Consider the following 199,747-nt stretch of genomic DNA (forward strand, 5'->3'; position numbering starts at 1 on the left):
TAATGGGTTACGGAATGTCTGGTCAAACCCTATCCTTTCCGATATCCTCCTAAACCACGGATGATTCATAAACGGGGATATGTCCCGCAAATTTTAAACTGAGCAGTGGGGAATTTTCCTTCCAATACCTTCGTTGCGAAGAAAACATTTGGGCATTTGTTTATCTTCGGAAAAGTTTTCTCCAACACGTTGCACTGAAAAGAATTATTTTAATCTTCCTTGCTTGCATGCTTTTCAATTTGCTTGGACCCAATTTTGGAATCCTCAGTTTCTGGCGTTACCACTACGCTGACGGGTTGGATTTTATTTCAGCAACCCAAGGTTGGGTGGTTGGGAATGATGGCGTGATTTTGACGACGTCGGATGCAGGTCAAACTTGGGTACAACAAAACTCTGGCACCACGTCACACCTGACGTCTGTCTCGTTCACCAATGTTTCAGTTGGAATTGCCGTGGGCGAAAATGGTAAAGTTGTCAGGACAACCGATGGAGGAACTAATTGGATGCAAGTTAGTTCAGGCGTCTCCCACGCATCAACCGTGTTCAAATCTCCCCAGGAAATTGGGCCTACTACGTAGGAAATGGGGGAGCAATCCGCAGGTCCATAGATGCTGGCGCAACGTGGACTCAACAAAGTTCTGGACTGACCGAGGATTTGTATGGACTGAGTTTTGCAACTCCCCTTGGATGGTTTTCCGGCGAAAATGGCAAAGTGAAATCCACAACCAACGGCGGTGCGGGCTGGACGCCTTTAACAACGGGCCACACGGAAACCATTAAATCCATTGACTTTATAGACGATCGCTATGGTTGGATGGCAGGAACAAATGGTCTCGTTAAACGAACGACCAACATGGGGCAGCTCTTGGACAAATCAAAGCAGTAATGGATTCGACGATTGAATGCATCCATTTCTGTCGCCATTCTAAGGGATATGCGGTTCATAGCAACTATGTCATGACAAGCACCAACAGTGGGGCAGCGTGGACACAAGATTCCGTTACGCCAAATTCCCTCCTTGCCATAGAGTTCTCTACCAACACAGCTGGATGGGCCGTAGGCACCAATGGTACGATTTTGGGGCATTCAACAACCATGTCAACTTCACAAGAAAGCCAACCTAATGAAGTCGCATTTATCCAAACCCTGCAACAGATCAGTTAAACTTCCGAAAATGATTAAGCTAGTGAAGCCCAGATTATAATGTCCATGGCGGTGGTTTGCGAACTGCATCCAGAAAATTCGCCATCGATGCCTTGCCAGATGGGATTTACTTTCTTAAGAGTACTTACCAAGGCTGGGACTTCTACCACAAATTTTGAAGGAAATAATATTTTTTGCCCAATATCCATCCATAGGTCCCTTGAATTGAATGGCCTAGCAATAGGTTCAGGATTGCCTATTGGATTGTGATTGCATATTGAGATGCCCGCAATGGAGACCGAGAAATCGTATGGTTCCCTGCAACATTCAATGCTAACCCTTCCGGATTCCAACCCAGATCAAGGATGAATCAAATCCTGGGATATGATCTTCAAGCTGGTTCAAAATCTCATCGATGCGTGGCTCCTGCGTTTTCCATTCTTCGTAGGCCATCGGATTAAACCCTTCGTAGGGATCGGCCCCCGAAGTCGTGCTTGCTTGCATCATTTCCTTGAAGCCATTCACCCAATGCTGCACCTTGGCCTCCCACGACATCGAAGGATAGGTGCGTTGCCAAAATTCTTCTTGCTTGCGCTGATACGCGAGCACCCACGCGGGAATGTTTTCCTTTTCCGTTTTCATCGGGATGAAGATAAGTTGAAATCCGGCCCTGACCGTCAATTATCTTGTATTTTCCCTTGGCCTTGGACGATCAAGAAACATGATTTTCTCCCAACCAAGGTCTGTAACCAAGTTCATTCATTCCGTTCTTGGTAGGAATTCACTATTTTGAGGCTGTTTTGAAGCATTTGCGTATGAAAAAGGGAAAACGAATTGGAAGCTTGGTGATTTTGGCGATGATGGTTCATGTTGTCGCCTTGGCGCAGGTCGTGCAGAATACACGGGTCGATTACCGTGAATTCCAATCGCCGATTCGCAACCAAGAAAGCCGCGGAACTTGCACCGCTTTTGCCGTGGTGGCCGCCATGGAGACCTTTCCGGGGGTGCCATCCGACCTGAGCGAGCAATACATCTACGCTTGGGCGAAGCTCAACCATTATCAAGAGATGGAGGAATACGATCAAGGCGCGCCACTCTCCTTCTACTGCGACATTTTGCAGCGCGAAGGTACCGTTGCCGAATCGGAAGCGCCGTACACGCCATTCAAACCGCTTTGGGCCAAGGATGCGACCGACTCCGAAAAAATGCGTGCCGATATTCAAAGCAATCTTTACGGGATGCTGAGTTTTCAGGACTATACCTTCAAACTGAACTGGAACTTGATGAACCTTCGCAAAGACGAAGCCGCCAAAGACGTGGCGTGGATCCAGCAGCAACTGGACAATGGCGTGAAGGCTATCCCTGTTGGATATGGCGTTTCGGGAAAATACTGGTTCTCCTGCCCAGCGACGGAGGAGCAAATGTTGCGCCCAGAGGATTTCCTGGAAGTCGAGGTCGATGGCGAATTCATCCCCTACTTTCGGGCCAGCTTCCTGAATGCAAAATTGGCTGAGCAAGTGGAAAGTGGCGAAATTCTGGCCAAATTCACCGATACCAACTTCGTCGCCAAAGAAGGCCATGCGGTTTCCATCGTGGGCTACAACGAAAAGGGATTCCTCATCAAAAATTCCTGGGGTACCACTTGGGGCGAAAACGGTTACGGTTGGGTAAGTTATGATTATCACAAAATATTCTGTGGCGAAGTTTTGGTGATCAGGGCATTGCAGTTCGCAAGAGGAATCGGCGGCGAAAACAATGTCTGGAATCCAAGTGGGTATCAGTTGAAGGTTCAGCCCTACCGCTACATCAATTCAGTACTGAAAATGCATGTCGAGGGTGCCGAATTAAGTTTGGTCTGGACCGGCGAAGGAAGGCCTGAAACCCTGTCGGAAGTTACGTACCGCATGCTCGACGCAAACGGGAAGTTCGTTGAAGAAAAATCAGGCTATGTCCAAGGCATCTTTGCTGGCGAAGGCGACAAAATGGGCTACCCTGCGAATGTCCTCGATGGAAAATTCAATTCTGGAAGGACCAAATGGACCGTTGAGGTCGCTGGAAAATCAGCTCGGGGAAGAGTTTTGTGCGGAGGTTCAACATCGCCGGGCGGGAGAATGCCTGTTATGTTGGGCAGTAACCGTGGTAGATATTTTGATTGGGCACGCAACCATCGGCCCCTTATCAATTCCGCCAAGAATCGAGGCAGGACCATTGGTTTTCAGGCATTTACCAAGAACAAATCTACCCCCCGATCCTCACCCGAATACCCTCACTGTGTGAGGTAAACTCTGGCGCATACATGCATTGCAAGGTCGTGATGCCATTTGAAAACTCACCTTTGTGCGTGGCGCGCAGGGGGTATTCGAAGACGTATTTTCCTTTGGGTAGCCAATCGAAGAAGAAGTTGGTGGCGGCGTCGCGGGTGGTTTCGTAGTAGCCGAGGCCATTTTGGTACTTGTACTGTGACAGCACGTTGATCGGTTCGAATCCGCTTGCCCGCATGTCTTTGAGGTGGACGTATTCCATGTCGCGGTCGGTTTCGATGATGATACGCACCTTGACGAGGTCGCCGGGTTGCAATTTCTGACCCGACTGAATTGCGACAAGCACGGGGCCATTCGCCGAATTTTGCTGCAAATAGAGCTGTTTCGTGATTTTGGCTTTGTTCGCCGCAAAGGTAATCTTGTCCAATTGCTCGAAATATTGCCAGTAAACCGCGCCCCAAGCGACGACTTGATTGTTGTTTCTTACGGTCACGTTGGCCATTGTGGGTTGGATGGCTTCTCCCTGACCAACTCGTTTTGAAATAGCCTGTGCCGGCTTCAGCCTTGATTTTGGGATCCTTCAACGGATCAAGCTGTTTTCCGCCGACAGTGATCGTTGCCAGTTTGGACTGCGAAAGGAAATCCGTGCCCCGCAGCAACAATGCGTAGCAAGCCTCTGCCGTCGCCTTGGTCGTCTTCCAATCTTGCGTTTGCTTCTGTTTCAAGAGCCAGATTTTCATTTCTTCGACGCTTTCGGCATCGTCGGCAATCTCGTCAAATGCCTCAATCAACAGTGCCTGCGTCTCAATTGGTGCTTGGTACCAATACATTCCGTTTCCATCCGCCTTCCAATACATGCCCATCTCGTCGTCGTGGAAGCTGAATTCCTTGAGGGACTTCAGAATCGCGGCAGGCGTCTGTTTGTCGCCATTTCGGTGCAAGGCCAAGGCGATCATGCCTTGATTGTAGCGGTTGAATTCCAGCCAATAGCGTTTGGCTTGGCTCTGATAATACGAACCCGCCATTTGGCTGCCCACTGAAAATGGCACTTCGGGAAAAAAGCTTCTTGCATAGAGGTAATGCACTTGATCCCAGCCGATATGATGGTTTTTCATGTCAACGGCCGGGATATTCTTCAACAGCCATTCGTAGTCCTCCCAGATCATTTTATCCATGGCACCGATAGCCTGGACGAGCATCTTACGGGTTTCTGTGTCCTGCTTCAAGGAATGTGCCCCCAATCGATCCAAATGACCCAAGCCGGCGACGACGTGTTGCGTGATGTAACGGCTGTCTTGCATTCCCGGAAACCAACAGAAAGCTCCGTTGTGCAGTTGTGCATCCTTGAGTTTCTTCAGGGACCTGTCCATCTCTGCGCCCATTTTGGTGAGGTCAAACAACAAGCCGACGTTGCGTTTGCGTTGCGTTTCATTTTGCGCATTGATCACCCAGGGTGTCTCTTCGAGCAGCAGGTTTTTGAACTCCTGATTTTTCTCCAAGTTGCTGACCAAGGCTTCTTTGTCGCTGTTTTTCCATTGATCGAAGACGGCTTTGATCCGTGGATGTGAATTGGCGATGTGGCTCGCAAGGGCATTCGCATAAAATCTCGAAAAGGTCTGTTCTGTGCATTCGTAGGGATATTCCATCATGTAAGGCAGGGCTTGCACCGCGTACCAAGCAGGGTTGGATGTGAATTCCAGGGTGAGTTTATGTTGCCGCAAAGTCGGACTTTTCACGGTGCGGAGACGCTGGAAGTCAAATGTTTTGGTTTCCAAGGGACGTACCGGCATCGACATCGCCTCCGTCACCAACATCGAATTGGTCAGCACGGGCAAGGTACTTTCCTCGCCATCGCTGAAATTGCCCGCCATGGCTTTGACGCGATGTGTGACTGCCTGAATGCCGGCAGGAATCTTCAATTTCCAGCTCAAGGACACGCTTTTCCCCTTTTCGAGGTCGAAATTTTGAACAGGCGTGTTGTTGGACAATTCGGCGTCGATCGGTTTCATGGTAAGCGCATCGAGCAATTCCAATTGGGCGACGCCCTGCATGGCGGCCTCGCTCAGGTTCGTGATTTTGGCGCTGTAGCTGATTTCATCGCCTTCGCGGAAGAACCGTGGCACGGTCGGCTGCACCATCAATTCCTTTTGGGTGACCGTTTCAGCGTCTTTGTAGCCGGTTTTCAAGTCCTTGGTATGGGCGAATGTCCGGAATTTCCAGCGCGTCAATGCCTCCGGCATCGTGAATTTCAGGATCACATTGCCTTGCGCATCGGTGCGGAGTTGCGGGAAAAAGAAGGCGGTTTCATTGAGGTTGGAACGGACCTTGACCTTGGAAAGGCCGGAATTGCTGCGGGGGATTTCAAAGCATCAAATACCAAACTGGCATATCCTGCAGGGGAATTCCATCCATCCTGAAACGTGTTTCCGTCGGCTGCCCTAAAGCACTGATCCTCCCAAGAGGACAAAGCGGCAAAGGATTGGTACATCTTCTCCATTCCCAAGATTGAGTCCGAAACGCATCCAAGGACTGGTCATACATCGTGGCAAGAAGTTCAGCGACGACCTTCTCCCCTTTTGGACCCTTGATCTTGACAAGCCATTCCTCTTTGGCACCCGGCAGCAACTTGTCCCGAAAAGTGGCAAATTCGATCTGCAATTGCTTGTTGGTCCAAGGTACATTCACTTTCATTTCCTGCGAATGGACCCGCCCATTTTTGACAAACAGCATTCGAAACTCGAAGCCACCCCGGTCCTCCTCCCGAATCGGAAACTTGAATTGCTGCCGATGCTGACCAATGCAGATCCACTCGGATCGGATCTTTTGCCTTTTTGCACCACTTCCATCAGCATCCATCCACCGTCCTCATAAGACGTGCCGATATCGAAAATCGCCGTCTCTTCCGGCTCATATGTTTGCTTTAAGGGCGATACCCAAAGGGGCTGTCTAAAAGGGAGTTCCGATTCATTTCTCCCATACAATGTGAAGCGTTTTACAAACTTGACCTCTGCGCCGAACTTGTCTTTGCAGCTAGCCTCAAATTCGTATTCACCCTGCAGCAGTTGGCGAAGGTTTTTCAGCAAAAGGCTGTCGTTGAGTTTGGTGTCAAATGTAGATTGAAAAACCCTTTCGGTGCGTTTTCTGACTTCCGCATTCGATTCATCACCATAAGGCAAGTCTGGAAAAAGCCGCTGAAAATCCTTTTTGGTGGTAATATGTTGATCTGGTTTTGCCCATCTTCTCGGCAGAATCAAGTCTTTGGGTGACTCCAGACGATGAATTTCGATTTTTCCTTTTGTGGGTTCGGGTTCACCGTTGAGGTTGTTGACTTGAATTTTGACTCCTGCGAATCCTTCTTTTTCGATGGATTCGGGAATATCGACGGTCAAATCGATTGCTTGGTAGCCGACAGAGACAATTTGGGTAGCGGATTGCGTCTCGCCGGTGATGTCCACGACATCGGCAATCACTTCGTAGTCAAACTTTGGGCGCAGCGAACCCTCCAAACTTTCGTCGGGAATCGCCGTGAATTCGATTTCGAACTTGCCATTGGCATCCGTTTGGACCGTGCCGTTTTCGACTTCCATGGGTGACGTGGTGGGCAGGCTATAGCCCCAGCCCCAGAATCCGCACCAAGGAAAGGTCGCAGTGCGCACAACGCGGTAGTTCACGGGCACATCCGCGAGGCTCGCGCCTGCATAAGCGACGGCTTTTCCACTGACTTTGACTGCGGTCCCAAGTTTGAAGCTGCCGACCACGGGCTCAAAATCCACCTCGAATTTCGGCCGCTTGTAGTCCTCGACTGAAAAAGATACCTCTCCAAATTGATCGCCGATGCGCATGTCCCCGGTTACTTGCCCTTCCGGCGCCACAAAAGATCCAGCAAACGAACCGAATTCGTTGGTGCGCAATTCCAACGTCTTGAATTCCTCCCCCAAGCAGTCGTGAATCTCACATTCGTCGTCGCGCCGGCCAAAACGCGCTCATTGCGACCATCGATTTGCGTTCGGATTCCTTTGAAATAAATCGTCTGCCCCGGTCGGTAAATGGCACGGTCGGTAAAAAATCGTGTGGACTGCCCGCTGCTCAATTCAAGCTCATCGCGGTAATCGGGATAGAGGTTTTCCCTGCTAACGAGGGTGTCTTTTCCTCGAATGAACTCCAGAAAATGCGCACCCGACTCGATAGAATCTGCAACAAAAACATGCCCTTGCGCGTCCGTGTGCCTGACGTTACGTAGCTGAATTTCCCTCCAATTGATGGAATAATCTGATTCACAGCCAAATACCTTTGTCTCGACATTCGGTAAGGGTTCGCCGGTCGTCCGATCAAAGACAATGAATTCCATTTCAGCGTCCTCAAGTTCTCTGGAAACGAATCCCATTTCGGAAACGGCAAACGCTGAGACATTGATCGCCTGATTTTCCAATGTGAAAGCGGAGTCGCTGCAAACCAAGAGCCGGTAATTGCCAACCTCCAAGGCCGGAATGACCATTTCCAAGTGATGATTTCGGAGACTTCCGTCTTGCGGGAGTTTGAGTGTCCATTCATGCTCCGGTTTGATTTTGCATAGCTGCTCATTGGTTTCCCTTTCGGAAAAAATCTTGCCTTATTGCTCATACGCTGCAGCGACCTTCACAATCCGGCACCAAACCTGATCGACATTTTGGTAGGAAAGCGATGCCAACGAAGGATGACCTAAGGCTTGAACACCTTCCAAGGACACGTCGATCTCCTTGGAAAGCAAGTCGTTGCGAAGATTCGCACAAAACCGTCCACCGTCTGATTCATAATACTCGTCCAGCGCTTCCTCGACAAGTTCAAGGGCTCTTTTTCTTGCCCAACGATTTTTCTTGCTTGTCGCACCTTCGGGTTCGTAAGGCAAACGCATGTAATAGAGCGCCAATTCCGCTGCAACGAATGCACTCACGTCGCTGCGTCGATTTCTTTGATATAGGTCATTCAACGCTGCTTCAAAAGACCGTCACTATTTTCCACCACGGCATTTTCGGCAGCATATTTGAGCCGTTCCAAGTCAATCATCACCCGAGCCGCGGGATCACGCTCAAAGCGATGATTTTGCCCAGAAGCTGAAAGGTTTGTAAAGCTTTGAGCTCAAACGAATTGGAATCCGACTGCGGGAAAGCAAAAGCGTCAAAGTCGATGCCCGTGGCAAACACGATGGGATCATTGATCCTGAAGCGATTGGCGGATTGAATCAAGGAGGTATTGGGTTCCTCATAGAATTCGATGGCCCGCCAGGCCAACAAATCGAGCATGGATGGCCGATAGCGACGCCCGTCATACCCACTTCGGAAAGACGCATCAAAATAGTCCAGCGGCACACGGCGCAGGCTATCGGCGGGAATCAAAGAAAGTGCATATTCCTTTGCAGCCTCAGCAGACAACTTGGCGAGGGACCAAGTGCGCAGGTCGGTGTTTTGTTTCGGAAACCAATTGCGTTTGGTCACCTGGCGCCACAACATTGTTCCCGCATAGCCTCGGTAAACCTCCCCAAGAACAGAATGCCCCATTTGGCGCATGGGGAACTGCAACCTCGGAATCCAGGTTTTGAGTAGCGAGATCACCTCGACCTGACCGTCTTCGTGGGCCTGTGGGATGATATCCATTCCCGCATACATCACGCCTAGAAGTTCTGCATCATTGTGCGTGCAGTAGGCCTTTTGCGCAAGGTTTTGCCATTCTTTGTAGGCACTTTTGGGCAGTCCTTGGTTGAGATTCGCTTCCATCCGACCGTAGGTGTCGTGATCGAGTTCCGGTTCCGGATAGTCAAACATCTCAGGATCGCTCCCACCAAATTGCCAAAGCCACAGCGTCATCAGCCCCACCAACAGCAGGAACACCCAGATTGCTTTTTTCTCGTTTTTCATGTGCCGAATGGTTAATTGGCGCCTTACAACTTAGTCTGAACGATGAAGTTCGTGAATTTATGCGGGATTTGTACGTTGAAAAACCAAGCGTTGGAAATCTGGAAAATGGTTCACCATCACCCAAAAATGGCAGTGGGCCTCCGAATTCCTATCGAAAGCCCACCGCCAAAATCAAGTGAAAACAATGCCGTTCGGAAGCGACCTAGCCCCAATCCTCACCCGGATGCCCTCGCTGTGCGAGGTAAACTCCGGCGCATACATGCATTGAATCGTCGTGATGCCGTTGCTGAAGTCACCTTTGTGCGTGGCGCGCAAGGGGTATTCGAAGACGTATTTTCCTTTGGGCAGCCAATCGAAGAAGAAGTTCGTGGCGGCGTCGCGAGTGGTTTCGTAGTAGCCGAGGCCGTCTTGGTACTTGTACCTTGAGATGACGTTGATCGGCTCGAAACCCGAGGCACGCATATCTTTCATGTGCACGTACTCCATGTCGCGATCGGTTTCGATGAGGATGCGCACGACGACTTTGTCGCCCGGCTTCAGCATGCGCTTGGTGTCGATCAAGGTCAATTTCGGACCGGTTGGCGTGATTTCTTCGAGGAACAAGCCCTTTTGAATCGAGACTTTGTTTTCTGCGAATGTGATCTTGTCCAACTGCTCGAAATACTGCCAGTAAACTGCGCCCCAAGCCGCGACATTGTTGTTGTTCTTGACTTCGACCTTGCCCATTTCCGGAGAAATGTCGCTGCCCATCCAACTTGTCTTGAAATAACCCGTTCCAGCCTCGACTTTGAGGGTCGGATCGTTGGCGGGATCAAGCTTTTTGCCGCCGATCGTGATGTCGGCCAATTTGGATTCGGCGAGGTAATCCGCGCCTTTGAGCAACAGCGCATAGCAAGCCTCTGCGGTCGCCTTGGTCGTCTTCCAATCCTGCGTCTGCTTGGATTTCAGCAGCCAAAGCTTCATTTCCTCGACACTTGCCTGGTCATTGGCGACCTCGTCAAATGCCTCGATCAACAAGGCTTGGGTTTCGATTGGCGCTTGGTACCAATACATGCCGTTGCCATCGCCTTTCCAGTACATGCCCATTTCGTCGCTTTTGAGGGCGAATTCCTTGAGCGACTTGATGATGGCAGGCGGCGTGACTTTGTCCTCTCCGCGATGGAGGGCCAAGGCGATCATGCCCTGATTGTACTTGTTGAAGCCCGTCCAGTACTTTTTGGCCTGGAGGAGATAATAGGACACAGCATCCTGACAACCGCTGCGCACCTTGATGTCTTTGAAAAAGCTGCGTGCATACAGGAAATGGACCTCATTCCAGCCGATATGCTGCTTGGACATATCCACCTTGTTGCGAATGAGCCAATCATAATCCTCCTTGATGCGTGAATCGAGGTAGCCGACGGCCTTTTCGAGCATGTTCCAGACATCTTTGTCTTCGCGCACGCTCGTAACGCCCAAGTGGTCGAGGTGCCCGAATCCGCAGACGATATGCTGCGTCATGTAGCGACTTTCGGGCATTCCGGGGAACCAAGTAAATCCGCCGTTGCTTACTTGGGCTTTGATCAGCTTCTTTTTGGCGCGCTCGAGTTCGTCGCCCATCTTGTTGAGGTCAAACAACAAGCCGACGCGCTTTTTGCGCTCGCCTTCGTCCTGCGCATTCATTACCCAAGGCGTCTCTTCCAACAGCAAGTATTTCAGCTCTTGGTTTTTCTCCAGATTGCTCAGCAAGGCCTCTTTGCCGGCGGTTTTCCACTGCTCAAATACTTGCTTGATGCGTGGGTATTTGTTGGCGATGTGACTCGCCAAGCTGTTGGCGTAGTATCGGCTGAAGGTCTGCTCCGTGCATTCGTAGGGATACTCCATCATGTACGGAAGCGCCTGAATCGCATACCAAGCGGGATTGCTGGTGAATTCCAGCGTGAGCTTGTGGTTGCGCAAGGTGGTGCTTTTGTTGTCGATCATCCGCCTGAACTCAAAGGTTTTGGTCTGCAGCGGACGCAACGGCATCGGCATCGCCTCGGTCACCATCATCGAATTCGTCAGGACTGGCAAGGCGCTTTCTTCTCCATCGCTGAAGGTTCCTGCAACGGCTTTCACACGGTGCGTGACGGCTTGAATGCCGGATGGAATCTTCAAAGTCCAGGAAATGGCAGCGCTTTGGCCCTTTTTGGCGGAGAAACTTTGCAACTTCTGCGAATTGCCCAATTCCACGTCGATCGGTTTCATGGTCAATGCATCAAACAGCTCGAGGGTAGCCTGACCATCCATGTCCTTGTCGCTGAGGTTGCTGACCTTTGCCATGTAGATGATTTGGTCACCTTCGCGGAAGAAACGCGGCGCATTCGGCATGACCATGAGTTCCTTTTGCGTCACGACGCTGCCTTCTTTGTAGCCGACTTTCAGGTCCGTGGTATGCGCCAACGTCATGAATTTCCAGCGCGTCAATGCCTCGGGCATCGTGAATTTGAAGATCACATTGCCTTGGTCATCGGTGCGGAGCTGCGGGAAGAAGAATGCGGTTTCGTTGAGGTTGGTGCGGACTTTCACATCGCCGAGGTTGGCCTCCTTGCCGCCCCTTTTGTCTTCATCCTCGCCGTCGGATTCAGTGGGTTTTGAAACGGAAGCGGATTGCTCCTTTTTCATCGGTTCTTCTGCCACTGAATCCATCATGACTGCGGATTCAGCATAGCCTTCTGCTTCCTCGCGATCGCCATTGTTGGCACTTCTTCGTGGCGCAGATTTTGGAAGCGCTGCACCGGTCGCCATGGGTGAGGGATGCACCATCCGCCGGTAGTCGAGGTAATCGATGGGATATCCAAACCAGTTGATCGCATCAAAATACTGCTCAAAAGACTCTCCATCGGGGTTCCAATCCTGGGAGACGACGCTCGTGGTGATCACCGTAAAGCTTTTGTATTCCTGCCAATTGAGGCTATTGTAATAGCTCGGATTCAGGTACATGCTCCAATAATTGCCTCTGAAGGCATCCAAGGAGGCATCGTACATGCCCGCGACGAGTTCTGCCGCAACACGTTCGCCATCAGGACCTTTGATCTTCACGGTCCATTCCTCATTGGAACCGGGAAGGAGCTTGTCGCGGAAGGTGGCATATTCGATTTTCAGCTCCTTGTTGGTCCAAGGCACCGTAATGCTCGGCGAAACATGGGCAAAACGTCCATCCTTCACAGTCATCAAATGCGCCCCGAAGTTTCCGCGGTGCTTCTCCTCCACGGGAATGGAGAAATTGCGCTTACCTGCCGAAAGTTTGATCCATTCGCGGCTCACGGTTTTGCGCTTGTGCTCGATTTCATAAAGCAACCAAATCTCCTTCTGCGCGGTTCCGACGGTGAAATCGGCAGATTCTCCGGGTTCACACACCAACTTTCCGGCGTTGTACCAGAGATTTTCCTGCGTCGGAATCCCGGATTCGTCAGGCCCGCTCAAATTGAAGTAGCTGATGCTCTTAATTTCGCTGCCAAACTTGTCTTGGGTCTTCAATTCCAAGATATAACGCCCTTGTGGCCAGTTCTTGCACTGCTTCAGGTCAAGGCTGTCATTCTTTTCAGAATCAAATGACTCTGAATACACCTGCTTCACCTTTTCCCATTTCTGTTCGTCCAATTCATCCTTGTAGAGATCATTGGGGAATTGGTTGTAAAACTCAGATTGGCTGAGGACAAACTTGTCCGGCTGCGTCCAAAAGCGACTTTTGAAAACCCGGTCGGGCTGCCGCAATTGGTGGATGGTGATCGTGCCTTTGGCTGCTTCAGGCTGACCATTCAAGTTGGTGGTGCTGATCTTGAAGCGGTTTTTGTCGGCTTTGGAAATCTCTGATCCCAGAACCACTTCTGCATTCAGTGCCAGATATCCAACGGAAGCGTTGGTGCTGCTGCTATGCGTTTCGCCGGTGATATCGACGACATCCACGCTGATTTGATAGTTGAATTGTGGCTTCAAATCTGCGGAAAGCGAGCGGTCAGGAATGGCTTGGAATTCAACTTCGAATTCGCCCATTTCATTCGTAATACCCACGCCGCTGGTGATTTCCATCGAACTTGTCGGCGGCATGATGCGTCCCCAGCACCAATAACCCCACCATGGGAAGGATGCAGTGCTGACAACGCGGTATTTGACCTCGGCGCCATCGATGTTGGAGCCGGCATAGGCAACAGCCTTGCCTTTGACCTTCACCTTTTCGCCGAGCTTAAAGCTGCCCTTGACCGGCTCAAAATTCACCTCGAATTTGGGCCTTTTGTAATCCTCCACCGAGAAATAGACGTTTCCATGCGCATTTTGAATGTGCATTTGGCCTGTCAATTGCCCCTGTGGCGCCACAAAGGTCCCTGAAAAAGAGCCGAATTCATTCGTTTTGAGGTTTTGGGTCGCAACCTTCTGATAGTTGGCATCATAAAACTCAACATCCGAACTGTAATTCGTAACGATGCTACTGCGTTCACCATCGGTTTCGATCGTGATTCCTTTCAAATATACGGTCTGTCCCGGACGATAAATTCCCCGGTCAATGAAGAAAAAGGTCTTTTTCGTCATTTGAATGGGATTTTCACGGTTGCGGCTCACATACCAATTGTCATTCGTCGTCAAGAAGTCATCCTTGAATTTGAAATCGATTTGATAGTCTTTGTAGTCGCCGTCACTCTTGAGGATAAAAAATCCGTCCTTGTCCGTGATGTGCTTAGGGCCGATGCGGGTCAGGTACTTGCGTTTGTCATAATCATAGTAGCGCTCGACAGACTGCGCCTCAGCGCCTGCCATCGGTTCACCCGTCGTGCGGTTGAACACCACGAATTCGACCAATCCGCTTCCAAGACTGCGCTCGCTGAAGCCGATATTCGAAACGTGGGTGATGCCATAGGCAAGGCCTTCTCCGGAATTCTTGAATTCAGGATGGGTGGCGACCAAGAGGATGTATTCCCCGACCGGTAACGCCGGTGCAGGCAATTGAACACTATGCGAATTGTAGTCTTGGTCTACCGGGAGCGCAAAATTCCATTCCTTGACGGAAGGCTCCTTGGTCAATTTCCTTGTCCAATCTTCGTAATTGTCCTCTGCCATGTAATTTTTAATGGCGGTGGTCGTCTTGATCGCTCGGAACCAAACCTTTTCAACATTGCGGTAAGTCAAGGATGTCAAAAACGGCTTTCCGGGTGCATTGATCTTTTCGGCCATCAAGGACATGCTTTTTTCCAGGATTTCCAGTTTAAGGTTCCGGCAATCGACCGTCCCATCGGCTTTTGGAAATTTGGTAATGGCTTGTTCGCAAAATTGGAGTGCCGTGGCACGGTCCTTTTTGTGGTCCTCGGAGGTGGCAGCATTGTAGGCCGCTCCACGTGCGTTGTATTCAACTGCAATGTCATGCAACAAAAATGCGCTGACTTCGTGGTCGCGGTGTTGGGACTCCAATTTCTCCAAAGCCTTGAGGTACAGGCTGTCTTTGAGATCCGAAATCGCTTTCTGCTTGCCAAAGGACAAACGCTCACGGGCAACAAATACCCGCGCGGAAGGATCTTTGTCCCATTGATGCTGCCGGGTAAGTTCTTGGAATATCTGAACGGCTGCAAGGAGATTCGAAGACGAATCTTTTGTTTCCCAACGACTTGCAGCAAATCCGGCGTCATCTTTAAAGAAGTCATCTCCTTCGATTTGAAACTTGTAAGCAGGCTGATCCAAGCTCATTTCGTCGTTTTGGAAGAACTCGAGTGCCCGCCATGCCAACAAATCATAAAGCGAAGGGCGATAAAGCCGGGATTTGTTTTGCTTGTACAGCACTTCATCGAAATAGTCCAGATTCACGCGTCGCAGCGAATCCGCATTCTCCAAGGAAAGATGGTAATGCTTCGCTGCCGCATTGATGATCTTCTTGCGGTCCCAGGTACGCAAGTCCTTCTCATCCAGGCCTTCCGTCTCCGTGCGGTTGTAGAAGCGCCAGGAATTTTGCTGAAAATAGGCGTGGTAATGCTGCGCCAAAACCGAATGCAACAAGGGCTTCAGCGGAAAAGGGACGGAATCGACATTTTCGCTGAGCAAAGCCACATTTTTGACAATTGCTTCTTCCTGAACGAATTGCGTGTACTTCATTGTGTAAATGAGGCACTTGAACAACTGCGTTTGATTTTGATCCTTTTGCGCCTTGTGCAAAATCTCGGTCACGAGTTTCAAGGCACTTTCAGGAAGGCCCTGTTTGTCAAGGGAATCGACTTTGGCCCAATCTTTGGAATAGGGGTCGCCGGCCTTCAGGCCAAACATGACCGGCTCTGTGTTGGATTCTTTCATGAAGGAAAAAGGATGTGAGAAAAACACGGTTGCAAAGCCCAGCATCACCAGACTCGATACCAATAAAAGGAGGATGGATTTCTTTTTCATGACAACGTGATCGGAAAATACATTCGAAAATGGCGGAGGATAAGATGATTTTTCATACCGAACGCAGGGTGCAAAGTTCGTGAAGATTCCACAAGGATTTTGGTCATATTTCGAGAAAAAAACAGGATCCACTTATCTTCCGTTCCCTCAAAATGCATTCGTCTTGCAATGCTTTTCAACTCAAAAACTGAAGATTCTGATTATTCCATGGATTTGGGCAAGGGAAACCATCGGCGAACCTCTATTTTTGCGGCGGCAACAATTCGTGCCTAGCATTGGTTGTCTTCGAAGGCAATTTTTTGGAATCCATGAAAAAGTTTGACATCCCGGCATTTTACCAGAGTCCCATCATCGGTCGCGTCAAAAACATGCGCAAGGATGCCGATCCGCGGAAAAAGGACTTCACGCCTACCGTGCTGGACTTTGGCCCCGTCAAATTTCTGATTGCCAGACATTTCGGATTTTGCTACGGTGTGGAGAATGCGATTGAGATTGCTTACAAGGCCGTTGCCGAGAATCCCGGAAAACGCATTTTCCTACTTTCCGAAATGATTCACAATCCTGAGGTGAACCGCGATCTGCAATCCCGCGGCATCACGTTCATCATGGATACCGGCGGCCAACAGCTGATCGCTTGGGAATCGTTGACACCTGAGGACATCGTGATCATTCCTGCATTCGGAACAACCCTTGAAATCGAGGCCATCTTGCGCAACATCGGGATCACCATCGAAAGCTACGACACGACCTGTCCCTTCGTGCAAAAGGTCTGGAAACGCGCCAAAGAGTTGGGTACGCAGGCGCATACAATCGTCGTGCACGGGAAACACAAACACGAGGAAACGCGCGCGACCTTTTCGCATAGCCGCGAAGATGCCCCGACGGTGGTCGTCCGTGATCTGGAAGACAGCCAAAAATTGGCCGACATTATCACCGGAAAGTTGCCCCTCTCCGACTTCGAAGTCCTGTTTGCAGGCAAATATTCAGAGGGCTTTGACCCGGCACGCGACTTGCAACGCATCGGCGTAGTGAACCAGACCACTATGTTGGCCACTGAAACACAGGCGATTGCCGACCTGCTGCGCACCGCAATGGTCGAACGCTACGGCGAATCCGAGATCCAAGACCACTTTGCCGATACCCGCGATACCCTCTGCTACGCCACCAACGACAATCAGCGGGCGACCTATGGTTTGCTCGAGCAGCATGCCGACTTGGCCATCATCGTCGGCGGTTACAACAGCTCCAATACCTCGCACATCGTCGAACTCTGCGAAGAAAAATACCCTTCGTATTTCATTTCATCGGCTGAAAAGATCGTTTCCAGCCAGGAAATCCAGCATTTTGATTATCACCATCAGCAGCATCTCACAACCGCAGACTTTCTGCCGCAGAACGAACCCGTGACGATCATCCTCACAAGTGGCGCAAGTTGTCCGGATGCAATGGTGGATGCGGTAATGCAACGCATTTTGGGATTTTTCCCAAGCGCAAAACCGATCGAAACGGTGCTGGAAGAAGTTGAAAATAGTTGGCGGTTGGCCTAAGATCAGCAGTTAGCCTCAGGCTTTTGCATGATTTCATTGGCCATATTGACGACAATATTGACCTGTGATTCAATCGAATGCGAGGTCGTATCGATCTCGAACGCATCGTCTGCCTTGCGCAGCGGGCTGTCTTCGCGTGTAGAATCGATATGGTCCCGGTGCATGATGTTCTCCCGGACCTCTTCCGGCGTGCAAGGCTTGCCTTTGCGCGTCAATTCGCTTACACGGCGGAACACGCGCACATCCATCGAAGCGGTGAGATAGATTTTCAATTCGGCATTGGGGAATACCACGGTTCCAATGTCGCGACCGTCCATGACGACGCCACCTTTTTCGCCCATTTCCTTTTGCATGGCCACCAATTTTTTGCGGATGCTGCTGATCGCGGCGACTTCGCTCACCACATCCGATACGCGGAGCGAACGGATTTCCTGCTCGACGTTGACGCCGTTGAGGAAAAGGTCGCGGTGGCCCGTTTCTGGATTCAGCCTGAAATCGATGTTGATTTTGTCGAGCGAAGCCTGCAAAACGGGATTTTCGGCTTTGATTTCGATGTTGTTTTCAAGGAAATACAAGGCTACAGCGCGGTACATCGCACCGGAATCGATAAACAGATATCCTAGGCGGGCTGCAACAGCCTTGGCGGTGGTGGACTTTCCGGTCGCTGAGCAACCGTCGACGGCAATGGTAATGGGTTTCACTGAGGCAAAATTAGGCCGATTCGGCTGGAATGCCCAATGCAAATATCAACAATTGTAAAGCTGATCGCTCAAGGGCAGCTTCGGGGAGAAAATGCAATTCCGGAGATAGCCCTATATTTGCGCTGTGATGCACAAGTTTGCAACCCTCGTTTTGTGGATGTGTCTGACAGCAATCGCTGCAAAGGCGCAACTGCTCAATCCTCCGCGAGATATTCCTGCGGCATTTCGGCAATCGCCCAAATTGCTTGTTGGCTTGGATTCCCGTCGCAGTTTTGTGAGCGGCCGCGACGTCAAGGTCATGGGCGTGCGCGTAGGTTTGGACTTCGAAAAGCGAGCCCGGGTAGGCTTTGGCGTCTATACTTTAGCCTCCGAATTTAACCGCAACTTCATCCGAACTGACTTTTTTGGCATTGTCGATACGATCCAAGCGCAGCTGCGATTCAATTATTTGATTGCGTATTTTGAATATGTGCTGCTGACAACCAAACATTGGGAAGTAAGCCTTCCGCTGCATATTGGAATCGGCGATGTTTCCTTCACCAAGATCAACCAAGACCCAAAATCGTTTCTCCTCGGCGAAGTGATGGTACTTGCCAACTATAAGATTTTCCCCTTCCTCGGACTCGCAGCAGGTGTTGGCTACCGGCAAATCTTGTTGGGCGGATATGCGATTCGAGACAACTTTGATGCGCCAAGCTACAGCTTCGGTATCAAGTTCTGGGCTGGATACTTGGTAGACAAGATCATCAAGAAGAAAAAGGAACCGGTCCCTATTCTTCCCTAAGATCAGTCCTTGAAATATTCGCAGGCACTTGTGCAGGTTTCATGAACCGTTACACTGTGCAAGGCGGGCAATTTGGCCTTCAGTTCGCCAAACAACCATATACAAATATTTTCCGAGGTCGGATTTTTGAGCAAGAGAATGTCGTCGCGGTCGCCGATGTCGTTGAGACAATCGTGGTCGAGGTAATCAATGTAGGGCTTCACAGCAGATTTAATGTCAGCAAAATCCATCAAAATGCCGAGTTCGGGCTGGATTTCGCCTTTGACTTTGATTTCTACGCGAAAACTATGGCCGTGCATGCGTCTGCATTTGTGGCCTTCTTCAAAAGCCGGAATAAAGTGCGCGGCCTCAAAGGTGAATTTCTTGGTGATGATAAATGGCATACGGGTGCAAAGCTAAACAATTGACTCGATTAGATTTTTATCCACAGGCAATTCTATGCGAATGAATTGATTCAAAAGGGAATAAATCCGGAACGCAGGTAGCACCTGATTCATCTGCTCCCGTTCGCTCCACATCAACGGCAACGATCCTGCGATCAACAAAGATTTCCTTGCGAATGCGCGTTCTAATGGTAATTTTAACACTGGAAATGGTTGGTTGGAATATGCTTTTCAAATTGGAAACTGCTGACAGGAAGGTTCGGGCGGGCGGATGAATGCCAAACTCGCAAAAATTGTCTCTGCCGCTGGCTTGAGCACTTTCAAACATACCTTGGGCGGGGTTCCACTCGCGGCGGGGTATGGATTCTCGTATTGGGAAGTGGTGGTTTACACCGCGATTGGCGGAATTGTCGGTGTCGGATTTTTTCTGTTGTTGGCTTCTTCGTTTCAATCCACGTTAAAAAAGCGGTTCCCGAGAAAAAAGCCCAAAAAGGTATTCACCCGCAAAAACCGTTTCATTGTCAAAATCAAGAAAAATTTTGGATTAGCCGGCATCGCCTTTCTTACGCCTTGGTTTTTGTCGATCCCCTTGGGCACGTTTATCTCCTTTGGCATTTACAAAAGCCGCAGGAAGGTTTTTCTTTACCAATCCGCCGCGATCGTTTTCTGGTCTTTTCTCGGTGCCGGGCTTGCACAACCAATTGCTTCGCTGTTTCTGAAATGAAGGTGGTTCAAAGGTTAAATTTGCTGGAAAAACCAGTTTTTGAGGGCGCAGCAACGATTTTGGACGACATTCGCCGGGCTTGTTGACAATTCCCTCTCTTTAAGTTTCTAAGATTCGGGAATTGGGGCTAATTTCGAGGAATGAAAGTGCAGGTAAAAGCGGCCTCTTTTGTGGCAATTGCCTTCCCTGCATCGGAACAAATTTTGATATACATTGAAATTCACTGAGTTTGGTCTCCATGAGGAGATCTTAATGGGCCTTCGGGATATGGGCTTTGAAAATGCGACACCTGTCCAAGAACAGGCGATCCCGATTATTTTGGAAGGCAATGACCTGATTGCCTGCGCACAGACCGGAACCGGCAAAACCGCAGCCTTTTTGATTCCTACGATCGACATTCTCGACGATGTCCCCGGAGGTCATATCAAATGTTTGATCCTCTGCCCCACCCGCGAGCTTGCCGTTCAAATTGACAAGGAGTGTGAAGGTCTCGCCTACCATTCCTACGTGAGCTCCTTTCCCGTTTATGGCGGCAATAAGGGCGGCGATGACTTTGGAAGGCAAAAATCTGCGTTTACCCAAGGTGCCGACATCGTGGTCGCCACTCCAGGACGTTTGTTGCAGCATATCGGATTGGGCTACGTCGACCTGAGCAAGGTGGAATTCCTGATTCTAGACGAAGCCGACCGCATGCTTGACATGGGCTTTATCCTCGATATTCAGCGCATCATCTCCTATATTCCGCAGGATCGGCAAACCTTGCTTTTTTCAGCAACAATGCCGCCCAAAATCAGGGAGTTTGCCAGCGAAATCCTTAAAAATCCAAAGCAAATCAGCCTGAAGGTTTCGAAGCCAGCCGAAGGGATCACACAATCTGCCTATTGCGTGTACGACGAGCAAAAGGTTCCGCTTGTTTGCCACCTGATGAAGGAAAAACAAGTCGAAAGCGTGATCATTTTCTGTTCGCGCAAGACCTCCGTGGACCGCATCGTGCGTGCGCTTGTTTCACAAGGACTTGATGCGCGTGGAATGCACAGCGACCGTGACCAAAATGAACGCGAGACCATTGTCAATGACTTCAAAAACAGGAAATTCCCTGTCATGGTCGCCACCGACATCATGTCGCGCGGCATTGACATCGATGGCTTGAGCCACGTAATCAACTATGACGTTCCGCCAGATCCGGAAGACTACGTTCACCGGATTGGTCGCACAGCCCGTGCCGATGCAAAAGGCGAGGCGATCACATTCATCAATGAAGACGACATGATGCGCTTTGGCCGCATCGAGAAGCTCATCGAGCGGGAATTGCCCAAAATTGCGCTCCCGGGCGGATTCAAGGACGGTCCTGAGTACAATCCAAAGGCCGGAGGCCGCGGTGGATTTGGAGGAGGCGGTGGTCGCAGCGGCGGCGGAGGATTTTCGAAAGGCCGAGGTGGTGCACCTCAAGGTCGCGGTGGAGCGCCTCAAGGACGTGGCGGACAGCAAGGCAAGGGTCCGCAAGGGCACGCGCATACGCATGGCCGGGGAAACAAGCCGGTCGTTGACAGAGACATCACAGCACCCGATGCCAAGACGGTTCAGCCGCCACGCCCACCCAAACCCGTTCAAAATGCTCCGGTAAATCAGCCGACCGGGCCTCAGGAAACTGGCGGTGAAGCACCCAAAAAGAAGAAGAAAAACGTGCGTTGGCGGAAAAAGGGTGCCGAAGGCGGGAATCCAGGTAGCGGAACCCCTCCTGTTGCGGGTGGGGAGTGAATTTGAAGGGATAGGCTCCTGATTTTCGGTACTTTTGAATCCATGAAATCTTCGGCGCGCAACGTGGCGGCGATGACCCTGCTGGGAGTATTCGCTGCAATGACATTAGCTACTTGTCTTCGCGCGGCCGGGGGGGGGCGGGGCCCCCCTTTTCGGGGACAAAAGCGGGGGGGGGGGCTCACTTTTGGGCCACAAAAGGTGGGGCGGCGGGGGGGGGGGGGGGGCCCCCCTCGGGCGGGGGTCCGGGGGGGCGACGCTTAACCCCAAAAAGGTTGGGGTGGTTCCGACCAACAATGGCCGTGACCCGCTCCGACTGGATCAGATCAAGCTCCCTCCTGGTTTCAAAATCGATGTATTCGCTGAAAATGTGAACAATGCCCGGTCACTTTGCCAAGGAACCAAAGGCACAATCTTTGTCGGGACGCGCAAGGCTGGCAATGTCTATGCAATCGAAGACAAAAACGGGGATTTCAAAGCCGATAAAATCCATACGCTGGCGACGGGAATGAATATGCCGAATGGCGTGGCTTTCAGGGATGGCGCCTTGTTTGTGGCAGAAGTGAATCGGATCATTCGATACGACAACATTGAAGCACAATTGTCGTCACCTCCAAAGCCCGTAGTCGTGAACGACGATTTTCCAACTGATGAGCATCACGGCTGGAAATACATCGCATTCGGGCCGGATGGGAAACTCTATGTTCCCGTCGGCGCGCCCTGCAACATCTGCGAACGGTTGGACAATCCGCAGTATGCAAGCATGATGCGCATGAATCCTGACGGCTCCAATTTAGAAGTATTTGCAAGCGGCATCCGCAATTCGGTCGGATTTGCCTGGCACCCGACAACCAAGGAACTCTGGTTTACCGACAATGGCCGCGATTGGCTCGGAGACGATGCCCCCAATGACGAATTGAACCATGCCCCCAAGCAGGGCTTGCACTTTGGCTATCCCTATTGCCATGCCGGCTACGTTCTTGATCCGAAATTGGGCGAAGGCAAGAAGTGCAGTGACTACGTTGCGCCTGCGCAGCGTCTGGGGGCGCACGTCGCCTCCTTGGGAATGCTGTTTTATACTGGGTCGATGTTCCCCAAGGAATACCAAAACCGCATTTTCATTTGTGAGCATGGTTCCTGGAATCGCAAAGTGCCCGATGGCTATCGGGTTACCACTGTCACATTGGACGGAAACAAATCCACTGCCTATCAGCCATTTGCGACTGGATGGTTGCAGGAAAAGTCGAGCTGGGGAAAATCTGAAAACAAGGAACCCTGGGGCAGGCCGGTCGCTTTGCTACAACTCGCCGACGGCAGTCTGCTGGTTTCCGACGACCAAGCCGATATGATTTACCGGATCAGCTACAAAGCCAATTAATTCGGATCCGAATCAGAATCGTGCAATCAAACGCAGGTTCAACAGGCGTGCAGACAGGTAGTTGGGTACTCCAAACTGGTTGTTGAAGACGTCCTTGATCCAAACGTAGGAAACGGTGTTGGCGCGTTGGAAGATGTTGAAGATCTCCAAGGAGATCCACAATGTCTCAACGGCAAATTTTTTGTCGCGACGCTCGGCAATGGAATTGATCAGGATGACCCGGGAAAATCCGAGATCGACCCGCTGGTAGGAAGGATATTGGAAAACGGTACGATTCTCGAGCACGCGCGGCGGTCCAAACCGTAAGCCTGATCCGTAAACGAAGTTGATATGTGCTTTGTAATTGGGATTGATCGGCAATTCGTCCTGGAAAAACATGGAGAATTGAAACCGCTGGTCGGTTGGTCGAGGTCTATATCCTTGGTTGAGTTCAAGCACCTTTTCCTGCGTACGCAGGACACCCAATGTCATCCAGCTGTCGACGCCTTTGATAAACTGCCCCGTCACGCGGGTGTCGATGCCGTAGGCGTAGCCATTGGCATGGTATTCAGGATAGTATCTGATTCGCACGTTGTCCACTTCGTACGGGACAAGGTTGGTTAAATATTTGTAGTAGCCTTCGGCAGCAAATTTGAAGAAACGCCCCCAGATATTGAACAGATAATCTCCACCTGCGATGGCGTGGTAGCTCGTTTGTGCACCGCGATCGGTGTAAAGCGTTCCGTCAAAATCACGTATTTCTCGGTAAAATACAGGCTGCTGATAAATTCCCGCGGCAAAACGCAGTTGATAACGCCTTTTGTCTCCACGTGCATATTGAGATTCGTCCATCGGGCTCGTGCTCGAATCGCTTGTTTCTGAGCTAGAACTTGGATCGATCACAAATTGCACACGCGGCGCAAATAGAAACTGACCATTTAAGTCATTGTAAATCGCCCTTGCGCCCAATACAATTCGCTTGGAATTGTCGCGGCTGATTTTCCAATAATCCTGAATAAAGGCCTTGTAGAGGTTGCTTGTGACATGGTTGTCATACCGAAAGGATTCATCCACGACAAAATACCCTGAGCTATCGGTGCCATTCCATTCTTGGATGTGGTCATCAATGATCTGCCTTTGTGCCCGCAGGCCCCAGGTGATTTTGTGCTTGTAATTCTTCCCCGGAAACCAGTCTCCTCTTTGCTCCAAGGCCAGAACCGTTCCCTCAAGGTAGTTGCGTCCATGACGGTAGAAGGTTCCGATTCCCCGGTCAAACACCGTCTCGTTATAGCCTTCCGAACCAAAGTTCGTATTCACATCACTCAAGAAATAGCCGCCTTCGACCTCAAACAGCTCCGCTTCCACAGTGCGAAATGCAGTTGCAATGTATTTGATCCTCAGCTTCGTAGATGGTCGATGTTCAACCACCAATGCACCTAAGCCCGTGCCGTATGCCGAAATGTCTTGCCCTTCAAAAGCGACGCTCAGGCGCAACACATTTTGAACCGTGCCAAAGGAAGTTTCACGCGAAACGGGCGTAAAGACATACTCATTACTGGCAAAATTGTAAAACAAGGAAATGCGAAGGCGCTCTTTGTTCAAGTAGATCGTATCGGTAGACCCGTCGTTGCGGTCGCGCGTCTTGAAGGTGCGCAGCGCATGCTTGGGTGCAAAGGTCAGCATTCCTTGGACGTCGGTGAAGCGCGGTTTGTATTCGCCTTTGGTATCCAAACTGCTGAGCACATAGCTTGGCGTAAACCGTCGGAATCCCATGAGGTAAGTGAATCGGCCAGCGACCATCTCCTCTCCTTGATCCTGCCCCTCTTTCGCTTTCCGCAATTTCTGAATTTCCCCTTCGATGTTGAAGTTCTGATTCAGGATTCCCAATTCGACGGAACCATGCAGCGCCTCGGGATCCGTGTAGGTCACATCCAATACCGACGAAAGTTTGTCGCCGTATTTCGCTTGAAATCCGCCGCTGCTGAACCCAACGTCGCTTGCCAAATTCGGATTCACGAAGCTGAGTCCTTCCTGTTGTCCTGTGCGAATCAAAATCGGCCTATATACCTCGATGTCATTGACATAGACGAGGTTTTCGTCGAAGTTCCCACCACGCACACGGTATTGCGAACTCAATTCATTGTTGACCTGTACGCCAAACGCCAAGGAACCTAGACGACTTGTCAAGTCACTTTTGAACCCCGGAATGGTCGTAACACGCTTGGGATCAATGGGAATTGTATGGCTCCCAACATTGTCGGGATTTTCCTTGTCAGTCGCATCTTGGTTATTGGTAATCTGTACATCTCCCAGTGAGTAGCGATCCCCCAAATTGATGTACCGATTGAGTGTTTCCGAGGGAGCGAGCTGGATTTCCTCCCGCCGCGCCTTGAAATTGGGGTGGGTATAATCCACAAAATGTTTCCCCGGCGGAAGTTTCAGCTCATAATCGCCTTGTCCATCGGTATAAACAGGTCCGGCCACGCCCTTGACTTGCACCTTGACGCTATCCAAAATGCGTCCATAGCTGTCGCGCACCTTCCCGCGAATGGTCGCAGTCTGCCCCGAAACCAGTGCAGGTATCAAAAAAAGCCCGAGTACAAGGAATAAACCTACAAGTTGCCTTCGCATGGATTCAAAGATAAGAAAATGCCCCAAGGCTCAAGAGGCAAAAAAGAATGCATCGAATGAATGAATGGAGAATTGAGAATTGAGAATTGAGAATTGAGAACGGAGAATGGAAAATAGTCTTTCAGCGAATCAATTTGCTTTGCACCTTTTGAGTTTCTTCATTTACAACGCTGAACTACATTTCTAATTCTTCATTTCTAATTTTCAGGCAAATTGATCGACACCGATGGTTTTCATCGTTTGAATCGTTGCTTTTGGATCGCCGGAGCCAAAAACGTAGTTGCCAGCGACCAATGCGTCAGCCCCTGCTTCATACAAACGCGCCGTGTTGCTTGCATTCACGCCACCGTCGACCTCGATGAGGAAGCGGGCATTGGTCTGTTTGCGCATTTGGGAGAGGTGAATGACTTTGGAATAGGTACTTTCGATGAATTTCTGACCGCCAAATCCGGGATTGACAGACATGACCAATACCAAATCTACCAAGTCAATCACGTCGTGAATCAAGTCGATGGAAGTACCAGGATTTAATGCGAGTCCGGCATGCATGCCTGCGTCGCGAATCTGCCCAAGCAAGCGATGCAAATGGATAGCCCCCTCAAAATGAACCGTCAACATATCGGCTCCAGCCTCCTTGAAGTCTTTGACATATCGTCCGGGATCGGCAATCATCAAATGCACATCGAGCGGCTTGGTGGCGTGGCGCTTGATCGCGGACAAAACCGGCAAACCGAAAGAGATGTTGGGTACAAAAACGCCGTCCATGATATCGCAGTGAATCCAATCACATGCGCTGTCGTTCAGCATTTTAATGTCGCGCTCCAAATTGGCGAAGTCCGCACTGAGGACGGATGGGGAAACGATGCGATTCATATCTTGTTGTCTTTCAGGAGTTGGGCGTACTGTTTTGCAAAATAGGTGATCACAATGTCGGCACCGGCACGGCGGATGCTCAAGAGCATTTCATGCATGACCGCTTTTTCGTCGAGCCATCCTTGCAGGGCGGCTGCCTTGCACATGGCGTACTCGCCGCTCACGTTGTAGGCAACGATGGGCAAGTCAAAATTGTCTTTGAGCAGGCGAATGACATCCAAATAGGCCAAGGCAGGCTTGACCATCAGGTAATCCGCGCCTTCGTCCATGTCCAGTTGGGCTTCGATGACGGCTTCCCGGCGATTGGCAGGATCCATTTGATAGGTCTTTTTGTCGCCTGACTTCGGGGCCGAATCCAATGCGTCACGGAACGGGCCATAAAAGGCGGATGCATACTTGGCGGTATAGGCCATGATGCCGACGTTCGTATAACCCTCGTCGTCAAGGGCATCCCGCAAATAACCGACGCGTCCATCCATCATGTCAGACGGACCGATGATGTCGGCACCGGCAGCTGCCTGCGCGACGGCCATTTTGGCCAAAATGGGTAAAGTATCGTCGTTGATAATCTGGCCATGACGCACCAAGCCATCGTGGCCATCGCTGCTATAAGGATCCATGGCCACGTCGGTGATCACGGTCGCCTCGGGAAACTTTTGCTTGATCTGACGAATCGCATCCAGATAAAAATTCTGCGGATGCCAGCTGATGGTAGCATGCGGATCCTTTTGTTCCTCCTTGAATGCGGGGAACAAGATGAAATTGCTGATTCCGAGGGCGAGGCACTCTTCGATTTCGAGGAGCATCTTGTCGGTGGTGTACCGGTAAATCCCAGGCATCGAAGCCACTTCAATGGCTTGGTTGCTGCCTTGGATCAAAAAAAACGGGTAAACCAATTGGTCGGGCGTGACACGCGTTTCGCGCACCATGGCCCGAATTGCCTTGGATTGGCGGTTTCTGCGGGGGCGATGTAGCATGGCGCAAAATTAGCCTCGAATGCCCAGAATCAAAAGGTAATTTGATGACATTCCGCCGTAAAAAGCCCTTCCCGCCACCGAATGGATGACATCAAGTTCTTGAATGCCGAAACAAAATGCCGCGAAATGAAAAATGCGCCCGTTGAAAGGCGCATTCCTCGATATCTTATCCGTAAAGCTTATCCAAGATAGGCCTTGAGGCCCTTGGAACGGCTTGTGTGGCGCAACCTGCGAATGGCTTTTTCCTTGATCTGACGCACACGCTCGCGGGTCAGGTCAAATTTTTCGCCGATTTCTTCCAGTGTCAAGGAATGCTCGACACCGATCCCGAAATAGAGGCGGATGACTTCAGCTTCGCGTTGTGTGAGGGTGCTCAAGGCACGCTCCACTTCCTTGCTCAAGCTCTCGTTGATGAGGCCGCTGTCTGGATCCGGCTCTTCCTCATTTTCCAGCACGTCAAGCAGACGGTTTTCTTCGCCTTGCACGAGCGGGGCATCCATCGAAATGTGGCGGCCAGAGATTTTCAAGGTGTCTTGCACCTCGTTTTCGCTCATGCCCTCCAAAATCTCGGAGATCTCTTGTGGAGATGGTTCACGCTCAAATTCTTGTTCGAGCTTGGAGAAGGCTTTGCCGATTTTGTTCAGCGCGCCAACCCGGTTGAGGGGAAGACGCACGATACGGCTTTGCTCCGCGAGTGCTTGAAGAATGGACTGACGGATCCACCAAACGGCGTAGGAAATGAACTTAAAACCACGGGTTTCATCAAAGCGCTTTGCGGCCTTGATCAGACCAAGGTTTCCCTCATTGATCAAGTCACCCAGGCTAAGTCCCTGATTTTGATACTGCTTTGCCACTGACACCACAAACCTGAGGTTTGCTTTCGTCAGCTTTTCCAAAGCAGCTTGGTCACCCTCGCGGATCCTCCGCGCCAATTCTACTTCATCGTCAGGTGTAAGCAATTCTACCTTGCCGATTTCTTGCAGATACTTGTCCAGCGACTGTGATTCGCGGTTGGTAATCTGCTTACTGATCTTGAGCTGTCTCATTCGACGACTTACTTTCTTCTAAAAACGTGTTCCAAGGGTGATAGGCAACAAACCTGGGCAAACATAGGGAGAAAAACGGTGGTTTACAATCTGCTCCAAGCCATAAAAAACTCTCGGAAGCCGACAATTTAGCCGACTTCCGAGGTTTTTTTCGTGTCTGCAAGCAAACACCGTGTATCGTAGCAAGTTGAAACCTGACTTTCCGATCTGCCAGGGTCACTTTGAATTAACCAAAGTGCGAACCAGAGAAGTTTGCAGACTTGTACTCCCGCTTTGGCTTAATGGACAAAACCGGAATTTTGGAATGGTTGACCACGTGTACGGAATCCGTTCCAAAGAAGGTAGAACGCAGGTTGCTTACGCTTTCCTGCTGGGTCATAATCATGATCAGATCGACACCTGACTCATCCGCAAAATCGAGCACCACCTTGGAAATGTCGCCTTTGGACACCAACATCGTGGAATCAACTTTGACACCTTGCTTTTGGATATGCTGCACCGCCTTGTTCATGCGGTTTTGAAGACGCTCTTTGTCGCGCTCGTTTTTGCTTTGCAAAATGGAAACGATCACCAAATCAGCCGAATAGTTTTTTGCAAATTCGACGCCGAGTTCCAGTTTCTCTCCTGTTTCACGTGTGAGGTCGATCGGCAACAGGATCTTGCTGAAGCCTGGCTTGGCCTGTTGTTGCTGCAATGTAATCACAGGGCAAGGAGCCGTGGAGATCACGCGTGCTGCATTGGTTCCAGCGAAAATTTCACCAAGACCGGAGGCACCGTGGGTGCCCATGATGATCACGTTGGCTGTGAGCTCGGTTGCAGCATCGATGATGCACTTCCAAGGCTTACCCACTTTGATGATCTTGTTGTAGATAATGTCGGCATTGCCCTTTTCCTTGATGAACTTGTCCATCTGAGCGTTGACGTGCTTGCGTTCCTCGGCTTCATCAAAGCTCGAGAATAAGCGGGCTGCTGCTGCAGGGGCCTCCAATACGTGGATCAGGAAAATTTCGGCATCGTAGATCTTTGCCAAATATTCTACTGTAGGATATGCCTTCAAAGAGGTATCCTCGAAATCGATCGGGAACAGAACCTTAATTTTCTGACTCATAATTTTGTCGGATTCAATCCTATTGCGGGTATTAATTTCAATTTTCTCACCAAAAGTTTCAGAACCGCTAAATATCCAAAAACTCTTTGAATTACCAAACGGTTTTGGGACTGCAAATTTAGTTATTATTCTAGGATTGGCAGCGAAGCTACAATCTCTAGGCGCCGACCAAGGGTTGGGTTTCGGCCACATTGAGCAGCAAATGAAAATATTTTTTCATGGCTTCATGCTTTGCGGAGTCAAATTCGTAGGAAATCGAATTTGTTATATAGTTGACCGCATCATCCGTGGTGTAGCCATAGTGTTCCGCCCATTTTCGAGCTGACTTTTCCCTGTGGGTTCTCCCCCACTCCAACGCCATACGCACACGCTGCATCATTCCTTCATTGATCGCTTCGGGCCGGTATGCCCAAACCGCAAATACGAATGGCAGTCCCGAATAGCGTTTCCAAATTTCAGCAAGGTCATATACAAAGGGATATTGGTCCTTGAGTGCGAAGGCCTTGTCACCGATGGCCACGCCACAAACACTGCCTTCTATTTGGGAAAAGCGTTCGCCAGTCGGGAAAATCACGGGAATTTCGCGTTCCCAATACTCTCGCATCAGCACAGCAGCCAAGCCATTGGAACTGCGGCTATGCGGATCAAGCACCAAGCTCGTCGCTTCTCTTACAGGCACATGCGAAAACAGGAAAACGCTGTCTACTTTTCCATCTGCTCCGAGGCAATGGTCTTTCATGATGGAAATTCCATCAAAATCACTGAGGGCTCCGACCGGCATCAGCGCCATGTCGCAAAGCCCTGCCTTCAATTGGGCGGCGCATTCTGAGGGCGGAACTTCGCTTAGAGACAGCTCATCCTCGCCAAACCAATGCTGCAATCCATCCGTGAATGGCCGTGTATTAAAATAAGAAACAAGTGCGACACGAATCATTGCAAATGGGAGGTATCATTGAGTTTGAGCAAACGAAAACGTCCGTTTGGATTGTGCGTCAAGAGATTAAGTGCCGTATTGTGATGCGGAAAGAGGTCCATGCGATGCAATCCGTATCCTAGCATCTGCGCAAGCACGACGCGCATGATGCGTCCGTGAGCACAGATCAACACGCGGCCACCTGCGGGAGTCTCCCGAATAACGCGTTCAATCCCGGGCTGTGCGCGATCCCAAGCTTGGATGGGCGATTCACCTTCGGCAACGCGGGCATTCAAATCACCTTTGCGCCAAGCGGAGAGAATCACTTGAAATTGTTCTAAAACCTGATCAGAGGCTTCGGCCCCCTCCAAATTGCCCCAGCCAAATTCATTCAGCTCTGGCAAAACATGGATTTCATGGCCTTTTTGGGCGAAACCTGCGATGGTTTGGTGCGTGCGTTTCAACTCTGTGCAATAAACACGATCAAATTCAAGATGACCATATTGCCTGAAAAACGCGTCAGCTTGGGCCCGACCGGTGTCGTTCAGGTCAGAATCAATTCCGCCGCCCTGCACGATGTTGCGTCGGTTATAGTCGGTCTCGCCGTGACGAATCAAATAAATTTCTGTCATGGAATGCCTATTGGGCCAGGGCCTCGGGCTGGAAATCTTCGACACTGTAATCGTTGACCACATTATATAATGTGTCACGCTCAACCGGCTCAAATCCCGCACGGCGAATAAGCATGATCAATTCGAGCGTACTCATCGCTGGATTCTGATCCTCGGCACCGGCTTTGGAGTAGATTTTAGTGGTGTCGTCGATGGTGCCATCGATGTCATCCACGCCAAATGACAAAGCAACCTGTGTCGTGCGACGTCCAATCATCGGCCAATAGGCCTTCACGTGGTCAAAGTTGTCCAAATAAATCCGGCCAATGGCGTAGTTTTTGAGGTCCTCAATCACCGAAACCTCTTCGAGATGGCTCAGTTGATTGTTTTGATTCCGGAATTTCAGCGGAATGAAGGTTTGGAATCCGCCGGTGCGGTCCTGCAATTCGCGGAGCTGACGCATGTGATCGACCCTGTGCCAATATTGCTCGATATGCCCGTAAAGCATGGTGGCATTGGAACGCTTGCCGAGTTTGTGAAATGTCTCATGCATTTCCAACCATTCGTCGCCGGAACATTTTCCACCTGCAATCTGATCACGAATCTCAGGATGGAAAATCTCGGCACCGCCTCCGGGCATCGAGTCCAGTCCTGCAGCGATCATTTCGCGAAGGCCTTGTTCGTAACCGATCTTGGCCTTTTTGAAAACGTAGTGGTATTCCACCGGAGTTAATGCCTTGATATGCAGCTCGGGGCGATGCTTGCGGATCGCACTGAACAGGTCTTGGTAAAATTGATGGTCATATTGGGGCATCACGCCACCGACGATATGCACCTCCGTAACGGGTTTGCCATCATAGGCTTTGACTTGATGCATGATCTGATCCAGCGAAAGCTCCCAGCCGTCGCTGCGTTTCTTGATCTTCTCGCTGTAGGCGCAGAATGTGCAGGAATAAACGCAGACGTTCGTCGGCTCGATATGGAAATTGCGGTTGAAAAAGGTCTTTTTGCCTTGTTTCCGCTCCCTGACTTCATTGGCCAGCATCGACAGGAATGGCAAGTCGCCGTGCTCATAGAGGTGCAGGGCTTCGGCATCTGTAATCCGCTTTCCATCAAGCACTTTCTCAGCGATGGTCTTTTGAATCGGGTCGAGGTTTCCTTGGCTGAGCTGACGAAGCAACGGACTGTGGTCTTTCATGGCGCAAAATTACAAAATCACTCAGAAAACTCATAACAGCCTGCATCCGGCCTGAAGTCGTGGGGCTTGCCTTCCTTGTCCCGTGACAACCCTTGTATGGACTGTCCCAAGTTTACCGCCGGGCTGTTTTGCTTCAAGTGATAATCCCTTTCAGCAGCATCGCCTGCGGTCGGATCCACAAACCTTGGAAATTCCAGGTCGTTGGCTGTAATGACATTGTAACCCTTGGGCTGCAAAGTTGTTCGAACAAGACTTGCAGTGAAGGTGACATCAAATTGATTAGAGACGGGAAAGCTGTCCGGGGCAAATTCTTCCTCCTCCGAACCCCAAATCAAACAATTTTCGAAGGCGACCTGAACCGGATAGATAATGGTCGAATCGTAGTTGTTCACCACGAGTTGCGGTTTGTTGCGCGTGAAATCGACGGTGTAATTGGCAAAGGTCGAATGGTTGAAGGCGTATTTTCCGCCTCCATAAATGCCCAATGTTCCTTCTACACAATTGTGAATCAAGCAATTGTTGGCAATGATCTGCGGATAGGCGGGAAGGAAATCTGTATATCCGAATGAAAGAATGCCGTAGGCGCCCATACTTCTGATTTCCGTATTGGACAGGGTCAGCTTCGGACCTACGCCAGTGTTGCCGTACTCCTGATAAATGCCGATCAGTCCATTTTTGATAATGGCATGGTCAATGGATGAGGCTTTGGCGGAATTTCCAAATGCGATTCCACGCCATTGTCCGCCGGACTCTTCATATCGCTCACCAAATCGCGTTTGCTGAAATACAACCTCGTTGCCGAGTTGTCCTTCGACCAAAAGACGCCCAAAAACGATAATGGACGAGATCAGGTTAAAATTATCATCCTTGCGAGGCGTGAAATAAATCTGTGTTCCAGCCAGAATGCGCAAGGTATGTCCGTCGGCCACGTACAAAGGTCCATCGATGACATGCTTTTTGTCGGGCCCCATCACCGTCAGGTTTCCGCTCCCAAATCCGCCTAGAACGGAATCTTGATAGAAAACAGCGTCCCAAACAAAGCCTTCTATTTCAACCTTTTGTGTATTGGACCCAATTGTAAACAACAACTGATCCCGCGTGAACTCGTCCTTTTCATCGCTGGTAAAACTGATGAAGGCAATGGCTGAATCGCCGTCTTCCAATTCGTAGTCCGTGATTTCGTCGGCGGCGATCCCGTCAAATATCAGGCTATAGTCGGCTCCGCTTTGGAGTTTGATGCTGGAAATCAGGACGTTGTTGCCGCTATGGTTGCGCACCACCAAACGTTCGGTTGGAGAAGGCAGGCTCGTAAAGATCGTATCGAAGAAGACGGTATCGGTGGAAAAAGCCAAGTCACCCTTGGCAACGAAAACATCCGGCCGCTTTACACAGCCGAGAGCCATCATCGTGACCAGACCCAACAATATCCAATAGCGACGCTTCACAGTAATGCCAAAATTAAGTACGCTGCCGACATAAGCGGGAGGCAATTATTTTTCTCCTTTTCAAAAGCCCACTCCCACTCCACCGTAGACAGACATCCCGCGGCCAATGCTCGGCACCACCAAACCCAAAAGGTTGTCGGATCCCGCAAGAATATCAAAACTTGCACTTCCAACCGTGAATTGATAATTGGCCATCGCGCCAAACCCGTAGGTGTCAAGGCCTAAACCATACACGTTGCCACCGACAGTCAAGCCTTCGATCACTTCGTGTTGATATGCCACCGATATCAAGGGCAAGCGTGTCGGTGCACCACTCGCGATCGGATTCCAGAGGATTGTCCCGGACAAATTTGCTTGCTCCGTCAAATGGAAGGTGGCCGAAGCCCGAATCGACATGGGCGCCATCAACATCGTGCGGCCCACAATCGTGTCTGGCAACAAAACATCTTTAATGCTGTCCACCTGATCCTGAATGATCACCGAAACGCTGTCCATAAACAGACTTGTGACGCTGAATCCTTCCCAGTTCACATTCACGTCGTCGGCAAGCTGATTCGTTTTCCAGGAAGTGAAGCCAAAATCGGTCACGGCAAGGTCAAAATCAAGCTTTTCGCTCAATTCGTAGCGCATACCGAGATCGACACCTGCTCCGAAGCCTTGAAAGGCAAACAATCCGGTTTTTGCAAGTTTAGGGGTAAGCACCAAGTCGTAATCCGCCGCCAATTGTACTTGCGTGCCATTGGTCTCGGTAAACAAGGAATAGTTCAAATGATTCAAATTGGCCATGCGAATGCCTTGTTTGAGGCGAATTCTTGCGCCAAAACTCAGCTTGTCCCATTTCCATCCTGTTCCGACCGCCAACTCGCGCACCCTTGCGATGTTGCCACGAATGCCGTTGTCACTGACCGTATCGCCTGCATAGGGGCCGTTGCCTTTCAGGATCAAACCCAAAGTTTTGGGTTCGTTGAAGCGAAAATAGGCCGTGTTGTATTCGTCGAGATAGATGCCCAATGGCAATTCACCGAGTTTGATATTCACAGCGGCGAGGCCCAAATGGTAGCCGGCACTGATATCTTCATTCGCGCGCAAATCGCGGATCAATCGATCCTTGGTGGCTTCTTGAATGTAGCCATTTTCATCAAAAACACCCTTCAGCGGTGCATGCGTGTTGCCCAGCCAACCAGTTCCAATAGCACCGTAGCGAAATTTCTCATATTCGCCCTCGACAATATTGGCGGGTTGATAGGTCTGACTCCAGACATGACTGCGCAGCAGCGTTGGCTGTAAGTCGTATTGGGCATGCAAGCCACCAAAAACCAGCACGAGTGCCAACAGGCTCAGGTGCGATTTTGCATTTCTCATATTCAGGAATTCGCGCTTCAATGGGATAAAATTTTGGTGCGGTTACCTTTATACTCAGGACCCGACATGGTACCTGAAGTCGCCGACCAAATAGAAATCGATGCCGTATGTGGTGTAGATCTTCACATGCTGATTGGCAGGTTGGGTATTCAGCCAAAAACGCATGATGGCTTTGGTTCCGCGTTGCTTGAGCATCGTGAACCTTGGCTGATCAAAGGCTGCGACCAATTCACCCTTCCCAGGATTGTCGACATAGCCATTGGCATTCACTTGACCGGCAGGAAGGAAGGCAGGACCTGTGTTAAACAAACTGTCAAACACGGCACCATTTTGATCCACAAAAAGCACCTGTACACGGGCGTCGAATGGGAATTGGTTGCTGCCGACAAGCTTGAGTTTGCCGTCTTCGACGCCTTTGGGCAAGGTGGTATTGCTCACATCAATATCAACCGTGTCTTGCAGCCAAAGGTTATTGGTGATGCCGTCGAGCGGAACTTCGATATCCAAATAGGCAGCGATTTTGCTTTGATCGGTAGCGAAATTATCCCGCAAAGCTGGATTTCCGTTTTTATTCACGAGAACGTCCATGTCAAAGCGAATCTCATCAGGCAAAAGGCTGATGAATGGACGGATATTGGAATTGCTTTGATTGAGGATGATCGGCGTAGAAATCGTTTGACCAACATTGGGTAAACGGGGGCCACGCACTTCGGTTGGGCTACTCATCAGCGTACCCGTAAGGCCAACGGTTTGGCCTGTGCGGTTGTTGATGGCATCCATTTGCCTCACAGTCAATTCTCCATCCACCCCAATGGAGTTGTCAATCGTCATCTTCACCTTTGGATTCCTGAGGTCAAGTGATCCTCCCAGAATCGAATTGAAGAAGCTGAAATTAATCGTGTCTTTGAAATTGAAGGTACTCTGTCCGAGATAACCTTCGATATAAGCAGGCACGATGCCTTCCAGACCATAGGTAACGTCGATCGAGTCAGAGAGATCCATCGTATTTTTCCGTCCCGAATACAGCAAATCACCGATCAAATGGTAGGGAAACAGATTGATCGAGTCTCCGTTCAAGGTCATGTCGATGTAATAATCGACCAGCTCAAAGTTAATGTTCGCAGTTGCGACACCTGACCCAAGGTCCGGCACCAATCGACCTTGAATGCTGACGGGCTGCCCATTTTTGATGGCCGTTGGCAAGCTATAAGTGAACTCGATCGTGTCTTGCAGTGTCGAAGTGGCTTGAAGGCGCACGAATCCAGTCTTGGACTTGATACGGGTAATTTCCACGCCATTGTCGAAGCGATAATTGATGCGGCTGTAGTCATCGAGCACGCGCTGCGCTGGGAAGACAGCCGTTGCGCGGGAGGCGGTGAGGTCTTTGACGATGATACGAAGGCGCAAATAGGCGTTGGTGTCCATGACGAAATTGCCTCCACCAGCGATGTCAATATCTTCCAGTTTGGCTGCCATGGCACTCTCCACGGTCTTTCCCGCGAGGTCCGCACTGTCACTAACAGTTTGTCCAGGCCCAATTGGACCGAGGGTCTTTCGCACGAGTGTGTCGGTGAGCAGACCAGCGTTGCGCAGGTGAAAGGTCACGCTTGTGATGTTCAGCGGCAATTGGTTTTCGATTTCCACAACCATCCAGCCAGTAAGCAAATCGGCTTCGTCAAAAAATGAAGATGCATCGATCGGAACATCGTCGCTGGACAAATTTGGAAGCGGTGGCATGAACAAAATGGTCTGCCCTTGCTGCGCATACAACGAACAGGCAATTGTTTGACCATCCTCGCAGAGTTGCCGCAAGATTTGGCCCATCGTGATATCCTGTGTGAGGGTATCCGTAGCCAATTTGATCGTGCTCAACGTGATCTTCGCTGAATAAGACGTATCCGGAACCACGAGGTAATCAGACAAAGCGAGCGAAACCAGCGTGTCCCGAAACACCACAGTGAGCGAATTGTCAGAATTGGTTTGCACAATCGTGGTGTCTTTGAGCGCGTCTTCAAGGCCGACCCTGGACTTCAACAGTGGTGCCACCAAATTTTGATCCCAATTCAAGCCATCTTTGACTTTGAATTTGCAGGATGAACCCAAAACGACGATCAGCAGGAGCAGCAGCAGTGAATTTCTTCGCATCATCATGAACTAAGCATTACCCTCAGGCAAACGTTTACTTGCCTCAAATGTAGTGAAATTTACTTGAATTTGGAAACGGCATTTGGCAAGACTTGTCAGTGTTTCGCTTCCGTTCACAAGACTACTTCAAATTCTGCGAATTGGCAGCATCTACATTTGCCAAAAATTACGTGTCCAAAGGAGTAATAAACCAACTATCCTCTTGAAGATGAGAAGGTTTAATCAGCATGAAAAATCTTGAATTTGTTCATTCCGAATCAGATGCCTGCCTTCTTATCACACCTCGCATCTTTGACTCAAGCTCCTATTCTCCCCATTGGTAACCGGCGTTTTCCAGTCCCATCAAATCAAGTGCACGCAAAACGACGGTATCGGCCAAGGCCTCAAAGGATGTCGGCTTGGAATAAAACGACGGTGCCGCTGGCAAGACAATCCCTCCTGCCTGGGTCACTTTCAGCATGTTTTCCAAATGAATGCTGCTCAAAGGCGTATCGCGCACCATGCAAATCAAACGACGGCGCTCTTTGAGGATCACGTCCGCAGCCCGGGTAGTGAGGTCGTCAGAGATCCCGTGGGCAATACGGCCGAGGGTGCCCATGCTGCACGGCACGATCAGCATGTTCATGTAACGGGCACTGCCAGAGGCAAATGGCGCAAAAAAATCACCGCGTTCGTAAATTTTAAATGGAATTTCAAACGGGATACCCAGTTCTTGCTCCCAGACCGTGGCGGCATTGCGGCTCAAAACGACCCCCACTTCGACATCATCGCGTTGCGAAAGATGAAAAAACGTGCGCTGTGCATAGATACTGCCACTTGCACCCGTCACTGCCACTACAATCTTGTGTTTTTTGCTCATTTCCCTTCGAATTGCAGGCTAAACCTACGGCTTTAACAGATTGTTTTGAAGTTGCTCAATTCCAAAGTATCGAGGCATTTTTTGCAGCCGATTTCCAATACTTCGATGTCGAGTTTACCAAGCTTAAGTAAACAGAGCAGCAATTTTAAACAAACGAAATGGTGAACTCAACATCGAAAAAAGGACTAAGAGCAGCGATTCTCCATTGAATAGAACCACCAAAGGGGAAAATAACATCCAATTTGCACGCATAAACTGCGTAACTGAAAAAGAAATTATCGCATGAAACTTTCACAAAAAATGGTTAACTAGTCTCTTAATCAATGTAATACCTGTTTTGCTTATGAAGAAAAAAACACTTTTTGCACTTCTCTTAGCTTGTTTTGCCCTTTCGGGACCTTCAATTTTTGCACAACAACCGACAAAGTACGTCGCCAAGCCGCAACAGATTGCAGCAAAAGCGACCTACAACCCATCCTTTAGAATGGAAAATGGGTCTGAGCAGCCGATCGTCACGAACAAATCGGCGATTCCACGGGCTAATTCTGCCAACGGGAGAACATCAACCATCAGCAATGCCGTGATGATTGGCTCATCCGGCAACGTCTTCACTTGTATGCGCGGTGAACAAAACCAAGTGGTCGCAGTGGACTCGCTGGACATGGTCGCCTTTGTACACCGCAGCAATCCGAGTGTGTTTGGAGGCAGCTCCGGGAATCTGCGTTATGACGTATCCATCGATGGTGGAGGAACATTCAGCAACGATATCGGCCCCATGAATCCGACGATGAGCTACGTTGCCCGCTACCCCAACATCAGCGTTTCCAACTATTTTGGAGGCACCAATCCCTTGAATGCCGAGTTTGTTTATGAGGCTTCTGCGCTCAATAGCGGAGCAAGTTCATTTGACGGGCATGTTTACGGAGTTTCGGCATTGTATACGTCCGGTTCGCCGACGACAACCGAGCACTACGCCTTCCAAGGTCAAGGTGCCATGCTTCCCGGCGGATTGACGCAAAGTGCGCGCGGCATTTATTGGGTGACCGATATTGAAGGCAACGGAACAGCCAACACCGGGGACATCTACGTGTATCGTGGTGAATATCAACCTTCATTGCACGATATCACTTTCGTGCGAACGGATACGATCGATGACAATTCCAACTTGTCCTTTAGCGGTGATCCACGACTTGTGGGATCCAATATTGCCTTTTCACCCGACGGAGAGATTGGTTGGGTTGCGTGGCTCGGAGACGTCGTCGGCGGGAATGACAGCGTCTTCTCTCCCATTTTTTCAAAAAGTACAGACTGCGGGGAAACTTGGAGTGCGGCCATGGAGGTCAACCTCGATGCGATTGCTTGGATCAAGGATTCACTTCAAACGCTTTGGGTGGATTCCTTGGGAAATCCAGCTTCTGATGGGAATGCAAGCTGCGCGTTTGACTATGACTTGACGGTCGATGCCGATGGAAATCCGCACATGGCGGTTGTCATTTGCACCGGAATCGATTATTCCGTCAGTTCTGGGCTTGCAAAATTCTTGGGCGACGTCACGACGCCTGATGGGGGCTCGACTTGGGAGGTAGACTATATCTCTCCCGTTTTAACGTTTCGCACGCCGGAGTTCGGTGCGAGTACTACCGTGACGATGGACAATCAGCCTCAAATCGCACGTGATGAAGGCGGATGCAACATTTTCTTTTCTTGGGCAGATTCTGATACAGCATTGGTCACGGGCAATCTCAACGGAATCGGATTCGGAGAAAGTGCCAATCTTGCACCCAACCTCCGCATTTCAGCCAAAAACATCGCTTCGGGAATGAAAACATACCCCAAGCTGGTGACCGACCTCGATTTGACTTGGGAAGGTGCTGCCTTGTTTCCGGCCCTTGCGCCGATCGTCCTGAACGATCCAACGGGTTGGAATCTCCCGATTGTCGTGGCCTCCATGGGGAGCAATGATCCAGTCAACCCCGCTACCTTTTATTATCTGGGGAACGACTGCCACATCGCCAATGGCAGCTGGTGCAGCCCCGCGTCGATGGAGTTGAGCTGGGGATATTTTGGAAATTCCGCGTTTGTATCGCCGTGCAGCAACCCGGCAGTCGCATTTTGCAACAATGCACCCCAAGGGCCCTGCGTACCCGTCGGCATCAGTCCGCAGGTTGCGAGCGGCGTGACTTTGCATGATGCCTTCCCCAATCCAACGGATGCAGCAACGGTGATCGGGGTAACTTTGACAGCCAATGCCGATGCGATCCTTACCCTCCATAACGGTCTCGGGCAGGAAGTTGCCACGATTGCCAAAGGCAACTTTGCAACTGGCGAACATCAATTCAGCCTGAATGCCAGCCAATTGGCTCCGGGAATCTACTTCTATCAATGGAGGACGGAGTCGGAATTGGTCAGCAAAAAGTTGATTGTCGCGCATTGATCCACCAACATTTTCAGAAATTGGAGGGGCTGGCAATTGTCAGCCCCTCTCCTTTTCATCACTTTTGGAATCAGCGCTTTCAAGCCAAATCAATTGCGGGCTTGGGCGGGTTAAAATTGCCCGTTAATAATTTTTAAGGCTTTGAAGGCCTGTTTTCGGTGGATAAATGCTGCTGAAGGCTCCATTCAAATTTGCGCCGAGGTCCGACTTGTCCTTAGATTTGCTGCAACATTCGTCCCGAAGTGGTAAAACGGAAAATGAAAAAGCTATTGCATGCCCGTGTAAAACTTGGATTGTCCGTCCTCACGGTGCTCCAATTTGCCTTGATGGGCAATTTGTTTGCACAACAGATCCAAATCGGTCCCAATTCAAAGGAAATCACAACCGACGACCAATTTGTTTTGTCGGTGACGATGAGCGGAATAGCCGGGGGATCGATACCGCAGGCGCGCTTTCCAGAAATCAAGGGCTTGCAGGCCGGCGGGACTTCCACTTCACAAAACTGGATCAACGGTGCCGCTTCCGTCACTTTTTCGAAGTCCTATTTTGCCCCCAATCCCGGCAAATTCACTGTTCCCGAGATGTCCTATGAATTCAACGGAAAGGTTGCAAAAAGCCCTGCTTTCACATTGAATGTCAAAAAGGGCTCCGGCAAAAAACAACAGGCCAATCAAGGATATCGGGATCCCTTTGCTGACTTTTTTAACGACCCGTTTTTCGGCGGTGGGCAACGCAAGCAGCCTGAAGACTTGAAATTCAAGTCCCTCTCAGCGGATTATTTCCTCAGCGTAAACCTCGACAAACGCAGTTGCTACATCGGTGAGCAGGTCCATGGCGATGTGATCCTCTACGTCAATGAAATGGATGCGCGCAAAATCAAGGTCGACGGAATGGCGATCATGGAAATGCAGCAGCGTATCAAAAACAATGGATTCTGGCAGGAAATCATTGAACTCAAGGAGATTCCAGCTGAGCGTGCACAGGTCAACGGCAAGAATTATATCGCCTACACGCTTTACAAGAACATTCTTTTCCCGATCAAAACAGGTAATATCGCATTCAAAGACATCTATTTGGATGGCATGAAACTCGCCGTGGCCACCAATGCAGACCCGATGTCGCGATTTATGGGACGCGATACCAAATTTGAGGCGATCAAAATCAAAGCGGCTGACCGTGAATTGATTGTAAATCCGCTGCCTGCTACGAACTTGCCGGATGCAAACATGGTAGGCAAATTCAAACTCGAAGCAGCCTTGAGCCATAAGGAAATCAAAACCGGCGAAAACCTTGAGCTTGAGATCAAAATTGCTGGCAATGGCAACATTGCGATGATGGCGGACCCGGTGGTCTCCTTCCCCGAAAGCTTTGAAGTTTACGACCCCTCGACGACGTACAACTCCAGAATCCAGGGAAATGGTTTGCTGGGAGACAAAAGCTGGAAATGGTCGATGTTGCCGACGCGTAGCGGAGACTTTGACCTCGGGCCTTTGCGCTTCTACTACTTCGATCCGGAAAAGGCTGCTTATGATTCGCTTGTCGTTCCAGAGCTGAAGGTCAAAGTAACTGGCGACGACATTGAAAACCAACGAATTGGAAAAAGTGGCACGGATGATTTTTACGTTTCCGCGTTTGGTGCAAGTTCGGCGGCGGTAACAAATGGAAACCGGGTCAGCATGATTGTTTTCGTCTCGGGAATGGTGCTCGTCATCGGGATGGTCACTACGGGGTTGATGCGCCGCCGCAAGGTGAGCAAGGTTCCGAAGCAGGAAAACGAGGATTTCTGGTCAAAATAGGGTCGTAATGCGAGGTTTCAGGTCATTTCCCTGAGCTTCTGCAGGATCGTGGACCAAAGCTGTTCGTAGGGAATGATCTCCAAGCTTGCCAGGTTGCCGGCCTCATAGTTAAACCTGCTCGATTTAAGGCTTTGGAAATACTGATCGGCGATTTTGGATGTCGCTTCGTATTCGAATCCTTTCTTTTCCATCAGCAGCATCATTTTGAGGAAGCAGTTGCTGCGGTAGTTTTCGTCGAGTTTCAGATAGCGTGAGCAATACACCTTGAGCGCCTCGGCGCGGGCGATGATCCCGTCAAAATCCCGCCGATCCAGCAAAAACAGGATTTGCAAGATGATGATGGCAATGTTGAGTCCCCGTTTGTCTTTGGAATAAGTAGGAACCTCGTTGAGGAACTTCATCAGTTTGAACTGCGATTCGGCTACGCCTCCAGCCTCGGCATCGATTCTGCCGTTGAGAATGTACCGAAGGAAAGCCTCAAAAATCCGCCACTTTTCCTTGCGCACATCATCAAGACTACTGAACCTCGGATGCTCGGTGACTTGTCTGAATACCTCCGCAGCCTGCGCGTAGTGGGCGGTGTGCATGCAGAGGAGGAAGAAGTGTTCTTGGAAAATCATCCAATTGAGCGATCCATCTCCAAAGAATTGCAGACCATTGTTGAAAGTTTTCAGTCCCGGCTCAAATGTTCCCAATTGAATATAGGCGGTCATGCGATAGAGGGCGATCTCACCGTACCTGATCTTCGCAGCAAGGTGTTTTCGCTTGCTGAGAAAGACCTCCGTTTGATCGCATGCCTCTAGGACCAGATCTGGATTCCCGCCAATTTGTCCAGCCATCACACGGAGGCGAAAAAGCACCAGTTCCAGCTTGAAAGAAGTATGCTTTCTCCTTTCCAACTCAATCTCTTCCACGAAGGCATTGGCAGTACTCGCCAATTCGGGCTGATTTGAGGAGCTTTTGCCGAATGGCAAAGTGATGATTTGATAGAATTCCTCTGCCTTACATTCTGCATGAAAAATTGCCTCCACCTCCCGAAAACGCTTTCGATAATGCTCGAAATCAGTTCTGTTTCCCGAAAATGCGGCCGAATATCGCAAACTTAGCAAGCAGCTAAGGGCTACATCATTCAATTCAAATTTCTCCGCCTGATGCAATGTGGTGATCAGCATTGATTCACCTGCCTTGCGTGCACCACTCTGCAGCAACGCCTTGGCTGCGACAAGGTTACGATTGCATTGCAAAATCGCCTGATCATACCTGCTCATCGTATTGTCCAAAAACAACAGCGTATTCAGCAAGCGATTTTTGACCCGCGACTTTAGCATCAAGTACTTCTTTTCAGAAGGCTCCACGCCAAAAAGTGCCATGGAGGCATCGGCATCAGTCTTGAAAGTCCCTTCCTTGATACCTTGGTATAGACGGTAGTAGAGATTTTTTCTATCTCGACCAGCAGTTTCATTGAAAACCTCGATCCGCCTTAGACGCATCCTTCCAACAACCCTGATTATTTCTTGCAACCTATCCATTGCCTATCCCAAAACTGGCCCCCCAAGTTATCCAAAAAACGAATCTAAACCTATCTAAACTTCCTTACAGTGTTACTTTTAGGCTTTAACCGTAACCTCAAAAAGTAGAATAACTTAGGAACATTGTGTCAAATAATTTCTTGGAAACACCTTAATTCACGTCAGTCATGAATCTTATTGTTGCGATTTTTATCTATCTCGGCCTCGCTACTTCAGCCGAAACTGTGATCACCGATCAAGACATCTTGATCCACCAAGAAGAAATCAATCGAGTCCAGAACGACCCTAGTTTCTATGAGTTTCTTGAAGACATTGGCGGTGTTGGCCAAATTGATATAGAGTCAGGAGTCTGATCTTCTTCATCTCCCCCCACCAAAAAAGTAATTGATCCGCGCTGTCGGATAGGGCCGAAACTCAACGGTAACTTGCTGCAAATCGAGTTCTTGTTGTGCGGCGCCAAAGATTTGATTGTTGGCCAGTACCTCGTACTTGTTTTTGTGAACTTGTACTTGCAGCCAACAACCGATGTCAATGGTACTCTGATTCTTGTGCCGGTATCCAATATTCAAAAGCGGTCCCGTTTGTAGGCTTACCTGACGAAGGCTAATGGCCTTCAAGAGGTTATCAAAGCCTACCATATTGGTTCTGAACCGCTTGGTCTGGTCAAAATGTTTGTATCCAGCCTCGGCATACCAACTGGTTTTCCGTGATTTTCCATCAAAAGTATAGCGGTACTTGTTGTCGATGGTCAAAATGCGGTTGGTATCGAGCGTGGTTTCGGTGAATTTTTCCCAGTTCAGGTAGCTCTGATGCGTTTCCTTTCGCCTGAAGTTGGCCTCGACTTGTAGCCGCCTGCTTGGCCGCCACATTCCCTTCAAATTGGTTTCCAGATTACGGGTTGAGCGATCCGTCTTGTTGTAATCCACGAAGTCCTTCACGTTGTAGGTCACGTAAATGGATTGTTGCCCTTCAAGTCTCAGCGTCTTGTGAAGGTCCCAAGCAAAATCAAAATCCATTCTCAATGATCGCTGAATGTAATTGTCCTGGCTCTTTTCCTTGAGCAAGAAGGCGTAATGGCGATAATTCCCCTGCAATTGAAAGGCAGTTTGAAAGGTTTTGTTCCAGCCTGTTTTCCATTTCCCTGCGGCTACCCAACTCAGTTCGTCACGGTCGTCAAAATTGGTTTCACTGGGTGTGTCATACTGCAAATATTGATTGGTTGTCTTCAATTCCAGAGAATGGCGTCGCAGCGGCAACAAGATATCAAATTCAACCTTCTGGAAATTTTTGGTGAAGTCCTTTTGCTTTTCGCGCTCGACCTGTACTTCAAAATCGCTTTCGTTCATCCCTAAATTGTTTTGAAGGAGGTAGCCCCGGCTGGAATATTGAAATTCATAGCTCCCGCTGGCGCGCAGGGCGCTCGTAACCCACGAAAGCCGCTGCATCGTTCCCAACTCCACACCCTGGAAAGTCAAGTTGTTCTCCTCCGGCGTGGGAAAAACAAGATTCTGAAAAACAAACCGACGTCGATGCAGCAGCATGTTGTTGCTGGATTGCCATTCCAATCCGGGTGCAAATTCGTAGCGCAATTCAAAATGTGGCATCAAGGTATCGCTCTGAATGCGCTTCACCGAATTTCCTTGATAATCATCAAGTTCGTGCGTGCTCGCATGCACCCCTGCCGAGAGTGTGACGCCTTCCTCAAATCGTTTTGTCCATTCATGATCGACGACGACATTGTACTGCCTTCTTGGAGAAATTTGTTTATACCTGGCTATCAACTGTGTGCGCATCGTCAGTTGATCCTTCCATTCATGGGAAGATGTCACGAATAGCGCAGGTGAAATTCCTTGATCCAATTGTACCGTTGGCTCGGTTCGCCCCAAAATCGCGGTGCGCGTATCCCAGGTATAACCTACGAGTGGTGTCACGTGCAAAAACGACCAAGGTTTGTACCGAATGCCACCATACACGCTGATTTTTTCGTTTTTGATTGTTCACATACTGATCCGTTTCGATCCAAGAAGCGACGTCCAACCGTTTTTTCAGCTGGAAATATTGCCAGAGATCGGTATGGAAATACATCTGAACAAATCGGCCTTCGTCTCGCGAACTGTTGTAGATGTTGCTGTGATTCAGTTTAAAATCCAGCGAATAGCGGCCCTTTTGAAACGCATACCGCGCATCCAACATCGTAGAAAAGGTAAAATCGTTTTGTCGGTCAAACGAAAGCCGCATCATAGACCGTTCATCCTGAGCCAACAAGAGCCCCGGCAACCACGTCAGCAAGAACAGAAATGTGATGCGCCTCCCCACAACCACAAGTTAGGTAGAAATTTGGAGTTCGCGGTTGGCACTTGTGGCTTTTGACACCCGGGATTGTCACGGAAGCTCAAAGCTCCACCCCACCGTTTTAGCCTCGCTGAACTTCGATGCTTGTGGCTAATTAATTAGCAGGCAAGACCTTCCCTGTGACTTCGCCGAATCCGATGCGGAGTCCGTCTTTTTCGCAATGGCCGCGCATGATGATGGTATCGCCGTCCTGAATGAATTTGCGTTGGTTGCCATCGTGCAGCGCAATCGGGTTGGCGCCGCGCCAAGTGAGTTCGAGCATGGAGCCATAGCTGTCAGGCGTCGGACCTGAAATTGTCCCCGAAGCGCAAATATCCCCGGGCTGCATGTTGCAACCATTGATCGTATGGTGTGCGAGCTGCTGTCGCATGTTCCAATACATGTATTTGTAGTTGGACTGGCTGATGGTTTCTGCACTGCCACCTTCGGGTTGCAACAATACCTCCAAGGCGATGTCAAAATTGGCAGCGCCATTGTTTTCTAGATAGGGCAATGGCTTAGGATCTTGCTCAGGACCAGCAACTCGGAAGGGTTCGAGCGCATCCATCGTTACCACCCAAGGTGACAACGAACTTGCGAAGTTTTTACCCAAAAACGGTCCGAGCGGCACATATTCCCAAGCTTGAATATCGCGGGCGCTCCAATCGTTGAATAGCATCATCCCAAAAATATGATCCTCAGCCTGTTCCACGGAGATGGACGAACCGAGTTCATTCCCGACTCCCACGACAAAGGCCATTTCCAATTCGAAGTCAAGCAATTTGCTCGGTCCAAAAACGGGCACCGTAGCGTCCAGAGGCAACATCTGCCCTTTGGGTCTGCGTATCTCTGTCCCTGAAATGACGATGGAGGAGGCGCGGCCATGGTATCCGATCGGGATATGTTTCCAATTGGGCATCAAGGCATTGTCTTTTCCGCGGAACATGATGCCTACGTTGGTGGCATGCTCGATGCTGCTGTAGAAATCGGTGTAGTCGTGGGTAAAAAAAGGCAAACACATCGTGGCTTTCGCCTGCGGCACCAGCGCCAGTTTCCGGAGCACTTCGTTGTCCTGTACATCCAGACATTGAATGTCAAATAGATCGGCGATGCGTTCACGGAGGCTGCGCGTGGCAGCGCGTCCGAGTGAAGCAAAGCGATTTAATGTCGTGTCATTCAGGATCTCCAAGTCAAATCCACGATTTCCGAGCAAACCCGATTCGGCCATGACATAGACGTCGATGATCATCTCGCCGAGCGCGATTCCGATCCGGGGTTTAGGATTGTCGGCCGTCTTGAAAATGCCAAATGGCAGGTTCTGAATCGGAAAATCGCTGCCTTCTGGCACAGCCACCCAAGTTTTGCGGGCGGGATCGTTGGATTCGAGCATCATTGAAACGTCCTTTTAGATTGCCGCAAATGTAGGATGTAAACGGATTGGGTAAGCGAAAACGGTTTGGAGAAGGCGCAGGTTGTGGATAAATTTGAAGCAACCACGCGCCGGAGCCCGTGGAGATACAAAGGCGTTCAAGCTATTTTTGCATCAGAAGTTAGGAAGCGAAGCATGAAGATTCACAAGATCATTCTCAAGGACTACCAGCAATTCAAGGATCCCCCCTACCCCCCCCCCCCCCTTCCTCCTATGCCCCCCCCCCCCAACCCCCCCCCCCCCCCCCCCCCCCCCCCCCCCCCCCCTTCCCAAAGTAGACCAATTCCCAACCGGCATCGCAGATCCGCAACCCAAGCCGTTAATACATGTCCTTTCTCCAACCCGCTAAATCAGTCTCAAGATTCATGAATCCAAATTCAAATTTACGCATGAAGACACCCGCAAAGCTGCGGCAGCTGCTCCTTTTGCTGCTGCTCGTGATCACGGTCACACCCCTTGCCCCGGCCCAATCGGCAACGAAGTTGCCCTTTGACCCGGATGTGCGCACCGGCAAGTTGCCCAACGGCATGACCTATTACATTCGCAAGAATGCCGAACCCGCCAACCGTGCCGAATTCCGGCTCGCGGTCAACGCTGGCTCCGTTCTCGAAAACGATGCGCAGCAAGGTCTCGCCCACTTTTGCGAGCACATGGCTTTCAACGGCACCGCGCATTTCAAAAAAAGTGAATTGGTCGATGCACTTGAAGGCATGGGCGTGAAATTCGGGCCGCACTTGAACGCCTACACGTCCTTTGACGAGACGGTGTACATGCTGCAAGTGCCGACCGACAAACAGGAATTAACGGACAAGGCGCTGCTCGTGCTCGAAGATTGGGCACAAGCATTGAGCTTTGACAACACGGAAATCGACAAGGAGCGCGGCGTGGTGCTCGAGGAATGGCGTTTGCGCAGTGGGGCCATGACCCGCATCATCCAGGAAACGATGCCGGTGATTACCAACGGTTCGCAGTATGCAAAACGCTTGCCGATCGGGTTGCCTGATGTCCTCAAAAACTTCAAATACGACGTCCTGAAGGACTTTTACAAGAAATGGTACCGCCCCGACCTGATGGCGGTGATCGCTGTCGGCGACTTTGACCTCGACAAAATGACCGAGCAGATCAAAACCAGATTCGGAGCTGTGCCTGCAAAACCCAATGCCGGCGAACGCCCGCTGTTCCCTGTTCCCGACCATGAAGACACAAAAATCAAGGTGGTCAACGATCCCGAATCGCAATTCACCTTGTTGCAGATCATGTTCAAGCACGACAATGTCCCTTATCAGACCGATGCCGATTTCCGCAACGACTTGGTATCGCAGTTGGGTGCTGCGATGCTCACCGGCCGATTGGACGAGTTGAAGCAAACGGGGCAACTTTCGACCTTGTTCAACATCGTCTATGATGGTGGCATCCAAGGAATTCGTGCAAAAAGCGCCATGAACATCATGGGAATCCTCAATGCCGAAGGTGCCAAAAAAGGAACCGAAATCATCCTTACGGAGATCGAGCGTGCGCGTCGCCATGGCTTCATTTCAACGGAATTTGAACGTCAAAAGGCCAAAATGGTCAAGGATGCCGAAAACCAATTCAACGAGCGCCAAAAGACCCCAAGCGACCAACTCGCCATGCAGTATGTCGATTGTTTCCTCGAAGCTGAGCCGACAGTCGGACCGGCTAAGAACCTCGATTTGATCAAATCCTTTCTTCCAGGAATCACTTTGGACGAGGTGAATGCCAAATTCAAATCCTTGTTGCAACAACGCAATGCCGTTGTTGTGCTCGCCGGAGCGGAAAAGGAAGGCGCAAAATTCCCTACCGAAGCTGAAATCCAAGCAAAGATCACGGCGTTGAGTTCGGAGAATGTCGAAGCCTACAAAGAATTGGTGGATGACCGTCCGCTGATTCCAACACAACCCGTTGCCGGAAAAGTGGCCTCGGAAACAAAGGATGCCAAATGGGGCATTACCGAATGGAAGTTGAGCAATGGCGCCAAAGTGATCCTGAAGCCGACCAAATTCAAAGACGACGAATTGATCATGGAGGCATTCAGCTTGGGTGGAACTTCGAAATTCAGCGATGCAGACTACAACAAAAGCTGGGCTTGCGCGCAATTGATCGGCCAAAGCGGTGTGGGACAATTCAAGGAATCGGTGTTGCAAAAGAAGCTCGCCGACAAGTCGGTGCAGATCTTCCCTTATGTCAACGACTATGAGGAGGGCATTTCTGCGTACTCGTCGGTCAAAGATGCCGAAACGATGCTGCAATTGTTTTACCTCTACTTCACCGCACCACGTCAAGACAGCGAAGCATTTGCAGCGTTCAAGGAGACCATGAAAGGCATGGTGGGTTTCAGCAATGGTCCTGAAGGTCAATTCCGTGACTCGGTTGCTGTGACCATGGCGCAGCATCACCTTCGCCGTCGCCCGCTCACAGAAGCGCGTGTGAACGCCCTCGATCTCCAAAAGAGCGTGATGAACTACAAGGATCGCTTCCTGGAGGCGAGCGATTTCACGTTTGTGCTCGTCGGCAACTTTGATCCCGAACAGATCAAACCTTGGGTGGAGAAGTACATCGGAGGCTTGCCCGGCATGAACCGCAAGGAAAAGTACAAGGATCTCGGCATCGAGGCCCCTGCCGGCATCACCAAAAAAGTGGTGAAGGCTGGAACCGATCCCAAAAGCATGGTCAGCATCAGCATTCCCGGCCCGCTGGAATATTCCGAGCAAAACATTTACGAGATGAATGCGATGCTGTCGGTGTTGCGCATCATGCTGCGCGAGAACATGCGCGAGGAAAAAGGCGGCGTCTATGGCGTAGGTGCCAACGCACGCGCTGCAAGTTATCCGCGTCAGGGCTACCGTGTCGACATCAACTTTGGATGTGCCCCTGAGCGCGTCGACGAATTGATCGGTGCCGTCTGGACCGAAGTCAAGAAGCTGAAAGCGGAAGGCGCGAGCGAAAAGAACCTGCAAAAGGTGCAGGAAATCGACCGCCGTTCACGTGAAACCGACTTGCAAAACAATGAATGGTGGCAGCAAACCATTCGGCACATGCAACTCGACGGCATCCCGATGTCCGATCTCGACAAGTACAACAGCTGGGTCGATGGCCTCACCGGCGCCAAAATCGCCGAGTTGGCAAAGAAATACCTGAATGAGGAACACTATATACAAGTAGTGTTGTATCCGGAGAAGTAAGCATGGCTAATTAGCGAAGGGGGATTAGTAAAAGGGCGCTCAAACAATGCGGTCGCCCACAAAATGCGAGAGGGGGCGCTCACACAATGCGGTGTGAGCGCCCCCTTTCGCTATGTCAACCCCGCCTGTACTGCTTCCTCCAACTGAAACTAAAACTCCTCAGTCCCTTGGGGCTCTGCCCCCACTGAGGTTGTCGGATTTCCCAAGATAGGCTGCCAATTCGTCGAGGCGCGCCCGTTCGGTCATCGTGAGCCCATGGATGCCCTTCTTGGCAACCTTGTCGAGCAAGGCATCCATTTCCGCTTGAAGTTTGGCTTTCATGTTGATTTCCAAGCCGTCTTGTTTCACTCTTTTTTCGGTGGGTTGGTTGCGCGAGTCGACGCGGGTCGTTGGTTTCTTTCTTTTTTTACTGAATCCCCAATTGATGTTTTTGAGAACTGCCATCGGATTTACACCCAATGAGGGGTTGTGATAAAACAAATATATCAGAAGCAAAGTGGGTAGAACAAGCGATGTGAAGAGCAACCAATGCTCGATTGCTATGCTCGGAAAGAAAATGCCACAGATCAGCAACCCAACAAGGGCACCTCCCAAATGCGCGTCATGGCCAATATTCCCAATACCAGTGCGAATCCCAAAAAGCGAAAAAAGCACAAAGAGTACACCATAAAGCCAGAAAGGCATTGGTATGATCAGGAAGAGTAGAATATACTGGTAGGGCATCAGCAAAACCAAGGCAAAAACCACCCCAGATATGGCTCCTGATGCTCCCACAGCCGTGTAATCGGGATGGTTCCGGTGCATCATGAGAGAAAGAATGTCACCACCAAGCATGGACCCAAAATAGATCAATACGTAAATAAGAGATCCAATAGGTCCATATTTATGGGCGAAAATTTGCTCCAACACACTGCCTAAGTAATAAAGGGTGAGCAGGTTCATTACAATATGTGTCAAGCTCACATGAAGGAATCCGCTAGAGATCACGCGGTAATACTCCTTGCGAATCAGAATCTTCTCGACCCAAAACATGTACTTTTCCATCCAACCGGCGCGCTGGAATCCGAAGTAGGAGAATATCACATTCGCTACCATCAAAATCACTGTAATCGGATATTCTCTCATGTTGCAATGCCTGGTTTCAAGTCCAAATCTCAAACATCCCACCCAAAAAATCAAATTGTGCAAAACTCAATTTCTATGGAATCCCACATCGAACTTATCTTTGCCCTCCTCATTAAATTCTTTGGACAATGTCAGAGTGGTTCCATACTAAAGTGAAATTTCTGCGTCAGATGGACAATGGTCTCATCAAGCAGATTACCGAGCAGTACCTCGTGGATGCCATGAGCTTCACGGAGACGGAGGCGCGGGTGATGAAAGAAGTCGGCGAAGGCATGCGTGAAGTGACGATGATGAGTGTCGCACGCAGTCCGATCAAAGAGGTGGTTTTCTATGGAGACACGGACCTGTGGTTCAAGACCAAGGTCACCTACAGCCTGATGGACGAGGAAACCGAAAAGGAAAAGAAAATCACGACCTACTTCCTCGTCAATGCCAATGACGTGAAGGAGGCCTACGAACGTACGGAAGAGCACCTGAAGGAGATGCTTGTACCTTTCCAGATTCCGAAAATCGAGGAAAGTCCGATCATCGACGTGTATCAATACGAGAAGCCGGTCGGCCCAGGATTGCGCAAAGCAACGGCTGAAGAATCCGCCGCTGCACGCGAGGAGGAAATCTCCGTTCCAAAAATCAAGCCAAGAGAAGTCCCCTTCGAAAGCTCGTTTGAGGTCCCCAAATCGGAAGAAGAGGAATAACAACGTTTTTGTGTGATGAGAAATGAGAAATGTTGCCAAGGTGCATTTCTCATTTCTCATTTCTAATTCCTAGCCCCCCGTTAAAAATACTTAAGCCTTTCCTACCACTGGGCTGGTTTCCCGTACTTTGCTGGGAAATGAAAAAAGCCCACATCCGGATTTTGGTGGTTGTGATGTCCGTTGCGCTTTTGGCGCTTCTGGCGGTGCAATGGTTTTGGGTGCAGAATGCAGTTGCGCTTCGCGAGAAACAATTCCGCTACAAAGTCAGGTCGGCGATGGAGGCGGTGGTCGAGCGCTTACAGGAACGTGAAATTTCCATGGCACTCAATAGCAGCAATCTCATTGGGCTGCCGATTTTCCATTTCCCTCCGCGCGAGCCGATTTGTTGTCCTACGCCACACAAACCCAGAACATTATCCGAAGGATTGCTGAAACTGACGACGGACTCCATGCCCACGCATTTTATGCAGCAGGAAGTGAGTACAGGGAGGATGGTGAATGGGAAATGGGTTGAGCAAAAGTCTGTACAAACTACCGTAAGTCAAGGCGATACGCAGGTTGTCGTCAAGCATGGCCTCAGCGATCGTGAAGGACACGAATACATCAACAATGTGATCCACAGACTACTTCAAGGTGGCTTGCCCATCCACCAACGGTTGGAGCCCTCCGTGGTCGACAGCTTGTTGAAGGAAGAGTTGCTCCGCCGCGAAATCGAGGATCCTTTCGTTTACAACATCACGCAGCAAGGGCTGCTGTCAAGCTTCCTTCAACCGCTCGAACCCAGCTCCGCGATCGACAATGAGCAAGAATTTTTCCGTGTTCAGCTGTTTCCGCATGACATCCGACCATCGGAGCATTTTCTCGAATTGCAGTTCCCCAATCGTCAAGGCACGACTTTGCGCGCCATGGGCCTGGTTTTGCCGACATCCGGTGTGTTGGTGGTCATCGTCATGGGTTGTTTCGGGATAGCGCTGATTGCTTTCAGACGGCAGCAAAAACTGTCAGATCTCAAAACCGACTTCATCAACAACATGACCCACGAACTCAAGACACCGATTTCGACCATTTCCTTGGCTTTGGAAGTCTTGAGTGATCCGCAAATGCAGACCAAGGAACGTATTGGGCTCTATACCAAGGTCATCGGACAGGAAAATGACCGGCTCAAAACCCAGGTCGACCGTGTATTGCAAGCAGCGGCCATGGAACGCGGCGAGCTCAAGCTCGATTTGGTGCAAGTCGACTTGGATCAGTTGATCCAAGAGCAAATTGAACGCATCCGGTTGCATGTCGAGAACCGAGGCGGCACGATCCATTATCGATCTGAAGCCACGAACATGGGCATTCAAGCGGATGAAGTGCATTTGGGAGGCGTCATTTTTAACCTTCTGGACAATGCCAATAAGTATTCGCCAGAGAAACCGCAGATTTCCGTCAGGGCCTACAACGTGCTGGGGGGAATCGAAATCGAGGTCCAAGACTTGGGAATTGGCATCAGTTCGGATTCCCAACGCAAGGTTTTTGATAAATTCTACCGTGTTCCCACGGGTAACGTCCATGATGTCAAGGGCTTCGGAATCGGCTTGAGCTATGCCCTGTCGATGGCCAAAGCCCACGGCGGAGACATTCGCTTGCGGAGCGAAGTCGGCCGCGGTTCTACATTCACCCTCTTCCTCCCACAAAAAACAGCGATTGCATGACCCTTCCCCGCCTTTTGCTCGTCGAAGACGATCCCAACCTCGGAGAAATCCTTGCCGAGTTCCTTACTGTGAAAGGAAACGAAGTGACGCGCGCCACCGACGGTGAGGCCGGCCTGCAAGCATGGAAAAACGGAAAATTCGACCTCTGCATTCTCGATGTGATGCTTCCCAAAAAGGACGGATTTGATCTGGCAAGGGACATTCGCAAGGTCGATCAGCAAATTCCCATTCTCTTTCTCACAGCCAAAAACATGCTCGAGGCAAAGGCGGAAGGGTTTGGACTTGGGGGCGACGACTACCTTACCAAGCCTTTCAGCGTCGAGGAATTATTACTGCGAATCAAAGCACTTTTGCGCCGCTCCTCCCCTACCCATACGACCACGGTGACTTCTGAAAAAGAAACCTTTAAGCTCGGAAACTTCGAGTTTGACTTCACCTACCGGGAACTCAAAATCGGGAAGGAAGTCAAGCGAATTACGAGCCGGGAAGCCGACCTTTTGCGTTTGCTTTGCCTTCATCAGAATCAGATCTTGAAGCGGGAAGATGCCCTCAAGCAGATTTGGGGCGACGACAGCTATTTCAATGCAAGGAGCATGGACGTATTTATCACGAAGCTCCGCAAATACCTGAAGGACGATCCCAAAATCGAAATCATGAACGTTCACGGGACGGGCTACAAATTGCTCGTCGGTTAAGATTCTATCCGCGATTTTGTGATCGCGCCCTTGACCAAAGGGATTAAAAATGAGAAACCCTCCGCGAGGGAGGGCTTCCTGTACAAAAGTTGAATGCCTTATTGTACTACGATTCTTTTGACAATCTGCGCATTCCCTGAGCGAAGCTGCAAGCTGTACACGCCTGCCGACAAGGTCGAGAGGTCCAAAGATGCCTGCCAAACACCATTGTGGCGGCTCATTTCTTTGCGCAGGGACCTACCCAATCCATCAAAAACAATCCATTCGCTCTCTTCTGCGGCTCCCCGTACCCACCTGATTTCCAGATTCCCATGCGTCGGGTTTGGATACACTTGACAGGCTGATTCCTGCATCTCATCGGTTCCAACGGAGAGGCAATTCCATGAGGCCAAAAAGCCTTCACGCACGTTGGCACCATTGGTGCTTTCTCTCAAGGTCAAGGCGCCATTGGAACTTGTGATCACCGGAGGCAGTGTTGTGCCGGCATAGATTCCGATGACCGGGCTGTTGACAGAGGGGCCGTCATAGATGGTTACACGATCTCCTGCTGCAAAATTGAACACGGAGAACGTCAATTGCACCTGATTCAACCCACCCGGCTGGATGCGCACAACCCCATTCGAATTGTTCAAGTAATCATCACTTCCGCCGGAATCAAACAGGTTCCCCTCACAGGCTGTCAACAACAAGGAGTCTGAACCAACAGGCATGTTGACGTTGCAGGGCTGATTCAGATCAATGTGAATGCGGTTGGGATAAACCAACGTATCCTTGCTGCCATTGCAACCAAAGGCGATCAAGGTCACATCATAGTCTCCGACAAAAGTGTAGGTATGCGTCGGATTCTCCAAAGTGCTTGTGGATCCATCCCCGAAATTCCAGAGGTAGCTCAATGCAGATGTACTTTGGTTGGTAAATCTAACTGGTGCCGAAACTTCGCAAAGATTCGAGTCTTGGGTATAGAAGTCGGCAACAAGCGTTCCAGTATAGGCGGAACCTACACCCACTGCATGCCAGGCATTCATCGTGGAAATCATTGCAGGCGAACATTCCCCGAAAAGGTCGATGGCAGATTGGATGGAATAAAACCTTGCATCGGCATAGCCGTCATTCGGAGAAAGATAAACGCTCAAATTGCGGTAGGCGATTGCCGCTGCCGAATCAATGCCGATTCCAGCCACGGAATAATTGTCCCCATTGTCATTGGTTCCGGAGCCACCTTCGCTGAGGAGGTAGTACCAAAAGTTTTGCACGCCACTGTTGGTATGCACACCTCCGTTGTCCCAACCGCCGGTTGCCCAAAAAGAGCCCAGATAGGTGTCAGGGTTCATATACTGACTTGGATTGGCCATGCTTCTGAAAGCTCCGATGTCATCGCCGATGCGCCAGCTGGCATTGGTGGGCCTTGCCCAGAACTCGATGGTATTTCCGAAAATGTCGCTAAAAGACTCGTTCAATGCACCAGATTCATACTGATAGACCAAACCAGCGGTAAACTGGGTCACACCGTGGGCAAATTCATGGCCGCAGACGTCCAATCCCTGGAATGGATTGTTGTTTCCCCCTCCATCTCCATAGGTCATGAAGGTTCCATTCCAGAAAGCGTTGGAGTAGCTGTTGTCAAAGTGAACGAAGCTGATGAGCTTGCTCGCAGCATCATCGTAGCTGTCACGACCATGAAACTGCATAAAATAATCATAGGTCATTTCCGCGCCCCAATGCGCATCGATGGCTGAATTGTCAAATGCCTGCGCAAAAACATCCCAGACATTGTTGCTGTCAACAAAATCCGTGGCCATGTTGTAGTCGGTACCATTGTTCATGTTGAATGTTTCCACCCCCAAAGCCCTTCCGCTTTCACGCAAGCGAAAAGTCGTGGGATCCACGCTGTCGGTAACGATGGGCTGAATGCCGCTGTAACGGGAATGTCCGATTCCGTTTGCATCCGCGGTATGGAGACGTTCGTTGCGAAAAAGAATTTCCCCGGTTTCAGCGTCCACGTAGATATCTGCTCTGAAAAGTGGTTCGACTGCGTAAATATCCAATTTCCAAGCCAAACGATACTTTGAGGCTTGGTCCGATCCTGTTTTTACATACCACAGTTCACCTTTTGGACGCCATGAGGCATCTGCCCTTCCGTAAATACGCTGATAAAACTGCTCTTGTCCGGGCATTTCCCAAATCAATTTTTGGGCGCCTGTTTTGTGAATGGCCGTGGTGAGCGCGTCTTCGGAACTGAGCACAGTTTTCCCTGACTTGGCTTCAGCGGCAAAGCAGCCGCTGATCGATACGACATTCTCACCTTGGCAATGGACTTTGACGATTGCCCCAAACACCGGAATACCCTGATGCAGCTGCTGAAAGGAATGGTGGGTCATCCCCAAAGCATCCGTTTCTACCTTCAATGCTTCAAAGGTATCCTTGTCTGTCATCGAAAATGTTTTCCTGAAAAGTTCAGGTAACTGCGAAACCAATGGTTTTTGGGATCCGTCAAACTTGACAAAGTTGGCGATGCCGTTTTTGTCGCTTCTCAGGACGGTCCCGGAAGAACTTGTTTGTCGCTGTTGCGCTTGAAGCGGCAACAACACACAAATTCCAGCGGCAGCAATAATAAACTGTCGAATGCTTCTTATCATAACGTTTGCAACACTGATTTTCTCAAACACCTATAACCATGCCGCGTTTCGGCAGCATGATCAAAGTTCGGGATTATTAGTTTCTGGAAAAAGTCGCCTTGGAGACGATTGTATTGCAGGTTTCACCTGAATTTGGTCCCAAGATTTCTTTGCAAGTCTTTATAGAGCCAAATCCTTTCCTAAATTTGGGGAATGAATGACATGCTCAATAGGTTTCGTTGGCTCTGTTTGATCACCCTTTTGATAGGGATGGGATATGCAAACCTTCCCGCGCAAGGACCTCCGGTCGCAATCGACACCTGCTTGATTGGTGCTTCCATGCGTTTCAAGAACCTCCCGATCCCGAGTAAGTTTGTTCCGGGAGACTATGAGGAACTTCGCTCCTGCCCCAATCTTGGCAACAACCTCGTGAAAATTGGCAAGGCAAAAATCGGAAAGGCTGGCAACTTGAAGTTGATGCTGCGCTTTACCGGTGGAAAACTCGTACACGTCCAATTAATGTCGTCTGGTGAAAAGGACTTTAAAAAGCTCTACAAAACGGTCGTGAAAGAAGCTGGAGTTCCGACTAAAATGGTAGAAAGCCATGGAAAATTGACCTATAGCTATGGAATTCGGTCAAAAATCAAAGGACAACTGACCATTAACTATGATCCCGCCTCCCACGAGGCAATGGTCTTGATTTTGCCTTGAATGCCTCAAAAAGGCACGAAATCCATCCCCATCTTTTCAATGTTACAAGGGTCGTACGTGGATTTGCTGCGTCATTGATTCCATTTGGACCAGAGAATTCGTCTAGGAAAAAAGAAGAAACCCCAGATGCCGAGCGGCTCTAGGGTTTCTTGCCTTTTGAGAAAATTGGTGGATGTTGGATTTTTGGAGTGTGTTGCAAGTTGTGACGGTCTTCTGATACTGCAAAATCAATTCGAAGGACATTTTTAGTATCTCAACCTCACAAATCCCCATCTTTTACTGCATCGAAATGACAAATAACGACCTAATCGCCCTGAATTCTTGGCAATGCTCATTAGCAGGATAAGATTCACTGCCTTCATCACACGTAAGAATTTCAGCTACTTTGAACTAATTGACCAACCAATCCTGCCAACGCGATGCAATTTCGGGACTGTACCCCAAAAATCGGAGCGATTGGTCAAGTAAGTACGGTTCCAAAATTCAACAAAAAGGTGGAAGCAAGTCCGTTGGAATCGAATATCTGGTATATTTGTAGGGTATGCTTGCGGCTAGCCGTCAGTTTGCGCGTGTGTATATCGAATTTGATTGCTGGAATTGAGCAACCCAAGGGAGAAAGTTTCGAAGTGAGGATCAGATGAGGAAAAGCATTTTTTGGCTCGCTGGGTTTATTTGCTGGATTTCCTGTTTGCAGGGACAGCATTATCCTATGTACAGCCAATACATGCACAATCAAGCCGTAATCAATCCCGGTTATACCGGCAGCCGTGATGTTTTGAGTACGAGCTTGCTCTTCCGACAACAATGGCTCGGAATCCAAGGAGCGCCCAGTACCCAAGCATTTTATCTGCATTCCCCTTTGCGCAATCCACGCAACAACTTTGGATTCAACATGGTGATTGACCGACTCGGTGTCACCTATCGGAATGCATTCAACGTGAGTTATGCCTACCGCATCGATCTCGGAGAAAAAAAGGGAAGACTGGCATTTGGCTTGCAAGGTGGCATCGCGAGTCTTCAAAACAGGTTCCGGGACGTCGTCACAGACGAAAGCGGTGATCAAGTTTTTGGCTACAATACGCCGGCGATCCTTGTGCCAGGGGTAGGATTTGGTGCTTACTATGACACGCGACGCTGGTATTTGGGCGTCTCCCTTCCCTATTTGTTGGAATACCACAATGCGGCATTCAACCTTTTTGTGCAAAACAACGACAGCATTGCCTCCTCACGGCCCGCCTTGTTGGCCACAGGATGCGTGATTCGGTTGAATCCCGATATTTTGCTTCGACCTTCAATTCTCGCAAAGTTTGTTCCCAATAGCCCAGTCCAAATGGACCTCAATGCGCATTTGATCATCAAAGATCAGTTGTGGCTTGGAGCAAGCTATCGCACCGGTGATGCACTTGTCGGCTTGATCGGATACCAAATTACCCCTCAATTCAAAATCGGCTATTCCTACGATCAGGCCATCTCGCCGCTGCGGAAATACAACAACGGCTCCCATGAGCTTATGGTTCGGTACGAATTCGGATACCGATTGAAGGTCATGAGCCCACGTTACTTTTAGGAATGAGCCATCCAAACGCAACTCCAAAGACTGGACCCATTCCCTTTTTTCTCCGCATCGGCGTGTTTTTACTCGTTTTCGGCAGCTTTGCCCTGTATGCCGACGGCCAAAATGCCTCAAAATGGTTGGCTAAAGGTGATGCAGCTTTGGCAGCGAAAGAATATGCCAAGGCGGTAGATTACTATGAATGGGCTGAAAGGAAATCCGGCGGATGGAAAGCCTCGTTGGGTCTCGCCAATGCTTGGAGGGCCCGCATGGATTATTCCAAAGCTTTGGAATTCTATGCAAAAGTGGTTGATGTACAGGGAATTCCCGTCGAAACCTACTTCTACCATGCCCAAGCTTTGATGGTCACCCAAAACTATCCCGAGGCCGAACGTTGGTTTGCAAAGTACGCAGCGTCAGTGCCTTCGGATCCAAGGGCTGCCACTTTCAGGGATATTGCCCGTTTGGTCGCTGCTGTCAAAGGCGATTCCGGTCAATATGAATTAAGGCGATTGCCCATCAACAGCAAATGGTCTGACTTCAGCCCGGCGTTTTTTGAAAACGGAATCCTGTTTGTTTCGTCCCGCCCCAACGAAGTTGGTATTCGCCATACCTCGACCGTGGATGATGCACCGTTGCTTGACCTATTTTATACGGAAATGGATTCCTCCGGCAAGTGGTCCATACCAAAACCCTATGCGGCGCTCAACACCAAACTCAATGAAGGGCCGTTGACGGTCGACAGCCTCCAAGGCATTCTATTTCTTACGCGCAACGATCCATCCCACAAAAAAAATCGGGAAAAATCTGAGCGGCAAGGCCTCAATCGCCTTCAAATCGATCCCTTCACGCGTGTTGAAGACCGTTGGGTTCCTGCCAAGGCATTTCCTTTCAACAATGTGCGCTATGCAGTTGGCCATCCTGCCATCAGCCCCGATGGGCAGTACCTCTATTTTGCGTCTGACATGCCGGGCGGATTTGGTGGCGCCGACCTCTACCGTGCCACCTGGGACGCATCAAAAGGAGAATGGCTCCCTGCGGTGAACCTTGGCCCCATGATCAATACCTCTGAGAATGAGTTGTTTCCCTATGTAGATTCGGAATCTCAACTTTATTTCTCTTCCAATGGGCACCTGGGGCTTGGCGGCCTCGACCTCTTTTATGCCCAACAAACAACGAATGGAGACTGGTCTAGAGTGCAAAATTTGGGTTACCCACTCAATTCGGAAGCAGACGATTTCGGCATCCTGCTCTATCCCGATGGGAACAATGGATTGATCAGTTCCAACCGCGGCGGGGTGGTCAGCGACGACAACATTTATAGCTTCCAGCGATTTTGGCCCAAATTTGAATGTACACCGCAGTTGGTGAACAACTATTGTTATCAATTTTGGGAAACAGGTGTGATCGATTCCGATACGATGCCCTTGGCCTATGAGTGGAACTTTGGCGATGGCTTCAGGGCACGCGGACTTGACGCGCGCCATTGTTTTCAAGGTCCCGGCGACTACTTGGTTTCGCTCAACCTGATTGACACGGTTTCAGGGTATGTGTTTTTGAACCAAACTGAATATCGTTTAACCGTCAGCGACACGGAGCAAGTCTATATCGACTGCCCCGATGTGATCGGCGTCGGTGAAGAATTTAGCATCAATGGCGGAAAATCGATTCTCAATGATTGCAGCTTGGAGGCGTTTTTCTGGGAAATGGGTGACGGTCATCGCGAAACGCTCCCAAAATTCACCTACCAATATGAACAACCAGGCCGTTATGAAATTAAACTGGGCGTAACAGGTACTTCAGCGGCAGCCGAGGATTGGACATGCAAGGGATGTGTGACTAAGACGGTCGAAGTTTTGCCGACAGCCGAGGTGAACCAATTGCGCGATTCCTTGGAATCGATGCGGCAAAAGGAGATTGAACAACAATCCCATTGGGATCGACCTGCTTTGCTGCAGGCACTGTTGGAGGCAGGCGAAAAGCTTTATGACATGCGCGACAGCGCCAACGGTGCGAAGTATTCGGTGAGATTGCTTGAAAGCGATTTACCAATTGACACCAAGGCAGCTCCCTTTGATGCATTGCGCGATTTGCGGGAATTGCGAACGGCCACCGGTTTTGAGGTGTATTCTGGATTGGAATCGGAGATCGGAAAAATTGCACCGTATTTCTTCGAAGGCCACCGGGCAGGATTCAACGATGCGATCGTGGTCATGGTCCGTGATTCGTCAACAATTGGAAGCCCAAAACCGACATTTGTTCAGATTCCAGCTAAGAAAACGGACTTGGGGTACACCCTTTTTTCGGCGGACGTGATTGATGCACAAGGCAATCCGCTGAATGCAGAAATCACGTTTGAGGAGTTGAATTCCGGACTTGAAGTGGTTCGTGCCAAGGCTGATTCCAACGGTAGATTGGAGGTACGATTGCCCAATGGAGATGCCTATGCATGGTACCTGGGTACCACTGATTTTTTTCCTGCCTCCGGGATTATTGATTTATTGGCTGCGTCCGAGGCGGTTGGGGTAACAGGAAAAATCCGGAACAAAGTCACGCTGAGTTCGATTGCGGAATTGGTAGCTTCTGGCGAATCTATACGCATCAATAATGTATTTTTCGATTATGATGCGACCACGCTCCGGCCAGAATCCAAGCGCCAATTGGACAGATTGGCTTCATTGTTGGTTCAATATCAAGATTTTGGTGTCAGCATCTCTGCCCATACCGACGACCGGGGAGACGATGCCTACAACCTTGCGCTGAGCAGGCGGCGTGCCGACGCGGTCTTACGGTACCTTGACAGCAAAGGATTTTCTTCCAAGCGGATCACCTCCGAAGGTTTTGGAGAGCGCAAACCTGCCGTGCCCAACGACAGCGACGAAAACCGGCAGTTCAACCGCCGGGTTGAATTCAGTCTATTTCCGATCACCAAATGAGAAACAGAACCTGCAACGCCAAAAACCGGAGGAGCACCGCTGAACTTGGCCCGATGTTTGAATTGGAATGGAATTGTAGTATTTTAGATTCCGACCGCGAAGCACGCTTTGCGGTTTTAAAGCGCATCGACTGTATGTTTTTAAATCGCTGTTTATCAATCCTCTTGCTGATGTCGGCACTCATTTTGCCGAATGCGACTTTCGCACAGCAATTCCCTGGTGTCGAGGAAAACATACCGTTTCTCATCACTTTCGGCAAAAATGGGGTCACATCTTGGGGAGATGACGATTATTCGCAGACATTTTTCCTCAAGGTTCCCAAGTCTCAAAAGGATCCCATCTATGTGCGCGTTTACGATGCAGAGGTCGGTGGCAAGCTTGATGAACTGAAAGGCATCTGGAATACAAAATGTAAATTCTCCGTCTATGGCGGTCCCGGCACTTGGAGCAATCCTGACGCCAAAGGGGCCGGTCCTGAGGGCGATTACGACAGTGGCACGCTCCTATCGACAAAAACCTTTGCGGCCGATGTCAAATATGATACCACTTGGTACACTTTTGGACCTTTTAATCCGACGGAAGGCGAATGGGTGCCGGTGATGGATGGCTATGTATTCAAGGTGATTGCCGAAGGAATTGTTGGAGACGATGGCAACATTTACAAGTACTTCCTGAGCACCCGCCCGGACCGGAATCTTAAAATCGAAGGCGCCAATGCATTCACCTATGAATATACCTTCAGGCTACCCAACAATAATTCCATTTGCCATATCTACCCGTTTGTCGACAGCAAAGTCGTAAGCATTCAGCAACACAATTTTGATTGGGACGGCGACGGTACGATTCGCATTGTTTCGATTGCACGTAAAGGAGAGCCTGTCAAAATGAGTACCGACGACGACTGGGCACTCAGCAAGCATGAGATCACCGACCGTGAAAAAAACACGTCCATTGACATTCAACTCATCAAGTCCAAAAACGTCAACAACAACAATGTTGTATTCAGCGTCACCAACCAATATGGTGAGGCGATGCCGTTTTATTCCATTCCGATCGGTGGCCCTCCAAAATACACCCCGATCATCAACGTAAAGCCAGACCCCAGGTAGGCTTCCGCTTCATGATGCATTTTCCAAGATTATTAAGATCCCTCAACCTCCATCGGCCTCTTTGCATGGCAAAATGGACCTTGTTTGCTGCACTATTTTCGGCCTTGTTTTGGGGCGAGACTTTTGCTCAAGGCTTTGTGAGCAAACACTATGACGCAGAAAACGGACTTCCAGTTGAGTACATCTATACGCTTGTCCAAGATGACCGCGGATTCCTGTATTTGGGAACCGGGTCAGGCCTCGTGCGCTTTGACGGTGCAAAATTCAAAACACTGACAACCGCAGACGGTCTTGCCGACGACTTTATCACCGCCTGCCACAAAGACAAAACGGGATTAATTTGGCTTGGACATGAAGGCCGAGTTTCCATGCTTACCGGGTCGAAATTGAGCGCTCTTCCCGACACATCATCCATCCGGAGCAGGGTCATTGCCATCGCCTCTGACTCCTACGGCGATGTATGGTGCGCCTCGCAACGCAACGGCATTTTCCTGATCGACAGCACCAAGGTGCTCAAAAATGAAAGCAACGGCATCTCCGAAGATATGATGGTGCATAGCATGGCCATCGGCAAGGTTCGCGGTGTCGAATATATGCTTATTGGAACCGATCAGGGGCTTTTGGTCTATATCTTGAAGAAGCGGGGTGCTCCACAATTTGCCTACGCTGCCACCAAAGTACCGGCAACCAAGATCCAATGCATCGTCAAAAAAGCCAGTTTGGACGGATTTTGGATCGGGACTGAAGATGAAGGAATGCTGGCTTTTGAGCCCTCCCAACTTGATACTTCCACAGTTGCCTTCAAATACGATGCAACGATCGGCTTTCCCGAATCGAATGTCATGTCAATTTCGGAGGGTCCAAACCGTAGCCTTTGGGTTGGGTCAGGAAGCCAAGGATTTTTCAAATTCTGGAATGGCCCTGCCACAAGTTCCCCAAAAACAAATGGGCTTATCCAAGTAATGAAGTCGCAGCCGTCAGACAGCATTCCGGTACAAATTGTCAAAGCCATTTACCATGACAATTTTGGAAACACCTGGCTTGGAACCTATGGCAATGGATTGTTTTCCCTTGAGAATCAAACACTCAGCACTTTACGCCTAATGGAGGACTCCACCTCCAATCTCGAGCTGTTGTGTACCTTTGAAGGGCATGGCGGAGATTTTTGGGTTGGGACCAATCGTGGTCTCTATCTTCTTGGGAGTGAACTGGTTAAAACAAGCAATTTCAAGTATTCCCTGGGTGGAATCATTACGCTTCCCCACAAATTGCACTATACGGAGGCCGATGGCCTACCCTCTTCCAAGATTACGTGTGTACTGGAAGATAAACAACGTAACCTTTGGGTCGGAACACGCGATGCAGGCATCGCTGTATTGCTGAACGGTGCAACCAAGTTCGAAGCTCGCTCACTTTCAGACCTTTCCTTGTCCAACAACATCAACGCCCTTGCTCAAGGAAAAGACAACCTGCTTTGGATCGCGACCACAGACGGTGCATTTTCCTTGGATCCTGCCACTGGAAAAACGAACTATTACGGAACCCAAAACAAATTGCCGCACAACAATATCTACGATATATTCTCAGATAAATCGGGAAAAATCTGGTTTGCAACGCATACCAACCGTCTCGCATTTTTTGACGGGAAAAATATTGAAACGCGCGAGGTGACCGATCATGGGGAAATTCCCAACATTACTTGTATCAAACAGGACAAGCAAGGCATCTTTTGGCTGGGAACGGATGGAATGGGACTTTATCGGTTCGACGGTGAAAAGTACAAGCAATTCAACAAATTGGATGGACTTCAGAGTAACTACGTCTACAACCTTGTCATCGACCACTATGGCCATGTTTGGACGACACACCGCGATGGTTTTTCGAGGTTTGTTCCCCAAACCGGAAAGATACTAACCTATCCTTCAAAGATATACGTCTCCAAAGAGGAAAATCCGCCATCAAGTGCCAATATTGACGACTATGGAAATATCTGGTTTTCCACGGAACAGGGAATTTTGCGGTACAATTGGGACCCGGAGCGGAACATTGGCGCCGCCCCTCGGATTTTCTTGGAGTCGGTCACGATCTTTGACAGCCTCTACCCTATTACGGAGGAAATTGTATTGCCCTACGATTCCTACCGGATCACCTTCGGATACCTAGGCTTGACCTTTGTCAATCAGGAAGATGTTTTGTACCAATACAAGCTCGAAGGTAGAGAGCCCGATTGGTCGCCACTCACCAAACTTGACCAAATTTCCTTTCAGGCACTCGAAGACGGCCAATACACCTTTCATGTGCGCGCATGCAACCGTTTTGGCAAATGCAACGAAGCATCCGCGAAGATTAGAATCGTGATTTTGCCCCCATTTTGGAAAACTTGGTGGTTCCGTGGTTTGATATTTTTGGCCGTCGGAGGAATCGTTTTTGCCTATATCCGGTACAGAATCTATCGGTTGAATCGGGAAAAGGCTGAGCTCGAAGAAAAGGTAAAACAACGTACCCTCGAATTGCTTGTTGAAAAGGAGAAGGTCGAGAAGGCCAATATTGAGTTGGAGAAGCTTTCACTTGTGGCAAGTGAAACAGACAATGCAGTTTTCATTCTGGATGCAGAAGGTAATTTGACCTGGGTGAATGAAGGCTTCACACGGCTTACAGGATTGACGATGGATGAATTGCTCGCGATTCGCAACGAACCCGAGTTCCTCAACACGAGCAGCAATCCGCGTATCAAGGATTTGCTTTCCAAGGCCACAAAAGAGAATCGTTCCGTTCAATACGAGTCAACCTTGCCCTCCAAAAGTGGCACTGAAATCTGGGTGGTTTCCACGCTGACCCCGATTTTTGACCAAGACGGAAACATCCGGAACATCGTGATTATCGACAGCAATATCACCGACAGGAAGATTGCCGAGGAGAAAATCAGGCAGATGAATGCCGAATTGGAATCACAGGTCGCCGCCAGAACCCAAGAACTTGCTGATGCCAATGAATCCCTGCTCATCGAAAACCAGGAGCACATTAAAACTTCAGAGCAGCTGAAACGCACCAACAGCGAACTCGACACATTTGTCTATCGTGCTTCCCATGACCTCAAAGGGCCATTGGCATCCCTCAACGGTCTGATCAACATCGCCGGTATGGAGCTCACCGACAATGCCGTAGCTACAAGGTATCTCGGGCTGATGGACAAGGCTGCAAAAAGGCTCGACGGAATTTTGATTGACTTGATCGAGGCAACACAGGTCAAACAGCGCACCATCGAACTTGGCTCCATTCCAGCATTGGTATTGGCCAATACTGTGGTTGAAGGAATCAAAACCCAACAAGATCTCAGCAATGTGGAGATCAAACTGGACATCGATCCTTCCCTTGAGATTGTGTCTGACGAAACCCTGCTGAATTCCATTTTGCAGAATCTGATCGTCACTTCCTTGAGGTACCGCGATCCAGCAAAGCCGGTATGCGAATTGGCGCTGTCAATAAAGAAGCTACCCTCAACCTGGAGCATCACCATGACCGACAATGGACTTGGTTACAATGACGATGTCAAACATCGTGTTTGGGACATGTTCTTCAAGGCCAACAATCAAATTTCGGGATCCGGTCTCGGATTGTACATTGTGAAGCAGGCCACCGAAAAACTAAACGGTCAAGTTTCGATGGAAACCAAGGCGCTTGAGGGAACAAAGATTCACTTGGAATTCCCAATTCAGACGCCCGCCTAGTTCATTATTGCAAAAGATTTCGGTGCGGGGAGTGCCTAGCCAATGGCTTGTCAGCCAAATCAGCTTTCCCGCCAACAAGAAGGCGGAACATTCTTTCTGAATGGTTAATATCCAGAAATTGAATACATTTAAAATCAACAATTTAACCGATGATGATTCACTATTGAAGAATACAAATTATTGCTTCAAAGTGATCATTGCCAAAGGATGCTATTCCTCAAATCTCCCCACAAACACCTTTGTATTGAATGTCGCGGTGGATGTAATCACATTGAGATAATAAGTACCAACTGCAAATTCAGAAAGATCCAGCGGAATCGGACCGCGTCCTGTCGAGGCCGTTTGTCGCTCCATGACTTTCCGCCCGGTGAAATCATACATCTCCAACCAAACCTGCCCTACGGTTTCGATGTCGACATTGACCATCAAGTAGTGATTCGCCGGATTGGGGTAAACGAAAATTTGGCCTTGCGCTGGAATATCCAACATTTCTTGGCCGCAGCCTGTGCGAAAAAGATTCTCGCGGCTCACCATTTCCGACCGATAGCGCAACAAGGCGGATCGCATCCGTTGAATCTGGCAATGGGTAAACAGGTTGATACACTGGTCATCGGAATAATCCATGTAGTTTTCCACCTGTCGGCGAGTGCTGTCACAAGCCTCCCAGAAAAGGATGCTTTGTGAACTTGTACAAAGCGGAAAAGTTGCAAATTCTTCTCCTGGCACCGGCGGGGTGTCATCGCAGAAGTCCGTGCCTGCCGGGCAAAAAGTGCTGCTTGTCGGCCCCCAAGGATGGTAAAGATCGAAATAGTGACCGACTTCGTGTGTTCCGGTTTTGCCGCGGGTCTGTGCAGTGCCCACGTCACGACCAAAGTAGTGGTAGTCGATCACAATACCATCATAGGCGGTTCCTGCAACTTGTTCCGGAATGTATGTATAGCCCGCAAGTGAATATTCACTGTTGAACGGAATATGCCGCACCGTCCAAATGTTCAAATACCGGTTCGGATCCCATTGATTGATATTTTTCATCAAAGTATCCTCCGTAAACGGATCCAAGGAATCTGCATAGGCGGTTACCGTATAGTCATATCCAAGCGATGGGTTGCCGTAAGGATCCACTTTTGCGAGGCAGAATTTTATTTTCACATCTCCCCCCATCGGGCTGGAATTGGCTCCTTCGCCATAGCGCCCAAAACCCTCATTCAACACATCAATTTGCGATTGGATTTGCTCCGGGGTCACATTTCGCTCTGCGCCAAAGGAATGCATCACGTGTACCACCACCGGAATCACGTAGGTAAAGGCAGAGTCCACTTCGCCGACCTTCTCGTCATTGGGGATCGTGCGGCCGGGTACACCATTGGGGAATTTGCGTCGCAAGTTGTCAGCCAACTCATCACTACATCTTACCGTAGCACCCACTCCATCAGTCGATTGCCCCATTGCACTCAAAGTAGAAATGCAAGTCAGTCCCCAAAAAAGCCAATTGCGCAAACCGTTCATCCTTCGTTCAGTGCTTGATGTTCAAAATTAGGCATTCGAAGGCAGAAAAGAAACTGGCGAAGTCCATACAAAAAGTGGATCCACAAGATGCAAGAAGCCCCGTCCAAGCAACTTGAACGGGGCCTCTCATTGGTAAGGAACAGTCTTCCTTAGTCGACAATCAAATTCTTGTACACGCGGCTTCCACCTGCATTGACCTCGAGGATATAGATCCCTTTGGCCATGTTGCGCAAGTCGATTTCCGAGTTCATGGTACCAACTTGGCGGCCTGCCTGCATTTGCCAGACTTCTTGACCCACAAGATTGGTGACCCTCAACTGCACGTCTGCTGCCTTGGACAACTCAGCACGGAGGCTGAAAAGACCAGCGCTTGGATTTGGGTAGACATTCAAGGAGCCGTCCACAAAGACTGCATCTTCTTGGCCGACCACGGTAACATTGATCCACTGACAGAACGAAGCCGATCCGCAAGCATTGGATGCCGTGAGACATACATAGTATTGACCTGCAAACAGGTACCCATGTGATGGATTTTGCTGTGTGCTTACACTGCCGTCCCCAAATGCCCAGAACCAAGTGGTCGGGCTGTTCACGGAAAGGTCGGTAAAGCCAACAGTAGAGGTTCCAAACACAAAGTTGAATTGTGGCACAGGTGCATTACAGGCAATCACCAGGTTCTGGCACGAGGTATTCGTTCCGCAGAAGTTGGTTACCGTGAGGCACGCATTGTAGATGCCCGACTGTGTATACGTATGCGTTGGGCTTTGCAAGGTGCTCGTGATGCCGTCTCCAAAGTTCCAGAACCAAGATTGAGCGCCGATCGAGACATCATTGAAGGTCGCAACAGAGTTGGTAACCTGAGCAACGTAGCCAGCAGTTGGCATGGAGCAAGTGATCGTTACCGTCTGACAAAGGGTGTCAAATCCGCAGCTGTTGCTCACATAGAGACATACCGTGTACGTGCCTGCTGCAGGATACACGTGGGTCGGATTGGCTTGGGTGGTCGAAGGAGAACCGTCGCCAAAAGTCCAAGTCCATCCTTGGGAGTTAGGCGATGCACCATTGGTAAAGCCTACCGTGCTGTCGTTTTGCACCAGGAAGGTGAAGTTGGCAGTCGGAGGTACACAGCTAATGATGACGGGCCTGCAAACGGTATCCGAACCGCAAACGCTGGTCGAGATCAAGCAAACGTTAAACGTGCCAACGGTTGTGAAGGCATGAATCGGATTCGTTGCTGTTGAAGTTGTGCCATCCCCGAAATCCCAAGTATAAGTAGTGCTGCCACCACCTGTGGTTTGGTTCGTGAAAGAACCAATGTTGGCATTCGTAGAAAAGTTGAAGTTTGCATTCGGGGCAGGGCAACTTACCGTGATCGACTGGCAGAAGGTGTTGGATCCGCAGGCATTGACAGCGGTCAAACATACTTGATACACACCTGGCGCTGCATACGTATGCGTCGGGTTGGATTGGATCGAGTTGGGGGTGCCATCGCCAAATACCCAAGTCCAACCTGTCGGATTGCCACCGGTCAAATCACCAAAGCTTACCACCAACTGATTCATCGTAGTCGAGAAGTTGGCGGTCGGCTGTGGGCACAATACCGAAACCGCTTGGCATGTGGTATCGTTGCCACAGGAATTGGTCGTCACCAAACAGACGTTATAGGTACCTGTGTTGGCATAGGTGTGGGAAGGATTCTGCAAGGTGGAAGTGCCGCCATCACCGAAATCCCATGACCATGACGTAGGCACACCCGTGGTCAAGTCAGAGAAGTTATAAGCCAAGTTGATGTTCGTGAAGCTGAAGTTAGAACTTGGCAATGGGCAGTTCAGGGTAATGTTCTGACAGAGTGTATGCGTACCGCAAGCACTTGTAATCGTGAGGCAAACCTGATAAGTGCCACCTTGTACATAAACGTGTGTGGGGTTCTGAACTGTCGAGGTACCACCATCGCCAAATGTCCAAGCATACGTTGTCGGATTGCCCGTGCTTGTGCTTGTCAAGTTGAGCGTGAGACCCGTATTCGTGAAGGAGAAGCTTGCAACTGGTGCAGGACACGAAACCGTGATCACCGTGCAGGTCGTGTTGGAACCACAGGTATTCGTCGCTGTTAGGCAAACGTTATATGTGCCTGAAGCAGCATAAACGTGCGTTGGATTCTGAAGTGTAGAAGTATTTCCATCACCGAAGTCCCAAAGCCACGAGGTTGGCGTACCGGAAGAGACATCCGTAAATGCCACCGAAAGATTCGTAGGGATACGTGTGAAACCAGCGACCGGAGAGTTGCAACCGGTATTGATCGGGAAGCAAATGGTATCGGTACCGCAAATATTGGTCGCAATCAAGCACACAGTGAATGTACCAACGGTTGCATAGGTATGCGACGGATTTTGGGTAGTGCCCAACGGGCTACCATCCCCAAAGTCCCAAGACCAGGTCGTCGGGGTATTGGTGGTCAAGTCAGAAAAGTTGACCGTCAAACCCGCAGTCACAGAAGTCCAGTTCGCAACCGGTGGCACGCACCCGGCAACGCTCAATGAGGTGCAGAAGGTGTCAGAGCCGCATGCATTGCTTGCAATCAAGCAGACCGTATAGGTGCCATTGGCGGCATAAGTATGATTCGGATTTTGGGTAGTCGAAGTATTGCCATCGCCAAAATCCCAAGCCCAAGTGGTGGGGCCATTCGTTGAAAGGTCCACAAAGGAAACCGTCAAGCCGGCAGGAGCATTCGCAAAATTGGCAACAACCGGCACGCCGCTGTTGATCGTCACAGTGCCCGTTGACTGATCGGTACAACCTGTCGTCCAGCCAAACATCGTATCACTCAACGTAACTGTATAAGATCCGGCAACCGTGTAGGTATGTGCGCCGTCAATTTGATATTCTGCTGGTGAGCCGTCGCCATAGTTCCAGCTAAAGGAGGAATCTGGATTGCCTGCCCAGAAAACATTAAAAGCGTCAATGTTGTAGAATCGATCAAACAGCACAGGTGATGAGGTATTTGTCCAAGACATCGGGGTACCTGTACACGCCGTGGCATTCGTCGGGGTGAAACTCGAGGTGATGCTATAAGTAACATGCGGTAGCAGCATGAAGTCGGCATCCAACAAGCTGGCGCCGAGCAAAATGTTGTAGCTATGTTCCCAGGCTGGTGGAATAAACACAGATGCAAGCCACTCCTGTTGGCCATCACCCACAGTGTAGTCATTGGAAACAACGGCTACATCAATCGCGGAGTTATTGGAGACCGTAACGACATAAGGGCCGTTAACGGTAACTGGAGCGGGAAATGTTGCAAATTTTTCCAATACCCCAAGTGTCAACGGCGTTTGGGTCGAGTCAATGGTAACCGTGGTTGTAGCCAAAGCTGCGCCGGTTGGCAACGAATCCAAGCCCGCTGAAAACAATTGGCAGGTCAAAGTCACCGTTTGGCTTGTGGAGGAGTCCACAAATGCATAAAACGTAAATCCATTTACCGTGATCGGTTGCGGAGCCGAATACCACTGACCGATACCGACGCCATTGGCGATGTCCAACAAAACAAGGTTGGTGGCCTTTGCAAATGGATACAGCAACGTATCGGGACCGCAGGAGGCCGTCATCAACGGAGCCCCTCCTCCTCCGCCTTGCGGATTCAACCGCGCATTGGCATTGGACGTTTGGGTCAATGGGCTCAACCCGATGGATTGTCCATTGGGTCGAACGAATGGGTTTGCGTTTTGGGCAGAAAGTGATAGCGCCCAGAAAGCAGACAAGAGCACAAAAAGACTGCTTAGTGTCTTCCTCATATCCTTTAATTTTTACTCGAAAAAGGCGGGGGTTGACTTCTTGATGATCCCACCTTGGTTAAAACCGTTAATTTAGCCTTTGTCCAACAATATACCAAAGAACATCCCCATTACCGAATCAGCGAATGCCTCCCACAAGACGGGATTTTGCATCAACTGCCATTTTTGAAGGCTGAACGGTGGTGAGGAGATACCCCACAAAAAAGAGACGTGTTTGAATGCAGGTCACCTGCATTCAAACACGTCATGGAAGCCTGCAAACGTCTTCCTTATTTTCCTACAGATCCAAAAACCTTTTGCAGCAAATCAGTGACCCTTGCCGCAGGGTTCGTCCGAATTTTCTTCTCCTCCCCTGCCAACTTCAAGAATAAGCCATCAAGCGCCTTGCCCGTGGTATACTTGACCAAATCGGTCTCGACTTTGGTCACCAGTGGAATCTTGTTGTAGGTTGAAGTGATGTCCGTCCAGTATTTGGTCGCATTGCAAGTATTCAATGCATTGGAAATCACAGGTGTAAACTTCGAAGTCAATGCAGGTGTTGTTTTCCCTTTGAAGTACTCCGTTGCTGCATTGTCTGGACCGCTGAGGATGTTGCGCGCATCTGCGAATGTCATTTGCTTCACTGCATCCACAAAAATCGGTTTGGCCTCTGCAGCAGCCTTTTCAGCAGAACGGTTGAGCGTTACGACAAAATCGTCGACCAACTTGTTCATTCCAAGTTGACGCAGCTTGTCTGCAGCGCGCTGTGCCTCCTGAGGAAAAAGTATTTTCACCATGGCATCGCCCATGTACCCATCGGTTTTATTCAATATTCCCACGGCATTGCCGGTTCCAACCTCAAGTGCCTGCTTAAGACCAGCGATGATCTCGCTATCGGTAAGTGCGGCGGGCGTGTTGATTGAATTTTGGATCGAAGTCAAGGTATCGCAGCTCATCCAACTGAGTGTGATGATTGCAAAAAGAATTAAAAGGTACTTTTTCATCTACGTTTCATGTTTTCAAGTTCAAAAATAGCAAGTATCAAAGATCATACCATATCCTCGCTTCAGCAAATCAGAATACGCACAGCTTAGCTTCCATTAGGATCCCACGATCCGGAGCCAACCGCCAAAACCATTGGACCGGCGTCTGCAGCCCTATCTGCGCATACAGTTAGGCTTGAAAAAGAACAAGGCCTTTCCCCGTTTAGGAGAAAGGCCATGTTTTGTATTCATTCCTAAGGAATCAGCTCTTTGCTGCATCCACGACAGCCTTGAAGGCATCGGCGTGGTTCATTGCGAGGTCGGCAAGAACCTTACGGTTCAATTCGATTCCTTTTTTGGAGAGGCTTCCCATCAAAACGCTGTAGCTCAAGCCGTGGGCACGGGCACCTGCGTTGATCCTTGCGATCCACAAGCCGCGGAAGCTACGCTTCTTGGCTTTGCGGTCACGGTAAGCAAACACCAAGCCTTTTTCGACCTGATTCTTGGCTACCGTCCAAACATTCTTTTTACGTCCGAAGTAGCCCTTGGCCATCTTCAGGATTTTTTTCCTCCGTTGCTTGGAGGCGACTGCGTTTACACTACGTGGCATAGTCTTTTTTTTGCGGCTCTTGAAGTGGCATTAGGATGTTTAAATCCTGGATGCTCTCGGGGGTACTCCAGTCACCAATTTTTGTTGAAAATTTTACAAACCGAGAAGGTTTTTCATCCTTCCTGCGTCCGAGGGGTGTACCATCGTGAGTTTCTGCAGGTTACGCTTCCGCTTTTTTGACTTTTTGGTCAAAATGTGATTTGCGAATGCGTGCGCACGCTTCAACTCGCCCGATGCGGTAACTTTAAACCTCTTGGCCGCTGCACGATTGGTTTTTACTTTGGGCATAACTAAATGTATTGATACAAAATTATTTCGGTTTTGGTAACCCAGCCTTGGGCGTGAGGATGATATACATCCGCTTGCCTTCCAACTTGGGGAGCATCTCAACTTTTCCGATATCGGAAAGCTCATCTGCAAACTCCAACAAGAGAACCTTGCCACGGTCGGTATAGACGATCGAGCGGCCACGGAAATGGACAAAGGCTTTCACCTTGTTGCCCTCTTCCAAGAACTTCCTAGCGTGATTGAGTTTGAAATTGAAGTCGTGCGAGTCGGTGTTGGGTCCGAAACGGATCTCCTTCATCTCGACAATGTGCTGCTTCTTTTTCTTCTCCTTCTCACGCTTGCTCTGCTCGTACTTGAACTTGGTGTATTCAATGATACGACAGATCGGAGGATCTTGCGCGGCGTTGATTTCGACCAAATCCATAGACCTTGACTCAGCCAAGAGCAAGGCCTTACGGGTGTTCATCACACCGTTTTCTTCTTCCGTTTCGCCCCCAACGATCCTTACCTCGGGAACTGCAATCTCATTGTTGATCCGGTGCAATCTTTTGCGCCGAGATCTACCCGCCATGGGGCCACTTTCTCTTGCGATATTCTTAGAAAAATTTAATTCAACTTCAATGACCTCTTGACATCATCGGCAATCATGGCTGCAAAAGCCTCGGCCGACATCTGTCCAATATCCCCATGTTTGTGTTTTCTCACCGCTAAAAGATGGCTTTCTTCCTCCTTTTCGCCCAACACAACCATATAAGGCACTTTCCTGACTTCAGCGTCGCGAATCTTACGACCCACTTTTTCACCGCGTTCATCAAGAACGGCCCGAATATCCAACTTTTTTAGTTCTTGCAAAACTTTTTCCGCATAATTATTGAAACGTTCGCTGATTGGGAGGATCGCAACCTGCTCCGTTGCAAGCCAAATCGGAAGCTCCCCGCCCGTGTGTTCCAACAATACCGCCACAAAACGCTCCATCGAGCCAAACGGTGCACGGTGAATCATCACCGGCCGATGCATCTGATTGTCAGCGCCTACATACTCCAAACCAAAGCGCTCCGGCAGGTTGTAGTCGACCTGGATCGTACCCAATTGCCAAGGGCGACCCAAGGCGTCGGTGATCATGAAATCCAACTTCGGGCCGTAAAATGCAGCCTCGCCTTCGACTTGAATTGTTTTCAGGCCCTTTTCAGCCGATGCCTCGATAATCGCGGTCTCAGCCTTTTCCCACAACTCATCCGAACCAATGTACTTGGTCTTGTTCTTGGGATCGCGCAAGCTGATCTGCGCACTGAAATCGTTGAATTCCAGCGTCGAAAAAATATACAACACCAAGTCGATCACCTTCTTGAATTCATCCTTCAACTGATCGGGACGGCAAAACAAGTGGGCATCGTCCTGGGTGAAGCCACGTACGCGGGTGAGTCCATGCAACTCTCCATGCTGCTCGTAGCGATAGACCGTACCAAATTCGGCAAAGCGAATAGGGAGGTCCTTGTAGCTACGCGGCTTGGTCTTGTAAATCTCGCAGTGATGCGGGCAATTCATCGGCTTCAGCATGTATTCCTCGCCCTCGTGTGGGGTGTGGATCGGCTGAAAGCTATCCTTGCCATATTTATCCCAGTGACCGGAGGTCACATACAGATCTTTCTTGCCAATGTTGGGCGTGATAACAGGCAAATAGCCTGCCTCTGCTTGCTTGCGCTTCAGAAAATCCTCCAACCGGTGGCGCAACATGGCCCCGTTGGGTAGCCACAAAGGCAGCCCCATGCCGACCAATTCGCTGAAGGCAAAGATTTCCATCTCCTTGCCCAACTTGCGGTGGTCACGCGCCTTGGCCATTTCCATGCGCGTGTTGTATTCCTCAAGGTCGCTCGCCTTAGGGAAAGTGATGCCGTAGATGCGCGTGAGCTGCGGGCGGGTTTCGTCGCCCAAAAAGTAAGCGCCCGACATCTTGGTGAGCTTTACCGCCTTGATGATCTTGCTCGTAGGCACGTGAGGACCTTTGCACAAATCGACAAACTTGCCGCTTTCGTAGAAGGTAATTGTGTCGTCGTCAGCAAGACGCTCGATCAATTCGACCTTGTATTCGTTGCCTTTTTCACGGTAATAATCTACCGCAAACTGCTTGGTGACCTCTTTGCGGGTAAACACCTCCCCTTCGCGGGCAAGCTCCATGAAGGTTTTCTCCACCTTGGCAAAGTCATCGCTGCCAAAGGAATACTTCCCAAAGTCAATGTCGTAATAAAAGCCTTCCTTGATCGGAGGGCCATAGGCGAGTTTGATGCCTGGATAATGCACCTCCAAAGCCTCGGCCATGATGTGCGCCGAGGAATGCCAGAATGTGTATTGTCCCTCCGAATCGTCCCATGTAGCAAACTTGACCGCGCTGTCCTTTGTAATCGGACGGCTCAAGTCCCAGATGTCGCCGTCCACCACGGCGGAGATGGTCTTGCGAAGAAGTCCTTCTGAAATACTCTTGGCGATGTCGGCGCCGGTGACTCCTGCTTCGTACTGACGTTGACTTCCGTCGGGCAGGGTGATCGAAATCTGACTCATGGTAAAATTCTAAAATTCGGAGTGCAAAGTTAGTGGATAATACTAAAAGGAGCGTGAAATGAAAGCACGAAATTGATATTTTACCTCCGAATGTGAGACAAGCGTGGATTCACCGCGTCATTCGACCAGACCAATGTGATTGGGAAGCGTCAGCTTGAAGGTCGTCCCCTGCCCCACCTCACTTTCAAGCGCAACGCTTCCACCCAACTTCTGCAAAACTTCCGCTACAATATAAAGACCTAATCCTGAACCGAATGCATCATGTGTAGCCCGGAAAAACATATCAAAAAGACGCTCCCGGTGCTCGGCACGAATCCCCTTGCCATTGTCCGAAACTTCAATGAGGATTTGCCTTGGCGTCACATTAACCTCAATTCCAGCCCGACAGGCAATCTTTTGAGGGTCTCTGTATTTGATCGAATTGGAAAGCAGGTGATGGATCAGCATTTTTATCCTGATCGGATCCGAAATCCATTCGCAGCTTTGGACCACCCGAAGATTTACTTGAACAACGTTTTCGGGATCAAGATAATGCAAGTCCTCCGTCGTTTGCGTCACAATTTCTGAAATGTCAACCTTGGCCTTGGACAATTCTGTGCGCGCATTGATGCTATAATCGCTGATCTCCCGGATGAAGGTATCGAGCTTCACGGCTGATTTCTCCATGAGCTCCAAATACATTGCTGTCGCCGGCGAATTGTCCTCCGCCGCAGCAAGTGAATGCAGACCCAACAGGGATGTCACCGGACCGCGCATTTCGTGGGAAGCACGGTAGACAAAGTGGTCGAGTTCTGTATTGGTTTTGTCGAGTTCTGAGTTTTTGATCCGCAGTGCAGATTCAGTTTCCGCCAACGAAGTGATTTCAATGCCGCAGCCAAGCATGAGGTCCATCGAACCATCTGCGCGATAAATGGGGCACAAGGTGCGCAGAAATGCACGTTTTTCGCCCTTTGCGTTGGTCAGGTCTTCCCTGAAGGAAACCATTTCGCCTTTGGCAAGCACACCTTGATATAAAACGTACCGATTTTCCGCGATTCTGGGATCGAGGCCTCTGTGCGCGCAGTATTCAAATTCGTTGTGGCCAATCATCCATTTCCGCAACTTCTCGTCCTTTACAGCGCTATGGTTGAGAAAGGCATATTTGAAGTCCTGATCAAAAATCGCGATGTCAATGGGAATGTGATTGAGCACCTTTTCCAGAAAATCAGTCGATCTTTCTCTCGCAGCGGACTCCCTCCGTTGAAGGGTTTCGGCTAGATGATTGACTTCGGTTGCAATGGCATCAATTTGTGGATCAGCACTTTCAAGAAAAATCCTGGCGTCATAATCACCGGAATTCACTTTCCTCAATGCCTCCAATAGTTGTGAAAGTGCCGCCTCGTCAGCCATTTGTCGTGTGATCTTTAGGAAGCTGCAAATAAAGGAATGGTGTCTTGATTTCCAATGTCGCCATGGTACGATAGTGGATTTACAAGTTGTGAAATCGTCTCTAGCGCGCTATTTTTCCATTCAAAGCAGATTCAAGTCATGCGGGAAGAAGTTGCGAAAATCATCGAAGCCTACGAAAACGGGGAAATGGACCTAGAAAATGCTGTTGCCCGGCTCTCTGCTGTCACCAACAAAGAAGTAACTCCTTTTCAATTGGATTCATATCCTTCTTATCAAAGCACAGAGGACTTCATTCAAATTTTGACGCTGAAACCAATCAAAAATTGGAAGAAGATCGACGATGCACGAGCGCGAGACCTGATTGTTGAGATGTACGAGAAGATCGAAAGCCATGTAGTCCAGGCACGCAACGGTGAGGCACTCGAAAAACGATTTGGAAAACCTGCGGGCTTCGTCCGCGATCTGATCGTCGTTCAGGAAATGGACGTCGAAGACATCCTCAGAGAACTCAAAAAGGATACTGTAATCCGACTATGACCTTTAATCCAGTTTTTTTGCATCTCAGATTAGATTCACGAGCCAATTCGTGAGGAATTGTCCGCCAAATGCAAAAATGATATTTATCAGTGTCCGTCGAATTCACTGAGAGAATCCTGACAGCCAAACAAGGCAATACTTCCATTTCCCTATTCACGGTGGGCATTGACTCACAGATTGACACAGATTTTGTCTTTGAGCTGCCAGTTTACAACGACGCAACAGGGAACCTTATCGATTGGCGGCCAATCTTTCACTTTCTTACATCGCTTTCCAACGCCGACAACGTCTTTTTTTTCATTGCTTGCACGATTGCTTCGCAATTCTCAATTCGTAATTCTAACTTTGCACCGCCGTAAAAAGGCTGGACTACTTATTTAGAAAGTCATGTTGGAAGTAAAAAATCTTCAGGCTACCGCTCAAATGGAGCAAAAAGTATTTGGCACGATGTCTGACCTCGGTCACGAGCAGGTTCTATTCTGCAGTGACAATGAGCTGGGACTCAAGGCAATCATTGGCATTCACAACACATCGCTCGGCCCTGCGCTCGGCGGTACACGTATGTGGACCTATGCCAGTGACCTCGACGCACTCAATGATGTTTTGCGGCTTTCACGTGGCATGAGCTACAAAGCTGCCATTTCCGGGCTCAACCTCGGTGGTGGCAAGGCAGTCATCATCGGCGACCCACGCGGAAACCTCAAGTCAGAGGCTTTTATGCGCAGGTTTGGAATGTTTGTCGAAAACCTCAATGGCAAATACATCACCGCCGAGGACGTGGGTACCAACACCCGCGACATGGAGTACATCAAAATGAGCACCGACCACGTCACCGGTTTGCCGATGAGCATGGGCGGCAGCGGCGATCCCTCCCCGGTCACAGCCTATGGCACCTACCTTGGAATGAAGGCCTCCCTCAAGAAATTGACGGGCAATGACAGCCTTGCGGGCAAAAAAGTCGTCGTTCAAGGTACCGGCAACGTCGGTTACTACCTTTGCGAACTGTTGCAAAAAGACGGAGCCATCATCTATGGCTACGATATTTATGACGACAAACTCAAAGCTGTCGTGGACAAATTTGGCGTGAAGGCTATTTCAGCAGACGATGTCTATTCCATGGATGCCGATATCTTCTCTCCGAATGCGCTGGGTGCGATTTTGAATGAAAATACCATTCCGCAGCTGCGTTGCAGCATTGTAGCAGGTGGCGCCAACAATCAGCTCAAAAATGAAACGACGGATGGCGAGGCACTCAGAGCACGCGGCATTCTCTGGGCACCGGACTTCCTGATCAATGCAGGTGGTTTGATCAACGTGTACACCGAACTCGAAGGCTATGACCGCAACCGTGCCATGGCACGTGCTGAAGGTATCTATGCAACGACCCTGCGTTGCTACGACTATGCCGATCAACATGATATCACTACGTCCAAGGCATCTATTGCCCTGGCGCAACAGCGCATCGATGCAGTAGCCCGTTTGAGCCACTTCATTTGATTTTTAAATTAGTTCTTTCAATATTCGTTCATTGTAAAAGCGTATCTCATCGCGATGATCTCAAGAAGGCAAATCAGAATTAAGGTGATGCAAGCCATCTATGCATGGTACTGCACGGGCGACGAGCCGGCACTCACCTTTGACATTAATTTGAAGGAATTCTCTGACGAGATTCGCGATTTTGAACGCCGCAAAGGTGACAAAGGCGATGCACGCCTTTTGATGGAGCTGTTTTACGACACCATCGAAAATGGCGAAGCCTATGACCAACTCATCCAAAGCAAGGCTGAGAATTGGGAATTGGAGCGTATCGCGCTCATCGACCGGATTTTGATGCAAATGGGGATCAGTGAAATGACCCATTTTGAAGAAATTCCGATCAAAGTCACCATCAACGAATACTTGGAGATCGCCAAGAAGTTCAGCACACCCAAAAGTTCGAAATTCATCAACGGCATTTTGGACAGCCTCTATATTCAATTCAAGCAATCAGACAAGATTCAAAAATCTGGTCGCGGCTTGATTGAAGAGACTTTGCCCAAACGTCGGCCCGGTGGATTTGGCCAAGGTCCAACCAACGGACCGAGGTTCCAAGGCCCGCCACGTCAAGACGGTCCGCCACGTGTGCAACAAAAGCCTACGCCGGAGGATGGCCCAAAGCAGCCACCGGTACAGCGCCCAGTGAACGATGAAAAGCTATCGCCAGATTCGGGCGATCAGTCAGGGCCCAAGAAAAGGCCACGCATTCGCAAAAACGACAACGACAACACTTGATTCTTCTCCCATCATGAAAATTGCTGTTACTCTGATCCCAGGAGACGGGATTGGTCCGGAAATTACTGAATCCGTTAAATCCATATTCGCCGCTGCAGGCGCTCCCATTACTTGGGACGAGCACAATGCAGGTGAATCTGTGCTGGAAACGCATGGAGCATTGATTCCTGACACGCTGATCGCATCGATCAAGCAAAACAAGGTTGCACTCAAGGGCCCTTGCACCACTCCAGTTGGCAAAGGTTTCAAAAGTGTCAATGTGACCCTGCGTCAGAAACTTGACCTCTATGCCAACGTGCGTCCAGGAAAAAGTGTCCCAGGCGTCGACTCCAGATTTCAGAATGTGGACCTCGTGACTTTCCGTGAAAACACCGAAGGTCTTTACTGCGGTCTTGAATACTATGATGAAAAGCTCGAGGTCGCAGATTCGATCAACAGGATTTCACGCGTAGGTTCCGAGCGTTTGGTGCGTGCTGCCTTTGAATATGCCCGCAAACACGGTCGCAAAAAGGTGACGCTTGTACACAAGGCCAATATCTTGAAACTCAGCTCAGGATTGTTTCTGAAGACTGGTTTGGAGGTTGCAAAGGAGTACCCAGACATTCAATGCGAAGAAAAGATTATTGACAACATGTGCATGCAGTTGGTCAAAAATCCTGAATGGTATGATGTGGTGGCTACCACCAACCTGTTTGGCGACATTCTTTCTGACCTTGTAGCCGGCCTTGTCGGCGGTTTGGGATTGGTTCCCGGGGCAAACATCGGTTCAGAATATGCAGTCTTTGAGGCCGTGCATGGATCTGCTCCCGACATTGCAGGTCAAAACAAAGCGAACCCGACTGCGTTATTGCAATCAGGTATTATGATGTTGCGTCATTTGAGCCAAAATGAAGTTGCCGACCGCATTGAAAATGCGCTGATGGAAACCCTTTCCCACAAGGAATTGGTGACCGGTGACCTTGGAGGCAAGAATACCACCACTGGATTTACCGCCGAAATCATCAAAAGGCTCTGATAGCCAATTGATTCGGCTTTTGGATGGACACTACAACTAAATTCTTAGGTACAGGTTTCTTTTTTGAGAATGCTGTATTAATTTAGCGGAGTTAAAAATTTGAATTATTAACCACATCGATTAGTGATTGTAATTATGAAAAAAGTTGGAATTTTTCTGTTTAGCGCACTCATGCTGGTCGGCGTGATGTCTTGCGAAAAATCTGGAACGACTGCCGGAGAAGGTACCGACAGCACAAAAACGGCTGGCAGCGAGCCTGCAGCCACAACCGATCCAAATGCGACGACTGCCGAGCCGGTCTCCAACATGCCTTTGACATCTGTCGAATTCATGGAAGAGTCCCACAACTTTGGCGAAGTAGCCGAAGGCGACAAAGTCGAGCACGTGTTCAAGTTCAAAAACACAGGTAGCAACCCGTTGAAAGTGAACAACGTGAAGCCATCTTGCGGCTGTACCACACCAGATTGGAGCAAGGATGAAATTGCCCCTGGTGCAGAAGGTTTTGTCAAAGTGGAGTTTGATTCGAAAGACAAGCGCGGTGTTCAGAAAAAATCTGTGACCGTTACCTTTGAAAACACGGATCCAAAAAACAAAATCCTGAGCTTCAATTGCGAAGTGACTGGAAACGAATGATCCACATCCTTTAGGAATCTAATTTAATGTCAATGTTTTTATCTTTCTTCCTACTGCAAGCCGCTCCTGGCGGTGCTGCAGCTCCGGGTACCGACGCCCCAAAAGGCCCAGGTATGGAAATGTTCATCATGATCGGTGTTATCATCGTGGTGTTTTACTTCTTCATGATTCGGCCACAGCAAAAAAAGCAGAAAGCTGAAAAATTGATGATGGAAAGCCTTCAGAAAGGTGACCGTATTGTGACCATCGGTGGTATTCACGGAAAAATTGTCTCGATCGACGGTGCAACTGTCTTGATTGAGGTCGACAACGGCGTGAAACTCAAAATGGAAAAGGCTGCAGTGAAGCCCGCTCCGGTAGAGGGTGACGACAAGACCAAAAAGGGTTAAGTCCAACCTGCGGTAGGTAATCCGCAATCGTAACCAACGGTTGCCCCAAGACTATGAAAAGATATCAATGGGTGGCTGTAAGCGTTTCATTCGTGCTTGCAGTCACCCTTTGGTTATTGGTAACACTCAACAAACAGACCTATACAACTGCATTTACAATTCCCCTCAAGCTTGTCAATTTTCCTGAAAACCTTCAGCTTCTCAGCGAATTTCCAGATGAAATGGAGGTTTTTACCACGGGACCGGGCATCAAACTCTTTTACCAAGGGCTCGATCCGATCAAAGACACGGTCAAAATCGACTTTGATGTCTTTAGAGACCGCGGCTACTTCACGGCTGGAAAGAATCTGAAGCTGATTTCCGATGCCTTGCAACCGGGACTCACGGCTGTTGCGGCCACACCTGATACGATTTCCCTCTCGTTCGCTGTCAAGTCCAATAAGAAAATTCCCGTTAGGCTTGACCTCGAATGGGACTTGCCGCCCTCCTACCGCGTCAACTTCAGCGACATCCAATATACAGATTCCGTACTTGTCGTCGGGCCAACCGATTCGCTCGACAAAATTGCGGAATGCAAAACGGTGCGTTTCAAGCTGCCAAGCAGCGTGGAACCACAATTTCTGATCATCCCCTTGGATTCAATGAGTCCGCTTCAGTTGTTACCGAACTCCATCAAACTGTCCTACACGCCGCTACCCTACACAGAAAAAGTCATGCGTCTCCCCATCAAGGTGGTGGGCGCACCCATGGATACGCAGGTTCATTTGGATCCAGACTCAGTTGAAGTCAAAATATTGCTTCCGCTCGATCGGTTTGAATCGGTTACCCGAGGCTCTGTTGGCGCGGAGGTCCATTTCCGAACCTTGAATGAACGCAGCAACCTCGTCGTTCCAAGTATTGTCAACTTGCCATCAGATGCCGAACTTGTCTCGTTTGCGCCGAATCTTGTGCGATACATCATGGTCATCAAACAATGATAAAAGAAATCGGCTTGACAGGTGGCATTGGTTCTGGCAAGAGTACGGTTGCCCGGGCAATGATGGCGTTGGGGTACCAAGTTTACTTTGCCGATGAGCGGGCCAAGGCGCTCTATGATGAGGACTTGGAACTGATGTCAAAGGTAAAGGCCTTGGTGGGGCACGATGTTTATGATAAGAATGAGAAGCTCATTCGGCCCAAGTTGGCGGAGCGCATCTTTGCAGACCAACAGCTACTGTCCCAAATCAATGGTCTGGTTCATCCTGCCGTTGGCCAGGACTTTCGCCGTTGGATGGCGGAATTGCCCTCGGTTTATGACAAAAAATTCATTTTGAAGGAAGCTGCAATTCTCTACGAAGCAGGGAGTTACAAAACTTGCCATGGTGTATTGGCAGTCTACGCACCGATAAGCCTGCGTCTCGCGCGCGTGGGCAAACGTGACAACGCCGATCAAGGGCAAGTGCGATCGCGCATGGCACATCAATGGCCGGATGCAAAAAAGTTGCTGCGATCCGATTTTGTCATTTACAACGATGGCATTCATCCACTTACCCCTCAAATCGCAGCTGCCATCCAACATTTCGAACGGATATGATAACATGGTTCCAATACCGTGAGGCTGGACTTTACTGCGTCCCAGGTGACTTTTATGTCGATCCCCACAAACCGGTAGGGCGAGCCGTGGTGTCACATGCCCATTCTGACCACTATCCACGATACTGCCACGAAGTTTATGCCACGGAGGAAACCTTGGCGATCGGCAGGCTCCGATACATGAACAATGCGGCCAAGGTGAGCCACCCACATCCAACTGGAATTGCCTTTCAGGTCGGACCTGTGAAGGTAACTTTTCTCAATGCTGGGCATATTTTGGGCTCGGTCCAAGTATTGCTTGAATTTGACGGCCAACGGATTCTCTACTCAGGCGACATCGGATTTGATCAGAATCCGACATGCCCGCCACTTGAATATCCCGATGTTCCGGTTGATCTGGTGATCTGCGAGAGTACATTCGGAGAGAAGGAACAGCATCCTGCCCCGGAAGCCGCATTGGCGCATTGCATCGAAGAGGCAGGAAAAAGGCCAATCTTAATCGCGACTTATGTGCTCGGCAAGGCCCAGAGAATCAACCGCTTGCTCCATGACCTGCGGCCGGATCTCCCCGTTTTTGTCGACCGCACGATTACGCCGATTCACCGGCTTTACCGCGACTTTGGAATGGATCCCGGAAAACACGTCCTCTACCGTAGGCAAGACGTCAAGCGGGTCCATGGGCAATACGTCTGGCTTCTGCCACCTAAAAAACTGACGGGATTTTCAGGAGACCGCCTCTACCACAAGGTTTTTGCAAGTGGATGGGACAATACAGCTCGATCAGCCTGGCTTAATGGAAGATTGGAGGTTTCGGACCATGCAAGTCAATCGGAGATCGAAAATTATATTCTGAGAATCAATCCAAAAGCCGTTAGATTCTGGCATGGATACCCGACGAGCTTGATTGCCACGTGCAACAATGCAGGCATCGATGCCGCAGAATTGCAGATGGAAGTCGGCTGAAAGAAATTGAAAACATCAAGCGTAAGCGCATTTGTTCATTATTCAGGATTCATTGTTAATTTTGGTTCGTGATAAAAGGTAAAAAGGTCACTGTCGTCATGCCCGCCTACAATGCGGAGCTTACCTTGAGGAAAACCTATGAAGAGGTTCCCCGTGATATCGTCGATGAGGTAATTTTGGTGGATGATCGCAGCCGCGACAATACCCCTGCCCTTGCCCGCGAACTCGGCATTGACCGGGTGATTGTCCATGACGTCAACAAAGGTTACGGTGGGAACCAAAAAACCTGCTATACGGCCGCATTGGAAAACGGTGCCGACATTGTAGTCATGTTACACCCTGACTATCAATATACACCAAAACTTCTGGAAGCAATGGTCTACCCCATTGCAAACGGTTTGTTTCCGGTGATGCTCGGCTCCCGCATACTCGGAAAAGGTGCCCTGAAAGGCGGAATGCCGATGTACAAGTACATCGCCAACCGATTCCTGACAGCATTTCAGAACATCCTGATGGGGCAAAAGCTCGCAGAATACCACACTGGGTACCGGGCTTTTTCCAAAGAAATTCTGGAGCAATTGCCCTTGGGGGAGAATTCTGATGATTTTGTCTTTGACAATGAGATGCTCGGCCAAATCACCTACGCAGGGTTCATCATCGGCGAAGTTACATGCCCCACCAAATATTTTGAAGAGGCAAGCTCAATCAATTTTAGGCGAAGCAGCAAATATGGCATGGGCGTCCTTCGGGTTTCGATCACCTACCGGCTCTGCAAATGGGGCCTTATGAAATCCAAAATTTTCAATTTTGAGACAGGGAAACGATTGACTCCCACATCCTGAATCAACTTATGAATGACACACCAACCGCGAAAAAAACAAACCGCAAAGGGGGCATCACACGTTGGATCTTCCTCGGATTGGCCTTAGGGTTATTGGCCGTCGCACAATTTATCCTTGAGCTTGACCTTTCCTACCCGATCATCGGCGGAATCGCCGGAGGAACGTTGCTGCTGACGCTGATTTGGAGGCGGCTACCGCGCTTGATTCATTGGATCTTGCTTTTGCCTTTGTTCGCAGCGGCAGGATTGGCGGGCTACCTTTATTTTCTCAAGCTTGACAGACACGATATCTACGAATACGTTCCCAAGGATGCCATTTTTATCGTGGAAGCCGACAATCCGATTGAAAATTGGAAGTCATTGAGCAAGACCAAGATTTGGCGCCACATGAAAACGAATGACCTTTTTTCAGATATCGGGGGCGATTGTGACTACCTCGATACTTTGATCAAGGACAATCAACAGATTTTCAAACTCGTTTCCGGCAAAAAGCTGCTCGTGGTCGCCGAAATGATCTCCGAATCAGACTACGACTTCCTCTATTTGATGGATCTGAAGGAAGGAGGCAAGATTTCGGCTTTGCTGGACATCTTTAAAAGTGTGCTTAAATCGGCCGGCCTGCAAATGAACCGTCTGGAAATTGACGGCCACAAATGCTACGGAATCGGGGAAGGGAGTGACGAGGTTTTTCTCGCCTTCGAAGGCAATGTCATGGTGGCTTCCTATTCGAAGTTATTGATGACCAATGCATTCGAGCAAGCCAAAAAGCCATTCTATACTGACAACGACGAATTTCTCGCTTGCAGGAAACGCGCCTATCGCACGGAATCCGGAGAAAGCCTCGCCAAAGTCCACCTGAACTTTTCGCAGCTTGATGAGTACTTGGCCACTTTCATGGGCGAAGTGACGGGAACCGTTCGCAGCATGAGCGAAAACATGAACTTCGCCTCGTTTGACTTGAAAATGCATGACGAGTTTGCCGAGATGTCAGGAGATATGACCGTCGATTTGCAACGCGCATCCCTCCCCAATGTGCTCTCGACGATGCCCGGAAGCGAAATCCGATGCATCAATATGCTTCCGAGCAACACGAGCTTCATGATGGCCATCGACTTTGCGGACTTCGACCAGTTTTACGAGCAGATCTCGGTCACCATGCGGGAAGATGACGGATACGACGACTACGAAAAGTACAAAAAGCAAATTGGTGGCCTTTTGGGCGTCGACAAAACCGATCAAAAGGTTGAGCGAAAGAAAAAGCGTGGCAAAGACGTCGATTATTTTGACTGGATCGGTCAAGAAATCGCCATGAGCCTTGTTCCCGTCAATGAATCAGGTACACAGCAGGCCTACGTTGCCATTTTCCATGCGCCCGACAAGGAAAATGCAACCCATGACCTCAAAACGATCGAAAAGCGAATCAAAAACCGCACCCCGATCAAATTTGAGAATTATGAATATCTCGGCCACGAAATTGCCTTCCTCGAAATGAAAGGCTTTTTCAAGCTCTTTTTTGGGAAACTCTTCAACAAGTTTGACAAGCCAAAATACACCATTCTGGACGAGTTTGTCGTCTTCAGCAACGACACCACGGCGATACACCGCATCATCGAAGTTGCCCACGGCAGCCGATCCAACCTGCCGATGGAACCCGGGTTCAGACAGTTTTTCAACGAATTCGAAACAACATCCAACTATTTCACATACGTGAACGGCGTCGAAATATTCCCTTTCCTGCCCACGATGGCCGATGGGGAGACCACGTCTGATATCCAAAAAAATCGCAAATACATCACGTGTTTTCACCATGGCGGTCTGCAATTATTGGCAGACGAAGGCGTTTTTGACGCCAAATTCCATGTTGCCTTTAAGCCAGAAAACGACAAAGCTTGGTGGGACAAGCTTCCGGAATAAACGAAAGGAATCAATGTCTCAGAAAATCATCGACTTGCGTAGCGACACGGTTACGAAACCGACCAAAGAAATGCTCTCCGCAATGATGTCCGCGGAAGTGGGAGACGATGTATTTGGACAAGATCCGACCGTGAACGCCTTGCAGGCCAAGGCTGCGGATTTGTTTGGAATGGAGGCCGCATTGTTTTGCCCCTCCGGCACGATGACCAACCAAATTGCCTTTCGCTTGCATACCACGCCCGGCTGTGAGGCGATCATGGAGGAATACTCCCATCCCTATCGGTACGAAGGTGGTGGTTTGGCAGTTAATGCCGGCATCTCTGTTGCCTTGATCGCAGGTGACCGTGGGCGCATCACGGCAGCGCAAGTCGCCGCGCGGATCAACAATCCTGAGGATGTCCATTACCCATTAACCAAGGTGGTTTCCCTTGAAAATACCTGCAACCGAGGCGGCGGCGCTTGTTATGACTTTGCGGAGATTCTCAAGATCAGGGAAGTCTGCCAAGCAAACGGCCTTGCCCTCCATTTAGATGGCGCACGGATATTTAATGCATTGATAGCCAAAGGCGAAAGCCCATTGACTTACGGTAAAGCTTTTGATACCATTTCAATTTGCCTGAGCAAAGGTTTGGGTGCCCCCGTGGGTTCACTTCTTTTGGGAAGCCATGCGCACATCAAGGCCGCACGCCGTATCCGCAAGGTTTTTGGGGGAGGCATGCGACAGGCTGGTTTTCTTGCCGCTGCGGGCATTTATGCCCTTGACCACCATGTAGACCGCTTGGTTGAGGATCATCGTTTGGCCAAACAGATGGGGGAATTGGTCGCAACCGCCTCCTATGTAGAGGAAGTCTTGCCGGCGGATACCAACATCGTGGTTTTCAAACTCGCAAACGGCCTTGATCCAAAGATTTTTGTCGCGCACCTTGCAACCCACAACATCCTCGCTGTGCACTTTGGAGGTCAATTGATCCGCTTTGTGGCGCATTTGGATGTGGACGAAAGGGTTTTGGAACCGCTTCAAATTGCCATGAAGGCATTCGTTTGATGGCGTGTCCCGTTTGCTTTCTAGAAACACCGAAAGCAACCTGAATCACATGCATTTGGTTTTTGGATGCCGCTGTGCGTGCTTTGCTATATGTGCATGAAAACTGAGGAATAAAGCCAAGTCCATGTTGATTCTCGGATTTGTATTGGCAGGTATCATGGGCATCCTACTCGGGATGCTCGGAGGAGGTGGCTCGATTCTGACTGTCCCCATTTTGGTTTATGTCTTGTCGGTATCAGACGACATTGCTCCATCTTATTCGCTTTTTGTGGTGGGCGTGGCCTCCGCAATCGGCGCGGTGCAATACGTAAGACTCAAGCAATTTTCGTGGAAAGTATCCCTTGTATATGGGATTCCATCCATGATTGCTGTCTATTTTAACCAAGCATTTGTTCGAAATTGGATACCCGATGCGTTCAGAATGTTTGGTACGGAGGTCTCCCGCGGCACGTTGTTGATGGTATTGTTTGCGATCATGATGTTGTTGGCAGCATGGTCAATGATTCGTAAAAAAAGCAGACAAACACCTGACAATCTTGATATTGGTTCTGAAGATTTTAAGTATCCAAAAATTGCGCTGATGGGCCTGCTCGAGGGCATGTTGACGGGATTGGTGGGTGCAGGCGGAGGATTCATCATCGTCCCGATTTTGGTTTCCATGGCAAAGCTGCCCATCAAGAAGGCTGTGGGCACTTCGCTGCTCATCATGGCGGTCAAATCGCTGATTGGCTTTGGTGGCGCACTTGGCAACATCCATATTGATTGGCCATTGCTACTACCGTTCACCGGGATCGCCGCCGTAGGCATCGTGGTCGGGGCACGTTTATCGAAACATGTACCTGCGGCAAAACTCAAACTGTTCTTTGGCTGGTTTATCTTGGCGATGGGCACATTTATTGTCGTCAAAACCCTGCTCGACGCATAGGGCTAAAGTTGGGTACGGATAGCATACCGTCACCAATTGTCCGATACCACACGCAATCAAGGAAAGTCAATAAACTGCGGCGGAACATGATCCGTGAGCCAGACACCGTTGGGTGAAACAAAATAATCGTAGCCTGCACGGTGCATTTCTCCGGCCCTGACTTTGAGAATCACTGCTTCTCCCCTTCGCGTCCCAACCACAATTGCCGTTTGAAGATCTTTGCTGAGATGCACATGGTGACGGCTCATTTTTTTGATCCCATCTTTTGCGATGATATTGGAGTATCTGCCAACCGTACCATGATAAAGGATCTCAGGTGGTAAGACCGGTTCGTAGTCCAAATCAACTTTGATGGAATGTCCCTGATTGGCCCGGATTTTCGTTTTGTCTTCGTTGAAGGCAAACCGCTTTTTGTTGTTGTTGGCCACGACTTCTTCCAGCATGGCCATGTTGAAGCCTGGAAACTTGGGACCAACTTTGGAGATCAAGCTGAGGACTCCTGTCCAGCCATTTTCGTCCAGTTCCAGCCCAATGGATTGAGGATCATGGCGCAAGACCAGACTCAGGAATTTGGAAATCTTGATTGTTTGACGTTCATTCATCTGAATTGTTGTTTTTTGTTGCTGCGAATCTCGGTATCCACGTGTCAGAATCGACAAAAGCGGCATTCATCGGTCAAATTCACCTTATGATTGGTCCAAATCGCCCATTGGTTTGAAGGAAGAATCGCATTTTAACAATTTGTAACGCATCCAGAACCGCAGGAATCCTTCCAATTTCTTTTCCAATTCGGCAAACTGGATTAATTTTGCGGCCGACGTACCATGAAGGATCTTCTCAAAAAAGTAAAGAAGCTGGAAATCAAGACCAGACGCAAAGTGGATTCCACATTCGCTGGGGAATACCATTCTGCGTTCAAGGGTCAGGGGCTGGAATTTGATGAAGTTCGCCTTTATCAGTTTGGCGACGACATCCGTTCCATTGATTGGAATGTCACGGCAAAGTCGGGTGACGTCTACATCAAGAAATTCAAAGAAGAACGCGAGCAGACGATGTTTGTGCTCTTTGACATTTCCGGATCCGAGGATTTTGGCAGAGGCGACGAAAACAAGATGCAAGTCGGGACCGAAATCGCTGCCATCATGGCCTTTTCAGCCATGAAAAACAACGACAAGATTGGCTTGGCTACCTTCACCGATCGCATTGAGCGCTTCTACGCCCCCCGAAAGGGTCGTGGCCACGTGCTCGCGATCATGAAAGGCCTGATGCAGCACAAGACCCGCAGCAATGGCACAAACATTACTGCAGCCGTTGATTGGGTCAAAACGACTTTGAAACGCCGCAGCCTGTTCATCATCATTTCTGACTTTTTGGATGAAGGCTACGAAACTTCGCTCCGCCACCTTTCCAGAAAACATGAAGTCATCCTCATTCGTTTATTCAACAAAAATGAAGTGATGACCGCAGGAGCAGGTATGGTTCCTGTTTTTGATTCCGAATCTGGCACCCAAGTATGGGTCAACAGCGGCGATGGTGGGTTTAGAAAACTTGTTTCACGCAAGTTTGAGGAGATGGAATACAACCTGTCCAAATTAGGAAAGTCGCACCGGATCGACTTTCTGACCATCGATACCACTGAAGACTATATCCTGGGCCTTGAAATGTTTTTCAGAAAACGCAATGCGAGACGGAAACTGGCTTAAGTTCTTCTTGGGGTTTGCATTGCTTCATTTGGGCAATGTCGTTTGGGGCCAATCGGTGGTCGCCACGTTGACTGCCAAACAAACACTTGTTCAGATTGGTCGCCCATTTGAAGTTGAATTGGGCGTGCGCCATCCAGAAGGCACCGTTGTCGTTTTCCCAGACTCGATCAAAGATTTCAAACCTTATGAAGTCAAATCCGGAAAAGCGATCCCGACAAGTACCAACGAAGGGATTTCCGACGATGTCAAAATCTATCAGCTTTATACCTGGGAGATTGATTCCCTGCAAAAGCTGCAATTTCCAGTCAGATTTTTGACGGAAAAAGGTGATACGCAGACAGTCTTGTCCAACGAGATCACCATCGAATTCATGCCCATGATCCCAGCATACAACGATACCTTGCCAGTCAGGGTCATCAGTGATCTGGGCGAGATTCGGGAACCGGTCAATTGGATGGCTTGGGGGATCATTTTTGCTGTCGGGTTGATCATCATCTTGGTGAGCGTGCTGGTGTTTTCCTCGCCGATCAAAAAATGGCTCAAGCGCCGTAGAATCGACCTCGAATTCAGGCGTCATCTTGCACAATTGGAAGCGATCCGGGCAGCTGCAACGGATCAGCCGGTCTTTTTCCCCCGACTCAACAAAGTCTGGAGAAGCTATTTTGACCGCGATTGGTATTTGGCACTTGGCGCGATGACCACCACAGAGTTGCGCGAGGCGCTTCCAAAAATTCAAGTTTTGGACGACGAAGACCGTCGTATCCTGGACCAACTCAGCCATTCGACGGACTTGGTTTTGTATGCGGGCGTTCAGCAGGAAGATGCCACGGCACAACAACTTTTGGACGCGGTCAGACGCATCATGCAAAAAGAATATGCAAGAAGGAAGGAGGCTGCTGAAGTATGATTCAGTCGATTCTCGAGCAATTTGAGGCGTTAATCATGTCCATTCTGAGGCTGATCTGGGCGAATGCCGATCAGTTTCGCAGCCCTGGCTATCTGCTGTTGTTGTTGGTCATACCCGTTTATTTGATTTGGTATTATTGGTGGTATGACCGCAGGCGCCTGATTGTGCAGATCAGCTATGACCCTAAGAAAATTGCACCGGGAAGGCTGAATTGGGCATTTCTCCGTACAATTCCACAAATTCTGAACCTTCTTGCGCTTACGCTGATGATTGTGGCACTCGCACGCCCGATCACTTCGCGTGAAATTGACAGCCGTTACTCAGAAGGCATCGACATCATGTTGCTGCTTGATACTTCGGGAAGTATGGAGACCGAGGATTTCCGTCCAAACCGCCTGGAGGTTGCCAAGGAGACGGCACTGGATTTTATTGCCGGCCGCTCCTATGACCGCATCGGCATGGTCGTTTTTGCCGAGGATGCATTTTCTTACGCCCCGTTGACATTGGATTACAATTTGTTGAAGCAACAAATCAATTCGATCACATCCAATATCATGCCCAAGGAAGGAACTGCCGTTGGGTCAGCGATCTCCGTGGGAATCAATCGCTTGAAGGAAAGCAGTACCCCTTCCAAAATCATGATATTGTTGACGGACGGCGCAAGTAACCGTGGCCAAATCGATCCGATTACCGCCGCAGGCCTTGCCAAACGCAACAAAATCAAAATTTACACCATCGGCATCGGAAAGCCTGAATTTCAGCAACAAACGCCATTCGGGGTACAGACGATCAAAAGCGATTGTGACGAACCAACACTCCAAAAGGTCGCAGAAATGACGGACGGAAAATTTTTCAGGTCCACAGATGAATCCAGTTTGAAAACCATCTTCGAGAGCATTTCCAAAATGGAAAAGGTCGAGATCACCGAGGAGCATTATCGCGAAGAAAACGACTTTTACGGCCCGATTCTACTCGTTGCGTTTTTGATGTTTGCCTTCACCATGTTGTTGAAAGTCACTTTCATCCACAATCCACTGGAAGGCTGATGGGAATTGCCGAAAATCTGCTTGCTGTCAAGCAAAAAATCTCAGCAGCAGCCGTTGCAGCCGGTCGTGAATCGGGTGCCGTTAAGTTGATCGCAGTTTCAAAAACTTATCCCGTCGATGCCGTGCAAGCGGCGATCGCAGCCGGTCAAGTCGATTTCGGGGAAAACCGGGTTCAAGAAGTTGTAGAAAAACATGCAGCACTTCCGAATGTAAACTGGCACTTGATCGGCACACTTCAGCGTAACAAAGTGCGCCAAATCGCTGGTTTCGTGCATTTGATCCATTCGGTTGACAGCGAAAAATTGCTCGAAGAAATCAACCGTCAGGCAGAATTACATCACCGGGTGATTGATTGCCTCCTGCAAATCAACATTTCCCACGAAGAGCAAAAAAGTGGAATGGACGAATCGGAAGCCGATGAATTGCTTGCACGCATTTCCCAATTCCGGCATGTCAGGATTTTGGGCTTGATGGGAATGGCAGCATTCACTGACGACAAATCCCTGATTTCCAAACAATTCCAAAGTCTTGCAGCTACACGGGCAAGGTTGCGCATCCACGAAGGACCTCGTGTCGAGCTGCGTGAGCTCAGCATGGGCATGTCTGGTGACTTCGAATTGGCGATTGCAGCCGGCGCAACCATGGTGCGGATTGGCAGCAGCATTTTTGGACATCGCTGAGCGTTGAAATCCAATCAGTCTGACCTATTTCCCAGGCCCGGGAACGAGTTTGGCTGGAGCAAAAACGTTGTTACTGCGATCCACGTCGGCCATCCGCTTGGATGGCTCAATTTCAATGCTTTCGATGGTGGATTTAGGCGCATTCAACTCCACGACATAAGAAGGATGCGTCCACGGCCACGGAGCCAATTCCGTGCGAACCGCTGAATTGGCAAACTCCTTTTTATCACCGTACATGAGTCCAAGCGGCAAGTAGAGCAATTGCTTCCTTCCACCGACGTAGGTCACGAGGACTTCGATGGGCATGGGCATGTTGCCTTTGCGTCTCAACTCCAAGTAGGTAGCATTTCCTCCGTCAACCACCTGACCAATGGCATAATCCACGACTTCATTGGTATTGATCCAATATTCAAAGTACCAGTCGAGTTCCAAGCCGGACTCCTTTTCGACACAGCGTTTGAAATCGGTAACGGTTGGATGTTTGAACTTCCATTCTTGGAAATATCTACGCAAGCTTCTCTCAAGCACTTCTTTACCAACGACATAAGCGAGCTGAGAAAGCGTAATTTCACCTTTCCCGTAGGAATTGACACCGTAGGCGCGGTTGGTTTTGTAGTGGTCGGCGTGTGTCGTCAATGCCTCCTGCAACCCAGCCTGTACGAGGGAATAGTACCCAGCGTAGGCACCCGAATGCGGGTCTTCAGAAGGGTCAAGTTCCAGCAAAACGGCCATCACTTCAGATTCGGCAAAACTGGTGAAACCTTCGTCCATCCACGGAAAAATGGATTCGTCAGTCGCCAAAACGCCTTGGTACCAACTATGGATCATCTCGTGAACGGTCACCCCAAGCAAGCTTTCAAAGCTGCGATTACCTGTCACCAGCGTGGCCATCGGATATTCCATGCCCCCGTCACCGCCTTGAATCACGGAAAATGACGGATAAGGGTAAACGCCAAACCTGCGGTTCATTTCACGAAATGCCTTTTCGGTGTAGGCCGGGAGATTTTCCCAATCCTTGGTTTCGTCGCCTTGCTGATAGAAAAAATGCAAGGTTGGGCCATCGGCCATTTGCCGCACCACGTGCTTGTAGTCAGGATCGGCAGCCCAAACGAAGTCATGGACATTTTCCGCCTTCCAATTCCAAACAAGCTTGCTTCCCTCCTTCTTCTTTACTTTTTCACCCTGCTTTTCATAGCCAAATCCCACTTGATCAGCATTTTGAAGTACACCAGTTGCAGCAACCATATAAGTAGAGTTCAAGGTGATATTCACTTCAAATGTTCCCCAAACTCCATGGAATTCGCGGCCCACGTAGGGATTTGCATGCCAGCCATGTTGATCGTATTCGCTGATTTTAGGATACCATTGCGACATGGAGTATCGGATTCCCTCGCGGTTGTCCCTGCCTGACCTCCGAATTTGCACCGGCGATTGCCCTTCAAATTCCATTTCAAAAGTGGTGGAACCCTTGGGTACGATCGGATGGTCCAATGCCACTTGCAAAATGGTTTCCAATTCGGTTGCCTTGCTCGCTTTCCCGTCTTGTTTCAGGTTTTTGACATGCAAATAACCGATTTCCGTTGGGGACAGGCCTGCGATACGATCACCCACGCGTCGGTCGGGATCGGCGATCGTGCGTGATCGGAGGTCCATCATGGAGCCGGGCTGAAATGCGTTGTTGTACAAGTGAAAAAATGCTTGGCGCAGCGTATCGGGGGAATTGTTTTGATAGACAAGTTTGACCCGGCCCGTGTATCTGTTGCTTTGCTCATCCAGCTCGACGTCAATCTTGTAATTGACCTGCTGCTGCCAATAGTTGGATTGTGATACGATGGAACCTGCCACCATCAAAAGGCATCCCAAAAGAATACAACGCTTCATGCTTCAATCGTGTTTAAGGCTTGAAAATTAAGGATTCCTTTTCAGGAATGGGAAGGCAAATTAAAGATGTATCTACCTCGGTGTTTGTGGCTGATAATCACCACTTAACTTTTGCCATTTCCAGGATTTGCCATTTTTGGTGACCTGCAACAGTACACTTCCGCCGGTTTCTTTGAATTGCAGGCGCATTTGATTTTGCTGATCCTGCCATTCCCCTGAGTTCATCCTTGAAAAACGAATCGTCTCACCTTCAGGGGTTTTTACGGCGATGCTCCCTTCAAATTCATTGACGGTTACAATGTCGGTTTCAAATGGCGTTTCCTGTCGTGGACCTGCATCAGCCACAACTTCATAGCGTCCGATCAATTGTTGATTGCTGTAATACTCCGGAGCATCAATGTTGTTGGCATACAGAATGCGGCTGATGTTTCCGCAGATATCCAAAGGATTGGCATGCTCGACATTGCTCAAGACCACAATCGAAAGGGTATCCTGCGGATAATAAAAGACGTAGCTGTTCCAACCGGGGAGGTAGCCACCATGGGAAAACTGCAAATGACCGAATACATCATAGACATGCCATCCATACCCGTAGTTGTTCCGCTGAGTGCTGAACATCTTTTCTTTGGCCACACTTCCCAGCACGAGCGTATCTGAAAATGAGCACAGCCAAGTGCTCAAATCGGCCGCTGTGCTGTACATCTCCCCCATTCCAAAGATCCATTCCTTCCTGAAGTTGTCAATCGGCTTTTTGCGCTGACCACGACCTTTGTAGGCCACAGCGCGGTTGTTGACCATATCAAAATCTCCCAAACCGGTGTTTTCCAAGCCCAGAGGTTCAAAAATATTTTGCTGCAAGTAAATCCCGTAGTCCTTTCCACTCACCTTTTCGACAATCATGGCGAGCAAGACATAGCCGGAATTGCTGTACTTGAACCGTTCTCCCGGAGCAAAACCCAGTGGTCGATCCTGAAATGAGGCAATCAATTCATCTTTGGAGGGAACCCAACCTGACATCTGCTTGAGCCGGAATTTGAGGGGAGAGTCGTTGATATAGTCTGGAATGCCGCTCGTATGAGACAATAGATGATGAATGGTAATCAATTCGCCAGGTAAGGCAGGATAGTCGGGCAAGTATTTTCCGATCGGGTCATCGACACTCAGCAGCCCATTTTGTTCCAGTTGCAGAATCGCAGCGGCTACAAAACTTTTGGAAACAGAAGCGATCATAAACCGCTTATCGTCATTGTTTTTGAGGCCCAAAACGGGATCTGACCATCCATAACCGCGGTTAAGCAGCACATGATCACCTTTCCCGACATACACGACGCCGGAAAACCCCTCCTGTTGCTCCGCCATCTGCAATCTGGCATCAATGCGTCCCACAACCGATTCCAAACGGTCTTGGGAGATGCCAAACAGCGGAAGGCTCATCAAAACCAGCCGCAGGAGCCATTTGATATCAAAATAGCCCGCTTTCAATTAACCATTAATTCAGCATGCCTCGGAATCCGGTTTTCTTAGCAGCAACCCGTCATCCATCAGCACCATGAAGATAGGAAGAAAGTTTCACATCCCGATTGGTCGCGCATGAATATTATCTGAATATTCACCAGAGTTTTTTCAAAGCGCTGAACTTTGCTTAATTTCCGTCAGTGATTCAAGATACTCTAGATCGAATGCTTGTGCTGAAAGGGCGATTTGTATTGATTTTGCTTGCTGTGAGCTTGTTCTGTCCAACTGTTGTTCGTGCAGGCGGCGAATCGCAAGTGGCGGGGGCAAGGCGCGTGGGGCTGGGATTTGCATACACAGGAGTACGCGGAGATTTTTGGTCGCTTTTTATGAATCCTGCTGGAATCGCTGGGATTCAACAGATGGAAGTCGGCGCATTTATTGAAAGACGCTTCCTCCTGAACGAAATCAATTACGGGACCCTCGGCTTTGTCACTCCTTTCAAGCAAGGCAAACATTTTGCAGGGCTCGATGTCGGAGGATTCGGCTTTGCCGGTTACAGCGAATCACGGGTTGGGCTCACCTATGCAACCACCCTGTTTGAGCGGTTGAGCTTGGGTGCCAAAGCCAATTACACCCGGGTTTCGATTGACAATTACGGCGCAAAATCAGCACTTTACGTTGATGCGGGCCTCAATTGCATTCTCAGCAAGCACATTTCGATTGGTTTCCGAATCTTTAATGCCAACCGCGCAGAGCTGCAAAAGGAGCAAGACGAAAAAATCCCGACTACGCTCGACGTTGGAATGGCCTATCAGGTCAGTGACAAAGTTCTGATTGTTGCAGACATCGAAAAACAAGTCAATTTCCCGTTTTCCTTTCGCGGAGGCGTTGAGTATGCGCCGGCAAAATTTCTCAAAGCACGTATCGGTGCGAGCACACAGCCTGTCACCGTCAGTGCAGGCGTCGGTTTGGTTGTAAAAGGACTCAACATCGATTTTGCAAATACCCTACATCAATACCTCGGTTACACTCCTTCCCTTTCCTTGAGCTGGCGCTTTGCAAAATCCGTGGAGGCAAAATGAAAAGGTTGGTCCTCTTTTTCCTTATGGTTTGCCCGGGTGGCTTGCTGCTAGCGCAGCCCGACTCCACACGCAGTGAAGACGAAGGTGGGATGAATCAAATCATTGAAGATGCGATCATCGACAGTGAAAATGACAATCAAACAGACTGGACCTACCTCACCGATCAATGGAATGATCTCCGGGAGCATCCTATCAACTTGAATACTGCTTCAAAGGAGGATCTTTTGCTGCTGCCAGGCATGACGGAGATTCTTGCCAATAACTTGCTGGACTACATTCACCAATTCGGGAATTTGACCTCTGTCTTCGAATTGCAGGCAGTTCCTGGATTTACGGCCGTCGTATTCAATCGCATCAAGGCTTTCTGCCAAGTCAAAGAAGCACAGGGAAAAGACATCAGTCCGAATACCAAACACCCGGCTGCCCCTCCCCTTCGGGTGATGCTGAAGGAGGCAAACCACGAATTGTTATTTCGTTATGTGCGAGATATCGAGGAGCAAAAGGGTTTTACGCCACCCGATACCAATAGCGATGGTTCGCTGAGCACCCGCTATTTGGGCGATCCAAACAAGTACTATTTACGGTATCGGATGCGTTATGGGCAGAACCTGAGTGTGGCATTTGTCGGTGAAAAGGATGAGGGTGAACCTTTTATGTGGGATCCTTCCCGATCATTTTATGGTGTGGATTTTACCTCAGCGCACATTTCACTCAAGAATTTCGGACACCTGAAATCCTTGGTTGTCGGCGATTACAACATCCAAGCTGGTCAGGGGATGATCCTTTCAACGGGACTTGGTTTTGGAAAAGGCAGTGAGGCGGTCAATGCTGTGAAGCGGCAAAATCTTGGAATACGTCCCTATGCATCGGTGAATGAAAATCAATTCATGCGCGGCGCAGCAGCTACGGTCGCGTTTGGCGATATCTATGCCACAGGGTTCTTTTCCCACGTTGGAAGAGACGCAAACATTGCAGCGCAGGATTCGATCACGGATGATGTCGTGCTTGTCTCGAGTCTCCAAATCACGGGTCTGCATCGCGTCGAAACGGAAATCGCCGACAAGGATGCGATCTTTGAGACCGCGTACGGTGGTCGCGTAGAGTTAAAGAAGCGATGGCTGAATCTTGGCTTGACGCAGTATTTCCAAAACTTCAGCAGCGACATTCAGCCATCGATCAAGGACTACAATCAGTATGATTTCAGTGGCAAAAGCAACTACCTTACCGGCATCGACTTTGACATCACTGCTCGAAATTTCAATTTCTTTGGCGAATTCGGTCGCAGTAAATCCGGTGGCACTGGAATGATCGGAGGCTTTTTGGGGAGCATTCACCCAAAAGTGGATATCGCCATGGTAGCACGTAACTTCAGCCGGGATTTCCATTCGTTTAGAGGATATGTATTTTCAGAGAAGCCGACAACCCTGCAGAATGAGCGCGGAATCTACCTTGGAATGAAGGTCATGCCAACCACAAGATGGACGTTCTCGACTTTTTACGATCAGTTTCTATTCCCTTGGAACAATTTTGGAACATCATTCCCATCTTGGGGCCACGAATACATGGCTCAGTTGCAGTATCAGCCCTCCCGGGAAATGAGTATTTACGTCAGGTGGCGGAGCGACAACAAGCAAACCAACGCCTCCATCCTACCCGATGGCCAGCAAATCGAACAGTTGATCCCAACGCAACGCAACAGCCTTCGTCTTCATTTTCAGTATAAAGTTCATCGAAGCCTGACCATTCGCACGCGCTTGGAGCATTCTTGGTATCGCCAAGGCAACCCCGACAATTTGGAGCAAAACGACAAGGGATTCATCATGTACCAAGACGTTTCTTGGAAACTCGGCTGGCGATGGGACCTTACGGCGAGGTACGCCATTTTTGATGCGGAAAATTTCAACACCCGCATCTACGCGTATGAAAACGATATTCTCGGCTTTTTCAACATTCCAGCCTACTATGGCGTTGGAAGTCGGTACTATCTCATGCTGAACTACAAGCCCAACAAACGATTCGAATTTTGGGCGAGGTATTCAATCTCCAAGTTCCAATGGGACGATATCCAGGGCTCCGGATTGTCCGAGGTCCCGGGCGATCATCGCTCGGAAATCAAGTTGCAGATGAAGGTGAATCTTTAACCGAACCCCTCAAGCTCAAATTCGGTCAATACATTGGTGAAGGAAAGGAGTAATCACGATGGATATTGAAACTTTGAGAGACTATTGCCTAGCCAAAGTCGGCGTGACTGAGTCGTTTCCCTTTGATGCGGACACCTTGGTATTGAAGGTAATGGGGAAAATGTTTGCTTTGATGCCGCTTGAGCATGGAAACCAAATCGTACTCAAATGTAATCCCGACAAGGCAATCGAACTCCGGGAAGAATGGGAAGAGATCACCGGCGCCTACCATATGAACAAGACGCATTGGAATACCGTGATGTTGAACGGCAGACTTTCTCGCGCTTTAATCTGTGAAATGGTCGACGATAGTTACAACTTGGTCAGGGCCGGGCTAAAAAAGACGGAGCGAGAAATACTCGATGGACTTTCGGGAGGCAATTAAAAAAAGCGGGTTACGCCAAACGTAACCCGCCAAATATCAATCAACAATTTTAGAGGTATGCAATTGATTCTTTGGGAATTCTATTGCTTTCTTGAAAGAACGAAGTCAACAACAAATACACTCCATAGATGCAATCTTGGTGGCGATTCCATAAATAACTTCCGTTCTGCACTCAAAAAGGAAAATGAATCTATCAAAACACCAATAACGGCGCATTCTGGCAAGCATTCCCAAAACAAATCCAGCCTATAAAAACCGTCACAAGGAACAAATTGGTAACTTTGACCGAATCTAGTTGGAAATGCAAAACTCGGCGACAGAAGAAAACTACCTCAAGGCGATCTACAAATTTTCTTCAACCGGAGAAATGGTCGGAACCAATACCTTGGCAAAGGCGTTGCTGACCACGCCGGCATCGGTCACGGACATGCTCAAGCGACTGAATGAAAAGGCACTTGTAGAGTACCAGCCTTACCATGGGGTTCGCTTGACGGACTCGGGACGCTTAATCGCATTGAAAATCATTCGTAAACACCGGCTCTGGGAGGTATTCCTAGTCAAAACCTTGAATTTTACCTGGGACGAAGTCCACGATACCGCCGAGGAACTTGAGCATGTGAATTCTTCGATTTTGATTGACAAACTCGATGAATTTTTAGGTTTTCCTCAATTTGATCCTCACGGAGACCCGATTCCAAACAAGGATGGCATGTTCACAGAGCGGGCAACTCGGCAGTTATCTACCTGTTTGGCAGGTGAAATTGCCATTGTTGCCGGCGTAACAGAAGATACACCTGTGTTCCTGCAGTATTTGGACCGCATTAGCATTCATATTGGAAGCAAAATCCACATTCTAGATGTCCTTCCATTCGACAATTCGTTGATTTTGAGATTGGGAGGGCGCGAAGTTGTGCTCAGCGGTGAATTTGCGCGTCAGATTCTGGTCATCGATAAAGAATAATCCTAAGGCCGAAAGCTTAACTTTCGTAAATTGGAGGTTGTTTGAATAGTTTTTGTGAGAAATCAATTTGTACCTGGTGATAAGAAAGTGTTCGACACGGTTGTGACCGAAGACAAGCTGGCGCGGTTTGATGCGGGGCTAGTCCATTCAGTTTACTCTACTTTTGCATTGGGAAAGGATGTTGAATGGGCTTGCAGACTGTTTGTTTTGGAAATGAAGGAAGTTGGCGAAGAAGGAATTGGAAGCTACTTGTCAATTGAACACTTGTACCCAGCTCCGCTGGGATCTAAGGTTAGGATAGAGGCAACGTTGCTTTTCGTAAAAGACAATGAGATACATTGCAGCTATGAAGCCTTTTCCAACAGCTTTTTAATCGCCAAGGGGGAGCAAACTCAAAAAATTATTGACAAATCACGTTTTGATGCACTAATTAACCGAATATCAATTCAATAAATGGCTGGAAATTCAACGCGCGTAGTAGTCGTAGCCTTCGTGATGAATCTTGGAATCGCGGTTGCGAAATATATCGCCTTTTTGGTGACGGGTAGTGCCGCAATGCTTGCCGAATCGGTTCATTCACTTGCCGATACGGTAAACCAAATCTTCCTGTTCCTTGGCATTCGACGGTCAGCAAAAGCAGCCTCCCCTTCTCACCAATTTGGGTATGGGATGGAGCAATATGTTTTTTCCTTTCTCGTTGCGATCCTGATATTTTCTCTCGGCGGGGCCTATTCCTTATACGAAGGGACGCACAAAATCATGCACCCCTCCGAAAAGCTGGAACACGCCGACATCAACTTGATCATTTTGGGGATTGCCATTGCTTTGGAGGGCTATAGTTCTTTTTTATAGCAACCAAGGAATTAAAGAAGACCAAAGGCGCTATCAGTTTTTTCAAGTACATCAGAAAAACCAAAGATCAAGTTCTCGTTACGGTGATTTTTGAGGATTACGCTGCATTGTTGGGATTGGTGATTGCTGGTTTGGGTATGACGCTTTATTTGATCACTGGAAACGTGCTTTTTGACTCCATTGCGACGATTTTGATTGGAGTTCTACTTGTTGGAATTGCGGTGATTCTATACCGGGAAGCTAAAAGTCTTTTGGTGGGAGAGGCTGCTTCAGTCGAAGATCAGGCAAAAATCAGGGAGGCGTTTGAGAACCATCCTGCAGTGGAAAGACTCGACGAGTTGTTAACGATGCATTTGAGCGCTACACAAATACTTGTAAATGCCCACGTGAAATTCAGGGGTGGCTTGACACTTGAGGAAGTTGAGAACATCATCGACGAGATCGAATACGTAATTGTTGATGCGGTTCCTGAGGTCTTTAAAATCTTTATTGAAACACATCAGAAAAGTAGCGTGGAAAGTTTTTCTGGAAGAAAAGACGCACAAACTGAGGTTTCGCAAAAGAAAAGTGTGATCAGGAACTCCAAAATGACTTCGCCAGAAGAGTAAACAAACCATTTCTATTCCAATGCCACAAATTTTATACTCCAATGGCCAAAAATAAAGAAGATAAGAGTTTCCAACCCACGATCAACAATCGAAAAGCATCGCATGAATACACCTATTTGGATATTTACGAGGCTGGAATTGTATTGACTGGCACCGAAATAAAGGCCGTACGTGAGGGAAAAGTTCAGTTTGCCGATGCATATTGTCTTTTCAAAGATGGCGAGCTTTTTGTGGTTGAAATGCACATTAGCCCATATGACTTTGGCAACATTAACAATGAGGACCCCAGGCGTGAGCGAAAACTTCTTCTTGCAAAAAAGGAATTGAAGAAGCTGAAAACGAAGGCTGATGAAAAGGGGCTCACGATCATTCCAACCAAGATGTACTTCAGTGACAGGAATTTTGCAAAGATTCAGATTGCGCTTGCGAAAGGAAAAAAACTATTTGACAAGCGCAATGACATCAAGGACAAAGACACAGACCGTCAGTTGAAACGTGAAATTGCAGATATTTGATCCGTAAGGTACTAGGCTTCATGCATTGCATTTATGCCAATTGAAACTTATTTCCGGGACAACGCGCAACGATCTGTCTGAATTCCATACCCAACAAAACTGATTGAAGCTCCGACCCTAGGATTCCACTCAAAACTGCAATGGTATCAAAGTCAAGCAGTTTCCCTTCTATTGCTCGATATACCAAGTGCTCACGATCAGACATTTGAGGAATCGGTTTAACCTTTTTAGAATTGTTGGCTTCAGCCTGAAAGCGCAACAAATGTTGTAAGCTATCTAAAACATCAGATGGCTCACAGGCGATTTTTGCAATATTGTCGCGAATAAGTCGATTGCAGCCGATTGACGTCGGAACCCCAAGTGCACCAGGTATGGCAAAAACTTCCCGATCTTGCTCAAATGCGCATTTTGCCGTGATCAAAGCTCCTCCTTTTTCAGTTGCTTCAACGACAAGTATCGCATCACAAAGGCCACTAATGATACGATTGCGGGCAGGAAAATTATAAGCATCGGGGGGTGTCCCTGAAGAAAACTCACTGACAAGAGCACCTCCCTTGTCGACAATCTCTCGAGCCTTGGTTGCGTGGTCTCGTGGATATACTTGGTCAAGACCATGGCCCAACACTGCAATTGTAGCTCCTTGGGCACTCACGGTTGCTGCATGAGACTCATAATCAATTCCATATGCCAAGCCACTAACAACCACTACACCGCGCTCTGCAAAGTAAGAAGCAAATTCTGCTGCAATTTTCTTTCCATGGCTACTTGGTCTCCTTGTTCCTACGATTGCGACGTGTGGCCGATCCGAGGTCGGTAACCCTCCCTTGGTATAAAGGACAAGAGGAGAGTCATCGATTTCTTTCAGCTTCCGAGGAAATCCACTCTCATACCACGTGACGATATTGATGCCATGCTTGCTTGCAAATTCAACTTCTCGTTCAGCCGCACTTAATATCGATGTTCCATGGATAGCTTTAGCGATCTTTTCTCCCACGGACGGAATTTTCATTAATTGGCTGCGACTCGTTCGAAAAATTGCCTCGGCCCCACCGAAATGGTGGAGCAGCGTCCTGCTCGTTTTGGGCCCTACCTTGTCAATCATTGTCAAGGCGATCAAGTAGATCATTTCCATGTCTACCTTCTTCACAGACATCGCTGATGATTGCAGCGTTGCCTTGGTTTGTAATCTGGGTTGCGTAAACCCATGCCTTGTCCTGTGTAGGGTTTCGTAAGACGGTATTCGATGGTTGCCAACTACTACAGGGCTTGCGCTTGAACACACCATTGCCTCTTCCTCCAGACGAAGCAGCTTTTCACTTTCATCGATTGGATACCTCAAGCCTAACCGACCATTTGAGCTAGTTTCTTCAAAGATAGAAAGTTGGCGTGGACCATCGGCCTCGACCTCATTTACTTCCTCCGCATGTATCTTATTTGCCACAAAAGGAAAATCTTGAACCTTGTTGGCCTTTTCCGCTAAGGTTACAGGCGGCGATGGCGTTAGGAGAGTTTGTTCACAACTTAAAACTGTTTCATTCAAGTCAACTGAAACTGTCTCTGTGATACTCTCGAAATACTCAAATATATCCTTTTCCTCCCCTTGCATCTTGTTCCTTCCTTTCCTTCGTTTTGCTTTCGGTTTATCTTCCCACTACCACTTCATCGTCTTGCTCCCTATTCAAAGTCTTGCTCCCTCTTCAAAATCCTGCTCACACTAATCGTCATGCTCCCATTTCATAGGCCTGCTCCCACTTCATATTCCTGCCCCCACTTAATCGTCCTGCCCCCTCTTCAAAGGCCTGCTCCCACTTCATATTCCTGCCCGCACTTCATCGTCCTACCCCAGCTTCACCTTCCCTCTCACTTTCCATTGTCGCACTCCCACTACATCGACCAATTCCCCTCCATCGTCTTGCTCCGCTTTGATCGTGTTCTCCCTTTCCTACGTTTTCCAACCTTCCCATCGTCAAGCACCCGATTCTTTGCTTTCCCACCGTTTTCGTTGTTTTCCAACCTTTTCATTGCTTTCACTCATTATCATCTCGTGATATTCATAAGTCTGAATGAGCGATTTCCGCAATCGCTATCATTGGCAAGGTAATCTTAGGCTTTGCATTGATTCATCCTAAAATGGCCCAAAACAGAATATCCCAAATGTTTGAGAAAATCCAATGTCTGGATCTGAGCTAGATATTCTTAATTGAGAGAAAAATTCGAGGTTAGCATTATTTTCTCCAAGTAGGCTGCCCCCAACTTCATTCAAAACTTTCGGAAAACAAATACCACATCTTCTCATACGCCACCTTCCCGCCTTTGCTCGCCACTCAACAAAGCCAAAGATATTACTTTTTTCCGGTAAAAAAAACCAATCCCGAAATTAATCCCTCAATTTCCCAATTAAATTATCAATCCCGCAAAAATGCTGCCTTGATCCCGGTTCGATTTTGCACTTGATCGATTTGTATCCAAGCAATAAGCCCCTTGCCATCCAAATTAACGGCAACCACTGGGCTCATTTGATGGTCGAACTCTCCTCCCATCCTTAACCCGGAATATTCAAATTTTTTGGTTCCATCAGGATGAATCTTTTGGTAAAATACGTTTTTGTTCCTTGATGATACGGTTTGATTCCAAGCAAGGTAAAGGTACCCATTCTTGTTGATGGCCAGAGAGTAGTCGTTCCATTCCTCCATACTTTCACCAATACTCAGGCCATCAGGAAGCCACTGCGAATCCCCCCCAATGTTATATTTCTGTGCTATCAGTTGCACACCCGATCGGCTTTTTTCTCGCTCGTCCAACCAAGCCACCCAAAAATTCCCAGCAGCATCCCCCAGAATCGACGGCTTTGATTGTCGACCCGGGTAGTTGCACACATGTACGCCTCCAACATCCCACAGCTTTGACCCCGAAGTTGTTATGCATTGCATAAATAGCTTTTCAATCCCTTCCCCATGTCTTCCATCTTGCCAAACGACATACAGGTCATCTTCAAAATTTCGACAAATTTCTGGTTGCCGTTGGTTCAAGCCAGCCGATGCAATCAGACGTCCTCCATATTCCCATTCATACATTCCAAAGTCATCAAGGTGCTGAACATAGATGTTCGAAAAGGCTCCTCTTGAGTCCATCCAGGTAACGTATGCACCTCCATGTCCATCTTCAGCAAGACTAGGCGAGGTCTGCAGTCCTGGAAATTTAGCAAATGGCTTGCCATTTGGCGTCCAAAGTGCTGTTCCTTCATGGCCAATCCGTTGAATGTAAAGATCAAAGCCAGATTCTGTCAAAGACCTCGCATCCACCCAACACAAAACGATTCCCTCCTTACCATCCGGAACTCCGCGGAGGCTATTTTGATCAGATGGTGCATCGCATACCAGTACACCATCGTCTTGCCATAACACCTTTCCCCAAGCATTGATCCGTTGCGCATAGATATTGTCATCCACACCATTCCGGCGATCTGCCCACGCCAAAATAATGCCCCCCACTCCATCCTCGACCATGATGGGGCGGTTTTGCTCACCAGGCGCAATGCAGATTGGGATTCCGCCAGTGCGCCACAAGAATTTGCCCTCTGGAGAAATTTTTTGAATGTAGATATCAGGATTTTTAGATCCATTGCGGTAGTCCTCCCATGTCAAATAGAAGTCTCCTTGTCTACTCGCCAGAATTTTGAGGCCTGTTACGGAGGCAAACGGCTGCGAATGATCGGCCGCAAGCCGAAGACCCGAAGCCTTGAGCAACGGTAAGCCACTTCCGTTGATGTGCTGGGTGAAAATGTCAGCGGAACCCTCTTGTCGCCGGTCAGTCCAAGAGCACCATAGACCTCCATTTTCATCTGCAAGGATACTGGGATCAGTTTGGTCATTGCTTTGACTACATACAACTCGGCCTTCAGCATCCCACGCAGGCTCTCCAAGATTATCCAGTTTCTGAACGGCGATTCGGTAATTGTTGCCTTCTTTTCGCAACCATGAAAAGACTTGGTAACCATAACTACTTGAGCTGATCACCACTGGATTCCGCTCATCATGGATGGTTTTCACAACGGGCACTCCATTCACGCCCCACTCCAAAAGCCCATCCTTCAATCGGATCATTTGCGCATAAAGGTCCCAATTGCCATTGCGACGGTCTTCCCAGCACAAAAGTGCTTTGCTACCCTTCTTTACAATTTTTGGATTGAGCTGCTCGTCAGCCGAAAAGCAAGTCGCAAAATGAAAACTAACTTCGCCTCCAGGACTCAACCGGCCACGATAGATGTCAGTTCCATGGGATTCAGAGCTGTATTTCTGATAAACAAACAGCATGCCGCCATACCCGTCAGGTACCATGGCCGGCATTTGGTGGTTCTCCTCGACGCCTGCAAACACATCCAATCCTCCAGCTTTCCAGAAGAAACTACCCTCTTGATCCAATTTCTGGGCATAGAGATTCCAGTAAATACCATTGCGGAAATCTTCCCACATCAAATAAAGATGGTGATTTTCGTCGGTGGCAATTGCTACATTCTTTTGAATATTGGGAGCTGTCGCGATGGGCATGCCAGCAGCGAGCCAACGTGCCTTTCCCCCAAGATCGACAAATTGGGCATAGAGATCTGAATCTTCGAATCCCCTACGATAGTCTTCCCAAACGATGTAAAAGCCTTTGTTAAGGTCTGAAACGATTTGCGGCTTGCGTTGCCCGCCATTGATTTCACAAATCCGGAGTCCATCTTTACCCCAGAGTGGTTCACCGCGCAGGTTAATCCGTTGTGCGTACAACAGTGGCATATCCGACCCCTTGCGATAATCCTCCCAGACGACCACGATGCCACCATACCCGTCTTGGACCATCGCAAAATCTGTTTGATTCGCTGGAAAAGGACATATCGGCACCCCGTCCTTTTCCCAAAGGATGTTGCCAAGTTGATCGACTTTTTGAAGGTAGATGTTGTGATAATGAACACCTTGCCGTGCACTTCGCCAGCCAATGATCACATCGGTTTCTCCTGATTTGGCTACCTTTGATTGGGTATTTAAGGAGCGAAATGAGGTAACATTCGTCTCGAGAACGTCAAAATTTCCTTTAGGCTGCGCAAAAAGCAGAAGCGGCAGCATTCCAAAAACAAAAAACAAAATTCGATTCATATCGGTCTAAATGCCATGCAAATCTCCGTTCGAAGTTGGGACAAATCAAGGGCTGGAAACACTTGTTTTGTTGCTATTTTGTGGATAGACCAACCTTTTGGACAATATTTTGAACATCAGAATGCCAAGGCCACCAGAAAATAATCCAATCAACATCCCGGCTAGCACATCCCCAGGATAATGCACCCCAAGATATATCCTGCTATAGGATACAAGAATAGCGATTCCAAAAAGTGTAAAAGGTAGCCACCGAAATCGTAGCTTCAACTGCCAGCCAACGAAAGTGGCAATCGCAAAGAAATTTGCAGCATGAGACGATGCAAATCCATACTTCCCACCGCAACCGCCTGCTAGATGCAACAAGGCCTGCAATGACGGTTCATGGCAAGGTCGCAACCGCGCAACAAGAGGTTTTAAAATTCCTGAGGCTCCTTGGTCTGCGATCAAAATCACAGGAATGATCAGAACGAGGGTCAACAGAAATTCCTTTCTCGCCTGATATCGGAACAAAAGGTAGCACAGCAAAATATAGCCAGGTATCCAAAACAGCTTGTTGCTGAGAACGACCATGACGCAATCCCAAAATGGATTATTCAATCCGTTAATCTTGAGCAGGATATCCTCGTCTAGGTTCAGCAACCATTCCATCAGTATTTAAGTGCGATGCGGATGAATTGGCCAACAAGGAGAACTCCAGCAAAGCCGATAATGACCCAGCCCAAAGTGGGATCAGAAAGCCGCTGATATTTGTAAAGTCGGTTGTGAATCCACGGATAGGCGACCAGCAACACCAACACCGCTCCCAAACTACCGATCATGCTGCCGACGAAAATGTCACCCGGAAAATGAACTCCCAGAAAAACCCGCGTGAAACACAAAAAAACGGTGAATACACCAATGAGAGCCGGAAGCCACTTTTTCCACTGGTACATTCCCCATGCAAAGAAGACGCCCCCTGTGGCAAAACTTGTGGCATGGCCCGACGGAAAAGAATGCTCGACGGGCGGATTGGGTTCAAAAATCACAACCGAGGGGTCGATCCTAAAAACGGCTGGCGGACGGGTCCATTCTTCAAACACAAAACGCTTGCATAGTTGCCCGATTCCACCTGTGAAGAAAAACGCCAAGGCAAAAGTGATGGCCAATGCCGGGTCCTTGCGCCAGAAGAAGATGAGGATAAGCGCGGGGAGGATCACCCCATCTCCCAAATTGGTGAAAAAATAAAGGGAACTGACGTTGACAGGTTCTGATCGGAACTGATTCATCCACAGGAAGGTACCATGATATCCCATGGTCAACCACCAATAAGCGGAAATCATCCAAAACACAACCATGACTGAAAAATAAAGCCAAAGTCGCTGCTGAGTCTCCTTGAAATGCACTTTTCCTACTTCCATGTCAGCAAATTAAGAGCCTTCCCGTCAAAAATCCGAATCGTCAAACCAGTAATAGATGCGCCAAGGCTCACCATCTCCTGAGCGGCGAAGCCGCAGGCGTGCACGACCGGTCCCGGAGTAAACCGAAGTTTCATTCTCCACGATCGTCAAATTGAAACTCCGTACCACGTTTGCTGTGTCCCCTGACACTGAATTTTCAACATAAAAGTTCCAGTCAAGCGTGATTTGACGCACGTTTCGAAACAGGTTGTAAGCCGTCGCCATCTCCTGCCCTTTGTCCCAACGCTGCTCCGCAGCTGCGTCAAAATCGTAGTAGACAAAAACAAAGTCACTGGTGAAAAGCTTGCCATAAAGGCTCGTATCACGCAATTCGTAGGCATTTTTGAAAAAATCAAAAAAGCCGTCGATGGTCGTGCGGTCGCCCAATACGTTTTGATCACTCAGCCCATCAGGATCAAACTCAGGGGCAAAGGGATTGCATGCTACCATAAGCAGCGCAGAAAACAGTATTCCGATCCACCACTTATTGTACATAGTTCAATTTCAACCTGCTCCAACTCGAATCCTGCTTGGTCTCGTAATCCGTCCACCGGGCGATTTCCCATTCATTGAAGGAATTCACCTTGCAAAGGAACTCTAATTGACCCACAAATCTCACCGTCAAGGAAGTATCGGTATGATTCATCACCAAGTCATATTCGCCGATGTACCGTAGGGAATCACTGGAAAATGCCTGTAAATCAACTTGATCGAGGGTCAATCGATTGCCGCTGTTCAATCCCAGATTCTCCTTCAGATTTGAAAACCAAGCTTGTTCGTCTTGCCATGACCAGCTGTCCCAGATCAATTCGTTGCCGGTATAGGTTTGCGTACTGGGGTTGAACCGAAATGCATCCGCCTTGAAGCAACGAAGGTAATTCTGAACATTCTGCTGATCTACGGAGCGTATCAGATTGGCAAGCAAGATGTTATGATCTGTCGGGCTGATCCAGTCAGATGAAGTTTGGGAGGGCGGCTCCACATCGCGCGTTTCAAAGCATGCGCTTAGGAAGACCAGGCTGATCCCAATCCAATATATTCCGGTTCTACGCATCGCCCATCTCAAAATCAAACTTCCCGAGCGCCATCATGGGTCACCCGGGAAGTCTAAAGTTACAACTTTTTCAGTTTTCAGCGAACTCTTGAAGTCATCGGATGACGCAAGTTCGAAGCTTTGACGTAGTCAACTTGAACCGATCCGATTACAAGACCCGATTCTACACGAATCGGAATGCGGTTTTCATCGTCGGAGATCCAGAGAAACATTTCCCCCTCGTGGGTAAAAATCCCGCCTTCCTTTACCAAGGGCTTCAGCTTCACAGTTTTATATTTGATTCCGCCGACATCTATCACCTCTCGCCCCACAAACACTACATCAAGATCATGAACCTTTTTGTCGATGAAGTTCTGAAATTGATAGACACTCCCGGGCTGCGCCGATGAATAATCTTGCGTCCGGGCAAAGTAAAATGCCGACATCACGTCTTGGATATAGGCCGGCACATCATAGATGATCGGCCCGGGGACCGTGGTGGAGCGCTCATAGGCCTTGTGCCGTGTTTGGTCAAATTCGACCTCCGAATAGTGCTTGAAGCTGCCTTCCTCGATTTTTCGTTTGAACTTGTGTGGAGCCAACGTTTCCATATCCACAAAGGTCTCGTAGCGGTCATTGACCTTGAAAAACAGGCTGAAAGTTTTGGAAGACATGCCGACCCCAACCATGTGGAAACACTTCCGGCCATTGACTGTCACGGGCTCGTTCTTGATTTCCAATTTTGCCGTGCCTGCTGTGACGGCTCCGTAGTGGATGCGATACTCAACTACCTCCCCTGCTTGAAATGCATTGTTGGAGACCTTGCGAGGGGTTGGCTGTCCATCGCTCATTCCTGTGAGCAAAAACATGCCGAGCATCAAACCCAAACCAACTCTCGAAATCATTCCAATTTTTCTCATGGCAATTCTATTTACCTCAATATCCGCAAAAAATCTGCCAATTCAAGCGTGGTTTGACCAATGAGGATCGGCGTTGATCCAAGGAAGTATTGCCTTACCTTCAAAGCACTTGAGATTCATCCTTCAAACTTTTGATGGAACCAAAGGAATTTCAAGGTCAACGAGCTAAATCTGTATTCGATAGCGCCAAATACGCTGATTGGCTGGTCAAAATCGCACGATTCACCTTCATCCATTGCCAACAGACAACTCCTTTTCGATGAGTTGCTTGTTATGGATGACCGAATAATAACCCTCCTGCGCAAGCAAAGCTGCGTGGTTGCCTTGCTCGAGGATGCGGCCTCCATCGATCACAATGATCAGATCTGCGTCCTGAATGGTGGACACACGATGGCTCACCATGATCACGGCCATTTCCGGCCGGTCGATCCTTGCTTGCCGCAAATGCCCCAAAATCATTTCCTCGGTTTTGGTATCAACGGCGGACATCGAATCGTCAAGAATCAATAGTTTGGGATCGCGGATCCATGCACGGGCCAATGCGACACGCTGTTTTTGCCCGCCCGACAACGTCACGCCGCGTTCACCGATGACCGTTTGGAATCCCTCGGCAAAACCCATGATATTCTCGTACACGCCGGAGCGTTGCGTTGCAAGTGCTACCTGCTCCTGCGTGGCGCCCGGCAATCCAAAGGCTACATTGTCAAAAATTGATTCGGAAAAGAGAAAGACATCCTGTGGCGCGTAGCCGATTTCATTCCTCAAATTGGTCTTGCTGTAGTCGCGGATGTCTCTTCCGTCAATGCGAATCGTCCCGCTTGTGGCATCAAACAACCTGGGAATCAAATTACAAAGCGAAGATTTCCCCGAACCTGTCGGACCGATGATCCCGAGTTTTTGACCGGGAAGCAAAGTAAATGAAACGTCATGCAGCGCTTCGAATCCCGTCGCGGGATAACTCAGGCTCACTTTGTCAAATTCAATGCGTGCTTGGGTAATCTGAAAGTCATTTTCCGGGAATACAATTTCAGATTTTTCGTCCAAAAACTCATTGATACGCTTTTGACTTGCCGCAGCGCGCTGCGTGAGGCTTGTGACCCAGCCGATAGAAATGATCGGAAAGGTGAGCATGTTCACATAAATGATGAACTCGGCGATATTCCCCACCGTCAAAGACCCGCCTATGACCTTCTCCGCGCCTACCCAAACCAACAGTGCGGTGCTCAATCCCACCAAAATCATCACTGCTGGAAAAAAATAGGCATTCAACCGGATCAACTGCATCGACCGTTGATGGTATTCCTGGCTTTCAGATGCGAATTTTTTGCCGAAGTCCTTTTCGCGGGTGTACGCCTTCGTTACCCGAATTCCGGAGTAAATCTCCTGGGTAAAAGCCGTCAACCGCGACATCTGCTCCTGAATCTTGTCACTGCGCTTCAGAACTTTGCTCTCCACATAATAAATGAGTACACTCAGCAAAGGCAATGGCAAAATCGTAAACAGAGTCAGCTGCGGATTCACGGTCATCATGGTCGCGACGACAATCACCATGAGTGACACGGTGTTGATCGTGTACATAATGCCGGGGCCAAGATACATGCGCACGCGGCCCACGTCTTCCGTAATGCGCGCCATCAGGTCGCCCGTACGATTCTTTCGGTAGAAGCTCAGCGAAAGGTCCTGATAATGAGCATACATGTCGTTTCGAAGGTCAAATTCGACCCGACGCGACATCACAATCAACGTTTGGCGCATCAAAAAGAGGAAAACGCCGCGCAGCAGCGCAAGGGAAATTGTCAATACACTGAATATGATCAGGCTACCGGAAATCAGACTGACCACACTCGCCTTGGCCTCGAATCCTTCGTGCAAGGCATTGATTTTGACGAGGTCCCCCACCAAATCGATTGCACTCCGCACGACTTGCGGCGGATAGATCCCAAAAAGATTGGACACGAGAACGCAGAAGATCCCGAAAAGGAGCAGGCCTTTGTAACGCCAAATGTACTTATTGAGTCGGCCGAGGGCTTTCACACCGTTGAATCAAATTTGGATTCGCCGCTAAACACGACGAATAGGCTAAACAGCAGCAATACAGAATTGTTTGGATCAAACCACAGCTTGTGCCGCAACCAAAAATTCTTGCTCGGTAAAACGAATGTCAAAATCTTCCAATTCCTGCAGGATCGGTGCGTATATGTCCTTCACCGTTGGAATAAGCACCCCACGCGACTGAATATTTCCAGCCAAAATGTGCTTGGCCGCGATCGCTGCAGGCAATCCTACCGTCCGCGAAATCGAAGTATGGTGCTGATCGCGTCCCTTGTCGACCATCGAGGCGACCAATTTCCTCCGAATGCCATTCAATTCGTAGTCGAGTTGATGCTGCATGACCACCATGTCGACGTCGTTGGGTTCAAACACCCATTTTTCGAGGAGAATTGCCTCCAAAATTTCAGCAGGTGAAGCATTTTCCAACTCGATTTTGCGATCGCTGAGCAAATCCAGGTGCTCGAGTTTGCGCAAAACTTCGCCATCTTGGAATTCGTCGAGGAAAAAAGCCAGACTTTCGCGGTCGCTCAATCCAGGTTGGGCATGAACAAAACTGAAGGTAAAGTCCCTGTAGGTCATGCCTTTGCTGTCGGGAAGACGGTACGTTCCGTCGGTCATGCCCATTTGTACAAACGCATTCCACATCTGACAGTACCCGGGAAAACGCAGCGTCGCTCTATATAAGGTGTCGACTTCTTCCAGATTGTACAATTTGAGGTATTTGACGGAGTCGCGGTTGGCGTAGGCGTCGAAAACCCCCGTGCCGGGTACTTCGATTTCCTCGATGCGCTCAAACAAACGGTGGTAAGGCAAATAGCGGATCGCGCCGTCACGACGGTAGCGCGCCACGCCCTGACCCGCGAGAATGACATTCCGCGGTGCCCAAGTGAACTTGTAACCCCATTCGTTTTTGCATTCCGGCGCGACCAAGGCTCCGCAATAGCTGCGGAAACTGCTGATTTTGCCGCCTTGCTCCCGCACGCGCTCGATCATTTCCATCGTGCTCATGTGGTCGATACCGGGGTCAACCCCAACTTCGTTCAGGAAAATGAGGTCGGCGGCCTTTGCGGCGGCATCCAGACTTGCCATCTCATCAGAAACGTAGGAGGCGGTGACCAAATGCGTTTTCAATGCCAGGCAATCATGCGCAGCCAAGACGTGCATCGTCGGTGGAAGCAACGATATGACGAGATCAGACTTTGAAATCTGCTCCTTGCGAACGGCTTCGTCGGTGGCGTCAAAGTAGATGCCCTTGCCACGCGGATGGTTGCCGACCTTTTCCAAGGCAAGTTCCTCCTGCATGTCGCCCACGACCACCTCCCAATTGCCAGATTCGGCATGATCCAACAAATACTGAATCATCGTCGTCGCCGACCTGCCTGCACCAATCACCAAAATCCTTTTCATCCGTTTCGAAAATTTGGGCGAAGTTAAGGAAGACCCGCGGGATAAGGCAAGGAGAATGAAGGCGAATCGATGGAATGTCTTTCAGGAGATTGTTCTAATTTCGGGGAATGGATGCTACAGAAAACAGGATCAAGACCACCAAAACCGCCCGTTTTTACCAATTGGGTACGCTTAGCCCTGGAACGAAGCTGGTGATTTTTGCTTTGCACGGGTATGGTCAGCTTGCTAGCTATTTTATCAAACATTTTGATTCGTTGGCGGATGCAGAAACCGTGATTCTCGCACCCGAAGGCCTTTCACGCTTTTATTTGGACGGAAAATGGGATCGCGTCGGTGCCACCTGGATGACCAAGGAAGATCGCCTGTTCGAAATTGAGGACCATGTCGAATTTCTAAACCGACTGCAAGCAATGGTGCAGGAACAAGCACCCAATATTATGGAAACCATCATCTTGGGCTTCTCCCAAGGAACTGCTACCGCTTGGCGATGGGTCATGAAAGGCAATGTTGCGCCCGATCAACTCATTCTCTGGGCTGGCAGTCTTCCATTGGATACCCTCGAAAAAGCCGCAGAAAAACTGAAAAACTGCGACCTCCATTTCGTTTTGGGCGACAACGACGAATTCATCAAGATCTCCGACGCCGAAAAGCAAATGGAAAAACTGCGCACCATTCAACCCAACGCCCGGTTTTGGACCTTCACCGGCGAGCACCGCATGGACGCGCCAACCTTGTCAAAAATCTTTGAAAGTTTTGGGACTTGAGGCAGCGGCTGAAAGTTGAGGCAGCGGCAAAAGTTGAGGCAGCGTCGTCCAAATTGAGGCAGCGGCAAAAGTTGAGGCAGCGGCGTCCCGCCGCATGCCGATCGAACATTTGCCTCCGGCGAAAAACACGTAAACAATCGGCGGTCAAAACTAGCGTCGTTGGCACTCACACCGCATTCTGGTTAGTGCCAACGACGCTGGTATGTTTTCACTCACACCGCATTTCGGTTAGTGCCAACGACGCTGGGATGTTTTCACTCAAACCGCATTCTGGTGAGTTCCAACGACACAAGTTCAACTCAAACCCCCGTCAACGAATGCCCCATCTTCTCACGCTTGGTCTTCAAATACAGTGCATTGTGGGGATTCGGAGCTACCTCAATCGGAATATTCTCCACAACCTCCAGACCATACCCAATCAATCCCGTGCGCTTTTTGGGGTTGTTGGTCATCAAGCGCATCTTCGTGATGCCCAGATCACGCAAAATCTGCGCTCCGACACCGTAGTCACGTTCATCCATCTTGAAACCGAGTTCCAAATTGGCTTGCACGGTGTCCAATCCCTGTTCCTGAAGTTTGTAGGTCTTCAACTTGTTGAGCAAACCGATTCCCCTGCCCTCTTGGTTCATGTAGAGAATGACGCCCTTGCCTTCCTTCTCTACCATTTCCATTGCTTTTTGGAGCTGTTCGCCACAGTCACAGCGGCAAGATCCAAAAATATCGCCGGTCACGCAGCTTGAGTGCACACGAACCATCACCGGCTCGTCTTTCTCCCAGCTGCCTTTGACCAAGGCCATATGAATCTCGTCAGTATGAATCTGACGGTAGGCAATCAAGTCAAAATTGCCCATTTGCGTCGGCAGATCAATGCCAATCTCACGGATGATCAACGAGTCATGCGCGAGGCGGTACTCGATCAAGTCGGCAATCGTCACCAATTTGAGGCCGAAATGGTCGGCAATTTGGCGCAATTCGGGGAGGCGTGCCATCGTGCCATCGGCATTCATGATCTCGACGAGCGCGCCTGCGGGCTCACAGCCTGCGAGGCGTGCAAAGTCAATCGCGGCCTCCGTATGTCCGGAACGACGCAAAACGCCTTCCGGCTTGGCTTTCAGCGGGAAAATATGCCCGGGACGTCCAAAATCTTCCGGTTTGGAAGTCGGATCAATCAGCGCCTGAATGGTTTTGGCACGGTCAGATGCCGAGATGCCGCTTGTGACGCCATTCTTCAGCAAATCCACAGAAACCGTAAAAGGTGTGGCATGCAAAGCCGTATTCGCGCCGACCATGAGGTCGAGGCGCAACTCCTCGCAGCGCTCCTCGGGGAGGGACATGCAGATGAGTCCGCGGCCGTGCGTGGCCATGAAATTCACGATTTCAGGCGTCACGTGACGCGCTGCAATGATGAAGTCGCCTTCGTTTTCACGGTCTTCGTCGTCCACGACGATGATCAATTTGCCTTGGCGAATGTCCTCAATCGCCGCCTCGATGCTATCTACTTTGATACCTGACATGCTGCAAAGATAGAAATTTTGCTTTCCTAATGCGCGTTTGGAGGATTAACTCATTTGAGAAGAAAGGGTTTGCCATTCGAATGTAATTTGCCCTTCGGATGCCGCTTGATTTTTCGGGGACTGTGATTAACTTGTCGATGGAATCAGAAATCCTGGAAAACCAACATGGGAGAAAAAGTCAGATTTTACATCATCATCATCGTTTTGGTGGGAATTGTGCTGTTGCAATTCCTTTTCAAACCGAAGCCGGGTCCCGATCAGCCATCCTTTGAAAATACGTTGAACGAGATCAAGTCCACGTTGAAGGATTTTGATGCCCGCAACCAAGAAATCAAGGCTGCTGCCACCGCCTTGGCGGCGAGTCAGGCCAATGCCGAGGCGCATTACGCATCGGTGAAACAGGAATTTGAAAGCAAACTGCTTGCGATTTCTGGACAAATCGCCTCTGCTAGAACGCAGTACGTCGGTTTGATGAAGCAATTGACTGAATTGAACGATCAATTTGCCAATTCCGGCGCGCCGGATTCGATTCCGACCATTGATCAACTACCAAGAGGCAATTAACGGAGGCAAGAACATGAAAAAGCTACTCTTTTTGCTGCTATTCCTTGCTCCGTTGGCCATGTTTGGACAGGAGACGGCACAATGCGATTCCAACTACATCCGCATTTTTTCCAAGATTGGATTTGACGTCACCGGCATTCCTTGCGAACGGTTTGTCGTGATTGGGGAGCGGTACTACGACAAGATTTCTCAAGGATACAACCTAAGTCGCGGCATTGTCTACGGTCAGGAAAAGGTGCTTGACAATCTTCAAAAGCAGCTCGCTTTGGCCAACCAATATTCAGCGACGCTCAAGGCGGCCAACGATTCGGCCAATGCCACCATCGACCGGTTTGCTGCCAATAACCATCAGTACGCCGAACTGCTCAAGCAATCGACAACGGAAAATGACAAGTTGGTGAATCGGATGGACACCTTATTAAATGACTTGAACAAGCAGCACAAACGCGAGGTGCGTCGTGCAAGATGGAAAAGCTTCGCCATCGGCGGGGTGATTGGCGTGGTTGTCGGTTCGGTGGGCGTGTTGATTCTCAGGGATAAATTGTAACTCAATTTTCAGCAGCATACTTAATCCTGAAGGCGATCCATGAGGAGTTCCGTCCCCTCATAGCTCAGGTCAGTCATGCAATTGGTGACCACGATGTAGGCGCGGTCGCGGCTTGGATTGATCAGGACGCGGCTCAAAAAACTACCTGGATTTCCCAAATTGTGGGCGATCGGTTCGCCATTTTCATTGATTTCCCAAAACCAGCCAAAGGCAAAATCTGGCGCTCCAAACAGAAGGTGTTCGAACCGCGATTTGTTCAACAAAATTGCCTTTCCTTTCATTCCACGGAGGAAAAACTGGAGAAATGCAGCATGGTCTGGCAAGGAGATTTGAATATTTCCTGCGGCCATGAGCCAATTTAGCCGCACATTCTGAGCCGGAGCCTCGGGCTTCAAATTTGCGTTGTGTCCCCAAACAGCCGCAGAATCAGTCGCATTGGGTTGCCCAAATCCGATTTTGATTTGAAGCAATTCACCGAGGTCTGCAGCTAGTCGCTCAAATTCATCGCCGGTGGCCTTTTCCAACATCAGTCCTGCAGCGACATAGCCTAGATTACTATGATTCCATGGACTTCCACGGTCCTCTTCTGCCTGCTGAAACAACCATTTTCCGAAATTTATCCGCTGTTGGGCTGCGTTGCCCTTTATCAGAGAAGGCTTAGGTTCTGGAAATGAATAGGTCCACATGGGCAATTTGTTGCGAAACGTGATCAGATCCTGCAAAGTGAGTGAATAATAGGCTGCCTGCGAATGGATTTTCCACTTTGGAAAGAGATCGAAGAATTTGGTGTCCCAATTAATTTTGCCAGTACTGACAATCAATTCTGCCATCAAAGCAGTGAAGGCCTTGGTATTCGAACCGATTCTGAAATGATCTTGCAACGTGACCGAATCTGGAAATCCAAGTCGTTTGACACCGACAACCTCCATTTCCAGAATTGAATCCGCTGAAATCACAGCGTAGCCCAAAGCAGGCAAGTCAAAAGCTTTCAAAATACTGTCAGCCAATTCCTTATGACTCGTTTGCCCGATCACCTTCGGAAAAAGTAAGCCGATGAGCCCCAAAAAAGTGATGGTAAACTTCACACGAAATCGCAAACGAGAATTTAGCAAATGTGATGAACCAAATTTCATCTCCGATTCGTCAAGATGGCCTCCAACCGCGTATTCATCGCCTTCCAGCGGAAGTTGGCTTCGACAAACTTGCGGCCATTGGCAGCAATCGCAGCAGCTTTTTCAGGATGCGCGAGCAAGTCTTGAATAGCATCGGCAAAGCTGTTGGCGTCTTCGCAAACGAGGAGGTCCTCCCCTGCCTTGGCGCCGAGTCCGGCATTTCCAAGTCCCGAGGTAATCGTCGGCATGGTCATGGCCATGGATTCGAGGAGCTTGTTTTGGAGGCCTTGGCCACCTACCAGCGGCGCAACGGCAATTTTACTGCGCAATACATATTCGCGAATGTCTGCCACGAAGCCGGTAACCGTGATATCGGGACTTTCCCAGGATTTGATAATGCTCGCAGGGCGCGCGCCGGCAATGCAGATTTTCGGTTTCAAACCTCGAGCATGCAAAATTGGCAAAACCTCTTCGACCAGAAACTTGGCGCTCTGCACATTCGGATGGTAGCCCATGTTCCCGAAGAAAATCAAATCAAAATCGCGCTGATCGGGTTGTGGCAAGTCCTCAAAAAAGGATTCGCCGACGCCGTTGGGAATCACGTGGACTTCCGAACGCAACAATGGCGCCAATCCCTCCGCGTCGCGGTCGCTGATGATGATCAGTTCATCAAACTGTGCAGCGATTTTGGTTTCGTAGGCTTGCAGGCGCTTGGCTTCCGACTTCACAAAGGGTCGCATCAGAAAACTCGCCTCGCCAATCCGCTGCGACATGCCGATCGAAAAGGTATCCATGTAATCGAGCACCCAATGGACTTTGACATGCTCAAAAGGGAGATTTTGCCCCAACCGAATCAATTGCACAAAACAAGCTTCGATCTTTTCCCGGCGAATGGTCGCGTCGATCACGTCTTTCATCCGCTGCGAACGGAAATAATTGACCTGAAACGGCAAGCGGTTGAAAAATGCGCCCAGCAAATTCCATCCGGCTTTGAGTTTTCCTTGCTGAATCACCTGTACCGAGGCACAGAAGTTCAGTTGGGCAAGGTCATTGGCGGAAACTGCGTGTTCGCTGAGGCAAATCAAATGCACTTCGTGGTTTTGGGCCAATCCTTGGATTTGGTACCATGCCCGCAGTTTGTCGCCTTTTTCGAGCGGCCACGGGAATCGGGAAAGTGCCACCAATATTTTCATGACAGCACCTCCTGATAAAACGCTTCGAATGCCGAGCCCACAGCAGCCAAGCTGAACCTTTGCCGGGCAGCTGCCATTCCCGCCTCCGCGACAGCCACCGAATTCGCCGAATCAGCAAGCAGACCTTGAAATACGGTCACCCAATCCGCGGGGTCGTCGGCCAAAAGGATCTCCTCGCCTATTTTGCAATCAATGCCTTCGGCACCAATGGTTGTGGAAACGACGCAACGTCCCATGGCCATGGCTTCGATGATTTTCAGGCGCATTCCACCACCCGAAAGCAAGGGCACAATGAAAAAATGGCAACTTTCCAAAAATGCGGGCGCATCCGGAACTTCGCCATGAAAGATCATTCCATTGACTTTCAAGGATTTCAGTTCCTCCGAAGGATTTTTTCCGGCCACATGCAATTCCAATCTCGCATCTATTGCCAGCAATTGCGGCCAAATCTTATCCAGAAACCAATGCAGTCCTTGGACGTTGGGCATCCATTCCAGACTTCCAAGGAAGCCAATTTTGAAATTATGGGTGACTGGAGATTTGGGATGAAAGGTGTCGAGGTCGACCCCTCCGTTGATGGTGCGAATCGGGCCCTTGAATCCTTGCTGCCGATAAAATTCCGTGTCTTGGCTTGCGATGGGGATGATCGCGTCGTAGTCGTGCAGGTGGGCAAGCTCCCATGCGCGAATCTTTTTGGTTAGGCTTTGGAGATAAGTTCGCTTGAAAATATTGGGTTCATTGGCTGCAAGCCGCTCCCAAATCTGAAATTCGACATTGTGGCTGCGCAGTACTATCGGCGCTTTGGTCGCATTGCGTATCGTAGCCGAATACAGGCTCATATAGCTGCCTTCAAGCTGTACAAGGTCAAAATCGTTTCCTTTCAGAATCGATTGCAGCTTGTCTGAGAATTCCTGGGAAAGAAAACGGGACACATTATAAGGTAGCCGGGAAATGAGCCCCTTGGCGGCTCCGCTCAAGGTAACGGTGGTATCGATGTCGACTGCGTGAACCGCAGTGACTTCTTTCAGCAACGAAGGATCTTGTCGATGCTTGAGCGTGTTCAGGCAGGCCAATTCGACGCGGTGTCCCGCGCGATGCAAAAGTCTTGTCACATTGTACGTGGCAATGTTCCCTCCATCATTGAGGGGCCATGGGACACGATTGACGACCTGAAGTATGTGCAAACCTTTCAAAACGTCGGCAAATTACACAATGCGGAGATAAGTTGGGATCAGCCTTTCGAATGTCTCTTTGGAGGACGGGATTTCATTGTATTACAAGTGAATCCCTTTGCGTTGCGATCGACCAAAGCTTCCTATTGGAGGACCAATGTCCAATTTTGGACGGTGAACCTTTAAAGAAAACGTGTGTCAACATGGAATTCTCCTAACAAAATGTTAACGTTGTATTAAGTGGATTTATAATCATTATTCAATTTTTCAACTATTAATCATTTAAGTGGAATCAAAAGTATGAGAAAACTCTTAGCCACAGTCTGTCTGCTGTTATTCACAGCGACATTCATGTACGCGCAAGAAGTCCTCAAAGGAACTGTAAAAGAAGAGCTGACGGGAGACCCGATGCCTGGCGTTACAGTTTTTGAGAAGGGAACTTCCAACGGTACAATCACGGACCCGGAGGGTAAGTACGAAATCAAAGTCAAGGACGCCCAAACGACCTTGGTTTTCAGGTATGTCGGCTACGCCACCACGGAATTGCCCGGCGGAGGTGACATCAGCCTGAAAGAAGATGTTTTGATGCTGGATGAGGTCGTTGTAACGGCTCTCGGCATCAAAAGCGACAAAAAAGCGTTGGGCTACTCGGTACAGACTGTGGGTGGTGACGCCCTCACCGGTTCCGGCGAAAGCAACATGATCAATGGTCTGAATGCGAAAGTCGCAGGCGTACAGGTGATCAGCTCGGGAGGCTCGCCAGGTGCTGCCTCGTTCATTCGCATCCGGGGATCGTCTTCCTTGACTGGCAACAACCAGCCATTGATTGTGATCGACGGTGTACCGATGGACAACAGCCAAAATCAGGGTGGCAACCCGGACAATGGGGACAACAACCTTCTTGAAGGTGTGAACCAGTCCAACCGTGCTGCCGACATCAACCCCAATGACGTGGAAAATGTCACGGTGTTGAAAGGTCCAGCTGCAGCAGCGCTTTACGGTATCCAAGCCGCCAACGGTGCGATCTTGATCACCACCAAAAAAGGCTCCAATACGAAAGGAAAAGGCGTCGCCGTTTCTTTCAATACGAGCATGGCTTGGGACAAAGTCAACAAGTTGCCAGAAAACCAAACGCGGTTCAGCCAAGGCTTTTTGGGTCAATACCAAGGTCCTGAATCTGGGCGTTCGCATAGCTGGGGCGCTGCAATTGACACCTTGTCTTGGGATAACAATTCTCCAGATCCCAATAATCCCTACATCTATGATAACCACGGAGCCATCGTCAGCTCCAATGATCCGAGTGCCCGAGAAGCGGTTACACCTTATGATAATTACCGGAACTTTTTCCAGACTGGTTTGACGACGGACAACTCGCTTTCTCTTTCAGGTGGCAATGCTGGAACGACCTACCGTTTCTCGATTGGAAATACCAATACGAAAGGTATCGTACCCTTGAGCTCCTGGGGACGGACTACGGCCAAGTTTGCGGGCGAATCGCAATTGACGAGTCGCCTGCGTACTGCTGCCTCTGTTGGCTATTCCAATTCGGGTGGTCGCAGGGTTCAAATGGGATCCAATACCTCCGGTTTGATGCTGGGCTTGCTTCGCACACCAATTACATTTGACAACTCCAATGGCGTCACCGATCCAAAAGACGAAGCAGCTTATATCTTCACCGATGGTACACAGCGCAACTACCGTGGTGGTGGCGGCTACGACAACCCTTACTGGACGATCAACAAGAATCCCTATACCGATGAGGTAAACAGGATTTATGGATTTACCAGCGTATCGTATGACGTCACCAATTGGTTGAATGTCTTCTACCGCGTGGGTACTGATACCTACAGTGACGAACGACAGCAAGTGTTGGCGTTGGGGTCAAATACTGCGCCAGCAGGTCGCATATATTACGAGAAGCACAATTACCGCCACATCAACAGTGACTTGTGGGTGACTGCACAACGCGACTTTACCGAGAAACTCTCTGGTTCGTTGCTGGTTGGTAATAACCTGTTTTCCAAGTCTTACAGCAAAATCTACACCCAAGGTGACGGTTTTGTGGTTCCTGACTTCAACCATATTTCGAATGCTTCGAGCACGTTTTCCCGTTACGTCTACGACGCCAAGAGGACTGCCGCTATTTTTGGAGAAGCCAAACTCTCCTACGACGACTGGATTTTCTTGGACTTGACCGGTCGTAACGAATGGTCGAGCACACTGCCCACCGCGAACAACTCCTTCTTCTACCCTTCTGCCAACTTGGGCGTTGTGGTGACGGAGGCTTTGGGAATGACCGAAAACAAGATTCTTCCTTATGGAAAAATCCGTTTGTCGTACGCTTCCGTGGGCCACGATGCACCATCTTATGCATTAGGCAAGTATTTCAGCGGAACGTTTGTCGGCGACGGATGGACATCAGGTGTCAACTTCCCTTATAACGGTGTTGCTGGCTTCTCCGTGGATGACGTATTGGGATCCAATGCATTGCGTCCAGAAAAGAACAACACGATCGAAATCGGCACTGACCTGCGTTTCATCAAAAACCGCATCGGTGTTGACTTTACATTCTACCGGTCACGTGCAGTTGATCAGATTCTGGCCATTCCTGTGGCAGGTTCATCGGGCTACACCAATCAGTTTATGAACGCCGGGACAGTGAGCAACACGGGTTTTGAAATCACGTTGAATGCAACCCCTGTGAAGAGCAAAGACTTCCGTTGGGATTTGCAGGTGAACTTCACCCGCAACAAGAACATGGTTGTTTCCTTGCCTGAAGGCATCGACAACATCTTCTTGGGTGGATTTGAAGGCTCTTCCGTACGCAACGTTGCAGGTCAGCCTTATGGCCAAATCTACGGTGGCACCTTCCTCCGCGATGCCAACGGCAACCTCGTCATCGAAAGCGACAGCACCTCTGCATTCTACGGCTTCCCCATCGAATCCGGCAAAGAAGAGGCAATCGGCAACCCCAATCCAGACTTCCTTTGCGGTTTCTCCAACACGCTTACATGGAAGGGCATCAGCCTGAACATCTTGTTTGACTTCCGCAAAGGTGGCCAAATGTGGAACGGTACCATCGGTGCTTTGGCCAATTTCGGTATGTCTAAAGTTACGGAAGACCGCGATGTGGACTATACCTTCGAAGGCGTGAAAGGCACTTTGGACGGCGACGGCAACCTCGTGTTGCAGGACGAAAACGGCAACGCTGGAACAGTAACCAACGACGTCGTGGTCAACCGCAACCAGCAATGGTATCTGACCAATGGTGGTGGTTTTGGCAACGTTGCAGAGCAATTTATCCAGGAGACTTCTTGGATCCGTTTGCGCGAAGTGAGCCTGAGCTACTCCTTGCCAACCAAGTTGTTGGAAAAAACACCCATCGCTGGGTTGAATGTCGGCATTTCCGGTCGTAACCTGTTGTTGATCACACCTTATGAAGGCATCGATCCAGAAACCAACCTGATGGGTTCTGTCAATGCACAAGGTTTGGACTACTTCAATATGCCAAATACCCGTTCGATCTCTGCGCGCCTTGGTATCAACTTCTAAGCTGAAAACGTCATGAAAAAACTAAGATATTTACCTCTCGTTGCAGTGCTTGGATTGGCCAGCCTGACTTCCTGCGAGAAATACTTTGGAGACGTCAACGTCGACCCGACGCGCCCAACTGACGTGACTCCCACCGTGTTGCTTCCAAGCGCACAGGTGGAATATGCCTACGGAATGGCTGGAGATATCTCCCGCTTCACCTCCTTGCTCACCAATCAGATTTACGGCGCAGACCGTCAGTTTGCCACCTATCAGGTCTATTCGATCACAGAAACCGACACCGACAACTGGTGGCAGTTCAACCACTACGGTGGTGCGATGTTTGACCTGAAAAATCTGATCGACAATGCGAATGCCGCAAAGCAGCCACACTATGCCGGTATCGGCAAAATCCTCATGGCCTACGGTTTGATGACAGCTACCGACTTGGTGGGTGACATTCCTTATTCCGAAGCCTTCCAGGGTTTGGACAACTTGACACCGACGTATGATACGCAAGCTGCGATCTACGACTCGATCCAATCTTTGTTGGTACAAGGCAAGGCACTGTTGGTGGACCCGACATTTGCCGTGACCGAACCTGGTGCGGAAGACTTGGTCTATGGTGGTGATTTGGCCCAATGGGACAAGTTTGCCAACGTGCTGAGCGCACGTGCCTACCTGCACTTGGGCAAAAAGGATCCGAGCAAGTATGCGAATGTTCTGACTGCTTTGGGTACGGAAGGCGTAGAGAGCTTCGGTTCCTCCGCAGACGACGGTGTCATGTACTTCGGTGCAGAATACACTGCCTCCGCGCCTTGGTTCCAATACAACGATCAGCGTGCAGACATCTTGTTTGAAGGCTTCCTTCTGGACACGATGACCGCATTGAACGATCCACGTTTGGCTTCCTACTACGATAGCGACGGCTGGTTGGGCGAATATTTCACCAAGCCTGATGCCGCCTACTTCTTTGTTTCGTACATGGAGCAGCAGTTCATCGAAGCGGAGGCTGCATTTCAGACGGGTGATGCTCCACGCGCCTTGACAGCGTACAACGATGGCATCAATGCTTCCCTCAGCCGCCATGGCGTGGTTGCCGACTCGGCCTTCACCGTGGATGTCTTGAGCGAAACGACCAGCTCCTTGACCTTGGAAATGATCATGGTACAGAAATACATTGCGATGTACCTGGATCCTGAAGTCTTTACGGACTGGCGCCGCACCGGATTTCCGGTGTTGATTCCTAGCGCTGGCAACGTCACGGGCGATGTGATCCCACGTCGTTTGCCTTATCCACAATCAGAGCGCCTCTTCAATGGCACCAATTGTGCCGAATGTGGCGTCTCCATCACCAGCAAAGTCTGGTGGGATCAATGATCCTTGGGATGAAATTTGAATGAATTCGCATCAGCCCCGATCGTTTGGTCGGGGCTGATTGTTTTCAAGAAGGCCATTTCGTGATCGATTCATTCACCAAAATTTCCCTAAATTGCCTTGCGTTTGTAATCGAATGCTGCGGAATTCTTGCGTTACCTCGTCTTGTATCTGGCTATGTTTTCCATGCTCGCGGTTTCCTGCAGGGCACCAAAGGTTGCGGCTGTAGTGCCAACGCCCTCGCATTCTGGAGCCCAAACGCAACCATCTGTCCCATCCTTACCTGCCAATCGAACCAAAGCCGAGGCCATCGCTGCAGGACTCGATTTCCTGAACAAGTCCCGCTGGGAATGGGACATTGTCTATCTCTACAGCTATTTACAACCCAAATTCGGATGGGCCGATTTGCCGATGCAGGCACAGAACAAAGCTATGTCAGACAGCCTGCGCCGGATTGGTGATCCACCTGCCTTGCGAATCCTTGAACAAATGAACTTGTTTCAGCGGTTGATTGATCCGGCATTTCGGATAGAAAGAGATAGGCTGCAAAATGCTGAGGAAGAGGATGTTTTCACTTTGGTAGCGTTGTACTGCGATGTACTGAAACCTGATTCGGCTACATATTTTCCGGTTTTGAGACGAGAAATGGCAGCAGGTGACTACCGGCTTACCCATGCTTTGTTGGCCTGCAATTGGCTGGAGGAACAAGGTTGCTTCACTGTTGCAGATTTAGGAACGCTCAAACGGGAACTGGTGCAGCGTAATGCAGAACTTGCAAAGCGCATTCCCGAATGGATCGATTTGCGCATCGAAGCTGCAGCCTTGTTGGCAGCTGCTGGCGCGACAACCCCGGAGGAGTGGGTCTCCGAATTGATAGCAGCACAACAACCCGATGGCGGCTGGCGGAAGGACAGGTACCAATCTGTCAGCGGTGCGCATCCGACGATTCTTGCACTTTGGTTATTGTGTGAAAAAGACTAGTGTTCAGTATTCTGGATTGGTTCTGGTTACTTCTTACAATTTGTCAACATACAGCCTGTGGTTCTACTGAAAAATCAGGCCTTACTGAAAGTTATAGGCTCATTTTGAGGAAATCTCACCAATCCTTGAAAGGTCGAAAATTTGCAGTGTCTTAGAAAATCATTAACTTCATACCTCGTAGGTAATCATGTAAGTTTAATTGATTGAACCATGTTGAATTTTCGTGTCTTCAAGAAGCTTCTTTTGTTGGCTGTTTTTTGCTTGCCATTGGTGTTGGCGGCCCAAAGCAATGGCTCTTTGCAACGTGTCACATTGACGAGCATCACCTTGCTCATGGACAGTGCCCGCACGCCTGCCGACTATGAACTGATTCGCCAAGAAATCACCAAACACCCTGAGGTTAAAGACTTTGATATCAAAGCCAAAGACTGCAACTTCACGATCGACAACAGCAACAACACGTTGGACGTGATTTTCAGCGACTTGGCACAACGCGGCCAACCCGCCCGTATCTATATGATGGAAGCCAACCAAACTTTTACCCGCGTTCCAGAGGAGAGCTGCCTGAAAAGCAAGGAGCCCGAGGTAAAAGAAAAGGATGTTAGAAAGCCGGGCGCCGATCCAAAGGGAGATCGTTAAGGCATTTCATTCTCTCCTTTCACGCTTCATTCTCCCATTATGCAAAGAATTTACCCATCTCCTTATCGTTTGCTCGTAGGTGCTTTCTTCTTGGCGGTTGGAATACTGCCAAAAGTGGTATCAGGGCAAGCCACCGTCACGGTGACGGTTAATTCAGGATCTTGTAGCACGACGTGCACCGATGGCTTCATCGGGGGTTCTCCGGATCCTCAATGGCGCGTCAATGTCGAAAATCAAGGTTGGACCACATATCCTTCCTCAGGCATCTGCTTCGTCAATCCACCAAGGGTTGAATACACCAGTCCGACCTATATTTGTTCCCTCCCATCGACCTTGCAGGTCTGTTTTCGAGCCTTTGAGGACGATGGCGCGTCTTGCATTGTGAGCGAGGCATGCCTTACACAGACCTGCCAAAACTATACGATTCCGGCTCCAGGAAATAGCACCAATCATACCCTGACAATCGGGGCAGGTTCCAGTACCGGCAACGTCAATTTCACGATTACCACATCGGGGTCCATCATCGCCGCACCGGCCAACAACGACATTTGCAATGCGACCCCAATGACTTTGGGCACGACCTACACTGGAAACAACACTTGTGCGACTGTGCAGCCCCTTGAAGTAGACCCATCGTCTGGTTCGATTTCGCCTTCGAATACAGTGTGGCATAGCTTTGTGGCACCTGCTTCTGGTCACGTCATCGTGACAACCGACTTTGGTGGAACGAACTTTGACACGGAAATTGCCATTTACCGCGCCAATGCCTCGCCTTGCCCGGGTTCAATTTGGGGAAACCTCACCGAGGTTGGCAGCAACGACGACATCACGGTACTTTTCAACTTGGATTCTGAGGTAGAGCTAGAGTGTTTGACTCCCGGCATGACATATTATGTGCAGGTGGACGGCAACAGCGCTGGAGATTTTGGCCAATACCAGATTCGCACATCTTCTGTGGGGCCGCCGATTTCAACCAACAACAACCTTTGCAACCAGATTCCATTGACACTGGGCACGACCTACAATGGAAACAACGAATGTGCCAATACCCAGCCTGGCGAGCCGAGCGGCTCTTGCATGTCTGCCTCCAATACGGTCTGGCACAGCTTTGTAGCCCCTCCGTCCGGTCATGTCACCGTAAGCACTGACCTTGGCACCACCAACTTTGATACCGAGGTTTCAGTTTACGCCGCATCTGGAAATCCCTGCCCTGCTACGAATTTCGGGATGTTGAGCGCCGTGGGTTGCAACGATGACATTACCCTACTGTTCAACTTGAATTCGCTGGTTGATGTCGAATGCCTTACCCCTGGTGCTACCTATTATGTGCAGGTGGATGGCAATACCGCTGGCGACCATGGCAACTATTCGATTTTGGTCAGTGCTGTTGGCCCCCCGCTACCTACGCACAACGCCATTTGCAACGCAATTCCATTGACATTGGGTGTGACAGGAACTTACAACAACAACTGTGCAACGGTTGAAGTTGGAGAAGTGGACGCCGCATCCGGTATTATTTCTCCTTCGAATACTGTTTGGCATACCTTTATTGCGCCTGCTTCGGGACATGTCATTGTGACGACCGACTTTGCTGGTACCCAATTCGACACAGAAATTGCTGTTTACCGTGCAAACGCCGCTGTCTGTCCTGGACCCGTTTGGGGAAATTTGACCGAAGTAGGCAGCAACGACGACCGTATTTTGGTATTCGATCTTGACTCAGAAGCAGATATCGAATGTTTGACCCCGGGTATGACTTATTATGTTCAGGTTGACGGCAACAGCGCTGGCGACTATGGACAATATCAAATTCGCGTGAGTGCGACAGGCCCGGTTCAAGCGAATAACGACCTCATTTGCAATGCATTAAATCTTGGAACTATCGGTTTGGCTGGCACAGCCAACAACAATAACATGAACAACCTTTGTGCGGGGATTTCGCCAGGAGAACCCAACTTCCCGGGTTGTGTGGTCGGCATTGATCAGACAATCTGGGTGACCTTTACCACGGGCGCATCGATGGGTTATGAATTCACGATTTCGGCATTGAATGACCCCTTGAACCTGGGCGACCAAATCGACCTTCAATTGGGTCTTTATACCAGCTCAAACGGTACTTGTACGGGTTCATTGACGGCGGTGGATTGCGACTATACACCTTTGTTCTTTGACGAAGACCTGATTGTGAAGTGCTTGCTTCCGAATACGACCTATTTTGTGCAGATCGATGGCTCTGCACTGAATGTCGAAGGGTTTATCGGGTTGACTGTCACGGACGATGGCATTCCCCGTGCCCCAAACAACCTGATGTGTACTGCAACCCCATTGGGCACGATTCCAACCTTGGGTCAAGTCTCCTTGCCCAATGAGAACAATTACTGCGGCGGCGTCGAACCGGGAGAACCCGTTCCACTTGCATTCGGATTGGATCAGACAGTCTGGTACACCTTCAAACCACCGGTAAGTGGGAGTGTCGAAATCGAATTGATCGACAACGGAACCGACTTCATCGACTTGCAACTTGCCGTTTGGCATAGTACGACCAATACTTGCACCGGCTTTTTCACAGAGGAAGAAAGCTATGATGACCCGCTTTCAGCAAGTATTGACGGACCGCAGTCCATGCGTTTGAAATGTTTGGATACTTCGGCGACCTATTTCATACAGGTGGATGGCGCCTTCCTTCCGCTTCTGGATAACCACGTTGGGGATTTTCAGATCATCGTAAGGGACTACAACGTGACTGCGGCACCGCACGACAGCATCTGTAACCCGATTTTCCTGGGTAATCCGACGCTTGGACCGATCAGTGCCTTGAATCAGCACAACTTCTGCGCCGACAATATTTCGGAGCCGATTCCGACCTGTTTCGGTACCAACATGACAGTCTGGTATACTTTTATCGCGCCGCCTAGCGGCAGGGTAAATATCGATTTGCAAAGTGACCCGCTTAATACTGGGGATTACATTGACCTTCAAGTGGCTGTTTTTGCATTGGCAGGAGACGTTTGTACGGGGGCACCGACCGAAATGGGTTGTGATTACAATGACCTTTTGGAGTTTCCGCCATTGTCGCGCGACGAGGAAGTTGATGTCAATTGCTTGACGCCAGGACGGCTCTATTGGATCATGGTCGACGGATCAGATGACCCAGATGATGTTGACGGATTCTTTAACATCACGGTCACCCAGAATCCAGGACCGGGCCCTGTGCTCAATGACTCGATTTGTGATGCAATTTTCTTGGGCAACGTGCCACCTGTGGGCAATATTGTCAGCGCCGAATACAACAACTTCTGCGCAACGGTCGAGCCGGGCGAACCAACTCCGGGCATGTCCTTGATTCCATTCGGACTTGACCAGACGGTGTGGTACACCTTTACCGCTCCGACTACGGGAAACATGACGATTTCCGCGACCAATGACCCCTTCAATCGTCCAGACAACATTGATTTGCAGCTTGCGGTCTACGTCAGCGACAACAATACGTGTACAGGAAACTTCTCTGAAATCAACAGCGACTACGACCCTGGATTCTACAGCGAAGACCTTTCGCTCACTTGTCTTGAGCCGGGTCGCACGTATTGGTTGCAAGTGGATGGTGCTTTGTTGCCTCCTCCTCCCCTTCCAACTGTTCTTGTTGAGGGTTACTTCAACTTGACGCTCGAAGCCGATCCTGCGTTTGTGCCGATGCCAACCAACGACGACATCTGCAATTTTGTAAATCTTGGCGTTGTGCCTTCTGGCCTACCCACGGCTACGTTCAGCGGCAGCAATTACTGTGCTACCACTGAATCCGGCGAACCCAATGTGAACTCGTGTCCGCTTTCATTCCAATACACATGTGACGAGACCGTTTGGTTTACCTTCACAACCAACAACAACCCCGGCGCGATCACCATTGAATTGTTCAACCTCAACGGCATCGTTCCTTTCATCAATGTCTACGAAGCGAACACGTTCCCAAATTGTACGTTCAGCAATTTGACCTTCGTGGCTGACAGAACGGGAATTCCATTCAACAACGTGTCCCTTACGATTCCATGTCTGCCTCCGAATCGCACCTATTTCATTCAGGTGGATGGTGTGGATTTCATTGGCGACCAAGGTGCCTTTGACATTCGGGTGCTCGACAATGCTGTGCCACAGGTGGTTCCCACGAATGATGACATTTGCCAGGCGACCAACTTGGGATTGATTCCGCTCGGTGGAGCTTCTGCGGTGACTCCCGGAACAAATATTTGTTCCTCCGAGGAAACCAATGAGCCCAATGTGAGTGGATTGCTCGACCGTACGGATCCCCTCTATGACGAAACCGTATGGTACCGGTTCACGACAAGTGGTACTCCAGGTACCTTCAACGTCAATGTCACAGGCGTTACGGGTGGTTTGCAGACGGTTCTGCACGTCTATCGTGCGGATGCTCCGCCATCCTGCGCATTCGCAGACATCACGGAGTACGACAACTTGACAGCCGTGTTGCCCAACAACAGCTTGAACATGACCTTGGATTGTTTGGAGCCCAACACCACATATTATATCCAACTCGACGGGTTGGATGTGATTGGTGACGATGGCAACTTCAACATTCAAGTCACCGACAATGGTACCCCGCATTTGACGCCGCCCAACGACGACATTTGCAACCGCATCAGCCTTGGGGTTGTTCCGACAGGCGGCAACTCTGCCAACCTTGCCGGCCACAATTTCTGCGCAACAACTGAAGGTGGAGAACCCAACGTCAGCGGATGCTCGTATCTGAGCGACCCACTTTGTGACGAAACGGTTTGGTACACATTCACCACCGGCCCTACCCCAGGCCTCACGACGGTCAACGTCAACAATACCGTCGGGATCGATGCCACCATTTATGTCTACGCCATGAATGGCCCGGGCTGCAGCTTCATCAATCTCAATTTGTTGGAAGATGCGGACGATCTGTTTAGCACAAACGTTTCGGTTGACATTCCTTGCTTGCGTCCGAATACGACGTACTGGGTACAAATTGATGGTGTGGACATTCTCGGCGACGAGGCACGTTCAACATTTTTGTGGAGGACGATGGAACTGTCAACAGCTATCCGACCAATGATTCTATCTGCGATGCGACCAACTTTGGTGTGATTCCATTTGGAGGCGCCTCGGCGCTGACTCCCGGAAACAACTTCTGTGCGACCACCGAGCCCGGCGAACCCAATGTGGATGCTTGCCCTGTGGTGAGCAGCCTCACTTGTGACGAATCGGTTTGGTACACCTTCACGACGAGCGCATCCCCTGGTCAAATCACGGTGGCGATCACCAACGCGGTCGGCATCAACGCCAACATGAACATCTATTCAGTATCTCCTTCTGGTAGCTGCAATTTTGCCAACCTCACGCAGATTGCCTCCCGCGACGACCTGTTGAGCAACAACGTCAGCATCTCCATCCCATGTTTGCCTGGCAATACGCAGTACTATGTCCAAGTCGACGGCGTGGACATTTTGGGTGACAACGGTACTTTTGACATTCGGGTGAGTGACAATGGAACATTTGTTGGAGCTCCAGCCAATGATATGCTGTGCAACGCCGTGCCAATGGGAAATCCAAATGGCGGTGCTGTCGGTCCAACGGCGGGCAACAACAATTGTGCTACGCAACAAGCAGGTGAGCAAAACGTGAGCGGCGATGATGAAACGGTTTGGTACACATTCATAGCACCCGCTTCTGGCGCGGTGACAATCAACGTAAACAGCGTTTCCACGATCGATGCCAATTTCACCTTGTATCAGTCGACCGGGCCCTGCGGATTTGCCAACTTGATGCAGGTGGGCAGCAACCACGACAACTTGATCAGCTTCTCTGTAAGCCACACCGAGGAATGCTTGATTCCGGGAGCCACCTACTACATTCAGATTGACGGTGGTGACATTTTCGGGGATTATGGCAACTTCACAGTGACCGTCAGCGATGCGCACGTCGGTTATGTTGGTCCGAGCAATGATCCTTGTACAGGTGCCATTACCATTCCGATCGGAACGGAGCCATGCCAAGGTTCGGGACTTTGGAACGTTTACAACTACGGTAACCCGACCGTGTCGGTCAACAACGCCTTTACCCAAGGATGCGGGGCAAACTGCGGTGATACATGGTACACCTTTGTAATGCCGCCCTCAGGAACTGTCTTGTTGGAAGGCAATGACGAATACGGATTCTTGGGCTTGAACAATTCTCAGCAGACTGTTGCGGCCTATACGGGTCCTTGCAACAACCTGAGCCCGATCAATTGCGACCAAGGCGGGGTGTTTGACGATCCGCAGTATTACATCTCCGCTGCTCCGGGCACGGTGATCTACTTGCAAGTATTTGACGACGGCGGCGATGACTTCAATGAGCAGATGGCACTTTGTCTTACTGACCGTTGCGGCTCCGATGACTGTATGACGGCACAGCCGATGCAGACTGGTCTATGGTACTGCTGGGACACCGACGGCGCAAATGGGGAAACTTTCCCAGATCCAGGTTATGAAGAATGCGGAGACGGCACGGATCCTGGGCATTCGGTTTATTTCACCCATACCACCACCTGCCCGACATTTGTGGTCACTGTACAAGGAACCATTGGCGGCATTTGTTTGCTCGATGAACCCACGGACGGTATTTCGATCGCAATCTATGTCGACAACACGCCCTGTGATTGGAACCCACAGTCCATGTTGGATTGTGCCCAAACGGATGCTTGCCTTGGAACCACTTACTACTGGACGCAAGCTTATTCTCTGCCGGTTGGTACGCAGTTGATGATCCAAATCGACGGATTTGACTTTTCGGGTAACAACAATGGTCAGATTCGTATTGATTGTCCATTGCCGCTGCAATACTCCGATTTTACGGGTTATCGCGAAAACGAGGTGCATCAACTGCGTTGGACCACATCCGACCCTGCGGCACCTTTGGGAACTTTCAAAGTTGAACGCAGTTTGAACGGACGCGATTTTGCGGTGATTGGCAGTGTAGATGGCAACGACGTGGATCAATCCGGCGGTAGCTCCGGAGGAAGCAATACCAATTACTTCAACTACAAGTTCGCCGATCAGCAACCCGTTGCGGGGCACAACTACTACCGCATCCGTTTTGTGGATCCGAATGGTTTGGAAATCACTTCCGAGGTAATCGACCTTTATTTTGATGCGACACAAGCGGTTCAAATTATGGGGCTTTACCCAAATCCTGCAAGGGAATGGGTGACCTTGGAATCCTTTGTTTCCAAACCCGGCAACTACGAAATCAGCCTTACGGACATGTATGGCAAGGTCGTGCTGTCTGGTGACTACGCCTTGGATGCCGGCGTGAACAGTCAGCGCTTTGAGCTCGCGAATATCAGTGCAGGCATGTACGTGGTTCGCATCAAATCGCTGGATGGCCGTACGAGCGACCATCGGAAGTTCAGTAAGCAATAAGTCTTCCTACATTAAAGCAGCATCGCCGTTTACATCGTGGACGGCGATGCTGTTTTTATACATGGGTTCGTTGACGTAAACAGCCAAAAAATCTTCGAAATAAGTGTCATTCCCTCCCGATTCCTTCGGATGCAAGAATTGGACAATATTCGTCTCACTTGAATTACAGCTATAATTGCAGCTCCGAAAAATACAGAGGTCTATAAATCAAGATCTTGACGAATCCGTGATTTAAAATTTCCTGAAATCATTACAAATGGGGGCTCATGTAAGAATTGTCGGGGAACAAAGTGTGGCGACGATTGCCGAAAATCCTAATTTGACTTCGATGGCGAACATGAATTCGATCGCATGCGAATTGATGTGCTCCATTTTTCCTTTGTTCAAGAATCAAAATGATACGCGCTATGTTGAAAACGAAACTATCCATCCTCATTGTGCTAGGCATGATGCTGATCCCATGCCTGATGACAGCCAAAACGGTTCAATTCGAAAGAAAGCTGGCATCCGAGCAAACACTGGTGTTGGAAAACCCATCCGAACTTGATCAACAAACGTTGCGTCAGGTGCTCTTGATGGTAAAAGAACACCACCCGGAATATAACTACGGCACCTTGCGGTCCCGCTACGAGCAAGGCAGACTGGTGATCATCAAAACGGTTTCGCCTTCAACCGTGGATCTGTACACCGTGCTGATGGATGGCATTGAGATTTGCGTGTTGATGCCGATCTGATTGCAGGAATTCAACCTGCCCCTGACGGGCACGAAAGAATATCGGGATGGCCCGGATGTCAATGGTTGCCTTGAGAATGGGGTGGCCTGACATTCGGGCCCTCTGCTTTGATAAGAACAACATCCTTCATGGGGAAGAGCTTTGCGGCTTCGCGTTGCTTCGTCATGGCCATTGGAATTCCTTCCAATTTGGCATCCAGCCACGCCAACACGTTAAAAACCTGCGAGGCACGCTCTTCAAACGGATCCTTCATGATCTCGATAATGTCGGAGCGGAATTCTCGCATGATTTCGAAATCAGCGGAACCATCGTTTGCAGCAATAATGTCCTTGAAAAAGCGTAGAAACCGCCGCTCATAATGATGCATGCGCTCCTGCTTATAAATGTAGCGATAAGCAGATTTGAGGTGGTATTCGATGAGATCGAGGTTGCCGAGCTCGTAGTGAATCAGCAAATTGATCAGGCGCATTCCTGCTTGCAGGTCCGTACGCAGGTTGGTGCGCGGATGATTCAGGAACTTATTGGTCCAATACAATGCCCTTGAATAATCTCCCTGCACCACGAAATAGTCGGCTTGGATATAGCTTGCAAGCAAGCGGTTCCCCACAGCAAGGTCATTTTCCAAGGCCTCCAATTCGGCGGCAAATTCATTCAGGAATTCAGGGGAAGCCTTTTCTCCCACCCCAACGATCAACCCCATCGAATAGAGGTAATACTTCTCAAATCTGGAGACCCGTTCCTGCGGCGTCGAAACTTTCACTTCACGCAAGCGGGCTAGCAAGGGCAATGCCGTTTGGTGTCCATGTACGAAAATGACATGGTGAGCATACGAAGCAAATTGCTTCATGTACTGAAGCTTGGATTCCTCCAGCAATACCGGGGCAGCTTCGAAAATCGCCAAGGCACGCGCACTTGCATCCATGGCCGATTCATGGTCCCCTTTATAATAAGCAAGCCGTCGGTGGATCTCGTGAAAGTAAATGCGGGCACGATTGGACAACGCATTGGACTCCGCACTCAGAATCGGGGCATCCAGCACTTGGTCTGCGACCGATTGTTCATCCTCCTTGCGTGCGATATGTCTTGTGGCCAACAAAAGATAGGTCTGATTGTCGAGCAACCGGTAGGCCATGAGGTTGGAAATCTTATCCACGGTGACCTTCACCGCGAATTCATTCTCTCGCAACGCCTCCGGCAAAATCTTGATATTCTCTGTAATTTTCAGGATTTCCACTTCCATGTAGAGGAGCTTCAATAGTTCCTCAAACTTCTCCTGGGCGGAAGCAGATTCCTTGGCCTTGTTCAGCAACTTTTTTGCCTGGAAAAACAGATTCTTCTCCAGCAAAACACGCACCTGAAGCGTGATGGAGGACATTTCCGCATCAAAACCTTTGTGGAAATACGCCAACGAATTCAGAATCGCATTGTAGAGGTAGTTTTTGTGGTAGGCAAACTGCTTTTCAAATTTAGGATCAAGCTTGAATTTCTTCAGGATCTTGGGCTCGTCGTACTCCTCCAAACCCTCGATGACATCAAAGAGTTGGATATACTTCTTGTCACCTGAAGTAAGTTGAGCCAAAATGTGAAAATTGCGCTTCTCTCCTCTCGTTAGAGATTTGATCAGTTGAAAAAGTGCGTCTTGCCTTTTCATTTTGATAGTAGCCAACTACCATTCCCCAGCATAGGAAACGGACATCGGTTGAAAGAAAATTTTGAAACACCCACAACGGCCAAACCGTGGCCAAAACCACCAACTGTCAATCAATTTGACAATTCATTGAACCAAGGTAGAGATTTGCCAAATCAAAGTCAAGCGCGACCCGTGGAGCAATCGGCTATGTATTTGTCAAAAGGCTTCCGTTCTTCCTTAGACGAATCGAAGTCAATCGAGTGGTACAAGAACTTGTACATTCTTCAAAACAAAATGATTATCAGTCGATTAAGGGAAATGCATTCGTAGAGAATTGGCCTCATTCAAACGGATTATCCCGAAAATCTGATCGGAATCAGTGTACGATGCCTGCAACAAATACGGTTATTCATTACGAATATTTCAAATTTAATAAATTGATTTACAGCAATTTATCTATGAAAATCGCCATTTCACAGATTCTTTACACCAAATAATCAACAAAATTGAAATTGAAGATTCTTGTGAACGGTATTAGCTTCGAATCAGGTTAAACACCTAAATAGCTTTACGGGTAAATATAGCGCGTTCTTTCAATGAAATCAGACAGGTTGAGGTCTAACTTTCAACCTGTTTTTTTGTGCTCAACGTTCGACAGGTGCCTCCCTCGTAAATGCCCATTCTTGCTCATTGGAAAGCGCGGCATTAAAGCGGTAACCCCAAATCTCCGTGGATTGGAGCGATTCCGGCGAATTCAATCGATTGGCGATCACCCAAGCTGCCATTTTGCCCCGCGCCCACTTTGCCCAGAAGCTCACCACCTTGTAGTCCTTGCCCTTGCGATCCAGAAAAACCGGCGTGACCAACTGTCCCTTCAATTTCTTGGTCTGCACCGAGCCAAAGTATTCCTGGGATGCCAGATTCAACAAGAAGGGCGAACCGGACGCTGCAATCGCCTCGTTCAGGTGATCCGTAATTTTGCTACCCCAAAAATCATAGAGATTCTTCGTGCGACCGACTTTCAGCCTGGTCCCCATTTCCAAGCGATGGGGCTGAATCCGATCCAGCGGCCGCAAAGCCCCATACAAGCCAGATAGGATACGAAGATGGTCCTGGGCAAATTCAAAGTCCTGATCTTCGAATGTTGTCGCCTCCATTCCTTGGTACACGTCTCCGTCGAAGGCAAGAATGGCCTGTTTGCTCCCGGTAATTCCCAAACCCGCCTCCCATTTCAGGTACCGGCCAACATTCAAATCGGCCAGATTCGCAGAAATGTCCATGAGCTCCATCAAACGCTTGGGAGAATAGGTCCGCAACTTGTGAATCAACTTTTCCGAGAATTCCGTGTAAAGCGGTTCCGTAGACAACTTGGTACAAGCTTCTGTTTCAAAATCGACTGACTTGGCAGGAGAAATTACTGTGACCATTTCAATGCTTTTCGCAAAACTAATGCGGCCACCGCTCAACACAAAGGCTGGATTCCCACATTCGGAGAACCCAGCCTTGCGTTGAAAATCTAGTCCTATTGCGTGACCAGCGCCTGCGAAACCTGGGCGTAGTGGCTCAAACGCATGGTATAGCTACCGGTTCCGGCACTCAAACCACGCAAACTTGCCACGTAGCCAAACATTTCGCTCAGCGGAACGGTCGCCGAAATCGCTTGACCTTGCACAGTCGCCTCGAGCCCCGTGATGCGACCACGACGACGGTTGAGATCGCCGATCACCGCACCCGTGTAGGCCTCCGGACAAAGTGCATCGACCTGCATCACAGGTTCCATCGTCACCGGAGAAGCTTGTGCACAGGCAGCGAGAATCGCCGAGACGGCACAGATTTCGAATGCATTCGCGTCCGAATCTTCCCGGTGGATCGACCCGTCGACGAGGCGCACATGCACGCCATCAATCGGATTGCCATCGGCCAAACCGCGTTTGAGACCGTTGCGCAGCCCTTTTTCAATCGCTGGTACAAATTGCCCGGGAATCGCACCACCGACGATGCCATTCTCAAAGACAAAACCTGTCCCCGACTCCATCGGACTGACCTCGATCACCATTTCGGCGAATTGGCCTTTGCCACCGTTTTGCTTTTGAAGCTTTTCGCGGTGCCGGACCGTACGCGTAACGGCTGTGCGGTAAGAAACAGCAGGTCGACCCGTGCGAATCTCCAAACCGTAGTCGTCTTGAAGGCGGTCTACGACGACCTCGAGATGCAACTCGCCAAGGCCCGAGATCACCAATTGCCCGGAATCGGAATCCGTGCGGTAATGAAGGGCCGGATCCTCGGCAGTGAGCTGACTCAGGGCAAGAGAAAGCTTGCTTTCCAAGCCTTTGCCCACCAATTCGATGGCGACATCGATCACTGGGGCCGGGAACTCGATCGCTTCCAACACAATGGGTGCTTTAGGATCACAAAGCGTATCGCCGCTGAGCATCTCCTTGAACCCTGTGATGGCCACGATGTCCCCTGCCCGCGCCTCCGAAAGCTCCTCGCGCTGCGCGCCTTGCATTCGGAAGATGCGCGCAATGCGCTCGGTCGTACCCGTCCGCGGACAGAACACGCCTTCGCCAGCCCGCAACACGCCACTGCGCACACGCAGGAAGCCTGCGCGGCCCGCAAACCGATCCGTAAGTGTCTTGAAAACAAGACCGGAGAAATTTGCATCCTCGCTGTGGAATTGACCTTCATCCGGAGATGGAAGATACTGCGCCACAGCATCGAGCAGCGGTTGTACACCGATATTTCGGTATGCAGCGCCCGTGAGGACCGGAACCATCTTGCCCGCCAAGGTTGCCCTTCGAATCGCATTTCGCACGACTTCGGCATCGACAAACGAAGATTCCGAAAGATATGTCTCCAGAAATTCGTCGTCGACTTCCGCCAAGCGCTCGAGCAATTCCGCGCCCGCTGCCGCGATTTCGGGAAGCATGCTATGCGGCAAGGATCGAATGACAGGCTGCTTCTCTCCTTCTGCCCAATACAGCGCCTGCTCTTCCACGAGGTCGATGACGCCGCAGAAGCGGTCGCCTTCAAACCAAGGAAGCTGCAAAGGCACAGCATTGGCACCGAGAATCGAGCGCAACTGACCTACGACGCGCGAAAAGTCGGCTCCGGGACGGTCCATCTTGTTGACGAAGGCCACACGGGGCAGACCAAACTTGCTCGCTTGGCCCCACACGGTTCGGGACTGCGTTTCGACACCGGCCACACCACAATAAAGGGCAAGCACGCCGTCAAGGACACGCAGCGAGCGCTTCGACTTCGCCGTTGAAGTCAATGTGGCCGGGGGTATCGATCAAATTGATCTGATAGGATTGCCCTTGCCAACTCCAATGCGTTGTCACAGCAGCACTTTGGATCGTGATGCCACGTTTTCGCTCGGCACTTGTGTAGTCGGTGGTCGTATTGCCATCGTCCACACTGCCTACTTTGTGACTTCGGCCGGATGCAAAAAGGATATTTTCGGTGACAGTGGTTTTACCGGCATCGATATGGGCCATGATGCCCAAATTGCGCATGAAAGCAAGATCTTTGCGTTTCATAAAATTCTAAGCTTAAAGTGTTTATCCGAATTAATTTGAACCAAGCCTTTCGCTGGACAATCTATTCAAACTGCTGCTGAATGCCAAAATGGATTCGCTGCAATCAACGAAGGTCAAAAGCGAATGAAGTTGGCGCCTGAATTTTGGCTTGCAATTCAGGCTTTACAATATTGCCGGATTGTGGCTTCCCAAAATGGCACGGTGACCGAGGGTAAGGCTACCCTGGCAGTTGCAATTCAAATATGGGGTTACAAACGTTGCCACGACTTTATGGAATTTGCTGCGAATGTACGAGATTCCTGAATTCCGGGTTGCCTTACTGGCTGAATTGCCAATCTGCGCGACTGATTGGATCGATTATGCATTTAAGCGGAAAGCCGCCCCGGGCGGGACGGCTTTCGCAACAAAGTTCTATACATCAAAAATTCAAAAGTTGGTGTGCATCAATTTTCTCACCATATCGCCTTTGGCGGTATGGATTTTGAGAAGATAGATGCCGGCTGGCAATGAACCCGGCTCCAAACGGATAGGGTTGCTTCCTTGCGCATAAACCTCATTGGCATAGACAATCCTGCCTTTGATGTCGACGAGGTGCACAACAAACTTGCCGTAAGTTGAAATTGTTGGCTTCAATTGGATATAATCACCAAATGGATTGGGACCAACCGTAAACGGGTCACGTTCGATTGCGCCCGCGACGCTGATGACAAGGCTCACGGTAACATTGGCTGTGGTTGAACAGCCAAGGCTATCCGTCACAGTCACGCTGTAGGTGCCGGCAGCGAGGTTGGTGATGGTGGAGGTGGTTTCACCATTGCTCCATAAGTAGGAATATCCGCCGTTTCCTCCTGCGGGCGTTACGGTTGCAGATCCATCATTGCCTGCCATTTCCGGGGTGCTAGCAACGGTAGTTGTGAGCAAGGCGGGCTCCTCGACAACCACAACTTGACTAAGTACACAACCATCGGAGGACGTTACAGTGACACTGTAGCTGCCTGCGGATAAACCACTGAGATCTTCCGTGCTAGCGCCTGTACTCCACTGATAGGTGAAGGGGGCTTGGCCGCCTGCGATTGTCAAATCAATCGCCCCATCTTGGTCGCCATTGCAGGTCGGATCGGTTACGGAAGTGGTACCACTAGGTGCTCCGATATTGGAAACTCCTGTCGAGCCGATCATTTGACAACCATTGGCATCGGTCACGGTGACATCGTAACTACCAGCGTTTAATCCTGTTGTTGTTGCAGAAGTCGCGGAACTGCTCCAAAGAAAAGTGTAGGGACCGACGCCGCCCGTGGGCGATACGGTTGCGCTTCCGTTGGATTGTCCGCAGTTGGCGGATTGGCTGGTGAATGCGAGACTGATTTGGCTGGGTTCATTCACGGTATAGGTAGCGGTCGACGTGCAGCCATTGATGTCGGTCACGGTTACCGTATATCCGCCGGCAGTGAGTCCGGAAATATCTTCTACCGTGGCCCCGTTGCTCCATGCAAAAGTAAATGGTGCTGCGCCCGTTGGGGATAGGTTGATGGACCCGTCATTGCCCGCAAAGCATGAAGTCGAATTTGGCAATGAGCCGAGCGTCGGGGCTGCATTCACGACGATGTGATTCGGGAGAATCAGGGTATCTGATCCGGAAACATTGGAAACGATCAATGTCACGTCATAGGAACCTGGTGCTGCGTACAAAACATTGGGATTGGCAATGTTGGACGTACTTGGCACCCCTCCGGGAAAGAACCAAGCATAGCTGCTCGGGGAATTGGTACTTTGATCAGCAAAAACAACGGAAGTGGCTTCGCAGATATTGGTATCCGTCGTCGTGAAGAAAGCGATCGGCGCCGGCGGAGGTGTAGCGGTAATCGTGAAAGTTGTGCTATAGACCTTGTCTCCCGTGTCGCTGTTGTTGTCATTGGCGGCTAAACCGACAAGGAAAAACGTGATGGGACCGATATCGGTCGCAGGAGCTGTCCAGGTGAAGGACCAATTCTGCGTTCCATTCGCAGCACGATGGGAGACATACTTCCGCAGGAAACCCGTCACAGTTCCGGTTTGTGATGTCGTATTGGTTGCATTGGTCACCGTGAATGTGCCAACGGTAGCCCCAACGCCTCCTGCCAATGCCGTGATTTGAAATCCGAATTGAACTTTGGTTGGATCGATCGTGGAAACTTGAATGGTATATTGCTGACCGGGAACGTATTGCGTTTCATTATTGCCAAAAACCATGGATACTGAACCGGTTCCAGCGGTTCCACCGTGGCATTGGATACACTTATTTTCGTTAGGAGCTCCAGTCTTGGAAGCGACCGGGCTGTTGGAGTTGCCGATCACTACCTTCATCCCTACGAGAAGCATCAAAAAACCCACACCCAAGGCCCCTGCTTTATACAAGGCACGCGAATTACCCATACTATTACCTATTCGATATTCAATACAACTTCCGAGAACGTATCCCTCATGCAATTCGGGATACTATCCTTTTAAACGTCGAGCCGCTGTAATTGTTATCATTTCCAGCGAATGACCTCCATGCAAAGATATGGAAATTCGCGGAAATACATGTAGCTACAATAAATATATAAATGATTGAAATACAGATATTTGAAAACTTTTCGAACCAACATATTTAAGGTTCCATTGCAACTGCAAAAACTGTTTCTGAAGCATGGATTCGTTCTTGCCTACGAAGGGTAAACATGGCAAGCACTAGAATGAGCGGATCCATGACCATGCGGTACCTCCCATCGGCCCATACAGCGGAGGAGACCAAAAGCATCACGATCAATGCCCCAAAAACCAGCCCTTCTGCCCCAGCCCATTCCCTTCGTCTGATCACAGCAAGCGCCATGCCCGTCAAGATCAAGGCATTACAAATCAGCTGTAATCCCGCCGCGAGCATAGCCATTCCTGCCGAATGCGTCAATTCCATGGCCCAACCATAACCGAGCCCTTTGAACATTTGCCAAATGGTCCAGACTTCAAATCGAAACGCATCCCACGGGTGCTTTAGAAAAAAATCAACGGTCAGACCTGTCATTCCCGGGGCAAGCATTTCTGTTTCATGCGTTTGTTTGCCTTGAGGATAGCTTCTCAGATCCGTCAAAGGCATGTTTTGGGCCGAAACGCTATCGCCGGCCATGTAGAACGAATGTTCGTGAAGCTCCTTTCCCGTACGCCATGCCTCCAAACCACCGAGACGGCCGTGCAACATCCCCATTTCACCCATCGTGCTGAATGCTAACCGACCTGAAAGCTGCTGATTTCGCCACATCCACGGACCTACGAGCAAAATTGGAAGTATCAATGCAGCAAGCAATTGTGGCACCCTTTGTTGCTGAAGTCGAAAGCTTTTTACCATTGCCAACGGCGCTGCAATGACGAGCAATGGCAATGCAACAGGCCGCAAAAAACTGGCGATGCTGAGCATCGTCAAGGCGACGGTCAGCATCCCAAGGCCTGCACCCTTCCAAAATCTCAAATAGGCCCAAACCGCGACGAGCAAGCAAAAAACAAAAGGTACTTCGCTCAGAATATAGCTCGCAAAAATCACCGGATAGGGCTGCATCAGATAGAGCTTTGCGCCCGAAGCCGCGATTTTGGGGCCGTAGAGATCCAATCCAATTCGGTAAATCAGCCAGGCAGCGGCAAGCACCATCAAATGCTGCAGGAGCAAAATCCAAAAGGGTGACCTTCCCAGCAAAACCAGAAAAACGGGATATCCAGGCGTTCTTTGCAAGTCTTCAACAAGTGGTTCCGAAAAACTTTGGCTGAATTCGCCAGAAACCGTCAGATTTTCAGCAATCGTCAGATATTGAATGGAATCGTCGGTCAAGTAGGATCGTTGCACCAACGCTGCCGAAAAAAAATAGATGTGCATGGCTGCCACGAAGCAGGTCAAAACGGTGGTGCTCCACCCGTATTTTTTCCACGGCAATTGCATTCAACGGACTTGGAAGCAAGTTAGCAGCCATGCGCATACTTTCAAATGTCGGTGCGCGGAAAGCAACAATGGAAACGCTTCTATTTCAATGGCGAATCGGGCTCCTTGGCGAAATGGTTGTAAACCATTTTGTCCATGAATTTGGGGAACCACTTGTTCATGAATACAGTAAGCCTTCCTTGGCCGGTCAAGACAAGGGTACGCTTACGACGGGTGACAGCCCGGTAAATGTGCGCTGCGACCTCCTCTGCAGACATCAGCTTGTCTTCGTTGAGCGGTGTTTCAGATTGCTGTGAACCATCGCCTTTCAAGGCAACCTTGCGAATGTTGCTCTCTGTAAAGCCGGGACATGCCAACAGGACATGAACATTTTTCTTGAGCAGCTCGGTGCGCAGGGCCTCCAAAAATCCATGCATCGCAAATTTGGATGCACTATAACCCGTCCGGCCCGGCAAACCCCTGAAGCCGGCGATGGATGAAATCCCGACAATCGAACCTTGGTTCTTCACAATCTGATCGATCGCCGCCCGTGTACAATAAACTGTACCGAAGAAATTCACCTGCATGACCCGCTCGATCACCTCGACATCCAGGTCTTGAAACAAGGCGCGCATGGAAATTCCAGCATTGTTGATGAGGATGTCAACCTTCCCGTAGATCTTGAGGGTTTCCGATATAAATCTTTCACAATCTGACTGTTGCGTCACATCCAGACTTGCCCAGTTAGCGGTGCCGCCAGCCTTCCGGATCTCCTCTCCGACCTCTGCCAATTGTGCGATGCTGCGCGCTCCCAACATGACCCGACTGCCTTCCTTGGCAAACTTCAGCGCAAGCGCCCGGCCAATGCCACTTGATGCTCCGGTGATGAGTACAACTTTGTCTTTCACAACGATCCTTTTGATTCGGCTCAAAATTAGGCAAATGCCATCTCCAACAAAATTTTGAACAACAATCACCGCCCTAGCGGAAATCCTGGGCGTCGAATCCCTGTGAATCTTATTGCCATTCGCCCCAATTGCAGTAAATTCACCCTCGTAATGGCTGAAGCAGACTACAAAGGCAAATTGCTACGCTTGTTTCGGGAGATCATGCTCCTGACAAAGTCTCCGTTTGGGCTGAGCATCAATGACTTGGTCGAAAAGCTTGGAGTGACTTATCGCACGGTCTACCGCGACTTGGAATTGCTGGAGCAGGTTGGCTTTTTTCCGGAGGAAATTTCGAAGGGGAAATATGTGATCCGTGGACTCGACAGCGAAGTGCAGAAGTTTGAGAAAAACCTGCAATTCTCCGCCGAAGAAGCTGGAATTCTTGCGCAGGCGCTTGCCTCGATTCCCGAAAGCAATCCGATGAAAAAGGTGATTGCCGAGAAGATGTTGGCATTTTCGGGCATGGAGGATGTATTGAAGGTCATTGTCAAAAGTGACATCAGCCGCAACATGGAAAAGTTGGCGACGGCGATCCGTGAACGTCGGCAGGTGCGATTTCACAATTACCACAGTGCAAATTCGTCGAGCATCAAATCCAGGAGGGTTGAACCGTACGCGTTTTCCGCAGATGGTGTATTTGTGAAAGGTTTTGAGCATGGCCCAAACGTCACCAAGACCTACAAAATCGAGCGCATCGAAGAGGTTTCCTTGCTGGATGAAAACTGGAAGTTTGAGATTTTTCATGATACCGAAGTCAAGCCAGATATTTTCGGAATCAATGGTGGCGAATCGCAAACCGTGAAGTTGCGTTTGAGCATGCGCGCTGCGCACCTGCTACAGGAAGAATTTCCGCTGTCTGCACCACATATATATAAGGAGGATTACAAACACTACCTCTTTGAAGCCCATTGCAACAGCTTCATCGCCATTGGCAGGTTTATCTTGGGTTTGATCGATGAAATCGAGGTGCTGGAGCCGGCAGCTTTGATTGAGCATCTCAACGAACGAATCGCCAAAAGGCGGCTCTAGCCGACATTTCTTTAGAGGTCTTGCATTCGTTTTATTTCCCAAATCTGGGTGAAGGCAGTCCCATGTCTAAGATTTTGCGCAACGGTGTGGACGAATCCAATGCTTTGCGAATGAGAAATTCCCGGACAAAACTACCAAACGTAGCCTAAAGCCAAAATAAATTACAATCTTTTACTGATTCGCTTGACAAATGCCAAAATTCAAGGTATATTTGAATCATGATCACTAAGAAAATTTTCAAGTTTCTCAAAAAAGGATCCGAGTTTTTGACACGAGATGTCAAAAGCGGCCCTGAGATTTGAATTATTAAAAAAGCGAAAGACAATGGAAAAGAGATTCTACCCTACCCAGCCCTTGATCATCTGCACTTGCGGAAACCACTTGCTTGTGGCGCCAGGTTGCACCTGCGATGTATGTATGGGAGTTGCCGCCGAGCCTGCCGATGGGCAGACTGCCGGCAGCCAAGGAGAGCGTCGTGATCGCTTTGACATGAGTTATTTCGAAGCACTTGAGCGGATGTTTGAGAGCTTTGATTTCGCCGCCTGAGATGATTTTACAGCAATGATATATTTTTTCCATCCTACCCGTCCAACCGCCTAGTTCAGGCATATTACAGCAGCAGTTTTTGAAGAATGGCCCCTTTCTCCCCGGAAGGGGCATTCTTTTTTGCTTCGCACTTCGAAATGTCATTGCCAACAAACTGACTGCGATAGAAGCCCAACTGCTTGGAAACATCTGCCATATCAGCCAAAATCCTCAGTGATCCTTCCAGAAGACCCGACGGATCAGCGATTTTGGCTTCGATCACGTATATATTCTGTCGGCACTTCAATTTAAGCCAGAGTTTTTGACACGAGATGTCAAAAGCCGCATTGACCTTTGAATTATTAAAAGCAAAAGACAATGGAAAAGAGAATGTACGCTGCCTTGCCCCAGATCATCTGCACTTGCGGAAACCAATTGTTGGTCACACCCGGTTGTGCATGCGACGTTTGCATGGGGATTGCTGCCGATCCTTCCGAAATGCCGATTGTTGCCGCCTCCGAACGGAAAGATCAATATGACATGAGCTATTTTGAAGCCTTGGAGCGCATGTTTGAGAGCTTCGAATTCGCAGCCTGATCAAGAACCCCCTCGAATTATTGAATACGGGACCAACTCCCCACAACTATGAAAAGACAATGGCCCTTCCGACTGAGAAGGGCCATTCTATTTTCAGCAGAAACACGAATCGCGCTTATTCAGCCTCTTCCATTTCTGACTTGGTCATGATCACTTCCCAATTCCCTTTGTCGTCCTTGCCCAATTTGAGGACTTTTTCATCCTTTTTGCCTTCCTCGGTATAGTAGGCCTTGGCAAAATCTCCGTCTTCCTCCACGCGTTTGATCTCTTTCTTCACCTCCGACTTTTTGTCGTCGTCGAGTGCAGCCATCGATTTCTGATACTCCAGCATATCGCTGGTGCTTTGGGAACCGTAACGCATCGCAGCGTCGTAATTCCCGAATTCCAACGCTTTCATGAAAGCTTCAGCCGTTTGTTGGGCTGATTTACCTTCGCGGTAGGCCTCATATTTGATCGCGGGAACCACCTTTTCTTCCGAATCTGTGCCGTCCACCGCGTTGTCAGGTTCGTCGGTATCCGTTTTGGTGCCTCCTCCGAAATCCGTTTTACTCATCACGACGACCCATTTGCCTTCGTCTTCGCGCAATTGCAGCACTTTGCCTGTTTCATCCCCCTGATCATAGATCACCGTCGCATAATTCCCGTCTTCCTTGACATCCTTGATTTCAAACTCCTCCTTCATCGGATTTGCGCCGAGATTGGACATTTTCGACCATCGTCAAGTTTTGTGCGGTACCCTCTGAACAAAAGGTCTTGGCCTTTTCAAAATCGCCAAACTGCATGGCTTTCAAAAAGGCTTCGGCTGTCTCCTTGGGGCCTTTTTTCTGTGGATCGCTGCTGCAACCATTCAAAACGAGCACCAGCATTGGCAAAAGGAAAACGGCAAATTTGAGTCGTGCGTACATCACAAGAGGAATTGGGGTGAATCGAGGGCATCCAACGTTGAATACCAAGCACAAAAATAATGGAAACACAGAAAAAACGACCATGATCTTTGACATGAGATGTCAAAAAGCCCATGCTATTTTGGAGAAAAGAAGGTAGTCGTTCCCGCCCTCAAGGCTACGAACGTTCACCTTAAGTATCCTGAAGGAATCTAAATATTGTTTTGCTCGTTTCAAATGGTTCTGTTTTCAGCGGGTTCCCTTTTCGGGAGCCCGCATTTTTTTTCAAAACACTGCCTTCCGACATTCCCCTTAGCTGCCTTATCTTTGCACCTGAAAGACTATGAAATTTTCCGATCGCATCCGGCAGGGCACATTCACGATGATCTTTGGATTCTTCGTGTTTTATACCATTCGCTACATTGACTTTAATCCTTATCCCAAATGGCTTACTGAGCATCAGATGCAACAATGGCTCGGTGCGGGACTTGACGAATCCACCTTGCAAGATGGTGACTTGGTGTTGCGACATAGCAAAGGCTTTGTCAGCGACGCTATTTTGACGTTTCAGACACAGGATCCGCAGTATTCGCACAGCGGGATTGTCAAGAAAAAGGAAGGAAAAACCTATATCTACCATGCCACGGGCGGGGAAGAGAACGTCTCTCAAAAGATGAAATGTGATCCCATTGCGATCTACTGCCACCCGGCCGCCACTTACAAGTTCGGTGTTTTTCGTTGGGACCTCCCTGAAGATCAGCGCGCTAAATTCATGAAATCATTGGATCACTGGTACAAAACCGAAATGGAGTTTGACCTTGACTTTGACATGACTACCGATGACAAAATGTATTGCTCCGAAATGATCTACAAAGGCCTTGTAGACGCTACGGGAGACACCAATTACATAGCTTTGTCGCGCGTGATCGATAAACCCTACGTTGCAATTGACAACTTGTACCTGAACGCGCATTGCAAGCAGCTCTTTAAGTATGAGTATGAATAATTGAACGTTTTTGCCCTGTAATAAGGGTAAAAATGGAAGTAGCCGGCAAGAATGCCGAGATCAAAATCGGCTTTGGAACCAATAATTGAGAAAAACAGCATTCACGATCTCGTTATTATCAGTTGATCAACAACCAACTAACCTTTTCCTGGAAAAAACCTTTGCCTTGAAAATATCATTTGGAATTGATAATCAAAAACATCTATCTTTGCCGACGGTTTTTGAAACGCTTTCAAGTCGATCAGGGGCCATGTTAATTCCGATCATTATTTAAAAAATTAGAACGAGTTATGAAAAGGACTTTGAAATTTTCTGCTATCGCACTGCTCGCAGTGGTTGTTCTCTGGGCATGTGGTGGCGCAAGCGGCCCTAAGGCTGTCGGCGAAAGCTTCTTGAATGCAATGGCAAAAGGCGACATCGAAGGCGCAAAGAAATTTGCTACCAAAGATGCTCAAGAGTCATTGGGTATGATGGCTGCTTCTGCTGAAGCCAAAAAAACCAATCCTGACAAAATCGAAATCGGCGAGATCAAAGAAGAAGGCGACAAAGCCACTTTGAGCTACAAAGAAAACGGAACTGACAAGAGCTTGAACCTGGTCAAAGAAGACGGTCAGTGGAAAGCAGCTTGGACCAAAGGTGGCGGTGGCCTCGAAGATTTGGGTGGTGCGCTTGAAGGTGCTGTCGAAGGCGCTGTTGAAGGTGCTACCGAAGCTTTGGCTGACTCTGCAGCAACTGCTCCAGCTGAAGGCGAATAATTAACCGAAGTAATTCGGCACAACAAAAGGGCTTCATTCGTGAAGCCCTTTTGCATTTTGGCCCATTGAGTTCGGAAGCAGGTTCAATCGCCATCCAATTTCTCCTTCATGATGAGACCTTCAGGCATTTTGGGCTCAGGAATTTCCCGTGCAACACTGTCAAAATCTCGTCTCCATTTGTGAAACTTGTGTGCTAAGCCCGGATTTTTCCACATCGAGCTTCGCCAAACGGCTCCAATCCACCTCGAAAAACAGAGAAACTAAATACTCCATCCAGGGCAAAAACGGCGATTGGAAGCCACTGAGGCCGATTTCAAAAACATGCTCGCCGAATCGTCTATTTTTATAAAAATGCACATCCCCAATGTGGGTTGCCGACAGGCCTTGACAAGCCTCATCGCAGCATTCAGAAAAACATCTACATTTGCATCAGTCTTCCAACGAAGATTTTTTCTCTCGAATTAAAAGTTATTTAACGATCACATTTCATTATGAAAAGGACTTTGAAATTTTCTGCTATCGCACTGCTCGCAGTGGTTGTTCTCTGGGCATGTGGTGGCGCAAGCGGCCCTAAGGCTGTCGGCGAAAGAAAAGGCGACATCGAAGGCGCAAAGAAATTTGCTACCAAAGATGCTCAAGAGTCATTGGGTATGATGGCTGCTTCTGCTGAAGCCAAAAAAACCAATCCTGACAAAATCGAAATCGGCGAGATCAAAGAAGAAGGCGACAAAGCCACTTTGAGCTACAAAGAAAACGGAACTGACAAGAGCTTGAACCTGGTCAAAGAAGACGGTCAGTGGAAAGCAGCTTGGACCAAAGGCGGTGGCGACATGGGCCTCGACAAACTTGGCGAAGACCTTGGCGATGCCATGGGCGAAGCTTTGAGCGGCGACTCAACTGCTACTGACTCTGCAGCAGCTGGCGAATAATTTCGCTTCCCGAAAAGATACAAGGGCTTCCCAAACGGGAGGCCCTTTTCTTTTGTGGAGGATTGAGCAGAAGCATGTTAGGCCATTGTTAATCTTGTGTTTTTAGCCATTCTTTACGGACCAAACGAATGAAGTACCCGTATAGCAAACTACATTTGTCGCAGTTCAGCGATGAACAGTTAATCTGAATTATTAGTCTTTTACGATCACATTGAAATTATGAAAAGAACATTGAAATTTTCTGCTGTTGCACTGCTCGCAGTAGTAGTGTTGTGGGCATGCGGTGGCGCTGCCGGTCCTAAGGCTGCTGGCGAAAGCTTCTTGACAGCCATGGCCAAAGGCGACATCGAAGGCGCAAAGAAATTTGCTAGCAAGGATTCACAAGGTGCCCTCGAAATGATGGCCGGAACATCCGATGCAAAGAAAGCCAATCCTGACAAAATCGAGATCGGCGAAGTGAAGGAGGAAGGCGACAAGGCTACCTTGAACTACAAGGAAAATGGCACTGACAAAACCCTCAACCTTGTCAAGGAAGACGGTGCTTGGAAGGCTTCTTACACCAAAGGTGCAGGCGACACCGGTGGCCTAGATGACCTTGGCAAAGGCCTCGAAGACGCCATGGACAGCGCGACATCAACCGTCGACACGTTGATGCCAGCAGACGGAGAATAATTCTCTCGAAACAATAGAAAAAGGACCGACGAAAGTTGGTCCTTTTTTATTGCCCATAAAACAAAGTGCGCACCCAGGTGGAGTGCGCACTTTGCTTGTAACGAAGATCAGCTTTGGCAATCAACCCGCCAAAACTGCAATCAAATCCGATTTGGTGATGATATGCAAGCCGCCATTGGCATCTTGCATCATGACCGCAGGGCAATCTTTGTTGATCATTTTGGAAATCAAGTCGATGCGCGTGGTGGGTAGCACAAACGGGAAAGGATCGCTCATACAATCCGCCACTGGGCTATCCTTCAGACTTGGGTCATCCAAAATCGTGTTGAGCACCCGGCTTTCATTGATGGTACCGACGACATTGCCGCCTTCTACCACCGGCAATTGCGTGATGCTGTGCTCACGCATCAGCAGGATCACTTCGGAAAGCGTGGACTTCGTGGAAACCGAAAACAAAGTATCCACCTTGCCCTTGCGATCCAGGATTTCCTGGGCGGTGAGCATATTGCCCTTGTCGATGAAGTGGTGATCGCTCATCCACTGATCATTGTAGATTTTTCCGAGGTAACGCGTGCCATGGTCAGGAAGGATCACCACCACGACATCGTCTTTGGAGAGTCCTCGGGCGTATTCCAATGCACCATGCATCGCAGATCCACAAGACCAACCCACGAACAAGCCTTCCAAACGCGCCAACTTACGGGCCATGATGGCAGCATCCTTATCGGTCACCTTGATGATTTGATCGACAAGACTCATGTTCAGGTTGGCAGGAAGGATGTCCTCGCCGATTCCTTCGGTGAGGTAGGAATAAATCTCATTGCGGTCAAATTCGCCGGTCTCGTGGTATTTCTTAAACACTGAACCATAGGTATCGACGCCCACACAAACGATGTTCGGGTTTTGCTCCTTGAGGTAGCGCGCGATGCCGCTCATGGTGCCGCATGTCCCCATACCGGCGACCAAGTGCGTGATTTTGCCTTCGGTTTGCGCCCAAATTTCGGGCCCGGTCGATTCGTAATGCGCCTCCTGATTGCTCAGGTTGTCGTATTGATTGGGATAATAAGAATTCGGGATTTCCTTGGAGAGGCGCTTGGCAACGGAATAATACGAACGGGGATCATCAGGCTCGACCGCAGTAGGCGTCACGACGACTTCCGCACCCATCGCGCGCAGGATGTCCATTTTTTCCTTGCTCTGCTTGTCGGGCATCGTGAAGATGCAGCGATAACCCTTGATCGCAGCAACAAGGGCAAGTCCCATACCGGTGTTTCCTGAAGTTCCCTCGATGATGGTTCCTCCGGGCTTCAACAAGCCTTTGCGTTCGGCATCCTGAATCATCTTGACCCCGATGCGGTCTTTGATACTGTTGCCAGGATTGAAATATTCAACCTTGCCCAAAACAGTGGGCTTTACGTGCGAAGCCACGTTGTTGATCTTGATAAGGGGCGTGTCGCCCATGGTCTCGAGGATATTATTCAGCCACATATCGTGTTCCGTTAATCAAATTAGGGAACCGAAAGCTATAAAATATTCACTAGAACCCAAACAATCAATCTAAATTCAAAAGAATGTCCGCGTTTGGAGACGCGGACATAGATAATTTCAGAATAATATTTTGCAATTAACGCTATTCACCAAATGGGATCACATAACGCAAACGCACTTCCGCGCCAGCCTCGCGAATCATCAAGTAATCCATGCACTTTGCACTCAGCCTGACGGTATAGGGATCCTTTTCTGGCAATTGATTAATGACCTCTACGAGGATGGATTGCCCCTTGTCAGGATAATCTACCCGGATATAGGATCCTGTGGGCAAATAGCGATGGAACGCATAGAACCGTGTCTGGTCGGTGGCAAAGTCTTGGATGGCTCCTACCCGACCCGTCTCCTCGACGCGTTTGTAACTTACGCCGGTAGATTTATCCTTGTAAACCGTCACTACTGCAGCCGAAGGGACTGTGGTCGCCTTTGGAGCTGTCAATACTTTCAAATCTGGAAATTGCTCGAGCTTCGGCGTGGAATCTTGTACTTGTTCGATCGCATCGATCAATGCCGTGCCCTGATTGGGATTCTCGTTGGAATCAGCCTTGACTCTCAAAGCTTGGCCTTCCTTGATGGTTGCATTTTCCAAGCGGTTGATTTTGCGCAACTCGCTCACGTCCATCCCATAGGTGCGTGCGATGGCAAACAGGGTTTCTCCTGGTTTTACGACGTGTACACCGGGTCCCGGTTTTACCTTGGTTGCGACTTGGTCGCCACCTCCATTGTTCGCTTCAACTGGCTTCACCGCATTCGGTGCGATATCTGCCGGATTGACATCAGCGGCTTTGGGAGCAGGCTCCTTTACTGCGACCACCACCTTGGGCTGTTCAACGGGTTTGACGGGTTCCTCGACCTTTTTTGGAGTCACGGTGGCCGTTCCGGATGCACTCACCCAAAGCTTCTGCCCTTCTTTGAGTCCATCCACCGAGAGACTGTTCCATTGCTTGATTTGATCAACGGACACACTGTATTTGCGCGAAACAGCGTAGAGGGTCTCCCCTTTTTGGACCGTATGTTGTTTTCTTTCTCCGCCGGATGGGTTTTGTTGTGCGCCGGAATTTTGCGCTGTAACGGGCTTGATTTCTGTTGGCGTTGGCTGTACAACCGTCGGCTTGGGATCTACCACTGTTTTCAATGACATTCCGGCAGCGGCTGTTCGGGAAGGCACCATCAGAATCTGACCCGCTTGAATCGTAGCCGCAGTCGTAGAATTCAACTCCTCCAACGATGCGACACTGACTCCGTACTCACGGGAGAGCTTGCCGAGATTGTCTCCTTTTGCCAATTTATAAAGGACGAATGACTTGCCATTCACGACCTTCACCCCTACTGAATCCCCTGGCATTGAAGCCATTAGTGAAGCTGGCATCGCCAAAGCCCCCAACAACAACGTTTTAATCCAACCTTGCTTCATTCTTCAAATCATTTGAACCACAAATTATCTTAATCCATCCCCAGATATCAACCACTTCTATCCCCAGCTTTTACGGAAGTGTACAGAGAAACGGACGGATTAAGGGAGAATTAGGAATGGAAAAAGGAGAATTTAGATAGGAGTGGCAATCGGCGTCACAAAAGAGATGCTCATCACGTCAGCCGTCGAACATTCCAAAGGGAATTTGAAAATGGGCCTACATCACAGGCAGTTCAAAATGCCCTTGAACTTTTCACTTTTCACTTTTCACTTTTTCACTCCCAGCGTCAGCATGAACACAGGTACAAGGAATCCGACGCCCACTTGCCGTTCAAGCGTGGATTCGCCCATCATCGCGAAGGTATAATTCAGCCAGAATGCCCAGAAAATCAGATCCTTGGGCCATGCCTTTGAAAGTATTGGATAAAACCAAGCCAATGCAAGCACCAAGAAGCCTACGATACCCAAACCAGCCAGATTTTCAAGGAATTGGTTATGTGGTTCCTGAAAATTTTCCGGACAGAGTTTGGTCTTGTCGATGACGTATTGATCGGTCATGTCTGCGTCCAAATCGGCTTTAGAAACCCCCAAAACAGGATGCTCCTTCCATAGGTTAATGGCAGTCTTCCAACTTTCAAACCTGGTTCCGATGCTCAGGTAATTGGGATCATGCCCTTTGAAATATTCGGTGACATCCATCGCCGTGTTGTCGATGCGGCGCTGAAAAGATTCCAATCCGAAATAACCCGCAACCGGCACCGAAAGCAGACCAATTACCAGCACCATGGAAAGCAGATAGCGCCTTTTGCGCAGCAAAAGCAACAATCCGAGGGTTAAAATGGTGAGGTAAAGGCAAACAAGGCCGGTTCTTGTGGTGAGCACATGCATTTCGACAAAACAAATCAACGAAAGCAGGAGTAAGACAAAGCGGTCTCCCTTGAACAGCAAAGGAGACGGCTGCATCGCGGACCAAATCCCTCCTAAAATCGAAAAGGACATGACCACACTGAAATAAATGTGCGGACTTCCCAGCCATACTTGCACCTCTTTTGATATTTCGATGCGGTGGTTGATTTCGGCTGCATTGACTACGTAATCGATCACGGTACCGGTTCCAGCGACAAAGGTTCCCAGCAACAACAAGCCAAGTGCAATTCGAACCTGCTTCAAAGAAAATGGTCCCAAAACGGCCAGACCATACATCCCAAGAAAAAGTGGAGCCTTGATGGTCAGGTCTTCCAGCCATCGCTTCATTGCAATATCCCTGGCCCACAGGCCGGAAACAAGCTCGACAAAAAACAACAACGACATAAAAACCGCTGGCTTGTGCGCCCAAAACCGACGCAATTGCTCCCGAAGTGGAAAAAGGAACAATCCAGCGACCATCACCATGATGATTCCGATGCTGAGCAGCGCCGGGGACGTCACGAGTCCAGCCATGCATAGGAGCACGCCTCCATAGGAAATCCTCCGCAGGATGTTTTCGCGGGGCATCAAAGGCTGCTCCTGCCCTTGCCAACCAATTCGAGTGGGTAATTGCATTTCCGCCAAACTACGGAAATTTAGATTTGGGATAAATGGAAGAAAAACGGGATGAGAACTATTCGGCGGTTTCCAATTTCTCCGAATGCAATTGGCCGTCTTCCCCGACATACAATTTGAACCTTCGCGCAAAACCGGGATCAAACCGCACACTACCAAGACCATGGAGCATTACCGTGCTTGCATATCGAAAAATGAGCGGAAGGAGGACGAGAATCAAGCCTACGATCAGTGCGATGACGGCCCATTCGTTCCAACTCGGAAACAGGAAAACGTATCCCAATGCACCTATCACCGAAATCAAAGAGGTAAAGCCATAGCCAATGTAGGAAGCTCCCATATAAAAGCCTGGTTCGATCACAAAATCCTGCCCGCAATGCGTGCATTCAGGGTACATTTTGTAGAACGCGTCGATACGATATGCTGGCTTTTCAAACAATTCGCCTTCACGACACCGCGGACACCGGCAATTTGCCAGTGCGAATAACCGTGAGGGAACAGCTGCTATTGGTTTGGGCTTTTCCATGACAGCAAGATGAGCTATTCAGCGGATGGTCTGCCTGTCGGCCGATGGTCTCCGATCACATCCTCGACTGTGGTAGTGGACAATTCCATGGCGTCGGCACGCTGCTTGCGGCGATAATGTACGACAACAACCACGCCGATGAGCAACAAGGATCCGTAGGGAAGTACAAAAAGGTACAAAATTCCAGTGTTGAGCCCCGCAACAATTTGATTGCCTTTGGCACCGTAATTGGATCCCGAAGTCACAGCAGCCTTGCACATGGGGCATTGCGCATCCGACAACTGCGGGAGAAAAATCATTCCAAAAGCAAGAATCAGGATAGCCAAATACTTTTTCATAGACGCTCAGTTTACCAATGCCGGATTAAACACATGCGCAAACAAATAAACAATGACACCCGTCACTGAAACATACAGCCAAATCGGCCAGGCCCATTTAACGATTTTCTTGTGGCTTGCGATAGAGTTGCTCAAACCGCGGTAGGTCGCAAACAAAGCCAATGGCACCACGGCCATCGAGAGTATGATATGCGAAAACAGGATCACCAGGTAGGTGACTTTCATCGCTCCGGTGCCACCAAATTTTACGTCTCCGTTAGCGCCGTGGTACAACACATAAGAAACGAGAAAAAAGATCGACAGCACCAACGCCGTGATCATCGTGGTCTTGTGTGCCTGGATATTCCCTTTTTTCACAAACAGAAGGGCCACAATCAGGAGTACACTTACAATGCTGTTGATACCGGCATTCATCGCGGGCAAAAAACTCAAATCCCCCACGAAGGCGGCGCCCCCAAAATCCGCGAACAGCAGCAACGCCACCAACGCCGGAACGACAACGCTCAACGTTGCGATCAAGGGAACAAAAAGCCTGTCATTTCTTTTGAGCGTACTCATTTTTCAATCGCTTAATATCCGCAATCACTGAATCAACTTCGACGGGATTGGTTCCATCATAGAATCCACCCCTGAATCTTCCCTCCTTGTCCACCAGGCGCAGCGTATTGTCGTGAACGAACTTGATCGTCTTGTCCTCATCTTCTGTGGCGCTGAAGAAAAAATCTTCATGTTCAACCTTGTAAAGGTCGGTTTTGTTTCCTGTCAACATATACCATTGGTGCGGTCTCGCCCCATACTGTGCTGCATAGACTTGAAGGATGGAAAGCGAATCGTACTCAGGATCAACCGAAAACGAAACCAACTTCACCTCCGGATCGTCGGCAAATGCAGTTTGAATTTTTTGAAGGCCTTGGCTCAATTTGGGACAAATGCTCGTGCAAGTCGTAAAAAAGACATCCGCCACCCAAATTTTCCCGCGAAGGCTGTCTTGCGTAATGGTGTTGCCGGTCTGCGAAACGAATGAAAATTTGCCAACGGTCTTAATCACTGAATCCTGCCCGCCATCGGGATTGGGAACCATGATCGGAAGTATCTTGACTGAAGTACCAATTGGTGATGTCGTTGGAACCCCAACCACATAGTACATGATCATGTAGGAGATTCCGGCTCCAATCAGGATGGTAGCCAAAATGAACAGGGGACGTGCATTCTTTCGCAAAACCTTCGTCGCTAAGTTAACCGAGGCAAAAGTAATGCGTTTCCATGAAACGCAAACAGTGGATTACCCAGAATCACTGGGGAGAATGCGCTCCGGAACGCATGTCGGCAAGCTCCTTTTGCAAAAAGACCATGTGCTGTGCCATGGTTACCATTTCATTTTCTGCAGCACTGTGGTAGATGCTGCCACGGAGATGACCATCCCAATCCACCAAACGAAAGGTGCGATCCGTCAGGCCCTTCTCAGACAATGCTTTAGGATCCGTCGGCAGGAATTTGAGTTCCTCAATCAGAAATTTTGAGAGAACAGCTGGGTTGCCTGTCAAAAAGTACCAACGACGGTCTGCCTCCAATTTCTCAGCATAGGCCTTCAAAACAGGAACGCTGTCGTTGGCGGGATCCACGGAAAACGAAATAATCCGAATGTCAGGATCCGTGGGGAAATCCTTGGTGAGGAGTTGTTTGATGTAAGCGTTTTCAATGTCGCAAGCATCGGAGCAATTGCCATGAAAAACGTTGGCCAACCAGATTTTCCCTTTCAAGGAATCCATCCGGAGGGTATCTCCCCGATGAGAGGCAAAAGAAAAATCACCCACAGCCTTAAACACCGAATCCAGACTTCCGTCCGGATTCGGTATTTTTTCGCTAATAGTTTCGATGGGTCTATAGTTCTGCGTTCCAAATGCCTTGATGAAGACATAGATCAAAATCGGAAAGATGAGGATCAGGAACAGAACAAAAAACGCACGGTATTTTTTCATTTCTAGAGGCCCAAGAACCAGCCTTTTCCGTAGAATCCACCTTCGATCAACAGGGCAAGAATCAGCCACAGAACGAAAGTAAGGGGAATCAGGATGGTCATGATGAGGCTTTTAACTTCATCTTTTAAGTGCATGAAGGTTCCCACGATGTAGAAGGCCTTCACCAACGTCATCAGAATGTAGGTGATATTTCTGAATGCACCCCTTGGAACGGTAAATGCGATCACAAATTCGATAGCGGTCAGGATGAACAGGATCCAAAACACCTGCCAGATTTTCTTTCTGGTAGTGACACCCGCGGCTTCATCGTGATGCGTATGGATATCAGGGTGGGTGTATGGGCTCTGATCGTTGTCATAGCCCTTTGAATGCGCATTGTGATGTGTATCTGACATAACTTTTCAGATTAGACGAGGTAGAAAAAGGTAAACACAAACACCCAAACGAGGTCCACGAAGTGCCAGTAAAGACCGACCTTTTCGACCATTTCATAGTGTCCACGACGCTGCAGTTCTCCGTTTTTGGTCCACTTGTAGATCAAGTAGTTCAAAAACACACCTGAAGCCACGTGCGTGCCGTGGAAACCGGTGATGAAGAAAAACAAATTCGCAAAGGATGGATTTTGCGCATACTGATTGACAGTAAGGTTTGCACCACTGATGATGACCTCTGGATTTACCGAACCGTCTGGCAACAAAGAAGCCGCAGGAACCAATTGCTGGAACAAGGCAGTATTTTCAGGTGCCATCAGGTTTACCCCAAGGTGATCCACGCCGTTCATGATTTGAAGTCCACCATCGCCGGGCATAAACTGTGCAACCGTGCCGTCGAGCAAATGAATTGCTCCTGCGATATGGTGCGCACCATGTGTACCGATGATAAAGTGATACCATTCGTAGGCTTGGCAAGACAAAAATGCCACACCGCCCAAAATGGTCCAAAGCATGTATTTCTCAACCGCCTTTTGATCCATGCGATGCCCTGCCTCAACTGCAAGCACCATCGTAACGGAGGAAGCGATGAGGATAAAGGTCATCAATCCAACGAATGCAAGCGGGGCCTCGATATGAAACAATTCATAGAGCCCAGGAAAGTGGGTAAATACCAGTTCCGGGTTTGCCCAAGGGGTGCCACTCGCAAATCGAATCACACCATAAACTGCCAACAAAGTCGAAAAGGTGAATGCGTCTGACATGAGGAAAAACCACATCATCAGCTTGCCATAGGTTGCCTTGAAGGGCTTCCGGCCGCCATCCCATAGTGACTTCGGAATTGTCGCTGTTTGAGCCATTTTTTAAGCGATTGAGTTAAGCCATTTCAGATTTTATACCAACGGATTGCCCTGGTTGAGCAACAAAAATATAAATAAATACAACCAGAGCAAACCCAAAAAATGCCAGAAAGTCGCAGCATTTTCGATTCCAACGATGTTTCCCGGGTGGTAACGGTTGCCCATCAGGCGCACGTACACGTAACCCATGAAAATTAAGCCTGCAACGATGTGTAATCCATGCAGGCAGGTGATAACGTAAAGGTAATTGCCGGAGTTACTGCCGCCCGCTCCAAAAACAACACCTTCTTCAGTCAAATTGAACCAAGCCACCACCTGACCGGCCAAGAAAATCAGTCCCAACAACATGGTGAGGCTGAATCCTATTTTGGCCCTGCGGAAATCGCCTTTTCGCGCCCCCCAGAGCCCAATTTGCAACATCACACTTGCCACCAACAAAATGCCTGTATTCAACCAGAGCACTTTAGGCATGGAAAAGTAATGCCACATATCCTTGTCGCTTTCGATGCCTTTGCTCACAATGTAAGCACTCGTCAAAGCACCAAAAAGCAATATGATCGACACGATAAACAGCCAGAGATTAAATTTCGCTGGATGAATGATGTACTTCTTCTCGTTCGCTTCCACTGCCATTCCGCCCATATCCATTAAAACTTATCGATCAACATGGCTATCTGCACAATCGGCAAATAGATAAACGAACCAAACATCAATCGGCTTGCCGATTTGATGGTTCGCGTTTGCAACAAGATGAATGCCTGAATGCTAAATCCGGCACCCGCCAAACCCAGCACAACCGTTGTAATCCATCCCGACATTCCAACCGCCAAGGGCAAAATCACCACCGGCACTAATAGAAGGGTGTAAACAAGGATGATCGATGCCGTAAAGCCACTACGACCTGCATTGGAAGGCAGCATTTTGAAACCAGCCTTTTTGTAATCGTCCTCCAAAACCCAAGCAATTGCCCAGAAATGCGGGAATTGCCAAAGAAATTGCATCAAAAACAACACCAAGGCCTCAGTGCTCAAAGTGCCCGTCGCGGCAGCCCAACCGATCAGCGGTGGCATTGCACCGGGAAACGCACCCACAAAAACAGCGATCGAGTTCACGCGTTTCAAAGGCGTGTACACGAAGGCATATAGCAACAATGCAATCACGCCGAGCAGCGCTGGAACAAGTCCTTCGAATACCAAGCCCAACAATGTAATTCCGGCAGAACCGCAAACCAAGGCAAAAATCACCCCTTCGAGTGGTGAAATTACCTTTTTGGCCATCGGACGGTTTTGTGTGCGGGTCATCAAACGATCATACTCGGCCTCAATGACTTGGTTGAGCGTGTTGGAGGCGCCCGTGATTAAAAAACCACCCAAGCCGAGCGCAAGCACTGTCCAGAGATTAATCCCCACAACATTGGGGGCCATCATGTAGCCGAAAATCGCTGAGAAAACTACAAGCAAAGTAAGCCTGGGCTTTACCAATTGCACGTAAGCCTTCACGCGGGCCGGAAATCCCGTCCTAGCACTTTCCGTTAATGTAGCGTTGCTACTCTGCATCTATCTTTGCTCCCAAAAGGAGTTATCAAAACCAAAATCTTCAATCCAACAATCAATCCAACTCGCCTTCAATTTCATCCGTTGTCTCGCGACTTTCCGACGAGGTGAATCCATATTGCAAATTCAGCTGCAAAGATCAAGTTGGCAAACAACATGTGCAAAGGTTGCACGGCTGCAGGCAAGTCAAAATTTGCAAGTACCAACCCGAATACAATTTCGGCAGCAATTGCGACGATCAACCCGATGGAGAGTCTTTTCATCATCGGATGGCTGCTGAAATGATTCAACACACTTCGAATCCAAACAGCAACCAAACCCGCCATGACTAACCAACCAATCTTATGAATCGAATAGCTCAACGAACCTTGCAACCATTCTGAACGTTGGGACATTCCCACCTGCTGTGCGACGATGTCCACGGACTCACGCACTTTGGTACCAATCAGGATTTGGAAAACCGTCATAACAATGACTGCCAATCCAAGCCAAACGAGTTGCTTTGGAACCTTCTTGACTTCCGTTGCTTCAGGATAAATCCTTCTGCCGACGAGATAATTGGCGAGAATCAACAAGGCAACGATCACCATTGCAACCAGAAGGTGAATGGTTACCATCCCTCCTTCCAAATTCTTGTCGACCACCAACTTTCCGAGCCAAGCTTCGAAACCGGTCAGCAACATCGCCACAAAACTCAGAAGGAACACACGTTTGTCCTTGCGCACAAAGCTCAACGACAAAACCGCGGTCAGAAACATCAACAACCCAATGGTAGCACCGACGAGTCTGTTGACATATTCAATCCAAGTCTGAAAGGCGTTAAACGTCTTCGATTCAAATTGCGGATGACTTTCAAAAAACGACTGTGGAATTTCATCCACTTGGGTTGGTGGCACAAAAAGTCCGAAACATTTGGGCCAGTCGGGACATCCCATCCCTGAACCAGTGCTACGCACAATTCCGCCAACCAGTATCAAAAACAAAACAGCACCAACCGAAATCGTTGCAATACGTCTGTACCAAAGTTCGAGCGGTGCTGTCTTGTTATCTTTCACCATCTCAAAGATCAATGCGCCACCGTTTCACGGGAAGGTGTCGTCGTTGGATCCGGCGCGCCTTCAAACCATTCTGGATCATTGTCCGGAATATGCATGGGCAAATAATCGTGCTTCAATCCTGGGCGTGAGTAATCGTATGGCCAACGATAGACCGTTGGAATTTCGCCAGGCCAGTTTCCGTGACCAGGATGGATTGGCGTCGTCCACTCTAGGGTATTGCTACCCCAAGGATTCATCGGCGCTTCTTTGCCACGACGGATACTTACAAACAAGTTGTAAATGAAGATGAATTGTGCAAAAACTCCAATGATCGCGGAAATCGTAATAAACTGACTCAAATCCATATAGGCTTCAATGCCTGTAAACTGGAAAGTTGAATACGTGTAATAACGACGTGGAACACCGCCCATACCGATGAAGTGCATCGGATAAAACACAAGATACAACGAGAGAAAAGTGAACCAAAAGTGTAGCGTTCCTAATTTAGGATCCATCATTTTACCAAACATTTTTGGAAACCAATGATAAATCCCAGCGAAAAATCCAAACGCTGCGGCAGAACCCATCACCATATGAAAGTGGGCTACAACGAAGTAAGTATCATGCAAAGGAATATCAATTGCAGCATTTCCTAGGAAAATACCTGTTACACCACCGGAGATGAACATCGAGACCAATCCGATCGAGAACAGCATTGCAGGCGAGAACTTCAAGTCACCTTGCCAAAGTGTAGTGATGTAGTTAAATGCCTTTACCGCTGATGGAACAGCGATGATCAGCGTTAGCAACATAAATACAGTTCCTAACCAAGGGTTCATGCCCGTTACATACATGTGGTGTGCCCACACAACAAAGGACAAAATACCAATTGCCAACATGGATCCAACCATCGCGCGGTAACCAAAAATCGGCTTACGCGACATCGTCGAAATGATCTCAGAGGTGATCCCCAAGGCAGGCAACAAAACGATGTACACCTCAGGGTGGCCCAAGAACCAAAACAAGTGTTGGAAGAGCACTGGAGAACCGCCTTCATTCGGTAGAGCCTCTCCTCCGATGTAGATGTCACTCAAGAAAAAGCTCGTTCCGAAATTCCGATCCATCAACAACAACAAAGCCGCTGCAAACAAAACGGGGAATGAAAGCGTGCCCAAGATCGCTGTTATCATAAAAGCCCAGCAGGTCAGCGGCAGTCTTGTCATCGACAAACCCTTGGTGCGCAGGTTAATGATCGTTGTGATATAATTGATTGATCCAAGTAGTGAGGATACAATGAAGAATGCCATACTCACCAAGAACATGTCCATGCCTAATCCCGAACCTGGATTAGCTGCTGGTAATGCACTCAACGGAGGATAGATCGTCCATCCACCACCTGCAGGTCCGTTGGTCACAAAAATGGAACCCAACATGATAACCGACGAAAGGAAGAAGAACCAGTAGCTCAACATGTTCATGAACCCGGAGGCCATGTCTCTTGCGCCAACCTGAAGCGGAATCAAAAAGTTGGAGAATGTGCCACTCAACCCTGCAGTGAGTACGAAAAACACCATGATCGTTCCGTGCATCGTAACGAGGGCGAGGTAGAAGTTCGGATCCAACTTACCGCCTTCGCCCCACTTGCCAATGATCGACTCAAGCCAAGGCATTTCTGCGTCGGGCCAAGCGAGCTGTAACCTGAAGATCAGGGACATAAACAGACCAACCATTGCCATGAATATGCCCGTGAACATAAACTGCTTAGCAATCGTCTTGTGGTCTTGGCTAAAGACATACTTGGTAATAAAGGTCTGCTTGTGATGCTCGTGCTCATGATCGTGATCATGACCGTGTGCCTCTTCGTGACCTCTGTCTAATGTAATTGCGTGATCTGCCATAACCGCTATTAATATCGCTATCGCTGACTTCTAATGTTATTATTTGAGAATTCCTACGTTGCCGTCCTGCACGACACCTTCCTTCAACCCTGCAACTGGAGATTCAACATCCAATTTGGGAGCTTCCGTTCCAGGAACATATAGTGTGGTTTTACTTGCCTTGGCGACCCAAGCTTGGTAGGCTTCAGGTTCAAGGACGACGACAACCTTCCGCATGGAATAGTGGCCACGACCGCAAACCTCCGCACAGGCAAGTTCGAAATCGAACTTATCAGCCTTGTGAATGGTATCAGTTACTGATACATCCATTGTAGCAATAGTACCATCGCTCAATTTCTCACCCTTTTTGATCGTGGTTGAAACGACCGTATCCACTTGGCTCCAGTAAGGATTGCCCATCAAGAAATCACGGTATTCCTCTGTCGTTTGGTTGGTGACAAAGTGGAAACGTGTATCCATGCCAGGTACAGCATCCATTTTCACTCGGAAGTGCGGGAGGTAAACGCTGTGCAACACGTCGCGTGACCGAATTTTCAAGTCCACCGTGGCACCTTTGGGGATAAACATGGTATCTGAAATATAGTCATCATGCGAAGCGATATGCTCTGCGCTCAAATCAACACCTAAAATGTTGTCACCACCGATTCTGCGAACGTCTATGTCGCCAAATTTCTCATCGGCACCTGCGTACCGAAGAATCCAACCCCATTGCTGACCATTCACTTCTACTTTGACAGTTGGGCCATCAGGAGGCGTCATGATGGAAGTCCAAGTTTTGATGCCGAAGATGATTAAAACGGCCAACACAACAGCAGGCACTACAGTCCAAATCAACTCCAACTTGTGATTCTCAGGATAGTACCTAGCCTTGCGACCACCGTCCTTGCCGTACTTGTAAGCAAAGTAAAACAATACTCCATTTGTCAGCACAAAAACTGTGTAAACGACAACCATGGTAATCCAAAAAAGTTGGTCTATCTCCACGCCATGCACCGAAGCACTGTTAGATGCCATAAAATAAGGTTGGAACACTTGAATACTCCAAGTCGATGCGATCAACCCAACGACAAAAAAGCCCAACATCAACCTTGCATTCAACTTGTCAAGGTTGATTCCAGCAAAAAACTCGACACCACGCAGACGTGCCACTTGCATCGCAATGTTGACCATCAAGATCACAATCACGAAAATCAACAAGCGAAGCCAATTCCAAAGGGAACTCAGGGATTTATCATCTGAAATGGCAATGCTGTTATCAGTACCTACCTTGGGGCCTGCGACAACATAGGAATCAATCCATGCAAAGATGTCGTCAATCGATTCCTTCGACAAGGCTGGAAATGGATCCATTGCACCTTTGGCATTCTCGTTCCAAATCTTGACGGCATAGGCATCGCCCTCCTGAATCAATTTGGCAGAGTTGGCTACCCAACGGTATTTCCAATCACCGCCAGGAATCCTATTGGAAACTCCCATCAAGGCGGGGCCGGTACCTTTCTTATCCAGTTGTGCATTGTGGCACCTGGCGCAGTTTGCATCAAAGGCAATCTTACCTTTTGCGGCATCTGCAGCCAACACCGAACTGTTGATTCCCAACAGCATCAGCAATGATGCGGCTGCCAAGATCGCGCTACGCAGTTTCCCTGCAATGCGAGATCCCATGTTTTCTCTTATCGAGGATTTTGCTCGGAAATTCATATCAATTTACCTATGCTATCCTATGCTCATTAACCAATTTCAAATCCAATTTGTTCTGCACGACCACCCATTAAACCCCAGTGGAATGGTGCAAACTTTCTTCGTAGAAGGGGTGATTGCGTGGTTCCATTTTCAGCCCGTTGAATCCAGAATAGACCACGAACAGGAAGATCGAACCAAATACGCAGGTAGCACCTGCAGCCATCAACATCACCGAGAAGCCGCCTTCAGCGCCCAGTGCACCTGGCACGAGCAACAAGAAAGCATCCAAGAACCGGCCTAACAACATTACCCGTCCTGCGGAACGAAGCGATTCAGCCTTACGTTTGGCATCACGCGTCATCAAAGCAATGAATGGGAAAATGAAGTTGATCAACACGTTGATTCCAAAAAGTACGCTGTAGTTTTGGAAGCGGTGATAATAGTAGATCGTTTCTTCAGGGATATTCGCATACCAGATCAACAGGTATTGTGACACCCAGATGTATGCCCAGAATACACTGAAGGCAAACATGAACTTACCAATGTCATGCAAGTGATCGGCGCTGAAATTCGGAAGGTAACCCTCCTTCTTCAAACCAGTCGTGATGAACATTGTCACCGTCATCCCACTCACGAACAATCCTGCAAAGCAATACACTGCAAAGATGGTACTGAACCAGTGCGGATCGACGGACATGATCCAGAGGAAAGCCCAAGCGGAGAATCCAAAGCCGAAGAGTACCAAGAAAAGGATCGAGGTGCCTTGTGACTTTTTGTGATAGGTTAATCCACCATTTGCTTCCTCAGCCAAGCTGTTCGAGCGAAGCATGTGGCCCAAAAATGCCCAAATGCCCACCAACAAAACGCCAGTTCCGAGGATAAATGCGACATTGAGGAAGGCACTCTTGTGCTGAATCAATGCGTCGTGTGCTGCGGATTCGGCTTGCCAGTCATAAACAGCGGCACCGAAGGCGAAAAACACAATCAGCAAGATGACCGATCCAATTGGAAGAAAGCGATAGAAGCTCTCAAGTACACGTTTGAACATCACATACCAACCTGCATTCGCCGTGTAGCTGACAGCCATGAAAAATACGCCAAACAATGCGACCGCAAACCACAGGTACCCCCCAATCACCAAGGCTACGCCGATCTTCGATGCAAGGGTTACCTCCTTTTCATGATGATTGGCAATAGCCTGATCGTCATGAAACTGCGCACGGCGCCAAGTTCCGCCCTCCGATTTGGTATCATGAATGACATGGCCGCCATGACCACCTTCGCCAGCTGCTTCATGCCCTTCAGCATTGCCATGGCCTTTTGGTGCAGCTTCATGCCCAGCAGATGCATACTGCGCAGTTACCTTTTCAGCTGCAGAACCATGATGCTCAGGTTTCGAACCTTCTTCATGATGCTCTTCTTTTCCAGCAGGTGCAGCAGCTGCTTCACCTTCTTCAGATGGAAGCTTTACCAACGATAGCACGATGCCCAAAATAAAGAGCACCACTCCTACTGCGGCGAGGATTCCAAAGTTTCGCGTATGGTTGCTCCCCATGCGAAACGGTTTCAATTCTTCAGATGCTTGATGCGCCATTTTCGTTTTATTATCTAATTGGCGATTACTTTCCATTGCCCTTGCCTTTGACAGCAGGTGCAGCAGGATCTTTTGGTACTACATTCAACACTGCTGCGCTGTCACTCGCTGTCGAGTCACTTGCAGCCGCTCCTTGAAGGGTGCGCACGTAATGCACAATCTTCCAGCGGTCTTCATATTGGACTTGGGAGGTATAGCTTCCCATCACGCCACGACCATATATAATGGTGTGATAAATTTGACCGTCAGTATAACCCTTTAACTTATCGCTGTCGTAAGCCAGCGGCTTGATCGCAGGATTTTTCGTCACTGGGCCATTGCCAGCACCGGTTTTACCATGGCATGCTGCACAAAAGCGCACATAAAGCACTTCGCCTTCGGCCAACACTGCAGGCGATTTTTCTATCGGGTTGGGGTAATTGATCACCTCAGCCGTCGCACGCATGGAGTCGCCTTCGGCGTATTCAAACCCCTGCAAATAACCACCGCGCGGTACAGTTCCGTCCGGCGGCGCCTGCATCGTCTGATGATTGAAAAACGGGGTGATGCTGTCCCTCACCTGCTTGAAAGGCTCATAAGGAATGGCCTCGTACATTTCAGGTGCATACTGAATCCCCGGATCATTGGGATCACGTCCACAGGACACTGCCAAAGCAGCCAATCCTAGGATCGCACCGATGCTGAATATGTGTTTTGGATGCTTCATGAGTCTTAAAACACGTCAAAGTAAGGGTCGTTAACTTCTTGTTCTGCAACCTCGTAGGCGCCAGAGTGCAACAAAATTTCTCTTGCTGACGTTGGGTTGCCTTTCAATTGCTTCTGATCAATCGCGAGCACAAATACATCGTCCGTAATGCGCTGATCAAACAACACTGGCGTTTTCCAAGGAAACAGCTTATTCACAAACAAAAAGGTAAATACCATCCCGAATGCAGCGAAAAGCACTGTCAACTCAAAAGTCACCGGCACCAGGGCAGGGCCTTGGAAAAATGGTTTGCCACCGATGTCCATCGGCCAGTCCCAGACCAGCATGAACACTTGCAACAAAATGGCGCACAACATTCCCGTCAGGCCAAAGAAAAACGATGCTACTGTCAAGCGTGAACGCTTAAAGCCCAGAAGTTTTTCCATGCCGTGGATAGGAAACGGCGAATACACATCATAGACCTTGATACCCTCGGACTGCAAGGCAGTAACCGAAGAGCTCAAGGCTGCGGGCGTTTTGAATTTGCCCAGCAAAAATTTCACAGAATGATTCTCAGTGCTCATCTTGTTGATTATGAGGAATATGAATCAATGTTTTCACTTCAAACATGTTCACCACAGGGAAGAACTTAGCAAAGGCAAAGAAGAACGTGAAGAAAATTCCAAATGTGCCCACGAAAGTTCCGATCTCTATCCAAGTTGGTGTATACATCGCCCAGCTTGAGGGCAAATAGTCTCGGTGCAAAGAAGTCACGATAATTACAAATCGTTCAAACCACATCCCGATGTTCACGAAGATGGACAAGATGAAGGTCGCCAGCATGCTTGTGCGAATCTTCTTGATCCAGAACAACTGTGGAGAAATTACGTTGCAGGAAATCATGATCCAGTAGCTCCACCAGTAGGGACCAAAAGCACGGTTTACAAATGCGAAGCTCTCAAAGTGATTGCCAGAGTACCAAGCGATAAAAAACTCTGTGCCGTAGGCAATGCCGACCAAAGAACCTGTCAAGATCACAATTTTGGCCATTGCCTCCATGTGATTCATGGTGATCATGTTTTCCAATTTATACACCTTCCGCGTCACAACGAGCAAGGTCTGCACCATTCCGAAGCCGGAGAAGATTGCACCCGCCACAAAGTAGGGAGGGAAAATCGTCGTGTGCCAGCCAGGAATTACAGAGGTTGCAAAGTCCATCGACACAATGGTGTGCACAGAAAGCACCAGTGGAGTTGAAACGCCTGCTAAAATCAAGGAGACCAATTCGAAGCGGTACCAAGTTTTTGCAGATCCATTCCATCCCAAAGAAAGTCCGCCATAAACCATCTTGGCGATCTTGTTTTTGGCACGGTCACGTACCGATGCAAAGTCAGGAACAAGACCCAAATACCAGAACACCAAGGATACCGAGAAGTAGGTCGAGATTGCAAATACGTCCCAAAGAAGCGGTGAATTGAAGTTCACCCAGAGCGGACCACGCGTATTCGGCAGAGGGAAAACCCAAAATGCACCCAACCAAGGTCGACCCATGTGAATCATCGGAAAGATCGCCGCACAAATCACCGCGAAAATGGTCATCGCCTCAGCAGCACGGTTGATTGAGTTTCGCCAAGTCTGACGGAACAACAACAAGATTGCCGAAATCAAGGTACCTGCGTGACCGATACCCACCCAGAACACAAAGTCCGTGATGTCAAAGGCCCAACCTACAGTCTTGTTCAGACCCCAAGTTCCGATACCGTACCAGATTGCATAGCCAATGCAAAACAGTCCGATGCCTAAAGCCGTCATGGAAATCATCATTGCCAGCATCCATAGCTTGGCAGGTTTGTTTTCCAGCGGCCTCAAAACGCCTTCGGTGACATCGTGGTAATTTAAACCACCTAACACCTCTTGGCCTCTTAAAGGAGAAACGTGATGTGACATTTCGTTTCGGTTATTTCCTTTTATTCTTAATCAGATTATGCGGGTTCGCCATGACCTTCTGCGTGAGCAGGTGTTCCAGCGGATTTTTCTGTATTTCTGACTTTGGTCAGGTACAATACCTTTGGGAGTGTCTTCACATCTTCAAGTGCGTGGTAACCGCGCTTGTTGTAGAAGAGCTTGTTGATTTCGGAGTTCTCATCGTTGAGGTCTCCAAAGACAATAGCATCGGCGGGGCAGGACTGCTGACAAGCCGTTTTGATTTCGCCGTCGTGAGGATTGCGCATCTCCGTTTTGGCGACGAGCTTCTTCTCCTGGATACGTTGCACGCAGAAGGAGCATTTTTCCATGACCCCTCTGGCACGCACGGTCACGTCAGGATTCAACACCAAACGACCCACTTTGTCGTGTTGCGTTGGATTGACATCCTTGAACTTATCATTCCAGTAATAGCTGAACCAGTTGAAGCGGCGCACTTTGTAGGGACAGTTGTTGGCGCAGTAGCGTGTACCGACGCAGCGGTTGTAGATCTGTTGGTTCAGACCTTCGTCGCTGTGCGTAGTTGCGAGCACTGGACAGACTGACTCACAAGGAGCGTTATCGCAGTGTTGGCAAAGCATCGGCTGATGCAACACTTGCAAGCTACCGTCCTGTGCATCTGGATCACCTTTGAAGTAGCGGTCAATCCGCATCCAGTGCATTTCGCGGCGACGGCGCACTTCGTCGCGGCCCACAGTTGCAATATTGTTTTCTGCGTTGCAGCTCACAATACAAGTTCCGCAACCGGTACAAGCATTCAAGTCAATGGCCATTGCCCAGTGGTGGCCTTTTTTATCATGGATATCCCAAAGGGAGATCATGTGATGCGGAGACGGACGCTTGTTGCCAGCCGACTTATGCTCGACATATTCAGCAAGTGTCGTTTCCTTCGTAATGAAGTCACTGATACGTCCTTCGATTTGCTCGCGCTTGCTATGACCACCTTCAGCAACCATATCGTAACCGATATAGGTTTGCGTTTTGGCCATTTCAATGTTTTCGCCAGTCGGAGCAATCGTCACTCCAGCAGAATGATACTGGAATTGGCTATTGGCAGCGCTGATGAACGGAGCTGCATTTGCACCCACACCTTTGGAAACCTTGCCGACAATGTCAGCGCGGCCCCAACCCAATGCGATGGCAATCGAATCATTAGCCTGGCCAGGTTGAACGATGGCGGGAAGGGTGACTTCGTAGCCGTTGGCTGTCACCTTCAATTTATCACCGTCCTTGATATTCTGAGACATTGCCCATCCGTAGGGAATAGAGACATAATTGTCCCAGGTCACCTTTGTAATCGGATCCGGCATCTCTTGAATCCATGGGTTGTTGCCATAGCGGCCACCACGCATGTAATTTTTCTCGTAGACCACCAATTCGAGGCCAGCTTTGCCTTTGTTGAAGGCAGCATTCACCGTCTCAAGATGTGTACTGACATCGGCCACGATTGGAGCTGGAGCTTCAACGACTTCCTCGTTAGCCTTTACTTTGCCTTTCGCTTTTGGCTTTTCGGAATCCTCAGGCTCGACGGCAACAGGAACTGCAGCGCCTGCATTGGTGAAGTAGCCATTGCGCACGATACCTTCCCAGAACTTGCGGAAATTTCCTCCAGCGCTCTGTGTTGGATACATCGTTGTTTCCCAATTCCACTTCAGGTAATCGTAGTACTTCTTGGCAGGGGCAGCTTCCGTCCATCCCAAAAGGATGTCTTGCCATTGACGCGAACCATGAATCGGACGAACCAATGGTTGTTGCAAGCTGTAATGACCTGCGACGGGATTTGCATCGTCCCATGCTTCCAGATAATGTGTCTGGGCCAGAACGTATTTACACTTTTGGGAAGTCTCGTTTTCTTTGCTGTTGAAAGAAATCGTCAACGGATGTTTGGCGAGTGCTTCACCAAATTTGGTTCCGCCTGCTGCATCATACACCGGATTGGCTTCATCCAGGAAGATCACTGCACCGGCAGTGCCGACATTGTTCATGAAGTCGATCATGTCGACGTCATTGCCTTGCGCCTGATAGCTCGGGACAGCAACATCAATCGTGGAGCCATAGCTGCCGAGTGCTTCGTTGATGGCCTTCACCACGGATTGAACTGCGACATCATTGATCCCACAGATGACGAGCGCTTTGCCAGGACCAGCTTTCTTCAGTTCGATCGCAGCACGGTTGACAGCATTACCTGCGGCATCAAAATCGACACCATTTCCACCGACGATCTTCTTGTAGAGGCTAGACACAGCGCCATAAAGTGCGCTTGGCTTCATCGGAACGCGCAAATCTGCATTCGAACCGGTGAGTGACAACCTCGACTCAAAGTGAATATGGCGCGACATCGTCGGATTTTCTTCCGTGACTTTGCGCTTACTGATATAATCCTTTGTGAATTGGACGGGCGAGATCCAGTTGCCCAAAAAGTCTGCATCGATGCTTACGATCACATCCGCCTTGGCGAAGTTGAAGCTTGGCAACCAATGCGAACCTCCGCCATTGTGTGCAGAAGCCAATGCAAAGAAGCTTGTGGTATCATATACCACGTGCTTTGCACCAGGATATTGAGCAGAAAACCCTTCAATGACCTTTTTGGAAGTTGGGCTGGTGAGCGTGTTGCTTACAAGGTAAACCTTGCCACCTGAAGCCTTGACACCGTCCAACTTGGTTTTGATTTCAGAAAGTGCGCTGTCCCAAGTGGTAGCACCCTGAGGGCCTTTGGGAGCCTTGAGGCGATCTGAATCATACAGATTAAGGATCGTAGCTTGGCCAACAGCACAGGTTCCTCCTTTGGACAAAGCATGAAGGTCGTTACCTTCTACCTTGATTGGACGACCTTCGCGAGACTTCACCAACAAACCGCAATTGGCGGCGCAACCTTGGCAGGTTGTTGCATACCAGCTTGCTACGCCCGGGGTTACGTTTTCTGGCTTGACCACATAAGGAATCGCCTTATTTACAGGAGCCTTTACGCAGGCGGTAATCGCTGCTGCCGTCAGACCGAAGCCGAACAACTTGAGGAAATCCCTGCGATTGCTGGAAAATCCAAGCGATTCCTCAGAAAGGGCTTCCCCAATCGGAAGATCCTCAGAAAACTCGTCCTTCTGGTCTTTCCCAAACCCTGGTTCAGCTTGGTATTGCTCCAATCCGTTCCAGTATGTTTCGTTCTTTCCCATTTATATCTATGTACTGAGTTCTAAATTTTTTCAACGCATTCGACAAACTGTCGGCAGCTAAACAATCAATAGTGGCACCTCGCGCATTCCGTACCGCCCTGATCGGCGACAGTAACAACTTCCTCGCGTCCAAGCGCCTTGTAGAGATCCTTCTGAACTTCCTTCGTACGGTGACAGTTGATACACCATCCCATACTGAGCGTATTGTACTGGTAAAGCACATCCATTTCCTGAACGGGACCATGGCATTCCTGACATTCAACCTTTCCAGCAACCACGTGCTGTTGGTGATTGAAATAGGACAAGTCAGGAAGGTTGTGCACACGCACCCATTCAATGGGAACGTTGTTGTCGTAGGCCGCATAGATCTTGGCGATCTCTTTAGTTCCAGTGACTGCACCTTCCTGAATGCCTTTGTGGCAGTTCATACAGACGCTTACGGCAGGAATCCAAGCGTTTTTGCCCTTGGACGCCCCGCTGTGGCAATACTGACAGTCGATTTCAAACTGACCAGCGTGAATCTTGTGTGAGAACCAAATGGGCTGATCAGGTGCATACCCTTGGGAGTGCCCGACGCCGCGTGCGATCGGCACTGCGATGAAGAGTCCAACCACGGCAACAACCAATGTGCCCAATGAAGCCACATAAGGATTCAAAGCGTAGTTTTTGGTAATCGCCAAAGTGCCGCCGAAGGAATAAGCTTCTTTGCCCTCCCTCACTCGCACAAGGTTTACAAGGTTCACCGAGATGAACACAAGCAATAGGATTACCAAAATCAAAACGCCCACCATGAGGGCGAGCGTCACATAAATGCTCTGATACTCAACATTGACGCTAGGCGCAGGCGCACCAGGTGCCTGCCCTATGCCCATTTCAGGGGATCCGAACGACGCTGCAAAACCAGCACTTTCACTTTGGAAAGGACTGGCAATCAGTGTATTGATTCCCGAAAAAAGGATCAATATGAGAACCAGATACCTGATGGGTACGGTAAATGATTTTCTATGAATTCTGCTCATTTGACAAGCCATTTTACTCAAACGCCTGCAATTTACTATCGCTGTATTTACAATTCAAAGGGGATTTTAAAGAAAATTCAGAGGGGTTGCTATTTAGAATCGTTCTAAATAGAGCCCCAAATATGGTAGTTGCTTGGTATAGGCATGATTGGAAGGCGTTTCACTCACAAAACCCTCCAAAATCATCGAAATTACTGACGATTGTCATTAATTTTCCGGGAGAGGTTATAGGTAGGTATTCGCGAAAAACGACCAATTCCTTGATCAAAATTCAAGTTTTCCCCATTTTGATGTGCGTTCGGATTTCCACCTTGGGTCGATGCCAATCGGGAGGGGTGACACATTATATAGTGTGCCTTTTTGCTAGTCGGAGGAAACGGTTGTTACGATTTCCTTGATGATTCCGATGGTGCGAAGCGATAAGGAAACTCCGGCTTGGTGAAGCTCCTTCTGTTTCTCTCCTGGAGATATGGGTTGATCGCGTTATAAGTTGGGTTGTGTTGCTCCTCGGAGATTCCTCGCTCCGCTCGGAATGAGAACAGAGGGAGCCAGGAAAGACAAATTGGGCGGCTCCAGCCGGAAAACCCGTGTTTGCCGCACGAGTGAACGTTGGAGATGGAAGAATCAGGCCCTTACCCCTACCCTATTTCTTCTGCCAATGCGAACTTCTGACTGAAGACTGAGGCAAATGAGAATCCGGCGACTTGCCAGAACCAAACGCTGCTGAAATAGAATCCGATTCCGAGGCCCAACAAGCCCAAAAAGGACAAGGCCAATGCGGACAAAGCGATCAGCCACGCCTTCCAATATGCAGCACCGCCCTCAACCACGCGGCGCATGGCCCGCATTGGGTCAAAAATCTCGCGCGGATCAAGCTCCTTGCAATAATGGCTCATGTAGCCTGGCACAGCCACGGTTGCAATGGTCCACAGGATTCCTGAAAGGATATACAAAACCAAGCTGTCCAATTCTCGCGCAAAATAGCCGCAAATCACTGAGGGGGCATGATACTCGACCATTCCCAGAAAGGTCAGAAAACCATGTTTGAAAAGCGCCGGATAATTGTTCCACGAGGGCCAAGCGCTGCGCCCATGCTGCATGTTGTGCACCATCAAAATGCGATGTCCCATGTTCAGAATCCATCCGATAGGCGGCAGGAAAATGATCCACAATGCGCCGATGACGACCTCTTTGCGGGAAAGCTTGGATTGCAAGGGGAAACGGAAGGAGGAGCTGAAGCTCAGCGGAGTCTGGAGGTGGATGAGGGGTGATTGCGGCATTGGGGGGGATCAATAAATCAGGTCAAGCTTATTGGCAAACGCTTCGTCGAGTAGTGTTCCCATTTGTTCGTCCCAAAGATGATTACTTCGAAAGAAGTTACAAAGCTGCTTGAATCGTTCGTCATCCAACAATGCAGTAGCAACGATGGCCGTATATTGGCTATCTGGCTGAGCAGATTGAAGAATTTCGGTGAACCAAGTCACGTAGCGTCTCTTGTCAGAGGGCGCCGCCAATGTCCAGTCGATTCTTGAAATGGCATCTGAAATCCGATCTAAATCCTTCAGAACCCGATCCAAAAGCTGGTTGCGCCCCTCCATTTTTCCTCCAAGGTCTGATGTCAGTCCAAGGTCATCTTCCAAGAGTCCCAACTTCTTGATTGTCGCTTTTCCTAAATCGGTCTTGGAACGCAACAAAAAACCCATAAAACCGTCCATTTCAACCTTGCGAATACACAAATGCAGACTTGGGTCTTCGTATCGAGGGTTCAGAAGGCCATCTATTGCTACATCCAACCTGCCTTTTCTCACGTTGCAGCGTTTACAAATCGGCAAAAGGTTGCTCCAATCAACTACAAGCTTGGGATAGAGATGTTTGGCCTTGAAATGATCGACCTCCAAGAATTTGCTTTCAGAAGTATCAAATTTCAATTCGCAAAAGGCACATTTCCCTCGCCCCATTTCGTGAAGGCCATCTACGATGCACGGGATTCGCCATACCGTTTTTCCTGTGACTAGATATTCCGAAGTCAATTTGGCGACAAACGCGTCTGTAAGCAATGCGGGTTTGGGAATGTCAAGCAATCGGATCATGCGACTTCGGGAGGGGTCAGTGATGCCAAGTCCAGTTTCAGAAGCCTGCGTGTAACATTATTAGGGTGCAGAATTTTGTCCAACTGGTCAAAAAGTGCCTTTGCTTCAAGATAACGATCCTCGATCACGGCGTCCTTGAATTTGCGCATCAACTCGCCATAAAGATCAGAATGGGTATGATCCAGCTCCATCAAATCGTGGAGGATTTCCTCTGGAGACCACCCGCTAAAGGTCGTGTCCTTGTAATTTTTAATAGTGACACCGTTCTCAGTCGAATGCAGTACTGCGAGGTTGACTTTCTTGGCACTTTGCAAAACGAGTGGGCTATGCGTGGTCACAATGAATTGGACGTTGGGGAAATGCGTCGTCAAGTCATTGAGGATGCGCTGCTGCCAAGATGGATGAAGGTGAAGGTCGATTTCGTCAATGAGGATGACTGCGGATTCGTAGAAGGGGGTTGACGAATCGGGATAATGATCTATCATTTTTTTTGCGATGTCCGCGACCATGGCTAACATGGTTCTATACCCCATGCTAAGTTCTGCCATTGGAACTGCAGCCTCATCAATCGCAACCTCTATGAAATTTTGCACCTTTTCATTTGATCGAGCAGTCAAAGTTGCTACTTCTGGAATCACTTTCCTTATCAACTCCGCGACCATGCTAAATTGATTTTCGGCTTTCTTGTTTCCTATTTTCATCGCATAGTCCAATCTCGCTAAATACTCCTGTGCATTAATCAATCTATCGTCATGGAAAAAAGTGATCAAATTGATTGGAGAATCGACTAACTCTCCTCTCCCAAGGTATCTACCAGCACCAAATGGAAAGATCAGTAAGTTCAATAAGGAGACGGTGGTCAGTGGAAAATCAACCCAAGGGGTATCATGGTCAGCGACACGGCCAGTAGATGGCGAACGGTTATCAGGCATTTTGACCACCAAATCGCCATTTGAAAAGCAATAAGTTGCAAAAGTCCCGCCTAAAAAAACTGGAAAATCCGACGACAACGCACGAAAGGGCATAACCAAAAAGTTATCTAGGTCGGAATCTTCGTCAAGAGCATTCTCGATTCTTCTCCGAGGCATTGCGACTGGCATCATTCCCAACAGGGAAGTCAACAAAGTTGTCTTCCCTGTCCCGTTATTCCCCAATATCACGGTGAGCATAACCGGTTTGCCATCATCATCTGTGAGATCAAGCGTCTCTTTGCCTTTAAAGCACTTAACGCCCTCCACCGTTAAGGAACCAAAGTACACGGCCTTTTTTTCTGGGCTTTCTGCCATTTTTGTCGCTTTTGGATCAAATATAGGTAAAACGAGGAAAATTTGGCAAATGAGCCTAGTGTGCCAGTGTGAGATCGAGTGTGAGTGAAGAGGAGGATCGCGTCGCCTTACGGCGCCTCAATCCAATTCCCATCACCGGCGATCAAATCGATCAGCCTGTCGACAGCCTCGGCGGTTTTGACGCCTTTGTGGACGACTTCCTTGCCGCGGTAGAGGGCGATTTTGTCGGGACCGACACCGACGTAGCCGTAGTCGGCATCCGCCATTTCGCCGGGACCGTTGACGATGCAGCCCATGATGCCGATTTTGATGCCTTTGAGGTGCTCGGTGCGCTTGCGGATCCTTGCCGTCGTTTCCTGCAAGTCAAACAGCGTGCGTCCACAGCTTGGGCAACTGATATATTCCGTCTTGGTGATGCGCAGGCGACTTGCTTGAAAAATGCCGAAGGTTGTGCGGTTCGTGAGCAGATTTCCCGGACTTACCATCATGCCATCCGCCAGGCCATCCACAAATTGGGCCCCGCTGATGCCTGCAAGAAACAATTGCTGTTTGGCATCTTGCGTGAGGCGGTAGGCTTCGGGAAGGTGGTCGTCGTTGTAGAATTCGAATTCGGTCGGGAGATCCGTGTGCAAAAGTACAGGCGCTTGCACGCCCATGCCTTCGAGGGCGCAAGCGGCATAGCGCCAAGCATGTCCCGCACCGCTGCCCGTCGCATGGATCACCAAAGCCGCATTCGACAGGTCCAAGCCCTTCAATTCCTCCAATTGCGGTATGCTGATTCGAATGAAATTGAGGGACGTGTGCCGGTTGGCTGCCGCCGCAAACGCAGCAGGCGAAGGCCAAAGCGGGAAATGGGTTTCCTGGTCACGCAACACCGTCCACAATTCGGCATCGGCAATGCGCTTGAGGCCGCCGGGCAAGGCAATTGCTGGCATTTCGCTACCTGTATATATATAGTCGGCAGCCATCTCCGAAATGTTGTACTTGTCCAGGTCAGGCGCGTATAAATAACCGCAGTCAGACAGCGTGGCATAAGTCGGCGCGACCGAACTGCTGTCTGCAATCACCCTCGGAACATGGTGATTCCCCAAGTTCAGCACGGAATGGGTATCGCGACGCGTGAATTCGAAGGGGTTGTAAATGATCTCTGGGAAATTGAGAATTGAGAATTGAGAATTGAGTTGGTTTGGTTTTCCATTTTCAATTCTCAATTCTTCATTTTCCATTCTCAACCCATTCTCAAACATGTCCACCAAGAACTTCGCGACAGGGGACTCGTATTCAGGCTCTTCCGTCAAGGAAACGCGTACGGTGTCACCAATGCCATCCATGAGCAGCGCCCCGATCCCTTGCGCGGATTTGACACGTCCGTCCTCCCCTTCTCCCGCTTCCGTCACGCCGAGGTGCATCGGATAGACTTTGCCGGCCTCCATCATCTTCGCCGCCAACAGCCGATAGGCCTGCACCATCACCTGCGGATTGCTCGCCTTCATGGACAAGACGACCTGATCGTAGTTGTAGTATTCGCAGATGCGCAGGAATTCCATGGCGCTCTCGACCATGCCGAGTGGCGTGTCGCCATAACGGCTCAGGATGCGGTCACTCAGCGAACCATGGTTGGTTCCGATGCGCATGGCGGTGCCGTATTCCTTGCAAATTTTGACCAAGGGGGCGAATCGGCTGTGCAAACGCTCCAATTCGGCTTCATAGCCTGCATCCGTATAATCGATCTGCGCGAATTTTTTCTTGTCGGCGTAGTTGCCCGGATTTACACGCACCTTTTCGACGATGCGCGCAGCGACCTCGGCAGCATTGGGCGTAAAGTGAATGTCGGCGATCAAGGGCACGTTGCAACCCAAGGCACGCAAGCGCTCCTTGATGAGCCGTAGGTTCTCGGCCTCCTTGATGCTAGGCGCCGTAATGCGCACATATTCAGCGCCGCTCGCCGCCATGCGCAAGGTTTGCTGCACCGTGCCTTCGGTATCCATCGTATCGGTCGTGGTCATCGACTGAATGCGAATCGGTTTAATCCACCTAGCGCGATGTCGCCGATTTTGACCTCAATAGTTTTGAGACGCTCGCGTTGGAAAATGTTGTTGCAATATTTCATGGTCTTCAAGGACAAATCGTGATGGAATTTTTGCGATTGCTGGTGTCAGTTTTTGAAGGCACAAGTTAGGGCCTGGTCGCGACCTGTCCCTACGGGCAAAAAATTCTATTTCACAAATCCCCCAATTGCGGGCGAATGACAATATCTTCTACGACGCTGCGTGCGCTCAAATGCACCGCTGTATGCACCAAAGTGGCAATATCTTCGGCAGGGATAAAGCGCTCTTCGGGGATATTGGCACCGGCCCAGCTCTCGGTGAGGGTTGCTCCGGGAAGGACGGCGATCACGCGGATGCCTTTGGGTTTCATTTCTTCGCGCAGGCTTTTGCTGAAGCCATGCAAGCCGAATTTGGAGGCAGAATAAGAGCCGCCGGCGCTGTAGGCGGTGATGCTCGCGATGCTGCACATGTTCACCACCGTTCCTTTACCTGCAGCGATCATGTTGGGCAACAACGCCTTGCTGAGGTAATAGGCGCTGAATAGATTGGTGGCAATGAGCTTTTCGAAGATTTCATCGTCTTCCGAATGCAATTGACCAGGGAGGAAAACGCCGCCATTGTTCACGAGGACGTCGAGGGTTCCGTGCTCGGCATTGACGCGGGCAGCGAGGGCTTTCACAGCGGATTTGTCGCTGAGGTCGCAAACGTAGGTGACAAGGTTGGGCATTTCCGCCTTCGCGGCATCGAGGCCGGCTTGGCCCCTTGCGCAGATCAAAACCTTGTAACCATCCGCATAAAACCGCCTCGCAATGGCCAAACCAATGCCTTTGCTGGCGCCTGTGATCAAAATTTGCTTCATAGCATGCAAAATAAACTGAATTCCCCTACCATGGCCAAGACGATTTGCACAATCGGTGACCAAACTGAAAATACCATTGACAACGGGGTTTTGTTTGAATTGCAACCCATTTTTCTCCAAAAGACGGAAACCCACGTTGCCGGTTCCTGAAAATTGCTCAGATTGGAGGCTCTTGGAATTTGGAAAACCGAATCCTTCGACACCTTATATATATGCGCACCATTCAAATCGCAATTCCATGAAAACTTCAAAAACCATCGGGTATGGAATCCTTTTGCTCCTGCAGCTTACTTTCACCGCATTGATCGGGCTTGAGATCTTTTCAAATGCGCGGATGGACATTGGTCCGAAAGGAGTATTTGACAATCTATCCATCGATAGACCCGGCAAAGATTTCTGGATTAGCTGAATCGAACAATTTAATACCTTTACAATATGAAAACCAATAAGACCCTCTACGCCATTTTGGCCTTTGCACCACTGATTCTGCTCATTCCGATGATGCTGATGATGTTTTCCATGTTTACCGAGATCCTGGATCACCCGATGCGGTACCAAAACGGCGAAATGCCGGATTCCTTCATCGGTATCTTTCTGATGTCGATGGTCGTAGGCGTTTTCGGGCTGATCGGAATCATCATGTATGTCATTCATGCTACCAAAAACAAACACATCTCGGACAGCAATCGCACGATGTGGGTTTTGGTGATTGTATTGGCAAGCACTATCGGCATGATCGTCTACTACTTCAATTGGATTCGCAAGGAAGACGAATTAAATGCCAATTTGCCACAGGGTCAGGATCAGTGGCGGTAGATCTTATCGATTCTTTTTTCCACCTTCAATTTTCATTCGATGGAATCCAACAACAAAACGCTGTACGGCATCTTGGCTTTTGGCCCGATTGTCCTCATTCTCATTGGTTTTATCGGCATGATCGGCACCGCTGTTGCTGAGGTAGGGGCCCACAGTTCGGAACCACCCGCAATCTTCTGGGCTTTCTTCGCCTTGATCATGATCTCCGGTATACTGAGCCTGGTCAGCTTGATCATGTTTATCATTCACATCAGCCGTAACACACAGCTTGACGATGGCGCCAGGATCGGTTGGATCATCGGGATGCTGTTTGTGCATGGCGTCGTTGCCATCGTGTACTTTTTCATGTACGTCGCAAAGGATCAGCCTTTACCGGTCCAAGACTATCAGGATCCGAAGAATCCTTGGGACGCCTGAACGCGGCCCCGCCTTCGACAAAATTTTGAGTTGGAAGGCAGAATGTGAACTTTCAAAGTGTATCTTTCGAATATGAAAAAAACGAATAAGACGGTCTACGCATTGATGGCTTTTGGCCCGATCATTTTGATCATTCTGGCGATTGTGCCGATTTTTTTGGTCGCAGCCGCAGTCGATGAAGGTCGGAACACAAATCTAGATCGTGATTCGGGTCTGTTTCTGGTGTTTTTCATCATTGCCATGATGGTCGTCGGCGGAATTTTGTCGCTCGTAAGCATGATCATGTACATCATGCACATCGCCAAAAATCCTAGAATTCCTGAAGATCATCGCATTGCATGGATTCTTGGAATGGTTTTGGCAAACGGCATTACCAACATCATCTACTTTTTCGTGTACATTGCCAAGGAGGAGGAATACATTCCACCGCAACAAAATACCTCACAATGGGGGTGAGCATCGACCGCTTTGTAACCATTTCAAAGTAAATACGCTTCTGAAGTTCCGCTTTTCCTTCTTTCGTTATTCAAGGGGAGCGTCTATATTTGGGGATTCATGAAGATACTCTACCATATCGGCAGGTACTTGACGCTTTTGGGCAGCTTTTTTAAGTCGCCCGAGAAGTTTTCCGTCTATTGGAACCTGATTCTCGTCGAATGCAACGCCATTGGCGTGGGGTCGGTCCTGATCGTGGTGCTGATTTCCGTGTTTATCGGCGCGGTTATGACCGTGCAAACAGCCTATCAATTGGAGTCTCCTCTCCTACCCGACTCCTTGATCGGTACCACCGTGGCCAACAGTTCGATGCTCGAATTGGCACCCACCGTGACTTCGCTTGTGTTGGCGGGCAAGGTCGGATCTGCGATTGCTTCGCAATTGGGCACCATGCGCGTGACCGAACAGGTCGATGCGCTGGAAGTGATGGGCATCAATTCGGCGACGTATTTGATCTTCCCGAAGATTGTTGCAGCGCTGATCACGTTTCCTTTGCTGATCATCCTTGCAGCTTTTTTGCAAATGGCCGGCGGATTGGTCGCAGGCGATTTGACGGGCGAAGTTGCCTCCGTGGACTTCATCGCAGGGATGCAGGAATACTTTCAGGTATTCTACATCAACTTCATGATTCTCAAGGCTGTCGTATTCGGATTTATCATCAGTTCGATTGCAGCCTACCAAGGTTACCATGTGCGCGGTGGCGCCTTGGAAGTTGGACAAGGAAGCACCCGCGCGGTGGTGTTTTCCTGCATCGTGATTCTTCTTGCCGACTTTACGCTCGCTAAACTTTTGATCTAAGGCATGGCGATCGTCATTCAGAACATCATCAAAGGCTTCGGCGAAAAGCAGGTGCTCAAAGGCATCAGCCTCAGACTTGAGCAAGGCAAGGTCAACATGATCATTGGCGCGAGCGGTAGTGGCAAGTCGGTCATGCTCAAATGCATCGTCGGATTGATGAAGCCCGATGGTGGCTCGATCAAATACGACGACGTGGATTTCCTCTCAGCCAACTTCAAGGAAGTCAGGGAATTGCGGAAAAACATGGGAATGCTGTTTCAGTATTCGGCCTTGTTTGACTCGATGACCGTCGAGGAAAATGTCGGCTTTCCCTTGAAATTGTACACCAAATTGTCGGCCAAGGAGATCAAAAAACAGGTTCAATCCTGCCTTGACCGCGTGAATATGACCGGTACCAACCACTTGTTTCCCGCAGAATTGTCGGGCGGCATGATGAAAAGGGTCGGTATCGCCCGTGCGATTGTACTGAATCCCAAGTATCTTTTTTGCGACGAACCCAATTCGGGCCTTGACCCTTTGACTTCGAAGGTGATCGATGAGCTGATTCAAGACATTACGGCAGAATACAATACCTGTACCGTTGTGGTCTCCCACGACATGAACTCGGTGATCAACATCAGCGACAACATCATGTTCCTGCACAAGGGCCAAAAGGAATGGGAAGGTGACAAGCGTGCGATTATGCATTCGGGGAATGACAGCCTTGACAAGTTTGTCTTTGTTTCTGACCTGATCAACCGAGACTTGTTTGCCAATGGCCCAAATGCTCCGAAGGATTTGCCAGATTTGGAGAAAAAAGAGGCGGAAAAGCAACCGGGGAACAAGGAACAGGAACTTGAAACCTCCGTTCAATCCGAACCGGAAACGCCGATCGTCGAAAATCTTTTGGAAGAAGCTGCAAATGCTCCGGAGTCAGTAGAAAAACCGGAGGTCGCGCTGAGTCCCGAGGAGGAAATTGATCCGCAACCGGAGGTCCCGCCTACCGAATCCTAATCCAAGAAAGCAGTTGCTGCAAGAGCCCGTGGTCAAATCCTTGACTACGCTACAGTACTTTCCGGAAAATTGGTAACTTCGTTCGAATGCTGACACAAACTGTGTCGGGCAGTACCAACTTGCGATTGTAGGATTCATTTTGCATGCGGAGATTTGCTTTTTTGCAACAACCAGGTGATTCACCAAGGATTTCGATTCCTCTTGGATGGGTCGCAACATTCTTACTGTTGACGATTTTGGCAAGTTGCCGTCCTGATGGCATAGAGCTTTCGCAGAAATATCCGGATTACATCGGCAGGATCATGCGGCGAAATTGTGCCACCAAGGGTTGCCATACGCAAGAAAGTGCGGAGGCTGCTGCCGGATTGAATTTGGAGACATGGGACAAGTTGTTTGAAGGCGCAGCAGGTGGCAGTCCGGTGATTCCCTATTCGCCCGACCAAAGTTACTTATTGTATGCGATCAACACGGATACAAGCCTGGGGCCTACCCTTGCGCCGACGATGCCGATTGGAAGACCGGCTTTGACCCATGCGGAGTATATGGACATTCGGCAGTGGATCCTCGAAGGCGCGCGCAATGAAGACGGAAAGGAAAGATTTCCCGCTGAATCCGGTCGCAGGAAATGGTATGTCGCCAACAAGGGCTGCGACCGTGTTGCTGTCGTGGACGCAGAAAGCAGGCAGATCATGCGCTATGTGGAAGTCGGTGCCAATCCCGTTGCCTTGGAGCTACCGCATGCCCTTGTGATGTCGCCCGATCAGCGCTCATTTTACGTGATTTTCTCAATGTTTAGCCCCCATATCGAACAATACAGTACCCTCACCGACGAAAAAATTGCAAGTATTTCGCTGGGGCACAATGGCTGGAATTCGATGTGCATCAGTCCAGATGGAAAGTTGGGATTTGTGGTCGCGGAACAAATGCGGGAGGTATTGGTGCTTGATCTGACAACACATCAAATCGCAGCTCCGTCTGTAACAACCTTTCAGGATGTACACGGCCCTGTGGTGCATCCCTTTCAACGGAAACTCTATCTGCCTCAGCCTTTGCGCAGTGGCATGTATGTAATGACTTTTGATCAAATGGGTGTACTAAGCAACCCCTCCACGGTGGATCTTGTACAAGGAGTAAACCCTGCGCAACCTGGCAATCTTTGGCCGTACAAAATTGTATTCTCTCCCGACGCCTCCAAGTACTTTGTCGCTTGTCGCAACAGCAATGAGGTGCGCGTATTCAGTGCGCTCAACGATAGTTTGATACAGGTCATCCGAGTCGGTGATTTTCCAGTGGACTTGGCAATATCGGCGGCGACTGGACATCTCTTGGTGGCCTGTCAGGAAGATACGACATTTGTCAACGGAACAGCAACAACACGTGGCTCTGTATCGGTAATCAACTTACAATCAGGCCAATTGGCGCGGACTTTATATACTGGATTCCAGCCAGGTGCAATTGGTATCGATCCCGTTTCAGGGTTAGCTGTGGTAACCAACCGCAACTTATTGGGCAATTCGTCAGGGCAGCACCATCCATCTCCCTGCGGTGGGGTCAACGGGTACCTTACCATGATCGACCTTCAGAATTTGGAGCTTGTGAACGGCTACAAATATGAATTACTCGCAGACCCGGCAGCGGTTGCCGTGAAGCAGTGAGTTTTTTTTGGGTTTTTGTCAGTTTTCAAGCGAATTGCGCCCAACTCCGTTGCGATTATTGCATTTCCAGCAAAAAGTGCGATCTTGTCTCATCTTTTGTCAACTAATATCAATTCTATTTCGATCAGGATTCAACTATGGAAAAACTCTACAATTCAAGAATGTGGCTGATTGTTTTTGCAAGCATGGTTTTTCGACCGTCGCTTTACGCTCAGCCGTTCCAACAACCAATGCAGGTTCCACAGCTTATTGACGCTGCAACGGTGAACCTGACGATGGATGTTGAATACCATAATTTCAGCGGAATCACGGGGGATAGCTTGAATGTCAATATCAAGACATTTGCCTACAACTCACCACAAGCGCTTGGAACCAATACCTACCTTGGTCCGACCTTGCGTTGGTTGGAAGGCCGCCATCAGACCATCAACATAACCAACAACTTACCTGGCAGTGACACATCTACGGTTCATTGGCACGGCGCCCACATCCCGGCATGGACCGACGGTGGCCCTCACCAAAAAATCAACCCGCAGGGTGGAACCTTTAGCCCTGATTTTGAAGTCCTTGACTCAGCATGTACACTTTGGTATCACCCACATGGTTTGGATGAAACTTATGTGCAAGTGCAAATGGGCTTGGCAGGTACGATCGTAGTGAATGAGGCGAGTGATGCCCTTGGTGCATTGCTACCCCACACGTACGGGCAAGACGATTTCCCGATCATCATCCAAGACATTTTTTTCCAGCGCTCCACGATCAATCCTGATTCATTTTCCATTGATACTGGCAAAGTTGGATTGGGACGAAGGGTAATCATGAATGGAAATATCCGCCCCTACCTGGATGTCCCGCCACAAAATGTACGTTTCCGCATTCTGAATGGATCGACACGGTTGCCTTATCCCCTTTGGATTGGCCCGAATAAGAACCAGCATCTTCCTTTCAAGCTCACAGGAAGCGATGGCGGTTACCTACCCGATAGTGCTAGAACCGTCACGACAATCCTCACCGCACCGGGCACCCGCAACGAAATCGTCTTTGACTTTTCAGCCTACGCAGGTCAGACACTCTATATGACAACTGTGAGCGGCGAAAGCGCCCAAGACTCGTTGGTTTTGCAGTTCAGAGTAGGCGCTCTTCCCACCGCACCCCTTGGAATCGTACCTGCAACGTTTCCCGCCCATGATGTATATCCCTATGGGGCATTTACTAAGACGCGTACGAAAAAATTGCTGGGGAATAGTGCCAATGGCCCGCATCCAGGGCTTTTCAACATTAACAATTTGCAATTTGTGCCCGAGACAATCAATGACACCATTAACCTTGGAGATACCGAAGTTTGGACCATTGAAAACCGCACCAACAAGCCTCACCCATTCCATATCCATGACATCCAATTCTATGTAATTGACGTGAAGGATACGAATGGTGTTACCCAGCCAATGCCCGTCGAATATCTCGGTCGCAAGGACGATATCTGGATTCTACCAGGCGACGTGGTCCGCTTTGTCACCAAGTTTGATGACTTCGGGAGCCCCATGCCTTTTGAGGTGGCGACGGAGACTTATATGTATCACTGCCACATCTTGCCCCATGAAGATGGGATGTATGCCGCATCCAACGTGCATGCGGGGATGATGCTGCAGTTTGCAGTATGGGATGGCACGGTAAGGATCACGGAAGCTCAAGAAATCGGCGATGGAATGCAGCTTTATCCCAATCCGGCGCATGATGTATTGCACCTGCGCGGGGAGAGTCGCATACCGAGCGAACTTCGGATTTATGACATTCAAGGTCGTTTGTTGCACAAGGAAGCTTTGAGCGCATTCAATGGTGATGTAAGTATTCCTGTGGCTGACCTTGCGGTTGGAATGATCCTCGTCGAATGGAGCTCTGCCAAGGGCACATTCACAAAAAAGGTCGTTTTGCACTGATTGTTCGTGCATCGATCCATTGAAATGGCTACCCGATTCGGGTAGCCATTTCGCTTTATGGAAAATGGGGTTCATTGTTATCCATAGGGCAGCAAAATTTCCAAAACCCCTATAATCAGTCGATTAAAATTAAAGACGGATTAAAAATGGAAAGCATCACTGATTTCCATATCCCGTTTCAGAAAAATTTGCAATATTTGCACTGTCAACTATTTTCCACCCTTTAATCAATCAGTATGAGAAAAATTTCTACATTATTCTTGTTTTTGCTTGTTTGTACCGCCGCTTTTGGGCAAAATACGCCGGAACTGCTCTGGTACAAATTTGATGGTACGGGCACAAGTGTTCCCAACTTGGCCTCCTCACCTCCCCCCGGCACCACTACTGCTACGCTTATGGGCGGGCTCACCCAAGGCGGTTCAGACATTTGTGACGGGACAGTAATTGGTACAGGTATTTCTTCTACAACCGATTACGTCAATACTGGCTGGGCAACCAATTTGTCTGGTACATCTTGGACGATTTCCTTCCGCACCAAAGACATCACTCCTAGCTCCACGCTGTTCTATGTTTTTGGGGATGCAGGAGCGGGAACCTTCCGTTGTTTCACAAATGGCGTGGCTGGTCCAAACAACTGGTGGCTACGTGGTGGTTTTACCGATGTTTCGCTCAATGGTGGAGCCATCGTAGGGCCAACGATGAACACCTTTGTTTATGACATGGGCCTTGGAAACATCAAAGCATATCTGAATGGCGTGCTTGTGAACACTGTGGCACAAACCGGACCAACGATCGCTGGTGCTGGCCCATTGAAAGTCGTAGGCTATAGCAGCAATGTTGGTGCACCTGCTGGCGGAAAATTGGATGATTTCCGTGTGTATAACCGTGCATTGAGCGCCCAAGAAGTTTTGGACATCTACAACGGTGTCAACAACAACTTCCTTCCTGCGGATCAATTGCTTTGTGCAAATGATTCCATCGCGGTTGGTAGCAGCATTAATGGTACGTATTCTTGGAATACTGGCGCATCGACCGATTCCATTTGGGTTGACAGCGCAGGTCAATACATCGCCACACTGGCAAGCACCTGCGCCAATGGCACCGATACCGTGAACATCATTGCCGCTCCTGCCCTTCCAATGGCTGGTTTTGCAGGTCCTGATGATACCATTTGTGTGGGTGACACCCTTTCCTTGGGCTATTCTACGACTGATAGCATCCTTTGGAGCACGGGTGCAACGACTGACAGCATCTGGGTGAGTTCACCTGGCCAATACGAAGTGGCCATCACGGGCTACTGCGGTACGGTGCGTGATACGGTGCGCATTGACTCTTCAGCCTTGATTTATGCTGGATTTGCGGTTGCCGACACCAACGGCGGTTGCGTCGGAGATACCATCAGTTTGATGACGACTTCGCCATTCAGCAGCTATGTTTGGAGCACGGGCGACAGCACGCAAACGATCTGGGTAACGGGCGGCGGCAGCTATACCGTCAATGTCATGGATGGTTGCGGTTCCGGCGTCGATACGGTCGAAGTTGATCCATTTATCGTCGGCCCAAGTGCTGCCTTCACTTCCTCCGTCAACATGATGGATGCATCGTTTACCGACAATTCCACCGGCAGCAACCTTGCGTATGCTTGGAATTTCGGTGATGGCAACACGTCAACAACCGCTGCTCCGACCCATACCTACGCAGCCAATGGCACCTATATCGTGACGTTGACTGTCTCCAATGCATGCGGTTCGTCGATGTCGACCGACACCGTTGTGATCAACTTCATTGGTATTGCCAATCCATCCAACATGGATGTGAATGTCTATCCAAACCCTGCCCACGACCGCGTGATGGTGGCCACGGACCTGACTGAAATCCAAGACCTTCGCGTTTCGATCGTTTCCTTGATGGGTCAGGTAATGGTGGAGCAACAATTTACAGCTGTGAATGGCAGCTTCCGCCAAGCGCTGGACCTGAACGCATTGGCAGCTGGCGTTTATTTCCTCCAAGTCGAAGGCACTGCTGGCAAGCACGTGACACGTCTGGTTGTGGAGTAATTCCTGCCTTTAGGATTTCAAAAAAAAGCCGCCCGCAGATTTTCTGTGGGCGGCTTTTACGGGTTTCAGAGGTCAAGGGCCCGAACCGCCGAATTAGATCAACGGCGGCGTTGGTTTCAGGCTCGCCTGGAACCAGGCCGGGGGGAAAGCCGAAAGCCCCTTGAAAGTTCTTAAAAAAATTAAAACAAAAAAAATTCAAAAAAATTATAAACAAATTCCCAACCAGAACCAAACCGCCCGCCGATTGCATTTTTTCCCCGCAAAAGGGGGGACCATTCTTTTCCCCCTCCCTTTTTTTTCAAAAAATTTCCAATATCCCGGAATAACAGGGAGTAAGCCCCTAAAAAAATAATATCTTTCCCCCGCCCCCCCCCCTCGCCGCCCCCCAACCCACTACCTATTCTTGTTTTTTGTGCCCCCCCCCCCCCAAAACCCCCCCCAAGGAAAGAAAAGAAAAAAAAAAATTTTTATTTCTAAAGAAAAAAAAAGAATTGTTTTTTTCTTGGGTGGCGGAGGTTTTTTTTCCCCCCGCCGGCGCGCGCCCAAAAAAATTTCTTAATAAAAAAACGGGGGGGGAGTCCCGGCCCGAGGCCCGGGCCCCCGGACCCCCAAACCGGAGGGCCAAAGAAAAAAAGAGAGAATGGGGGAGCGGGGGGGGGGGGGGGGGGGAACCCATTCTTTCCCCCCCCCCCCCCCCCCCCCCCACCCTAAAAATTTTTTTTTTTTTTAAATAAAAAAAAAAACAAACCCAGCGGCCGCGGGGAGGGCCCCCCCCAGAAAAATAGCCCCGGGGGAGGGGGAAAGGAGAAAAAATTTTTGGGAGGTCCCCCAACCCCCCAAAGTTTTAAAAAAGGAGGGCGGGCCGGGTTGGGAAGGGGGGAAAAAAAAAACGACCCCCCCCCGCCCCCCCCCCCCTCCCTCTCTTTCCCTTATTCCATTTTTTTAGTGAAAATTTCCGGGGGCACGGCCCGGGCCCGCGCCCGTTTGGTTGGCGTTAGGAAGAAGAGAATGGAAAAAAGGGGGGAGGGGGTGAAAAATTGGGTTGGGGGGAAGGGGAAAAAAAAAAAAAAAAAAAAAAAAAAAAAAATTAAATAAAAAAAAAAATTAATAAAAAAATTAATTAGTTAAAAAATTATGGAGAAAAAAACAAGAAAAAAAAAACCTCACCGTTTGTTCTCCTTCAACCGCGCCTGATAGGCAAACAATTCGTCGCGGAGACGGGCGGCTTCCACGAAGTTGAGTTCTTTGGAGGCGGCTTCCATGTCTTTGCGCAGGATTTTGATGCGTTCCTCGATGACGGGAACCGTCAGGTATTCGGCTTCACCTTCGGCGACCGACCACGTATTTTCGGGTTCCAGCTCGGCTTCGCCTTTGAGACGGCGGCCCAAGGCACTGCCGAATACATCGATGTTCTCGCGCTGAATGGTCTGCGGTGTGATACCATGCTTTTCGTTGTAGTCCATCTGGATGCGGCGGCGGCGCGTGGTCTCGTCCATCAGCTGCTTCATCGCGGGCGTGATCTTGTCCGCGTACAGGATCACGCGCCCGTCCACGTTACGCGCAGCGCGCCCTGCGGTCTGTATAAGCGCCTGGGCCGAACGCAAAAAGCCTTCCTTGTCCGCATCCAAAATGGCCACGAGCGTCACCTCGGGCAAGTCCAACCCTTCCCGTAGCAGGTTCACGCCGACCAAAACATCGATTTTTCCCGAACGTAGGTCATGCAAAATGTCCACCCGCTCCAGGGATTCCACTTCGCTGTGAATATAGCGGCATTTGATCTTCAAATCCGCGAGGTAACGTGCCATTTCCTCGGCCATGCGCTTGGTCAACGTCGTAACGAGCGTCCGTTCGCCACGTTTGGTGCGCTCGTCGATTTCTTCCAGCAAGTCATCGACTTGGTTGATCAGTGGCCTGACTTCGACTTCAGGATCAAGCAACCCTGTCGGACGCACGATTTGCTCGACGACGACACCGCCTGCGGCTTGCAATTCAAAATCAGCTGGCGTTGCGCTGACATAAATGACTTGGTTGATCATGCTGTCAAACTCGTCAAATTTCTGCGGACGGTTGTCCATTGCACTGGGCAGACGGAATCCATGCTCAACAAGGACCATTTTGCGGCTTTTGTCCCCGCCGGACATGCCGCGGATTTGTGGAATGGTCACGTGACTTTCGTCAAGCACCATCAAATAATCCTCGGGAAAATAGTCGAGCAAACAATAGGGACGGCTGCCGGCATCCCGAAAACTCAGGTACCGGGAATAGTTTTCGATTCCGGAGCAATAGCCGAGTTCGCGCATCATTTCAAGGTCAAACTCGGTGCGCTCGAGGAGGCGCTGCGCTTCGATGAACATGCCGACCGACTTGAAATAGTTCACCCGGTCCATCAATTCGGCTTGGATTTGCTTGATGGCGGTTTGCAAAGCGTCCTTCGGGGTCACGAAAAGATTTGCAGGGAAGATCGTATAAGCGGTCAAGGATTCCTGTTTACGACCGGATTCTGGATCAAAAATCTGGATTTTCTCGACTTCGTCCCCGAAAAACATCACCCGCAAGCCGTAGTCATCGTAGGCCGGAAAAACATCGACGGTATCGCCCTTGACGCGAAAATTCCCCCGTTTGAATTCTGCTGTGGTGCGGCTGTAAAACAGGTCGACGAGTTTGTTCAGAAAGGCATTCAGCGAAATCTTCTCCCCTTCCTTGAAGCTCCAGATATTGGCCTTGAAGTCCTCGGGGCGGCCCATACCGTAGATCGCAGAAACGGAGGAAACAATGATCACATCCTTGCGTCCGGAAAGCAATGCAGAAGTCGCGCGCAAACGCAGCTTTTCAATTTCCTGGTTGATGCTCAGGTCCTTCTCAATGTAGGTATTGGTCGCGGGAATGAAGGCTTCGGGCTGATAATAGTCGTAATAGCTGATGAAGTATTCGACGAGATTGTCGGGGAAAAAGGTTTTGAATTCGCCGTAGAGTTGGGCCGCAAGCGTTTTGTTGTGGCTCATGATGATCGTCGGACGCTGCACCTCCTGGATAACATTCGCGATCGTGAAAGTCTTGCCGGAACCCGTCACACCCAACAAAACTTGGTGCCGGTCACCGGATTCCAAACCTTCGACAAGTTGTTTGATCGCGTCGGGCTGATCACCGGCAGGCGTGTAGGATGACTGAAGTACAAATTCCTTTTCCATGACCAATTTCCGGTTCGCTGTCCTCTCCTGCCCTTCCCTACCGGATTCCAAAACTTGGCAAAGTTAGCCGAATGTGCGCAATCAGGACGAAAACTGTTTGCTTTACTTCAAATCCTTCTCAAGTGGATTTTGCCTAGCTTCGCCAAGACAAATCGACGGAAATTGAGGCGTCGCCGCGGCATCACCTCTTCCATCAATTCGTTGGAAGCCGCAATTGCAGCTCGGCGTTTATGCGTTTGAGCAGATCATCCTTGGTCCAACAATCCTATTGCAATTCCGTCAATTACAGGGGCGATAGTGGCCGGCATTATTGCAATTAGGCAGCCTTAAGTACGGGTATTCGAATCGGGTTTCCGATCCGGATTTTGTACAGCGATCATTTTACCGAATTATCGTTCCACATCGAAAGATCGCGTGGAAGTTCTCGTACACGCCTCCAAGCGCGTTGTCGTGGCTCCGGTTCGGCTTGGGCCTTTGGATTCACTGCAACAAACCTAGCCCTAAACAAAAATCTTCGGCACCCGCCCCTTTGGGAGCAAAATGCCGAAGATTTTGAAACAGCTACCTTTCAGCAACTGCGGGAACTGAACGGGGATTACTCCACGCGCAGCATGTGCGTCGATTGACCGCTTGCCGATTGCATACGCAGCATGTACACGCCTGCAGGCAGGTCGCGCAGTTGCACGTCTTCGGTCACGCGGCCGCTGACTTCGCCGAGGTCACGGGCATACACCACTTGACCGGCCAGGTTTTGAACCGTCATGGTCACTTGCTCAGCGATGCCGAGGTCAAATGTCACACGGAACTTGCCTGCATTCGGATTGGGGAATACGGATACCGAACCATTTGCAAAACCTGCATTGAGTCCAACGACCGTCACGGACTGCGTCGTCGTATCGCTACCGCAAGCATTGGTGACGATCAAAGTGGCAGTGTAAGAGCCCGGGGCGTAGGTATGCGTAGGATTCTGCACTGTGCTTGTGTTGCCATCACCAAATGACCATGCATAGGTCGTTGCACCCGTTGAGGTGCTGGTGAAGGTGTAGTCAAGTCCGGCGCCGCCAACGGTAAAGGTGTAGCTTGCAGCGGGTGAAACTGCAGTGGTTACCGCAACCGTGTCCATTCCAGCGCAACCATTTGAATCACTTACAGCAACGGAATAGCTGCCTGCGGCAGAAACAGAAATCGTCTGTGTCGCGCTGTTGTTGCTCCAAAGGTAGCTCGAACCTGGGTTGCCAGCATCCAAGGTAGCGGATGCACCATTGCAAAGCACGAGGTCTTGCCCAAGGCTTACGACAGGCGATGCAGCAATTTGGACGTTGACAGAATCCCAACCTTGGCAACCAATCGAGTCAGAAACCAACACCGAATAGGCACCGGAAGTCGTCACCGTGATGGAGGAGGTCGTGGCGTTGTTGCTCCAGAGATAGGCAGCGGCACCGATACCAGCGTTCAGAACATAGCTGTCGCAGCCCACCGTGTCAGCACCGAGGTTCACCACGGGTACAGGATTCACGTTCAATACGATCGTGTCACGCAAGGTACCGCAAGTCGTGATAACATCGACGGAGTAGGTGCCGGATGAATTCGCAGTCAAGGTATTGGCCGTGTCGCCTGTGCTCCAGACTACCGTTGCGCCGGGCCAGTTACCAGCATCCAAGGTGTAGCTGTCACAAGCGCTTGTGTCTGCGCCAAGATCCACAGCTGTGTTGGGATCCACCACAACCACATAAACGGAGTCCGTATTGACACACAAGCCACTGGTGAAGGTGACACCATAGTAACCCGTGGTGCTCACAGTCAAATTACTTGTGGTAGCACCCGTGTTCCAGAGATAGGTATCAGTTCCCAGACCTGCGTTGGCATCCAAAGACACTGTGGAAGGTGAACAAACCAATTGGTCATCGCCGAGCCATACACCGTCATAGATGCGCACGTCATCAAAGGCAACGCCATCGTCTGTGACAGAACCGTCTGATGCGAAATTGAAACGGATCTTCACGTTGGCTTGGTTGCCTAGACCCGTCAAGTGGTGCTTGGCAGTGACCCATCCACCGCTACCATCCGAGCTGGCGTTGCGTCCTGACCATCCATCTTGGAAGCCACCAGGGTTTCCAGTGATGGAGTTGTCAGTGTACCAGTTGAGCGGGTCGCCAAATGCGCCGATGATGCTCCAAGTTGTGCCGCCATCGGTAGATGCCGTGATGTTCATGCCATCCCAAGAAAATTCGGCATTCCACCAGACACGCACAGAGATCACAGGATCGCAGACGTTGCTGAAGTCAAAGCAAGGACCTTCTACCCACGAGAAGTCATTGTCCAGATATAATCCTGTCAAGCCACCTGTGACAAAACAGTTTGCGCCGCTTGCAGCACTGTTGATCACCGACTTGGCAGGTGTACCAAATGCCCAAGTTCCAGCACTACCATTGGTGATCCGCCAGCCATTCTGACCTGCTTCAAAGTTTTCAAAATAAGGCAAGCTGGAGATGATCGGAATTCCGATGGTCACAACACTGGTTGAGTCATTGCCGCTATTGGTATCCAAGCCATAGCTGGACCATGCATTGATCGTCACGGTCGACGGGCCAGAAAGGTCGGCGCCACCATTGACGAAGGTGTAGGTAACGGTATCTCCTGGCAAAATCGCATTCGACAGCACCACAGTATCGATCACTGTATTTCCAAGGATTTGGAAAGAAAGGTAGATCGTCTCACCGGCATTGA

The 199,747-nt window shown here is 49.4% G+C and carries 162 protein-coding genes and 2 pseudogenes; 75 read left to right on the plus strand and 89 right to left on the minus strand.

Annotated elements, in window-relative coordinates:
* The first annotated feature begins 227 nt into the window (after positions 1 to 227).
* On the plus strand, positions 228 to 578 hold the full coding sequence (locus IPN95_18280) for a hypothetical protein (GenBank protein ID MBK9451315.1): 351 nt from the start codon (positions 228 to 230) through the stop codon (positions 576 to 578).
* Between the two features lie 898 nt (positions 579 to 1,476).
* On the opposite strand, the gene IPN95_18285 is transcribed toward IPN95_18280, so the two are convergent.
* Positions 1,477 to 1,785 (minus strand): hypothetical protein, encoded by a 309-nt coding sequence (locus tag IPN95_18285; GenBank protein MBK9451316.1) that lies wholly within the window; start codon positions 1,783 to 1,785, stop codon positions 1,477 to 1,479.
* A 215-nt stretch (positions 1,786 to 2,000) separates the two neighbouring features.
* Here IPN95_18285 and IPN95_18290 point away from each other — a divergent pair, with 215 nt between their 5' ends.
* Positions 2,001 to 3,425: a C1 family peptidase gene (locus IPN95_18290; GenBank protein MBK9451317.1), complete on the plus strand. Its 1,425-nt coding sequence runs from the start codon at positions 2,001 to 2,003 to the stop codon at positions 3,423 to 3,425.
* Here IPN95_18290 and IPN95_18295 read toward each other — a convergent pair.
* Positions 3,382 to 3,906 (minus strand): hypothetical protein, encoded by a 525-nt coding sequence (locus IPN95_18295; GenBank protein ID MBK9451318.1) that lies wholly within the window; start codon positions 3,904 to 3,906, stop codon positions 3,382 to 3,384. The two genes, IPN95_18290 and IPN95_18295, sit on opposite strands and share 44 nt — an antisense overlap.
* A 202-nt stretch (positions 3,907 to 4,108) precedes the next feature.
* Between IPN95_18295 and IPN95_18300 the strand changes: the two genes are divergently transcribed.
* The 3 genes from IPN95_18300 (at position 4,109) to IPN95_18310 (ending at position 5,303) form a co-directional block, all read left to right on the plus strand.
* On the plus strand, positions 4,109 to 4,444 hold the full coding sequence (locus IPN95_18300) for a hypothetical protein (protein ID MBK9451319.1): 336 nt from the start codon (positions 4,109 to 4,111) through the stop codon (positions 4,442 to 4,444).
* A gap of 60 nt (positions 4,445 to 4,504) precedes the next feature.
* On the plus strand, positions 4,505 to 4,972 hold the full coding sequence (locus tag IPN95_18305; GenBank protein ID MBK9451320.1) for a hypothetical protein: 468 nt from the start codon (positions 4,505 to 4,507) through the stop codon (positions 4,970 to 4,972).
* Between the two features lie 169 nt (positions 4,973 to 5,141).
* On the plus strand, positions 5,142 to 5,303 hold the full coding sequence (locus tag IPN95_18310; protein ID MBK9451321.1) for a hypothetical protein: 162 nt from the start codon (positions 5,142 to 5,144) through the stop codon (positions 5,301 to 5,303).
* Positions 5,304 to 5,446: 143 nt separating this feature from the next.
* Here the strand turns inward: IPN95_18310 and IPN95_18315 are convergent.
* The 7 genes and pseudogenes from IPN95_18315 to IPN95_18345 form a co-directional block, all read right to left on the minus strand.
* A pseudogene (locus tag IPN95_18315) lies at positions 5,447 to 5,764 on the minus strand (hypothetical protein).
* A gap of 1 nt (position 5,765) precedes the next feature.
* Positions 5,766 to 6,095 (minus strand): hypothetical protein, encoded by a 330-nt coding sequence (locus tag IPN95_18320; GenBank protein MBK9451322.1) that lies wholly within the window; start codon positions 6,093 to 6,095, stop codon positions 5,766 to 5,768.
* Positions 6,092 to 7,315, minus strand: coding sequence for a hypothetical protein (locus IPN95_18325; protein ID MBK9451323.1), 1,224 nt, complete (start codon positions 7,313 to 7,315; stop codon positions 6,092 to 6,094). The genes IPN95_18320 and IPN95_18325 overlap by 4 nt, the downstream gene beginning before the upstream one ends.
* A complete protein-coding gene (locus tag IPN95_18330; protein ID MBK9451324.1) occupies positions 7,255 to 7,899 on the minus strand; it encodes a hypothetical protein in 645 nt (214 codons plus the stop codon). The genes IPN95_18325 and IPN95_18330 overlap by 61 nt, the downstream gene beginning before the upstream one ends.
* A 114-nt stretch (positions 7,900 to 8,013) precedes the next feature.
* Positions 8,014 to 8,334 carry a hypothetical protein gene (locus tag IPN95_18335; protein MBK9451325.1) on the minus strand — a complete coding sequence of 107 codons (321 nt, stop codon included), beginning with the start codon at positions 8,332 to 8,334 and terminating at the stop codon, positions 8,014 to 8,016.
* A 112-nt stretch (positions 8,335 to 8,446) separates the two neighbouring features.
* Positions 8,447 to 9,295 (minus strand): hypothetical protein, encoded by an 849-nt coding sequence (locus IPN95_18340; GenBank protein ID MBK9451326.1) that lies wholly within the window; start codon positions 9,293 to 9,295, stop codon positions 8,447 to 8,449.
* A 171-nt stretch (positions 9,296 to 9,466) separates the two neighbouring features.
* Positions 9,467 to 15,676: a hypothetical protein gene (locus IPN95_18345; protein ID MBK9451327.1), complete on the minus strand. Its 6,210-nt coding sequence runs from the start codon at positions 15,674 to 15,676 to the stop codon at positions 9,467 to 9,469.
* Positions 15,677 to 15,984: 308 nt separating this feature from the next.
* On the opposite strand from IPN95_18345, the gene IPN95_18350 reads away from it, so the two are divergent.
* On the plus strand, positions 15,985 to 17,223 hold the full coding sequence (locus IPN95_18350; protein MBK9451328.1) for a 4-hydroxy-3-methylbut-2-enyl diphosphate reductase: 1,239 nt from the start codon (positions 15,985 to 15,987) through the stop codon (positions 17,221 to 17,223).
* A gap of 2 nt (positions 17,224 to 17,225) precedes the next feature.
* Here IPN95_18350 and IPN95_18355 read toward each other — a convergent pair whose 3' ends face one another.
* Positions 17,226 to 17,924, minus strand: a complete 699-nt coding sequence (locus tag IPN95_18355) for a (d)CMP kinase (protein MBK9451329.1) — start codon at positions 17,922 to 17,924, stop codon at positions 17,226 to 17,228.
* A gap of 127 nt (positions 17,925 to 18,051) precedes the next feature.
* On the opposite strand from IPN95_18355, the gene IPN95_18360 reads away from it, so the two are divergent.
* Positions 18,052 to 18,708, plus strand: coding sequence for a hypothetical protein (locus IPN95_18360; protein MBK9451330.1), 657 nt, complete (start codon positions 18,052 to 18,054; stop codon positions 18,706 to 18,708).
* 2 nt (positions 18,709 to 18,710) lie between these two features.
* Here IPN95_18360 and queD read toward each other — a convergent pair whose 3' ends face one another.
* Positions 18,711 to 19,091, minus strand: a complete 381-nt coding sequence (gene queD / locus IPN95_18365) for a 6-carboxytetrahydropterin synthase QueD (GenBank protein ID MBK9451331.1) — start codon at positions 19,089 to 19,091, stop codon at positions 18,711 to 18,713.
* A 271-nt stretch (positions 19,092 to 19,362) separates the two neighbouring features.
* Between queD and IPN95_18370 the strand changes: the two genes are divergently transcribed.
* The 3 genes from IPN95_18370 (at position 19,363) to IPN95_18380 (ending at position 22,948) form a co-directional block, all read left to right on the plus strand.
* Positions 19,363 to 19,815 carry a hypothetical protein gene (locus IPN95_18370; protein MBK9451332.1) on the plus strand — a complete coding sequence of 151 codons (453 nt, stop codon included), beginning with the start codon at positions 19,363 to 19,365 and terminating at the stop codon, positions 19,813 to 19,815.
* Between the two features lie 213 nt (positions 19,816 to 20,028).
* Positions 20,029 to 21,573 carry a DEAD/DEAH box helicase gene (locus IPN95_18375; protein MBK9451333.1) on the plus strand — a complete coding sequence of 515 codons (1,545 nt, stop codon included), beginning with the start codon at positions 20,029 to 20,031 and terminating at the stop codon, positions 21,571 to 21,573.
* Between the two features lie 277 nt (positions 21,574 to 21,850).
* Positions 21,851 to 22,948 (plus strand): sorbosone dehydrogenase family protein, encoded by a 1,098-nt coding sequence (locus tag IPN95_18380; protein ID MBK9451334.1) that lies wholly within the window; start codon positions 21,851 to 21,853, stop codon positions 22,946 to 22,948.
* 12 nt (positions 22,949 to 22,960) lie between these two features.
* On the opposite strand, the gene IPN95_18385 is transcribed toward IPN95_18380, so the two are convergent.
* The 12 genes from IPN95_18385 to IPN95_18440 form a co-directional block, all read right to left on the minus strand.
* Positions 22,961 to 25,558 (minus strand): carboxypeptidase regulatory-like domain-containing protein, encoded by a 2,598-nt coding sequence (locus tag IPN95_18385; protein ID MBK9451335.1) that lies wholly within the window; start codon positions 25,556 to 25,558, stop codon positions 22,961 to 22,963.
* A gap of 204 nt (positions 25,559 to 25,762) precedes the next feature.
* Positions 25,763 to 26,431: a ribulose-phosphate 3-epimerase gene (locus tag IPN95_18390; GenBank protein ID MBK9451336.1), complete on the minus strand. Its 669-nt coding sequence runs from the start codon at positions 26,429 to 26,431 to the stop codon at positions 25,763 to 25,765.
* The gene (hemB, locus tag IPN95_18395; protein ID MBK9451337.1) at positions 26,428 to 27,408 is read right to left on the minus strand and encodes a porphobilinogen synthase; all 981 of its coding nucleotides are present in this window, start codon (positions 27,406 to 27,408) and stop codon (positions 26,428 to 26,430) included. Before hemB ends, IPN95_18390 begins: the two co-directional genes overlap by 4 nt.
* Before the next feature lie 179 nt (positions 27,409 to 27,587).
* Positions 27,588 to 28,454, minus strand: coding sequence for a sigma-70 family RNA polymerase sigma factor (locus IPN95_18400; protein MBK9451338.1), 867 nt, complete (start codon positions 28,452 to 28,454; stop codon positions 27,588 to 27,590).
* Between the two features lie 226 nt (positions 28,455 to 28,680).
* Positions 28,681 to 29,562 (minus strand): universal stress protein, encoded by an 882-nt coding sequence (locus tag IPN95_18405; GenBank protein MBK9451339.1) that lies wholly within the window; start codon positions 29,560 to 29,562, stop codon positions 28,681 to 28,683.
* Positions 29,563 to 29,719: 157 nt separating this feature from the next.
* Entirely contained in the window at positions 29,720 to 30,496 is a 777-nt protein-coding gene (locus tag IPN95_18410; protein MBK9451340.1) for a menaquinone biosynthesis protein, read from the minus strand.
* Entirely contained in the window at positions 30,493 to 31,107 is a 615-nt protein-coding gene (locus IPN95_18415; protein ID MBK9451341.1) for a histidine phosphatase family protein, read from the minus strand. The genes IPN95_18410 and IPN95_18415 overlap by 4 nt, the downstream gene beginning before the upstream one ends.
* A gap of 7 nt (positions 31,108 to 31,114) precedes the next feature.
* Entirely contained in the window at positions 31,115 to 32,284 is a 1,170-nt protein-coding gene (mqnE, locus tag IPN95_18420) for an aminofutalosine synthase MqnE (protein ID MBK9451342.1), read from the minus strand.
* Between the two features lie 17 nt (positions 32,285 to 32,301).
* Entirely contained in the window at positions 32,302 to 33,729 is a 1,428-nt protein-coding gene (locus IPN95_18425; GenBank protein ID MBK9451343.1) for a hypothetical protein, read from the minus strand.
* 60 nt (positions 33,730 to 33,789) lie between these two features.
* Positions 33,790 to 35,091, minus strand: a complete 1,302-nt coding sequence (locus tag IPN95_18430) for a hypothetical protein (protein MBK9451344.1) — start codon at positions 35,089 to 35,091, stop codon at positions 33,790 to 33,792.
* Positions 35,092 to 35,145: 54 nt separating this feature from the next.
* Complete coding sequence (locus IPN95_18435; protein MBK9451345.1) at positions 35,146 to 37,236, minus strand: hypothetical protein; 2,091 nt, start codon at positions 37,234 to 37,236, stop codon at positions 35,146 to 35,148.
* A gap of 304 nt (positions 37,237 to 37,540) precedes the next feature.
* Positions 37,541 to 38,095 carry a UbiX family flavin prenyltransferase gene (locus tag IPN95_18440; GenBank protein MBK9451346.1) on the minus strand — a complete coding sequence of 185 codons (555 nt, stop codon included), beginning with the start codon at positions 38,093 to 38,095 and terminating at the stop codon, positions 37,541 to 37,543.
* A 343-nt stretch (positions 38,096 to 38,438) separates the two neighbouring features.
* Here IPN95_18440 and IPN95_18445 point away from each other — a divergent pair, with 343 nt between their 5' ends.
* A complete protein-coding gene (locus IPN95_18445; GenBank protein ID MBK9451347.1) occupies positions 38,439 to 40,529 on the plus strand; it encodes a T9SS type A sorting domain-containing protein in 2,091 nt (696 codons plus the stop codon).
* Positions 40,530 to 40,786: 257 nt separating this feature from the next.
* On the plus strand, positions 40,787 to 42,325 hold the full coding sequence (locus IPN95_18450; protein ID MBK9451348.1) for a protein BatD: 1,539 nt from the start codon (positions 40,787 to 40,789) through the stop codon (positions 42,323 to 42,325).
* Positions 42,326 to 42,342: 17 nt separating this feature from the next.
* Here IPN95_18450 and IPN95_18455 read toward each other — a convergent pair whose 3' ends face one another.
* The gene (locus IPN95_18455) at positions 42,343 to 43,815 is read right to left on the minus strand and encodes a hypothetical protein (GenBank protein MBK9451349.1); all 1,473 of its coding nucleotides are present in this window, start codon (positions 43,813 to 43,815) and stop codon (positions 42,343 to 42,345) included.
* Between the two features lie 206 nt (positions 43,816 to 44,021).
* On the opposite strand from IPN95_18455, the gene IPN95_18460 reads away from it, so the two are divergent.
* Entirely contained in the window at positions 44,022 to 44,207 is a 186-nt protein-coding gene (locus IPN95_18460) for a hypothetical protein (GenBank protein MBK9451350.1), read from the plus strand.
* Between the two features lie 6 nt (positions 44,208 to 44,213).
* Here IPN95_18460 and IPN95_18465 read toward each other — a convergent pair whose 3' ends face one another.
* Complete coding sequence (locus tag IPN95_18465) at positions 44,214 to 45,785, minus strand: hypothetical protein (GenBank protein MBK9451351.1); 1,572 nt, start codon at positions 45,783 to 45,785, stop codon at positions 44,214 to 44,216.
* 28 nt (positions 45,786 to 45,813) lie between these two features.
* On the opposite strand from IPN95_18465, the gene IPN95_18470 reads away from it, so the two are divergent.
* Positions 45,814 to 46,224: a hypothetical protein gene (locus tag IPN95_18470; protein ID MBK9451352.1), complete on the plus strand. Its 411-nt coding sequence runs from the start codon at positions 45,814 to 45,816 to the stop codon at positions 46,222 to 46,224.
* Positions 46,225 to 46,300: 76 nt separating this feature from the next.
* Here IPN95_18470 and fahA read toward each other — a convergent pair whose 3' ends face one another.
* Positions 46,301 to 47,575, minus strand: coding sequence for a fumarylacetoacetase (fahA, locus tag IPN95_18475; protein MBK9451353.1), 1,275 nt, complete (start codon positions 47,573 to 47,575; stop codon positions 46,301 to 46,303).
* Between the two features lie 428 nt (positions 47,576 to 48,003).
* Here fahA and IPN95_18480 point away from each other — a divergent pair, with 428 nt between their 5' ends.
* Entirely contained in the window at positions 48,004 to 50,814 is a 2,811-nt protein-coding gene (locus IPN95_18480) for an insulinase family protein (GenBank protein MBK9451354.1), read from the plus strand.
* A 159-nt stretch (positions 50,815 to 50,973) separates the two neighbouring features.
* Here the strand turns inward: IPN95_18480 and IPN95_18485 are convergent, their stop codons facing one another.
* Complete coding sequence (locus IPN95_18485) at positions 50,974 to 51,939, minus strand: rhomboid family intramembrane serine protease (GenBank protein ID MBK9451355.1); 966 nt, start codon at positions 51,937 to 51,939, stop codon at positions 50,974 to 50,976.
* A 128-nt stretch (positions 51,940 to 52,067) separates the two neighbouring features.
* Between IPN95_18485 and IPN95_18490 the strand changes: the two genes are divergently transcribed.
* The 3 genes from IPN95_18490 to IPN95_18500 all read left to right on the plus strand — a co-directional run bounded on the left by IPN95_18490 (position 52,068) and on the right by IPN95_18500 (position 55,026).
* Positions 52,068 to 52,634: a DUF4494 domain-containing protein gene (locus tag IPN95_18490; protein MBK9451356.1), complete on the plus strand. Its 567-nt coding sequence runs from the start codon at positions 52,068 to 52,070 to the stop codon at positions 52,632 to 52,634.
* Between the two features lie 137 nt (positions 52,635 to 52,771).
* Entirely contained in the window at positions 52,772 to 54,331 is a 1,560-nt protein-coding gene (locus IPN95_18495) for a HAMP domain-containing histidine kinase (protein ID MBK9451357.1), read from the plus strand.
* Positions 54,328 to 55,026 (plus strand): response regulator transcription factor, encoded by a 699-nt coding sequence (locus IPN95_18500; protein ID MBK9451358.1) that lies wholly within the window; start codon positions 54,328 to 54,330, stop codon positions 55,024 to 55,026. The genes IPN95_18495 and IPN95_18500 overlap by 4 nt, the downstream gene beginning before the upstream one ends.
* A gap of 98 nt (positions 55,027 to 55,124) precedes the next feature.
* On the opposite strand, the gene IPN95_18505 is transcribed toward IPN95_18500, so the two are convergent.
* Positions 55,125 to 57,662, minus strand: coding sequence for a M4 family metallopeptidase (locus tag IPN95_18505; protein MBK9451359.1), 2,538 nt, complete (start codon positions 57,660 to 57,662; stop codon positions 55,125 to 55,127).
* Positions 57,663 to 57,911: 249 nt separating this feature from the next.
* Here IPN95_18505 and IPN95_18510 point away from each other — a divergent pair, with 249 nt between their 5' ends.
* The 5 genes from IPN95_18510 (at position 57,912) to IPN95_18530 (ending at position 67,677) form a co-directional block, all read left to right on the plus strand.
* Positions 57,912 to 58,352 carry a hypothetical protein gene (locus IPN95_18510; GenBank protein ID MBK9451360.1) on the plus strand — a complete coding sequence of 147 codons (441 nt, stop codon included), beginning with the start codon at positions 57,912 to 57,914 and terminating at the stop codon, positions 58,350 to 58,352.
* Between the two features lie 637 nt (positions 58,353 to 58,989).
* Positions 58,990 to 59,919 (plus strand): type IX secretion system membrane protein PorP/SprF, encoded by a 930-nt coding sequence (locus IPN95_18515; GenBank protein ID MBK9451361.1) that lies wholly within the window; start codon positions 58,990 to 58,992, stop codon positions 59,917 to 59,919.
* A gap of 2 nt (positions 59,920 to 59,921) precedes the next feature.
* The gene (locus IPN95_18520; protein ID MBK9451362.1) at positions 59,922 to 62,840 is read left to right on the plus strand and encodes an OmpA family protein; all 2,919 of its coding nucleotides are present in this window, start codon (positions 59,922 to 59,924) and stop codon (positions 62,838 to 62,840) included.
* Between the two features lie 134 nt (positions 62,841 to 62,974).
* Positions 62,975 to 63,949, plus strand: a complete 975-nt coding sequence (locus IPN95_18525) for a hypothetical protein (GenBank protein MBK9451363.1) — start codon at positions 62,975 to 62,977, stop codon at positions 63,947 to 63,949.
* Positions 63,950 to 64,014: 65 nt separating this feature from the next.
* A complete protein-coding gene (locus IPN95_18530; GenBank protein ID MBK9451364.1) occupies positions 64,015 to 67,677 on the plus strand; it encodes a PAS domain S-box protein in 3,663 nt (1,220 codons plus the stop codon).
* Positions 67,678 to 67,887: 210 nt separating this feature from the next.
* Here the strand turns inward: IPN95_18530 and IPN95_18535 are convergent, their stop codons facing one another.
* The 8 genes from IPN95_18535 to IPN95_18570 form a co-directional block, all read right to left on the minus strand.
* A complete protein-coding gene (locus IPN95_18535; GenBank protein MBK9451365.1) occupies positions 67,888 to 69,123 on the minus strand; it encodes a T9SS type A sorting domain-containing protein in 1,236 nt (411 codons plus the stop codon).
* Between the two features lie 209 nt (positions 69,124 to 69,332).
* Entirely contained in the window at positions 69,333 to 72,971 is a 3,639-nt protein-coding gene (locus tag IPN95_18540; GenBank protein MBK9451366.1) for a PKD domain-containing protein, read from the minus strand.
* 269 nt (positions 72,972 to 73,240) lie between these two features.
* On the minus strand, positions 73,241 to 73,954 hold the full coding sequence (locus IPN95_18545; protein ID MBK9451367.1) for a DUF4197 domain-containing protein: 714 nt from the start codon (positions 73,952 to 73,954) through the stop codon (positions 73,241 to 73,243).
* A 241-nt stretch (positions 73,955 to 74,195) separates the two neighbouring features.
* Positions 74,196 to 74,543, minus strand: a complete 348-nt coding sequence (gene rplT, locus IPN95_18550) for a 50S ribosomal protein L20 (protein MBK9451368.1) — start codon at positions 74,541 to 74,543, stop codon at positions 74,196 to 74,198.
* 93 nt (positions 74,544 to 74,636) lie between these two features.
* Positions 74,637 to 74,831 (minus strand): 50S ribosomal protein L35, encoded by a 195-nt coding sequence (rpmI, locus tag IPN95_18555; GenBank protein ID MBK9451369.1) that lies wholly within the window; start codon positions 74,829 to 74,831, stop codon positions 74,637 to 74,639.
* Between the two features lie 22 nt (positions 74,832 to 74,853).
* Positions 74,854 to 75,402 carry a translation initiation factor IF-3 gene (locus IPN95_18560; GenBank protein ID MBK9451370.1) on the minus strand — a complete coding sequence of 183 codons (549 nt, stop codon included), beginning with the start codon at positions 75,400 to 75,402 and terminating at the stop codon, positions 74,854 to 74,856.
* A gap of 35 nt (positions 75,403 to 75,437) precedes the next feature.
* Complete coding sequence (thrS, locus tag IPN95_18565; protein MBK9451371.1) at positions 75,438 to 77,387, minus strand: threonine--tRNA ligase; 1,950 nt, start codon at positions 77,385 to 77,387, stop codon at positions 75,438 to 75,440.
* Positions 77,388 to 77,504: 117 nt separating this feature from the next.
* Positions 77,505 to 78,776: a HAMP domain-containing histidine kinase gene (locus tag IPN95_18570; protein ID MBK9451372.1), complete on the minus strand. Its 1,272-nt coding sequence runs from the start codon at positions 78,774 to 78,776 to the stop codon at positions 77,505 to 77,507.
* Positions 78,777 to 78,914: 138 nt separating this feature from the next.
* On the opposite strand from IPN95_18570, the gene IPN95_18575 reads away from it, so the two are divergent.
* From IPN95_18575 to IPN95_18635, 13 genes are all read left to right on the plus strand, one after another.
* Entirely contained in the window at positions 78,915 to 79,313 is a 399-nt protein-coding gene (locus IPN95_18575; GenBank protein MBK9451373.1) for a hypothetical protein, read from the plus strand.
* Positions 79,314 to 79,700: 387 nt separating this feature from the next.
* On the plus strand, positions 79,701 to 80,810 hold the full coding sequence (locus tag IPN95_18580) for a Glu/Leu/Phe/Val dehydrogenase (GenBank protein ID MBK9451374.1): 1,110 nt from the start codon (positions 79,701 to 79,703) through the stop codon (positions 80,808 to 80,810).
* Between the two features lie 54 nt (positions 80,811 to 80,864).
* Positions 80,865 to 81,584, plus strand: coding sequence for a transcription antitermination factor NusB (nusB, locus tag IPN95_18585; protein MBK9451375.1), 720 nt, complete (start codon positions 80,865 to 80,867; stop codon positions 81,582 to 81,584).
* Positions 81,585 to 81,597: 13 nt separating this feature from the next.
* Positions 81,598 to 82,599 (plus strand): NAD-dependent isocitrate dehydrogenase, encoded by a 1,002-nt coding sequence (locus IPN95_18590; GenBank protein MBK9451376.1) that lies wholly within the window; start codon positions 81,598 to 81,600, stop codon positions 82,597 to 82,599.
* Between the two features lie 135 nt (positions 82,600 to 82,734).
* Positions 82,735 to 83,232: a DUF1573 domain-containing protein gene (locus IPN95_18595; GenBank protein MBK9451377.1), complete on the plus strand. Its 498-nt coding sequence runs from the start codon at positions 82,735 to 82,737 to the stop codon at positions 83,230 to 83,232.
* A 113-nt stretch (positions 83,233 to 83,345) separates the two neighbouring features.
* Positions 83,346 to 83,621 carry a preprotein translocase subunit YajC gene (yajC, locus tag IPN95_18600; GenBank protein ID MBK9451378.1) on the plus strand — a complete coding sequence of 92 codons (276 nt, stop codon included), beginning with the start codon at positions 83,346 to 83,348 and terminating at the stop codon, positions 83,619 to 83,621.
* 53 nt (positions 83,622 to 83,674) lie between these two features.
* Entirely contained in the window at positions 83,675 to 84,598 is a 924-nt protein-coding gene (locus IPN95_18605; protein ID MBK9451379.1) for a hypothetical protein, read from the plus strand.
* Complete coding sequence (locus IPN95_18610) at positions 84,595 to 85,194, plus strand: dephospho-CoA kinase (GenBank protein ID MBK9451380.1); 600 nt, start codon at positions 84,595 to 84,597, stop codon at positions 85,192 to 85,194. Before IPN95_18605 ends, IPN95_18610 begins: the two co-directional genes overlap by 4 nt.
* Positions 85,191 to 86,156, plus strand: coding sequence for a hypothetical protein (locus IPN95_18615; protein MBK9451381.1), 966 nt, complete (start codon positions 85,191 to 85,193; stop codon positions 86,154 to 86,156). Before IPN95_18610 ends, IPN95_18615 begins: the two co-directional genes overlap by 4 nt.
* 68 nt (positions 86,157 to 86,224) lie before the next feature.
* On the plus strand, positions 86,225 to 86,998 hold the full coding sequence (locus IPN95_18620) for a glycosyltransferase family 2 protein (GenBank protein MBK9451382.1): 774 nt from the start codon (positions 86,225 to 86,227) through the stop codon (positions 86,996 to 86,998).
* 8 nt (positions 86,999 to 87,006) lie between these two features.
* Positions 87,007 to 88,911 (plus strand): DUF3352 domain-containing protein, encoded by a 1,905-nt coding sequence (locus IPN95_18625; GenBank protein ID MBK9451383.1) that lies wholly within the window; start codon positions 87,007 to 87,009, stop codon positions 88,909 to 88,911.
* Positions 88,912 to 88,924: 13 nt separating this feature from the next.
* On the plus strand, positions 88,925 to 89,956 hold the full coding sequence (locus tag IPN95_18630; protein MBK9451384.1) for a threonine aldolase: 1,032 nt from the start codon (positions 88,925 to 88,927) through the stop codon (positions 89,954 to 89,956).
* A gap of 124 nt (positions 89,957 to 90,080) precedes the next feature.
* Positions 90,081 to 90,881: a sulfite exporter TauE/SafE family protein gene (locus IPN95_18635; protein ID MBK9451385.1), complete on the plus strand. Its 801-nt coding sequence runs from the start codon at positions 90,081 to 90,083 to the stop codon at positions 90,879 to 90,881.
* A gap of 56 nt (positions 90,882 to 90,937) precedes the next feature.
* Here IPN95_18635 and IPN95_18640 read toward each other — a convergent pair whose 3' ends face one another.
* Positions 90,938 to 91,483 carry an RNA 2'-phosphotransferase gene (locus IPN95_18640; protein MBK9451386.1) on the minus strand — a complete coding sequence of 182 codons (546 nt, stop codon included), beginning with the start codon at positions 91,481 to 91,483 and terminating at the stop codon, positions 90,938 to 90,940.
* A 222-nt stretch (positions 91,484 to 91,705) separates the two neighbouring features.
* Between IPN95_18640 and IPN95_18645 the strand changes: the two genes are divergently transcribed.
* The 4 genes from IPN95_18645 to IPN95_18660 are packed head-to-tail and all read left to right on the plus strand — an operon-like array spanning position 91,706 to position 95,217.
* On the plus strand, positions 91,706 to 92,584 hold the full coding sequence (locus IPN95_18645) for a DUF58 domain-containing protein (protein ID MBK9451387.1): 879 nt from the start codon (positions 91,706 to 91,708) through the stop codon (positions 92,582 to 92,584).
* Complete coding sequence (locus tag IPN95_18650; GenBank protein MBK9451388.1) at positions 92,562 to 93,491, plus strand: hypothetical protein; 930 nt, start codon at positions 92,562 to 92,564, stop codon at positions 93,489 to 93,491. Before IPN95_18645 ends, IPN95_18650 begins: the two co-directional genes overlap by 23 nt.
* A gap of 35 nt (positions 93,492 to 93,526) precedes the next feature.
* Positions 93,527 to 94,537: a VWA domain-containing protein gene (locus IPN95_18655; GenBank protein MBK9451389.1), complete on the plus strand. Its 1,011-nt coding sequence runs from the start codon at positions 93,527 to 93,529 to the stop codon at positions 94,535 to 94,537.
* Positions 94,537 to 95,217 (plus strand): YggS family pyridoxal phosphate-dependent enzyme, encoded by a 681-nt coding sequence (locus IPN95_18660; protein MBK9451390.1) that lies wholly within the window; start codon positions 94,537 to 94,539, stop codon positions 95,215 to 95,217. The genes IPN95_18655 and IPN95_18660 overlap by 1 nt, the downstream gene beginning before the upstream one ends.
* 24 nt (positions 95,218 to 95,241) lie before the next feature.
* Here IPN95_18660 and IPN95_18665 read toward each other — a convergent pair whose 3' ends face one another.
* Positions 95,242 to 97,098, minus strand: coding sequence for a M1 family metallopeptidase (locus tag IPN95_18665; protein ID MBK9451391.1), 1,857 nt, complete (start codon positions 97,096 to 97,098; stop codon positions 95,242 to 95,244).
* Positions 97,099 to 97,170: 72 nt separating this feature from the next.
* Positions 97,171 to 98,580, minus strand: a complete 1,410-nt coding sequence (locus tag IPN95_18670; protein MBK9451392.1) for a beta-lactamase family protein — start codon at positions 98,578 to 98,580, stop codon at positions 97,171 to 97,173.
* 197 nt (positions 98,581 to 98,777) lie between these two features.
* Here IPN95_18670 and IPN95_18675 point away from each other — a divergent pair, with 197 nt between their 5' ends.
* The 8 genes from IPN95_18675 (at position 98,778) to smpB (ending at position 105,136) form a co-directional block, all read left to right on the plus strand.
* Positions 98,778 to 99,635 carry a hypothetical protein gene (locus IPN95_18675; protein MBK9451393.1) on the plus strand — a complete coding sequence of 286 codons (858 nt, stop codon included), beginning with the start codon at positions 98,778 to 98,780 and terminating at the stop codon, positions 99,633 to 99,635.
* Positions 99,632 to 101,776: a helix-hairpin-helix domain-containing protein gene (locus IPN95_18680; GenBank protein MBK9451394.1), complete on the plus strand. Its 2,145-nt coding sequence runs from the start codon at positions 99,632 to 99,634 to the stop codon at positions 101,774 to 101,776. Before IPN95_18675 ends, IPN95_18680 begins: the two co-directional genes overlap by 4 nt.
* A gap of 58 nt (positions 101,777 to 101,834) precedes the next feature.
* On the plus strand, positions 101,835 to 102,200 hold the full coding sequence (locus IPN95_18685; protein MBK9451395.1) for an MmcQ/YjbR family DNA-binding protein: 366 nt from the start codon (positions 101,835 to 101,837) through the stop codon (positions 102,198 to 102,200).
* A 301-nt stretch (positions 102,201 to 102,501) separates the two neighbouring features.
* A complete protein-coding gene (locus IPN95_18690) occupies positions 102,502 to 103,161 on the plus strand; it encodes a metal-dependent transcriptional regulator (protein MBK9451396.1) in 660 nt (219 codons plus the stop codon).
* Between the two features lie 54 nt (positions 103,162 to 103,215).
* A complete protein-coding gene (locus IPN95_18695; protein MBK9451397.1) occupies positions 103,216 to 103,614 on the plus strand; it encodes a hypothetical protein in 399 nt (132 codons plus the stop codon).
* A complete protein-coding gene (locus IPN95_18700; protein MBK9451398.1) occupies positions 103,615 to 104,013 on the plus strand; it encodes a cation transporter in 399 nt (132 codons plus the stop codon).
* A gap of 83 nt (positions 104,014 to 104,096) precedes the next feature.
* Complete coding sequence (locus IPN95_18705; protein ID MBK9451399.1) at positions 104,097 to 104,621, plus strand: hypothetical protein; 525 nt, start codon at positions 104,097 to 104,099, stop codon at positions 104,619 to 104,621.
* A 41-nt stretch (positions 104,622 to 104,662) separates the two neighbouring features.
* Positions 104,663 to 105,136, plus strand: a complete 474-nt coding sequence (gene smpB / locus IPN95_18710) for an SsrA-binding protein SmpB (protein MBK9451400.1) — start codon at positions 104,663 to 104,665, stop codon at positions 105,134 to 105,136.
* 31 nt (positions 105,137 to 105,167) lie between these two features.
* Here the strand turns inward: smpB and dprA are convergent, their stop codons facing one another.
* The 9 genes from dprA to IPN95_18755 all read right to left on the minus strand — a co-directional run bounded on the left by dprA (position 105,168) and on the right by IPN95_18755 (position 117,119).
* A complete protein-coding gene (gene dprA, locus IPN95_18715) occupies positions 105,168 to 106,742 on the minus strand; it encodes a DNA-protecting protein DprA (protein ID MBK9451401.1) in 1,575 nt (524 codons plus the stop codon).
* 799 nt (positions 106,743 to 107,541) lie between these two features.
* Positions 107,542 to 109,608: a hypothetical protein gene (locus IPN95_18720; GenBank protein MBK9451402.1), complete on the minus strand. Its 2,067-nt coding sequence runs from the start codon at positions 109,606 to 109,608 to the stop codon at positions 107,542 to 107,544.
* Positions 109,609 to 110,316: 708 nt separating this feature from the next.
* A complete protein-coding gene (locus tag IPN95_18725) occupies positions 110,317 to 110,919 on the minus strand; it encodes a phosphatase PAP2 family protein (GenBank protein ID MBK9451403.1) in 603 nt (200 codons plus the stop codon).
* Positions 110,919 to 111,668 carry a phosphatase PAP2 family protein gene (locus tag IPN95_18730; protein ID MBK9451404.1) on the minus strand — a complete coding sequence of 250 codons (750 nt, stop codon included), beginning with the start codon at positions 111,666 to 111,668 and terminating at the stop codon, positions 110,919 to 110,921. The genes IPN95_18725 and IPN95_18730 overlap by 1 nt, the downstream gene beginning before the upstream one ends.
* Before the next feature lie 24 nt (positions 111,669 to 111,692).
* Positions 111,693 to 112,202 carry a hypothetical protein gene (locus IPN95_18735; protein ID MBK9451405.1) on the minus strand — a complete coding sequence of 170 codons (510 nt, stop codon included), beginning with the start codon at positions 112,200 to 112,202 and terminating at the stop codon, positions 111,693 to 111,695.
* The gene (locus IPN95_18740) at positions 112,192 to 112,689 is read right to left on the minus strand and encodes a hypothetical protein (GenBank protein ID MBK9451406.1); all 498 of its coding nucleotides are present in this window, start codon (positions 112,687 to 112,689) and stop codon (positions 112,192 to 112,194) included. Before IPN95_18740 ends, IPN95_18735 begins: the two co-directional genes overlap by 11 nt.
* Positions 112,690 to 112,838: 149 nt before the next feature.
* On the minus strand, positions 112,839 to 113,660 hold the full coding sequence (locus tag IPN95_18745; GenBank protein MBK9451407.1) for a DUF3108 domain-containing protein: 822 nt from the start codon (positions 113,658 to 113,660) through the stop codon (positions 112,839 to 112,841).
* A 228-nt stretch (positions 113,661 to 113,888) separates the two neighbouring features.
* On the minus strand, positions 113,889 to 115,694 hold the full coding sequence (locus tag IPN95_18750) for an ABC transporter ATP-binding protein (GenBank protein MBK9451408.1): 1,806 nt from the start codon (positions 115,692 to 115,694) through the stop codon (positions 113,889 to 113,891).
* A gap of 75 nt (positions 115,695 to 115,769) precedes the next feature.
* On the minus strand, positions 115,770 to 117,119 hold the full coding sequence (locus tag IPN95_18755; protein ID MBK9451409.1) for a saccharopine dehydrogenase NADP-binding domain-containing protein: 1,350 nt from the start codon (positions 117,117 to 117,119) through the stop codon (positions 115,770 to 115,772).
* A gap of 107 nt (positions 117,120 to 117,226) precedes the next feature.
* Between IPN95_18755 and IPN95_18760 the strand changes: the two genes are divergently transcribed.
* Positions 117,227 to 117,883, plus strand: a complete 657-nt coding sequence (locus IPN95_18760; GenBank protein ID MBK9451410.1) for a phospholipase — start codon at positions 117,227 to 117,229, stop codon at positions 117,881 to 117,883.
* 299 nt (positions 117,884 to 118,182) lie between these two features.
* Here the strand turns inward: IPN95_18760 and IPN95_18765 are convergent, their stop codons facing one another.
* A complete protein-coding gene (locus tag IPN95_18765; GenBank protein MBK9451411.1) occupies positions 118,183 to 119,397 on the minus strand; it encodes a bifunctional 3,4-dihydroxy-2-butanone-4-phosphate synthase/GTP cyclohydrolase II in 1,215 nt (404 codons plus the stop codon).
* Between the two features lie 165 nt (positions 119,398 to 119,562).
* Here IPN95_18765 and IPN95_18770 point away from each other — a divergent pair, with 165 nt between their 5' ends.
* Together IPN95_18770 and IPN95_18775 are read left to right on the plus strand one after the other, a co-directional pair.
* Positions 119,563 to 119,961, plus strand: a complete 399-nt coding sequence (locus tag IPN95_18770; GenBank protein ID MBK9451412.1) for a hypothetical protein — start codon at positions 119,563 to 119,565, stop codon at positions 119,959 to 119,961.
* A 13-nt stretch (positions 119,962 to 119,974) separates the two neighbouring features.
* Entirely contained in the window at positions 119,975 to 120,508 is a 534-nt protein-coding gene (locus IPN95_18775; GenBank protein ID MBK9451413.1) for a hypothetical protein, read from the plus strand.
* 20 nt (positions 120,509 to 120,528) lie between these two features.
* Here the strand turns inward: IPN95_18775 and IPN95_18780 are convergent, their stop codons facing one another.
* Genes IPN95_18780 through IPN95_18790 form a run of 3 tightly spaced genes read right to left on the minus strand, consistent with a single transcriptional unit; the run spans position 120,529 to position 123,997 of the window.
* Positions 120,529 to 121,593 carry a serine hydrolase gene (locus IPN95_18780; protein MBK9451414.1) on the minus strand — a complete coding sequence of 355 codons (1,065 nt, stop codon included), beginning with the start codon at positions 121,591 to 121,593 and terminating at the stop codon, positions 120,529 to 120,531.
* Positions 121,594 to 121,637: 44 nt separating this feature from the next.
* Positions 121,638 to 122,813, minus strand: coding sequence for a glycosyltransferase (locus IPN95_18785; protein MBK9451415.1), 1,176 nt, complete (start codon positions 122,811 to 122,813; stop codon positions 121,638 to 121,640).
* Positions 122,810 to 123,997, minus strand: a complete 1,188-nt coding sequence (locus tag IPN95_18790) for a glycosyltransferase (protein ID MBK9451416.1) — start codon at positions 123,995 to 123,997, stop codon at positions 122,810 to 122,812. Before IPN95_18790 ends, IPN95_18785 begins: the two co-directional genes overlap by 4 nt.
* A gap of 288 nt (positions 123,998 to 124,285) precedes the next feature.
* Between IPN95_18790 and IPN95_18795 the strand changes: the two genes are divergently transcribed.
* The 7 genes from IPN95_18795 to IPN95_18825 all read left to right on the plus strand — a co-directional run bounded on the left by IPN95_18795 (position 124,286) and on the right by IPN95_18825 (position 138,686).
* A complete protein-coding gene (locus tag IPN95_18795; GenBank protein ID MBK9451417.1) occupies positions 124,286 to 127,537 on the plus strand; it encodes a SusC/RagA family TonB-linked outer membrane protein in 3,252 nt (1,083 codons plus the stop codon).
* 12 nt (positions 127,538 to 127,549) lie between these two features.
* Positions 127,550 to 128,896: a SusD/RagB family nutrient-binding outer membrane lipoprotein gene (locus tag IPN95_18800; GenBank protein MBK9451418.1), complete on the plus strand. Its 1,347-nt coding sequence runs from the start codon at positions 127,550 to 127,552 to the stop codon at positions 128,894 to 128,896.
* 147 nt (positions 128,897 to 129,043) lie between these two features.
* A complete protein-coding gene (locus IPN95_18805) occupies positions 129,044 to 129,874 on the plus strand; it encodes a hypothetical protein (protein MBK9451419.1) in 831 nt (276 codons plus the stop codon).
* A 210-nt stretch (positions 129,875 to 130,084) separates the two neighbouring features.
* Positions 130,085 to 130,513 (plus strand): hypothetical protein, encoded by a 429-nt coding sequence (locus IPN95_18810; GenBank protein ID MBK9451420.1) that lies wholly within the window; start codon positions 130,085 to 130,087, stop codon positions 130,511 to 130,513.
* A gap of 39 nt (positions 130,514 to 130,552) precedes the next feature.
* On the plus strand, positions 130,553 to 135,637 hold the full coding sequence (locus IPN95_18815; GenBank protein MBK9451421.1) for a hypothetical protein: 5,085 nt from the start codon (positions 130,553 to 130,555) through the stop codon (positions 135,635 to 135,637).
* Entirely contained in the window at positions 135,565 to 137,952 is a 2,388-nt protein-coding gene (locus IPN95_18820) for a T9SS type A sorting domain-containing protein (GenBank protein MBK9451422.1), read from the plus strand. Before IPN95_18815 ends, IPN95_18820 begins: the two co-directional genes overlap by 73 nt.
* Before the next feature lie 407 nt (positions 137,953 to 138,359).
* The gene (locus IPN95_18825) at positions 138,360 to 138,686 is read left to right on the plus strand and encodes a hypothetical protein (protein MBK9451423.1); all 327 of its coding nucleotides are present in this window, start codon (positions 138,360 to 138,362) and stop codon (positions 138,684 to 138,686) included.
* A 58-nt stretch (positions 138,687 to 138,744) separates the two neighbouring features.
* Here IPN95_18825 and IPN95_18830 read toward each other — a convergent pair whose 3' ends face one another.
* The 6 genes and pseudogenes from IPN95_18830 to IPN95_18855 all read right to left on the minus strand — a co-directional run bounded on the left by IPN95_18830 (position 138,745) and on the right by IPN95_18855 (position 148,688).
* On the minus strand, positions 138,745 to 140,265 hold the full coding sequence (locus IPN95_18830; GenBank protein MBK9451424.1) for a hypothetical protein: 1,521 nt from the start codon (positions 140,263 to 140,265) through the stop codon (positions 138,745 to 138,747).
* Between the two features lie 695 nt (positions 140,266 to 140,960).
* Positions 140,961 to 141,743 (minus strand): peroxide stress protein YaaA, encoded by a 783-nt coding sequence (gene yaaA, locus IPN95_18835; GenBank protein MBK9451425.1) that lies wholly within the window; start codon positions 141,741 to 141,743, stop codon positions 140,961 to 140,963.
* A gap of 95 nt (positions 141,744 to 141,838) precedes the next feature.
* Positions 141,839 to 143,858, minus strand: a pseudogene (fusA, locus tag IPN95_18840) (elongation factor G).
* A 426-nt stretch (positions 143,859 to 144,284) separates the two neighbouring features.
* Positions 144,285 to 146,270, minus strand: coding sequence for a T9SS type A sorting domain-containing protein (locus tag IPN95_18845; GenBank protein MBK9451426.1), 1,986 nt, complete (start codon positions 146,268 to 146,270; stop codon positions 144,285 to 144,287).
* 217 nt (positions 146,271 to 146,487) lie between these two features.
* A complete protein-coding gene (locus tag IPN95_18850; GenBank protein MBK9451427.1) occupies positions 146,488 to 147,795 on the minus strand; it encodes a glycosyltransferase family 39 protein in 1,308 nt (435 codons plus the stop codon).
* Positions 147,796 to 147,881: 86 nt separating this feature from the next.
* Positions 147,882 to 148,688, minus strand: coding sequence for an SDR family oxidoreductase (locus tag IPN95_18855; GenBank protein MBK9451428.1), 807 nt, complete (start codon positions 148,686 to 148,688; stop codon positions 147,882 to 147,884).
* A 150-nt stretch (positions 148,689 to 148,838) separates the two neighbouring features.
* Between IPN95_18855 and IPN95_18860 the strand changes: the two genes are divergently transcribed.
* Together IPN95_18860 and IPN95_18865 are read left to right on the plus strand one after the other, a co-directional pair.
* Positions 148,839 to 149,756, plus strand: coding sequence for a WYL domain-containing protein (locus IPN95_18860; protein ID MBK9451429.1), 918 nt, complete (start codon positions 148,839 to 148,841; stop codon positions 149,754 to 149,756).
* Positions 149,757 to 150,080: 324 nt separating this feature from the next.
* Positions 150,081 to 150,302 carry a hypothetical protein gene (locus IPN95_18865; GenBank protein MBK9451430.1) on the plus strand — a complete coding sequence of 74 codons (222 nt, stop codon included), beginning with the start codon at positions 150,081 to 150,083 and terminating at the stop codon, positions 150,300 to 150,302.
* Between the two features lie 64 nt (positions 150,303 to 150,366).
* Here the strand turns inward: IPN95_18865 and IPN95_18870 are convergent, their stop codons facing one another.
* Complete coding sequence (locus tag IPN95_18870) at positions 150,367 to 150,564, minus strand: hypothetical protein (GenBank protein ID MBK9451431.1); 198 nt, start codon at positions 150,562 to 150,564, stop codon at positions 150,367 to 150,369.
* A 95-nt stretch (positions 150,565 to 150,659) separates the two neighbouring features.
* Here IPN95_18870 and IPN95_18875 point away from each other — a divergent pair, with 95 nt between their 5' ends.
* The gene (locus tag IPN95_18875; GenBank protein MBK9451432.1) at positions 150,660 to 150,878 is read left to right on the plus strand and encodes a hypothetical protein; all 219 of its coding nucleotides are present in this window, start codon (positions 150,660 to 150,662) and stop codon (positions 150,876 to 150,878) included.
* Positions 150,879 to 150,993: 115 nt separating this feature from the next.
* Here the strand turns inward: IPN95_18875 and IPN95_18880 are convergent, their stop codons facing one another.
* On the minus strand, positions 150,994 to 151,584 hold the full coding sequence (locus tag IPN95_18880) for a DUF4878 domain-containing protein (protein MBK9451433.1): 591 nt from the start codon (positions 151,582 to 151,584) through the stop codon (positions 150,994 to 150,996).
* Positions 151,544 to 151,783, minus strand: coding sequence for a DUF4878 domain-containing protein (locus IPN95_18885; GenBank protein ID MBK9451434.1), 240 nt, complete (start codon positions 151,781 to 151,783; stop codon positions 151,544 to 151,546). Before IPN95_18885 ends, IPN95_18880 begins: the two co-directional genes overlap by 41 nt.
* A gap of 322 nt (positions 151,784 to 152,105) precedes the next feature.
* On the opposite strand from IPN95_18885, the gene IPN95_18890 reads away from it, so the two are divergent.
* From IPN95_18890 to IPN95_18905, 4 genes are all read left to right on the plus strand, one after another.
* Positions 152,106 to 152,768: a hypothetical protein gene (locus IPN95_18890; protein ID MBK9451435.1), complete on the plus strand. Its 663-nt coding sequence runs from the start codon at positions 152,106 to 152,108 to the stop codon at positions 152,766 to 152,768.
* Positions 152,769 to 153,058: 290 nt separating this feature from the next.
* Positions 153,059 to 153,523, plus strand: a complete 465-nt coding sequence (locus IPN95_18895; GenBank protein MBK9451436.1) for a DUF4878 domain-containing protein — start codon at positions 153,059 to 153,061, stop codon at positions 153,521 to 153,523.
* 491 nt (positions 153,524 to 154,014) lie between these two features.
* Entirely contained in the window at positions 154,015 to 154,452 is a 438-nt protein-coding gene (locus IPN95_18900; protein MBK9451437.1) for a hypothetical protein, read from the plus strand.
* 219 nt (positions 154,453 to 154,671) lie between these two features.
* On the plus strand, positions 154,672 to 155,124 hold the full coding sequence (locus IPN95_18905; protein ID MBK9451438.1) for a DUF4878 domain-containing protein: 453 nt from the start codon (positions 154,672 to 154,674) through the stop codon (positions 155,122 to 155,124).
* A gap of 120 nt (positions 155,125 to 155,244) precedes the next feature.
* Here IPN95_18905 and IPN95_18910 read toward each other — a convergent pair whose 3' ends face one another.
* From IPN95_18910 to IPN95_19035, 26 genes are all read right to left on the minus strand, one after another.
* Positions 155,245 to 156,612 carry a cystathionine beta-synthase gene (locus tag IPN95_18910; GenBank protein MBK9451439.1) on the minus strand — a complete coding sequence of 456 codons (1,368 nt, stop codon included), beginning with the start codon at positions 156,610 to 156,612 and terminating at the stop codon, positions 155,245 to 155,247.
* A 142-nt stretch (positions 156,613 to 156,754) separates the two neighbouring features.
* Positions 156,755 to 158,086, minus strand: a complete 1,332-nt coding sequence (locus tag IPN95_18915) for a LysM peptidoglycan-binding domain-containing protein (GenBank protein ID MBK9451440.1) — start codon at positions 158,084 to 158,086, stop codon at positions 156,755 to 156,757.
* A gap of 267 nt (positions 158,087 to 158,353) precedes the next feature.
* Positions 158,354 to 159,628, minus strand: coding sequence for an O-antigen ligase family protein (locus IPN95_18920; protein ID MBK9451441.1), 1,275 nt, complete (start codon positions 159,626 to 159,628; stop codon positions 158,354 to 158,356).
* A gap of 58 nt (positions 159,629 to 159,686) precedes the next feature.
* Positions 159,687 to 160,025 (minus strand): DUF983 domain-containing protein, encoded by a 339-nt coding sequence (locus IPN95_18925; protein MBK9451442.1) that lies wholly within the window; start codon positions 160,023 to 160,025, stop codon positions 159,687 to 159,689.
* Between the two features lie 143 nt (positions 160,026 to 160,168).
* Positions 160,169 to 160,492, minus strand: coding sequence for a hypothetical protein (locus tag IPN95_18930; protein ID MBK9451443.1), 324 nt, complete (start codon positions 160,490 to 160,492; stop codon positions 160,169 to 160,171).
* Positions 160,493 to 160,498: 6 nt separating this feature from the next.
* Positions 160,499 to 161,050 (minus strand): DUF420 domain-containing protein, encoded by a 552-nt coding sequence (locus tag IPN95_18935; GenBank protein MBK9451444.1) that lies wholly within the window; start codon positions 161,048 to 161,050, stop codon positions 160,499 to 160,501.
* Positions 161,028 to 161,711, minus strand: a complete 684-nt coding sequence (locus IPN95_18940; protein MBK9451445.1) for an SCO family protein — start codon at positions 161,709 to 161,711, stop codon at positions 161,028 to 161,030. The genes IPN95_18935 and IPN95_18940 overlap by 23 nt, the downstream gene beginning before the upstream one ends.
* 73 nt (positions 161,712 to 161,784) lie before the next feature.
* Complete coding sequence (locus IPN95_18945; GenBank protein MBK9451446.1) at positions 161,785 to 162,471, minus strand: SCO family protein; 687 nt, start codon at positions 162,469 to 162,471, stop codon at positions 161,785 to 161,787.
* A gap of 2 nt (positions 162,472 to 162,473) precedes the next feature.
* Positions 162,474 to 162,866: a cytochrome C oxidase subunit IV family protein gene (locus tag IPN95_18950; protein ID MBK9451447.1), complete on the minus strand. Its 393-nt coding sequence runs from the start codon at positions 162,864 to 162,866 to the stop codon at positions 162,474 to 162,476.
* Positions 162,867 to 162,877: 11 nt separating this feature from the next.
* Positions 162,878 to 163,279 carry a cytochrome c oxidase subunit 3 gene (locus IPN95_18955; protein ID MBK9451448.1) on the minus strand — a complete coding sequence of 134 codons (402 nt, stop codon included), beginning with the start codon at positions 163,277 to 163,279 and terminating at the stop codon, positions 162,878 to 162,880.
* Between the two features lie 516 nt (positions 163,280 to 163,795).
* Positions 163,796 to 164,395 carry a cytochrome c oxidase subunit 3 gene (locus tag IPN95_18960; GenBank protein ID MBK9451449.1) on the minus strand — a complete coding sequence of 200 codons (600 nt, stop codon included), beginning with the start codon at positions 164,393 to 164,395 and terminating at the stop codon, positions 163,796 to 163,798.
* Positions 164,396 to 164,409: 14 nt separating this feature from the next.
* Positions 164,410 to 165,318, minus strand: a complete 909-nt coding sequence (gene cyoE, locus IPN95_18965) for a protoheme IX farnesyltransferase (protein ID MBK9451450.1) — start codon at positions 165,316 to 165,318, stop codon at positions 164,410 to 164,412.
* A 74-nt stretch (positions 165,319 to 165,392) separates the two neighbouring features.
* On the minus strand, positions 165,393 to 166,370 hold the full coding sequence (locus IPN95_18970) for a COX15/CtaA family protein (GenBank protein MBK9451451.1): 978 nt from the start codon (positions 166,368 to 166,370) through the stop codon (positions 165,393 to 165,395).
* Between the two features lie 11 nt (positions 166,371 to 166,381).
* Positions 166,382 to 168,250, minus strand: a complete 1,869-nt coding sequence (locus tag IPN95_18975; protein MBK9451452.1) for a cbb3-type cytochrome c oxidase subunit I — start codon at positions 168,248 to 168,250, stop codon at positions 166,382 to 166,384.
* A gap of 39 nt (positions 168,251 to 168,289) precedes the next feature.
* Positions 168,290 to 169,912 carry a c-type cytochrome gene (locus IPN95_18980; protein ID MBK9451453.1) on the minus strand — a complete coding sequence of 541 codons (1,623 nt, stop codon included), beginning with the start codon at positions 169,910 to 169,912 and terminating at the stop codon, positions 168,290 to 168,292.
* A 106-nt stretch (positions 169,913 to 170,018) separates the two neighbouring features.
* Positions 170,019 to 171,524 carry a quinol:cytochrome C oxidoreductase gene (locus tag IPN95_18985; protein ID MBK9451454.1) on the minus strand — a complete coding sequence of 502 codons (1,506 nt, stop codon included), beginning with the start codon at positions 171,522 to 171,524 and terminating at the stop codon, positions 170,019 to 170,021.
* Positions 171,525 to 171,549: 25 nt separating this feature from the next.
* Positions 171,550 to 172,230: a cytochrome c gene (locus tag IPN95_18990; protein MBK9451455.1), complete on the minus strand. Its 681-nt coding sequence runs from the start codon at positions 172,228 to 172,230 to the stop codon at positions 171,550 to 171,552.
* A gap of 5 nt (positions 172,231 to 172,235) precedes the next feature.
* A complete protein-coding gene (locus tag IPN95_18995) occupies positions 172,236 to 172,793 on the minus strand; it encodes a DUF3341 domain-containing protein (protein MBK9451456.1) in 558 nt (185 codons plus the stop codon).
* Complete coding sequence (gene nrfD / locus IPN95_19000; protein ID MBK9451457.1) at positions 172,783 to 174,156, minus strand: polysulfide reductase NrfD; 1,374 nt, start codon at positions 174,154 to 174,156, stop codon at positions 172,783 to 172,785. Before nrfD ends, IPN95_18995 begins: the two co-directional genes overlap by 11 nt.
* Positions 174,157 to 174,191: 35 nt before the next feature.
* A complete protein-coding gene (locus tag IPN95_19005) occupies positions 174,192 to 177,362 on the minus strand; it encodes a TAT-variant-translocated molybdopterin oxidoreductase (protein ID MBK9451458.1) in 3,171 nt (1,056 codons plus the stop codon).
* A gap of 65 nt (positions 177,363 to 177,427) precedes the next feature.
* On the minus strand, positions 177,428 to 178,234 hold the full coding sequence (locus IPN95_19010; protein ID MBK9451459.1) for a cytochrome c3 family protein: 807 nt from the start codon (positions 178,232 to 178,234) through the stop codon (positions 177,428 to 177,430).
* Positions 178,235 to 179,019: 785 nt separating this feature from the next.
* Entirely contained in the window at positions 179,020 to 179,661 is a 642-nt protein-coding gene (locus IPN95_19015; GenBank protein MBK9451460.1) for a DUF4013 domain-containing protein, read from the minus strand.
* 9 nt (positions 179,662 to 179,670) lie between these two features.
* The gene (locus tag IPN95_19020; GenBank protein MBK9451461.1) at positions 179,671 to 180,471 is read right to left on the minus strand and encodes an HNH endonuclease; all 801 of its coding nucleotides are present in this window, start codon (positions 180,469 to 180,471) and stop codon (positions 179,671 to 179,673) included.
* Positions 180,468 to 181,757 (minus strand): AAA family ATPase, encoded by a 1,290-nt coding sequence (locus IPN95_19025; protein MBK9451462.1) that lies wholly within the window; start codon positions 181,755 to 181,757, stop codon positions 180,468 to 180,470. The genes IPN95_19020 and IPN95_19025 overlap by 4 nt, the downstream gene beginning before the upstream one ends.
* A gap of 107 nt (positions 181,758 to 181,864) precedes the next feature.
* Entirely contained in the window at positions 181,865 to 183,763 is a 1,899-nt protein-coding gene (gene ispG, locus IPN95_19030; protein MBK9451463.1) for a (E)-4-hydroxy-3-methylbut-2-enyl-diphosphate synthase, read from the minus strand.
* A 214-nt stretch (positions 183,764 to 183,977) separates the two neighbouring features.
* On the minus strand, positions 183,978 to 184,664 hold the full coding sequence (locus IPN95_19035) for an SDR family oxidoreductase (GenBank protein MBK9451464.1): 687 nt from the start codon (positions 184,662 to 184,664) through the stop codon (positions 183,978 to 183,980).
* Between the two features lie 3 nt (positions 184,665 to 184,667).
* Between IPN95_19035 and IPN95_19040 the strand changes: the two genes are divergently transcribed.
* The 10 genes from IPN95_19040 to IPN95_19085 all read left to right on the plus strand — a co-directional run bounded on the left by IPN95_19040 (position 184,668) and on the right by IPN95_19085 (position 193,832).
* On the plus strand, positions 184,668 to 184,814 hold the full coding sequence (locus IPN95_19040) for a hypothetical protein (GenBank protein MBK9451465.1): 147 nt from the start codon (positions 184,668 to 184,670) through the stop codon (positions 184,812 to 184,814).
* 88 nt (positions 184,815 to 184,902) lie between these two features.
* On the plus strand, positions 184,903 to 185,073 hold the full coding sequence (locus IPN95_19045; GenBank protein MBK9451466.1) for a hypothetical protein: 171 nt from the start codon (positions 184,903 to 184,905) through the stop codon (positions 185,071 to 185,073).
* Between the two features lie 26 nt (positions 185,074 to 185,099).
* On the plus strand, positions 185,100 to 185,480 hold the full coding sequence (locus IPN95_19050; GenBank protein ID MBK9451467.1) for a hypothetical protein: 381 nt from the start codon (positions 185,100 to 185,102) through the stop codon (positions 185,478 to 185,480).
* Between the two features lie 39 nt (positions 185,481 to 185,519).
* The gene (locus IPN95_19055; GenBank protein ID MBK9451468.1) at positions 185,520 to 185,897 is read left to right on the plus strand and encodes a hypothetical protein; all 378 of its coding nucleotides are present in this window, start codon (positions 185,520 to 185,522) and stop codon (positions 185,895 to 185,897) included.
* 72 nt (positions 185,898 to 185,969) lie between these two features.
* Positions 185,970 to 186,353, plus strand: coding sequence for a hypothetical protein (locus IPN95_19060; protein ID MBK9451469.1), 384 nt, complete (start codon positions 185,970 to 185,972; stop codon positions 186,351 to 186,353).
* A gap of 99 nt (positions 186,354 to 186,452) precedes the next feature.
* Positions 186,453 to 187,190 (plus strand): ABC transporter permease, encoded by a 738-nt coding sequence (locus IPN95_19065; GenBank protein MBK9451470.1) that lies wholly within the window; start codon positions 186,453 to 186,455, stop codon positions 187,188 to 187,190.
* Between the two features lie 3 nt (positions 187,191 to 187,193).
* Entirely contained in the window at positions 187,194 to 188,183 is a 990-nt protein-coding gene (locus tag IPN95_19070; GenBank protein ID MBK9451471.1) for an ATP-binding cassette domain-containing protein, read from the plus strand.
* Between the two features lie 302 nt (positions 188,184 to 188,485).
* Positions 188,486 to 189,838 (plus strand): beta-propeller fold lactonase family protein, encoded by a 1,353-nt coding sequence (locus IPN95_19075; GenBank protein ID MBK9451472.1) that lies wholly within the window; start codon positions 188,486 to 188,488, stop codon positions 189,836 to 189,838.
* A gap of 230 nt (positions 189,839 to 190,068) precedes the next feature.
* Complete coding sequence (locus IPN95_19080; GenBank protein ID MBK9451473.1) at positions 190,069 to 191,775, plus strand: multicopper oxidase domain-containing protein; 1,707 nt, start codon at positions 190,069 to 190,071, stop codon at positions 191,773 to 191,775.
* A gap of 236 nt (positions 191,776 to 192,011) precedes the next feature.
* Positions 192,012 to 193,832, plus strand: coding sequence for a T9SS type A sorting domain-containing protein (locus tag IPN95_19085; GenBank protein ID MBK9451474.1), 1,821 nt, complete (start codon positions 192,012 to 192,014; stop codon positions 193,830 to 193,832).
* Positions 193,833 to 194,995: 1,163 nt separating this feature from the next.
* Here IPN95_19085 and uvrB read toward each other — a convergent pair.
* Positions 194,996 to 197,020, minus strand: coding sequence for an excinuclease ABC subunit UvrB (gene uvrB, locus IPN95_19090; GenBank protein ID MBK9451475.1), 2,025 nt, complete (start codon positions 197,018 to 197,020; stop codon positions 194,996 to 194,998).
* Positions 197,021 to 197,615: 595 nt separating this feature from the next.
* Positions 197,616 to 199,747: T9SS type A sorting domain-containing protein (locus IPN95_19095; protein MBK9451476.1), on the minus strand; the 2,132-nt coding region annotated here is incomplete at its 5' end.

Source organism: Bacteroidota bacterium, assembly GCA_016718825.1.
In the GTDB taxonomy this organism is placed as follows: Bacteria; Bacteroidota; Bacteroidia; order J057; family JADKCL01; genus JADKCL01.

Bases quoted from the DNA above. Each gene is read 5' to 3' on its own strand.
- IPN95_18280 (MBK9451315.1), top strand. From the start codon at position 228: ATGCTTTTCAATTTGCTTGGACCCAATTTTGGAATCCTCAGTTTCTGG.
- IPN95_18285 (MBK9451316.1), bottom strand. From the start codon at position 1,785: ATGAAAACGGAAAAGGAAAACATTCCCGCGTGGGTGCTCGCGTATCAG.
- IPN95_18290 (MBK9451317.1), top strand. From the start codon at position 2,001: ATGATGGTTCATGTTGTCGCCTTGGCGCAGGTCGTGCAGAATACACGG.
- IPN95_18295 (MBK9451318.1), bottom strand. From the start codon at position 3,906: ATGGCCAACGTGACCGTAAGAAACAACAATCAAGTCGTCGCTTGGGGC.
- IPN95_18305 (MBK9451320.1), top strand. From the start codon at position 4,505: ATGATGGTTTTTCATGTCAACGGCCGGGATATTCTTCAACAGCCATTC.
- IPN95_18320 (MBK9451322.1), bottom strand. From the start codon at position 6,095: ATGAAAGTGAATGTACCTTGGACCAACAAGCAATTGCAGATCGAATTT.
- IPN95_18330 (MBK9451324.1), bottom strand. From the start codon at position 7,899: ATGGTCATTCCGGCCTTGGAGGTTGGCAATTACCGGCTCTTGGTTTGC.
- IPN95_18340 (MBK9451326.1), bottom strand. From the start codon at position 9,295: ATGAAAAACGAGAAAAAAGCAATCTGGGTGTTCCTGCTGTTGGTGGGG.
- IPN95_18345 (MBK9451327.1), bottom strand. From the start codon at position 15,676: ATGAAAAAGAAATCCATCCTCCTTTTATTGGTATCGAGTCTGGTGATG.
- IPN95_18350 (MBK9451328.1), top strand. From the start codon at position 15,985: ATGAAAAAGTTTGACATCCCGGCATTTTACCAGAGTCCCATCATCGGT.
- IPN95_18360 (MBK9451330.1), top strand. From the start codon at position 18,052: ATGCACAAGTTTGCAACCCTCGTTTTGTGGATGTGTCTGACAGCAATC.
- queD (MBK9451331.1), bottom strand. From the start codon at position 19,091: ATGCCATTTATCATCACCAAGAAATTCACCTTTGAGGCCGCGCACTTT.
- IPN95_18370 (MBK9451332.1), top strand. From the start codon at position 19,363: ATGAATGCCAAACTCGCAAAAATTGTCTCTGCCGCTGGCTTGAGCACT.
- IPN95_18385 (MBK9451335.1), bottom strand. From the start codon at position 25,558: ATGCGAAGGCAACTTGTAGGTTTATTCCTTGTACTCGGGCTTTTTTTG.
- IPN95_18390 (MBK9451336.1), bottom strand. From the start codon at position 26,431: ATGAATCGCATCGTTTCCCCATCCGTCCTCAGTGCGGACTTCGCCAAT.
- hemB (MBK9451337.1), bottom strand. From the start codon at position 27,408: ATGCTACATCGCCCCCGCAGAAACCGCCAATCCAAGGCAATTCGGGCC.
- IPN95_18400 (MBK9451338.1), bottom strand. From the start codon at position 28,454: ATGAGACAGCTCAAGATCAGTAAGCAGATTACCAACCGCGAATCACAG.
- IPN95_18405 (MBK9451339.1), bottom strand. From the start codon at position 29,562: ATGAGTCAGAAAATTAAGGTTCTGTTCCCGATCGATTTCGAGGATACC.
- IPN95_18410 (MBK9451340.1), bottom strand. From the start codon at position 30,496: ATGATTCGTGTCGCACTTGTTTCTTATTTTAATACACGGCCATTCACG.
- IPN95_18415 (MBK9451341.1), bottom strand. From the start codon at position 31,107: ATGACAGAAATTTATTTGATTCGTCACGGCGAGACCGACTATAACCGA.
- mqnE (MBK9451342.1), bottom strand. From the start codon at position 32,284: ATGAAAGACCACAGTCCGTTGCTTCGTCAGCTCAGCCAAGGAAACCTC.
- IPN95_18430 (MBK9451344.1), bottom strand. From the start codon at position 35,091: ATGAGAAATGCAAAATCGCACCTGAGCCTGTTGGCACTCGTGCTGGTT.
- IPN95_18435 (MBK9451345.1), bottom strand. From the start codon at position 37,236: ATGCGAAGAAATTCACTGCTGCTGCTCCTGCTGATCGTCGTTTTGGGT.
- IPN95_18440 (MBK9451346.1), bottom strand. From the start codon at position 38,095: ATGAGCAAAAAACACAAGATTGTAGTGGCAGTGACGGGTGCAAGTGGC.
- IPN95_18445 (MBK9451347.1), top strand. From the start codon at position 38,439: ATGAAGAAAAAAACACTTTTTGCACTTCTCTTAGCTTGTTTTGCCCTT.
- IPN95_18450 (MBK9451348.1), top strand. From the start codon at position 40,787: ATGAAAAAGCTATTGCATGCCCGTGTAAAACTTGGATTGTCCGTCCTC.
- IPN95_18455 (MBK9451349.1), bottom strand. From the start codon at position 43,815: ATGCGTCTAAGGCGGATCGAGGTTTTCAATGAAACTGCTGGTCGAGAT.
- IPN95_18460 (MBK9451350.1), top strand. From the start codon at position 44,022: ATGAATCTTATTGTTGCGATTTTTATCTATCTCGGCCTCGCTACTTCA.
- IPN95_18470 (MBK9451352.1), top strand. From the start codon at position 45,814: ATGCCACCATACACGCTGATTTTTTCGTTTTTGATTGTTCACATACTG.
- fahA (MBK9451353.1), bottom strand. From the start codon at position 47,575: ATGCTCGAATCCAACGATCCCGCCCGCAAAACTTGGGTGGCTGTGCCA.
- IPN95_18480 (MBK9451354.1), top strand. From the start codon at position 48,004: ATGAAGACACCCGCAAAGCTGCGGCAGCTGCTCCTTTTGCTGCTGCTC.
- IPN95_18485 (MBK9451355.1), bottom strand. From the start codon at position 51,939: ATGAGAGAATATCCGATTACAGTGATTTTGATGGTAGCGAATGTGATA.
- IPN95_18490 (MBK9451356.1), top strand. From the start codon at position 52,068: ATGTCAGAGTGGTTCCATACTAAAGTGAAATTTCTGCGTCAGATGGAC.
- IPN95_18495 (MBK9451357.1), top strand. From the start codon at position 52,772: ATGAAAAAAGCCCACATCCGGATTTTGGTGGTTGTGATGTCCGTTGCG.
- IPN95_18500 (MBK9451358.1), top strand. From the start codon at position 54,328: ATGACCCTTCCCCGCCTTTTGCTCGTCGAAGACGATCCCAACCTCGGA.
- IPN95_18505 (MBK9451359.1), bottom strand. From the start codon at position 57,662: ATGATAAGAAGCATTCGACAGTTTATTATTGCTGCCGCTGGAATTTGT.
- IPN95_18510 (MBK9451360.1), top strand. From the start codon at position 57,912: ATGGGATATGCAAACCTTCCCGCGCAAGGACCTCCGGTCGCAATCGAC.
- IPN95_18515 (MBK9451361.1), top strand. From the start codon at position 58,990: ATGAGGAAAAGCATTTTTTGGCTCGCTGGGTTTATTTGCTGGATTTCC.
- IPN95_18520 (MBK9451362.1), top strand. From the start codon at position 59,922: ATGAGCCATCCAAACGCAACTCCAAAGACTGGACCCATTCCCTTTTTT.
- IPN95_18525 (MBK9451363.1), top strand. From the start codon at position 62,975: ATGTTTTTAAATCGCTGTTTATCAATCCTCTTGCTGATGTCGGCACTC.
- IPN95_18530 (MBK9451364.1), top strand. From the start codon at position 64,015: ATGGCAAAATGGACCTTGTTTGCTGCACTATTTTCGGCCTTGTTTTGG.
- IPN95_18535 (MBK9451365.1), bottom strand. From the start codon at position 69,123: ATGGGGCAATCGACTGATGGAGTGGGTGCTACGGTAAGATGTAGTGAT.
- IPN95_18540 (MBK9451366.1), bottom strand. From the start codon at position 72,971: ATGAGGAAGACACTAAGCAGTCTTTTTGTGCTCTTGTCTGCTTTCTGG.
- IPN95_18545 (MBK9451367.1), bottom strand. From the start codon at position 73,954: ATGAAAAAGTACCTTTTAATTCTTTTTGCAATCATCACACTCAGTTGG.
- rplT (MBK9451368.1), bottom strand. From the start codon at position 74,543: ATGCCACGTAGTGTAAACGCAGTCGCCTCCAAGCAACGGAGGAAAAAA.
- rpmI (MBK9451369.1), bottom strand. From the start codon at position 74,831: ATGCCCAAAGTAAAAACCAATCGTGCAGCGGCCAAGAGGTTTAAAGTT.
- IPN95_18560 (MBK9451370.1), bottom strand. From the start codon at position 75,402: ATGGCGGGTAGATCTCGGCGCAAAAGATTGCACCGGATCAACAATGAG.
- thrS (MBK9451371.1), bottom strand. From the start codon at position 77,387: ATGAGTCAGATTTCGATCACCCTGCCCGACGGAAGTCAACGTCAGTAC.
- IPN95_18570 (MBK9451372.1), bottom strand. From the start codon at position 78,776: ATGGCTGACGAGGCGGCACTTTCACAACTATTGGAGGCATTGAGGAAA.
- IPN95_18575 (MBK9451373.1), top strand. From the start codon at position 78,915: ATGCGGGAAGAAGTTGCGAAAATCATCGAAGCCTACGAAAACGGGGAA.
- IPN95_18580 (MBK9451374.1), top strand. From the start codon at position 79,701: ATGTTGGAAGTAAAAAATCTTCAGGCTACCGCTCAAATGGAGCAAAAA.
- nusB (MBK9451375.1), top strand. From the start codon at position 80,865: ATGATCTCAAGAAGGCAAATCAGAATTAAGGTGATGCAAGCCATCTAT.
- IPN95_18590 (MBK9451376.1), top strand. From the start codon at position 81,598: ATGAAAATTGCTGTTACTCTGATCCCAGGAGACGGGATTGGTCCGGAA.
- IPN95_18595 (MBK9451377.1), top strand. From the start codon at position 82,735: ATGAAAAAAGTTGGAATTTTTCTGTTTAGCGCACTCATGCTGGTCGGC.
- yajC (MBK9451378.1), top strand. From the start codon at position 83,346: ATGGAAATGTTCATCATGATCGGTGTTATCATCGTGGTGTTTTACTTC.
- IPN95_18605 (MBK9451379.1), top strand. From the start codon at position 83,675: ATGAAAAGATATCAATGGGTGGCTGTAAGCGTTTCATTCGTGCTTGCA.
- IPN95_18610 (MBK9451380.1), top strand. From the start codon at position 84,595: ATGATAAAAGAAATCGGCTTGACAGGTGGCATTGGTTCTGGCAAGAGT.
- IPN95_18615 (MBK9451381.1), top strand. From the start codon at position 85,191: ATGATAACATGGTTCCAATACCGTGAGGCTGGACTTTACTGCGTCCCA.
- IPN95_18625 (MBK9451383.1), top strand. From the start codon at position 87,007: ATGAATGACACACCAACCGCGAAAAAAACAAACCGCAAAGGGGGCATC.
- IPN95_18630 (MBK9451384.1), top strand. From the start codon at position 88,925: ATGTCTCAGAAAATCATCGACTTGCGTAGCGACACGGTTACGAAACCG.
- IPN95_18635 (MBK9451385.1), top strand. From the start codon at position 90,081: ATGTTGATTCTCGGATTTGTATTGGCAGGTATCATGGGCATCCTACTC.
- IPN95_18640 (MBK9451386.1), bottom strand. From the start codon at position 91,483: ATGAATGAACGTCAAACAATCAAGATTTCCAAATTCCTGAGTCTGGTC.
- IPN95_18645 (MBK9451387.1), top strand. From the start codon at position 91,706: ATGAAGGATCTTCTCAAAAAAGTAAAGAAGCTGGAAATCAAGACCAGA.
- IPN95_18650 (MBK9451388.1), top strand. From the start codon at position 92,562: ATGCGAGACGGAAACTGGCTTAAGTTCTTCTTGGGGTTTGCATTGCTT.
- IPN95_18655 (MBK9451389.1), top strand. From the start codon at position 93,527: ATGTCCATTCTGAGGCTGATCTGGGCGAATGCCGATCAGTTTCGCAGC.
- IPN95_18660 (MBK9451390.1), top strand. From the start codon at position 94,537: ATGGGAATTGCCGAAAATCTGCTTGCTGTCAAGCAAAAAATCTCAGCA.
- IPN95_18665 (MBK9451391.1), bottom strand. From the start codon at position 97,098: ATGAAGCGTTGTATTCTTTTGGGATGCCTTTTGATGGTGGCAGGTTCC.
- IPN95_18675 (MBK9451393.1), top strand. From the start codon at position 98,778: ATGCTTGTGCTGAAAGGGCGATTTGTATTGATTTTGCTTGCTGTGAGC.
- IPN95_18680 (MBK9451394.1), top strand. From the start codon at position 99,632: ATGAAAAGGTTGGTCCTCTTTTTCCTTATGGTTTGCCCGGGTGGCTTG.
- IPN95_18685 (MBK9451395.1), top strand. From the start codon at position 101,835: ATGGATATTGAAACTTTGAGAGACTATTGCCTAGCCAAAGTCGGCGTG.
- IPN95_18690 (MBK9451396.1), top strand. From the start codon at position 102,502: ATGCAAAACTCGGCGACAGAAGAAAACTACCTCAAGGCGATCTACAAA.
- IPN95_18700 (MBK9451398.1), top strand. From the start codon at position 103,615: ATGGCTGGAAATTCAACGCGCGTAGTAGTCGTAGCCTTCGTGATGAAT.
- smpB (MBK9451400.1), top strand. From the start codon at position 104,663: ATGGCCAAAAATAAAGAAGATAAGAGTTTCCAACCCACGATCAACAAT.
- dprA (MBK9451401.1), bottom strand. From the start codon at position 106,742: ATGCAAGGGGAGGAAAAGGATATATTTGAGTATTTCGAGAGTATCACA.
- IPN95_18720 (MBK9451402.1), bottom strand. From the start codon at position 109,608: ATGTGGGAAGATTTCCGCAATGGTATTTACTGGAATCTCTATGCCCAG.
- IPN95_18725 (MBK9451403.1), bottom strand. From the start codon at position 110,919: ATGGAATGGTTGCTGAACCTAGACGAGGATATCCTGCTCAAGATTAAC.
- IPN95_18730 (MBK9451404.1), bottom strand. From the start codon at position 111,668: ATGGAAGTAGGAAAAGTGCATTTCAAGGAGACTCAGCAGCGACTTTGG.
- IPN95_18735 (MBK9451405.1), bottom strand. From the start codon at position 112,202: ATGTACAATAAGTGGTGGATCGGAATACTGTTTTCTGCGCTGCTTATG.
- IPN95_18745 (MBK9451407.1), bottom strand. From the start codon at position 113,660: ATGAGAAAAATTGGAATGATTTCGAGAGTTGGTTTGGGTTTGATGCTC.
- IPN95_18755 (MBK9451409.1), bottom strand. From the start codon at position 117,119: ATGAAAAGGATTTTGGTGATTGGTGCAGGCAGGTCGGCGACGACGATG.
- IPN95_18760 (MBK9451410.1), top strand. From the start codon at position 117,227: ATGGATGCTACAGAAAACAGGATCAAGACCACCAAAACCGCCCGTTTT.
- IPN95_18765 (MBK9451411.1), bottom strand. From the start codon at position 119,397: ATGTCAGGTATCAAAGTAGATAGCATCGAGGCGGCGATTGAGGACATT.
- IPN95_18770 (MBK9451412.1), top strand. From the start codon at position 119,563: ATGGGAGAAAAAGTCAGATTTTACATCATCATCATCGTTTTGGTGGGA.
- IPN95_18775 (MBK9451413.1), top strand. From the start codon at position 119,975: ATGAAAAAGCTACTCTTTTTGCTGCTATTCCTTGCTCCGTTGGCCATG.
- IPN95_18785 (MBK9451415.1), bottom strand. From the start codon at position 122,813: ATGAAAATATTGGTGGCACTTTCCCGATTCCCGTGGCCGCTCGAAAAA.
- IPN95_18795 (MBK9451417.1), top strand. From the start codon at position 124,286: ATGAGAAAACTCTTAGCCACAGTCTGTCTGCTGTTATTCACAGCGACA.
- IPN95_18800 (MBK9451418.1), top strand. From the start codon at position 127,550: ATGAAAAAACTAAGATATTTACCTCTCGTTGCAGTGCTTGGATTGGCC.
- IPN95_18810 (MBK9451420.1), top strand. From the start codon at position 130,085: ATGTTGAATTTTCGTGTCTTCAAGAAGCTTCTTTTGTTGGCTGTTTTT.
- IPN95_18815 (MBK9451421.1), top strand. From the start codon at position 130,553: ATGCAAAGAATTTACCCATCTCCTTATCGTTTGCTCGTAGGTGCTTTC.
- IPN95_18825 (MBK9451423.1), top strand. From the start codon at position 138,360: ATGTTGAAAACGAAACTATCCATCCTCATTGTGCTAGGCATGATGCTG.
- yaaA (MBK9451425.1), bottom strand. From the start codon at position 141,743: ATGGTCACAGTAATTTCTCCTGCCAAGTCAGTCGATTTTGAAACAGAA.
- IPN95_18845 (MBK9451426.1), bottom strand. From the start codon at position 146,270: ATGGGTAATTCGCGTGCCTTGTATAAAGCAGGGGCCTTGGGTGTGGGT.
- IPN95_18860 (MBK9451429.1), top strand. From the start codon at position 148,839: ATGGCTGAAGCAGACTACAAAGGCAAATTGCTACGCTTGTTTCGGGAG.
- IPN95_18865 (MBK9451430.1), top strand. From the start codon at position 150,081: ATGGAAAAGAGATTCTACCCTACCCAGCCCTTGATCATCTGCACTTGC.
- IPN95_18875 (MBK9451432.1), top strand. From the start codon at position 150,660: ATGGAAAAGAGAATGTACGCTGCCTTGCCCCAGATCATCTGCACTTGC.
- IPN95_18880 (MBK9451433.1), bottom strand. From the start codon at position 151,584: ATGTCCAATCTCGGCGCAAATCCGATGAAGGAGGAGTTTGAAATCAAG.
- IPN95_18885 (MBK9451434.1), bottom strand. From the start codon at position 151,783: ATGTACGCACGACTCAAATTTGCCGTTTTCCTTTTGCCAATGCTGGTG.
- IPN95_18890 (MBK9451435.1), top strand. From the start codon at position 152,106: ATGAAATTTTCCGATCGCATCCGGCAGGGCACATTCACGATGATCTTT.
- IPN95_18895 (MBK9451436.1), top strand. From the start codon at position 153,059: ATGAAAAGGACTTTGAAATTTTCTGCTATCGCACTGCTCGCAGTGGTT.
- IPN95_18900 (MBK9451437.1), top strand. From the start codon at position 154,015: ATGAAAAGGACTTTGAAATTTTCTGCTATCGCACTGCTCGCAGTGGTT.
- IPN95_18905 (MBK9451438.1), top strand. From the start codon at position 154,672: ATGAAAAGAACATTGAAATTTTCTGCTGTTGCACTGCTCGCAGTAGTA.
- IPN95_18910 (MBK9451439.1), bottom strand. From the start codon at position 156,612: ATGTGGCTGAATAATATCCTCGAGACCATGGGCGACACGCCCCTTATC.
- IPN95_18915 (MBK9451440.1), bottom strand. From the start codon at position 158,086: ATGAAGCAAGGTTGGATTAAAACGTTGTTGTTGGGGGCTTTGGCGATG.
- IPN95_18920 (MBK9451441.1), bottom strand. From the start codon at position 159,628: ATGCAATTACCCACTCGAATTGGTTGGCAAGGGCAGGAGCAGCCTTTG.
- IPN95_18925 (MBK9451442.1), bottom strand. From the start codon at position 160,025: ATGTACCCTGAATGCACGCATTGCGGGCAGGATTTTGTGATCGAACCA.
- IPN95_18930 (MBK9451443.1), bottom strand. From the start codon at position 160,492: ATGAAAAAGTATTTGGCTATCCTGATTCTTGCTTTTGGAATGATTTTT.
- IPN95_18935 (MBK9451444.1), bottom strand. From the start codon at position 161,050: ATGAGTACGCTCAAAAGAAATGACAGGCTTTTTGTTCCCTTGATCGCA.
- IPN95_18945 (MBK9451446.1), bottom strand. From the start codon at position 162,471: ATGAAAAAATACCGTGCGTTTTTTGTTCTGTTCCTGATCCTCATCTTT.
- IPN95_18950 (MBK9451447.1), bottom strand. From the start codon at position 162,866: ATGTCAGATACACATCACAATGCGCATTCAAAGGGCTATGACAACGAT.
- IPN95_18955 (MBK9451448.1), bottom strand. From the start codon at position 163,279: ATGCCCGGCGATGGTGGACTTCAAATCATGAACGGCGTGGATCACCTT.
- IPN95_18960 (MBK9451449.1), bottom strand. From the start codon at position 164,395: ATGGCAGTGGAAGCGAACGAGAAGAAGTACATCATTCATCCAGCGAAA.
- cyoE (MBK9451450.1), bottom strand. From the start codon at position 165,318: ATGCAGAGTAGCAACGCTACATTAACGGAAAGTGCTAGGACGGGATTT.
- IPN95_18975 (MBK9451452.1), bottom strand. From the start codon at position 168,250: ATGGCAGATCACGCAATTACATTAGACAGAGGTCACGAAGAGGCACAC.
- IPN95_18980 (MBK9451453.1), bottom strand. From the start codon at position 169,912: ATGGGATCTCGCATTGCAGGGAAACTGCGTAGCGCGATCTTGGCAGCC.
- IPN95_18985 (MBK9451454.1), bottom strand. From the start codon at position 171,524: ATGGCGCATCAAGCATCTGAAGAATTGAAACCGTTTCGCATGGGGAGC.
- IPN95_18990 (MBK9451455.1), bottom strand. From the start codon at position 172,230: ATGAAGCATCCAAAACACATATTCAGCATCGGTGCGATCCTAGGATTG.
- IPN95_18995 (MBK9451456.1), bottom strand. From the start codon at position 172,793: ATGAGCACTGAGAATCATTCTGTGAAATTTTTGCTGGGCAAATTCAAA.
- nrfD (MBK9451457.1), bottom strand. From the start codon at position 174,156: ATGTCACATCACGTTTCTCCTTTAAGAGGCCAAGAGGTGTTAGGTGGT.
- IPN95_19005 (MBK9451458.1), bottom strand. From the start codon at position 177,362: ATGGGAAAGAACGAAACATACTGGAACGGATTGGAGCAATACCAAGCT.
- IPN95_19010 (MBK9451459.1), bottom strand. From the start codon at position 178,234: ATGGGCATAGGGCAGGCACCTGGTGCGCCTGCGCCTAGCGTCAATGTT.
- IPN95_19015 (MBK9451460.1), bottom strand. From the start codon at position 179,661: ATGCCGCAATCACCCCTCATCCACCTCCAGACTCCGCTGAGCTTCAGC.
- IPN95_19020 (MBK9451461.1), bottom strand. From the start codon at position 180,471: ATGATCCGATTGCTTGACATTCCCAAACCCGCATTGCTTACAGACGCG.
- IPN95_19025 (MBK9451462.1), bottom strand. From the start codon at position 181,757: ATGGCAGAAAGCCCAGAAAAAAAGGCCGTGTACTTTGGTTCCTTAACG.
- ispG (MBK9451463.1), bottom strand. From the start codon at position 183,763: ATGACCACGACCGATACGATGGATACCGAAGGCACGGTGCAGCAAACC.
- IPN95_19035 (MBK9451464.1), bottom strand. From the start codon at position 184,664: ATGAAGCAAATTTTGATCACAGGCGCCAGCAAAGGCATTGGTTTGGCC.
- IPN95_19040 (MBK9451465.1), top strand. From the start codon at position 184,668: ATGCAAAATAAACTGAATTCCCCTACCATGGCCAAGACGATTTGCACA.
- IPN95_19045 (MBK9451466.1), top strand. From the start codon at position 184,903: ATGAAAACTTCAAAAACCATCGGGTATGGAATCCTTTTGCTCCTGCAG.
- IPN95_19050 (MBK9451467.1), top strand. From the start codon at position 185,100: ATGAAAACCAATAAGACCCTCTACGCCATTTTGGCCTTTGCACCACTG.
- IPN95_19055 (MBK9451468.1), top strand. From the start codon at position 185,520: ATGGAATCCAACAACAAAACGCTGTACGGCATCTTGGCTTTTGGCCCG.
- IPN95_19060 (MBK9451469.1), top strand. From the start codon at position 185,970: ATGAAAAAAACGAATAAGACGGTCTACGCATTGATGGCTTTTGGCCCG.
- IPN95_19065 (MBK9451470.1), top strand. From the start codon at position 186,453: ATGAAGATACTCTACCATATCGGCAGGTACTTGACGCTTTTGGGCAGC.
- IPN95_19070 (MBK9451471.1), top strand. From the start codon at position 187,194: ATGGCGATCGTCATTCAGAACATCATCAAAGGCTTCGGCGAAAAGCAG.
- IPN95_19075 (MBK9451472.1), top strand. From the start codon at position 188,486: ATGCGGCGAAATTGTGCCACCAAGGGTTGCCATACGCAAGAAAGTGCG.
- IPN95_19080 (MBK9451473.1), top strand. From the start codon at position 190,069: ATGCAGGTTCCACAGCTTATTGACGCTGCAACGGTGAACCTGACGATG.
- IPN95_19085 (MBK9451474.1), top strand. From the start codon at position 192,012: ATGAGAAAAATTTCTACATTATTCTTGTTTTTGCTTGTTTGTACCGCC.
- uvrB (MBK9451475.1), bottom strand. From the start codon at position 197,020: ATGGAAAAGGAATTTGTACTTCAGTCATCCTACACGCCTGCCGGTGAT.